The 167,317-nt window shown below is 64.5% G+C and carries 162 protein-coding genes, 3 tRNA genes and 4 pseudogenes; 79 read left to right on the top strand and 90 right to left on the bottom strand.

All coding sequences use genetic code 11. The annotated features are described in order from the left end of the window. Window positions 1-62: 62 nt before the first annotated feature. Together D8676_RS22690 and D8676_RS22680 are read left to right on the top strand one after the other, a co-directional pair. Window positions 63-293, top strand: a pseudogene (locus D8676_RS22690) (LysR substrate-binding domain-containing protein); the annotation flags it as partial. Between the two features lie 415 nt (window positions 294-708). Next, a pseudogene (locus D8676_RS22680) lies at window positions 709-1,152 on the top strand (DUF1801 domain-containing protein). A gap of 138 nt (window positions 1,153-1,290) precedes the next feature. On the opposite strand, the gene D8676_RS22675 reads toward D8676_RS22680, so the two are convergent. Further along, window positions 1,291-1,755, bottom strand: coding sequence for a DeoR family transcriptional regulator (locus tag D8676_RS22675; RefSeq protein ID WP_245427072.1), 465 nt, complete (start codon window positions 1,753-1,755; stop codon window positions 1,291-1,293). A gap of 371 nt (window positions 1,756-2,126) precedes the next feature. Between D8676_RS22675 and D8676_RS22670 the strand changes: the two genes are divergently transcribed. Genes D8676_RS22670 through D8676_RS22660 form a run of 4 tightly spaced genes read left to right on the top strand, consistent with a single transcriptional unit; the run spans window position 2,127 to window position 5,464 of the window. Further along, window positions 2,127-3,644, top strand: coding sequence for a recombinase family protein (locus D8676_RS22670; protein ID WP_281034296.1), 1,518 nt, complete (start codon window positions 2,127-2,129; stop codon window positions 3,642-3,644). After that, the gene (locus D8676_RS22665; protein ID WP_245427067.1) at window positions 3,644-4,324 is read left to right on the top strand and encodes a ParB N-terminal domain-containing protein; all 681 of its coding nucleotides are present in this window, start codon (window positions 3,644-3,646) and stop codon (window positions 4,322-4,324) included. Before D8676_RS22670 ends, D8676_RS22665 begins: the two co-directional genes overlap by 1 nt. Beyond that, window positions 4,321-4,542 carry a hypothetical protein gene (locus D8676_RS27750; protein WP_245427066.1) on the top strand — a complete coding sequence of 74 codons (222 nt, stop codon included), beginning with the start codon at window positions 4,321-4,323 and terminating at the stop codon, window positions 4,540-4,542. Before D8676_RS22665 ends, D8676_RS27750 begins: the two co-directional genes overlap by 4 nt. Further along, window positions 4,535-5,464, top strand: coding sequence for a plasmid partitioning protein RepB C-terminal domain-containing protein (locus D8676_RS22660; protein ID WP_121583362.1), 930 nt, complete (start codon window positions 4,535-4,537; stop codon window positions 5,462-5,464). The genes D8676_RS27750 and D8676_RS22660 overlap by 8 nt, the downstream gene beginning before the upstream one ends. Window positions 5,465-5,731: 267 nt before the next feature. On the opposite strand, the gene D8676_RS22655 is transcribed toward D8676_RS22660, so the two are convergent. The 3 genes from D8676_RS22655 to D8676_RS22645 all read right to left on the bottom strand — a co-directional run bounded on the left by D8676_RS22655 (window position 5,732) and on the right by D8676_RS22645 (window position 13,690). Continuing rightward, window positions 5,732-9,961, bottom strand: a complete 4,230-nt coding sequence (locus D8676_RS22655; protein ID WP_147448240.1) for a hypothetical protein — start codon at window positions 9,959-9,961, stop codon at window positions 5,732-5,734. 94 nt (window positions 9,962-10,055) lie between these two features. After that, on the bottom strand, window positions 10,056-10,385 hold the full coding sequence (locus tag D8676_RS27745) for a DUF4357 domain-containing protein (protein ID WP_245427064.1): 330 nt from the start codon (window positions 10,383-10,385) through the stop codon (window positions 10,056-10,058). Further along, window positions 10,382-13,690, bottom strand: coding sequence for a TM0106 family RecB-like putative nuclease (locus tag D8676_RS22645; protein ID WP_121583360.1), 3,309 nt, complete (start codon window positions 13,688-13,690; stop codon window positions 10,382-10,384). Before D8676_RS22645 ends, D8676_RS27745 begins: the two co-directional genes overlap by 4 nt. 119 nt (window positions 13,691-13,809) lie before the next feature. Between D8676_RS22645 and D8676_RS22640 the strand changes: the two genes are divergently transcribed. Next, window positions 13,810-14,793 (top strand): WYL domain-containing protein, encoded by a 984-nt coding sequence (locus D8676_RS22640; RefSeq protein WP_121583359.1) that lies wholly within the window; start codon window positions 13,810-13,812, stop codon window positions 14,791-14,793. A gap of 20 nt (window positions 14,794-14,813) precedes the next feature. Next, window positions 14,814-15,485, top strand: coding sequence for a HEPN domain-containing protein (locus D8676_RS22635; RefSeq protein WP_245427062.1), 672 nt, complete (start codon window positions 14,814-14,816; stop codon window positions 15,483-15,485). Here D8676_RS22635 and D8676_RS22630 read toward each other — a convergent pair. The 9 genes and pseudogenes from D8676_RS22630 to D8676_RS22595 all read right to left on the bottom strand — a co-directional run bounded on the left by D8676_RS22630 (window position 15,467) and on the right by D8676_RS22595 (window position 22,292). Beyond that, the gene (locus D8676_RS22630; protein ID WP_121583358.1) at window positions 15,467-16,201 is read right to left on the bottom strand and encodes a hypothetical protein; all 735 of its coding nucleotides are present in this window, start codon (window positions 16,199-16,201) and stop codon (window positions 15,467-15,469) included. The genes D8676_RS22635 and D8676_RS22630 overlap by 19 nt on opposite strands. Beyond that, on the bottom strand, window positions 16,201-18,195 hold the full coding sequence (gene pglZ, locus D8676_RS22625) for a BREX-3 system phosphatase PglZ (RefSeq protein WP_121583357.1): 1,995 nt from the start codon (window positions 18,193-18,195) through the stop codon (window positions 16,201-16,203). Before pglZ ends, D8676_RS22630 begins: the two co-directional genes overlap by 1 nt. Next, the gene (locus tag D8676_RS22620; RefSeq protein ID WP_183097204.1) at window positions 18,192-19,691 is read right to left on the bottom strand and encodes a helicase-related protein; all 1,500 of its coding nucleotides are present in this window, start codon (window positions 19,689-19,691) and stop codon (window positions 18,192-18,194) included. Before D8676_RS22620 ends, pglZ begins: the two co-directional genes overlap by 4 nt. Before the next feature lie 30 nt (window positions 19,692-19,721). Then, a pseudogene (locus tag D8676_RS27455) lies at window positions 19,722-20,291 on the bottom strand (replication initiator protein A); the annotation flags it as partial. Window positions 20,292-20,311: 20 nt separating this feature from the next. After that, window positions 20,312-20,593: a helix-turn-helix domain-containing protein gene (locus D8676_RS22615; RefSeq protein ID WP_121583355.1), complete on the bottom strand. Its 282-nt coding sequence runs from the start codon at window positions 20,591-20,593 to the stop codon at window positions 20,312-20,314. 136 nt (window positions 20,594-20,729) lie between these two features. Then, entirely contained in the window at window positions 20,730-21,224 is a 495-nt protein-coding gene (locus D8676_RS22610; RefSeq protein WP_245427060.1) for a DUF2285 domain-containing protein, read from the bottom strand. After that, window positions 21,214-21,489, bottom strand: a complete 276-nt coding sequence (locus D8676_RS27740; protein WP_245427058.1) for a DUF6499 domain-containing protein — start codon at window positions 21,487-21,489, stop codon at window positions 21,214-21,216. The genes D8676_RS22610 and D8676_RS27740 overlap by 11 nt, the downstream gene beginning before the upstream one ends. 176 nt (window positions 21,490-21,665) lie before the next feature. Beyond that, a complete protein-coding gene (locus D8676_RS22600) occupies window positions 21,666-21,926 on the bottom strand; it encodes a DUF2285 domain-containing protein (protein WP_121583353.1) in 261 nt (86 codons plus the stop codon). Window positions 21,927-22,043: 117 nt separating this feature from the next. Further along, window positions 22,044-22,292: a helix-turn-helix transcriptional regulator gene (locus D8676_RS22595; RefSeq protein WP_047166147.1), complete on the bottom strand. Its 249-nt coding sequence runs from the start codon at window positions 22,290-22,292 to the stop codon at window positions 22,044-22,046. 306 nt (window positions 22,293-22,598) lie between these two features. Between D8676_RS22595 and D8676_RS22590 the strand changes: the two genes are divergently transcribed. Continuing rightward, a complete protein-coding gene (locus D8676_RS22590; protein ID WP_121583352.1) occupies window positions 22,599-22,904 on the top strand; it encodes a helix-turn-helix domain-containing protein in 306 nt (101 codons plus the stop codon). Beyond that, window positions 22,897-24,138 carry a HipA domain-containing protein gene (locus D8676_RS22585; RefSeq protein WP_121583351.1) on the top strand — a complete coding sequence of 414 codons (1,242 nt, stop codon included), beginning with the start codon at window positions 22,897-22,899 and terminating at the stop codon, window positions 24,136-24,138. Before D8676_RS22590 ends, D8676_RS22585 begins: the two co-directional genes overlap by 8 nt. A 64-nt stretch (window positions 24,139-24,202) precedes the next feature. Here D8676_RS22585 and D8676_RS22580 read toward each other — a convergent pair whose 3' ends face one another. The 5 genes from D8676_RS22580 to D8676_RS22555 all read right to left on the bottom strand — a co-directional run bounded on the left by D8676_RS22580 (window position 24,203) and on the right by D8676_RS22555 (window position 32,471). Further along, entirely contained in the window at window positions 24,203-24,529 is a 327-nt protein-coding gene (locus tag D8676_RS22580; RefSeq protein WP_047166144.1) for a DUF736 domain-containing protein, read from the bottom strand. Window positions 24,530-25,129: 600 nt separating this feature from the next. Further along, window positions 25,130-25,579, bottom strand: a complete 450-nt coding sequence (locus D8676_RS22570; RefSeq protein ID WP_121583350.1) for a hypothetical protein — start codon at window positions 25,577-25,579, stop codon at window positions 25,130-25,132. Window positions 25,580-25,844: 265 nt separating this feature from the next. Then, a complete protein-coding gene (locus D8676_RS22565) occupies window positions 25,845-26,771 on the bottom strand; it encodes a DUF2493 domain-containing protein (RefSeq protein ID WP_121583349.1) in 927 nt (308 codons plus the stop codon). 343 nt (window positions 26,772-27,114) lie between these two features. Next, window positions 27,115-28,152, bottom strand: coding sequence for a toprim domain-containing protein (locus tag D8676_RS22560; RefSeq protein ID WP_121583348.1), 1,038 nt, complete (start codon window positions 28,150-28,152; stop codon window positions 27,115-27,117). Continuing rightward, a complete protein-coding gene (locus D8676_RS22555) occupies window positions 28,152-32,471 on the bottom strand; it encodes a strawberry notch-like NTP hydrolase domain-containing protein (protein WP_121583347.1) in 4,320 nt (1,439 codons plus the stop codon). The genes D8676_RS22560 and D8676_RS22555 overlap by 1 nt, the downstream gene beginning before the upstream one ends. 232 nt (window positions 32,472-32,703) lie before the next feature. Here D8676_RS22555 and D8676_RS22550 point away from each other — a divergent pair, with 232 nt between their 5' ends. After that, window positions 32,704-32,988, top strand: a complete 285-nt coding sequence (locus D8676_RS22550) for a hypothetical protein (protein ID WP_121583346.1) — start codon at window positions 32,704-32,706, stop codon at window positions 32,986-32,988. An 11-nt stretch (window positions 32,989-32,999) separates the two neighbouring features. Then, on the top strand, window positions 33,000-33,173 hold the full coding sequence (locus D8676_RS22545; RefSeq protein ID WP_088712175.1) for a YegP family protein: 174 nt from the start codon (window positions 33,000-33,002) through the stop codon (window positions 33,171-33,173). Window positions 33,174-33,211: 38 nt separating this feature from the next. On the opposite strand, the gene D8676_RS22540 is transcribed toward D8676_RS22545, so the two are convergent. From D8676_RS22540 to D8676_RS22510, 7 genes are all read right to left on the bottom strand, one after another. Next, window positions 33,212-33,856 (bottom strand): antitoxin of toxin-antitoxin stability system, encoded by a 645-nt coding sequence (locus D8676_RS22540; RefSeq protein ID WP_121583345.1) that lies wholly within the window; start codon window positions 33,854-33,856, stop codon window positions 33,212-33,214. Beyond that, window positions 33,849-34,265 (bottom strand): hypothetical protein, encoded by a 417-nt coding sequence (locus D8676_RS22535; RefSeq protein ID WP_121583344.1) that lies wholly within the window; start codon window positions 34,263-34,265, stop codon window positions 33,849-33,851. The genes D8676_RS22540 and D8676_RS22535 overlap by 8 nt, the downstream gene beginning before the upstream one ends. A gap of 65 nt (window positions 34,266-34,330) precedes the next feature. Next, the gene (locus D8676_RS22530; protein ID WP_121583343.1) at window positions 34,331-34,879 is read right to left on the bottom strand and encodes a hypothetical protein; all 549 of its coding nucleotides are present in this window, start codon (window positions 34,877-34,879) and stop codon (window positions 34,331-34,333) included. Between the two features lie 126 nt (window positions 34,880-35,005). Then, entirely contained in the window at window positions 35,006-35,170 is a 165-nt protein-coding gene (locus tag D8676_RS22525; RefSeq protein ID WP_121583342.1) for a hypothetical protein, read from the bottom strand. Window positions 35,171-35,589: 419 nt separating this feature from the next. Continuing rightward, window positions 35,590-37,716: a ParB N-terminal domain-containing protein gene (locus tag D8676_RS22520; RefSeq protein WP_121583341.1), complete on the bottom strand. Its 2,127-nt coding sequence runs from the start codon at window positions 37,714-37,716 to the stop codon at window positions 35,590-35,592. A gap of 124 nt (window positions 37,717-37,840) precedes the next feature. Next, window positions 37,841-38,245: a DUF2958 domain-containing protein gene (locus D8676_RS22515; protein ID WP_121583340.1), complete on the bottom strand. Its 405-nt coding sequence runs from the start codon at window positions 38,243-38,245 to the stop codon at window positions 37,841-37,843. Continuing rightward, complete coding sequence (locus tag D8676_RS22510) at window positions 38,242-39,201, bottom strand: zincin-like metallopeptidase domain-containing protein (RefSeq protein WP_121583339.1); 960 nt, start codon at window positions 39,199-39,201, stop codon at window positions 38,242-38,244. Before D8676_RS22510 ends, D8676_RS22515 begins: the two co-directional genes overlap by 4 nt. A 263-nt stretch (window positions 39,202-39,464) precedes the next feature. Here D8676_RS22510 and D8676_RS22505 point away from each other — a divergent pair, with 263 nt between their 5' ends. Continuing rightward, window positions 39,465-39,743, top strand: coding sequence for an AlpA family phage regulatory protein (locus D8676_RS22505; protein WP_121583338.1), 279 nt, complete (start codon window positions 39,465-39,467; stop codon window positions 39,741-39,743). Here the strand turns inward: D8676_RS22505 and D8676_RS22500 are convergent. The 11 genes from D8676_RS22500 to hisS all read right to left on the bottom strand — a co-directional run bounded on the left by D8676_RS22500 (window position 39,715) and on the right by hisS (window position 51,040). Next, the gene (locus D8676_RS22500) at window positions 39,715-40,971 is read right to left on the bottom strand and encodes a site-specific integrase (RefSeq protein WP_121583375.1); all 1,257 of its coding nucleotides are present in this window, start codon (window positions 40,969-40,971) and stop codon (window positions 39,715-39,717) included. The genes D8676_RS22505 and D8676_RS22500 overlap by 29 nt on opposite strands. 293 nt (window positions 40,972-41,264) lie before the next feature. Then, entirely contained in the window at window positions 41,265-42,842 is a 1,578-nt protein-coding gene (gene guaA / locus D8676_RS22495) for a glutamine-hydrolyzing GMP synthase (RefSeq protein ID WP_121583337.1), read from the bottom strand. A gap of 120 nt (window positions 42,843-42,962) precedes the next feature. Next, the gene (locus D8676_RS22490; protein ID WP_183097201.1) at window positions 42,963-43,598 is read right to left on the bottom strand and encodes a 5'-methylthioadenosine/S-adenosylhomocysteine nucleosidase; all 636 of its coding nucleotides are present in this window, start codon (window positions 43,596-43,598) and stop codon (window positions 42,963-42,965) included. Window positions 43,599-43,601: 3 nt separating this feature from the next. Continuing rightward, window positions 43,602-43,988, bottom strand: coding sequence for a PaaI family thioesterase (locus D8676_RS22485; protein ID WP_245427071.1), 387 nt, complete (start codon window positions 43,986-43,988; stop codon window positions 43,602-43,604). A gap of 159 nt (window positions 43,989-44,147) precedes the next feature. After that, a complete protein-coding gene (locus D8676_RS22480) occupies window positions 44,148-44,918 on the bottom strand; it encodes a cyclic nucleotide-binding domain-containing protein (protein ID WP_121583334.1) in 771 nt (256 codons plus the stop codon). A 133-nt stretch (window positions 44,919-45,051) separates the two neighbouring features. Then, window positions 45,052-45,504, bottom strand: a complete 453-nt coding sequence (locus D8676_RS22475) for a TspO/MBR family protein (RefSeq protein ID WP_121583374.1) — start codon at window positions 45,502-45,504, stop codon at window positions 45,052-45,054. 68 nt (window positions 45,505-45,572) lie between these two features. Further along, complete coding sequence (locus D8676_RS22470; protein ID WP_121583333.1) at window positions 45,573-46,862, bottom strand: RsmB/NOP family class I SAM-dependent RNA methyltransferase; 1,290 nt, start codon at window positions 46,860-46,862, stop codon at window positions 45,573-45,575. An 80-nt stretch (window positions 46,863-46,942) separates the two neighbouring features. Continuing rightward, window positions 46,943-47,551 carry a L,D-transpeptidase gene (locus D8676_RS22465; protein WP_121583332.1) on the bottom strand — a complete coding sequence of 203 codons (609 nt, stop codon included), beginning with the start codon at window positions 47,549-47,551 and terminating at the stop codon, window positions 46,943-46,945. A 146-nt stretch (window positions 47,552-47,697) separates the two neighbouring features. Beyond that, the gene (hisG, locus tag D8676_RS22460) at window positions 47,698-48,402 is read right to left on the bottom strand and encodes an ATP phosphoribosyltransferase (RefSeq protein WP_121583331.1); all 705 of its coding nucleotides are present in this window, start codon (window positions 48,400-48,402) and stop codon (window positions 47,698-47,700) included. Then, window positions 48,399-49,535, bottom strand: coding sequence for an ATP phosphoribosyltransferase regulatory subunit (locus D8676_RS22455; protein ID WP_121583330.1), 1,137 nt, complete (start codon window positions 49,533-49,535; stop codon window positions 48,399-48,401). Before D8676_RS22455 ends, hisG begins: the two co-directional genes overlap by 4 nt. After that, a complete protein-coding gene (hisS, locus tag D8676_RS22450) occupies window positions 49,532-51,040 on the bottom strand; it encodes a histidine--tRNA ligase (RefSeq protein ID WP_121583329.1) in 1,509 nt (502 codons plus the stop codon). Before hisS ends, D8676_RS22455 begins: the two co-directional genes overlap by 4 nt. 1,237 nt (window positions 51,041-52,277) lie before the next feature. Between hisS and D8676_RS27450 the strand changes: the two genes are divergently transcribed. Further along, the gene (locus D8676_RS27450) at window positions 52,278-52,421 is read left to right on the top strand and encodes a hypothetical protein (protein ID WP_183097200.1); all 144 of its coding nucleotides are present in this window, start codon (window positions 52,278-52,280) and stop codon (window positions 52,419-52,421) included. Here the strand turns inward: D8676_RS27450 and D8676_RS22440 are convergent. The 3 genes from D8676_RS22440 to D8676_RS22430 all read right to left on the bottom strand — a co-directional run bounded on the left by D8676_RS22440 (window position 52,418) and on the right by D8676_RS22430 (window position 55,376). Further along, a complete protein-coding gene (locus tag D8676_RS22440; protein WP_121583327.1) occupies window positions 52,418-53,161 on the bottom strand; it encodes a metallophosphoesterase in 744 nt (247 codons plus the stop codon). The genes D8676_RS27450 and D8676_RS22440 overlap by 4 nt on opposite strands. Before the next feature lie 223 nt (window positions 53,162-53,384). Then, window positions 53,385-54,518: an alpha-hydroxy acid oxidase gene (locus D8676_RS22435; RefSeq protein WP_121583326.1), complete on the bottom strand. Its 1,134-nt coding sequence runs from the start codon at window positions 54,516-54,518 to the stop codon at window positions 53,385-53,387. Between the two features lie 90 nt (window positions 54,519-54,608). Continuing rightward, window positions 54,609-55,376 carry an FCD domain-containing protein gene (locus D8676_RS22430; RefSeq protein ID WP_121583325.1) on the bottom strand — a complete coding sequence of 256 codons (768 nt, stop codon included), beginning with the start codon at window positions 55,374-55,376 and terminating at the stop codon, window positions 54,609-54,611. Between the two features lie 185 nt (window positions 55,377-55,561). Here D8676_RS22430 and D8676_RS22425 point away from each other — a divergent pair, with 185 nt between their 5' ends. The 4 genes from D8676_RS22425 to glcF are packed head-to-tail and all read left to right on the top strand — an operon-like array spanning window position 55,562 to window position 60,010. After that, window positions 55,562-57,058 (top strand): FAD-linked oxidase C-terminal domain-containing protein, encoded by a 1,497-nt coding sequence (locus D8676_RS22425; protein ID WP_121583324.1) that lies wholly within the window; start codon window positions 55,562-55,564, stop codon window positions 57,056-57,058. A gap of 7 nt (window positions 57,059-57,065) precedes the next feature. Further along, entirely contained in the window at window positions 57,066-58,328 is a 1,263-nt protein-coding gene (locus D8676_RS22420) for an FAD-binding protein (protein ID WP_121583323.1), read from the top strand. Further along, window positions 58,325-58,696 carry a DUF4870 domain-containing protein gene (locus D8676_RS22415; protein WP_121583322.1) on the top strand — a complete coding sequence of 124 codons (372 nt, stop codon included), beginning with the start codon at window positions 58,325-58,327 and terminating at the stop codon, window positions 58,694-58,696. Before D8676_RS22420 ends, D8676_RS22415 begins: the two co-directional genes overlap by 4 nt. 15 nt (window positions 58,697-58,711) lie before the next feature. Next, complete coding sequence (glcF, locus tag D8676_RS22410; protein ID WP_121583321.1) at window positions 58,712-60,010, top strand: glycolate oxidase subunit GlcF; 1,299 nt, start codon at window positions 58,712-58,714, stop codon at window positions 60,008-60,010. 12 nt (window positions 60,011-60,022) lie between these two features. On the opposite strand, the gene D8676_RS22405 is transcribed toward glcF, so the two are convergent. The 3 genes from D8676_RS22405 to D8676_RS22395 all read right to left on the bottom strand — a co-directional run bounded on the left by D8676_RS22405 (window position 60,023) and on the right by D8676_RS22395 (window position 61,567). After that, window positions 60,023-60,385: a hypothetical protein gene (locus D8676_RS22405; protein ID WP_210210748.1), complete on the bottom strand. Its 363-nt coding sequence runs from the start codon at window positions 60,383-60,385 to the stop codon at window positions 60,023-60,025. After that, on the bottom strand, window positions 60,373-60,633 hold the full coding sequence (locus D8676_RS22400; RefSeq protein ID WP_245427055.1) for a DUF6516 family protein: 261 nt from the start codon (window positions 60,631-60,633) through the stop codon (window positions 60,373-60,375). The genes D8676_RS22405 and D8676_RS22400 overlap by 13 nt, the downstream gene beginning before the upstream one ends. 175 nt (window positions 60,634-60,808) lie before the next feature. Further along, on the bottom strand, window positions 60,809-61,567 hold the full coding sequence (locus D8676_RS22395) for a L,D-transpeptidase (protein ID WP_121583319.1): 759 nt from the start codon (window positions 61,565-61,567) through the stop codon (window positions 60,809-60,811). A gap of 243 nt (window positions 61,568-61,810) precedes the next feature. On the opposite strand from D8676_RS22395, the gene D8676_RS22390 reads away from it, so the two are divergent. Beyond that, window positions 61,811-62,446: a DNA-3-methyladenine glycosylase I gene (locus tag D8676_RS22390; protein ID WP_121583318.1), complete on the top strand. Its 636-nt coding sequence runs from the start codon at window positions 61,811-61,813 to the stop codon at window positions 62,444-62,446. Window positions 62,447-62,480: 34 nt separating this feature from the next. Here the strand turns inward: D8676_RS22390 and D8676_RS22385 are convergent, their stop codons facing one another. Beyond that, window positions 62,481-62,672, bottom strand: a complete 192-nt coding sequence (locus D8676_RS22385; RefSeq protein ID WP_121583317.1) for a hypothetical protein — start codon at window positions 62,670-62,672, stop codon at window positions 62,481-62,483. 106 nt (window positions 62,673-62,778) lie between these two features. After that, the gene (locus tag D8676_RS22380) at window positions 62,779-63,504 is read right to left on the bottom strand and encodes a type 1 glutamine amidotransferase (protein ID WP_121583316.1); all 726 of its coding nucleotides are present in this window, start codon (window positions 63,502-63,504) and stop codon (window positions 62,779-62,781) included. A 66-nt stretch (window positions 63,505-63,570) separates the two neighbouring features. Between D8676_RS22380 and D8676_RS22375 the strand changes: the two genes are divergently transcribed. The 7 genes from D8676_RS22375 (at window position 63,571) to D8676_RS22345 (ending at window position 70,368) form a co-directional block, all read left to right on the top strand. Further along, on the top strand, window positions 63,571-64,254 hold the full coding sequence (locus D8676_RS22375) for a hypothetical protein (RefSeq protein WP_121583315.1): 684 nt from the start codon (window positions 63,571-63,573) through the stop codon (window positions 64,252-64,254). 56 nt (window positions 64,255-64,310) lie between these two features. Beyond that, on the top strand, window positions 64,311-65,045 hold the full coding sequence (locus D8676_RS22370) for a 16S rRNA (uracil(1498)-N(3))-methyltransferase (protein ID WP_121583314.1): 735 nt from the start codon (window positions 64,311-64,313) through the stop codon (window positions 65,043-65,045). A gap of 103 nt (window positions 65,046-65,148) precedes the next feature. Continuing rightward, on the top strand, window positions 65,149-66,522 hold the full coding sequence (locus D8676_RS22365) for a glutamate--cysteine ligase (protein ID WP_121583313.1): 1,374 nt from the start codon (window positions 65,149-65,151) through the stop codon (window positions 66,520-66,522). A gap of 145 nt (window positions 66,523-66,667) precedes the next feature. Next, the gene (locus tag D8676_RS22360; RefSeq protein ID WP_121583312.1) at window positions 66,668-67,723 is read left to right on the top strand and encodes a DUF937 domain-containing protein; all 1,056 of its coding nucleotides are present in this window, start codon (window positions 66,668-66,670) and stop codon (window positions 67,721-67,723) included. Window positions 67,724-68,077: 354 nt separating this feature from the next. Further along, window positions 68,078-68,635: a TetR/AcrR family transcriptional regulator gene (locus D8676_RS22355; RefSeq protein ID WP_183097199.1), complete on the top strand. Its 558-nt coding sequence runs from the start codon at window positions 68,078-68,080 to the stop codon at window positions 68,633-68,635. 15 nt (window positions 68,636-68,650) lie between these two features. After that, on the top strand, window positions 68,651-69,400 hold the full coding sequence (locus tag D8676_RS22350) for an acetoacetate decarboxylase family protein (protein WP_121583310.1): 750 nt from the start codon (window positions 68,651-68,653) through the stop codon (window positions 69,398-69,400). Window positions 69,401-69,423: 23 nt separating this feature from the next. Continuing rightward, window positions 69,424-70,368: a glycine betaine ABC transporter substrate-binding protein gene (locus tag D8676_RS22345; RefSeq protein WP_121583309.1), complete on the top strand. Its 945-nt coding sequence runs from the start codon at window positions 69,424-69,426 to the stop codon at window positions 70,366-70,368. Window positions 70,369-70,505: 137 nt separating this feature from the next. On the opposite strand, the gene D8676_RS22340 is transcribed toward D8676_RS22345, so the two are convergent. Further along, window positions 70,506-70,799, bottom strand: a complete 294-nt coding sequence (locus D8676_RS22340; protein ID WP_121583308.1) for a DUF1127 domain-containing protein — start codon at window positions 70,797-70,799, stop codon at window positions 70,506-70,508. Between the two features lie 170 nt (window positions 70,800-70,969). On the opposite strand from D8676_RS22340, the gene D8676_RS22335 reads away from it, so the two are divergent. Then, the gene (locus tag D8676_RS22335) at window positions 70,970-71,929 is read left to right on the top strand and encodes a LysR substrate-binding domain-containing protein (RefSeq protein WP_121583372.1); all 960 of its coding nucleotides are present in this window, start codon (window positions 70,970-70,972) and stop codon (window positions 71,927-71,929) included. 156 nt (window positions 71,930-72,085) lie between these two features. Then, window positions 72,086-72,289: a hypothetical protein gene (locus tag D8676_RS22330; RefSeq protein ID WP_121583307.1), complete on the top strand. Its 204-nt coding sequence runs from the start codon at window positions 72,086-72,088 to the stop codon at window positions 72,287-72,289. Between the two features lie 96 nt (window positions 72,290-72,385). Here the strand turns inward: D8676_RS22330 and D8676_RS22325 are convergent, their stop codons facing one another. Then, complete coding sequence (locus tag D8676_RS22325; RefSeq protein WP_121583306.1) at window positions 72,386-73,039, bottom strand: outer membrane protein; 654 nt, start codon at window positions 73,037-73,039, stop codon at window positions 72,386-72,388. Between the two features lie 188 nt (window positions 73,040-73,227). On the opposite strand from D8676_RS22325, the gene xseA reads away from it, so the two are divergent. Continuing rightward, window positions 73,228-74,955, top strand: coding sequence for an exodeoxyribonuclease VII large subunit (xseA, locus tag D8676_RS22320; protein WP_121583305.1), 1,728 nt, complete (start codon window positions 73,228-73,230; stop codon window positions 74,953-74,955). A gap of 129 nt (window positions 74,956-75,084) precedes the next feature. Here the strand turns inward: xseA and D8676_RS22315 are convergent, their stop codons facing one another. Beyond that, window positions 75,085-75,846 carry an outer membrane protein gene (locus tag D8676_RS22315; protein ID WP_121583304.1) on the bottom strand — a complete coding sequence of 254 codons (762 nt, stop codon included), beginning with the start codon at window positions 75,844-75,846 and terminating at the stop codon, window positions 75,085-75,087. A 329-nt stretch (window positions 75,847-76,175) separates the two neighbouring features. On the opposite strand from D8676_RS22315, the gene D8676_RS22310 reads away from it, so the two are divergent. The 3 genes from D8676_RS22310 (at window position 76,176) to D8676_RS22300 (ending at window position 78,018) form a co-directional block, all read left to right on the top strand. Beyond that, window positions 76,176-76,391 carry an alkylphosphonate utilization protein gene (locus D8676_RS22310; protein ID WP_121583303.1) on the top strand — a complete coding sequence of 72 codons (216 nt, stop codon included), beginning with the start codon at window positions 76,176-76,178 and terminating at the stop codon, window positions 76,389-76,391. 14 nt (window positions 76,392-76,405) lie between these two features. Then, on the top strand, window positions 76,406-77,521 hold the full coding sequence (locus tag D8676_RS22305; protein ID WP_121583302.1) for a P1 family peptidase: 1,116 nt from the start codon (window positions 76,406-76,408) through the stop codon (window positions 77,519-77,521). 92 nt (window positions 77,522-77,613) lie between these two features. Then, window positions 77,614-78,018: a group II truncated hemoglobin gene (locus D8676_RS22300; protein WP_121583301.1), complete on the top strand. Its 405-nt coding sequence runs from the start codon at window positions 77,614-77,616 to the stop codon at window positions 78,016-78,018. Between the two features lie 19 nt (window positions 78,019-78,037). Here D8676_RS22300 and D8676_RS22295 read toward each other — a convergent pair whose 3' ends face one another. After that, a complete protein-coding gene (locus tag D8676_RS22295; RefSeq protein WP_245427053.1) occupies window positions 78,038-78,319 on the bottom strand; it encodes a hypothetical protein in 282 nt (93 codons plus the stop codon). Between the two features lie 285 nt (window positions 78,320-78,604). On the opposite strand from D8676_RS22295, the gene D8676_RS22290 reads away from it, so the two are divergent. The 5 genes from D8676_RS22290 to D8676_RS22270 all read left to right on the top strand — a co-directional run bounded on the left by D8676_RS22290 (window position 78,605) and on the right by D8676_RS22270 (window position 83,793). After that, entirely contained in the window at window positions 78,605-79,552 is a 948-nt protein-coding gene (locus D8676_RS22290; RefSeq protein ID WP_121583300.1) for a DMT family transporter, read from the top strand. Between the two features lie 133 nt (window positions 79,553-79,685). Next, window positions 79,686-80,783, top strand: coding sequence for a polyamine ABC transporter substrate-binding protein (locus D8676_RS22285; protein ID WP_121583299.1), 1,098 nt, complete (start codon window positions 79,686-79,688; stop codon window positions 80,781-80,783). 76 nt (window positions 80,784-80,859) lie between these two features. Next, entirely contained in the window at window positions 80,860-81,999 is a 1,140-nt protein-coding gene (locus D8676_RS22280; RefSeq protein WP_121583298.1) for an ABC transporter ATP-binding protein, read from the top strand. Window positions 82,000-82,006: 7 nt separating this feature from the next. Beyond that, entirely contained in the window at window positions 82,007-82,978 is a 972-nt protein-coding gene (locus D8676_RS22275; protein WP_121583297.1) for an ABC transporter permease subunit, read from the top strand. Continuing rightward, the gene (locus D8676_RS22270) at window positions 82,975-83,793 is read left to right on the top strand and encodes an ABC transporter permease subunit (RefSeq protein ID WP_121583296.1); all 819 of its coding nucleotides are present in this window, start codon (window positions 82,975-82,977) and stop codon (window positions 83,791-83,793) included. The genes D8676_RS22275 and D8676_RS22270 overlap by 4 nt, the downstream gene beginning before the upstream one ends. Here the strand turns inward: D8676_RS22270 and D8676_RS22265 are convergent, their stop codons facing one another. Beyond that, window positions 83,794-85,617 carry an AsmA-like C-terminal region-containing protein gene (locus D8676_RS22265; protein WP_121583295.1) on the bottom strand — a complete coding sequence of 608 codons (1,824 nt, stop codon included), beginning with the start codon at window positions 85,615-85,617 and terminating at the stop codon, window positions 83,794-83,796. 307 nt (window positions 85,618-85,924) lie between these two features. Here D8676_RS22265 and D8676_RS22260 point away from each other — a divergent pair, with 307 nt between their 5' ends. Beyond that, entirely contained in the window at window positions 85,925-87,883 is a 1,959-nt protein-coding gene (locus D8676_RS22260; protein WP_121583294.1) for an acetoacetate--CoA ligase, read from the top strand. A gap of 375 nt (window positions 87,884-88,258) precedes the next feature. On the opposite strand, the gene D8676_RS22255 is transcribed toward D8676_RS22260, so the two are convergent. The 5 genes from D8676_RS22255 to D8676_RS22235 all read right to left on the bottom strand — a co-directional run bounded on the left by D8676_RS22255 (window position 88,259) and on the right by D8676_RS22235 (window position 96,884). Continuing rightward, a complete protein-coding gene (locus D8676_RS22255; RefSeq protein ID WP_245427051.1) occupies window positions 88,259-88,846 on the bottom strand; it encodes a hypothetical protein in 588 nt (195 codons plus the stop codon). Between the two features lie 98 nt (window positions 88,847-88,944). After that, on the bottom strand, window positions 88,945-90,417 hold the full coding sequence (locus tag D8676_RS22250) for an iron ABC transporter permease (protein ID WP_245427070.1): 1,473 nt from the start codon (window positions 90,415-90,417) through the stop codon (window positions 88,945-88,947). Window positions 90,418-90,748: 331 nt separating this feature from the next. Then, window positions 90,749-91,783, bottom strand: a complete 1,035-nt coding sequence (locus tag D8676_RS22245) for a Fe(3+) ABC transporter substrate-binding protein (protein ID WP_121583293.1) — start codon at window positions 91,781-91,783, stop codon at window positions 90,749-90,751. 700 nt (window positions 91,784-92,483) lie between these two features. Continuing rightward, entirely contained in the window at window positions 92,484-92,774 is a 291-nt protein-coding gene (locus D8676_RS22240) for a GIY-YIG nuclease family protein (RefSeq protein ID WP_121583292.1), read from the bottom strand. A 48-nt stretch (window positions 92,775-92,822) separates the two neighbouring features. Next, a complete protein-coding gene (locus tag D8676_RS22235; protein ID WP_121583291.1) occupies window positions 92,823-96,884 on the bottom strand; it encodes an ATP-binding protein in 4,062 nt (1,353 codons plus the stop codon). Between the two features lie 264 nt (window positions 96,885-97,148). Here D8676_RS22235 and D8676_RS22230 point away from each other — a divergent pair, with 264 nt between their 5' ends. Both D8676_RS22230 and D8676_RS22225 read left to right on the top strand, forming a co-directional pair. Next, window positions 97,149-97,610: a phasin gene (locus D8676_RS22230; protein WP_121583368.1), complete on the top strand. Its 462-nt coding sequence runs from the start codon at window positions 97,149-97,151 to the stop codon at window positions 97,608-97,610. 273 nt (window positions 97,611-97,883) lie between these two features. After that, window positions 97,884-97,960: transfer RNA gene (locus D8676_RS22225), tRNA-His, on the top strand. Window positions 97,961-98,044: 84 nt separating this feature from the next. On the opposite strand, the gene D8676_RS22220 is transcribed toward D8676_RS22225, so the two are convergent. Both D8676_RS22220 and D8676_RS22215 read right to left on the bottom strand, forming a co-directional pair. After that, window positions 98,045-100,276 (bottom strand): adenylate/guanylate cyclase domain-containing protein, encoded by a 2,232-nt coding sequence (locus tag D8676_RS22220; RefSeq protein ID WP_121583290.1) that lies wholly within the window; start codon window positions 100,274-100,276, stop codon window positions 98,045-98,047. A gap of 103 nt (window positions 100,277-100,379) precedes the next feature. Beyond that, complete coding sequence (locus tag D8676_RS22215; RefSeq protein ID WP_121583289.1) at window positions 100,380-101,795, bottom strand: XRE family transcriptional regulator; 1,416 nt, start codon at window positions 101,793-101,795, stop codon at window positions 100,380-100,382. 227 nt (window positions 101,796-102,022) lie between these two features. Here D8676_RS22215 and aceA point away from each other — a divergent pair, with 227 nt between their 5' ends. The 8 genes from aceA to D8676_RS22175 all read left to right on the top strand — a co-directional run bounded on the left by aceA (window position 102,023) and on the right by D8676_RS22175 (window position 109,862). Beyond that, window positions 102,023-103,339 carry an isocitrate lyase gene (gene aceA / locus D8676_RS22210; protein ID WP_121583288.1) on the top strand — a complete coding sequence of 439 codons (1,317 nt, stop codon included), beginning with the start codon at window positions 102,023-102,025 and terminating at the stop codon, window positions 103,337-103,339. Between the two features lie 17 nt (window positions 103,340-103,356). After that, window positions 103,357-103,599, top strand: a complete 243-nt coding sequence (locus D8676_RS22205) for a hypothetical protein (RefSeq protein ID WP_121583287.1) — start codon at window positions 103,357-103,359, stop codon at window positions 103,597-103,599. Window positions 103,600-103,782: 183 nt separating this feature from the next. Then, window positions 103,783-104,238 carry a response regulator gene (locus D8676_RS22200; protein ID WP_245427049.1) on the top strand — a complete coding sequence of 152 codons (456 nt, stop codon included), beginning with the start codon at window positions 103,783-103,785 and terminating at the stop codon, window positions 104,236-104,238. Window positions 104,239-104,474: 236 nt separating this feature from the next. Then, entirely contained in the window at window positions 104,475-105,692 is a 1,218-nt protein-coding gene (locus tag D8676_RS22195) for a PAS domain S-box protein (protein WP_147448239.1), read from the top strand. Beyond that, window positions 105,650-106,597 (top strand): sensor domain-containing diguanylate cyclase, encoded by a 948-nt coding sequence (locus tag D8676_RS22190; RefSeq protein WP_121583285.1) that lies wholly within the window; start codon window positions 105,650-105,652, stop codon window positions 106,595-106,597. Before D8676_RS22195 ends, D8676_RS22190 begins: the two co-directional genes overlap by 43 nt. A 74-nt stretch (window positions 106,598-106,671) precedes the next feature. After that, the gene (locus D8676_RS22185; protein WP_121583284.1) at window positions 106,672-108,105 is read left to right on the top strand and encodes a glutamine synthetase family protein; all 1,434 of its coding nucleotides are present in this window, start codon (window positions 106,672-106,674) and stop codon (window positions 108,103-108,105) included. A gap of 45 nt (window positions 108,106-108,150) precedes the next feature. Next, window positions 108,151-108,519 (top strand): four helix bundle protein, encoded by a 369-nt coding sequence (locus D8676_RS22180; protein ID WP_121583283.1) that lies wholly within the window; start codon window positions 108,151-108,153, stop codon window positions 108,517-108,519. Window positions 108,520-108,575: 56 nt separating this feature from the next. Next, window positions 108,576-109,862 carry an FAD-binding oxidoreductase gene (locus tag D8676_RS22175; protein ID WP_121583282.1) on the top strand — a complete coding sequence of 429 codons (1,287 nt, stop codon included), beginning with the start codon at window positions 108,576-108,578 and terminating at the stop codon, window positions 109,860-109,862. A 9-nt stretch (window positions 109,863-109,871) separates the two neighbouring features. Here the strand turns inward: D8676_RS22175 and D8676_RS22170 are convergent, their stop codons facing one another. After that, window positions 109,872-110,258, bottom strand: coding sequence for a hypothetical protein (locus D8676_RS22170; RefSeq protein ID WP_121583281.1), 387 nt, complete (start codon window positions 110,256-110,258; stop codon window positions 109,872-109,874). 217 nt (window positions 110,259-110,475) lie between these two features. On the opposite strand from D8676_RS22170, the gene D8676_RS22165 reads away from it, so the two are divergent. After that, complete coding sequence (locus D8676_RS22165; RefSeq protein ID WP_121583280.1) at window positions 110,476-111,483, top strand: serine hydrolase; 1,008 nt, start codon at window positions 110,476-110,478, stop codon at window positions 111,481-111,483. Window positions 111,484-111,499: 16 nt separating this feature from the next. On the opposite strand, the gene D8676_RS22160 is transcribed toward D8676_RS22165, so the two are convergent. Genes D8676_RS22160 through D8676_RS22150 form a run of 3 tightly spaced genes read right to left on the bottom strand, consistent with a single transcriptional unit; the run spans window position 111,500 to window position 114,166 of the window. Continuing rightward, window positions 111,500-111,907, bottom strand: coding sequence for a hypothetical protein (locus D8676_RS22160; RefSeq protein WP_121583279.1), 408 nt, complete (start codon window positions 111,905-111,907; stop codon window positions 111,500-111,502). Then, window positions 111,907-112,659, bottom strand: coding sequence for an SDR family oxidoreductase (locus D8676_RS22155; protein ID WP_121583278.1), 753 nt, complete (start codon window positions 112,657-112,659; stop codon window positions 111,907-111,909). Before D8676_RS22155 ends, D8676_RS22160 begins: the two co-directional genes overlap by 1 nt. A 31-nt stretch (window positions 112,660-112,690) precedes the next feature. After that, window positions 112,691-114,166 (bottom strand): aldehyde dehydrogenase family protein, encoded by a 1,476-nt coding sequence (locus tag D8676_RS22150; RefSeq protein ID WP_121583277.1) that lies wholly within the window; start codon window positions 114,164-114,166, stop codon window positions 112,691-112,693. Between the two features lie 170 nt (window positions 114,167-114,336). On the opposite strand from D8676_RS22150, the gene zwf reads away from it, so the two are divergent. The 5 genes from zwf to D8676_RS22125 all read left to right on the top strand — a co-directional run bounded on the left by zwf (window position 114,337) and on the right by D8676_RS22125 (window position 119,136). Continuing rightward, window positions 114,337-115,809: a glucose-6-phosphate dehydrogenase gene (gene zwf, locus D8676_RS22145; protein WP_121583276.1), complete on the top strand. Its 1,473-nt coding sequence runs from the start codon at window positions 114,337-114,339 to the stop codon at window positions 115,807-115,809. A gap of 4 nt (window positions 115,810-115,813) precedes the next feature. Then, window positions 115,814-116,509: a 6-phosphogluconolactonase gene (gene pgl / locus D8676_RS22140; RefSeq protein WP_121583275.1), complete on the top strand. Its 696-nt coding sequence runs from the start codon at window positions 115,814-115,816 to the stop codon at window positions 116,507-116,509. 95 nt (window positions 116,510-116,604) lie between these two features. Continuing rightward, on the top strand, window positions 116,605-118,428 hold the full coding sequence (gene edd, locus D8676_RS22135; protein ID WP_121583274.1) for a phosphogluconate dehydratase: 1,824 nt from the start codon (window positions 116,605-116,607) through the stop codon (window positions 118,426-118,428). A 52-nt stretch (window positions 118,429-118,480) separates the two neighbouring features. Further along, window positions 118,481-118,732 (top strand): AbrB/MazE/SpoVT family DNA-binding domain-containing protein, encoded by a 252-nt coding sequence (locus D8676_RS22130; protein WP_121583273.1) that lies wholly within the window; start codon window positions 118,481-118,483, stop codon window positions 118,730-118,732. Further along, window positions 118,729-119,136 (top strand): type II toxin-antitoxin system VapC family toxin, encoded by a 408-nt coding sequence (locus D8676_RS22125; RefSeq protein WP_121583272.1) that lies wholly within the window; start codon window positions 118,729-118,731, stop codon window positions 119,134-119,136. The genes D8676_RS22130 and D8676_RS22125 overlap by 4 nt, the downstream gene beginning before the upstream one ends. A gap of 4 nt (window positions 119,137-119,140) precedes the next feature. On the opposite strand, the gene D8676_RS22120 is transcribed toward D8676_RS22125, so the two are convergent. The 4 genes from D8676_RS22120 to D8676_RS22105 all read right to left on the bottom strand — a co-directional run bounded on the left by D8676_RS22120 (window position 119,141) and on the right by D8676_RS22105 (window position 124,006). Beyond that, entirely contained in the window at window positions 119,141-120,667 is a 1,527-nt protein-coding gene (locus tag D8676_RS22120) for an ABC-F family ATP-binding cassette domain-containing protein (protein ID WP_121583271.1), read from the bottom strand. Window positions 120,668-120,950: 283 nt separating this feature from the next. Then, on the bottom strand, window positions 120,951-121,298 hold the full coding sequence (locus D8676_RS22115; protein ID WP_121583270.1) for an MliC family protein: 348 nt from the start codon (window positions 121,296-121,298) through the stop codon (window positions 120,951-120,953). 50 nt (window positions 121,299-121,348) lie between these two features. Next, window positions 121,349-123,127, bottom strand: a complete 1,779-nt coding sequence (locus tag D8676_RS22110) for a VWA domain-containing protein (RefSeq protein ID WP_121583269.1) — start codon at window positions 123,125-123,127, stop codon at window positions 121,349-121,351. Between the two features lie 135 nt (window positions 123,128-123,262). Then, entirely contained in the window at window positions 123,263-124,006 is a 744-nt protein-coding gene (locus tag D8676_RS22105) for an SDR family NAD(P)-dependent oxidoreductase (RefSeq protein ID WP_121583268.1), read from the bottom strand. A 100-nt stretch (window positions 124,007-124,106) separates the two neighbouring features. Here D8676_RS22105 and D8676_RS22100 point away from each other — a divergent pair, with 100 nt between their 5' ends. After that, window positions 124,107-125,003, top strand: coding sequence for an AraC family transcriptional regulator (locus D8676_RS22100; RefSeq protein ID WP_121583267.1), 897 nt, complete (start codon window positions 124,107-124,109; stop codon window positions 125,001-125,003). 36 nt (window positions 125,004-125,039) lie between these two features. Here D8676_RS22100 and D8676_RS22095 read toward each other — a convergent pair whose 3' ends face one another. Next, window positions 125,040-126,038 carry a GlxA family transcriptional regulator gene (locus tag D8676_RS22095; RefSeq protein WP_183097198.1) on the bottom strand — a complete coding sequence of 333 codons (999 nt, stop codon included), beginning with the start codon at window positions 126,036-126,038 and terminating at the stop codon, window positions 125,040-125,042. A 29-nt stretch (window positions 126,039-126,067) separates the two neighbouring features. After that, window positions 126,068-126,967, bottom strand: coding sequence for a bifunctional methylenetetrahydrofolate dehydrogenase/methenyltetrahydrofolate cyclohydrolase FolD (gene folD / locus D8676_RS22090; RefSeq protein ID WP_121583266.1), 900 nt, complete (start codon window positions 126,965-126,967; stop codon window positions 126,068-126,070). A gap of 169 nt (window positions 126,968-127,136) precedes the next feature. Here folD and proC point away from each other — a divergent pair, with 169 nt between their 5' ends. Next, complete coding sequence (gene proC / locus D8676_RS22085; protein WP_121583265.1) at window positions 127,137-127,949, top strand: pyrroline-5-carboxylate reductase; 813 nt, start codon at window positions 127,137-127,139, stop codon at window positions 127,947-127,949. Window positions 127,950-127,960: 11 nt separating this feature from the next. Here proC and D8676_RS22080 read toward each other — a convergent pair whose 3' ends face one another. After that, complete coding sequence (locus D8676_RS22080; RefSeq protein ID WP_121583264.1) at window positions 127,961-129,166, bottom strand: GNAT family N-acetyltransferase; 1,206 nt, start codon at window positions 129,164-129,166, stop codon at window positions 127,961-127,963. 299 nt (window positions 129,167-129,465) lie between these two features. Between D8676_RS22080 and D8676_RS22075 the strand changes: the two genes are divergently transcribed. Beyond that, window positions 129,466-130,224: a WecB/TagA/CpsF family glycosyltransferase gene (locus tag D8676_RS22075; RefSeq protein ID WP_121583263.1), complete on the top strand. Its 759-nt coding sequence runs from the start codon at window positions 129,466-129,468 to the stop codon at window positions 130,222-130,224. A 22-nt stretch (window positions 130,225-130,246) separates the two neighbouring features. Here D8676_RS22075 and D8676_RS22070 read toward each other — a convergent pair whose 3' ends face one another. From D8676_RS22070 to D8676_RS22060, 3 genes are all read right to left on the bottom strand, one after another. Then, window positions 130,247-131,821, bottom strand: coding sequence for a hypothetical protein (locus D8676_RS22070; protein ID WP_121583262.1), 1,575 nt, complete (start codon window positions 131,819-131,821; stop codon window positions 130,247-130,249). Beyond that, window positions 131,818-133,026: a glycosyltransferase family 4 protein gene (locus tag D8676_RS22065; protein WP_121583261.1), complete on the bottom strand. Its 1,209-nt coding sequence runs from the start codon at window positions 133,024-133,026 to the stop codon at window positions 131,818-131,820. Before D8676_RS22065 ends, D8676_RS22070 begins: the two co-directional genes overlap by 4 nt. Before the next feature lie 73 nt (window positions 133,027-133,099). Beyond that, window positions 133,100-134,395: an O-antigen ligase family protein gene (locus tag D8676_RS22060; protein WP_121583260.1), complete on the bottom strand. Its 1,296-nt coding sequence runs from the start codon at window positions 134,393-134,395 to the stop codon at window positions 133,100-133,102. A 302-nt stretch (window positions 134,396-134,697) separates the two neighbouring features. Between D8676_RS22060 and D8676_RS22055 the strand changes: the two genes are divergently transcribed. From D8676_RS22055 to D8676_RS22040, 4 genes are all read left to right on the top strand, one after another. Next, complete coding sequence (locus tag D8676_RS22055; protein WP_121583259.1) at window positions 134,698-136,296, top strand: GumC family protein; 1,599 nt, start codon at window positions 134,698-134,700, stop codon at window positions 136,294-136,296. Window positions 136,297-136,563: 267 nt separating this feature from the next. After that, complete coding sequence (locus D8676_RS22050; RefSeq protein ID WP_210210747.1) at window positions 136,564-137,499, top strand: hypothetical protein; 936 nt, start codon at window positions 136,564-136,566, stop codon at window positions 137,497-137,499. A gap of 15 nt (window positions 137,500-137,514) precedes the next feature. Then, window positions 137,515-138,630, top strand: a complete 1,116-nt coding sequence (locus tag D8676_RS22045) for a GNAT family N-acetyltransferase (protein WP_121583257.1) — start codon at window positions 137,515-137,517, stop codon at window positions 138,628-138,630. Beyond that, complete coding sequence (locus tag D8676_RS22040; RefSeq protein ID WP_121583256.1) at window positions 138,620-139,993, top strand: lipopolysaccharide biosynthesis protein; 1,374 nt, start codon at window positions 138,620-138,622, stop codon at window positions 139,991-139,993. The genes D8676_RS22045 and D8676_RS22040 overlap by 11 nt, the downstream gene beginning before the upstream one ends. A gap of 10 nt (window positions 139,994-140,003) precedes the next feature. Here D8676_RS22040 and D8676_RS22035 read toward each other — a convergent pair whose 3' ends face one another. From D8676_RS22035 to D8676_RS22005, 8 genes are all read right to left on the bottom strand, one after another. Continuing rightward, on the bottom strand, window positions 140,004-141,044 hold the full coding sequence (locus D8676_RS22035; RefSeq protein ID WP_121583255.1) for a sn-glycerol-3-phosphate import ATP-binding protein UgpC: 1,041 nt from the start codon (window positions 141,042-141,044) through the stop codon (window positions 140,004-140,006). Continuing rightward, complete coding sequence (gene ugpE, locus D8676_RS22030; RefSeq protein WP_121583365.1) at window positions 141,045-141,893, bottom strand: sn-glycerol-3-phosphate ABC transporter permease UgpE; 849 nt, start codon at window positions 141,891-141,893, stop codon at window positions 141,045-141,047. Between the two features lie 64 nt (window positions 141,894-141,957). Next, window positions 141,958-142,842 carry a sn-glycerol-3-phosphate ABC transporter permease UgpA gene (ugpA, locus tag D8676_RS22025; protein WP_121583254.1) on the bottom strand — a complete coding sequence of 295 codons (885 nt, stop codon included), beginning with the start codon at window positions 142,840-142,842 and terminating at the stop codon, window positions 141,958-141,960. A 178-nt stretch (window positions 142,843-143,020) separates the two neighbouring features. Then, window positions 143,021-144,319 (bottom strand): sn-glycerol-3-phosphate ABC transporter substrate-binding protein UgpB, encoded by a 1,299-nt coding sequence (gene ugpB / locus D8676_RS22020; protein ID WP_121583253.1) that lies wholly within the window; start codon window positions 144,317-144,319, stop codon window positions 143,021-143,023. 204 nt (window positions 144,320-144,523) lie between these two features. After that, a complete protein-coding gene (locus tag D8676_RS22015) occupies window positions 144,524-144,973 on the bottom strand; it encodes an Rrf2 family transcriptional regulator (RefSeq protein WP_121583252.1) in 450 nt (149 codons plus the stop codon). A gap of 253 nt (window positions 144,974-145,226) precedes the next feature. After that, on the bottom strand, window positions 145,227-146,414 hold the full coding sequence (locus tag D8676_RS22010) for a succinylglutamate desuccinylase/aspartoacylase family protein (RefSeq protein WP_121583251.1): 1,188 nt from the start codon (window positions 146,412-146,414) through the stop codon (window positions 145,227-145,229). Between the two features lie 209 nt (window positions 146,415-146,623). Continuing rightward, on the bottom strand, window positions 146,624-146,794 hold the full coding sequence (locus tag D8676_RS27445; RefSeq protein ID WP_183097197.1) for a hypothetical protein: 171 nt from the start codon (window positions 146,792-146,794) through the stop codon (window positions 146,624-146,626). 18 nt (window positions 146,795-146,812) lie between these two features. Next, complete coding sequence (locus tag D8676_RS22005; protein ID WP_121583250.1) at window positions 146,813-148,162, bottom strand: endonuclease/exonuclease/phosphatase family protein; 1,350 nt, start codon at window positions 148,160-148,162, stop codon at window positions 146,813-146,815. Between the two features lie 177 nt (window positions 148,163-148,339). On the opposite strand from D8676_RS22005, the gene D8676_RS22000 reads away from it, so the two are divergent. Both D8676_RS22000 and D8676_RS21995 read left to right on the top strand, forming a co-directional pair. After that, a complete protein-coding gene (locus D8676_RS22000; protein WP_245427069.1) occupies window positions 148,340-149,416 on the top strand; it encodes a DNA topoisomerase IB in 1,077 nt (358 codons plus the stop codon). Between the two features lie 220 nt (window positions 149,417-149,636). After that, window positions 149,637-150,470 carry a universal stress protein gene (locus D8676_RS21995; RefSeq protein ID WP_121583248.1) on the top strand — a complete coding sequence of 278 codons (834 nt, stop codon included), beginning with the start codon at window positions 149,637-149,639 and terminating at the stop codon, window positions 150,468-150,470. Window positions 150,471-150,552: 82 nt separating this feature from the next. On the opposite strand, the gene D8676_RS21990 is transcribed toward D8676_RS21995, so the two are convergent. The 3 genes from D8676_RS21990 to D8676_RS21980 all read right to left on the bottom strand — a co-directional run bounded on the left by D8676_RS21990 (window position 150,553) and on the right by D8676_RS21980 (window position 151,700). Beyond that, a complete protein-coding gene (locus tag D8676_RS21990; protein ID WP_121583247.1) occupies window positions 150,553-151,002 on the bottom strand; it encodes a GNAT family N-acetyltransferase in 450 nt (149 codons plus the stop codon). Window positions 151,003-151,083: 81 nt separating this feature from the next. Further along, on the bottom strand, window positions 151,084-151,473 hold the full coding sequence (locus tag D8676_RS21985) for a DUF930 domain-containing protein (protein ID WP_121583246.1): 390 nt from the start codon (window positions 151,471-151,473) through the stop codon (window positions 151,084-151,086). A 152-nt stretch (window positions 151,474-151,625) separates the two neighbouring features. After that, window positions 151,626-151,700 (bottom strand) — tRNA-Thr (locus D8676_RS21980). Between the two features lie 155 nt (window positions 151,701-151,855). Between D8676_RS21980 and D8676_RS21975 the strand changes: the two genes are divergently transcribed. The 12 genes from D8676_RS21975 (at window position 151,856) to D8676_RS21915 (ending at window position 160,753) form a co-directional block, all read left to right on the top strand. Then, complete coding sequence (locus D8676_RS21975) at window positions 151,856-152,107, top strand: hypothetical protein (RefSeq protein ID WP_121583245.1); 252 nt, start codon at window positions 151,856-151,858, stop codon at window positions 152,105-152,107. Window positions 152,108-152,231: 124 nt separating this feature from the next. After that, the gene (gene murA, locus D8676_RS21970) at window positions 152,232-153,524 is read left to right on the top strand and encodes a UDP-N-acetylglucosamine 1-carboxyvinyltransferase (protein ID WP_121583244.1); all 1,293 of its coding nucleotides are present in this window, start codon (window positions 152,232-152,234) and stop codon (window positions 153,522-153,524) included. A 748-nt stretch (window positions 153,525-154,272) separates the two neighbouring features. Beyond that, window positions 154,273-155,415: a class C beta-lactamase gene (ampC, locus tag D8676_RS21965; protein WP_121583243.1), complete on the top strand. Its 1,143-nt coding sequence runs from the start codon at window positions 154,273-154,275 to the stop codon at window positions 155,413-155,415. A 693-nt stretch (window positions 155,416-156,108) separates the two neighbouring features. After that, window positions 156,109-156,624, top strand: a complete 516-nt coding sequence (locus D8676_RS21955; RefSeq protein WP_121583241.1) for a hypothetical protein — start codon at window positions 156,109-156,111, stop codon at window positions 156,622-156,624. After that, a complete protein-coding gene (locus tag D8676_RS21950; protein WP_121583240.1) occupies window positions 156,596-157,039 on the top strand; it encodes a DUF2948 family protein in 444 nt (147 codons plus the stop codon). Before D8676_RS21955 ends, D8676_RS21950 begins: the two co-directional genes overlap by 29 nt. 8 nt (window positions 157,040-157,047) lie before the next feature. Continuing rightward, window positions 157,048-158,340 (top strand): histidinol dehydrogenase, encoded by a 1,293-nt coding sequence (gene hisD, locus D8676_RS21945; RefSeq protein ID WP_121583239.1) that lies wholly within the window; start codon window positions 157,048-157,050, stop codon window positions 158,338-158,340. Window positions 158,341-158,343: 3 nt separating this feature from the next. Then, window positions 158,344-158,829, top strand: a complete 486-nt coding sequence (locus D8676_RS21940; RefSeq protein WP_121583238.1) for a UPF0262 family protein — start codon at window positions 158,344-158,346, stop codon at window positions 158,827-158,829. Continuing rightward, a complete protein-coding gene (locus tag D8676_RS21935) occupies window positions 158,826-159,281 on the top strand; it encodes a low molecular weight phosphatase family protein (RefSeq protein WP_121583237.1) in 456 nt (151 codons plus the stop codon). Before D8676_RS21940 ends, D8676_RS21935 begins: the two co-directional genes overlap by 4 nt. A 91-nt stretch (window positions 159,282-159,372) precedes the next feature. After that, entirely contained in the window at window positions 159,373-159,591 is a 219-nt protein-coding gene (infA, locus tag D8676_RS21930; protein WP_019172992.1) for a translation initiation factor IF-1, read from the top strand. A gap of 39 nt (window positions 159,592-159,630) precedes the next feature. Then, complete coding sequence (locus tag D8676_RS21925) at window positions 159,631-160,260, top strand: Maf-like protein (protein ID WP_121583236.1); 630 nt, start codon at window positions 159,631-159,633, stop codon at window positions 160,258-160,260. Window positions 160,261-160,317: 57 nt separating this feature from the next. Continuing rightward, entirely contained in the window at window positions 160,318-160,545 is a 228-nt protein-coding gene (yacG, locus tag D8676_RS21920) for a DNA gyrase inhibitor YacG (protein ID WP_121583364.1), read from the top strand. Between the two features lie 132 nt (window positions 160,546-160,677). Continuing rightward, window positions 160,678-160,753, top strand: a tRNA-Phe gene (locus tag D8676_RS21915). Window positions 160,754-161,033: 280 nt separating this feature from the next. Here D8676_RS21915 and D8676_RS21910 read toward each other — a convergent pair. The 3 genes from D8676_RS21910 to D8676_RS21900 are packed head-to-tail and all read right to left on the bottom strand — an operon-like array spanning window position 161,034 to window position 162,252. Next, a complete protein-coding gene (locus D8676_RS21910; protein WP_121583235.1) occupies window positions 161,034-161,363 on the bottom strand; it encodes a hypothetical protein in 330 nt (109 codons plus the stop codon). Continuing rightward, on the bottom strand, window positions 161,360-161,812 hold the full coding sequence (locus tag D8676_RS21905) for a hypothetical protein (RefSeq protein ID WP_121583234.1): 453 nt from the start codon (window positions 161,810-161,812) through the stop codon (window positions 161,360-161,362). Before D8676_RS21905 ends, D8676_RS21910 begins: the two co-directional genes overlap by 4 nt. Further along, window positions 161,809-162,252, bottom strand: a complete 444-nt coding sequence (locus D8676_RS21900) for a hypothetical protein (RefSeq protein WP_121583233.1) — start codon at window positions 162,250-162,252, stop codon at window positions 161,809-161,811. The genes D8676_RS21905 and D8676_RS21900 overlap by 4 nt, the downstream gene beginning before the upstream one ends. Window positions 162,253-162,368: 116 nt before the next feature. Here D8676_RS21900 and D8676_RS21895 point away from each other — a divergent pair, with 116 nt between their 5' ends. Beyond that, window positions 162,369-162,608, top strand: a complete 240-nt coding sequence (locus D8676_RS21895; RefSeq protein WP_121583232.1) for a helix-turn-helix domain-containing protein — start codon at window positions 162,369-162,371, stop codon at window positions 162,606-162,608. 32 nt (window positions 162,609-162,640) lie between these two features. On the opposite strand, the gene D8676_RS21890 is transcribed toward D8676_RS21895, so the two are convergent. The 3 genes from D8676_RS21890 to D8676_RS21880 are packed head-to-tail and all read right to left on the bottom strand — an operon-like array spanning window position 162,641 to window position 163,397. Continuing rightward, window positions 162,641-162,826, bottom strand: coding sequence for a hypothetical protein (locus D8676_RS21890; RefSeq protein ID WP_245427046.1), 186 nt, complete (start codon window positions 162,824-162,826; stop codon window positions 162,641-162,643). 38 nt (window positions 162,827-162,864) lie between these two features. Further along, window positions 162,865-163,191: a hypothetical protein gene (locus tag D8676_RS21885; protein ID WP_147448238.1), complete on the bottom strand. Its 327-nt coding sequence runs from the start codon at window positions 163,189-163,191 to the stop codon at window positions 162,865-162,867. After that, window positions 163,191-163,397: a hypothetical protein gene (locus D8676_RS21880; RefSeq protein ID WP_121583230.1), complete on the bottom strand. Its 207-nt coding sequence runs from the start codon at window positions 163,395-163,397 to the stop codon at window positions 163,191-163,193. Before D8676_RS21880 ends, D8676_RS21885 begins: the two co-directional genes overlap by 1 nt. A gap of 298 nt (window positions 163,398-163,695) precedes the next feature. Here D8676_RS21880 and D8676_RS21875 point away from each other — a divergent pair, with 298 nt between their 5' ends. Continuing rightward, window positions 163,696-163,926: a hypothetical protein gene (locus D8676_RS21875; protein WP_147448237.1), complete on the top strand. Its 231-nt coding sequence runs from the start codon at window positions 163,696-163,698 to the stop codon at window positions 163,924-163,926. 513 nt (window positions 163,927-164,439) lie between these two features. Beyond that, window positions 164,440-164,709 carry a cold-shock protein gene (locus D8676_RS21870; RefSeq protein ID WP_281034295.1) on the top strand — a complete coding sequence of 90 codons (270 nt, stop codon included), beginning with the start codon at window positions 164,440-164,442 and terminating at the stop codon, window positions 164,707-164,709. Between the two features lie 132 nt (window positions 164,710-164,841). Here the strand turns inward: D8676_RS21870 and D8676_RS21865 are convergent, their stop codons facing one another. The 3 genes from D8676_RS21865 to D8676_RS27970 form a co-directional block, all read right to left on the bottom strand. Next, entirely contained in the window at window positions 164,842-165,093 is a 252-nt protein-coding gene (locus tag D8676_RS21865) for a DUF982 domain-containing protein (RefSeq protein ID WP_121583227.1), read from the bottom strand. Between the two features lie 52 nt (window positions 165,094-165,145). Next, window positions 165,146-165,409, bottom strand: coding sequence for a DUF1488 domain-containing protein (locus tag D8676_RS21860; protein ID WP_121583226.1), 264 nt, complete (start codon window positions 165,407-165,409; stop codon window positions 165,146-165,148). 63 nt (window positions 165,410-165,472) lie between these two features. After that, window positions 165,473-165,832: a hypothetical protein gene (locus D8676_RS27970; protein ID WP_121583225.1), complete on the bottom strand. Its 360-nt coding sequence runs from the start codon at window positions 165,830-165,832 to the stop codon at window positions 165,473-165,475. A gap of 1,134 nt (window positions 165,833-166,966) precedes the next feature. On the opposite strand from D8676_RS27970, the pseudogene D8676_RS27075 reads away from it, so the two are divergent. Beyond that, a pseudogene (locus tag D8676_RS27075) lies at window positions 166,967-167,248 on the top strand (hypothetical protein); the annotation flags it as partial. Between the last annotated feature and the right edge of the window lie 69 nt (window positions 167,249-167,317).

Raw genomic sequence — 167,317 nt, 5'->3', positions numbered from 1 at the left:
ATGAGACCCGAAACATAATCGCACGGTGGGTCACTTCTCGATGAAAACCCCGGGTCACTTCTCAGCAGCAATCAACACATCAGGAACTCCAGGCGGCTCTTGCCGGAGCCGGTATCGCCCACCTGTTCGAAGACTACGTGCGCGAGCACGTAGAACATGGCAGGCTCGTCGAGCTAATCGCCGACTGGAAACAGAAGTTGCCCAGTTGGTATCTGTATTATCCAAACCGCCGGCACACGAGCGCAGCCATGAGGGCGTTCCTAAACTACGTCCGGCAGCATAACCGACCTTGAGCCTCAACGTTTCTCAGCCGTGCCGCGAGCCGCCGCCATGTACCGGGGCGCCGATTGTTTTTCGATAGCGTCCTTTCCGCCGCGACCGGACATAGCAGATGAGGTTCGCCGTTTTCAGCGCGGCGCTGTCGCGGCGCGCGGTTTTGAGGCTCACCTACCAAAGGGCCATGATCTCGCTGGCCCCGCAGCGGCTGCCCTCTTCGACTCTGGCAAGAAACCAGTATTGCCGTTCATTGAGTTCGAGCCAGTCAGGGTCATGTAAAGGGTCGCGATCAGGGCCATCTATAGGGTAATTCCGATGCGGCAGCCGACCAGGAAACGAACGACGCCAGGTTGATTATGATCGTGCCAATCGTCTTTGATGTGGAAGCAAGCGCTGCTGCAACTAACAAACGAGGCAAGAGGAGAAGATCCGATGGCCGAAAAATCTTCCAAGAAGCCCGAGACGGCACAAAAGAGAAAGCCGGCCCTGCTCTCAGGCGGCAACCCGCAAATACCCAAAGGATATGGCGATGAGCCGGTTCAGGCCTATATCGGCGCGGTGCCGGGGTGGAAGCAGGCTGTCTGCCGGCGGATCGACAAGATCGTCACCGAGCTGGTGCCCAGCGTGAAGAAGGCAGTCAAATGGAACTCGCCCTTCTACGGCCTGGGGGAGGATCGCTACTTTTTGAGCTATCACTGCTTCGAGCGCTACGTGAAGATTACCTTCTTGCAGGGCGAATCGCTCGACCCAAAGCCGCCGGGAACCTCCAAGCACCCGCAGGTCCGCTAACTCGATATCCACGATGATGACGAACTTGGAGAGCAGTTTGCCGACTGGGTCCGTCAGGCAGCCAAGCTTCCCGGCGAAAAGATGTAAAGGAACGGGTGACAGCGCCAAGTCACATCGGCCGTAAAGTTATCGCCTGGATGGTGGAAGCGGCAATGACGCACGGGATCGGGATTAGCATCGTCATCGGAGCCGATAGGTCAAATTGGCGATACGAACGCAATCTGCTTATCTGATCTCTGGGAAGCCTGCTCCCCCACTGGTCTCGCCGACTCTTCCTGCGGTGAGAATTCTGCGATAGCCGCCCTTACGGCGAGACCCCACATAGCAGATGAGATTGGCTGCTTTCAGAGCGGCGATGTCGCGGCGCGCAGTCTTCAGGCTGACCTGCCACAAGGCCATGATCTCGCTGGCGCCACAGCGGTCGCCTTCGGCGACTCTGGCCAGAAACCAGTATTGGCGCTCATTGAGTTCTGCCCGATCAGGGTCATTCATAGGGTCACGATTGGGGTCATCCATAGGGTCATTTGGCCGGTGATCGGCAGGTCTCCTGCCCCCGGCAAACTCCCCGACGACATAGGCACCCCTGGCCGCCGCCAGCGCATAGCGATCGACGGACCCTGACAGTTTGGCGGCCACCGGTCCCTCGATGATCCCGAGAGCGAAAGCGCGAATGACGGGTGAAGACACCACGAGACGCAAGAAAAACACCGTATCGGGACCGTGTTGGCCCGAGAGCCAGTGTTTGACGGTGCGCTCGCTGGCGCATGATCAGCTTGATCGCGCGGTGGCTGTCGCCGTGCTCCTTGCGCAGCAGTTCGGCCATGGTTTGCGCATAGATCTGGCGCGTGGCCAGGACACCTTTCCATGGCGGTAATTTCCTGCCCTTTTTCTGCAACATCTTCCGGTCTCTCCACAGTTAAACTGGTCGAGGTGCAGAAGCGGTGGCGAGGCCACGTGCTGAGGCGGTCGGTTGCCCGGACCGCCTCAGGTAAAGCAGGAAAGGGCAAAGTTTGCCGAGATGGGATCTTAACGACGACGACCGATCCGAGCCGGCACCTCTGGTGCGCGCGGCCGAATATGTCCGCATGTCGACCGATCATCAGAAATATTCGACTGAAAACCAATCCGACGCGATCCGGCACTATGCCGAGGCGCGCGGGATCGAGATCGTGCGCACCTATGCCGATGCCGGCAAGAGCGGTCTCAAGATCGAGGGGCGCGATGCGCTCAGGCAGTTGATCGAGGATGTTGAGGCTGGCACGACCGATTTCACATTGGTGCTGGTCTATGATGTCAGCCGCTGGGGCCGGTTTCAGGATGCCGATGAGAGCGCCTACTACGAATATATCTGCCGGCGCGCCGGCATCGCCGTGCAATATTGCGCCGAGCAATTCGACAATGATGGCAGCCCGGTCTCGACCATCGTCAAAGGCGTCAAACGCGCCATGGCCGGCGAATATAGCCGCGAGCTCTCGACCAAGGTGTTTGCCGGGCAAGGCCGGCTGATCGAAAAGGGCTATCGCCAGGGCGGCCCGGCCGGGTTTGGTCTGAGGCGCATGCTGATCGATGAGCATGGCGCCATCAAGGGGGCGCTTTCGCGCGGCGAGCACAAGAGCATCCAGACCGACCGGGTGATCCTGACGCCGGGACCGGAGGAAGAGGTCGCGCTGGTGCGCGAGATTTACCGCGCCTTTGTCCATAAAGGCCGCAGCGAAAGCGTGATCGCGGCCGACCTCAATGCGCGCGGCTTCAAAACCGATCTTGGCCGGCTTTGGACGCGCGGCACGGTCCATCAGGTCCTGATCAATGAGAAATATGTCGGCGACAATGTCTGGAACCGCCGTTCGTTCAAGCTCAAGAAGAAGCGGGTGCGCAATGCGCCCGAGATGTGGATCCGCGCCGATGGCGCGTTTGAGGCTATTGTCGAACGCGAATTGTTCGAGGCGGCGCGCACGATCATCGCCGCGCGCTCGTTCCGCTTGAGCGATGAGGAGATGCTTGAGGCCCTGGCCGAACTCTACCAGCGTCAGGGCATCCTTTCGGGGATCATCATCGACGAATGCGAGGCCATGGCCTCGAGCAGCGCGTACAGTTCACGCTTCGGCAGCCTGCTCAGGGCCTATAGCCTGGTCGGGTTCACCCCGGAGCGGGACTATCGCTACATCGAAATCAACCGGCAGCTGCGCCAGCTTCATCCCGGCATTGTGACCGAGCTGATTGCGGGGCTTACGGCCACGGGCAGCGAGAGCTGGCAGGAGGACGAGAGCGACCGGGTGATCGTCAATGGCGAATTCAGCGTCTCGGTGGTGATCGCGCGCTGTTTCGAGACCCCGACGGGGCTTTTGCGCTGGAAGCTGCGTTTCGATGCTTCGCTTGCGCCCGACATCACCGTGGTCGTGCGCATGGACCGTACCAACCGCGCGCCATTCGACTATTATCTTTTCCCGCGCATCGAGACACTTTCCGAGAAGGTCCGGCTGAGCGAAGACAATGCGCTTGTCCTCGACGCCTACCGCTTCGACGACCTCGATCTTCTCTACACCATCGCCGCTCCCATCCCCTTACCGGAGGCTGCCTGATGTCTGCCGTGCGTTCCAGCGGTGTCGAAATGATCCCGATTTCGCGGATCACGGTGCTCAACTCGCGGGCGCGCAACAAGCGCCAGCACCGCGAGATCGTCAACAATATCGAGGCCATCGGGCTCAAGCGCCCGATCACGGTGGCGCGCCATAACGGTCCGGGCGGCGCGCGCTATGATCTGGTCTGCGGTGAGGGCCGGCTCGAAGCGTTCCAGATGCTCGGCCAGAGCGAGATCCCGGCCGTGGTGATCGAGGCCAGCGAGAGCCAATGCCTGGTGATGAGCCTGGTTGAAAACATTGCCCGGCGCACGCCGCGTCCGATCGACATCATGCGCGAGATCGGCGCCTTGCGCGCTCGGGGCTATAACGACACGGCGATTGGCGAAAAGCTCGGGGTCGGCGCGTCCTGGGTCAACATGATCGCCTCGCTGCTCGAGCGCGGCGAGGAGCGTCTGGTCGCAGCGGTCGAAACCGGCGTGATCCCGATCACGCTGGCGATGAGATTTCCAAGGCCGAGAGCGAGGAAGCCCAGACCCTACTGCTCGACGCCTATGAGACCGGCAAGCTCAGAGGCAAGAAGCTGGCAGCGGCGCGGCGCATGCTCGACATGCGCATGCGCGCGCAGGGCAAGGGGCTGCCTTCGGGGCGATTGGGCCGCAAAGGCAGCGGGAGGCGGATGACCGCCAATGATCTGATGCAGGTCTATCAGCGCGAGGCGGAAAAGCAGCGGCTCTTGGTCAAGAAGTCCGATTTCACCCAGACCCGGCTGCTGTTCATCGTCGAGGCGCTCAAGGACCTGCTCGGCGATGAGGGGTTCCTCAACCTGCTCAGGGCTGAGGGCCTTGCAACCATGCCGCGCGCGCTGGCGATGCGGATTGCGGGAGAGCACGATGGCTGAACGGATCGAGGATTCGGGCGAGCGCATCCGTCAGGGGTTCGATAGCCAGTTTGTGACCATAGCGGTGGCAAGCATCGTGCCGCTCAAGACGCTGCCCGAGGGCGCGCGCGAGGGCCGGAGCTTCGCGCAGGTGCTCTCCTCGATCAAGGCGGTCGGGCTGGTCGAAGCCCCCGCGGTCATGGCCGATACGGCCAAGACCGGCTCCTACTTCCTGCTCGACGGGCATTTGCGGATCGAGGCGCTGAAAGAGCTTGGCATCGAACAGGTCGAATGCCTGATCGCCACGGACGACGACACCTATACCTATAACAAGCGGGTCAACCGGATTCCGCCGATCCAGGAGCATCGGATGATCGCGCGGGCCATGGATCGCGGGGTGGCGGCGACTGATATTGCCGAAGCGCTGAACCTGCAGGTAGAATCGGTCATCCGGCGCTTTCGCCTGCTCGAAGGCATCAGTCAGGAAGCGGCCGAGATGCTGAAAGACACGCCCTGCTCGATGAGGGTGTTCGACATATTGCGGCAGATGTCGGCGGTGCGCCAGATCGAGGCTGCGGACCTGATGATCGGGCAGAACAACTTTTCGATCATGTTTGCCCGCGCCCTTCGCGCGGCAACGCCCGACAATCAGCTGGCTGCAGCCAAGAAGGGCAAGGGAGCGGCGGCCCCGACCCCGTCGGGCCAGCAGATCGCGCGCATGGAGCGCGAGCTGGCGGCGCTGCAGACCCAGGTCAAATCGGTCGAGGAAACCTATGGCATCGACAATCTGCATCTGACGGTGGCGCGCGGCTATATCGCCAAGCTCCTGGCCAATGGCCGAGTCGCGCGCTGGCTCGCCAGCCACCGCCAGGAATATCTCGGCGAATTCGAAAAGATTGCCGAGATCGACACGCTTGCGCCGCTGGCCGAGCAGGACGCCTGAGCCAGCCAATGGGGACCCGGACCCGATAAGCGCGGGGACCATGGGAGACGCCGCACTGTGGGGCGGATCGAGCATGGCGGTGGGAATGGCGGCGAACCCGCAGGAAGCCCACCAGGCTGGCCGCCATCAGGTCCAGCCGCCCCGCGGAAGCACGACAAGCTCCCGCATCACAGATCGGCGTGTCGGAGACGCCATCCGGCACGCCGATCGATCACAACAGTGGAAGTGCCGAGGGGCCGTAGGCCTGACGTCGAGCCTTCTCCAGCCTCATGTCGCAGCGACAGTGGCCACGTGCTCTCCAGAACGCCCGTCCTCTGCGGGATTGGCGACGGCAACTAGGTCGAACTCCTCTCGGCCCTTCACCTTGTCGACCAACAACTCTCTCTCGGTCCTTATTGCCTCTGCTCGTGCCGACGGATTCTGCACAATAGTCAGTTGGGCTTGACTGCGCCCTGCCGCGTCAAAGCTGATCCTATATATGTGATATCGTTCGCCAAGATTGTTGGCGGCTACCCACTCGTTGTCCGAAAATCGCACGCTGCCGGACTTCGTCTCGATGAACCGGCTGACCAGATCGATCCGATCCGGATCCTTCTGGAATTCGGCGCAATCCTCTTCACTATCAAAGGAGAGATAGTCGCACCCAAAAGCTCTCGATCCTTGCAGGTGAGCAACGAGCAGAGGCCAGCGGCCGTCGGCGCGCTCGAACGCCGCCGTCCAATGCTCCGCATCGGCGGCACGGTTGGGGTCAGAGCCATTTTGACTTGGAACGTGACCTGTAGGCCCCGCGACCCGTAGCGTTCGGCGAGGGAAGATCGCGCGCGCCTGTGATGAATTGTTCTGCGGCTGCCGCTGATGAACGGATAGCTCCACCTCGGAAGGGTCAGATTCGCTTGATACCTGGTTCGGGACGCGATCGAGCTCATCACCCCCACGATCTCCCATCGAAGCGGTTGCCGTTCCGCGCGAATTTGTTCGGGCTGGAGCAGGACCCGAAGCCAAGGTCTCGGCATCTACGTCCGGCGCAAACGGTGAAACAAACGCCTGATCAACGCCACCGATCAACGAGGCAAGTTCGTCCTCGCTAAGTGAAGGCAGAGCACGTTGGAGATGGGCACGACGCAATGCATCGGTCGAAGAAGTCAGGAATGGCACGAAATCTGCGCCGCTCTGCAGCTCAAAAAGCTCAGCAAGCCCATCCGCTATTGCATGGCATCCGAGATCCATCATTTCCTCGAAAGAGCCCGAATCGTCGACCGTTATGATCATCGCGTCATCATCGAAGCTGTGACGCCATGGGTCCAACTCCTCTACAATCTTAGCATCATCGATCGCGAGTTCCATTTCGGCGCGGCGCGCGACTTTGAGCTGAACCGCTTCGAAGCGGCGCAGGTGAGTGCCGTCGGGAGATAAAGCCTTACGCAGCGCCATTATGTAAGGCTTGGAATCACGGAACCGCGAACGCAGAGCTATCGAATCTCCCTCCTCCACCTCGTCCAGCGAGCAAATTCTCAGATTGAGGGCATCCTTCTGCAAGGTTGCAACACCGAAACGTGCCAGGACCTGTTTGGCATTCCGACGAGATGGCAGATCGAGGAGGCGCAGGTGTGGCTTTGCAGCCGAAGGGAAGTCATCACGCTGAGCGTAGTAAACGCCCTCACGATCAGCCCAAACTCGTCGTCCTTCCAGTTGGATAGGCAGTTGGCCCTTGGCCCGAAAGGCGATTCCGTCCGCCCCTCCAAGTTCGGGATCGAATGTTTCGCGCTCCAAGATTTGCAGGAAGAGCCTGCTTCCGACCTCTGGCTTTATCTGCCGTGACGGAAGCGAAGACAGGAGCCGGTAGACGTGTGGTTCTGGGAGATCATCAAGATTGCGAACGACACCGGCACGCTCCAGACCTCGCCGCCAATGAGCTTTGTCCAGGCCGAACTCCAGCTCGCTCGACGAATTGGCTGCACGTGGCGCCTGGAACAGCGCAGAAAGTACCCCTGGTTCGATCATTGTGTCTCGGGGCGCGTGACGCTGGCCGTCTTGGCAATCGAGCCATGCGCTTGTCTGGATATCGAGATGAACCGTGTTGGGCAGAGTGCCCTCATATGTTCGAAACTTCGATAACCCATTATCTCGGGCTTCTAGCTGCACGCTAAAGGCCGGAACGGGCACAAGCGGGTCGAGACGCGGATCTTGGGCAAGCCATGCCAGAATTGCTTCTGACGGTGCGCCGCTGAGAATTCGGTCAAGCGCCTCAACAGTGTCGTGAGTTGCCTTGGCCGTATAGCCCCAGGACAAGTCCGACCGCTTGACCTCTCTCGACGTGTTTCCGTCGGTGACCTGAACGGTCTCAGGCAGCGTGTCGACGATCGATTGACGCCATTTCTCTGGCAAAGGCTCTGTAATTCTCCGCGGCCATGGATTGATCCCCAGCCACACGAGGAAATCTGCCAAGTCATCCGGCTCTTCGCGAAATCCATTCTCATGTGGCGTGCCGATGAGCAGCTCCGGCTGGCCGGAATAAAGAGCCGCCGTAGTTCGCCCGACTTTTCCGTAGTTCTCAGAGAGGTGTACGGTTGTGATGTCACGCCATTGTCCGTCTTTGCACCGCACCCGAAAGACCCCTTGCGGTCTGCTCCGCGTCCGATCATGCAAGGAATAAACGGTAGCCAGCAGACTGGCTTGCAGTTGATCAGGATTGCTTCGGTTTTTCTTCAGGAGTTCCGAAACTCTGCTGCGAATCGCCGAAATAACGGCATCCGCACTATATTCGACGACCCGAAATCCCCTAAGCGCATGGATTTTGTCGCGGACAACGTTTCCCGACACCTCAGCCAGAAGTTCAGACCAAAGCTCTGGATGGATAAACCGCGCGTTTGCCCAATCGGGAAGCCCATGCCGCTTAGTTTCATCGGCAGGAGGCGGAAATGCCGTGGCTGTCGAAGGCATCTCCTTACCCTTTATGTCGATCAGTAGACGCCGATCATGTTTGTCTTCGGGAAAGGTCTTCGCAATGCCCACAATCGCTTTTGCGCGCTCCGAGAAGCTGAGATCGGCGCTCCGAAGCGTACTAATAATGTCTTTTGTGTCGACCATTGGCACACCGAGTTCGTGCCTAAGAAGGGCCTCGGTGTTGGCGGCCTTGATCCGGGCAAGTTGGCCGAAAAGCCGTGGCGGAAGATATTCAGCATATCGGACCGGACCAATTCGTGCATTGACGGCTTTACGCCAAGCACCATCCATGCATTGCACGATAGGCAGGTCTCTTGCCCGCAGCCACGCTGCCTCTGAAACTGGTTTCAGCGCATCGGGAAATCCCTGATGCGCAATGAGCCAGTTCAACGGCTCGGAAATGCGGGCCGATTTGCGGAGTTCGGCCAACATCTCGGCGTGAAGACGACCGAGGGCCTGCAGCACCTCGTTGTTGTGCTGCGAATTTTCATTGATGGTCTTGCGGCTAGAGTCGAGTTCCAGCGTAGCGTGAAAGAGGCCAGAAAAGGGTAGCGGCAGAGAGGTCGGGAAGAAGCTGTGCAGTTTGCCCGGCTTGTTCGTTTCATCGCTCCGAATAGCTATGGCGAGCTCGAATTCCCGTTCGTTCTCGCCCTCTCCAATAGATCCCACCTGTTGCCTGACGATCCAATCCTGTGTGCTGGTATCTGGGCCACATTCGAGCCATAGCGATACATCGCCATTGTCCTTCAACTTTTTGATCCAGCACTTCTCATCACAGCCCGGGAGCCGAATACGGATCTCTTCCAGCGCCCGGACAAACAAGAGAAAACTGGGCTGGAATTGGCCTGCTTGCTCGATAACGCGCTTTAGTGCCCTGGCGCCCCCGAGAGGCGCTGCAATGACCGTATCGTAGCCATCTTCGCGAAGTTTACGGGCATGCTGCACCACGGTCTGCGTACCGCACTCGAGAGTCTCCAGTTCCGTGCCGGCAGCAGGAAATACGAGCAACGGCGGCAAGTTGGGATTGGCCCCGCTGAAGTTGGCCGCAATCTCGGCGTTCTGGCGCGCCAGTTTGGCAACCACTGCACGCGCATGGGTTCGCGAAAATCCCAACTCAAGAGCACCGCTACTGACGATCGGCGCCTCGGTCCAATTCAGGATTGCACGAAATCCTAAGCCCTTTGCGCCGATCATCCGCGCGGCGCGGGTCGGCTTGTCGCTGGTATGGGCGGTCATCAACGACGCTACACCACCTCTGCGGAACGGCTGCCCGGTGTTGGCTACATAAAGGGCCTCCTGCGTCACCTCGATCAGGACCCGTCCGGAGCCCCCCATTTCACTGGCGGCGTCTGCCGCATTCTGGACAAGCTCCAAGAGTTCTCGGCCGGCATAATCTGCCGTGGTCTGCTGTTCGGTGCGTGAATGTCCTAAAAGAAAGGCCGGCTTCTCGAGATACGCCTTGCACGTCGATTGAAGCTCGGCGTCAATGAACGCAGCCCAAGCCTCACCTGTCATATGCGCCTCTTCGGCTCCAGCATTCCTTTTTTGGTTCATGGCTTCGTGCGCGTCCGATCTGTTCTACATAAAACCTATTGGCGGTCCATTTTCCCCCAGGACCTAATTCGCCTAAACATCACGAATTGGACCACTAGCCGAATACGTCCTTGATCGTCTTTCCGTCACTTGGCCGGCTCCAGCTCTGGGGCCCGCTGCAATTGCCGTCCTTGACAATTCCACCAGCGACACTCGAGCTGCCGAAGAGATGGTCGCGCGAAAAGCGGTACAAGTCCGGATCAGTATCCGGCACGAGGACCCCCTGCCGCACCAACCGGTCCCGCTCCTCGCGATCCCGCTTCACACGCGGGGTGCCTTCCCGCATTGCCGTTGACCCCTTGCGGACCAGGAAACCCTCGGCCTCAGGACGGCCATAGGCTTGAGCTTTCTGCGGACGCATCACAAACCAGTCGTTGTCGCTCATGGATTTCTTCCTTCGATTTGTGTGAATTCAGGCAATGCGCATAGCGTGTTGACGAGGCGCATCTGTTCAACGGTGTTGCATTTTGCTTCGCGCAGCCGCGGCGCCCCGAAGACGAGCGCCAGGCCTTTGGCGCGCGAGACAGCGACGTTGATGCGATTGAGCGAGAACAGGAAATCCATGCCGCGCGGGGTTTCCTCGACCGAGGAGGCGGTCATGGAAACCAGGCAAACGGGTGCTTCCTGCCCCTGGAATTTGTCGACCGTGCCGACACGAATGCCAGCGGGCAAGGCGTCCTGCAGGGCATTGACCTGTGCATTATAGGGCGCAACAACGATAATATCGGCGGGCTCAAGGGCGCGCGTTGTCCCATCCTTAAGTGTCCAGCTTCCCGAGAGCAGATCGTCGATCGCAGCCTGAATGGCAGCGACTTCCTCGGCTGCGATCTGGGCATTGCCCTCATGGACGACCGGCACCCAGAAAGCACCAGCTTCAGGAAAGCCCGTCCCGCGGACTGCCTGGACGGCTGTATCGGGCGCGCTAACGAGCCTGCCTTCATAGACCTGCCGCGAAATAAACCCGCAGACATCGGGATGCATGCGGCGCGAGACCGGCAGGAAGATGCCGCGATCGGGCGGAATGGTGGCGTGCTCGCCCAGCATCCATTCGAGACAGGAAAGGTTGGCCGGATCGGGATGGGCACCCTGGATGACCTGCGGCAATTGCCGCGGATCGCCGACCAGAACGATGTTGCGCGCGCAGCGTCCCATGGCGACCATATTGGCCAGCCCCACTTGCCCGGCTTCATCGATGAAGAGCCAGTCGAGCGCCTGCTCGTGCTCGGATCGGGCAAAAAAGAAGGCGGTGCCGCCGACCACATGGGCGCGGCCCCAGAGGGAATCGTCATTGGCCGTCGAGCGGATGATGCCGGTACAGTCGTCCGGATAACCGTCTTCGCCGCTGCTGACCTTGTGCCCGATGCACAGGCCCGGGACAGCATCGCCATCATCTTGCGCGGCAAGACACCCCATCAGCACATTGCGGATCGCCTCATGGCTGTTCGAGGCCACGCCAACACGGTGCCCCTGGCGTACCAGCGCAAGGATTGCCCGTGCGGTCACATAGGTCTTGCCGGTTCCCGGCGGCCCCTGGATTGGCAGCACGGTGCCATCCATGGCGGCGATCACCGCGATCGTGCCGGTCAAGGGATCGGCGCCATCAAGCAGATCGGCGCGCGGTCCCGTCACCAGACGTGGGGCCGTGCGCGCAAGCAGATCATCGAGCGCGGTCAGGCGGCGCGCACCGCACTGATCTTCGATCACATCGCGCAGGGCCGCTGCAATGACGTCCGTATTGAGCGGCCAGTCCGGGTGAAGCGTCAGGCGATCGGTCAAGAGATGCGCCTTGGCCGCCCCCGCCTTGACCGCGATGATCCGCTCACTGCGGTCGAGCTCTTCGATGCTGACCGTGGCCGGCGCGCCGTCAATGGCCGGGACCGTCGCTTTGCGGCCGGCCCGCAGCTTGGTCTCCTGGAGCGGAAAGCGATAGCGGCGCAGCACCGAGCGTTTGACGGGTTCTGCCCGATCAATGGCTTCCAGACCGGCCAGTGCGTCGAGATCGTCGATCAGCTCGTCCTCGTCCTTGCCGGCGCTATCGAAAACCGCCCATTGCGCCGGCTTGGCCTCGCGCTTGTGGAACAGGCCGAGGTTGAACAACATGTCCTGCCGCTCCTGCGGCAGACCGGATGCGGCAAGCTTCGCGCGAAGAGCCTGCGTATCGGCGTCCTCCTCGACTTCCTTGTCGCCGGCATCCACCGCCAGTACCGGCCAGGGCGCGGCGGGGCGGATGCTCACCAACCAGTCGCGCAGCTCCTCGGTCGAGATACAGTCGATGCGGTTATAGTCTTCGATCTCATCGAGGATCGTTTGTTCGCCGGTTTCGCGCCAGCGCTCATAGGCAACGACCGAACCGCCGGCGGTTTTGACCTCACCTTCGCGCACCCGGCCATAGAAGGCTTCCATCGACTTGATCGAGTAATTGGCTTCCGAGCCGATCAGTGCGCCGCGCACCACCGCGAAAAGATCGACAAAGCGCCGCTCGCGCAGCAGACGATCGAGAAAGGCCTCGCCGATTCCATATTGTGCGGTCAGCCGCCGCAAGGCGGTGATCTCATAGGGCGCATAGTGATAGATGCGCGCCTCGGGATAGGCTGCGAGCCTTTGCCGGAAAAACTCCAGAAGGTCCGCCAAGGCCCGCGCTTCGGCGCCGTGATCATGCGCCCAGAAAGCCTTGAACTGGCCGTCGAACCAGACGCCGTGGAGATATTCGAGACCGCCTTCGTAATGCGGATCGCCCTCGATATCGTAGAAAAGATCGCCCTGCTGCGGCGCGGGCAGAAGATCGAAGCCCTTGCCGGGTTCGGCCTCGCGCAACTCGAAGGCCGGCGCCCCGGTCTTGCGGGCGTGCTGCAGGCGCGCCTGCGTCACCAGCCGCGCTCGGGTGGTCTCGGCCATGCCGCGGATGGGATGATCGAGCCCGGCCAGCCGCTCCATGGTGGTGATACCAGCCGCCTCGAGCTTCTTGACCTGGGTCCGGGTAATATTGGCAACGTTGAACAGGCTGTCTTCGGCCTGCCACTGGCTTTCGCAGTGATCGCCCCAGCGGCACAGCCCACAATCGGCACAAGGGATCGGCCGGGTCGGCACCGGGTTTTCCAGGAAAGCCTCGAGCCGCTGACGCGCCATGCGCGCATAGGCCTGATAATCCGCCAGCCGTAGCTGCGCCCGGGTGCCATCACCGAGTTCGACATGGGCGAATTCGGGGGCGACGCCCTGAATCTCGGTCATCAAATCCGAGTAGAGCACCAGCTGCAGCACATGTTTGGGATGGGGCCGGCGCTTGAGCTTGGTGTCGGTGACTTCGTAGCTGAAGGGACCGAGATCGGACGGGCGCTCGACGCGCTCGAGGAAGTCCGACCAACCGCCCCAATGGTCGCCCAGAAGCGCCCCTTGAAAGACGATCTGCGGACCGCTTGCCAAAGCCTCCCGAGTTGTCTGCGCATTCTTGGCAAGATCGGACCGATCGATCTCGATCACCGACATACAAGATGCCTTCAGCTTGGCCAGATGGGCAGCTTCGTGGGCATCGCCCTGCTTCTGGAGCAGCGCTGCATCTTCGGTATCTTCGCGCGGCACTGGCCCCTTGCCATGCATATAGGCGAGATCGAGCGCGGTCGCGTGAGCGCAGCCCATGAACCGCATCAGATCCGATGCGGACAAGAGTATCCGGCTCCCCTCAATAGTTCGCATTGTTGCCCCCTCGTCGAACGCAAATCCGCAACAAGACTTGCATCTCGACAGATTGCACGTTCAGCCATAGCGTGCGTGGGTGTCAATATCTGACATAGTCTGTGACCAGGATTTGGATCATGTCGTTCGCCAAGGCTCAGGACCTGATCAGGCTGGCGCGTCTGGCTGCCACGCGGCGGACGGGGATCGGTCTTGATGAGATCTGCGAGGAATTCAGCATTTCGCATCGCACGGCGCAGCGCATGACCGATGCGCTGGAGACCGTGTTCACCAATGTCGAAGCGGTGGATGGCGACGACCGTCGGCGGCGCTGGCGTGTTGCCGACCCCATGCTCGACCGGCTTCAGACCCGCCAGGAAACGGCGGTCGAAGCGCTGGAGATCGCCGGCCGAACGGCGCGCGGCGATGGCCGGCTACGCCACGCGGCGGCCCTTGAAGACCTGCGCGACGGATTGCTGGCGCGCCTGACACCGAAGGATGCGCTGCGCACCGAAGCCGACGTCGAGGCGGTCCTGCTGGCAATGGGCTCGGTGACGCGCCCCGGCCCGCGCGTCAATCTGGCGCCGGCGGTGCTCGATGCCGTGATCGAGGGCCTGCGCGGCCCGTTTCGTCTGCGGCTGCGCTACCGGGACGAGGATGCGCCTGAACGGATCATCGAGCCGCACGGGCTCCTGCTGGGGCATCGCAGCTATCTGGTGGCGCGCCAGCCGGCGCGCGGCGAGGATATGCTTAACTTCCGGATGGACCAGATCCTGAGCGTCCAGACGCTGGATGAGAGCTTCAGCCTGATGCCCGGCTTTTCGCTGGAGGACTATGCGGCGCAATCCTTCGGCGTCTACCAGGACCCGGCGCAATATGACGAGGTCATCTGGCGGTTTGCGCCGCACGCTGCGGCAAGGGCGGCCGAATTCTGCTTTCACCCAAAGCAAACCGTTGAGGTGCAAGAGGATGGCGGACTCGTCGTGCGCTTTCATGCGGCGGGCTGGCTTGAGATGGCATGGCATCTCTATCAATGGGGCGATGCGGTTGAGGTTATCGCGCCCGAGGGGCTGCGCGCGCTGGTCGAAAATTACCGCAGGAGCGATTTTGGCGCCCTGCCATAAGGCAACAGGAACGAAGCGGAATGACCACAAAGACGGACCTCACCCATGCAGAACTGAAAACCAAGCAGCGCGCGATCCGCGAAGGCTTTCCGCAAACGATGGGCCTGCGCGTCCATCGCGCCATCAGCTGGATCGGCCGCGCCGAGGTCTGCGGAACCGACGACGACGCGAAATTCATCTTCCTATGGATCGCGTTCAACGCCGCTTATGCCGACGAGGGCGAATTCCAGACCATCCAGCCGGGCGAACGCGCCGCCTTTGCAGACTTCTTCGGAAAGTTGATCGACCTCGACGAGCAGCGTCGTATCTATGGGGCAATCTGGCAGCGCTTTTCGGGGCCGGTGCGGCTGCTGATGGAGAACCGCTACGTCTTCAATCCGTTCTGGCAGCACCATAACGGGATTGCCGGCTTCGAGGATTGGGAAGAGCGTTTCAAAGTCTCCTCCCGCGCCTTCGCGCAGGCCATCCAGAGCGGTGATACCAAGCGCGTGCTCAGCTTCGTCTTCGACCGGCTATATGTGTTGCGCAACCAGCTCGTTCATGGCGGCTCGACCTGGAACAGCGGCATCAACCGCACCCAGGTCCGCGATGGTGCCGCGATCCTCGGCTTCCTGATGCCCGTCTTCACCGATCTGATGATGGACAATCCCGAGAAGGACTGGGGCAAGCCCTTCTATCCTGTTGTTCCTTGAGCGTCGACGAGCGATACAATCTGATTGCTCGCGCTATCGATCCGCAACTCGACTGTCGGCGATTGCGAAAGGAGATAGGTAATCGAATCGCCGAGGCTGAACGGATAGAGCGCACGGTGGGAAGCAAGAGTCGCGACCGGCAACGCGCGATCGGAATACCGCAAACAAGCTTCAGCGATCCAGGCCGCCACCGGCAATCTGCCCAAATCAGTGGGCTTTCCAAGCACGATCCGCTTGCCTTTGTCGGTCCGCACGATTGCCCCCCAGTCCGCCTGAGATTGCAGGACCATATTTGTCATGCGACGGGTGCCTTCTCGCTCGCCATAAATCTCCGCCATGCGCCGATGGACTTCGGCGGAGGTACAATCCCCCTGGAGCGCGGCCAGACGGCCAACAATCTCCGCCACTTTTCCAAAGAACGGATAGGTAGCCAGGGCCATGCCCCAGGTGAGCACCGGAACGGAAATATCCGGAGCATCCCGATAGAATTTTACACCGCGATCGGCGAAACCGATCAGGTCGGGCCGAGGGTCCAACCACAGGCGGTTAAGCACAGTCCTGGTCTTCTTCTTGGCCGCTATGCCGGCGTGCGAGGCATCGAGCATCGCCTCAAGGTCATCAAGCGTGGCTATACCTGCTCTGATGCGGAGGGCAGTAGCGGCCCAATCCAACTGTATGAAACGATCAAATCCAATTTGCGGGGACGGCGAACTCATCAAATCGCTTTCGGCATGTTTATTCTTATAAACGGAACAATGAGCTCCTCGACTGATATCCCCCCATGCGCGACAATGTGGTCACCTTTCGGAACGAAGGCGCCGCGCGTACCCGCGTATAGCGGCAAGAAGTCCGGCGGTAGGCCGGGACTATCGAACCGGAAGGCATCGATGTCGGCTGGAGCCGACGATGCCAAAGTTTCACTGCGATAGGCTCGAACCCTTTCGCCCTTGAGTTCGGAAACCACGCCCTGACTAAGACGACCAATGCCTTCAGCATCGACATTGCCATGGTCGGCGGTGAGGTAAATCACATATCCCTGTTCGGCGAGGAGCAGGAATAGCTTTTCGACGAAACCCGTATCGCACCACGCACCGATCTGTCCGGCGATACCGCGCTTCCCCAACATCGCGCCGTGGACAATCTCATCGATCATATCGACGACGATTCCGGCAACCTTCGTTGCCGGCCGGGAGATAGCTTCCTCCAATTCAGCCAGTTGCTCGTTTCGCTTCAGACCTTTCTGATAAATGATCTCTGACTTGCGAAGGCCGTTCTCCTGCCAGAAGCGATCCCACAAAGACGGTTCCCGCGCCGTCGTTTCGATCGAGTTCGCGAACTCTCTGGGCTTGAGACCCGAAAATAACGCCTGCCGTGACACAGAGGTCAGCGTTGGCAGCCACGCGAAACACCCGCCTTCCTCCGCTGAGAAACCGGGCACGCGTGCGGCCAGATGCTCCCGGATCTGAATCCACTGATCCATGGCCAGACCGTCGAACACCAAGAGAGCCACCCGTTCTTCGCCGGCATTCCGACGTAAGGCCAGATATCGCGGCACGTGATGAACCATCACCGGGCCCTTTGCCGCAGGAAGCGATGGCAAGTCGGCGAAATGCTCGAAAAGCCAATCCTTCAACCGCTCATCCGCGTCGCGCTGCAAAGCGCGGACTTGCTGCTCTATGGGTTCGGCCACTCCCGCGTTCAGTCCGTTGAAGCGCGAGATCACCTCTCCGAGCCGACGCGCCATTTCTACCCAATCGCGATGCGTTGCCTCAACCGTGGGCAGGTCGGCGGCGATCTTCTGCGCACCTGCGGAGACAAGGTTGCCGAGTGCGTGGGGGTCATCAACCAGACCAACTTTGACCCAGTCTGGCAAATCAGCCGTTGAACTCGGTGCACCGACGGGCTGAAGGGCCCCTTCGAGGAACATGGTGTCGATGATGACCCTGACGTCGGGATGTTCAAACGGTACTGAGAGGTCCGGCAATGCCTCAACAGTCTCGTCGTTCGAGCGCCGATCGCTGCGGATCCCATACTGCAACAAGAAGCGGCCCCAGGCATCCTGCACCGCGCGCACCATATAGCTCTTGGACGAGAGCAGCTCCGCGATAGGCAGGTCGCCAAGGCGGGAGTCCTTCAAGATCCCCTCAACATGCCTAGCGAGCAGTTCCGGCAGCCCAGCGCCGCGGTAATGGAGCCGCAAAACCTCTCGCCAGAAGTCCTCGGGCCTGCTGAGCAGGTAAGGGCTGATGCGGAAGATATGGGTCAGGATGAAGTCCTTGGTCGCTCCTTCTCCCAGCGGCTGCGTGGCGTGTCTGTTGTGTGCCAGAAACAGGGTTTCATGGTGCTCGGAGTCTACTTGCCGGATTACGCTATAGCTCAACCTCGGAAACAGGTCGGCCAGGCTCAGGCTGACCTTGCGGCCCATCCGGACGTAGTCCCAGGGAAGAGCGTTCAGATCGGTTCCACGCAATTGCAGAATAAGCGCGTGTGCCGGTCCTTCTTCGCCCCGGTCCCAAGCGGCCCGATAACGCTCCTCATACTCCGTTCTGAAAGCGATGGAATCTTCGAATGGCAGAACCTCGAAGCCCCGATCCCGAAGTTCGTGGAGAATGCGCTCATCGAGCAGAAGATCGTCAGGATCGCAGGCAATCCAGAAGCGGGAAAGATCAGCAGGAAACTCCTGCAGGATGCGATCGGTCCAGGCGCTCATGATGTATCCGGTCCTGGTCCGCCGACACGCAACAGGAGAACGGCATTCAGATCGGGCGTGTAGGCCTCGGCGGCATCAAGCTGCGCCATGCGGGTATCATGATCGGCCCGCAGACGCTTGCGGCGGTAGCCCCGGACTGTCTGGAGCCCGACCCGGCCAATGGCCTGGTGCCGCACGTCGTATGCGTATTTGGCACGTTCGCGTTCTTCCTTAATTCGGGCCCCGTGTTCCGCCACCAGCTCCGCAAAGATACGCTCACCTTGGGCGAGCGCGGCATTCTTCGAGCGATCAAAGCAGCCATTTGCATCTGCGGCGGCAACGGCTCCGACGCTCTCGACCCGTTCCGTCAGAAGGAGATCCCAGATCCGCTTCGCTGTCGGCAGGAAGGTTCGCCCTTCGTCGTTCACGAAGACGGACAGGAAACGGCGACGACTGAAGTCATCGGCGGACAGGCTGATCTCCCACAGCGACCATACGCCCCGAACGCTCTCTGGAAGACCGGCAATTCGGACTGTAGGAAGCGGTTGACCCGAAACGCAGCGCGGCAAATCGCTGATCACTGCCCGAGCGCGGGGATCTTCAAGCGTCACCCATTCGACGTCGGGCCGCTCCTCGGCTGTCCTCGCGTCGAAGCAAACCTTGGCCGACACGCTGCCGTCCACCCAACGCACCCGCCAAACATCGGCTTCCTTGACGGCGTTCCCGCCGCGCGCGGGTAGTCCGGTCGTGATCGCCCGCTCTAGCCAGAACTGTGCCGGGTGGTCCCTCCATTTGCGCGCATCATCCGCATCAAGCTGGTGCTCATCGGACAGGAGTTCGCTGCTCTTCTTGCTTTCAGCGATGGTCGATCGAAGCTGCGATACAACCGCGTCGCACTCGCTTTCGATGGCGTCTGGGTTCTGGAGCCCCTGGACGAAGAGTTCATCGAACAGCGGCTCTGCTTCGACCGAGTCCATGACGTCGGCAGCCTTGTCCACGCCGAACTCTTCGGCAATGATCGCGAGCTTCGTCTCCAAAACCTCGCGCACGCGATGCTCGACCGTGTCCTCCAGGACAAAGTTGATCGCGCGCACAACGTGCGGCTGTCCGATACGGTCGACGCGGCCGATGCGCTGTTCAACCCGCATTGGGTTCCACGGCATGTCGAAGTTCACGATGACGTGGCAGAATTGGAGGTTCAGACCCTCACCACCAGCGTCCGTTGAGATCAAAATGCGGATATCGCGGGAGAACGACTGCTGCGCACGTGTTCGCGCTTCAAGATCCATGCTCCCGTTCAGCGTGACGACCGAAAAGCCGCGGCTTTCGAGGAAATCCGCAAGCATGGCCTGCGTAGGCACGAACTCGGTGAAGACCAGCACCTTCAGCTCAGGATCGCTCTCTTCCTGCTGAAGCTTGTAGATCAGCTCCAGGAGCGCCTCAGCCTTGGCGTCCGTCCCCTGTGCCTCCGTGGCACGGGCCAGGTCGAGCAGCGTGTCGACCTCGGCCTTTTCCATCTCCCAGCCCTTGGTCTGGATGGCGAGATCCCGATCGATGGTCAGGATCAGCGCATCATCCAGGACAGCGCGATAAAACCAGTCCGGCACGATCAGTTCGATACCATCGGGGCGGCCTGTGCCGTCGGTTCGTTCCTGCCATTCATTGATCCAGGAGAAGCGGTGTCGCCGTCCGTCTGCGGGCTGGCGGATCGTGGTCGAGATGGTGGTGGATTGCAGCCGGTCGAGCGCTGCCTTGAGACGCTGGTAATCGCGCAGGCTGGTGCCGCGGCCAATGAAGGTGAGAATCTCATAGGGCGTCGCCGCCATGAGCCGCGAGGTGCGCAGGCCTGTATCGCGCGCTTCGACGATCTGGCTGGCAGCCCAGATCAGGATATCTGCGTCCCAGATCGTTGCCATGCCGTGGTCGGCAACCGCCTCGACGCGGATCGCAATTTTTCCGGCGGTGAAGTCGATCGGGGTGATGCGATGTGATTTGGCGAGCGAGAAGAATGGATACGCCATGAGGTCCTGCGCGTCCCGCGGTGCGAAGTCACCGGGAAGCGCTCTGAACAGGTCGAGCTGCCCGCGCTCGGACGGAGAACGTCGCCGGATCGCCATGGGTAATCCTCGTGCGACGGTCAGCGATTGATGCCGCCGGACGGCCCATAGGCCGTTGGCGTGTGCCGTTTTGCTGGCAGAACCTGTCCGCGCGGATCGGAGGTCGAAGTAACCGCGCCGCGCGAAGCCCAGGCTTCGAGATCAGCTACCGAATAGACGACGCGCCCGCCGAGCTTGCGATAGGCCGGGCCGGTTCCATAGGTGCGGTGCTTTTCCAGCGTGCGCGCCGAAAGGCTGAGAAACACCGCCGCTTCCTTGGTGCGCAGGTAGCGTGGCGGCAGAGCGGCGAGATTGGGTCGCATTGTCGGGCCTCCGTGGCGTTGCCGGGCGCCGCTGCGGAGCAACGGCGGATCGCGATCACGGTGGCGAAGGAATGCAGGCGGGGTGGATGGGGAAGATAACTGGCGAACAATCCCCACCCCCGGCGTCGAAGCGCGCTCAGGATCGGCGACGATGCCTTAGCAATTTGCGATAGCCGCCATTGATGAGCGGCGCGGCACTTTCGACCAGCCCGATCACGGCATCGCGCAAGGATGAGGTCTTCCAGGGCTCGGCCGCGACCCGCTCGGGACCGAACAGAGCGATGGCGATCTCGCGATAGGTCGCGCCATTGGCCCGGCCGTCGGCGGCTCGCATCATCAGTCGGATACGTCGATGCTGGTACGGCGTGATGCGTCCGTCGCGCGTAACGGCGCGCGCGTTCAGCGCTTGCCAGAGCCGCAGCACCGCCTCGACCCGGTCGGGCAGATCGTCGTCGAGCGGCAGGATGACAGCCGAGGCTTTATCGGTCTTTTGGCCCGACAGCAGGAGGATCTGGGCGACGATGCCGCCGCGATGGATGGCATGGAGACCTTCCGGACTCGGGCGAACGCCGGCAGGCGCGGCCAGTGACGGTGACGGCGGCAGAAATTCCGGAGTGTCGTCAGCGAGCAAGACCGCCGGATTGGCGAGCGGCGACCATAGGACGTCCTGACGAAGCGCGGAAAGACTCGGACGAGCCGGGAAATCGCAACCCCCAGTGACGCTGGGCGTCGGTTGAATAGGGATGATCCTCGGCCTTCATGGCGACGAGCTCGCCATAATGCTCCTGGTAGCGTTCAAACCGCCGCAAACATTCCCATGCAAGCCCTTCGACCGAGAGCGTGTCGAAGAATTCATAGCGACGACTGTCTCGCCAATGGGAAGTGTCCGGTCGCACCCGTCCCTCCTCACGTGCAAAGCGCAGATCAGATTTTTCGCCGAGCTATTTACGACAAGATCTGTTGCAGCGGCATGACAGGGCGGCCAGCAATGCGGAAAATCTGCCGACAGGCCGCGAAACGCCGTATCGCCCCCGCGCGTCTACGTGCGCCGCGCCGGATGCGAACATCGGACCTATCGCTTCCAGAGAAGATGACGGTAGCCGGTCTGCGCCATCCATTTGGCGCGCGCCAGATGAGCATCATGGACCCGGCGTGCGCGATCCGGCTCGAGATTGGGGTCGATGCCAAACAGGATTTGAACGGCTTCAGTCCACTCGGCGCCATCGGCAGCGGCATCCAGCAGTCGCATGTAAAGCTTGATATGGGCACGGTCATAGGCGGTTAATTCGCTGGAGACCGGTGGTGCATCCTCGAAGGGTTCTATCGGGGGCATGTCAATTGCCTGGTGCGTGCTGCCCACTGCAGGACGCGGGGTAACACCAGATACTCCAAGATTGTGTGTTTTGGGAGAATATCGCCTGGAAGGAACACGGCGTCTGCCGCTTGCCCGTCAGCGCTTTTTGTCACCACCATCATGGACCAGCAGCACTCCGTGTCCACGCTCGGTCGACAGAAGGACGACACCGGCTGCTTCGAGAGCCCGACGGACCTGATCGCGCGTGCTTTCGTACACCTCGAGGCCGCTTTCGGATTCGAGGCGCTTGAGCGCGGTCAGTGATACACGGGCCTTGTCAGCGAGCGTCTCCTGTGTCCAACCCAGCAAGGCGCGCGCGGCCCGCGACTGTCGGGCGGTGATCATGCATGATCACCTCCCATTGCGACCGGCGCGCACTCCAGAACTACGACTATAATAGTCGTTCTTGGCAAATAGTCATCGGGAATTGGCCGTCTGTTCCGCAGCTACAGCGGCGCTGACCTTTGTTGTCGGACGACTGATTCGGCCGCCAAGGCTGATGGGATTGACCCACCAAAGAACGCCGAATGACGCTCAAACGTATCAATCCGTCCTACTGAGATATGTTTGCGGATCAAATTCTTGCCTTCCAGACCGCCTTGTGATACGTTTCCGGATCAAATCGAGCAAATTGATCTGTAAAGGATTCACATGAAAACCGAAGCAGAGGCTCTGGATATGATCGGCGACCATTTTCGGCGCGCACGGCTAGCGGCGGGCCTGACGCAGGAACAGGTCGCCGATCTCGCCGGCATATCCCGTCCCCGCTATCGCGACATCGAAACCGGAGCCGCAGCGGCACGCGCCACGACTCTGATCAATGTTGCAAGGGCGCTTGGCCTGGAGATGATGCTGGTTCCTCAGGCGATGGTCCCGGCCATTGAGGCGCTGCTCAGCCCGCAGGGCGAGGACGACCGGCCGGCTTTCAGCCCGCAAGCGGAAGGTGATGATGAATAGAGCCCGCTCCGCCGAAACCGTCCTGTCTCTCGATGTTCTCCTCAATGAGGTGAAGGTCGGCACGATCGTCAGGACACCGGGCGACTTCAACGCCTTCAGCTTCGATCCTGCCTACCGCGCGAGCGGAGGGCATCCCGTGTTGAGCCTGTCCTTCCGCGCGGCGACGGGAGGATTGCGCAAGGATCCACGCCCGGTGGCAGGCGCCTTGCCGCCCTTCTTTGCCAACCTCCTGCCCGAGGACAAGCTGCGCGAGGCGATGGAAAAGCATCACGCCCGGACCGTCCGGCCTGGCAATGATTTCGATCTGCTGGCCGCGCTGGGCGCCGACCTGCCAGGCGCTGTGCGGGTTATCCCGAGTAACGGAGATATCGTCGCTGCAACCGCTGCAGTTGAGGGCGAGCCGAAAGCGCGTTTCTCGCTCGCCGGCGTGCAGATGAAGCTTTCGGTGATGAAGAACACCGGCAAGGGCGGCGGGTTGACAGTGCCGCTCGGGGACAGCGACGGTCAGTACATCGCCAAGTTTCCTTCGACCGCCTTTCCAGGCGTGTCGGAGAACGAGTTCGCCAATCTCGCGCTGGCCGAAGCCATCGGCATGGACGTGCCCGAACGCGAGCTGGTGGGCAAAGACCAGTTCGAAGGCATCCCTGGAGAGTTCGAGACCCTGGCCGAGGGTCTGGTCCTTCTTATCCGGCGGTTCGATCGCGCCTCCGGCGCGCGACGAATTCATATCGAGGATTTCGCCCAGGTCTTCGGTATCTATCCGGCACGAAAATATGAAGGCGCGGCCTATCATGACATCGCCGCGGCTCTGAATGTGGCGATCTCGCCGATAGCGGCGCTGGAGTTCGTCCGCCGCCTGACCCTGTCGGTGGTCATGGGCAATGGCGACATGCACCTGAAAAACTGGTCGCTGATCTATCCCGGTGACGGCAATTCGCCCGCCCTGGCGCCGATCTACGACGTGCTTTCGACGGTTCCTTATATCCCGGCTGACAATCTGGCTTTGTCACTTGGCGGTGAACGCGCGTTCAAGGCCCTGACGCTGCCGCGGTGGAAGGCTTTCGCCAATCGGGCGCGTCTTCCAGAGCCCGCCGTCCTGAAAACTGTCAGCGAGACAGTAAGGCGCATCGATGCGCATTGGTGGAAATTGCCGGAACGTGATGCGATCCCATCGATCGTTCTGGAACGGATCGACGCCCATGTGAGGGCCATGATGCCTGTCCTCTTGGACTGAGGGCCGTTCCTTGGTCGGCTGACAGAGAAATGGCCCCGGCTTTGGCGCCGGGGCCATTTGCGCTTCAGTCGCCGCGACGCGGATTGGGGCGGGACCAGATCAGCGAGTAGGCTTCGCCGTCCTCGTCATCGAAGAGGTTGGCGTAGATCGGGGCGGTGAAGCTCGGATCATCGAGCTTGAGACCCAGATAATCGCGGCCTTCGCCCGAGCGCTTGGACCAGGCGGCACCGATCTCGGCGCGGCCGACCAGGACCCGGTGGCTGGGAGCGTTCTCGCCGTTTGCGCGGATGTCGGGAACGATACGCACGCCCTTGGCCTGGACACTGAGGGTGACGATTTCGCCGGTGAATTCGTTCGAACCGGTCTTCTTGAAGGTACCGATGGTCGCCATTTCAAATCTCCGTTTTCCGTTTTCGAGCCCGCACCATTGCGGCCTCGATGGCGATCGACGGGACGGAGACGATTGCTGGCGCATCCCCGTTTGCGGGGACTGGACAGCACAGGAGGGACTTTCTTGCTCGCGCGAGGAATGACGCGCCTCGGGGACCCATGGAACATGGGGTGGGGCCGTCAGGGGAAGAAAGTTGTGACGACGCTGTTGCGCCAAAGCGATCGAAGCGCGCGCCGCGCGCTGGTCTTCGGCCAGATCAGGCCATGGAAGAGGCCGTTTGGAGCGGTCAGAGATACGAGAAGAACGCAGATTCTGGCGCATTCAAGGTTCCGCCGGACCGGTCGCGACGAATGCCCGTGACGTCGCCCCTGTCCTTGGCACGCGTACCGATATTTGACCCAACCGAAGTCGGCGAGAGCGCATCCCGCCTGGGTTCCGCAATGTGCCCGCGAAATTCGCGCCATCCGTCCTGCGCTCCCGCTATGTGCCCATCGCTCCACCGGGCTGATGCGAGTTCACTACGCCGATCCCGCGCCCCTTATCTCTGACGACGGCAGGTTCATCCCTCTATTCTGGCCACCAACCGGATTCTGCACGCAGCTAGGTGCGCGCATGGCCCGTGCCAGCAGACTCGGCAAATGACATTGCCGCAAGCCGCAGGAAGCTCGTCACTCCCACGGCAATTGCGCCAATGACCGAGAAGATGAGCTGCCAGGTCTCGGACGGCATCATATGTTTGACGATGCCGAGCGTGGCGTAGAAGCCGGCGACGACAGCCGGAGCGACAAAGGCGAGTGCGATCAGCAACCGCGCCCATAGAGGCCGGACCAGAATGAGCAGGCCTTGAGCTGCCGCCAAGGTCAGGCCGGCAGCGAGTAATCCGACAAGAACGGCCCCGAGCCAGCCCGCGCCGGTGCCGTAGGCCCAGATACCGGCGTTCACCCCGATGAAGAAGGGCAACGCAAAGACGGCAAGGTTGAAAAGCAGCCAGCACATGAAGCCTATGGCGGCCATGGCGGCCATGGCGGCGAGAATACCGAGAAAGGTCATGGTGGTGTCTCCGTGCAATGGATTGGACGGTGCGCCTGCCACCACCTCCACGGCGCGATCGGAACAGTAGCAGAAGTGCCAGCGATCATTAAGAACAAATAGGGATCAAAGAGACCCCTGACCTTGTCCGGCCCTTTTCCTTGCTCTGCCTGGAGATGCTCGGATCGAGCGGCCCATCGCCCTACAGGCGATGTGTTTCGCCGGCATGACGGGACGTCGAGCCATCTCCGGTTCGTCGAAGGCCTTGAGGAATTGCGGGCGGCGCTCACGCGCCGCCCGTCGCGAAGCGGTAGACAGGAATGCCCAATTTGCGCGCCTTGTCGGCGAGATTGTCCTGAATCCCTGTACCTGGAAAGACGATGACCCCGATCGGCATCGTGCCGAGCATCTGATCGTTGCGTTTGAAAGGCGCGGCCTTGGCGTGTTTGGCCCAATCGGGCCTGAAGGCGACCTGCGGCACCTTGCGATTGTGGGCCCAGGTGGCGGCGATGCGCTCGGCGCCCTTCGGCGATCCACCATGCAGCAGCACCATGTCCGGATGCTTGGCATGAACCTGATCGAGCTTGTCCCAGATCAATCGATGATCGGTGGTCTCGCCACCCGAAAAGGCGATCTTCGTGCCGGCCGGTAACAGCACGTCATTGTCGGCGCGTCGCTTGGCGGCGATGAAGTCCCGGCTATCGATCATGGCCGCCGTCATCTGGCGATGATTGACCCGTGAACCCGAGCGCGGCGACCAGGGCATGCCGAGGGTGCGCAGATAGATATCGGCAGCGGTCTCGCGGAAAGTTTCCATGCTGTCGCGGCGCTCGATAAGGCTTTGCCCGACCCCGATCAGGGTCTCGAGCTGGACCGACTTCACCTCGGATCCGTCCTGTTCGCGCTGGAGGCGCTTCTGGGCCTGTTCGTTGTCGTCGAGCTTCTTTTCGATCCGTTCGACAGCGCGGTGGAAGGTATTGACGCTCGACCAGAGGATCTCGGCAAGGTCGAAATCGAGACTGGTGTCGGCCATGGTGGAGATCAGGGCGTCGAAAATGTCAGCGACCGCGCTCTGGATGATGTGATCCTCGGGCGTGATCCGGGGATCGGACTCGTCCTCTGACGGACGATAGCCGTAAAGCTCAAGCTCCTCGATGACATGGCCGGTGGCAGATGTCGCGTGATCGGGTTCGCGTTCGTCATGGGTGTACATGGCAGGCTCCGATGGCAAGGACCGCGACCGTCGCGGCCTGATGGCGACGACAAGCCCGCAGGCGGTCCGGCCAGGCAGCCCGAGCCTTTCGCGAGGGCCTCGATGGCAAAGCCCGGCTGATTTGCTTCGCGCTGTAAAGGCGGGGGAGACGGGGTCCCCACGCGACTAGTCGCGTGGGGTGGCGGGCCGCCGACGGAAATCAGTCGGGCGCCGCCATTGCCCGGCCGGTCCGTTTGTGGGCCGCTCGCCCTCTCGAAGGCCGAGGCGCGGTCCCCTGCCGAATAGAGAAGGCTTCCTGTATGCCGGCAACGGAACACAAGCACCCGCCCGCTTCTCATCCCGGCTATGCAGCCAAAGCCATGAAACGACTGACGTCGTCTGCAGCCAGTTGCCCGTGAAGCCGTACCCGCAATGTATCCAGCCCGCACGAAGTGAGGTCTTCGTTGAAGTCACCCATCATCGGCGAGAGCGTGATGGTCTCGATTCCGGCCGCCAGCGCCCGCTCGACGAGCTTGTCTCGTGCGCTGTCGCCTGCCGGATCGTTGTCACGCACGAAATAAAACCTGCGTAGATGGGCCGGGAACAGGAAAGCGGCGAGGTGCCCGGCCGAGAGTGCGGCAGCCATCGGCATCTGTGGCAGCAATTGCCGCAGCGACAGAATGGTCTCGATGCCTTCTCCCGCCGCGATGACATCTTGTGCCTTTCCGAACCGGACGGCGTTACCAAGCAGGTCCCCCATGGCCTTGCGCGGCGGATCACGCGGCGCTTTGCCCGACCCGTCACGCGCGAGCCAGGTGCGGTGGGCGCCGGTTATGTTGCCATCGCGATCGGTGACCGCCGCGATTATCGCCGGCCAGGTCTCGGTCGGCCCTTCATGCTCGGGCCGCCAGTAGCAGTTCGGATGGAAGCGCAGCGCGCCGGTTCCGTGCAAATCCGTAATGCCGCGTCTCCGCAAATACGTCTCTGCGAGCGTGCTCGTGATCGGTTGTGCGATGCGCCAGAGCCGGCGTGCGGCCTCTGCCGAACCCGATATAGCCGGAGTTCCGCGACGCCGCCCGGTGGGGACTGGTTCTGGATGGGAAAGGCTCAGAAAGCGTCGGGCTTCCGCAGCGACCTCGGCGAAGTCGAGGAGACCGAGACTTTCGCGGATTACATCGAGCAGATCACCATGTTCGCCGGTGGCGGCATCGGACCATTTGCCCGCCGGTCCCCTGGCGCTGTCATGCAGCCGCACGAACATCGAGCGTCCCGCGCCATTGCGGACGTCGCCGACCTGCCAGTAATGGCCCTGCTTATGGCCATTCGAGAGGTAGTGACGGCAAACCGACTCGGCCTGCCGGCCGAGACGCTGCGCCAGCTCGTTGGCGTAAAGACGAGACATCAGGCCGCCTCCCGTTCTGCGATGCGTTCGATCGGGAAGCGCTCGACCAACCTGCCGATAATCCCGCTGCCGGCTGCCCCGACCGGCACAAAGAAGCGCAACTTCCACGATATGATTTCACTGAAGAGCCCATAGGCGCGCAGGCGTTCGCGCATGGCTTCGCTGAAGCCTGTAAGTTCAATGCGGTGAGTCCCCATGACCCGGACGCGGCGCAGTTGCAGCCCTTCGGCCAGGTCGAGAATTGTGCGCCCGTCGATCAAAGCGGCGTAAGCCTCATTGGCTGTCAGGCTGACGCTTTTTGTGGCGGCGACGCTGGCTGCCCATGCCGGCGAGACACGGCGACCGATGATGCGCTCGCCATCATCGGTCTGGAGCCGATAAACACGGGTCGAATCCTGCGGCAGGCGCTTCCAGACCGGCAGGAGTAATCCCGCCACGATGTAAAGGGTGCCCTCCGAATAGGCCGGCACCAGTGCGACTTCCCGGTTCCACATGGCCGCAAAGCTGTCCCGATCGGCTTCGGTCCAGCGCGTTTCGCCCATCGCACGAAGAGCAAAGGTCGTACATTCCATCGGCCGCAGCAGCCGTACGCGCGGCTCGATCTCGCCATCGTCCAGCATGACACTGGTGGTGGGGATCTGGACGGCGGCACGGCCCGAGCGTTCATTCACCAGCAGTTTTGCCCGCGGATCGGCCAGTTCGCGTAGGGCCACATCGAGCGACATCGGCTGGTTGCGCTTGCGCTCGCTGATTGAAAGCAGCCGGGTCTCAGCGCCGGTCGCGGGGTGAGTGTAAATGACCTGACGGCCGGTCAGAGTGAAGCTTTCGGCGCGGAGCGTTTCAAGACCAAGATCGTATGTGCCGGAGGCGATGGCCCCGTCGACCCGCGCTTCGAGCAGCTGCTCGAAAGCCGAGAACAAAATGGCCTGCAGCTCGATGGTCAGCGCCAGCAGCCGGTTGAGAAAGGTAGTGATCGGCGGCAGGTCGTCCTTGATGCCGTTCGCATCCATCAACTTCAGACCGGTCATCTGCTCGAAACGGCCGAGCGAACAGCCGTGCACCTTGCCGCGCACGATCAGCATATAGAGCTGCCGCAAGGCATCGCGGGCATAGGGGCTTTCAAGATTGTCCTCGGGCCGAAAGAGGCCCTGGCCCCCGGTCTGGCGCTGGCCACGCGTGATCGCGCCGAGCGTGTCGAGACGCCGCGCGATGGTCGAAAGGAAACGCTTCTCGGCCTTCACATCGGTCGCGATGGGCCGGAACAGCGGCGGCTGCGCCTGGTTGGTGCGATTGGTGCGGCCCAGCCCCTGAATGGCAGCGTCTGCCTTCCAGCCCGGTTCGAGAAGATAGTGGACCCGCAGGCGCCGGTTCCGCGCCCCAAGATCGGCATGGTAGCTGCGCCCGGTGCCGCCCGCATCGGAAAAGACCAGAATGCGCTTCTGATCATCCATGAAGGCGGCGGTTTCCGCCAGATTCGCGGAAGGCGCGCGGTTCTCGACTGCCAGCTGTGCCGCTGAGCCTTCGCCCTTGCGGATGATCCGGCGCGAACGGCCCGTGACCTCGGCCACGACATCGGTCCCGAACCGCTGCACGATCTGGTCGAGGGCGCCGGGAGCAGGCGGTAGACAGGCCAGGTGCTCGATCATCGCGTCGCGCCGGGCAACAGCCGCCCGACATTCGACGGGCTGGCCATCGCGAAATACCGGCCGCGAGGAGAGATTGCCCTCGCTATCGGTGAAGGGTTCGTAGAGCTGCACCGGGAAGGAATGGGCGAGATAATCGAGTACGTATTCTCTTGGCGTGATATCGACGCGGACGTCGTTCCACTCCTCAGCTGGCAGTTCGGCGAGGCGCCGCTCCATCAACGCCTCGCCGGTCGAGACGATCTGGATGACGGCGTCATGCCCGGCCTCAAGATCGGCATCGATGGACCGGATCAATGTCGGGGTTTTCATGCTTGTCAGAAGATGCCCGAAGAAGCGCTGTTTCGCGGATTCGAAGGCGGATCGGGCGGCGCTTTTGGCCTGGCGGTTCAGCGCGCCGTCGCTGCCAGTGATGTTGGCCGCCTCCATCGCCGCATCGAGATTGTTGTGAATGACCGCAAAAGCGCCGGCATAGGCATCATAGATGCGTCGCTGCTCGTCCGTCAGCCGATGCTCCACCAGTTCATATTCGACGCCATCGTAGGAAAGGGACCGCGCGGTATAGAGCCCAAGCGAACGCAGATCGCGCGCCAGCACCTCCATGGCCGCCACGCCGCCGGCCTCGATCGCCTCAACGAACTCGGCACGGGTGGCAAAAGGGAAATCCTCGCCGCCCCAGAGGCCGAGCCGCTGGGCATAGGCGAGGTTATGCACCGTCGTTGCGCCCGTGGCCGAGACATAGACAATCCGGGCATCGGGCAAGGCGTGCTGGAGCCGCAGCCCGGCACGCCCCTGCTGCGATGCCGCGATAGTCCCGCGTTCTCCCTTGCCGCCACCGGCGTTCTGCATGGCATGGCTCTCGTCGAAGATGATGACACCGTCGAAATCCGATCCCAGCCAATCCACGATCTGCCGGACGCGCGAAACCTTCTCGCCGCGATCATCCGAGCGCAGCGTGGCATAGGTGGTAAAAAGGATGCCTTCCGACAGCGTGATCGGCTTGCCCTGCGAGAAGCGCGATAGCGGCGTGATCAGAAGCCGCTCCATGCCGAGCGCCGACCAGTCCCGCTGCGCGTCCTCGATCAGCTTGTCCGACTTGCTGATCCAGATGGCCTTGCGTCGCCCGCGCAGCCAGCTGTCGAGGATAATCCCGGCCGATTGGCGGCCTTTTCCGGCTCCGGTGCCGTCACCGAGCATGAACCCCCGGCGGAACCGTACAGCGCCTTCTGCGTCCGCGGGCGCAGCGCTAACCGTGTCGAAGGTTTCGTCCACGGACCAGGCGCCGGCCAGATAATCGGCATGTGCTTCACCGGCATAGATCACCGTCTCGAGCTGGGCATCGGAGAGGCGCTCACGGATGTCGCCAGGCAGCATCGGCCGATAAGATGGCTTTGGTGGTGCAACCGAAGCCATGGCAGCTGATTGGACAAGCTTGGTTGGATGCGGCTGTGCACGGGGAATCCGGATCGACTGCAATCCGTATTGCTCATAGATCGCATCGGTTAGTTGTGCGCCCTCGGGCGGCGTCCAGTCCACCGTCTCATAGACGAGTTCAACACCCTCAGGATCGCCAACTGGAGCGGTGGCGGATCGCGCCATCGCCGCGCGCGTGAGGGTGCTGCGCACTGACTTTGGTACCGCCGCCAGGACGGATTCCGGCAGTTTCGGGTGCATAACCGGCAAGCGTGGTGGAACTTGTGTCTCGATCCAGTCGAGCAGCGTCGCAACATTGGGAGCAGCGCCGGATGAAGCCGGAAACTGCGACGGATCTTCGGCCGGCGTCTTGTCGATAACGATCAGGCGCGTCGCGAAGGTCGTGCCATGCTTTGCGTAAACCGATCCGGCGATGGCTGCGCTGAAGATCAGGCGGCCCTGCTCTTGCAGGCGGACGAAAGCATTGCGCCAGCCAGCTTGATCAGGAGATAAATTCGCTCCCGTTATAGCTGCGAGCCGCCCGCCATCGGCCAGCCGTGCGAGAGCCGAGGCGACATGGCGGAACGCCGTGTCAGCCATTCGCCCCGAAACATTGGCCGTCGCCGAGAATGGCGGATTCATCAGCACGACCGAGGGGACGATCGCCGGTCGGAGGTGATCGTCGATCTGTGCGGCATCGAAGCGGGTGGTGGAAACAGCCGGAAAGAGGGAAGAAAGCAGCTCAGCGCGGGTATCGGCCAGCTCGTTCAGCACCAGCCTGCCACCGGCAATCTCGGCCAGGATCGCCATGAGCCCGGTTCCGGCCGACGGTTCCAGCACCACGTCGTTGGCGGTGATTTTGGCTGCTGCGATGGCGGCGAGACCGAGCGGTGCGGGCGTCGAGAATTGCTGGAGCGCCTGGCTTTCCTCGGATCGGCGCGTGTGGGTCGGCAACCGGTCCACGATCCGGGCAATGGCGGAAAGCCGTGCAGCCGGAGACGCGGCTTTCCGGAAAAGCGCTTTCCCGTATTTGCGCAAGAAGAGGACTGTGGCGACTTCGCAGGCCTCATAGGCCGTCTTCCAGTCCCAGGTGCCGGTCGCATCGGACGCGCCGAAAGCCGTTTCCATCGCATCGCGCAGCGTCGCGGCACTGACATGCTGGCCGCGTTCCAGATGGCCCAAGAGGATGGTCGCGGCGGTAAGAATGGCAGGAGCTGTGGCAACGGACGTGACCGAGCCGGTCACGGGGGACACCATGTTCATGAGAGGAACCTCGGGAGAGCAGAAACAGGAGAGCCCGAGCAGCGCTCTCTCTCTCAGCTGCCCGAACTCATCCCGTTCCGGCCGCCCTCTTCCTCTTGCCGACTACGCCCGAACGCAGTTGTCCCGACGATGCCGCACCCGAAATGAAAATATGGGGATGACGCATACGGTAGCGTCGTCCTTCGTCTCTCAAGACGATACGGTGCCTACGTCTTGAGAGAGGGGGCGTATTATGGAAGCTATTCTTGCTCAACTCATTGGCGGCCTCGCCGGTGGTGCCGCCGGCGGCAAGGCTGTCAAAGGCGCCGACCTTGGCAATATCGGCAATCTGATCGCCGGAGCCGTGGGCGGCGTTGGCGGCGGTACGCTGTTGGGTTCACTGCTTGGCGCTGGCGGCGGGGCCGGTGGTCTCGATATTGCTGCCCTTGCCGGCCAACTGGTTGGCGGTGGTGTCGCAGGAGCGATCGTGCAGATCGTTGCCGGTCTGGTCATCAACAAATTCATCAAGAAGGCATAGGGAGCCATTCCATGCATAAGTTTGAGATTTACAAGGATAAGGCTGGCGAGTTCCGGGTGCGCTTCAAATATAACAGCGAAGTGATGTTCTCGACCGAGGGCTACACGAGCAAGGCCAGCGCGCAGAACGCGATCGACTCAATCAAGAAGAATGGTCCCGACGCGCCGGTCGAGGATAACAGCTAAGCATCGCGCGGCTCAGCGATCGGTGGCGGTTGGCGCATTCAGCCAAATCGGCCACCGATTTCAGTAAAGGTATATCCGTTGGCGAGGATGGTCTCGTCCACCACCTCATCGGAGGACAGATAGTCATATTCGCGCTCGAGCTGGCGATAAAGCCAGCGGGCGAGATCGCGCAGCGCCTCAGTGACGACGTCCTCCGCGTCGGCGGTCATGTCCTGCCAGTTCGGGCTGGCCCGCTCGACCGAAATTTCCATGCAGTATTCGTGGTAATAATGGCCGCGATGACCAACGTCAGCGCGAAGCTGATAGAAATTGCGCCGCTGGGCATCCTGAAGCGCATCGGCGATGCCATGCAGCATACCGTCCTGCGGCGCGTAGGCCCGGATCGCGGCTGAGGCATTCTTGCCATACGAGTAGAAGCCCTCCCAGCACGCGCCGTCACCTTGCGACCAGAAGCCCCGGAACCAGATGCAGGGTTCCTGCCGCGATCCGCCGCCCATCAGGTGGGCAGTCCGGGTCTTGAAGCGGATACCGAGGATCTCGGCGATGCGCTGAAAATCTTCATAGACGGCGTCGTACCAATCATAGTCGAAGCCGCCTTCACGATACCAGGCGCGGGCCGTGTTCTTCGCCGTGTCGGAAAGCTCGTTGAGGCCATAGACCGTGGTTTCGATGATCTCAGGCATGGGGATCGTCTCCCTCCAGCACGGTCGCGAGCCAGCCGTCGGTGTAGATCCAGTCCACGGTCTCGCCGGTCGAAAGATCGAGTACGTGCGCGCCGCCGCCGAAACCATCGAGGCGCGGCTTCGAGCAGGTGTTGGCGTATTGGAAGCCCCACCGGCCCTTGAGCCCCAACGCCGCGGCGCAGCGCTTGACGAACTGGATAACGTGCTCGGGATCACCGGTGGGGTCATCGCGTATCCAGAGCTGCGTACCGCCATGTTCGGGCTGGATCGACAGCAGGAAGCCATCCGATGACGGATCTTCGGCGGCATTTTCGTCCGCCAGCGCATTATAGAGTTCGAGCGCACGGACAGCGTTCTCAGGGGTGCCTACATCGAGCAGGCAGGAAAAATGGGTGTAATAGTCAGCCATGACGGCCTCCGGACATGACGAGACCTGGCGATGGACCAGGCCGATTGCGTGGAAGGGGGTGAAAATTAGGCGGCGCGGGGCAGGCTAAGCAGTTCCGCAGCGGTCTCCCGCCAGCCGCGATCGACCAGGCGTGTCTCGAGGAGACTGGCGCGGTAGCGCAGGTTGCGGGCTAACCGGGCATCGCAAGCCGCCGAGGCCCTGCCGCGCAATCGGCTTGCCTCGCTCACGATACGGCGGGCTTGCGCGTCAGAGGTGACAGGCTGCTGCCAGACAATGGCCCGAGCCCGGATTTCTCCGGCGAGGACCAGACCGTAGGTCGAGTCATGAATTGCGGCGATGCGCGCCTCAAAGCGCAGCGTGTCGTCCTCTCCAACGCGAATATCGTCACGCGAAACGCGCTGTGCCGCGATCGTCATGGCGTCTTCGGGAGAGACACATTCGCCGAGAACGATAGTCCGGTCGAATTGGCTGGTATCGTGATCGTCGACGAAACGGACAGTGCCGAGACAGGAAACCCGTAGCGGATACCGAAGGGCGCTACGCAGCCCGGGCAGGACCTGCCGGGCGAGGATTTCGCCGATCGGGCGAAACCCGGATGAGCGGTGAAGGGACATGGGAGCTACTCCGCGACGGGCGCCGGGAGCCTCTCTCTCCGGCCACCAACCCGTCACGGCCAACCGGCCCGCACTCTACCTCTTTCGTGCCGGGTATGGCCGCGGGAGGAGGATCTTCCCGTGCCTTCAGGCCCACGGATCGAGTTCGAGTTTCACCATCTCTTCGTCGCCATCGAACTCATTGGCGGGCATGGCGCCATGGGTGCCATCTCCGGCCTGGAACACGACGATCACAGTCATCAGCGTGGCGGCGAGGCTGGCGGCAAAGGCAGTGGCATCTGCGTAGGACATGGGTTCCGGCTCCTGTCTTGGAGGCGGGGGACCATCCCCCGCGCGACAGGCGCCCGAAGTGTCTGACCGGATCTGCAATCACCCTCGCGCATTCGGCTTGTCCGAATCCGCGAGGGCGGCACGCATAGCGTCAAGCCGACCCCTTGCGGGTTGAATGCAAAGACGACGGCTCAGACCAAGGTTTGCGAATGGAAGCGGGGGTGGTGTTCTGCATCCGACAGGAATCCGCATATCCGTTGCGGATCGTTCGCCGCGTCAGCCTGGATGCCATGCGAGCAATAAGCGATGTTCTCTCAGCCTGGGACGGCACCCATTGCGCCAGCCATAACGGGATTGATCCTGGGCGACACTGGCGCGGCTCACTCCATCCCGATCGCCTCGGGAAGAAACGGGGCAGCCGGAGCCGCCCCGCGTTACGGTCATTCAGCGGCTACCATCTGCTGCGCCTCATCCTCTTCGTCGACGATGTCATCCTCGCCGTCGCCTGCCAGGAATTCAGGAAGGTCCACATCGACATCGCCTTTCTCCGAAACGTCAGGCTCCGCAGCGGGGTCGATCGTGCGCAGCGGCTCGGGCAGCCAGCCGGTATCGGCGAGCAGGCGCTCGGCTTCCTTGGCCATGTCGCCCTTCTTGAGATGGCCGATCAGCTCCGAGGCCCGTTCACCTGCACCTTCGCGAACCGCCTCGAGGATGCGCGGCTTGGTCACACGGCCGAGATAGTTGTTGACGGTCGGCTTCCAGCCCGCCGCCACCATATCGAGGCCGGTAGCGCGCACCAGACGGTTCGCCTGGGAGAGACGCACCTCCAGCCCGTGCTGACTGACGCCCGTGCCGCTATAGGGATTGGGCTTTTCGTAAAGGGCGTTGATGCCAAAGCTGACGCAATGGGCGAGAAGCTCCATGCGGGACTCGTCATCGAGATCGGTCAGCCAGTTCCAGAGCGCCTCATCGTCAGCCGGGATGTGATCGCCCCAGCGTTCGTGCCGTTCGGTAACAGACTGCGCCGAGACGCTGTCGCGCAAATCCTCAGCCTGTGCCGGCAAGTGAACCTGGCGGACATGGGCCTCCAGGCATCCCCTGGCGGGCTGCGGCAGGAAGGTGTCCATCACCAGCCGATGCAGCAGCGCGGTCATCGCAATATGGGGGTTCATCGCAACAGCATCGCGCAGCGCGAGCGTGCGATGCGCGGTCAGCTCGCTGATTAGCCGGTCCGGCAGCGGCCGCACAATCTCGGCCTCATCGTCGTCCTCCGGAGATTCGCTGCCGCCACCGACGTTGACGACCGTATGCGACACACCATCTACAGCGCCCTCTATGGCCGGGCCGGAAGAGCCATCGGGATCGTCGCCATCAATCGCCGCTTCATCGTCGGGCCGAACATAACCCCGTTCGGCCCGCAGCTTGCCGTTCCCATCGATGCTGACGAAGACGCCCGCCCGCGCAACCTGTTCGGGATCATAGATCATCGGCCTGCGCTCGAATTCTTCCAGCGCCTGCTCGATCTCGCCAAGCCGCTGATCGACCTCATCAGGTAGCTCGTCGGCCTCGGCATATTCGGCTTCGAGCCGGTCATATTCCTCGCGCAGGGATTCGCGGGTGGCGCGCTCATCGTCGGACAGATCGGCGACCGAGCCCTCGAGTTCCCGCAGACCGTGATCGTGGCCATAGGGAAAGGTCACCGCTGCCTCGATCCACTTCCAGCCTTCGGCCGCAATGATCTCGGCTTCGGCTTTGAGCTTTTCGCCCGCCAGGCGGTCGAGCAGCTCAGGGTCCTGAAGCCAGCCGCCGTCGTCGCGCTGAAAGAGATCGCGCAGCACATAGCCGCCGGCGGCTTCATAGGCCTCAATACCGACAAAAAGCGCTCGCCTGTCAGAGGCGCGCACTGCGGTTTCGGTCAGGAGGCGGCGGATATAGTACGGCTCTTTCTGCCAGGAATCCTTGATCGCGTCCCAGACCTGTTCCTGCCGGACATGGTCTTCCGATACGGTGAAGGCCATGAGCTGTTCGAGTGTCATGCCGTCCTCGGCGTAAACGTCGAGAAGCACGGGCGAGACCGCAGCAAGGCGCAGGCGCTGCTTGACGACTTTCGCGTCGACAAAGAAGGCGGCTGCGATGGCTTCCTCGCTCATCGCCTTGTTGCGCAACGCCTGGAAGGCCCGAAACTGATCGAGCGGATGAAGCGGCGCGCGCTCGATATTTTCCGCGAGCGAGACTTCGTCGATCAGGATGTCAGCATCGGCCTCGGATATGACGCACGGGACGGGCGCAGTCTTTGCGAGACGCTTCTGCCTGACCAGCAATTCCAGGGCCCGATAGCGGCGACCGCCTGCGGGCACCTCGAACATGCCGGTTTCCTTGCCCTCGGCATCGAGAACCGGACGGACATGCAGGGATTGGATCAGTCCGCGGCGGGCGATGGATTCGGCCAGTTCCTCGACCGAGATGCCAGCTTTGACGCGCCGGACATTGGCCTGGCTCAGCGCCAGCTTGTTGAACGGAATATCGCGCGAGGACGCGAGGGTGATCTTCTGAACGGCAGTAGCCATATGCCTTACTCCATGACGGGCGCCGGGAGACTCTCTCTCCGGCCACCGACCCGTCACGAAGCAAAGCGCCGCCCTCTTCCTCTCAAGAGAGCGGCGCAAAATCGCAAAGCCGGAGAAGCGGGCTTCAGTGTTTCCGGCTTTGCGTATCGGTCGGTTTCGGGGTCGGCGTGGAGGGGGCTCGGGCGCCTGAGTAAAGAATGCGCTCGGCCTCGCGGATGCCACCGGCCCGCCGCGCCATGTCGGCCCAGACCGAGATCGGAAAATCGCCGGTGAAGTGCAGATCGCGCTCGATCCTCATGTCAAAGGGCAAGCGGACCGCCTGCATTGCGCCAAGGCTCCAGCTTCCAAGCTCTGGAAATCCCAGATCGGCGAGGCCGAACAGGATGTCACCGTCTCTATCCAATTCGGTGGCAAGCCAGACGCCGCTACCCAACGGATTGAAGAATTTTACCACGGGGACGTGGTCGACATCGCTCTGGCGGCCATTGGCGAGGAGCTGCTCGCGCTGGGTGCTGGTCAGGAGGATCATGCCGCGGCCCTCCGATCCGTCGATGCAGTATCCGCTTCGCCAGTGTCTTCGGCGGGCAGACGTGCCAGCAGCCAATCGGCCGCCTTGCCGGCCTGGGAAGCCGCGCGGACGATGGCCCGGTTATCCTCGCGCAGCACCTCGAGCCAGGAGCCGATGTAGTCGGCATGGCGTACGGTCGGCACAACGCCGATCGAGGCGCAGCAGAAGGCCGCGTTCATTTCGGCGACCAGTTCTTCGAATGCGTATTTCCTGGTGCCGAAGCGGCCCGACATATCCCGCCCGAGCCGGGAGGCATGGCCCGTAGCGTGCCCCAGCTCGTGCAGTGCGGTCCGGTGCCAGTCGATCGGCTCGAAATAGGCCTGTGGCGGCGGCACCTGAACGTAATCGTGCGCTGGAACATAGAAGGCCTGGCTCCCGCCGATGCGAAAGTCGATTCCGGTCGCCCGGATCAGCGTCTCGACCCTTGGCTCGATCGTGTGGGGCGGCGGTGGCGGCGCCTCGACAGCAACATCCTCAGGCAAGCCCTCGCATTGCGCCGTGTTGAACACGGTGAAGCGCTTGAGGAACGGGATGCTGCCAGCTTCCTCCCCCGTCTCCCGCGCGCGGCGCTTCTCATCCTCGGGCGTGAAGCGGTCGGCATAGACGACGGTCGTGCCGCGCTCGCCTTTCCGGACATTGCCGCCGAGCGACAGGGCCTGGCGGAAAGTCAGCCAGTGCTGGGTCGGATAGCCGTATTGAACAACGGCGCCCCAGAGGATCAGGATGTTGATCCCGGAATATTGCCGGGCCGTCGCGGCATTCTTCGGCATCGCGAGCGGCGCCTTCGCCGCCGTGCCCCAGGGCTGGACCCAGGGCAACCGCCCTTGCTCCAGCTCGTTGATGATTTTCGCGGTGATCTCGTCATAGAGATTGGTGCGGGCGCCGCCGTCGCGTGCGGCACGGTTCTGTCTGGCCATCGGGATTGTCTCCGCGACGGGCGCCGGAAGCCTCTCTCCCGACCTTCAACCCGTCACGGCAAACCCCGTCCGCACTCTCACTCTAGGAGCCGAGGTGATGCCTAAAAGGGGGAGACCCGCCCGAGAAGAGACCGCGATCAGCATCAAGCCTGTCCGATCTGCACGCCATGGCCGCCGACCATACGCCGCGGCCAATTTCTGCTGGCCCTTATCGGCACATATCGGCTCCAATCGCATCACCGCACCACGATCAGGAGCTGCAGATGCCATCCGTTAGCGACCGGCCCGTCAAACGTTCGATCCGAAGGAATGAACTGCGAGAAATCGTTCCTCTGGCGGACAGCACCATTTACGAAATGGAGCAGCGCGGAGAATTTCCTCGCCGCTTTGCCCTTTCACCCAGATGCGTCGTCTGGGATCTTGCCGAGGTCGAAGCGTGGCTCGAAAGCCGGCGCACGCGGCCAATCCCGCGCGCCAAACACCCCGACGTCGCCCAGCGGAAGTTCCGGCCGGTCAAAGGGCAGGGTCGGGCTCAAGCATAGGCATGGTCGGGGGGAGAAGGGTGACAGGCCGCTTGCGACCTTCCACCCATGCGTCAACGACGTCCGACCATTCCTGGAGCATATGGCGGCGCTGAACCTCGTACTCTGCCTTGTTGTAGACGCCGCGCGAAGATCGCCCGTCCTCGTGGGCGAGGCATTTCTCGATCCAGTCGCTGTTGAAACCGAGTTCATTCAGCAGCGTTGAGCCGGTCCGTCGCAAATCATGGACTGTAAACGGCTCGAGCGGCAGCCCCTCCTTCTGCGCCAGATCGACCACCGCGTAGGTGATGCGGTTGAACGTCGCCCGCGACATTGGGGCATCCGCATCGTAACGCGAGGGCAGCAGATACCGGGAATTGCCGGCACAGGTCTTGAGCGCGATCATGATGTCGAGCGCCTGTCGGGAAAGATACACATTGTGTGGCTTGGAGCGCTTCATCCGCTCCTTCGGAATGCTCCAAACCGCGTTCTCGAAGTCCACTTCGTCCCATACGGCGTCCTGCAGCTCGCTTTTACGAACCATCGTCAGCAGGAAGAGCTTCATGCCGAGGCGAATGGTCGGCAAAGTCGGGACATGCTCCAGTTGCCTCAGCATGATGCGGATCTCTGTCGGTGAAAGCGCACGGTCTCTGGGCCGAAATGCAGCAATCGAAGCTGGGCCGACTTCATCGGCGGGATTGGGCACCTTCTCGCCGTGCAGGATCGCGAAACTGTAGATCTGCTTGAGGATGTCGCGGACGTGGATGGCCGTTGCAGGCGCACCGCGATCGACGATCTTGGCGCAGAGAGCTCTCAGATCATCTGGGGTGATTTCGCGCAGCAGCCGGTTGCGCCAGACGGGCAGCAACTCTCGATCGAAGATCGAGCGCCGCATCGCTCTGGTACTGTCCGCCATCGGAGCCTTGTCCAGCCACTTCTCGCCGAACTGACCGAAGCTCTTGGCCTCTTTCAGGCGGCGCTTCTCGCGCTGTTTTTCAATTGCGGGTGAGCGGCCCTCTCGGACTGCGCGTTTGGCGTCCAGGCAGAGTTCGCGAGCCCGTGCGAGCGAAATGCCGTCACGTCCGTACCTGCCGAGATAGACGGTCTCGCGGCGCCCATTCAGCCGGTAATCCAGGCTGAATGAGATCAGACCTGTCGGCGTGACACGGGCATACATGCCGTCCCTGTCTGACACCTTGTAGACTTTGCCTTTTGGTTTCAGCGCCTTAAGCGCAGCGTCCGTCAACATGTTCGCGCAGCCTCCGAAAAGTACCGTCATGCGGTTTTGGGAGGTTCGTGACGCCTAAATCACTTTGTTATCAGTGTCTTACGTTGAAAAAAGTACCGTCACGATCCTCAACTCTTGCGACGGTACTTTCTGAGACGGCCGTGATCAATATGAGCGAGCACCGTCAATCGTGACGGTACTTGTGATTGCTACCCACCGATAGGTCTCGATAGGTGGCGGATAAAAAAATATTTTTAATCAGAGTATTAGGGGAAATTCTGGCGCGTTGTCGGCGGCGTTTGGATGGGCCTGAATCATTCCCACTCGATCGTGCCTGGCGGCTTGCTGGTGACATCATAGACGACGCGGTTGATGCCGCGCACTTCGTTGATGATGCGGGTCGCGGTGCGGCCGAGGAAGTTCATGTCGTAGGGATAGAAGTCGGCGGTCATGCCGTCGACCGAGGTGACGGCGCGCAGCGCGCAGACGAAATCGTAGGTGCGGTAGTCGCCCATCACACCGACCGTCTGCACCGGCAACAGCACCGCAAAGGCCTGCCAGATCGTGTCGTAGAGGCCGGCCTTGCGGATCTCGTCCAGATAGATCGCGTCGGCCTTGCGCAATATGTCAAGCTTTTCGCGGGTGACCCCACCCGGGCAGCGGATGGCGAGGCCAGGACCCGGGAACGGGTGGCGGCCGATGAAGCGGTCGGGTAAGCCGAGTTCGCGGCCAAGCGCCCTCACCTCGTCCTTGAAGAGCTCGCGCAGCGGCTCGACGAGCTTCATGTTCATGCGCTCGGGCAGGCCGCCGACATTATGGTGGCTCTTGATGGTCACCGACGGGCCGCCGGAGAAGGAGACGCTCTCGATGACGTCGGGATAGAGCGTGCCTTGCGCCAGGAATTTTGGCGCACCCTTGCCGTCCTCGGCGATCTTGGCGGCTTCCGCCTCGAACACCTCGATGAACAGGCGGCCGATCGTCTTCCGCTTTACCTCCGGGTCGGTTTCGCCGGCAAGCTGGGTAAGGAACAGGTCCGACGCGTCCACGTGAACCAGCGGGATGTTGTAGTGATCGCGGAACATCTTCACGACCTCGTCCGCCTCGTTGAGGCGCATCAGGCCGTGGTCGACGAAGATGCAGGTGAGCTGGTCGCCGATCGCCTCATGGATCAGCACCGCGGCCACCGAGGAATCGACGCCGCCGGACAGGCCGCAGATCACCCGCCCGCTTCCCACCTGCTCGCGGATCTTCCTGATCATCTCGGCGCGATAGGCCGACATCGTCCAGTCGGATTTCAGCCCGACGATCCCGTGCACGAAGTTCGACAGCAGCTTGGCGCCGTCGGGCGTGTGCACCACTTCCGGGTGGAACATCGTCGAATAGTAGCGCCGGCCCTCGTCGGCGGCGATGGCGAAGGGCGCGTTCTCGGAGGTCGCGATGACCTCGAAACCTTCTGGCAGCTGCGTGACCCGGTCGCCGTGGCTCATCCAGACAGGATAGCGTCCGCCCACCTGCCAGAACCCTTCGAACAGCGGGCTTGCGGCCTTGATCTCAATGTCGGCACGCCCGAACTCAGCGGCGTGGCCGCCCTCGACCGTGCCGCCGAGCTGGTGGGCAAGCGTCTGCTGGCCGTAGCAGATGCCGAGGATCGGCACGCCGCTGTCGAACACCGCCTGCGGCGCCCGCGGGCTGCCTTCAGTGGTGACCGAGGCCGGCCCGCCGGAAAAGATGACGCCCTTTGGTTGCAGCCGCTCGAAGGCTTCGGCCGCGTTCTGGAAGGGATGGATCTCGCAGTAGACGCCCGCCTCGCGGACGCGGCGCGCGATCAGCTGGGTGACCTGGCTGCCGAAATCGATGATCAGGATGCTGTCGGGGTGCGCGGCGTGCTTCATGGCGGGCGTTTAAAGAAAAGTATGAGTCGACGCAATGGGTTGCGCCATTTGCCTTTCAAGCTGATTCATGCGGCTCGGAGCCTGATTCAACCGCCTCATGCGGCAGGTGAGCCAACCCCGTCAAATGCGGATCGTGCCGTCGGCGATCGCCGTCTCGAGCTTGTTGACGGCATCGGCAAGCTTCTCGTCCACCACGTGGAGATATTCAAGCCAGTGGCTGATGTGGTCGACGTCGGTGTCGCCGTCGGAGATGCCGCGCAGGCCGACCAGCGGTACACCGAAACCCTGGCATGCACGCAGGCAGGCATAGGTCTCCATGTCGACCATGTCCTCCGCGATGGCGTCGAAGGCCGAGTTGGCGATGATGGTCGCGCCGGTCGAGATCGTCGCCTCCTTCACGCCGGGAATCCTGATCGGAAGCATCTGAGTAGCCGGCAGGTCGAGGAAGGGCGTCACACCCTTCTCGAAGCCGAAAGCCGAGGCGTTCATGTCGCGGTAGGTCACCGAGACGGCCTGGTAGACCTCGGTGCGCTTCAAGCGGCGGCTGCCGGCGGAGCCGAGCGACACCACGAGGTCGGGCAGCGTTCCGGCGGCCTTGAGTTCGACAAGCGCCCTGGTCAGGGCAATGCTTGCCTCGACGGGGCCGACGCCGGTCATCAGCGGCGTGAAGATCGCCTTCAGATGCGGGCCGTACTCGGCGTCCGCCGCCATGGCGAAGAGAACCCTCTTGCCGGCAAGCGTGGCTAACGGTGGCACTATCTACCCCTCCATGCCCTCGCGGCCGACGACCGTCATCATCGTGCCCGTCATGGTCGCGATGAGCTTGGCCTCTTCGTCCGCCCCGATGGCATAGGCCTGTCCGTCGGCGACGACAATGGTGCGGCCGGGCTTGGTGACTGAGCCACGGAACAGGAAGCGCGTGCCCCTGCCCGGCGCCAGAAGATTGACCTTGAACTCGATGGTCAGCACGGCGGCGTTTCCCGGCATGATCGAGAGCGCGGCATAGCCGCAGGCCGAATCCAGCGCGGTCGAAATCACGCCGGCATGCAGGAAGCCGTGCTGCTGGGTCAGCGCCGGCGAGAACGGCATCTCGATCTCGACGATGCCCGGCGTCACCAGCGTCAGGCGCGCGCCGATCGTCGCCATGGCGTTCTGACGCGCGAAGGAAGCGCGCACGCGCTCCTCATAGTCCGGATCCGGGATGATCTTCGCAGCACACACGGCATTCGACCTTTTTCGCGGAACGCTTATGGCAAAGGGCGCCGAGCCGTGCAATCCGGTTTTGTGCAGTGCAACAAAGATTGATCAGCCGCCGTTCAACGATTCGGCCGGCGCGCGCCCGGCTTCTTCCATGGCGGCGTTCTCGGCGGTCGGCTGCGGCGGCGCATCCGACCGGCGCGCACTGTTGGCGGCGTTCATCCGCTCCAGCTTGCCGACGAGGTTGCGGTTGAAACCCTCCTCCAGCGCCTGCCGCAGGCCCGGATTCCTGTCCAGCAGGGCCTTCAGCGCTACCACGTCGAATGTGCAGCAACGCGTCTCGTTGGCGACCCGCACGGTCGCCGATGCGGGCCGGCCGGTCAGGAAGCTCATTTCACCGAGGAAATCGCCCGGCCCGCATACGCCGACCAGGGCCTGGTCGCACTCGATGCTGGCGGCCCCGCTTGCGATGAAGGTCAGGTTGGGGCGTTCCTGATCCTGCTCCATCAGGACGTCGCCGGGCTCGCGCACCTGCCAGTCGGCCAGTTTCAGGAGCCTGTGCCGCTGGCTGCGTTCGAGATTGGGCAGCACGGTCTCTATCAGAAGCTGCTCGTCGGCGCTGTGCCTGCGGAAGCGCCCGGCCAGGAGGAGAATGGACAGTTGGGCGACATTGACCAGCGTGAAGATGATTTCCCAGGCGACGCTGACCCGGTCGGACAGGATGAGGCCGTAATAGAGGATCCCGGCCACGCCGCTGGCGATCGCGAAGACGCGCAGCCAGCGCATGCTGCTCATGCTGACGGCGACGACGGCAAGCAGGTAGCTGAGATGTCCGACGATGACTTGCGGGTGGGTTATGTGGCTCCAGAATTCATCCATGATGCTCTTTTGTCTGCGCGCCGGGCGGAACCAGAATTGACTGCGGCGCGCAGCCTGCGAAATGCCGAAGCCTCCGCGACAATTGCCGACGCGAACGCTTTTGTAAACTCCGGACGGGCCTTGGCGATGGAGGTCAGTTCAACCGCCAGATCGCCGCGTTGAGCAGCGACGCGAAGGCGACCCAGGCCGCATAGGGGACAAAGAGCCAGGCGGACGGCCGGTCGAGCCTCCAGGCGGCGGCGATGAAGGCGAGAATAACGGCAAGCAGAGCGAGGATGACGGCCAATGCCGGCCCGGTCCGCTCCAGCCCGAAGAAGACCGGCGACCAGAGGAAGTTCAACATCAGTTGAAGCCACCAGAGCTTCATGGCGCGACCGCCGCGCTCGCGCTGCCAGACGCGCCAGCCGGCTATGGCGATGAGCACGTAGAGGATCGTCCAGACCGGGCCGAAGAGCCAGTTCGGCGGATTGAAGGACGGCTTCGCAAGCATCTCGTACCACGGTCCCGGCGCGGTGAAGAAACCGATCAACAGGCCACCGCCGACGACCAGGAGAATAAAAGGGACCAGCGCTGCACGAACCGTCACAGGAATCCCGCCCAAAACCGCTTCGATCCCGACCTATCTGAAGCGGGGCGGCCGAATATCAAGGGGGATCAGCCCTTCTTCTCCAGGGCCGCGAAGTAGAAGCCGTCGGTGCTGCTGCGCGCCGGCGTCAGCGAAATCCCGCGCTCTCGGTCGATCCGGGCGAGGTTCGGGCAACCGGGGAACTTTTCCTGCCACAGGCCGTCATGGTCGACCGGCGCGAAGCCCTGTTCCCGACCGAGGAACGCATCGATCTGGCCGGCATTCTCGGCGGGAAAGACCGAGCAGGTGATGTAGACGAGACGGCCGCCCGGCTTCACATAGGCCTTGGCCGCATCGAGGATCGCCCGCTGTTCGCCGGTGCGCACGCCGAGCTGCTTTTCCGAAAGCCGCCATTTCGCGTCCGGCCTCCGGCGCCAGGTGCCCGAGCCGGTGCATGGCGCGTCGACGAGCACGAGGTCCATCTGCCCTTCGAGAGCCGCGAGGTCCTGCGGCTTCGCCACCACCTGGACGTTGCGGTTCTCCGACCGCCTCAGCCGGTCGAAGATCGGAGCAAGCCGCGCCTTTTCCGAATCATGGGCGAAGATCTGGCCGCGGTTTTCCATCGCCGCCGACAGCGCCAGCGTCTTGCCGCCGGCGCCTGCGCAATAGTCGAGCACCTGCATGCCGGGCGTCGCCCCCGCCAGCGCCGCCACCACCTGCGAACCCTCGTCCTGCACCTCGAACCAGCCCTTCTGGAAGGCGGGCTCGGCCTGCACGTTCGGATGGCGGCCCGATCCGTCGATCGGCGGAATGCGCATACCCTGCGGGGCGATCGCCGTCGGCGCCGCCTGCATCCCGGAAAGCTCGGCCAGCACCTTCTCGCGATCGGCCTTCAGCGTGTTGACCCTCAAGTCGAGCGGCGGGCGCGCGGCGAGGCCGGCGGCCTCCGCGACCCAATCATCGCCGAAAGCGTCCTTCAGCAATGGCGCACACCAGTCGGGAACGTCGGCGCGGACTTCTGCCGGCGCTTCGTCCAGGCTGCGCGTCTTCAACAGGCGTATTTCATCGTCGGTCAAGGACTGCGGCGCGAAACGGTCGTCCTGGAGCGCCCCGTTCAGTCCTTCGGGTGTCTCGTTCCATTCGAGCAGCAGCGCGCCGAAACCGAGCGCGCGCGGCGTGTCGGCGTCGAAGAGCCAGGCCGCCGAGCGCTTCCGGCGCAGTGCGTCATAGACGATGTTGCCGATCGCGGCGCGGTCGCCCGAACCGGCGAAACGGTGCGAAAGACCCCAGTCCTTCAGCGCATCCGCCGCCGGCCTGCGCCGCCGCTGGATGTCGTCCAGGACTTCCATGGCTGCTGCCAGCCTGCCGCCGAGACGCATTAATCCGCTCCTGTGCCGGTTGCCCGAATGGCGGCCTGACTAACGGCAGGCGGCCACGCTGGCAAGCAGCCGCGAACGGATCAGGCCTGGATGACGACCACCTTGGTACCGACGCCGGCGCGCTGGTAGAGGTCGATCACGTCGTGATTGAGCATGCGCACGCAGCCGCTGGAAACCGCGCCGCCGATCGTCTGGGGCTGGTTGGTGCCATGGATGCGGAACATGGTGTCGCGGCCGCCGCGATAGAGATATAGCGCGCGGGCGCCGAGCGGGTTGTGCAGGCCGCCGGACACGCCGCCGGCATAGCGCAGATTGCGGGGGTCGCGGCGCATCATGTTCTGGGTCGGCGTCCAGCCCGGCCATTCGGCCTTGCGCCCGACCGTCGCATTGCCGCTGAGCGCCAGGCCGGCCTTGCCGACGCCGATGCCGTAGCGGATGGCTCGGCCGTCGCCCTGGACGTAATAGAGACGCCGCTCGGGCGTGTTGACGACGATGGTGCCGGCGCTTTCGCCGCCGCTGTAGGCGACTTCCTGACGCCGGAGCTCCGGCTTGACCCGGTCCAGCGGCATCGCCGCCAGCGGATGGCGCTCGTCCGGCTTGGCGGCATAATTCGCGTAGTCGGAACTGGTCGAGCAGCCCGCAACGAAGAGTGGCAGCCCGAACATGAAGCCGCGGCGCGAGATTTCCATGTGATCCCCTCGGTTATGGTTGCCCGTCGCGATTCGATAGAAATTTATGGTTAACGAATTCTTTCGCGGCGGCGAGTGGCCTCCGAACACGTCTTCGTCATGCCACAAGCGAAACAGACGGGGATGAATGCTTAGAGACCCCGCAATCAGCCGTGGATCGAGCGGGACACGGCCGAACCGATCTCGGCAGCGAGCGCCGCGTCGGCGGCAGAGCGCTCCTTCAGCGAGCGCACGAGGCAGGCCTGCGACCGCAGGATGACGCCGTCGGACAATATCTTCAGCCGGTTGGCGCGCAGGGTCGAGCCGGTCGTCGTGATGTCGACGATGACGTCGGCCGAGCCGGCGGCAGGCGCGCCTTCGGTGGCGCCGAGGCTTTCGACGATCCGGTAGACCTGGATGCCGTGCTTGCCCGAGAAGAACTGCTGCGTCAGCCGCCAGTATTTTGTCGCGATTCTCAGCCGGCGACCGTGGCGCTGGCGGAACTCCGCGGCGACGTCGTCGAGGTCGGCCATGGTCTCGACGTCGAGCCAGCAATCCGGCACCGCCACCACGACATCGGCCGGACCGAAGCCGAGGCGGGCCTCGATGGCGGCCTTGCGCTCCCAGTCGGCGACGTTCTCGCGCAAAAGATCCTCGCCGGTGATGCCGAGGTCCACATTGCCCTGGCCGATCTCGCCGGCGATCTCCGAGGCCGACAGGAAGGCGATCTCGATATCGTCGCGGCCCTCGATGCGGGCCCGGTACTTGCGGTCGTCATCCGGCAGGCTGACGGCAAGCCCGGCGCTCGCCAGCACTTCCAGCGACTGATCCTTGAGGCGGCCCTTCGAGGGGATGGCGAGCGTGATGGTCATGTATCCACTCCCCTCAAGGCCTCGATGCGGTCGAGCCAGACGGAGAAGCCGACGCCCGGGATCGGCGATTTCGCGCCGAGCAGCGTGAGCAGGCGGTCGTAGCGGCCGCCGCCGACCAGCGGGCGATTTGCGCCGTCCTCAGCGCCGTCCACGCCGGAGATTTCGAAGACGAGGCCGGTGTAATAGTCGAGCGGCCGGCCGAAGGCGGCGTCGTAGCGGATGTCGGCCGGGCTCAGCCCCTCCGCCCGGATCGCCTCGACGCGGGCGGAGAAATTGGCGAGCGCCGAACCGAGCGACAGGCCGGCCGAGCTGGCGAAGTCCTGCAGCGCGACGGCGGCGGCATCGAGCGGCACGTCGATGGCGAGAAAAGTCTCCAGCGCCGAAAAAGCCTCGGCGGAAAGGCGCACGCTGCGCAGTTCCGCCTTCTCGACCAGGCGCCGCGCGATCTCCTGCGGCGTGCGGCCGGCGGTCGGCGACAGGCCGGCATCCGCCATGTCGGCGGCGATGTGTCCGGACAGCCGGTCGAGATCGCCGTCGGCGACGAGGGCCGCGACCGGCTCCGGCAGCGCACCGTTCTTCTGGGGGTTGGCGAGATCAGCCAGGGCGGCGGCAAGCTGCGCGTCCGAGCCGAAGGCGCGGGCAAGCCGCATGCGCCAGCCGCGCGGCAGGCCGAGCGCGGCCAGCACCGCCTCGAAGACCGACTGGTCGCCGAGCGTGACGGTGAGCGGCACGCCGGGCAGCGTGAGCGTCAGCAGGGCGTGGGCGTCAGCCACCAGCCGGGCGTCGGCGCGCGGCGTGTCCTTGTCGCCGAGGTCCTCGATGCCCGCCTGGAAGAACTCGTTGCCGCCCTCGCGGCGCTGCCGGAACACCTCGCCGAGATAGGAATAGCGGCGCGGCGTGCCGGCCTGGCTGGCGATGTGGTCGAGGCAGACGGGGATGGTGAATTCGGGACGCAGGCAGAGCGAAGCGCCCGTCTCGCTCTCGGTGAGGAAGATGCGGCGGCGCAAATCCTCGCCCGCCATGTCGAGGAAGGGATCGGCCGGCTGCAGCACCGGCACGTCGACGGCGTTGGTTCCCCGCGCGGCGAAGAGCGCGAGGATGTCGGGCGCGATCGAAGGGTAGCGGGAGGTCAACCCTTCCTCCGCTCGGCCGCCTGCGCGTCGAGGATTTTTTGCACCTCGGCGACCAGGCCGGCTTCGGGCACCGTCACCTGGCCCGGCCGGGCTTCCTTGTATTCGGCATGGTCGGCGATCGCCTTGGCCTGGCGCGCGCCCTCGATCAGATCCTTGATCTGTACGACGCCCTCGGCGCGCTCGTTGCCGCCCTGGATGACGACCGCCGGGCTGCCGCGCCGGTCGGCATATTTGATCTGCGCCTTCATGCCGGCGCCGCCGAGATACATTTCGGCGCGGATGCCGGCCTGGCGAAGGGAAGAAACCATCTTCTGGTAGCGGCCGAGGCTTTCGGTATCCTTGTCCATGACCAGCACGACGACGGGCGCGAGCACGTCGGACGTATCCAGTTTGCCGAGCGCCTTCAGCGCGGCGGTGAGGCGGGAGACGCCGATGGAAAAGCCGGTCGCCGGCACGGGCTCGCCACGGAAGCGCGACACCAGCCCGTCATAACGCCCGCCGCCGCCGACCGAGCCGAAGCGCACGATTTTTCCCTCTTCGTTGGGGATTTCGGCCAGCAGTTCGGCCTCGTAGACGGGGCCGGTGTAGTATTCGAGGCCGCGGACTACTGAACGATCGAGAACGATCCTTTCAGGACCGTAGCCCGCAGACCTAACGAGGTCTTCGATAATTCCTAGCTCTGCCAGCCCTTCATTAAAGAACTGGCTTCCACGCACTGCTGCATCGGCACTGCCGGCTTCGATATCGTTCGGACTTACAGTAGCGAACAGGACCGACTGGATTTGAACCTCATCCAGCCCGGCACCCTTCGTAAAATCGCCTTCGCCTTCCTTGCCGCCGTCCCAGCGGCCGGCGCCGAGCAACAAGCGAACGCCCTCGGGGCCGAACTTGTCGAGCTTGTCGATCGCCCTGAGCACCGTCAGCCGGCGCCCTGCGTTCTCGTCGCCGCCAAGGCCGATGGCCTCCAGCACGCCGTCGAGCACCTTGCGGTTGTTGACGCGGATGACGTAATCGCCGCGCTTTATCCCCAGCGCTTCCATAACGTCGGCCATCATCATCGCCATCTCGGCGTCGGCGGCGACGCCCGGCGTGCCGATCGTGTCGGCGTCGAACTGCATGAACTGGCGGAAACGGCCGGGGCCGGGTTTCTCGTTGCGGAACACCCAGCCGGAACGATAGCTGCGATAGGGTTTTGGCAGGCGCTCGAAATTCTCGGCCACGAAACGCGCTGTCGGCGCGGTCAGGTCGTAACGCAGCGACAGCCATTGGTCGTCGTCGTCCTGGAAGGAGAAGACGCCCTCGTTCGGCCTGTCCTGGTCGGGCAGGAACTTTCCGAGCGCGTCGGTGTATTCGATCAGCGGCTGCTCGACCGGCTCGAAGCCGTAGAGCTCGTAGACCTCCCTGATCTTCGCCATCATCTTCTCGACGGCGCGGATGTCCTCGGCCGGACGGTCGACAAAGCCGCGCGGCAGCCGCGCCTTGGTCTTCTCGGATTTGTCGGCCATGGGATCGTCGCTTCATGAGAGAGTGAATATGGCGGGCGTCCTAACCGATGGAGCCTTTAGCGGCAAGGTGGAGCAGTTCCCTCCCTTTGCGGGGAGGATTGCCCGTTCGGCCATCTGCAGCATTCGGCTGCTGACCGCCTCGGATGCGCATCTCGTTTCTTTCAACCTCACCGCTCTGGATTCCGGGTTCCGCTGCGCGGCCCCGGAATGACGACCCACTTTGCCATTGGCGATGGAAATGAAGGGCGGCGATCTCAAGCATCGTTCTCGTCTTTCACGGCGTCCTTTCGGTCATTCGTCATTCCGGGGCCGCGCAGCGGAACCCGGAATCCAGAGTGCTGGTGGTCGTCCAGTTGGCGCGTTTCATCGTCACCACGCCCTGCTTTCGCAGTCTGGCCATTGTGGGAGGCGGCGCATGGCTGCGACGTCTTCTAAGTAATCTAGTTGACGCGCAGCCATGCGCCGCCGGCGTTTTTCCCGTTGCCGTGCCCGGCCCATCCCCTTCCGATAGGCTGGAGGAGCGGGCGCGCAGGCCAGCATTGGGACCGGAGCCGCCTGCGTGACCAACGCGGGACGCGATCCAGCGCCACACTTGCCTGGATGCCGGTCGTGCACACCCGTTCCCACAAGCAAGCTGCGGGGATGATTATGCGGGAGGTTGGAGGGGTGAGGAGAAATTAGGAAGATATTCCTGACAATTCCTGACAGACATAGAACTTCCGTCATTCCGGGGCCGCGCAGCGGAACCCGGAATCCAGAGTGGCGGGGCTGAAGAACAGGGCCTGGAGGGTGCACCCGGGGGTTGCCGGACAACACGACCAAGGCCGGCGATCTGGATTCCGGGTGCCGCTTCTCGGCCCCGGAATGACGGACGCAAATGCAAAACAGAAGCGTCAAGCTGGACGGTTTGTGCTGCCCCTCACCTGTCGGCTGCCGACGTCCGCTTCAACGCAAAAGGGCGAAGAAAGGAGCACCCGTTGCAATTATGGCACGGCCGATTTCTTTTGCTGTGGATGGTCAGCCTGGCGCTGGCTTCGCGTGTTAACCCTGTCTAGATGATCGCGCTTCCGGTTTCGAGGTTGATTCAAGACTGATCCGTTTCGGACCGGCCGGCGACATGTTTGGGATACAGGGCTTGGGTATCACAGGCGGCATCGAAACCGCCCGTGCGACACATCTGGACCGAAACGCATTCGTAACCTCATTCGTGCCAGATGTAGGCAGGGCAACAACCGAGATGACTCCCGTGAAAGCCGCGCTTCTTTCGCTTGCCATGCTTGCCGCCATCACGCTCTGGGGCGTCGGCATCTACGGAGCCGATGCATCGAGCGGCCATGCCGCCGTCGACGGCTACGGCGTCACCACCGCCCTCAACCGCTAGTCCCGAACCTCCGCCGTCAGCAGACGTTTCTCCGCGCCGTCGATGACGAGCGCGGTGAGCCTGCCGCTTGCAAAGGCGCCGGTGTCGATATTGACGCGGTTCGGCAGCACCTCCGGCTCCGCCACCGGCGTGTGCCCATGCACCACGATCTTGGGAAAGAGCTCCTGGTGGCGATGGAAGTCGCCCCTGATCCATATCAGGTCCTTGGGATCCTGGGCGTCCAGCGCGACGCCGGGCCGGATGCCCGCGTGGCAGAAGAAGAAGTCGCCGAAGGAAGCCGAGAACTCCAGCGTGCGCAGGAACTTCCTGTGGCTTTCCGGCACCGCTGAGGCAAGCGCGCGGCAGCCCGCGCCAAAAGCCGCCATGTCCTGGAGATCGAGCTCGACGCCGTAGGAGCGGGCCGTCTCGACGCCGCCATACCGGGCGAAAAGCCCGACCGGGTCGGGCTCGGCGAGGAAATCGAGGAAGCCGACGTCGTGATTGCCGGCGAGCGCCAGGATGCGGCGGTCGGCGGCGGTCTGGCGGACCAGGAACTCGATCACCCCCTGCGAAGCCGGCCCGCGATCGACATAGTCGCCGAGATGCACGATGCGCCAGTCGGCCGGCCGCAGCCGCATGATCTCTGCGGCGATGCGCGCATGCATTTCGACGAGCAGGTCGAGTCGCCCGTGCACGTCGCCGATCGCATAGACGAGGGTGCCGTCCGGACCGCGCGCATCGCTGAAGTTCATGCCAGTCATGGCCCTGCCTAATCGAGGCAGGCGTGTTTGACGAGTCCCCCGCGGAAGCGCCTTCTTCACCTCCCCCCTGTCGGGTGGGGTCGGCGGCGAAGCCGCAGGGCGGGGTCGGTGACGAAAAACGCGGCGCTCACGAACGTCGAGCACTGCGCCGGCTACCCCGCCCGTCCAACCGCCTGCGGCGGTTGTCCACCCTCCCCTCAAGGGGGAGGGAACCAGCGTCCTGCTACCTGTGCAGCATCTCCTTGCTGGCGTCGGTGATCAGCCGCTTGCCGCAGAGCGCCAGCGTCATGTCCATCTCCTTGCGGATGATCTCCAGCGCCTTGGTGACGCCCGGCTTGCCGAGCGCGCCGAGCCCATAGAGGAAGGGCCGGCCGATATAGGTGCCCTTGGCGCCGAGGCAGAGCGCCTTCAGCACGTCCTGGCCGGAGCGGATGCCGCCGTCCATGTGGACTTCCAGCTTGTCGCCGACGGCGTCGGCGATCGGCTCGACCATGGAGATCGAGGACGGCGCTCCGTCGAGCTGGCGGCCGCCATGGTTGGACACGATGATGGCGTCGGCGCCCGTGCTGACCGCCATCCTGGCGTCCTCGACGTCGTTGATGCCCTTCAGGATCAGCTTGCCGCCCCAGCGGTTCTTGATCCACTCGACATCCTTCCAGGAAAGCTGCGGATCGAACTGCTCGGTCGTCCAGGAGGACAGCGAGGCGAGGTCGCCGACGCCCTTGGCGTGGCCGACGATGTTGCGGAAGGTGCGGCGCGGGGTGCCGAGCATGCCGAATGCCCAGCGCGGCCGGGTCGCCACCTGCCAGACGTGCTTGGGCGTGAATTTCGGCGGCGCGGAGAGCCCGTTGCGCAGGTCCTTGTGGCGCTGGCCAAGGAGTTGCAGGTCCAGCGTGAGCACGAGCGCGGAGCATTTCGCCGCCTTGGCGCGGTCGATCAGGTTGTAGACGAAATCCTTGTCCCTGAGCACGTAGAGCTGGAACCAGAACGGCTTCGTCGTCCGCTCGGCGACGTCCTCGATCGAGCAGATCGCCATGGTCGACAGCGTGAAGGGCACGCCGAATTCCTCGGCGGCCTGGGCGGCCAGGATCTCGCCGTCGGGATGCTGCATGCCGGTCATGCCGGTCGGCGCCAGCGCCACCGGCATCGACACCTTCTGGCCGATCATGGTGGTTTCCAGCGAGCGGTTGCTCATGTCGACCAGCACGCGCTGCCTGAGCTTGATTTTTTGAAAATCCTCCTCGTTGGCGCGGTAGGTGCTTTCCGTCCAGGCGCCGGAATCGGCGTAGTCGAAGAACATCTTCGGCACGCGCCGCTTCGCCATCTTCTTCAGGTCGTCGATCTCGAGGATCGACATCGGCGTCCCTCTCAGCGGCTTGCCGTAAGGTTTGCGGGGTCCGGTCGTCATCGTTGCCTCCAGGCGTCGTTCGCCATCAAGATTTCAAATTCAGCTGCGCTGGGTCAGGCGCAGGCGCGCCACGCGCTGCCAGTCGCCGGTGCGCTCGGCCTCGGCAAGCGCCTGCTCGAGATAGGTGATGTGGTCCATCGCCGCGCGCCGCGCCGCGGCCGGATCGCCGGACCTGACCGCCTTGTGGATCGCCAGATGCTGGTCGAGCAGGGTGGCGCTGGCGTCGGGCAGGTTGAACACGAGGATGCGGTTCTGCAGCACGCCTTCCGACAGCAGCCGGTAGCAGGAGCGCAGCGTGTGCATCAGCATGATGTTGTGCGCGCATTCGCCGATCGCCTGGTGGAACTCGACGTCGATCGCCGCCTCCGCCTCCATGTCGCCGGAGGGCTGCACCTCCTGCATGCGCTCGACGATGCGGTCGAGCAGCGCCAGGTCGTCGGCGGTCGCACGGCGGGCGGCGAACTCGGCGGCGACGCCCTCGATCTCGCGGCGGTATTCCAGATAGTCGCTGGCCGCCTTGCGGTGGGTGGCGAAAAGCTCCGTCACCGGCTTGGCGAAGACCTGGCCGATGACGTCGGCGACATAGGTGCCGCCGCCATGGCGGGTGGTGAGCAGGCCGCGCCCTTCGAGATCCTTCAACGCGTCGCGCAGGATCGGCCTCGACACGTCGAACTGCCGCGCCAGCTCGCGCTCGCCGGGCAGGCGATCGCCGACGCGCAATATGCCTTCGAGCACGAGCGCTTCGATCTGCTGTACCACCTCGTCGGCGGTGCGCAGATGCTCTATCCTGGAGAAGATCTCGCCCAAGGGCGTGTCCCTGCGTGAAATGCCGGCAGGATAGAAACAAGCGGCCAACTGGTCAAATAATTTATCCAATTGCCAGAGGTCCGTTTCGATGACTGCGGCCCTTTCCGTGCAGTTGGGCGAGCAAGCATTTGCAACTGGATCGTAAACTGGTAAACGGTTTTGACCAGTTTACGTCGGAGGACGCGATGACCGGCCTGGCGATGCCCAAGCCCGATTCCGAGACGATGAGGCGGCGCGACGACATCGTCGCCGACCTGGCGCGGATCGTGCCGGGCGAAGGCGTGGTCGACGCCGTCAACGAGATGCGCGCCTTCGAAAGCGACGGGCTGACCGCCTATCGCCAGTTGCCGCTGGTCGTGGTGCTGCCGGAAACGGTGGCGCAGGTCTCCAGCATCCTGAAATACTGCAACGACCGCAACATCCGCGTCGTGCCGCGCGGCTCGGGCACGTCGCTGTCGGGCGGCGCGCTGCCGCTGGAGGACGCGGTGCTGCTCGTCATGAGCCGCTTCAACCGCATCATCGAGATCGATTTCCCCAACCGCTGCGTGGTGGCGCAGCCCGGCGTCACCAATCTCGGCATCAGCGTCGCCGTGCAGGACGAGGGCTTCTACTACGCGCCGGACCCCTCCTCGCAGATCGCCTGCTCTATCGGCGGCAACGTGGCGGAGAATTCCGGCGGCGTGCACTGCCTGAAATACGGACTGACCGCCAACAACGTGCTCGGCATCGAGATGGTGCTGATGGACGGCGAGGTCATCCGGCTGGGCGGCAAGCATCTCGACTCGGGCGGCTACGACCTGCTCGGCGTGATGAACGGCTCGGAGGGCCTGCTCGGGGTCGTCACCGAGGTGACGGTGCGCATCCTGAAGAAGCCGGACACGGCGCGCGCGCTGCTGATCGGCTTCCCGACCAGCGAACAGGGCGGGCAATGTGTCGCCGACATCATCGGCGCCGGCATCATCCCCGGCGGCATGGAGATGATGGATCGCCCGGCGATCAAGGCGGCCGAGGATTTTCTCCACGCCGGCTATCCGCTCGACGTCGAGGCGCTGCTGATCGTCGAGCTGGACGGCCCCAAGGTGGAGGTCGATCACCTCATCGATCTCGTCGAGAAGATCGCCCACAGGAACGGCCAGACCACCTGCCGCATCTCGACCTCTGAGGAGGAGCGGCTTGCCTTCTGGGCGGGACGCAAGGCGGCCTTCCCGGCGGTCGGGCGCATCTCGCCCGACTATTACTGCATGGACGGCACGATCCCGCGCAAGGAGCTGCCCAAGGTGCTCGCCGGCATGCGCGAGCTGTCGGAGCAGTACGGGCTCGCCGTCGCCAACGTCTTCCATGCCGGCGACGGCAACCTGCATCCGCTGATCCTCTACGACGCCAACAAGCCGGGCGAGCTCGACAAGGCCGAGGCTTTTGGCGCCGACATCCTACGGCTATGCGTGAAGGTCGGCGGGGTGCTGACCGGCGAGCATGGCGTCGGCGTCGAGAAGCGCGACCTGATGGGCGAGATGTTCAACCAGATCGACCTCGACCAGCAGATGCGGGTGAAATGCGCCTTCGACCCCAACCACCTGCTCAATCCGGGCAAAGTGTTCCCGCAGCTTCGCCGCTGCGCCGAGCTCGGCCGCATGCATGTGTCGGGCGGCAAGCTGCCCTTCCCGAGCATCCCGAGGTTTTAGCCCTCCCATGACAACCTTCCTCCCCTTCACCGCCGCGGACGTCGCGAGCGCCGTCGAATGGGTGCTCTCGGAAGAGGCGCCCGTCGAGATCCTCGGCCACGGCTCCAAGCGCGGCATCGGACGTCCCGCGCAATACGAGCATGCGATCGACCTGTCGGCGATGTCGGGCGTCACGCTATACGAGCCGGAGGAGCTGGTGCTGTCGGCCAAGGCCGGCACGCCGATCGCCGACATCGAGCATCTGCTCGCCCAGAACAGCCAGCAGCTCGCCTTCGAGCCGATGGACTGCTCGCGGCTGCTTGGCCACGACACACGCGGCGGCAAGGGCGGCACCATCGGCGGCGCGATCTCCACCAACCTGTCGGGGCCGCGCCGGCTGAAGGCTGGCGCGGCGCGCGACCACATTCTCGGCGTGACCGTCGTGTCGGGCCGCGGCGAGACCTTCAAGTCGGGCGGGCGTGTCGTGAAGAACGTCACCGGCTACGACCTTTCCAAGCTGATGACCGGCGCGTGGGGCACGCTCGGCGTGTTGACCGACCTGACCGTCAAGGTGCTGCCGGCGGCCGAAACCGAAACCACGCTCGCGATCCGGGGCCTCGACGACGAGACGGCGACCGCCGCCATGGCGCTGGCGATGGGATCGAGCGCGGAAGTGTCCGGTGCGGCCCACCTGCCCTACGGCGTCACCGAGCGTGTCGCGAGCGATTTGCGCGGGGCGGATGCCGCCACTCTGCTGCGCGTCGAGGGCTTCGGCCCGTCCGTCGCCTCGCGCGTCGAGACGCTGAAGACCTTGCTCGCAAATGCCGGGCGGATCGAGGAGCTGACCGACCGCGGTTCAAGGGAGCTGTGGCGCGAAGTGCGCGACTGCACCCCCTTCGCCGACGGCACGGCGCGGCCGGTCTGGCGCGTCTCGATGACGCCGTCCGAAGCGCACAAAATGGTGCTGGCACTACGCATGGAGGCCGGCGCCGACGCTTTCTATGACTGGCAGGGCGGACTGGTCTGGCTGCGCATGGAAGGGGAGCCAGAGGCCGATCTGGTGCGCCGGCTCGTCCGGCAGTTCGGCGGCGGGCACGCGACCCTGGTACGGGCAAGTTCGGCCTGGCGAGCGGCCGTGCCGGTCTTCGAGCCGCAGCCGGCGGCACTTGCCGCGCTGTCGGCAAGGCTCAAGGCCGAGTTCGATCCGAAAAACATCCTCAATCCCGGCCGACTGGCCGCAGGCGTCGATTCTGCTACCCTCGCCCAGGCAACGGAGGAGAAGACATCATGACCGACACACCGCCTGCCCCCCGGCAGACCGACCGCTGGCTCGAGCCCGGCCAGACCAATGCGCTCGTCGTCTACATCCTTTATCTCGCCGGGCTGGTAATCGGCATAAGCGGCCTGATCGGACTGGTCATCGCCTATATCAACCGTGGCAAGGCCGGAGGCTTCGTCGAGACGCACTACACCTGGCAGATCCGCACCTTCTGGATCGGCCTGCTGTATGGCGTGGTCTCGGTGCTGCTGATGTTCCTGGCGATCGGCTTCGTGCTCGCCTTCGCGGTCGCCGTCTGGTTCATCGTGCGCTGCATCATAGGCATCCAGGCGCTGCAGCGCGGCGAACCGATCAAGAACCCCGAAAGCTGGCTGATCTAGCCACAGGAACAGCGCGTGCAGACCACATTCACCGCCGAGCAGCTTGCCGATCCGCATGTCCAGGAATCGGAAAAAATCCTGCGCAAATGCGTGCATTGCGGCTTCTGCACCGCGACCTGCCCGACCTATGTCACGCTCGGCAACGAACTCGACAGCCCGCGCGGCCGCATCTACCTGATCAAGGACATGCTGGAGAACGGCCGGGCTGCCGACGCCGAGATCGTCACCCATATCGACCGCTGCCTGTCCTGCCTTTCCTGCATGACCACATGCCCGTCCGGCGTGCACTACATGCATCTCGTCGACCATGCGCGGGCGCATATCGAGAAGACATACAAGCGGCCTTTCGCCGACCGCGTCATGCGCTCGCTGCTGGCGTTCGTCCTTCCCTATCCCGGCCGCTTCCGCGCCGCGCTCCGGCTTGCGAAACTGGGACGGCCCTTCGCCGGGCTTTTCGAAGCGGTGCCGGCGCTGAGACCGCTTTCGACCATGCTGAAGCTGGCGCCGGCCTCGGTGCCGCGACGCTCGCGCAATTCCTCGCCGGGCGTGCATGCCGCCGCCGGCGCGCGCGGGAAACGCGTCGCCCTGCTGACGGGTTGCGCGCAGGCGGTGCTCGACCCCGCCATCAACGACTCGACAATCTCGCTGCTCACGCGGCTCGGCGTCGAGGTCGTCGTGCCCAGGGGCGAAACCTGCTGCGGCTCGCTCGTCCACCACATGGGCCGCGAGGAGGCCGCCCTCGCCTCCGCCAGGCAGAATGTCGACGCATGGATCCGGGAACTCGAAAAGGGCGGGCTCGACGCGATCGTCATCACCGCGTCGGGCTGCGGCACCACGATCAAGGACTACGGCTTCATGCTGCGGCTAGACCCGGCATACGCCGACAAGGCGGCGAAGGTCTCGGCGCTCGCCAAGGACGTCACCGAATTCCTGGCGACGCTGGAACTGCCCGAGCCCGCGCAAAAACCCGGGCTCACCGTCGCCTACCACTCGGCCTGCTCGATGCAGCACGGCCAGAAGATTGTTCGCGAGCCGAAGGAGCTGCTGAAGAAGGCGGGGTTCACGGTGAAGGAGCCGCGCGAGGGGCATCTCTGCTGCGGCTCGGCCGGCACCTACAACATCCTGCAGCCGGAGATCGCGACACGGCTGCGCGACCGCAAGGTGAAGAACATCGAAGCGACGGGCGCGGCGCTCGTCGCCACCGGCAACATCGGCTGCATCACGCAGATCGCCACGGCGGCGAAACTGCCGGTGGTGCACACGGTCGAGCTGCTCGACTGGGCCTATGGCGGAAAGAAGCCGGCCGGGCTTTGAGGCAAACGCCTGTCAGGCGGCCTCGTCCAGCGAAACTTCCGCTGTGATGCGTGACCACGGCACGGTTATCTTGCCGCTTTCCAGCCGCTCGATGAGCCCGATTTCGACGAGCGCCACAACGTCGGAATGCACGCCGCGGTAGTCGCGCCCGAGCGCCTGCGCCAAGGCACGAATGGAGGACGCGCCCAGCGCGCGTAGCCGGCGGAGCATCCTCCAGCGGTTCGGCGTGAGGGCCTTGAGCAGCACTTCCATGCTCTCGAAGGATATTGCCGCCGGCTCGGCCGTCATGTCTCCGGCGTCGATCCTGCGCGCCGTCCGCCTGGCGTCGGCAAAGAATTCGTCGAGGCTTTCGATCCGCAGCTTCACTTCAGCCATTTTTCGATCTCCTTGCGAACATCGGCTTCGAAATCGGCGATCAGCGTCTCAATCGTCGAGAATGCGTAAGGTTGCTGCCGCGTTCGATGGTGGCGATGGTCGCCTTTGCCCAACTCGTTGTCGTATCCGACGATGCGCTCGCCTGGCCGGCCGAAGAAGAGCGAATATTTCAATCCATGCGGGCGCTCATCCGTCGGCTTGGGCAGCAGCCAAATCCTGATCTCCAGGATATGGTCGGTCGCCAGCACCACCTTCCTGTCTCGAATAAGTGATGCCTTTTCGGACATATGCTACCAATAGCATATAGTCGTCGCTGCGTCGATCGGCAAAAAGAAAGGGCGGGCGGCTTATGCGCCGCTCCGCCCTTGCCGGCAGGCCAGCGCCCCCGCGCGCGGCCCGTCCCCCGACCTCTGAAAGCCGTGATTACATGACGACGACCTTGGTGCCGACGCCAACCCGCTCGTAAAGCTCGACGACATCCTCGTTGCGCATGCGGATGCAGCCGGACGAGACCGCCTGGCCGATCGTCCAGGGCTGGTTGGTGCCGTGGATGCGGTAGAGCGTGGAGCCCAGATAGAGGGCGCGCGCACCGAGCGGATTTTCAGGACCGCCGGCCATATGTGTGGGCAGGGTGCGGCCCTTGGCGCGCTCGCGCTGGATCATTTCCGCCGGCGGATGCCAGTCCGGCCACTCGGCCTTGCGCGTCACCTTGTGCGTGCCGGCCCATTCGAAGCCAGGCTTGCCGGTGCCGACGCCGTAGCGCCGCGCCGTGCCGCCTTCCTCGACCAGGAACAGAAAATTCTGAACGGTGTCGATGATGATGGTGCCCGGCTTCTCCGTCCCGTCATAGGCGACCTCCTGCGGCAGGTAGATCGGGTCCATCTGGCGGCTCACGGCGCGCTTTTCCTGGGGATGGACGGCAGCGGTGCGGACCTGGTCGGCTCCCACGGCATCCGGCCCGCCCATCAGGCTGCGCACATTGCGGCGTGCCTCGACTTCGTTCGGGAACGCCTTGCGCTTCTTCAGAAGCACCTTGCCCGGGTTGTGGCCGAGCTGGATCAGCCACGGCGCGGAAAGGTCGGGACTGACGACCACCGGCGGCCGTTCCGCGTAGCGGTCGTTGGCGGTTGCAGGCGCGGCCGCGAACAGCATCGCGCCGACAAGGAGAAGAACTCGTTTCATGTCACGCAACTCTCGACTGGTCTTGTGAACACCGAATCCGTCCGGAAAGCGGTTCGCGCTTCCGGTTCGATGCCCTGACGAGGTCCCCCCTCGCCTTGCCCGCCATGTTGGCGTCGAGCGGCAACCGAATGGTGAATCGGAATGCTGCAAACGTGCGTTTGTCAGTAAACCTTTTGGTGTGGTTACCGGCCGGTTCAGGAATCTGGTAAAGGCGGCGTAAAGACGAGAAGGAGGCTGGAGCGGATGTCAGAGGCAGGTTTGGTCGAGGGGCCCGACGGCATCACGCGCTGCGCCTGGCACGGCAATTTGCCGGACTATCTGCGCTATCACGATCAAGAGTGGGGACGGCCGGTCGCCGACGACATCAGGCTGTTCGAGAAGATCTGCCTGGAGGGGTTCCAGTCCGGCCTGTCGTGGCTGACCATTTTGCGCAAGCGCGAGAATTTCCGCAGTGCCTTCGCGGGCTTCGACTTCGACGAGGTCGCCGAATTCACCGACGCCGATGTCGAGCGCCTGCTCCAGGACGCCGGCATCATCCGCCATCGCGGCAAGATCGTCTCGACCATCAACAATGCCCGCCGCGCGCAGGAACTCACCGCAGAGGCGGGCTCGCTCGCCGCCTGGTTCTGGCGCTTCGAGCCGGGTCCGGCCGAGCGTCCGACGAAACTCGACTGGGCGACGCTGAAGGCGATGCCGACGACGGCAGTCTCCGTGCGCATCTCGAAAGAGCTGAAGAAACGCGGCTGGACCTTCGTCGGCCCGACCACCGTCTATGCCTTCATGCAGGCGATGGGCATGGTCAACGACCACGTCGAGGGCTGTTTCTGCCGGGCCGAGGTCGAGAAGCAGCGTGCGAAGTTCAAGCGGCCGGGGCGGTGACGGCCGCCGGCGGCGCCCCTCACCACGGAATGAACTATGCCATCGGTCCGGCGAAGGCCAGGCCGACCATCACCGCGACGACGGTCGCGAGCACCGGGTAGACGACCAGCATGCCGGTGATCAGCGCGTTGGCCAGCGCATCCTTCTCGTTCTCCCGCTTGGCGGAAGCGACGTCGAATGGGCCTGCGGCAAGGCCGGCGTTTGTCGTTCTGTTCTGGTGCGCCATGATTCGTAATCCGAGCGTTGTTTGGCTGTCTTGTCGGGGACGAATGTCGCCAAACTATGCCGCGCGGGCGCCCGATTGTTTCCGATCACGCGCATTTGTTTTCGGGTCAGGCGGTCGCCTGCAAAGCCGCGGCGCGCTGCGGGATGGTGGCGACCCAGGCGCGGGCAAGCGTCAGGCCGGTCGCGTCGGCCGCCGCACCGTGGGCGGCCGCCTCGACGTCGTAGCGCCAGCTGGGGTCGCGCTCCGCCACACGCTCCGGGTACATGCTTGTCCACTGGCGCACGATCGAGCGGTCGGCTTCGAAGTGGAACTGGATGCCGTAGGCTGCCCGGCCCAGCCGGAAGGCCTGGTTCTCCGCGGCCGGGCTGGTGGCGAGGCGCACCGCGCCCGGCGGCAGGGTGAAGGTGTCGTCATGCCACTGGAAGCTGGTGAAGGCGTCAGGCACGGCGCCAAGCATGGGATCGGCCGCGCCCTCCCGCGTTCTCGTGACGCCCCGCCAGCCGAATTCAGGCGCGGCGCCAAGCAGGTTCTTGCCGCCATAGGCGCGCGCCAGGAGCTGGCAGCCGAGGCAGATGCCGAGCACCGAGCGGCCGCTGTCGGCGAAATCGCGGATCAGGGAGAGCAGCGGCGGGAGATAGGGATGGTCGTCGTCGTCGAGCGCGCTCTGGGCGCCGCCGAGCACCAGCATAGCGTCATGGCCGGCGGCGTTCGCCGGCAGGGCGTCGCCCCGGTAGGCCTGGCGCAGATCCAGTTCCGCGCCGGCCTCGACGAGCGCCGTCTCCACCTGGCCGGGACCGGTGTTGTCGAAGTTCTGTACGATGAGGACTCGCATGCCGGCTCCAAATGACTTCACTTTCCCGCATGGATATCATGCGGTCGCCGCAACAAGGAAGATCACATGCCTTTGCAGAACAGGGTCGATCCGTTCGGCGCCATCCACGCGGTCGATGCACGCGGCCTTTTCACCGGCAATCGCGGCATCATCCATGACCCGGCGACGAAGACGCTGCTGAAGCGGCGCTGGACCACCAAGGCCTGGATCATCTGCACCTGCGAATACAAGGGGAGACGGCGCGAGGTCATGGGCCGAAACGGACCGAATGGCGGTGCCGGCTGGACGGAGCTGTTCTTCCTCGACGAGGTGACGGCGCTTGCGGCCGGCCACCGGCCCTGCTTCACCTGCCGGCGCGAGCAGGCGAAGGAATTCGCCGCGTGCTTCGCGGAAGGCCGCAATCTCCCATCGATCGCCGCACCCGCGATCGACGCAGTCCTGCACGGCGAACGCCTCGCATCCAGCGGGGCCGTCCACAAGCTGACGCCGGAAGACGCCTGGAAGCTGCCGGACGGCGCGATGGTTGCGCAAGGCGGCCTGGCTTTCGCGGTTCGCGGCGAATGGCTGGTTCCCTGGTTCATTCAGGGCTACGGCAGGATCTGCAGCCGGACAGCCGTCGAATATGCCGACACCTTCCTGCTGACGCCGCCAAGCACCGTCGCCACGATCCGGGCGGGCTACAGACCGATCTGGAGCCCGACCCTCAGGGACTTCGAGGCCAACGCGGCATCGATCGGGCCGGACATCTAGGGCCACGGCGCGGCTGGCCGCTTGACCGCCGCCGGCCGCTGCCGCATTGCTCGTCGATGCGCGCCAACTACAAAATGCAGCGGCTGTTCGTGCCGCAGGACCTCGCCGCCGGTGCGGTGTTCGAGGCCAGTCCCGAGCAGAGCCATTATCTCACCCACGTCCTGCGCATGGCCGAGGGCGCCGAGCTGCTCGTCTTCAACGGGCGCCACGGCGAATGGCTGGCGCGCATCGCCGCCAAGGCGAAGAAGGCCGTGCGGCTGGAAACGGTCGAGCAGACGCGGCCACAGCCGGCGACGCCCGACCTCGTCTACTGCTTCGCGCCGCTGAAGGTCGGCCGGCTCGACTATCTGGTGCAGAAGGCGGTCGAGATGGGGGCCGGCGTGCTGCAGCCCGTCATCACCCAGCACACACAGCTCGCCAAGGTCGGTATCGAGCGGCTGCAGGCCAACGCCGTCGAAGCGGCGGAACAATGCGGCATCCTTGTCATCCCCGAGGTGCGCGAGGCCCAGAAATTCACCGCCCTGCTGTCGTCCTGGGACAAGGAACGGCAGCTGATCTTCTGCGACGAGAGCGCGGAGACCAACAATCCCCTGCCCGCGCTGCAAGCCATAGGCGAGCGCAAGCTCGGCCTGCTGATCGGGCCGGAAGGCGGCTTCTCCGAGGACGAGCGAAACCAGCTCTACGCCCTGCCTTTCGTGACGGCGATCCCGCTCGGACCGCGCATCCTCAGGGCCGACACTGCCGCCGTCGCCGCGCTTGCGGTCATGCAGGCGACGATCGGCGACTGGTAGGCATCAAAAGCCCCTGAACCGTGGCTCAGCTTTTTTCACTTGATAGTCTCCTGACATTTCGTCCATCAAGCGCGCGAACCACAGGTCGGGCTTGAGGCAGAGAATGGCGCGCGACACCACCGATTCCAGGCCGATCGAGAGCATCGACGAACTCGTCGCGCATCTCGCCGAGGGCAACAAGCCGCGCGAGAAGTGGCGGATCGGCACCGAACACGAGAAGTTCCCGTTCTATGTCGACGGCAATGCTCCGGTGCCCTACGGCGGCGAGCGCGGCATCCGTGCGATCCTGGAAGGCATGCAGCACAAGCTCGGCTGGGACCCGATCGTGGATGCCGGCAGGATCATCGGGCTGGTCGAGCCGACCGGACAGGGCGCGATTTCGCTGGAGCCGGGCGGACAGTTCGAGCTTTCCGGCGCGCCGCTGGAGACGATCCACCAGACCTGCCGCGAGGGAAATGCGCATCTCGCCCAGGTGCGCGAGATCGCCGAACCCCTGGGAATCAGGTTCCTGGGGCTTGGCGGCAGTCCGAAATGGACGCTCGCCGAGACACCAAAAATGCCGAAATCGCGCTACGAGATCATGACGCGCTACATGCCGAAGGTCGGCACCAAGGGCCTCGACATGATGTACCGCACCTGCACCATCCAGGTGAACCTCGACTTCGAGAGCGAGGCCGACATGCGCCGCAAGATGCAGGTCTCGCTGAAGCTGCAGCCGCTGGCGACCGCGCTGTTCGCCAACTCGCCCTTCACCGAAGGCCAGCCGAACGGCCTGGTTTCCTGGCGCGGCGACATCTGGCGCGACACCGACAACCAGCGCTCGGGCCTCAAGGAATTCTGCTTCGCACAGGATTTCGGCTTCTTCGACTATGTCGACTGGGCGCTCGACGTGCCGATGTATTTCGTCATCCGCGACGGCGAATATCACGACATGACGCGCTACAGCTTCCGCCAGTTCCTGGCCGGCGAGGCCAGCGGGGACATGCCCGGTGTCGTGCCTGAGATCGGCGACTGGGCGAACCATCTGTCGACGCTCTTCCCCGACGTCAGGCTGAAGCGCTTCCTGGAGATGCGCGGCGCCGACGGCGGCCCGTGGCGCAGGATCTGCGCGCTGCCGGCGTTCTGGGTCGGGCTGCTCTATGACGGCGAGGCGCTCGACGCGGCGGAAGCGCTGACCCGCGACTGGACGTATGGGGACGTCAAGGCGATGCGCGACGCCGTGCCGGCCGAGGGCATCGGCACCGAGTTCCGCGGCAGAACGCTGCGCGAGGTGGCGCGCGAGGTCCTGGCGATCTCCCGGCAGGGGCTGAAGAACCGCGCCAGGATGAACCGCGACGGCTATGACGAGACCTCCTTCCTCAACACGCTGGACGAGGTGGTGTCGCGCGGCACGACAAGCGCGGAGGAAATGCTGTCGGCCTATCACACGCGCTGGGGCGGCTCGATCGAGCCTGTCTTCCTCGAATACGCCTACTGAGAAACGGCAGGTCCTGGCCGGCGCCCGCGCCGGGCATGGACAGATTGCGCCGCGCGGCCGTAAGTTTCGTCAAATCCCACTTCAACCGACGACCGAAAGGCCCTACGTTTCCGTCGGGGGCCTGCCGTCCCGAGGAGGAACGACGATGAATCTGTTCGACATGCTGGCCAACGCCCAGAGCGGCCAGGGCATGGATCAGCTCGCACGGCAGTTCGGGCTCTCGCAGCAGCAGACGCAGGCGGCCGTCGAGGCGCTGCTGCCGGCGTTCAGCCAGGGGCTGAAGCGCAACGCATCCGACCCCTACGGCGTCGGCGGCTTCCTCAACGCGATGGCGAGCGGCAACCACGCCAAATATTTCGAGGATGCGCAGAACGCGTTCTCGCCGCAAGGCATGGCGGAGGGCAACGGGATACTCGGGCATCTGTTCGGCTCAAAGGACCTGTCGCGCGCGGTGGCGAGCCAAGCGGCGCAGGCGACGGGACTTGGCCAGCAGACCCTGCAGCAGATGCTGCCGGTGATCGCCTCGATGATCATGGGCGGGCTGTTCAAGCAATCGACCAATCAGTTGAACCCCGGCAACCCGCAGGCGGCGGCCGGCTTCGGCGGCTCCGGCAATCCGCTGCAGGAGATCATCGAGCAGATGATGCGCCAGGGCGGGCAGATGGGAGGCGGAATGGGCGGCCAGCCGCAGCAGGCTCCGCAACAGAGGCAGGCCCCCCAGCAGACACAGGCGCCCGAGCAGGGACAATCGCCCGGACAATCCGGCGATCCGTTCGACAACCCGTTCGGCAAGATCCTGAAGGACATGTTCGGCGGAGCGATCCCCGGAATGCCAGGCGGCATGCCGGGTGGCGCGCCCCAGCAGGCTCCGCAGCAGCGCCGCGCCGAGCCGCAGTCCGATCCCTCCCAGAACCCGTTCGGCGACAATCCGCTCGGGAAGATCTTCGAGGAGATGCTGCGCGGCGGGCAAGGCGGCCAGGGCGCTCCCGGCGGACAGGGCATGCCCGGCGGACAGCCGCAGGCTCCCCGCCAGCGCCAGGCCGACCAGCAAGAAACGCCGCAGCAGGGTCGCCCGCGCAACCCCTATGACGACCTGTTCGGCGAGATGTTTGAAACCGGGCGCCAGCAGCGCGACGAATACGAGAAGAACATCGGCTCGATCTTCGACCAGTTCTCGAAGGGCATGGATCGCTACCGGTAGCCCCAAGGAACGGACGCCGGGACCCACTGCGCGGAGCGCGGTGAAAAATCTCACGTGACGGGTCGAGTCTCAGTATCGCCCGCTCTTCGAAACCTGTAGCGAGGCCGTTCATCGGCCTCGCATGTGTCGGCGAGCGAGTTCGCGCCACGCCATATTGCCGCGCGCCGCAACCTGCCCCCACGCCGGTACAGGGCAGGCCGACCCTCCGTATCCCCTTACGCTGGATAAATTCCCCCAATGCCAAAGCCCGGCCGACCCTGCTGTCGTGCATGACAGAGCGTGGTAGGCCGGTGCAGCCCGCGATCGGGCTGTTGACTGTACTGACCGGTCAGTATAGTTTTTTTGGAGATGAATATGGCGCGGGACACGAAGGCGAAGATCATCGCGGCGGCGGCCAATGTGGCTGTCGCGCGCGGCGTGCAGAATCTGACGATGGAGGCGGTGGCCGAAGAGGCCGGCATCAGCAAGGGGGGCGTGTTCTACCACTTCGGCAGCAAGCAGGAACTTCTCCTCGGCATGGTGCAGGCGCTGGTGGACATCACCGAGAAGGAGGTCTCGGCCGCTCAGGCGCAGGACCATGAGGCGGGAAGCTGGCTTCGAGGCTTCATCAGGGCCTGCCTGACCAACAGTGCGGAAGATCTGGGGCCGGTCGGGCGCCTGTCGGTGGCGTTTCTGACCGCCGCCGCCAACGACACCACCCTGCTCGCGCCGATGAACGAGCGGCAGCCGGCCTGGCGCGAAGCGATCAACACCAGCGGCATCGATCCCGTCCAGGCGCAGATCGTCCGTCTCGCCGCGGACGGGCTGTGGATCAACGACGTGATGGGGGTGCCCGTCCTCGACGCGGCCGAACGCGCCGCCGTCATCGAGCGCCTCGAGGCGATGACACGCAAAGACACCGAACCCGAGTGAAGAAAGGCATATGAAATGATGAGAACGACGGGAGCGTTCGCGCCCCTTGCACAAGGCGACGGCGACGTGTTGCCGGCACACCGGTCCACCTATCCGAGCATTCCGACGTTCTACCGGGGCATCGAGACGCAATTCGTCGAGATAAACGTCGACCCCGAGGTGGCCAGGGCACATCTGCCAGAACCGTTAGAGGTCGATCCCGCCGGCGGCGCCGTGGTCTGCTCGCTGAAGATCGGCCTGTCGTCCTACGGCCCGTTCAACGAAGCCGGCCTCTATCTGCGCTGCTTCTACGAGGGCAAGCCCGGCGTCTACAATTCGCACCTCTTCCTCGACAACGTCACCGCGATCTGCGCGGGGCGCGAGCGCTGGGGCGTGGCCAAGGAATTCGCCACGATCACCTTCCAGGACCATGAGAACGTCCGCGTCTGCGAGGTCGTCAAGGAGGGCGCGCTGCTGATGCGCATCTCCACGACCTGGGACGCCATCGCCGAGGAGGAGAGCCTTCCCGCCCTCGCGCCGAACTACAACCTGAAGCTCATTCCAAGGGCGGACGGACCCGGCGCAGCGATCAAGCAGCTCGTCCGCTACGAAAGCGAGCCGGTCGGACAATCGGTCCAGTATTCGGGCCGCGGGATGGCGGAGTTCCGCAGCACCGCCAAGACCGACCTCGCTCCGTTCACGCCCCTGAAGGTCGGCTCCGGCTTCTACCACATCGGAGACCTGAAGGAGCTCCACGGGACCGTGATCATAGACTACCTCGCCTGAACGAAACGAATGGGAGAATGAAGATGAAGCGCTTCCTGAAAGGCGCGGCATGCGCGCTGTTTTTTGCCGGCAGCTACCCGGCTCTCGCGGCCGATCCGGACGCCTGCCTCAAGCCGGTTCTGGCCGACGGAGGCTGGACCGACAACATCGTCCAGAACGGGTTCTCGAGCATCGTGCTCAAGGGGCTGGGCTATGAGCCCCAGGAAACGAGCCTCTCGCTGGGCGTCCTGCTCGAAGGGATGAAGATGGGAAGCGTCGACGTCTTCCTCGCCAACTGGACGCCCAATTCGGACTCGACCCTCAACCCCTATATCGAGGCTGGCGCGATCCGCAACGTGGGCACCAATCTCACGGGCGCGAAATACGCGCTCGCCGTGCCGACCTACAGCTACGAGGCCGGCCTGAAGGATTTCGCCGACATCGAGAAGTTCCGCGCCGAGCTCGACGGCAAGCTGCACGCGCTAGAAGCCGGCAACGACAGCAACAACGTCCTCATCAAGATGCAGGAGGACAAGGCGTTCGGCTTCGACACGTTCGAGATCGTCGAGTCCAGCGAACAGGGGATGCTGGCCGCGGTCGAAAAGGCCGTGTCGAGAAAGGCGCCGATCGTCTTCGTCGGCTGGTCGCCCCACCCGATGAACACGCGCTTCGAGATGAGCTATCTGAGCGGCGGCGACGCCTATTTCGGCCCGAACTACGGCAGCGCGGAGGTGTGGACCGGACTGCGTCCGGCCTACGCGGACCAGTGCCCCAACGCCCTGAAATTCTTCCAGAACCTGCGTTTCACGCCGGAAATGCTGAGCGCCAACATGCAGAAGGTCCTGGAAGAGGACAAGAGCGGGCAGCAGGTGGCGCTGGAGAGCCTGAAGAGCGACGATTCGATGCTCGCCGCCTGGCTGGAAGGCGTCACGGCGACGGACGGCCGCGACGGCGTCGCGGCGGTCAAGGCCTACATCGAGGCGAACTGAGGCGCGGCCCGCCCACGCTCCCCTCAGCGCCGGCGGACGACAGGAACGAAAAAGCCCGGCCTTCTCGCGAAGGCCGGGCATTGCCGCAGGCAGGCCGGTGGGGGAACCGGGTGGGGATTGAACGCCTGCGTTTGACTTCAGGACACCTGTCGCGCCATCGCCTCGATCTCGCGCTGCCGCGTTTCGGCGAGCGCACCCAGATGCGCGGTCGGATCCCTGCCGAACGGCAGGTCGATCGCGACCGAAAGGTCGGTGCGCGTCAGGCCGATATCGGCAAGCTCGGTGTCGGACATCTCGCCGAGGCGGTAGAACTCGCGGCGGTTTTTCCAGGCGCGCAGGAAATTCGAGACGGCATTCGCGATGCGCACGACCGGGGCGACCGCCGGGCGCGTCCCATGCATCGTCTCCCTCGCGTGAACCATCGTGGCCATGTCGTTTCTCCTTCGTTCGGGCAAGAGACCGCAGCCCCGGTCCCGCGGAAAATCGCGGCCGGGCGAAGCGGCATCTGCTTGGGTTTACGCTGGGACATTGCCATCATTAGATTGATTTATCCAACGAATGTTTCTAATCTTTAGCATCAACATTGATGATGGGTGTCACCATGGCCGCACCGCTTGACCTCGACCAGTTGCAGACCTTCATCACCATCTCCGACATGGGCAGCTTCACCCGTGCGGCGGACGAGGTGCACCGCACGCAGTCGGCCGTATCCATGCAGATGCGCCGGCTCGAGGAACGGATCGGCAAGCCGCTCTTCGAGAAGGACGGCCGCACCAACAGGCTGACCGAGGAAGGCGAGAGGCTGCTGTCCTACGCGCGGCGGCTTCTGCATCTCAACCGCGAGACGCTCGCGGCCTTCGACGACCGGGCGCTCGAGGGCACCGTGCGCATCGGCATTCCCGACGACTATGCCGACCGCTTCCTGCCGGAGATCATGGCGCGCTTCGCGCGGTCGAACCCGCGCGTCGAGCTGACGGTGATCTGCGAGCCGACGCCGGGGCTGGTCGAGCACCTCAAGCGCGGCAACCTCGATCTTTCCATCGTCACCCACAGCGACGCGCATGCGCCATCCGAAGTGGTGCGGCGCGAGCCGCTGCTGTGGGTCTCGTCGGCCAACCACGCCACCCATGAGGAGGAAGTGCTGCCGATGGCGTTCGGGCGGCCCAACTGCATCTGGCGGCGGGCCGCCTGCGACGTGCTCGACAGGATGGATCGCGACTACCGGGTGCTGTTCTCCAGCTTCTCGGCCACCGTCATCACCGCGGCCGTGCTGTCAGGGCTGGCGATCTCGGTGCTGCCGGAATGCGCGCTCAGGCCGGGCATGCGGGTGCTGTCCGAGGCGGATGGCTTCGGCATCCTGCCCGATTGCAAGATCGGCATCATGCGCGGCCACACGGCGCGGGCCGACATCGTCGACGCGATCGCCAGGCATATCTCCGACAGCCTCGACAACATCTCGGTGCCGATGGCGGAGGAGCCCGGCGGCTTCGATTTCGCGGCGCTGACCTCGGCCGTGCGCGGACGCCGGTCGAAGCCGGGCCAGCTCGTTCCGGGCTGGTGAGTTGCGGGCGAAGCCCGCAAATTCGTCTCCGGCCGAAAGCAATTGTTAACCCTGCGGGGCGAGTCTCTTCCGACGCCAATCCCCTTTTGTCGCGATTCCGGACGGAAAAAACCGTTTCCGCTTCCTGGAATTGCCGGTGACCGACGGAGAGACAAGATGACCCGCATCCTGGCCGTATCGCTCGTTTCCTTGATGCTCGCCGGCTGCGGATCGAGCCAGGCGACCCGCACAGCAAGCGGCGCCGCGATCGGCGCCGGCACCGGCGCAGTGGCCGGAGCGGCGATCGCCGGATCGACCGGCGCGATCGTCGGCGGCCTCGGCGGCGCGGCGGTCGGCGCCGTCGTCGGCGCTAACAAGTAGCGGCGGACCGCCCTACTCCACAGGCTCCGGCTTCGGTCCAAACGAAAAGCCCCGGCGCGAGGCCGGGGCTTGAAGTGCGCGGAACGCTCGAAACCGTCAGAACTTGTAGCCCACGCCGACGGACACGGTGTTCATCGTGAAGTCGCCGTCGACCGGGGTGTCCAGATCGATGTCCTCGTTGCCGAAATCGTAGTAGCGATACTCGGCGCGGACCGTCCAGTTGTCGGTGAAGGCATGCTCGACGCCCGCGCCAACCGTCCAGCCGGTGAAGCTGGTGCTGTCGTTGCCGAAGTTATCGGTGTCGACATCGGCACCGGCGAAGGCCACGCCGGCGGTTCCGAAGACCAGCGTACGGTCGAATGCGAAGCCGGCGCGGCCGCGGATCGAGCCGAACCAGTTGATCTCGGCATCGACGTCCTCACCGAGAACGGAGAAATCGTCGTTCAGCCCGGAATAGTTCACGTCTGCCTCGATGCCGCCGACGAAGGAACCCGACTGGTAGTTGAAGCCGACAAGACCGCCGACAAAGCCGCTGTCGGGGTCGATGTTGCCGTTGAAACCGAAGTCGGGCACCGAGAAATCGGCATCGGCCCAGCCGTAGCCGCCCTGGATGCCGACATAACCGCCGGTCCAGATGAACACGCTGTCCACCGGAGCGACCGGCGCCGGCTCATAGACCACGGCGTCGGCGGCAAACGCTCCGCCGGCGGCGGCGAAAAGGAAGCCCGAAGCGAGAAGGATCTTACGCATAGCCCATACCCCTAAGATTTGAGGGAACGAATACCACGGCCGGCATGTAAACAGGGTAAATTTTGTAATAAGCGATTCTCTTTTTTCTATGCGTTGCCGGAATGCAACTAGGGCGCCGGCCGGCCACGGCGAAGCCGGTCGACCTTACAAGGCTTGACCCGCAAGGCCCGACGCAGCACCTATCGGGCATGAGCGACCAGTTTTTCGAATCGCCCGCCGCCGGCGTCCGGACCCGCGAAGCCCGCAGCAACGCCGCCGAATATACGGTGAGCGAGATCTCCAATGCGCTGAAGCGCACGGTCGAGGACACGTTCGGCCATGTCAGGGTGCGCGGCGAGATTTCCGGCTATCGGGGTCCGCACTCGTCCGGCCATGCCTATTTCAGCCTGAAGGACGACAAGGCGAAGATCGACGCCGTGGTCTGGCGCACCACCATGCAGCGGCTGAAATTCCGCCCCGAAGAGGGGATGGAGGTCATCGCCACCGGCAAGCTCACCACCTATCCCGGCAAGTCGAGCTACCAGATCGTCATCGACAATCTGGAGCCGGCGGGCGCCGGCGCGCTGATGGCGCTGCTCGAGGAGCGCAAGAAGCGGCTGGCGGCCGAGGGCCTGTTCGACAAGGAGCGCAAACGGCCCCTGCCCTACATGCCCAAGGTGATCGGCGTGGTGACCTCGCCGACCGGCGCCGTCATCCGCGACATCATCCATCGCATCAAGGACCGCTTTCCGCTCACCGTCGTCGTCTGGCCGGTGCGCGTTCAGGGCGAGACCTCGGGACCCGAGGTCGCGGCGGCGGTTTCCGGCTTCAACATGCTGCCCGAAGGCGGGCCGGTGCCGCGGCCCGACCTGATCATCGTGGCGCGCGGCGGCGGCAGCCTCGAGGACCTCTGGGGCTTCAACGACGAGGCCCTGGCAAGGACCGTGGCGGCGTCGGGCATTCCCGTCGTCTCGGCGGTCGGACACGAGACCGACTGGACGCTGATCGACTACGCGGCGGACATGCGCGCGCCGACGCCGACGGGTGCCGCGGAATTCGCGGTGCCGGTGAAGGCCGAGCTGGAAGCGACGCTCGCCAATCTTTCGGCGCGGCTGAAGGCCTGTACCTCCCGCAATTTTGAGCGCAAGCGCACGGCGCTCAGGGCCGCCGCGCGCGCGCTCCCCTCGCCCGACCAGTTGCTGGCGCTGCCGAGACGCCGCTTCGACGAAGCGACCAGCCGGCTCGGGCGCGCACTCGAAGTCTCGACTGAGCGCAAGCGTGCGCGGCTCACCGCAGCGCGGCTGACGCCGGCGGTCCTGGCGCGCCGGCTGGCGGAGGCGCGCCGGCATCTCGACCGCGCCGGACAGCAGTTGCCGAAATGCGCAAGGGCGAACATCACCGCGCATAGCCGCCACCTGGCGACGGCAGCCGCAAGGCTGACGCCCGCGCCGCTGGAGCGGCGGCTGGCGGAAGCAAGACGCAACGCGGCGCGCGACCTGCAGCGCGCGCAGGGCGCGTTCCTGGCGATCGTCCGCGAGCGGCGCGGGAAATTCGACCGTACCGGGGCCAGGCTGTCCGCCGAGCCGATCGCCCGGCGCCAGGCGCTTCAGCGCGACCGGCTGCAGGATTTCACGCGCCGCGCGGACCAGGCGACGGCGCTGCTTCTCGAACGCAGCCGGACACGCCTCGACCATGCCGACCGGCTGCTCGCCACGCTGGCGCTGTCGGACCAGTCGATCCTCGACCGCGGCTACGCGCTGGTGATCGGGCCGGACGGCAAGCTGATCAAACGCGCGGCGGAGGTGTCGCTGGGAGCGGAGCTGACGCTGAAATTCGCCGACGGCACGGCGCAGGCGACCGGCGGCGGCTTGCGGCTGAAGTCGACGCGGACGCCGGCCAAGCCGAAGGACCCCGGCAGCCAGGGGTCGCTGTTCTAAGGCTGCTGCCGTCGACTTGCTTCTTCGACGCGGACACGCAGGCCGTCGGGAATGCGACCGGCCTCACAGCATAGAGATGACCGGCCGCCGCGCGACAAAGTCGCGCGGAACGGGCCGATCAGATATCCCTCAGAACTTGTAGTTGATGCCCAGCCGGACCGTCTGGAGAGTCACGTCGGAGGTGAGATCCGCCTCGAATATGCCTGGTTCTTCGAGGTTGAGGAACGTCTCCTCGCCGAGGTCGACATAGAGATATTCGGCCTTCAGCGTCCAGTTGTCGGCGAATGCGTATTCGGCGCCGGCGCCTGCCGCCCAGCCGGTGCGCGTATCCTTCGACGACGCCGAGTCGCCGATGGGACTCCCAATGAAGGGAACGGCTTCATAGCTGGCCGTGCTCGTGGTTTCGCCAAACGCCAAACCACCGGTGCCGTAAATCATCAGGCGCTCGGTCGGCACGAAACCGATCCTGCCGCGCGCCGTTCCGAACCAGTCGATTTCCGTTGAGACGTCGGCATCGAGGGTGGCGAGGCCGAAATCAAAGAATCGGTTGGCGCCCCCATCGATGTTCGCCGCCTGGACGTCGACCTCGACACCGAAGACAAACTGGCCCGTCTGCCAGTTGAAGCCGGCCTGGGCGCCGCCGAGGATGCCGTCGCCGTCGGCATCGAACCCTTCGCTGATTGGGCCGATGATAATGACGTCCGCGCCGAAATTCTGCTCGAAATCGCCCCAGCCATAGCCGATGTTGGCGCCGATATAGCCGCCGGTCCAGTTGAAGCCGGGCTCGACGATGACTGCTGCTTCCTCAACCACCGCGTCGGCGGCGTTGGCAGCCGTCGCAAGTGCCGCGGCGCAAGCCGCGCCGGCCAAGATTGCGGTAAACCTGTTCATTGCACTCCCCCGCCTGCCACTCTGTTGCCCTAGCGGCAAGCTAGCAGCGTTTCGGGCGATGCGTAGTTGCAGAGCTGCAACAGCTGGAACGAATCAGATGGTGAAACCGGCCGCCGCCAAATAAACACGGGAGCCGCCGGAGGACGGGCGCGCGCCGGGACAGGCGATATGCCCGACCGCTCGACGACGAACCCGCATCTATCGCCGAGCTCAGGAGGAAAAGCAGAGAGAAGCGGCAACGCCCGCGCCCTTGTCCTCTCCCCCTCCTTGCGGCGAGAGGGTAAGGATGCGGAAGCAAAATATCCCGGTTGAATACAGGAAAGACAGCAATGGCCGATACCAAAGACAGCAACGGAACGACGCTTGCCGACGGCGATTCCGTCACCCTGATCAAGGACCTCAAGGTCAAGGGCACGTCCGAGACGATCAAGCGGGGCACGCTGGTGAAGAACATCCGCCTCACCGACGATCCCGGCCTGATCGAATGCAACACCAAGCAGGTCAAGGGCCTGGTCCTGAAAACCGAATTCCTGAAAAAGGCCTGAGACGCGAGCGCCCGATGAGCAACCCCCACCTCGCCACGCCATCCGGCAAGCCGCGCGCGCGGAGTTTCGGCATCCCCTTCGACGGCGTGCCGGGCCCGAACAACGCGATCACCGACGTATCAGGCGTGACGGTCGGCTACACGACGCTGATTTCGGGCGACGGCGCATCGGTCTCAGGCGAGGCAGCGGTCAGGACCGGCGTAACCGCGATCCTGCCGAGGCCGGGCCAGAAAATCGCGGCTCCGGTCTTTGCCGGCATCTTCAGCGGCAACGGCAATGGCGAGCTGACCGGCACGCACCTGATCGAGGAGATCGGCGCGTTCAACCTGCCCATCACCATCACCAACACGCATAGCTGCGGCGTGGCGCGCGACGGCACGCTGCGCTGGGCACACGGCCTCATGCCCGGCGTGCTGGACGATTCCTGGGCGCTGCCGGTGGCGGGCGAGACCTATGACGGGTTCCTGAACGACATCAACGGACACCACCTGACCTTCGACCATGTGGCGGCAGCGCTGGACGGCGCCGCAAGCGGTCCCATCGAGGAAGGCAGCGTCGGCGGCGGCACCGGCATGATCACCTGCGGCTTCAAGGCGGGTTCGGGCACCGCTTCGCGCGTGGTCGAATGGCAGGGCCGGCGCTACACGCTCGGCGTCTTCGTGCAGTCGAATTTCGGCAAGCGCTGGAATTTCACGGTGCGCGGGGTGCGGGCCGGGCTGGAGCTCGCCGAGCCGGCGATCCGCGAAGGCACGCCGCGCGCCGAGAAAAGCTCGATCATCGCCATCGTCGCCACCGACGCGCCGCTGATGCCGCACCAGTTGAAGCGGCTGGCGAAGCGCGTTCCGCTCGGCGTGGCGATGACCGGCGGCTACGGCTATCACAGCTCGGGCGACATCTTCCTCGCCTTCTCGACCGCCAATGCGGAGGCCGCTGAAGGCGCATCGGGCAGGCTGGCGCGGGCCGAATACGTGCCTGACGTCGACATCGACATCTTCTTCGACGCCACCGTGCAGGCGACCGAGGAGGCGATCCTGAACAGCCTCACCGCCAATGACGACATGACCGGGCGGGCCGGGAATTTTGTCCCCGCCCTGCCCAAGGCGTGGCTGAAGCGGTTCAGCGCCGGCTGAGACCCGCGCCGGGCGTGGACAGGACGGCTTCAATGGATATCAATTGGAAGGCTGAGGGACGCGTGCGATAGACAGCCGGAGGGGACGCCATCATGGGCAGCACGGAGCAAGCGAGGAAATCTGCCTATGAGCGGCTCGGCGGCGACGACGGGGTCCGTGCGCTTGTCGAGCGGTTCTACGACATCATCGAGCAGGAGGAATATGCCGAGGAGCTGCATCTCCTGCACCGCCGCGGTTTCGGCGTCGCCCATTCCCGGGAGGAGCAGTTCAACTATCTGAGCGGCTTTTTCGGCGGGCCGCAGCGCTACGTGATGAAGCACGGCCATGCGCGGCTCAAGGAAATCCACGAGCATGTGCCGATCGGCCCGGAGATGCGCGACCTCTGGCTGCGCTGCATGGACCAGGCGATCGCCGGGTCCGGACTGGACGAAGACCTTGCCGCCCTCCTCATGCGCCACCTGAAGGCGGCGGCCGAAACCGCCCGCAACCAGGACTGACGCGCCTGAAGGGACGGTCTCAGTCGAGCTTTTGAATCTCGGCTGCCTGGTCAGGAACGAGCCGGACGCGGTATTTCGCATCGGCGCAAGTCAGCGTCCATACCGCGTCGTCGGCGGCGGTCGGATCACGCTTGGCGCTGACCGGCTCGGAACAGGCAAATCCCTGCTGACGGGCCTGAACCGCCACCAGTTCGCCCGCCGCGGCGTCGTCGGTCGCACCGGAGTCCGTCTGCGCCAGGGCAGGATGAATGCCGGCGGCAAACACCGCCGCGGCTGCCCAGCGCAATGGTTGGCTTTTCATGATCCCGAGTCTCCGAAACTGCATGCCATGCCGGCTTGCTTATTCTGCTCGGACTTCTGCGGTTCCTGCAACAGGAAATCGCCGCCGCGAGGAAGTCCGACAAGCGGCAAGGGCATAAACATGATGCGGCTCGCATGGGCTCCCGGCAGCCCGGCGACCGTCTCTTGCCACAACCAACGCCTTCACCTGGATCACGCCGGAATTCCTGCGGTGTTCTACGCGATTCCGAACCGCCATGTCGCCGGGCGCGCAGCGTCCCGCCGGGAAATCGCCGACAGTGGAGCCATGACAGACGCCGCCATGCCCCCCGTCCAGCCGCAGGTCGCGCGGCGCGAGGAGCGCATCGGCCTGCTGCTCGTCTTCCTCTCGGCCCTGGTCTGGAGCTTTGGCGGAGCGATCGCCCGCTTCCTGGAGACGCCCGACAGCTGGACCGTGGTCTTCTGGCGCTCGCTCTGGGCGGCGGTGTTCCTGATCGGCTTCATGATGCTGCGCGACGGCGTCCGCGGCACGCTAAAGCTCTTCCGCGACATGGGCTTGCCGGGCGTCGCCGTCGCCGCCTGCTTCGCCATCGCCTCGACCTCCTTCATCGTCGCCATCGCCCACACCACCGTGGCCAATGTCGTCCTGATGCAGGCCGGCGTGCCGCTGATCGCGGCGCTGCTCGCCTTCCTCCTCTTCCGGGAGCGGGTGGCGCCGGCGACCTGGGCCGCCATCGCGGCCGTCATCTGCGGCGTCGCCATCATGGTCTCGGAATCCTTCGACGGCTCCGTTTCGCCGATCGGCGACGGCCTGGCCGTGCTGATCGCCTTCGCCTTCTCGATCGCGACCGTGATCACCCGGCGCTATTCGCATGTGCGCATGACCCCCGCGACCTGTCTCGGCACCATCTTCGCCGCCTCGTTCGCCGCCACCCAGGCCGGCGGTTTCGCGGTGTCGGGCTACGACATGACCTGGCTGTTCGCCTTCGGGGCGCTCAACCTCGGCCTCGGGCTTGCCTGCTTCGCGACCGGTGCGCGGCTGATCCCCGCCGCCTTCACCGCGCTGCTCGGCACTTTCGAGACGCTGCTCAGCCCGGTCTGGGTCTGGCTCTTCCACGGCGAGATACCTTCCACCCGCACGCTGCTTGGCGGAGCCGTCATTTTCACGGCGCTTCTCGTCCACATCGCGCTGGAGTTCCAGCGCATGTCGCGGCCGCAGCGGGCCGGCGTCACGGGGCTGCCGTCACCCAATTGACGCAACGTGCGATCGCCGCCTCCAATTCCAACTTGTCGACGTTAAAAAAGGTCAATAGGCTCGAATTTCCGAAGCTCGCCGGGGCACCTTGGATGCGCGTCCAGACGGGTAAATCAAGGCAAGGGGTTTTACGATGATCGGTAAATTGTCTCGGCTTTCCGCAGCGACTGCTGTGGTTGCGCTCGTGAGCGGCGCCGCCTGGGCGCAGGAGCGAGTCGTCAACGTCTACAACTGGTCCGACTATATCGACGAGTCGATCATAGACGACTTCACCAAGGAGACCGGCATCAAGGTCGTCTACGACGTCTTCGATTCCAACGAGATCCTCGAAACCAAGCTTCTCGCCGGCGGCAGCGGCTACGACGTGGTGGTGCCGACCGGCAACTTCCTCGCCCGCCAGATCCAGGCCGGCGTCTTCCAGAAGCTGGACAAGTCGAAGCTCCCCAACCTCTCCAACATGTGGGACGTGGTATCGGAGCGCACCGCGAAATACGATCCCGGCAACGACTACTCGATCAACTACATGTGGGGCACGGTCGGGCTCGGCTACAACCAGAAGAAAGTGCAGGAAGCGCTCGGCATCGAGAAGATCGACAGCTGGGACGTCTTCTTCGACCCGGAGAAGCTTTCCAAGCTCGCCGACTGCGGCGTCTACGTGCTCGATTCCGCGACCGACATCTTCCCGACCACCTTCATGTATCTCGGCATGGATCCGGGCAGCACCTCGCCCGACGACTTCGCCAAGGCCGAGGAGGCGCTGATGAAGGTGCGGCCCTACATCCGCAAGTTCCACTCGTCCGAATACATCAACGCGCTCGCCAACGGCGACATCTGCCTCGCCATCGGCTGGTCGGGTGACGTGTTCCAGGCGCGCGACCGCGCCGCCGAGGCCGACCAGGGCGTCGTCGTCGACTACGTCATCCCGGGCGAAGGCGCCGAGATGTGGTTCGACCAGCTCGCCATTCCGGCCGACGCCAAGAATGTCGAGGAAGCTCACGAATTCCTCAACTACATCATGAAGCCGGAAGTCGCCGCCAAGGCCACCAACTACGTCTACTTCCCGAACGGCAACAAGGCTTCCCAGCAATTCATCGACAAGGAGATCATCGACGATCCGGCGATCTACCCGGACGAGGCCACGCTGGCGAAGCTGTTCACCGTCGCGCCCTATGACCCCAAGACGCAGCGCGTGGTGACGCGCACCTGGACCAAGATCGTCACCGGCCAGTGATCGGTGACAGACCCCGGCGCCCAAAACGCCGGGGTCTTTTTTCAGAGGATGCAATTCTGGGGGTAGCATCGTCATCATGAAATCGCTCGGCAGCATCAGACGGGACTTCGCCCCCTGGAAAGATCCGTCGGCGAAGCCCTACATCGCATTCGAGAACGTCACCAAGGTCTTCGGCGACTTCACCGCCGTCGACGACCTGTCGCTGACCATCTTCGAGAAGGAATTCTTCGCGCTGCTCGGCGGCTCCGGTTCCGGCAAGTCGACCCTGCTCAGGATGCTGGCCGGCTTCGACGAGCCGACGAAAGGCCGCATCCTGCTCGACGGGCAGGACCTCGCCGGCATCCCGCCCTACCGGCGGCCGCTCAACATGATGTTCCAGTCCTACGCGCTCTTCCCGCACATGACCGTGGAGGCCAACATCGCCTTTGGCCTCAAGCAGGAGGGCATGCCGAAGGCCGACATCGCGGCGCGGGTCGCCGAGATGCTCAAGCTGGTCAAGCTGGAGCAGTTCGCCAAGCGCAAGCCGCACCAGCTTTCCGGTGGCCAGCGCCAGCGCGTGGCGCTCGCCCGTTCCGTCGCCAAGCGGCCCAAGGTGCTGCTGCTCGACGAGCCGCTCGGCGCCCTCGACAAGAAGCTGCGCGAGGAGACGCAGTTCGAGCTGATGGACCTGCAGCAGTCGCTGGGACTGACCTTCGTCATCGTGACCCACGACCAGGAAGAGGCGATGACCATGGCCGACCGCATCGCCATCCTCGACAAGGGCCAGGTCATGCAGGTAGCCACGCCCGCCGAGATCTACGAGGCGCCCGCATCGCGCTTCGTCGCCAGCTTCGTCGGCAATGTGAACATGTTCGAGGGCACCGTGGCGGCGCGTGAGGCCAACAAGGCGCGCATCGCCGGCGCCAGCGGCGCCGAGATCTTCGTCGAGAACGCCGGCGACGCGGCGGCCGGCAACGCCGTCGCCTTCGCGGTCCGCCCCGAGAAGATCAAGGTCTCGTCCAAGCGGCCAGAGGGCTCGGCCAACGCGATGGAGGGCGAGGTCTTCGATCTCGCCTATCTCGGCGACATGACCGTCTATCACGTCCGGCTCCCCGACGGTCAGGTGGTGAAGGCCAGCGCGCTCAACAGCTCGCGCCTCACCGACGACCCGCTGACCTGGAACGACCGCGCCTGGATCTCCTTTCAGCCGGACGCCGGCGTCGTCCTGACGAGGTAGGGGGATCATGGCCAGCGCAGCCGTATCCGCCGTCGCCGAAACCTCGGAGCCCGCCGCCTCCACGGGGCTCGCGCGTGTCCTGCAGGCGGTGACCGGCCGCCTGGTCATCATCGTCCCCTATCTCTGGCTGCTGTTTTTCTTCCTTGCCCCCTTCGTCATCGTCTTCAAGATTTCGCTCTCGACGACGGCGATCGCCATGCCGCCCTATACGCCGGCCTTCAGCCTTGACGAGGGTTTCGCCGGACTTTGGTCGCAGCTCCAGGAACTCAACTTCGACAACTACCTCTGGCTGACCGACGACCCGCTCTACCTCAATGCCTATCTCTCCAGCGTCTGGATCGCCGGCGTTTCGACGCTGCTGGCGCTGCTCGTCGGCTACCCGATCGCCTACGGCATGGCGCGCGCGCCGGTGTCGCTGAGGCCGACGCTTCTGATGCTGGTCATCCTGCCCTTCTGGACGTCGTTCCTGATCCGCGTCTACGCCTGGATCGGCATACTGAAGCCCGAGGGCCTCCTCAACCAGTTGCTGCTCGGCCTCGGCGTCATCGACACGCCGCTGGTCATCCTCAACACCCATACGGCCATCTTCATCGGCATCGTCTATTCCTACCTGCCCTTCATGATCCTGCCGCTCTACTCCTCGCTGGAGAAGATGGACTATTCGCTCATCGAGGCGGCGCTGGATCTCGGCTGCCGGCCCATCACCGCCTTCTGGAAGATCACCTTCCCGCTTTCGCTGCCGGGCGTGATCGCCGGCTGCATGCTCGTCTTCATCCCGGCCGTCGGCGAATTCGTCATTCCCGACCTGCTCGGCGGCTCGCAGACGCTGATGATCGGCAAGACCTTGTGGAACGAGTTCTTCGCCAATCGCGACTGGCCGGTCTCCTCGGCGGTCGCCGTCATCCTGCTGCTTCTGCTGATCGTGCCGATCATGATCTTCCAGTTCGCGCAGGCACGCGCGCAGGAGCAGGGCCGATGAACCCGACCTGGTCCCGCTTCAATATCACCTCCGTGGTGCTCGGCTTCGCCTTCCTCTATCTGCCGATCGTGCTGCTGGTCGTATTCTCGTTCAACGCGTCCCGGCTGGTGACCGTCTGGGGCGGTTTTTCGATCAAATGGTACGGCGAGCTGTTCCGCAACCAGGGCCTGATGGACGCGGCCTGGGTGACGCTGCGCGTCGGCGTCATCTCGGCGACCGTCGCCACTGTCCTCGGCACGCTGGCGGCGCTTGCGCTCACCCGCTACACGCGCTTCCGCGGCAGGGTGCTGTTCTCCGGCATGGTGTTCGCGCCGCTGGTCATGCCGGAGGTGATCACCGGCCTGTCGCTGCTCCTTCTCTTCGTCGCCATCGACCTCGACCGCGGCTTCCTGACGGTCACGCTGGCGCACATCACCTTCTCCATGTGTTTCGTGGCGGTGGTGGTGCAGTCGCGGCTGATGAGCTTCGACCGCTCGCTGGAGGAAGCCGCGATGGATCTTGGCGCGCCGCCGGTGAAGACCTTCTTCCAGGTCACGCTGCCGGTCATCGCGCCCGCCGTGGTCTCGGGCTGGATGCTCGCCTTCACCCTGTCGCTCGACGACCTCGTCATCGCGAGCTTCGCCTCGGGTCCGGGCGCCACCACGCTGCCGATGAAGATCTACAGCCAGGTGCGGCTCGGCGTGACACCCGAGATCAACGCGGCCTGCACGCTGATGATCGGCATCGTCGCGGCCGGCGTGCTCGCCGCGTCGATCGTCAACAAGCGCCGCGAGGCGCAACGCCAGCGGGACGCGCAGGCCGCGCTGCGCGCATAGTCATTCCGGGATCGGCGCGGTCGTCGGCGTCACCCGCGGTGCGCTCCACGGACCATCGATGCGGAAGGTCGTCGCGGCGGCCTGCTCTGCGGCCTGCGCGGCAGTCTGCGCCGGCGCTTCGGCCTTGCCGGACAGGTCGAGCTCTCCCGAGGCGAACTGGGCAACGCCGGCGATCGCGATCCGGTGCAGCAGCGTCCTGACCTCGGCCTTCTCGATCGTCGCGACGCCGCCCGCGATGTTGGCCTTCACTTCCAGCGCCTCGACCGCGGACGCGGCACCCGGCGTCCCTTCCATCACGAAGGGCACGCCGTCTTTTGCGCGGCCAAGCAGGCCGTCTATGTCGATGCCGTGCAGGGCGCCCTTGCCGAAGCTCGCCGAGAAGGAGCCGTTGGCCTGGGCGAGCAGCGCATCCCAGTCGCTGCCGTTCCCCTTCAGTATGACGGAAACGGTACCGCGGCCGGCCTGCGCCAGCCTCGTCATGCCGGCGGCCGCGCCGAAGGCGGCGCCATCTATGTCGGACGCCAGCAGGCGCATCTCGACCTGCGTCCCCTCCCCCTTGCGGTCGAAGCGCAAACCGGCCTGGACGATGCCGCCGAAGGCCGACGCCTCGGAAATGTCGAATGCCGCCAGTTCCGAGTCGACGCGCGCCGTCGCCGCAAGGTCGCCGAGCGCGATCGTCCCCACCGTCGCCTGCGCCGCCGAGAGGCGCAGGTCGAGATTGAGCCGGCTGGCGAAGTCGGCGTCTATGATCCCCGGCCCGCTTCCGGCCGACGGCTCGAGCGGCGTGAAGGCGGAGAGGAAGGCCCTGAGGTCGAGCGTGTCGAAAGCGAGCGTGCCGGCCACCATCGGCAGCTTGCCGGTGAGCAGCAGGTCGAGCGCGCCGCGCGCCGGCTTGCCGTCGAGCACGATCTCCGCATCCTCGAAACGCAACCGTTCGGCACCGCCCATGACGCGGCTTTGCATGGACACGGAGCCGATCGTGGAGTCATGCAGCAGCCCCGTCCGCGACCAGTCGAGGATGCGGCGGACCGAAGGCGCGGAGAAACTCATCCGGCCGTCGACATAGGGATTTTCGCCCAGGCTTGCGGTGCCGTCGAAGAAGACGTTCGCCGCCGCGGATTTCAGGTTGACCTTCACCGGCGCCGCCGCCCCGCCGAGGAAGAGCAGAGGCTTTGCTGAGCCTAGGTCGATGGTGAACTGCTCGCCGCGCCATGAGCCGGTGGCCGTCGCGCTCGCCCGGCCGTTCAGCCTCCCCCAGTCGAGCTTTCCGGCAAGGCCGGTGGCGATCTCGGTCTCGACGCCGCCGGAGGCCGCGACGATCGTCCCGTCCGTGAACTCGACGACGCCGAAATCCTCAGCGGAGAGCCGTTTGGTATCCGGCGCTGTACGGTTCTCCGTCACGATCTGGCGCGCCGCCTCGATGGCAAGGGCAAGCCGGCTGCCGGCGGGCAAGGCAGGGGCGCCAGCCTCGACCGTGACCGTCGGCCTGAAGAAGCGCGCCAGCGAGAAATCGACATTGCCGGCAAGCGCCGCGAGCGGCGAAAGCTCGATCTCGACCCGTTCGGCCGCTATGACCGGCGTCCCGCCGCCGCCCGGAAGCGACAGCGTGACGCCGGTGAGGTTCGCCTGCAGGTCGGGCCACACGCTGATCTCCGGCGCCTCGGCGATCCTGACCTCGAGCCCGCTCCATTCGCTCATCTCATGGGCGATGCGGTCGCGCACCAGGCGTGTCGACGCCATGAAAGGCAGGGCCAGCACGACGAGCACGATGAGGCTCGCGGCGGCGAGCGCCCACAGGCTGCGTCTCAGCAAAGGGGTCGGCATACCGCTCCGTCAGCCCCGGCGCGGCTGTCCGTCGCCTGATTCGGCATGCGGTCCGTTTCCTGTCATCGCCCGATTCCCTCGAAAAAGCCCCCGGCACAAGCCATTTCAAGCCATTGTGGCTCCCAAATGGCGCTGGTTTCCGGTCCTGCCGACCGCATCTTGCCCATGCGGAGCACGCTATGCAAAAAGGACCGGTCTTGCCCACGGTCTACTAAGGCTCGCAGGCCGCTCGGGACAAGACCATGCGAACAATCAACTGCCAGTATGTACCGCTTTCGGCGGTAGCGATCGGGCTGGAGGAGAATTAATGGTTGATAACGTGCCCCTCTGGGTGCCGACGCCCGAGCGCATAGCCAGCGAGCCGGTCACCGCCTTCATGGTCGAAGCTTCCGCCAAAGCCGGAACAACCTTCTCCTCCTACGCCGACCTGCATCGCTGGTCGATCGACAGCCGCGCGGATTTCTGGAACCTGGTGTGGGATTTCTGCGGCGTGGTCGGCGACAAGGGCGAGCGCCTGCTCACCGACGGCGACAGGATGCCCGGCGCCGCCTTCTTCCCCGATGCGCGGCTGAATTTCGCCGAAAACCTGCTGCGCAAGCGCGGCGCCGCCGATGCCATCGTCTTCAAGGGCGAGGACAAGGTGCTGCGCCGCCTCTCGTGGGACGATCTTCACGCGCTGGTGTCGCGCCTGCAGCAGCTCTTCATCTCGCTTGGCGTGAAGCAAGGCGACCGCGTCGCCGCGATGATGCCCAACATGCCGGAGGCCGCCGCCGGCATGCTCGCCGCCGCCTCGATCGGCGCGGTCTGGTCGTCCTGCTCGCCCGACTTCGGCGAGCAAGGCGTGCTCGACCGTTTCGGCCAGATCGAGCCGGTCGTGTTTCTGGCGCCGGACGGCTACTGGTACAACGGCAAGCAGAACGATGTCTCTGCAAAGGTGCAGGCGATCCTGGCGAAGCTGCCTTCCGTCCGGCAGGCCATACTGGTCGACTATCTCGGCACCGCGAGGCAGGCGGCCACCGCCATGCCGAACGCCGCGGCGCTCGACGACGCGCTCGCGCCCTTCGAGGCAAGGGACGTCACCTTCGAGCGCCTGCCCTTCAGCCATCCGCTCTACATCCTCTATTCCTCGGGCACGACCGGCATTCCCAAATGCATCGTGCACGGCGCCGGCGGCACCCTGCTCCAGCACCTCAAGGAGCACCAGTTCCACGGCGGCGTGAAGGACGGCGACCGCCTCTTCTACTTCACCACCTGCGGCTGGATGATGTGGAATTGGCTGATCTCAGGCTTGGCGACTGGCGCGACGCTGTTGCTCTATGACGGCTCGCCCTTCCACCCGAACGGCAACATCCTCTTCGACTACGCCGATGCCGAGCGCATGACCTATTTCGGCACCTCGGCGAAATTCATCGACACGCTGCGGAAGTCAGGCCTGCGGCCGATCGACAGCCACGATCTCTCGACCGTGCGCACCGTCTCCTCCACCGGTTCGCCGCTGTCGCCGGAAGGCTTTGCCTTCGTCTATGACGGCATCAAGAAGGACGTCCATCTCGCCTCGATCTCCGGCGGCACCGACATCGTCTCCTGCTTCGTGCTCGGCGTGCCGGTCGAGCCGGTCTGGTCGGGCGAGATCCAGGCCGCCGGCCTCGGCATGGCTGTAGACGTCTGGGACGACGAAGCGCGCCCGGTCCGGCAGGAGAAGGGCGAACTCGTCTGCGCACGGGCGTTCCCCTCGATGCCGGTCGCCTTCTGGAACGATCCCGATGGCAAGAAGTATCACGCCGCCTATTTCGAGCGTTTCGACAATGTCTGGTGCCATGGCGACTTCGCCGAATGGACCGTCCATGGCGGCATGGTCATCCATGGCCGCTCCGACGCGACGCTGAACCCTGGCGGCGTCAGGATCGGCACCGCCGAGATCTACAATCAGGTCGAGCAGATGCCTGAGATAGCCGAAGCGCTCTGCATCGGCCAGGACTTCGACGGCGACGTGCGCGTCGTGCTGTTCGTGCGGCTGGCGGAAGGCGTAGCGCTCGACGACGATCTCGAGAAACGCATCCGCACCAAGATCCGCACCGGCTGCAGCCCGCGCCACGTGCCGGCGAAGATCGTCGCCGTCGCCGACATCCCGCGCACCAAGTCCGGCAAGATCACCGAGCTTGCCGTGCGCGACATCGTCCACGGCCGCGAGGTGAAGAACAAGGAAGCGCTCGCCAATCCGCAGGCGCTGGAACTCTTCCGCAACCTGGAGTCGCTTCGCAGCTAGGCCCGGCCAGGAGGGCTACAGGCCGGTTTCCAGCCGCCAAAACATGCTCGGTTCCCAGAGAAAGCCCGGAAATCCGGGCTTTTCCTGGTTAAGGACCGGTAACTGGCAAATTTACCTAAACTTCATGAGTGGTACACATTCGTAAAGATTTTTGCCCGGTGGTAAGGACTTGTTAACTCCCTCCCGCCGATAGTTGCATCCAACTTGAAGGGAGAAATCCCGCTCCTCACCATCCCCCGAGGAGGCGATGTTCGCTCAAGCCCCGTTGTCACAGCAAATTCTCTTCAAGGCGCCTCCCTGGCGCCTTTTCTTTTGGGTTCTCCTCTCCCCGTTCCAGGGGAGAGGATGCCCCGGCAGGATGGCGCGACCGCTAGGTCACGGCTCCACGATCTTCGTCGGGTGCTCCAGCAGGCTGAATTCGTAGCCGTCGCAGGTGATGTCGGGATTGGTCGGGCTGAACATGCCGTTCGGGTTGTCCTTGAACAGCCAGGCGTGCAGGTCGTAGTGGACGAAGCCCTGCGGAATGAGCGGCTCGTGTCCTTCCATCGGCCCCTGGAAAGGCTGCCCCATCAGCACCGGACGCTCCTTGGCCACGGTCACCGGCACCAGCCATTCCGCCGCCACCAGTTGGAGTTTTCCGTCGACCGGCTCGTATATCAGCACGTTCGGCCGCTTCGGGTCGAGCGGCCCCTGGACCGTCAGGTTGACGAAGTGGACGCCCATGCCGCCCTTCGGATACTCCATGTGGCCTTCCATCTTCATTCCGTCGTAGTGCACGCATCCGACGGTCGACAGATAGAGGTCGCGCACGGCGACATAGGGGTCCTTGTACTTGACCAGCGCTTCGCGGATGGCGTCGAGTTCGGCCTTGCTCGGCTCCTCGGCGCTGGCGCTGATGGGTGCTGTGATCGAAAGTCCTGCGAGCGCGACCGCGACTGCGCAAGCGATTTGCCCGGCATTCATTGCATCCCTCCCATGTAGCGTTGAGACAGACTGCACTGCAGAAAGCAGCCGACTGTCGCTCCGAACGGGAAGATTGTAAATTAGCCGACTGGAATATATCAGAGGCTGGCTTCGCGGTCCTTGGCCAGCGCGCCCGACAGAAGCAGCACAGGCACCAGCGCCGTCAGGATGATGACGATCGCCGCCGCCGCACCTTCCTGCGGGGCGCTGCGCGAGGCGTTCTCGTAGACATGGGTGGCGAGCGTCGAGAAGCCGAAGGGCCGAAGCAGGATCGTCGCCGACAGTTCCTTGGTGGTATCGACGAAGACCAGCACCGCCGCCGTCAGTATGGCAGGCTTGAGCAGCGGCAGCAGCACGGAAGCCGCGCTCTGCGCCGGCGTCCGGCCCAGGCTGCGCGCCGCCTCGTCGAGATGGCCGGGCAGCTTTTCCAGCCCGGAGCGGATCGCCCCTTCGGCTAGCGCCACGAAACGGATCGAGCAGGCGATGATGACGCCCGCCGCCGAACCGGTCAGCAGCAGGCCGGTGGAATGGTCGAAATACTGGCGGAAGAAGGCGTCGACCCCGTTGTCGAAACGCGCCAGCACGAAAAGCAGACCGAGGCCGAGGATGCCGCCGGGCAGCGCGTAGCCGATCGAGGCCAGCCTGACCGTCACCGTCACGCCTCGCGAGCGCGACAGCCGGACCGCGTTGAGCAGGAAGATCGCCAGCGTGACCGTCAGCAGCGCGGTGCAGCCGGCGGTCATCACGCTGTTCAGGAAAGCGTTGACGAGGTCGGGCGAGGTGAATTGGTCGAGCCTGCGCGAGGCATAGTCGCCGAACACGTAGACCGGCACGCCGAAGCCCGAGAGCACCGGCAGCGCCGTCAGGAACGTCGCCAGCGGCCCCCAGAACCCCTTGAGCGCTACGCGCGGCGGATGCGCCTTCATGTGCGTGGCGCGGCCGGTGTGGAAGCGCCGCTTCTGCCTTGCCCAGTATTCCGCGCCGAGGATGGCGAAGACGAGGATCAGCATGATCAGCGCGATCTGCGCGCCGCCTTCCAGGCTGCCGCGCGCCAGCCAGGTCTGGTAGACGGCCACCGTCAGCGTGCGGACGCCGAGATATTCGGCGGCGCCGATGTCGTTGATCGTCTCCATCAGCACCAGTGCCACGCCGGCGACGATCGCCGGCCGTGCGACCGGGAGCAGCACCCGCCAGAACACCTTGGCCGGCCGGGCGCCGAGCGTGCGCGCCACGTCGGCGATGTTCCTGCCCTGCATCAGGAAGACGATGCGCGTGGTGAGATAGACGTATGGGTACAGCACCGAGGCAAGCACCAGCGCGCAACCCGGCGTCGAGCGTATGTCGGGGAACCAGTAGTCGCGCGCGGTCTGGAAGCCGAAAAGCGACCGCACCAGCCCCTGCACCGGCCCCGAATATTCGAAGAATTCGCCGAAGGCGTAGGCGGCGAGATAGGAGGGAACCGCGAGCGGCAGCACCAGCGCCCAGGCGAGCGTCCTGCGCAGCGGGAATTCATAGGCGACGACCATCCAGGCCGAGGCCACTCCGGCCGCCGTCGTCGCGACGGCGACCATGGCCATCAGGTAAAGCGTCGTAACGCTGGCGCCGGGCAGCACGTTGCGCACGAGATGCGGCCAGTCCTCGCCGGTGCCCGACAGCGCCACATAGGCGAGCGACAGGACGGGAAGCAGCACGACGAGGCTGACCAGAAGCGCAAACAGCTTCAGCCAGGGATGGTGCGGGCGCCGGGCGGCAAGGGATGCCGCGCCGAGGCCAGCTGCCAGAGTCCCGCCCGTGCCCTGCAGACCCGCCACGGTTCAGCTTGCCTTGCATGCGAAAAGCCGGGCCGCATGCGGCCCGGCTGGGATCGTTGGCAGGCGCTTGCGCAAGATGCCGCCGGGTGGCTTACGACGACGGGCCGTCGTCGAGCGCGACCCGATCCACGATCTCGGACGCTTCCTTGCGATGGCTGCCGATCTCGGCGAGCGACAGCGTATCGGCGTTGAGTTCGCCGAACGACTTCACCATCTCCGACGGCTCCAGGCCCGGCTCGACCGGATATTCGTAGTTCGTCTCAGCGTAGATCTGCTGCGCCTTGTCGCTCGCCAGGAACTGGATGAGCTTGACGGCATTGTCGCGGTTCGGCGCGTTCTTCGCCAGCGCCGCGCCCGAGATGTTGACGTGCGTCTTGCCGTTCTCGAAGGTCGGGAAGATCACGTTGATCGCGTTGCCCCACTCCTTCTCCTTCGGCTCCTTCTCGTTGGTGCGCATCAGGCCGACATAATAGGTGTTGCCGAGCGCGATGTCGCATTCGCCCGAGAAGATCGCGCCGGCCTGCGGCCGGTCGCCGCCGTCGGGCTTGCGGCCGAGATTGGCCTTGAGGCCGGTCACCCACTCCTCGGCCTTCTCGGGGCCCCAATGGGCGATCGCCGCCGAGATCAGCGCGAGGTTGTAGTCGTGCTGGCCCGAGCGCATGCAGAGCTTACCCTTCCACTTGGGGTCGGCGAGATCGGCATAGGTCAGCGCGGTGTCGGTGACGCGGTCCTTCGACGCGTAGATGACGCGGGCGCGCTTGGTCAGGCCGAACCAGTGTCCCTCGGGGTCGCGATATTCGGCCGGGATCTCCGCGTTGACCACCTCGTCGTTCAGCGCCTGGGTGATGCCCGCTTCCTTGGCCTTGGTCAGGCGCGAGATGTCGACCGTCATGATGACGTCGACCGGCGAGTTGGTGCCTTCCGCCTGGACGCGCTCCTCGAGACCCTTGTCGAGAAACAGCACTTCCGTCTTGATGCCGGTTTCGGCCGTGAAGGCGTCGAGCACCGGCTTGATCAGGTCGGGCTGGCGGTAGGTGTAGATGTTGACCGCACCGTCCGCATAGGCGGCGCCGGAAAACAGCGCGGCGAGCGCGAAGGCCGCGACGGAATTCATCTTAACGTTCATGTGTCTCTCTCCTGGCCGTCGAGGGTCGGGGGTGTGGCACGTGCTTCATCCCTGGTTCCGGACCGGAACGCCGTCTCTATGTAAAATCTGACCGTGGGCGTCAAGATAAGCGATAGGGAAATCAATAGGTTAGAACCGTTCTAAACTGGACGATTCGTGACCACTTTCAACGGGATGCCCTTCGGAGGCCATCGGTGGCGCGGCACTCGGTCACAGGAATGTGTTTCATCTATCCGGGCAGCCACCGATGTCCGTCATGTTCTGCAGCAGTCGCTGGGGTACAGTTTCAACTGACCACTCGCCAGTCTCCACCGGCTTGGCGTCCGCATCGGCGAGGCATGGATTCCCGACACTCTCCGCTCGCTTTGCTCGCTCACGAGGTCGGGAATGACGGATTGCTTCGGCTGCACAGCCAATCGCCAAGGTTACGACTGGCGAAAAGTCGCAATTGGCGGAAGTGTGGATGCAATGCTCGATGTGCAGCAGTACGGCTCGACGGAAAGCAGTTACGGCAACTTTACAGGTTAGCCGAAGCGTAATTCGGAGATTAACTGGAGCGTAATATGAAGTCCGTCATTCCCGACCTCGTGAGCGAGCGAAGCGAGCGGAGAGTGTCGGGAATCCATGCCTCGGAGTTGCCGCAACAAAGACTGCCCAGACTAAGTTCACGGCAGCCAAGCCAAGGTGAGTGGCCGGCAACTCACAGCAGATGCCACGAAATATCGTGCCAATGCGGATTATGCTCTTCGATCAGCTTGATCTTCCACGCTCGCGGCCATTTCTTGATCGCCTTCTCCCGCGCAATGGCGTCGACGATCAGTTCATATTCGTCGAACCAGACCAGCCGCATGACGCCGTATCGGGCCGCAAACTTCGAGCCGGTGCCCGTCCGATGCTGATGTATCCGGCCGGCGAGATCCGACGTCACGCCGGTGTAAAGCGTGCCGTTCTTCTGTGACGCCAGGATATAGACGTACCCCCGCCTGCCCATCGTGCAATTGTAAGGACAGGCAATGTCGCGGCAAGCCGGCGCGAGAAACTAATCCGCGAGCACCCTCGTCGGCGGGAAGGCCACTTCGACCAGCGTGCCTTCTCCCGGCGTCGAGTGGATGGAGAATCTGGCGCGGTTGGCCTCCACCATCGCCTTGGTCAGCGGCAGGCCGAGGCCGGTGCCGTCGCCGCGCGTGCGCTTCAGCGAGTTGATCTGCTTGAACGGCTTCAGCGCCTGCTCGATCTCGGCCGGCGTCATGCCGATGCCGGTGTCGCGCACCCTAAGCACCACCTCGCCTTGCGCCTCGTAGGCGGTGGAGACGATCACCTGGCCGCCGGCCTGCGTGTAGCGCACGGCGTTGGACAGGATGTTGAGCGCGATCTGGCGGACGCTGCGCAAATCCGCAACCACGTCCGGCAGCTTCGAGGCGAAGCTCGAGCGGATGATCACCCGCTCGCGGTTGGCCTGCGGCTGCATCAGCGCCACCGTCTCGGCCAGCGTCTCGTTGAGCGATACGGCCTCGTAGGCCATCTCCTGCTGTCCGGCCTCGATCTTTGAGATGTCGAGGAGGTCGTTGACGAGGTCGAGCACGTGGTTGCCCGAGCGGTTGATGTCACGGAGATAGTCGCGGTAGCGGTCGTTGGCGACCGGCCCGAACTTCTCGTCCAGCATCAGTTCGGAGAAGCCGATGATGGCGTTGAGCGGCGTGCGGATCTCGTGGCTGATGCGCGCCAGGAACTCGGTCTTGTGCGAGGAGGCGCGCTCGGCCGTCGCGCGCGCCTGCGTCAGCTCCTCCTCGGCGCGCTTCCACTGGGTGATGTCGCGCACCACCGCGCAATAGCCGCTGTCGCCGGGCAGCTTGCCGATCGTCATGAAGAGCGGGATGAAGCGGCCCTCCGCTTCGCGGCCGATCACCTCGCGCCCGTCGTTGAGCACGCTCGCGACGCCGTGGTCGGTGAGCCCGTTGAGGTAGTCGCCGGCCGCCTTCTGGCTTTCGATCGCGAAGAGCGACGCGAAGGATTTTCCGGCCACATCATCGCTGTCCATGCCAAACAGCGCTTCGGCCGGCCGGCTGATCGAGCGGATGCTCCCGTCGCGGGCGATCAGCACGACGCCGTCGGTCGCCGTATCGATGATGGTGCGCATCTCGGCGACGCGCGCCTCGAGTTCGGCGATCAGCGGCGACTGGCCGGAGCCGAGCGTGCCCTCCCTGGCGCGGGACAGCACCAGCAGCAGCGCCTTGCCGCCTTCCCACGGGACCGACTGCAGGAACGCCTGGACGGGGAATTCCTCGCCGCCCTTCGTCTTCAGCCGCATGTGGCGATCGGTCTGGCGCGGACCGGGGTCGTGCTCGTCGCCGGCCTCATCCTCGTAGGGATCGGCGAACAGAACACCGATGCCGCCGGCGTCGGCCAGTTCCTCGATCGAGCGGTAGCCGGTCAGCGCGAAAAACTCGTCATTGGCGTAGTGCAGCCTGTCGCCGGAATGGACGAGCAGCGGCACGGGCAGCCTTTCGAGGATCGACAGGCCTGCGCCTGCCTCGGCCGGCGAGGCAGCGGCCGCTTCCGCCTCTCCCGCCGCCGCGACGTCGGCCGCTCTCGTCTCTTCCGCAGCTTCCGCATCGGTCTCGTCGGCCTGCAATGGCTCGATGCCGACCGGTTCGGCTGCTCTCGTCTCGGCATCCGCCGATCCGGCCGCCGCCGGGGCCTCGCCACCGGGCTCGGCAGGAGCTGGTTCGCTCACCTCCGCCGGCGCTTCCTCCTGCGCAACAGGTAGCGTGTGCCCGTCCAGCGCTGCCGCCTCTTCCATCTCGACCATGGCGGCGGATTTCGGCGCGTCATCGCTCGCCGGCCCGGCGGGCTCGTCCTTGCCCCATTGCGCAAAGTCGAGCAGCGACATCCCCGGACGGCCGCTCTTGCGCGCCTTCGCCGGCGGGGTGACGGGTTCCTTCGGTTCCGAAGCTTCCCCGGCTTCCGTTGCGGGCGGCACTGCTTCCGGCTCCGCCGCCCGGGCTTCGCCGGTGGACGCTACCTGTTCGAAAGCTTCAGAGACGGTCTTCTCCGGCAGATCAGCCGCTTCGTCCGTCACCCCGTCGAGCGCCTGCAGCGCGGCGACGTCTTCGGCGTCGACGGTCGCATCGTCCGGCTCCTCGAACACGGCCTGCTCACCGGCCGGTGGCTCAGACCGCCCTGCCTCGCGTGCCGGCGCAGCACCGCTGACCTCCGTCCGCTTCTCAGCTTCCGCGGGTCCCGCCTCCGGCTTCGGCTTGCTTTCGGTTTCCGGCGTCGCCGACGCGCCGCTTTCCTTCTTCAGCCGCTCGCCGATCTGCTGGAAGGTTATGCGCTCACCGGCGGACAGGCTGCGCTCGCCGCCATTGCCGTTCGGCCCACGGTCGTTGGCGGGGTGCCTGTGCTCGGCCAGCCGGATGATCTTGTCGGAGAAGCGGCGGTCCGGCGCGGACGCCACCGCCAGCGCCGGCTTTTCGCCATGGAAGGGGTCGGCGGCATCGGTCGTCGCGTTGTCGTCGCGTGGAACGTCTTTCGCGGGCTTCGGTTCGGCGGCGGTCGCGGCGTCTTCCGCCCGGCGCGGCGTTGCGTCCGGCTCCGTCTCCGGCAGCCTGACCAGGACCAGCCCTATGCCTTCGGGGTCGGGCATCGCGTCGCCGGTGCGTGCGACGCCGAAGCCGCGAAAACCTTCGAAATTGCGGTTGCGATCGTAGACGGGCAGCGCGGCCAGATCGACCGGGATCTTGAGGTCGGTGCCGGCCACCGGCCAGGCGACCGAGCGGCCCGACCATGTGTCGCGGCGCGCCAGCAGCCCGGCGATCTCGCCGGTCGCGTCGAAGCCGAATGCGTTCGCCACGTCGTGGAACCGCCGCCCGACGATGTCGGCGGCAAGCTCGCCGACGGCGAGCGAGAATTCGCGCGAGATCTGGCTGAATTTTCCGTCGGCGTCGGTCCGCCACACGAAACGGACCGGCCCGCTTGCGCGCTGCGCCGGCTGCGCTTCCTGAGGCGGCGCCTGAGGCGCAGCCTCTTTCTGTGCTTGTGTCTCCGACACGGCCTCTTGCGGTGCTTCCGACTCGCGCGCCACGACGGCGGCTTCTGCCACCTCCGGCCGAGCGGCCTCGTCCTCTACACCCTCTGGTCCCGCCGCCTCCGCAGGGACGGACGATGCCTCGTTCTCCGGTTCGGCCATGGCCTGCCCGGAGGCCGGCTCGATCTCCATCGGGCCGCCAAGCTCGGGGGCCTCCGTCGGAGGCGGTACGGCATCCGCTACGGCTTCGATCGACGGTTCCTCTGTTTCCGGACGTCCAGCACCATCGGTGCTGCCGAGATACCAGATCTCGCGGACCGGGGGCTGCCCGGCGAGGACCGCCGCCTCGGCGGCCGCTTCCACGTCGAGCGCACCGGTGTCCGTCGGCGTCGCCGCGGCGGCTTCCTCCTCCGGCTCGTCGGCGAAATTCTCGTCGATCACGACCAGCAGATGCCGCTCGTCGGTCAGCCGCGCCAGCCCGGCCGGCAGAGCGCCGCGCCTGCCCTGCAGCATGCGCTTGACGATCGGTTGCCGTTCCCTCGCCTCGCTGACCATGTCCGCCAGCGCTTCCTTGGCAAGGCCGAGCCGCGCGAAACCGGGAGCCGCCGCCTCGACCCCGCCTTCCCTGTCGATAAAAGCCAGGAAATGACCGGCCGCCGAGAAGCCGCCGATCGCTCTTGCCGAAATGTCGTCGTCCGCGCCGCCGACGCTGGCCGGCTGTGCGAGCAGGATCGCCCTCTCGCCGTCGGGCAGCGTCACCGCGCTCGCCAGGAACTGCAGCGCCCAGCTCGACATGCCCGACGCAACCCGCACCAGCAGCGCGCGGTCGCGGCCGATGTCGGGGAATCCGCTGGTCGCCGCGATCTGCCGCTTCGCCGCCGCGCCCAGCGGCGCCTCGGCGCCGAGCGCCGTCTCGACGTCGGCATGGCCGAACAGCGCCGCGCCCGGACCGTTCGCCCAGATCATCTCCCCGAGGTCGTCGGACAGGATGACGAGTGCGTCGCCGGCGGCGAAACGCTCACGCACTTCGTCGAGCGCGGCAACGTCCAGGAAAGAGTAAGAGGCTTGCGCCATGCGACCCGTGAAATCCCCTTTGCAGAACGATGTCTGCTTAACCCTTTATTAATAAAACCCGGACCCGCCCTCCGTCCATCAAACTGGTGTCTGCAATGAGGCAAATTGCCGGTTTTGGTTAATCTCCCCAGGTACTTATGGTGCATCGCACAATAAATATTGCAATGCACAATAAAATGGCCTATATCGACGCCATACCTGAACAAGACGGCCCAACTCGGCCAGCCGCCAGCTTGCGCGCCGCTTCTATCAAAGGACATGAAAATGGCCAAGACGGCAGAAAAAACCGCTGAGTTCGAGACCATCGAGTTCCCGAGCTTCGACGCATCCAAGGCGACCGACCAGATCCGCGCCTTTGCGGAAAAGAGCGTCGAGCAGTCGAAGGAAGCCTACGCCAAGCTGAAGACCGGCGCCGAGGAGACCCAGAAGGCCCTCGAGACGACCTTCGAAAACGCCAGGACCGTTTCCAGCGACCTGTCGCTCAAGACCATCTCCGCTTTCCGCGCCAACGCCGAGTCGAGCTTCGCCCACCTCGAGGCGCTCGTCGGCGCCAAGTCGCTCTCCGAAGTCTTCGAGCTGCAGACCTCCTTCCTGCGCAAGCGCGTCGAGACGAGCGTCGAGCAGGCCAAGGACTTCCAGGCCGCCGCCAGCAAGGCCGCCGAGAAGGTCTCCGCCCCGATGAAGACCGTCTTCGAGAAGACGGTGAAGGAACTCAAGATCGCCTGACGCGTTCTGGCGATCAAGTCATACCGGCAGGCGGCACCTCCTCCCGCTTCCTTCCGGGCAGCAGCCGGCACCTCCTCCCGCCGGCTCGTGACAGGAAAAGGCCGGCACCTCCTCCCGCCGGCCTTTTTCTTTGTCCGCCAGCCAGTGCCGTTCCCCGGCCACGCCAGTTTCGGCTTTGCCTTGGAATGGGGTTGAATTAAATTGCGATAGCCCGTATGGACCCCCTCGCCCAAGGCGAGCGCGTCGCCGGCGGGCGAGCCGTTCCCGGCATGTGCCGTTGTAGCTCAGTTGGTTAGAGCGCCGGATTGTGGATCCGGAGGTCGGTGGTTCGAGCCCACCCAACGGTACCAACTTTTTTCCAGACCCTGACTGTTGACATACCAATCGCCGCACATGTGAAACCGGCATCGGCGCATGGCTTGGCTCCTCAATCGTCACCTGACCACCGAAAATTCGTACTGGTCCCAGCTTTCAACCGCCTTGTACTCGTCGCTACGTCCTCGTGACCCGAAGGGATTGCGGAAAACAGCGCCGCAGCAAGTCAGTTTTCCTGGAAAGGACCTGCATACGAAATTGCCTTGCACCCATGCCGTTCCAGCCAAGGTTTCGCCGCCGATCGTTTCATGCAGGACGCCGTCCGGCGAGATCGTACGCTGCATCGGGAGAAACTTGTGCAACACTTGTTTGCCCCGCACTTCATGGCCAAACAGCAGCGATTTTATTTCATCTCCGGTCAGCCGGTCGTCCGGACTCATGCCCGCCTTTGCTAGAGGCGGCAGATCGGGGACGCCCGCCTTGGCCAGCCCGACCAGGAGACGTTCGATGTCGGCCGTATTCCTGAACACCATGTAATCCTGCGTCGTCAGCAGGTTCGGCGCGTGGTCCTGCCTTTCTTTCATGACTTTCCTGAATTTTTCCAGGGCCGCGGCCGCCGCTTCCTTGCGGCCCAGATGTGCGTTGGCCGACACGAGGATCTGCAAGGCGTAGAATTTTGGCCAGGGGTCCCGCGATTCAAAGTCCATTTTTTCGATGGTGTGAACCGCGTCCTCGAACTTGCCCTGGCCGAACTCGGCCAAGCCGGTCTGATAGCGGCGATAGTCCATCCAGGAATTGGGGTCGACGCGGGCCGCTGCATCGAGATATGTGAGCGCTTCCTTCGGCCTGCCGTTGAAATTCAGGGCATTGGTGAGCGAAAGATAGTTCCAGGGGTCGCTCGGATCGAGCGCCACCGATTCCAGGAGTACGGACACCGCCTCATCGGAATTGTGTTCCCTGACCATCAGTTCGGCGACCAACTGGTAGTAGCCCGTCGAAGGATGTTTCGCCGCCAGCTCCAGCGTCTCGCGGACCTTGCCGTAGGCCTCGTCAACCGAAAGTCCCATGAAAACCGCCCGGTTGATGTCGGCATCCCAATAGCACCAGGCGAGCTGGGCGTAGGCCGCGCCGAAATTCGGGTCGATCTCCACCGCACGCTTGAGCAGTTCGACGGCCTTTGCGAATTCTTGTGGTGTATTGACGCGATTGTAGATGTCGAGCGCCTTCAGGTAGGCGTCATAGGCTTCCGGATTGTCGGTGCCGCCGGCGCGCGCCGGCACAGCGGTGCTGACGAGGCGAAGCTGCAACGCGCCCGCAATGCTGGCGACGACCTTGTCCTGCAGCGCAAAGACGTCGGCCCAGCTGCCGTCGAAGCGCTCCGCCCAAATATGACCGGAATTCGTGGCGTCGATCAACTGCGCATTGATGCGCATCTCGTCGCCGACGCGGCGGATTGAGCCTTCCAGCAGGTAGCGGACGCCGAGTGCAGCCGCGATCTCGTCGGACTTCGTGTCCTTGCCCTTGTAAGCGAAGGCGGCGTTGCGGGAGACGACGAAAAGGCCCGGCACGCGCGCGAGCTCCGTCGTCAGATCCTCCGTAAAGCCGTTGGCGAGATATTCCCGTTCCTTGTCGTCGCTGAGATCGTCGAATGGCAGGACGACCAGCGATGGCCGGCCATCGTCAAAGATTGGGGTTTCGGATTGCACAAGGCTGTCCCACGGCTGCCACCAGGCTGCGATAAGGCCGAGGGCCACCAACGCGAGGACAGAAGCGATGGCCGGCCACCGGCTGGAGCGCAGCTTGCCGCGCCGGCCCGGAGCCATTGCCGCCACCCGGGAATCGAGCAGCACGCGAAAGGCCTGAACCGGCTCGGCGATGTTCTTCATCTTCTGTTCGCCCATTGGCTCGAAGGCGAAAGCCAGCTTCCTTTCGACCTCGCGGGCCACCTTGCCGGAGACACAGATGCCACCCGGCTCCGCCAACTGCTCAAGTCTCGCCGCGATGTTGACGCCGTCGCCGTAGCGGTCGTCGCCCTCGACGATCACCTCGCCGAGATTGATGCCGATCCGCACCTGGATCTGCTCCGCCTGGCGAACCGAGCCATTGCGTTCCGACAGGCCACGCTGCAGCGACACCGCGCATTCGACCGCATCCACCACGCTGCCGAACTCGGCGAGCAGGCCGTCGCCCATCAGCTTGAATATGTGGCCGTGATGGCGTTCGATCTCAGGCTCGAACAGTTCCTTGCGCCCGGCGCGAAGGCGCTCGAACGTACCAGCCTCGTCGCGCTCCATCATGGCCGTGTAGCCGACCACATCTGCCGCCAGGATCGCTGAAAGCTTACGGTCCATCGGTGACCTTAGCCCCGCCGAATTATACGCCCGCTGGACAGAAACTAAACGCCAAAATGCGGTCAGGCGGCAAACGTCGGCTCGGTCGAGGATAGGGCGCCGGCTACTGGAAATCGAAGGCGCTGAGGCCCGTCACCATTTCGTCCAATCCCAGCGGGCGCGTCACCGGCGGCTCGGCGCGGGCGAGGCAGCCGGCGCGCTCGCAGAGCCGGCAGGCCGGCCCGACCGGGGTCGGCGGCGTTGCAGCCAGCCCAGCGCCGTAAACGATCTGGTCGCGGAAGGAGATGTCGCAGGCCAGCAGCAGCGCGGTCCGGCGCGGGCGCTCCCCGAAGGCGCTTTGCGGCCCATCGAGGGTGCGCGCCATGCAGAGGAAAGCCGCGCCGTCAGGCATCTCGACCGCCTCGACAAGCAGGCGGCCCGGCTCGGCGAAGGCGGCGTGGACAAGCAGCTTCGGACAGCCGCCGCCGAAGGCCGCGTGCGGGAAGCCGGCCGCGCCGGCGCGGCGCAGCCGGTTGCCGGCGCCGTCCGCTTCCATCAGCAGGAAGGGCACGCCGGCGCTGCCCGTACGCTGCAGCGTGACGAGGCGGGTGGCGGCATGTTCGAAGGACACGCCGAAGCGTGCGGCGAGCACGCCGACATCGTAGCGGGCTCGGACCGCCGCCTGCAGGAAGGCGGCATAGGGCATCATCAGCGCATGGGCGGCGTAACGGCCGAGCTCGAAGCGGGCGAGCCGGCGCGCCTCGTCGGAAGAAAGCTTCAGCGCCGCCACCTCCCGCTCCAGCGCCTCGCGCATGCGGATCAGGCAGGCCTCCATCGCGATCTCGCGAAGCTGGTCGGCGCGCGAAAGCCGCTCGGACAGGTAAAGACGCTGCGAGTGGCGGTCGTAGCGCCTGCGCCAGTTGGGCATGGTCGCGGCCGGCAGCACCCTGACCGAGATGCCGTGCTCCTTGCGCAGCCATGCCTTCAGCGCGGCGAACAGGTCGTCGCCGGGGTCGATGTCCCCAGCGAAGGCTTCGGCCGCCTCCTCGAGCGCCGAAAAATGGCTGGCGCGATGTTCGAATATCTCCCTGACCTCGTCGACCGGCAGCCGCGCGGCCGACAGGGTCGTCGCCCTGCCCTCGCCGGCAAGCAATGCGTTGAGGTCCGACAGGCGCTCGGCCTGCTCGCGATAGGCGCGGAAGAGTTTCAGCACGGCGGCAGAGGCATTGGGCGCCGCCTCGGCGAGCTCGACCAGTTCCTGGTCGCCCGGCAGTTCGCCCGCCAGCAGCGGGTCGGAAAAAACTTCCTTCAGCGCCGCCACCGAGCCGCGCGTTTCGGCCTGCAGTTCCTGCGGATCGATGGCGTAGACCGAGGCCAGTTTCAGGATGAGCTGGACGGTGATCGGCCGCTGGTTGCGCTCGATGAGGTTCAGATAGGAGGGTGAGATGCCGAGGCCCTCGGCCATGGCCGTCTGGGTGAGGCCACGCTCCATGCGCAAGCGGCGGATGCGCGGGCCGGCGAAGATTTTCTGGTCAGCCATAGCGATCGACCCTGCGAAAACGGCGGCGCCTGGGCTTTGGAACGCTTTTACAAATCTTTACAGATTTACAACCGCCTCGTGTCAAGCGCACGACTGATTTTCCTTTATTTTCCGCTATTTCGCAAGTGCGAACTGGCACTTCGACCTTATTCTTGTAAACAAAGTCATATCGAAAGGAGCCTCAAGGCTTCCCGAGAACCAGCACGATGAGACCGCAGGAGCCTCGTATGACCGATTTTTACAAGTTCGTTCCCACCGCAGCCGAGGGCCGCTTCGAGGGCATCGAACGCCCCTATACGCCGGAGGATGTCGAGCGGCTGCGCGGCTCCGTCCAGATCCGCCATACGCTGGCCGAGAACGGCGCCAACCGGCTATGGCAGCTCATCCATCGCGAAGACTTCGTCAACGCGCTCGGCGCCGTCACCGGCAACCAGGCGATGCAGCAGGTCCGCGCGGGGCTGAAGGCGATCTACCTGTCGGGCTGGCAGGTCGCGGCCGACGCCAACACGGCAGGCGCGATGTATCCCGACCAGTCGCTCTATCCGGCGAACGCTGCTCCCGAGCTGGTCAGGCGCATCAACCGCACCCTGCAGCGCGCCGACCAGATCGAGACGGCGGAGGGCAACGGGCTGTCCGTCGAGACCTGGTTCGCGCCGATCGTCGCCGACGCTGAGGCCGGTTTCGGCGGACCGCTCAACGCCTTCGAGATCATGAAGGCCTTCATCGAGGCGGGCGCGGCCGGCGTCCATTTCGAGGACCAGCTCGCATCGGAGAAGAAGTGCGGCCATCTCGGCGGCAAGGTGCTGATCCCGACCGCCGCGCATATCCGCAACCTCAACGCCGCGCGGCTCGCCGCCGACGTCATGGGCACGCCGACGCTGATCGTGGCGCGCACCGACGCCGAAGCCGCCAAGCTGCTCACGTCGGACATCGACGAGAACGACAAGCCGTTCGTCGACTACGACGCCGGCCGCACGGCCGAGGGTTTCTACCAGGTCCGCAACGGCATCGAGCCGTGCATCGCGCGCGCCATTGCCTATGCGCCGCATTGCGACCTGATCTGGATGGAGACGGGCAAGCCCGACCTGGCGCAGGCCAGGAAATTCGCCGAGGCGGTGCACAGGGCCCATCCGGGCAAGAAGCTCGCCTACAATTGCTCGCCGTCCTTCAACTGGAAGAAGAACCTCGACGACGCGACGATCGCGAAGTTCCAGCGGGAGCTCGGCGCGATGGGCTACAGGTTCCAGTTCATCACGCTCGCCGGCTTCCACCAGCTCAACTACGGCATGTTCGAGCTGGCGCGCGGTTATCGCGACCGCCAGATGGCGGCCTATTCCGAGCTGCAGCAGGCAGAGTTTGCGGCCGAGGCCAACGGCTACACAGCGACCAAGCACCAGCGCGAGGTGGGCACCGGCTATTTCGACGCCGTGTCGATGGCCATCACCGGCGGCAAGTCGTCGACCACCGCCATGCATGAATCGACCGAGACCGAACAGTTCCGTCCCGGCGCGGAGAATGAACAGTTCCGCCCGGCGGCGGAGTAATTTCAGGGAGAAGAGCCATGAACGTCAGACCGCAAGTCAAGCAGCGCGCCGAGGAACAGGCCTCGGCGATGAGCACCGACCAGCAGGCGGCGATCCGCATCCTCGCCAACGACCTGCACCGGCTGAACCAGGCGGTGATGCAGGCGGTCGAAGCCGGCGTTTCGGTCGAGCTGGTCCGCTCGGCGCGCCATCACGGCGGCAACGGCAACTGGGGCGACCTGTTGATCCCCGTCGTGGTGACCCAGCAGCCGGCCGCATAGGCGGCGACATGAAGTCGACAACGGTTTCGCCGCGGCGGCGGCGAAGCCGCCCGTACACCCTCCGTTAAGCCTGTGATTCCACAGCGGAACACAATGCCGTCACTGGCGTTGACCCTGAGCCGGAATTAATGTTTCGGCAGTCGTTATCGAGCGGCTTTTCAAACCCAGGGTGCATTCGAAGCCATGACGGGATCGCGGGTCGAACCGGATTTCGACCAGGACAGGAATTTTGCCGACAGGGACGCCCCACATGGGCTGGCGCCCGATATGTCGAGGGTCCTGGTCGCCGGCAACTCGCAGATCAACCGCATCGTCGTCTGCAGGATCGTCGAAAGGTCGGGCCTGAAGCCCGTCAGCGAGAATCCGGTGAGCGCGGTGCGCGTTCTCCCGCTGGTCTTTCCCGTTCTTGTCATCCTCGACGGCGGCCCCGACAACAATGATTGCGACGGCGTCATCGGAGGCGTGGTGGCGCTGCGGCGGGCGTCCGGCAGGAAGCTGCCGGCGGTGATCCTGCTCTCCAACCGCGCCGCCGATCCGGCATCCTTCAGCGGCGTGGTCGACGCAGTGGTGACGAAGCCCTTCACCGCCGATCATCTGCAGCCGGTCGTGGAGCGCCTGGTGAGGGCTGCAAGGGAGTAGCCGAGGGTTTTCCTCGATGCGAAACCGGGCATCACTAACGCCGTCTTAACTCTATTGGACGGACGATAGATTCTGATCCCTGTCGACCTGTGATAAAGACTGCGCTTTGCAGCCGGGACGCCGCTGTGCGTATTAAAAATCAGATCATCGTTTCCGTACTCGGCGCCACCGCCCTGATTGGGCTGGTCGGCGTCATCGCCGTTCTGAGCCAGAAGCGCCTTGCCGAGGCGCACGCGGTGACCGAGGCGATCAACGTCTCCCGGCAGTTCGCACAAACCATCGCCTTCAAGCCGTCCGACGGACAGGGCGCCCTGCTCGACCAGCCTGAGGCCTTGCGCCAGTTCGTGGAAGCGCACCGGCAGAGCTCGAAACGCGATTTCATAGTGGTCGACCGGAACAAGATGATCGTGGCCGACAGTTCGGACGAACAGCGGGTCGTCGGCCAATTGTTCGACGAAGACCGGAACAACGAAGTCGGCCTGACGATGGAAGACGGCGTTCCGCGCCATTTTCTGGAGGACAATGACGATAGCGAATATCAGCATGAGCTTATCGCTGTCCCCGTCGAATACCCGCCCGGAAGCGTCGCCGGCGCGGTCGTGCTCGAATACGCGCCGGTCCTGGCGGCGGTTCAGAAGCAGGCCAACGCGATGCAGTGGATCGTCGCTCTGGCGGCGGCGGCGGCCATGCTGGCGGCCATGGGTCTGCTGACGGTGGTGCTGCGCCATTTCGATTTCGGGCTGTCCAGCCTGACGGCGGGCATGAAGTCGCTGGCCGAAGGGCAGTCGGGCACGCGTATCGCGAACGTTTCCAACGACGAGTTCGGCGAGCTGGCAAAGGGCTTCAACGCCATGGCCACCGAACTTGAAGCGTCGCGCGCCGAACTCATGGTGCAGAAATCCTACGTCGAGGACATCGTCCAGGCAGCGGCCGAAGGCATCGTCGTCATGGATGGCGGGGGCCGCGTCGTTTCCGCCAACCCGGCGGCGGCAGCGATCCTCGGCCTGCGGGCGGACCGGATCGCCGGGCAGGACTGGCGCTCGGTGATCACGATGGAGCCCGCGAAGAGCAGTGAGGCGGCTCAAAAAACCTCCCTGGTCGAGCTGGCGCTGTCGACCGGCCGCCAGCATCAGGCCGAAGTGCGCCTGGTGCGGCCGGATGGCGCCAGGATGCCGACGATCGCCAGCTGCGGCCCGCTCAGCGGCGCCGAGGGGGGCGTCGTGCTGACGCTCAGCGACATCAGCGAACTGCGTCGCGCCGAGGGGGTGGTCAGCGAGCGGGCAACGAGCTGGCAATCCTCAATCGCGCACTGCAGGAGAAGTCCGAAACGACGGCCCGCCTGGTCAAGCTCGGGGAACTGCTCCAGGCCTGCGTCACCTTTCCCGAGGCGTTCTCGGTGGTCGGATCGGCGATGGCCGAATTCGTCGGCGGGCTCTCCGGCACCGTCCATCTGACGAGCGCGTCGCGCAACCTTGTCGACGAGATGGCGCATTGGGGCGCCGTTCGTTCGAGCGTCGCCCAGTTCTCCCCGGAGGATTGCTGGGCGCTGCGGCGCGGACAGGAGCACATGTCAGGGCCGGGCATCCTATCGCCGCGCTGCGCCCACATCACGGAAAACGGCAATCGCGGCTACGTCTGCATGCCGCTCGCCGCACAGGGCGAAACGCTGGGCATACTGCATCTGTGCGAAGCCGACGCGGCGGAGAAGCCCGACTGGCTCGACGAGCGGCGCCAGATCCTGCGCGGCGTCGTCGACACGCTTGCGCTCGCGCTGGCCAATCTGCGCCTGCGCGAAACGCTCCGGCAACAGTCGATCCGCGACCCCAACACCGGGCTTTTCAACCGCCGGTATCTCGAGGAGACAAGCAGCCGCGAGCTGAGGCGGATGGAGCGGTCCCAGCTGCCGCTGGCGATGATCATGCTCGACGTCGACCATTTCAAGCAGTTCAACGACACGTTCGGCCACGAGGCCGGCGATCTGGTGCTGAAGCAGGTGGCGGCGACGATGCTCGACCACGCCCGGGAAGCCGACGTGGTGTCGCGTTACGGCGGCGAGGAGTTCGCGCTGGTGATGCCCGGCGCCTCGCTGCAGGAGGGCGTGGACCGCGCCGAAGCGCTGCGTGCGGCGGTAAAGCAGCTTCACGTCACGCATCGCGGCCGCACGCTCGGCACCATTACCGTCTCGCTCGGCGTCGCGGCATATCCCGAGCATGGAACGGGCTGGTCCGAACTCGCCAACGCCGCCGACCACGCGCTCTACAAGGCAAAGGAAGAGGGCCGCGACCGGGTCATGGCGGCGCCCGGCGGCGGCACGCAGGCCGAGCGGCCGCCGATCCACGTCGTACCGTCCATCTCCTAACCCGGGGCCACCCCTTCCCTTTCTGCATGCCGCGCGGCTATAGTCCGAAATCCGCAACATCCATTCGGTGATTGATGCCGCCCGTCAAGAAGGAAGCCCGTCCGTCCAGCCGCGCGGGACGTACACGCACGCCCGCTTTCGTGAAGAACCGCCGCGGCGTGAAGAACTGGAAGGAAGTCAGCGCCTGGCTCGATTGGCGCGGCATCGAAGACATAGAGTGCATCACCCCCGACCAGGCCGGCATAGCGCGCGGCAAGATGATGCCGTCGAAGAAGTTCACCTCCAACACGTCGCTGGCGCTGCCGTCGGCCGTCTTCATGACCACCATATCGGGCGGCTACCCGGAGGACGGCAACGGCTTCTCCTACCCGGAGGACGACGGCGACCTCAAGCTGATGCCCGACCTCGGAACGCTGTCGGAGGTTCCCTGGGAGACCGACCCGACGGCGCAGGTGATCTGCGACCTCGTGCACCAGGACGGGCGCTCGGTGGAATTCACGCCCCGCAACGTGCTGAAACGCGTCATCGCCGCCTATCATGCGCGCGGCCTGAAGCCGGTCGTGGCGCCCGAGATCGAGTTCTACCTCGTGCGCAAGAACCCCGATCCCGACTATCCGCTGACGCCGCCCGTCGGGCGCTCGGGCCGGCCGATCGGCGGCGGCGCCGGCTATTCGATCGCCGGCGTCAACGAATTCGACGAGCTGATCGACGACATCTATCATTTCTCGGAAGCGCAGGGCCTGGAGATCGACACGCTGATCCACGAGGAGGGCGCCGGGCAGCTGGAGATCAACCTGCGCCACGGCGACCCGGTCGAGCTCGCCGACCAGGTCTTCCTCTTCAAGCGCACGATCCGCGAGGCGGCGCTGAAGCACGAGACCTACGCCACCTTCATGGCCAAGCCCATGCAGGGGCAGCCGGGCTCGGCCATGCACATCCACCAGTCCGTGCTCAACACCCGGACCGGACGCAACGTCTTCACCAACGAGGACGGCAGCGAGTCGGCCGCCTTCTTCCATTTCATCGGCGGCATGCAGCAGCATGTGCCCAACGCGCTGGTCATGTTCGCGCCCTATGTGAACTCCTACCGGCGATTGACCCAGGCGGCGTCGGCTCCGGTGAACAACAAATGGGGCTACGACAACCGCACCACTGCCTTCCGGGTGCCGCGCTCAGACCCCTCGGCGCGGCGCGTCGAGAACCGCATCCCCTCCTCCGACGCCAATCCCTATCTGGCGCTCGCCGCCTCGCTCGCCTGCGGGCTGATCGGCCTGACCCGGAAGCTGAAGCCCGACGATCCGATCCTGACCACGGCCAACGAGGACGAGATCGACCTGCCGCGCGGCCTGCTCGAGGCAGTCGACCTGTTCGAGGACGACAAGGATCTGCGCGAGGTGCTCGGCGAATCCTTCGTCACCACCTACGCAGCCATCAAGCGCGCCGAGTTCGAGACCTTCATGGAAGTGATCTCGCCGTGGGAGCGTGAGTATCTGCTGCTCAATGTTTAGGGGAGTAGGGGAGTAGGGGAGTAGGGGAGTAGGGGAGTAGGGGGAATGGCCGAAGGAGGGCGCTCGTATCAAGATCTTTTGGTATGGCAGCAGTCCATGGACCTCGTCACTGAAATCTACTCGATGACGAAGGCTTGGCCAAAGGAGGAGCTCTTCGGCCTCACGACTCAGGTACGGCGCGCCGCTACTTCCATCCCTGCGAACATAGCCGAAGGTTATGGCCGCGAGCATCGCGGCTCCTATCTTCAATTTCTCCGCATCGCCCAGGGCTCACTGAAAGAGCTCGAAACCCACCTTCTGATTGCCGAGCGGGTAGGGGTAGCCCCCAAAGATAGAATTGCAACTCTCCTCCAGCGTGTTGAAAGCGTAGGCAAGCTGCTCCGGCTGCTTTTGCGGAAACTGGCCAGCACGTAGCCGATCTCTTCCCCTATCTCCCCTACTCCCTTACTCACTTACTCCCCCGGTCCACCATGCCCTACCAATCCCCCATCTCCCCCGGTTACTCCTGGTACGAAGACACCGCCGGTCGTAGACCGGACTACGCTGCGCTTGACGGCGATCTCACCACCGACGTCGTCATCGTCGGCGGCGGCTTCACCGGGCTGTCGGCGGCGACGCATCTCGCCAAGGCCGGCACCAGCGTCGCGCTGATCGAGGCGCATCGCATCGGCGACGGCGCCTCGGGGCGCAATGGCGGCCAGCTCGGCACCGGCCAGCGCGCAGGCGCCGAGGAAATGGAGAAGGAGTATGGCTTCGAGCGCGCCAAGGCGCTGTTCGACCTCGCCGAGGAAGCCAAGGTGCATCTGCTCGAATTCGCGGAAACGAACGGGATAGAGATCGACTTCCGGCGGGGTCACCTCAACGTCTGCCACCGCAGCAGAGACCTGCCCGAATATGTCGAGCATGCCGAAGCGATGGCGACCCGCTTCAACTATCCTGACATCGCCTACATGGATGCGGCCGAAACGCATGAGCGCATGGGCTCCGACCATTATTACGGCGGCGTGCGCGACACCGGCACCGGCCACATCCATCCGCTGAAGCTCGTCATCGGCACGGCCCGCGTTGCCGCCGAAGCCGGAGCGAAGCTTTTCGAGAACACCGCATCGACCGGCATTACCGCCAATGGCGGCAAGGTGGTCGTGAAAACCGCGACGGGCTCGATCACCGCGAAAAAATGCCTGATCGCGGTGAACGCCTATGGCGGCGATATCGAGCCGCAGACGGCGTCGCATGTCATGCCGATCGGCTCCTTCATCGGCGCCACCATCCCGCTCGGCGACGACAGTCCCGTTCTGCCGGGTGGCGAGTCGGTGTCGGATTCGCGCTTCGTGGTGCGCTATTTCCGCCGCGTCAAAACCGGCGAGCTTCTGTTCGGCGGCCGCGAGGTCTATGCGCCGGGCGACCCGCAGGACATCCAGATCCACATCCGCCGCCAGATCGCCGAGATATATCCCGGGCTGAAGGACGTGAAGATCACCCATGCCTGGGGCGGCTATGTCGGCATCACCATGCCGCGAAAACCCTTCGTGCGCGAAGTGATGCCCAACGTGATCTCGGCGGGCGGCTATTCCGGCCACGGCGTCATGCTGTCCAACTTCATGGGCAAGCTCTACGCCGAGACAGTGTCGGGCAACCGGGACCGGCTGAAGCTCTTCGAGGACCTCAAGATACCACCCTTCCCCGGCGGCCGCCGCTTCCGCGCGCCGCTGCTCTTCCTCGCGCTCAACTGGTACGCGCTCAGGGACAGGTTCTGAGCGGAGCCCCTAGTAGTTCTTCATTTCCACCCTGATGCCGTGGATCGTCTTGCCGGAGGAATTCAGCACTCTGCCCGCCGGCTGCGGAGCCATGTTGACGACGAGGCAGCCATTTCCATCCCACTCCTGAATGGCCTGGATCACGTCGCGATTGGCCGGCAGCCTGGTTCCGTCCGGCGCCATGTCGTGAACGGGACCCTGGACCTGATCGAAGACAAAGACCGAAGGCCAGCGATGGTGGTGGACGGGCTCCTCCTCGTCCGCCTCCAGTGTCACCTCCAGCACGCGCAGCCGGTCGTTTTCGAAGATGACCTTGTGGTTGGCCGGCGCCGCGGTTACGGCGTCAAGCGCCGGGTCCCAAGTGGAAGGATGATCAATGCTGCCATGCGACGTCATCTGTCCCTCCTTTGCTTGAAGTATGAAGTATTTTTACTAATTTAGCGTCGTATTATATTTCGAAAGAAATCGAGCGGCAATCAGCCCCCCTGTCACCGGCATGCCCCATCAGGTGGCGATGAACCCGGCGCGAGGTCTGGGACACGTCCCGTCAAAACCGCGTGAGGCACAAAGTTCGTTTGCGATTTTGTCTGATGCCAGCACTATCTAGGGGTCCATGAACCGCCGATCTGTGCTTTCCCTGCCCCTGCTTCTCGCGTCGACGCGGCTCGCCGCCGCTCAGGAGACGCCGGCGACCGCGCTCGGCTTCGTGCTCGACAAGGCAAGGGAACTCGGTCCTCTGCGCAGCGTGATCGTGTCGCTCGACGGCAAGGAGATCGCCGCGCGCGGCTATCACGGCGGCTCGCCGGACGCCTCGACCAACATCAAGTCGGCATCGAAGTCGATCATCTCGGCGCTCACCGGCATCGCCATCGACAGGCAGGTGCTCGAAGGGGTCGACCAGAAGATCGCGCCGATCCTGTCGCGCGACCTGCCCGACGATCCCGACCCGCGCATGAACGACATCACCATCGGCAACCTGCTCTCCATGCAGGCCGGGCTCGGCCGCACCTCGGGGCCGAACTACGGGCGCTGGGTGTCGAGCCGAAACTGGGTGCGCGCGGCACTCGCCGAGCCCTTCGACGGCGAGCCCGGCGGACCGATGCTCTACTCCACCGGTTCGACACATCTGCTCTCCGCCATCCTGACTAAGACCGGCGGCAAGTCGACGCGCGAACTCGCGCGCGAATGGCTTGGACCGGTCGAGGGTTTTTCGATCGACGCCTGGGACCGCGACCCGCAAGGCATCTATGTCGGCGGCAACCAGATGGCGATGACGGCGCGCTCGCTCGCCGCCTTCGGCGAGCTCTACCGCAACGGCGGCAGGAACAAGGCCGGCGAGCAGGTGGTGCCGGAAGACTGGGTGAAAGCTTCCTGGCAAGTGCGCACGCATTCGATCTACAGCGGCGACGGTTACGGCTATGGCTGGTTCATGCGCGAGATCGGCGGCCGGCAGGTGGTCTACGCCTGGGGTTTCGGCGGCCAGATGCTCTACATCGTGCCGGCGCTCGGTTTGACGGTGGCGATGACCTCGCGCGAGGACGACCCTTCCGCCCGCAGCGGCCACCGCGACGACCTGCACGCGCTGCTCGCCGGGATCATCGGCGCGGTCGGCGTGGACTAGCGGCCGCCGGACGAATTCACTGCCACAGGCCTATCCCGGCTTCGCGGGCGCGCGCCTCGACATCCTTGTAGCCCTGGCGGGCGCGCACCAGACCTTCCTTGACCAGCAGGAGACCGACGTCGAGCCCGCCAGCATGGCAGACGACGAAACCTGGCTCCTTGTCCTCGCAGGCGAATGTCGGATCGGACGCGGCCGCGGAAAGCTGGGAGAAGGCACGCTCGCCGCAGTCCCATTTTTCATTCTGCAGGGTCGTGCAGGTTTCGCTTCTCGACGGCGCGATGATGCCCCAGATTTCGACCTGACGCCCGTCATAGATCATCGAATCGCCGTCGACGACAGTGACATCGGCAGCGCCCGCACCAGGCGTGAACGCCAGTTGCAAGGCTGCTGCGAGGAGAAGCGCGGCTCCCGGGAACACCCGCATCAGATGCACCTGCCCCCGTCAACCTCCAGCGCAACGCCGGTGATGAATGCAGCCTCGTCCGAGGCCAGCCAGAGCGCGGCATTGGCGATGTCGAGCGGCTGCGACAGCCGGCCGAGCGGGATCGACGCGCGGAATTTTTCGCGCAGTTCCGGCGTGTCCTCACCCATGAATTTCGCCAGCATGCCTGTTTCGCCGGCCACCGGGCAGAGGCAGTTGACGCGGATGTTCTTCGGCGCGAGCTCGACCGCCATCGACTTGGTCGCGGTGATCGCCCAGCCCTTGGAGGCGTTGTACCAGGTGAGACCCGGACGCGGGCGAAGCCCGGCGGTCGAGGCGGTGGTCAGGATCGAGCCGCCGCCCTGCCGCTCCATGGTCGGTATCACGGCAAGTGCTGCATGGTAGATCGCCTTGATATTCACCGCGGTGATCAGGTCGAAGGTCGCCTCGTCCACATCGAGCATGTCGCCGTTCCGGTGCGTGTAACCGGCGTTGTTGACCATGATGTCGACACGGCCAAAGGCGTTCTTCGCCGCATAGACCATCTCGTCGACTTCAGAGCGGATCGACACGTCGGTGGCGATGGGGATTGCCGCCTCGCCGATCTCGCCGGCCACGCGCTCGGCGCCTTTCACATTGAGGTCGGCGACGATGACATTAGCACCCTCCTCGGCGAACCGCTTCGCCATGCCCTCGCCGAACCCCGACGCCGCGCCGGTTACGATCGCGACCTTGCCCTTCAGACGCAAATCCATCTCTCCACTTGATATTGCCCGACGCGCCGCATCAGCCGTGGTTGAACACGATCGTCTTTGTCGCACTCATATCATAGAGCGCCTCGAATCCCTTCTCGCGGCCGTGGCCGGAGCGCTTGAAGCCGCCGAAGGGAAGCTCGATGCCGCCGCCTGCGCCGTAGCCGTTGACGAAGACCTGGCCGGCGCGCACGCGCTTGCCGACGCGATGCTGGCGCGCGCCGTCCTTCGTCCAGACGCCGGCGACGAGCCCGTAGTCGGTGGAATTGGCGAGCCGCACGGCCTCCTCCTCGCCGTCGAACGAAAACAGCGACAGGACCGGGCCGAACACTTCCTCCTGTGCGACCTGTGCACCGGCCGGCACATGGCCGAACAGCGCCGGCGCGAAGTAAAAACCGTCTGCCGGCGCATCGGGATGGATGGAGCCCCGCGCCAGCACGGCGATGCCCGCCTTCTCCGCCGCCTCCACCATGCCCGACACCCGCGCTTTCTGCTTCGGGTTGATCAGCGCACCGAGGTCGAGATCGGCGTCGTGCGGGCCGGCGACCAGCTTCGCGAAGCGTTCGGCAAGGCCCTTGGCGACGGCATCGTAGATCGGCGCCTCGATCAGGATGCGGCTGCCGGCCGAGCAGGTCTGGCCGCCATTCTGGATGACCGCGTTGACCAGCACCGGCAGCGCCTTGTCGATGTCGGCGTCGGCAAAGACGATCTGCGGCGACTTCCCGCCGAGTTCCATGGTGACGCCGCGATTGTTGATCGCAGCGGCCTGCTGGATCGCGGTGCCGGTCGGCGGCGAGCCGGTGAAGGTGACGTAGTCGACTTCGGGGTGCGCCGAGAGCGCCGCGCCCGCCTCGCGCCCGTAGCCGGTGACGACGTTGAACACGCCGGCCGGAAAGCCGGCCTCCAGCGCCAGTTCGGCGATGCGGATCGCCGTCAGCGACGCGTCCTCGGCGGGCTTCACGACCAGCGTGTTGCCCATGGCGAGCGCGGCGCCCGCGACGCGCGCCAGGATCTGCAGCGGGTAGTTCCACGGCAGAATGCCGGCGACGACGCCGTGCGGCTCGCGCAGCGTCAGCGCCGTGTAGCCGTCGAGGAACGGGATCGTGTCGCCATGGATCTTGTCGGCCGCGCCGCCGTAGAACTCGTAATAGCGCATGGCGGCGGCCACGTCCGCCCTGCCCTGCCGGAGCGGCTTTCCGGTGTCGCGCGATTCGAGTGCGGCGAGTTCGGTCGCGTTGGCTTCGACCATTTGTCCAAGCCTGGTGAGCAGGCGTCCGCGCTCGACGGCCGGGGTTTTCGCCCAGGGCCCTTCGTCGAAGGCGCGGCGCGCCGCCTTCACCGCGCGGTCGACATCGGCGGCGCCGGAAACAGGGATCGACGCGAAAACCTTGCCGTCGGACGGGCAAACGACATCCATGCGCTCGCCCGACAGCGCACCGCCCGAAACGCCGTCCACGACCTGCATGAAGGCGCGGCCTTCGGCGATTTCGGTCGAAAGGTGAGCGTCCATTGCCGATTCTCCCTTTGAATTCCGTCACAGGGACGCACTATGGTGCCACCGCGAACCGCCCGGGACCAGTCGTTGGCCCAAGCATGTGACACCGTGGCACTATGGGTGGTACTAGCGGAATTAAATCGATTAGATTATTTTGCTGCGCTGCGGCATGAAGTGGACAGAAGATGACCAGCCAGATCATTCCCGTCGACCCGTTCGACTTCATCATTTTCGGGGGCACCGGCGACCTCTCCGAGCGCAAGCTGCTGCCGGCGCTCTATCACCGCCAGCGCGACCACCAGTTCTCCGAGCCGACGCGCATCATCGGCACCTCGCGCTCGAAACTCTCCGACGAGGAGTTCCAGGAATTCGCCCGCAAGGCGATCAAGGAACACGTCCAGAAGGAATATATCGACAAGGCCGAAGTCGAGAAGTTCGTCAGCCGGCTGAGCTACGTGCCGGCCGACGCGACCACCGGCTCCGGCTTCGACGCGCTGAAGAAGGCGATCGGCAACTCGAAGTCGATTCGCGCCTTCTACCTCGCCGTCACCCCGGCGCTGTTCGGCGACATCGCCGCGCAGTTGAAGAAGCACGAGATGATCACGCCCGATTCGCGCATCGTGGTGGAGAAGCCGATCGGTCGCGACCTCACCTCGGCCAAGGCGCTGAACGACCAGATCGGCGGCGTCTTCGGCGAGCACCAGATCTTCCGCATCGACCACTATCTCGGCAAGGAGACGGTGCAGAACCTGATGGCGCTGCGTTTCGCCAACGCGCTCTACGAACCGCTGTGGAACTCCGCCCATATCGACCACGTGCAGATCACCGTCGCCGAGACGGTCGGGCTGGAGGACCGCGTCACCTATTACGACACGGCCGGCGCGCTGCGCGACATGGTGCAGAACCACATGCTGCAACTGCTTTGCCTGGTCGCCATGGAGCCGCCCTCCTCGATGGACGCCAACGCGGTGCGCGACGAGAAGCTCAAGGTGCTTCGCTCGCTGAAGCGGGTCAACGGACAGGAGGCTCCCAAGGCCACCGTGCGCGGCCAGTACCGCGCCGGCGCGTCGTCGGGCGGCGCGGTCAAGGGCTATCTCGAAGAACTCGGCAAGCCGGATAGCACGACCGAGACCTTCGTGGCGCTGAAGGCCGAGATCAACAACTGGCGCTGGGCCGGCGTGCCGTTCTACCTCAGGACCGGCAAGCGACTTGCAACCCGCGTGTCCGAGATCGTGATCGAGTTCAAGCCGGTGCCCTACAACATCTTCGGCGAGAGCGCCGGCAACGTCTCCCCCAACCAGCTCGTCATCCGGCTGCAGCCCGACGAGGGCGTCAAGCAGTACATCATGGTCAAGGATCCGGGCCCGGGCGGCATGCGGCTCAGGCAGTTGCCGCTCGACATGAGCTTCGCGCAGAGTTTCGACGGGCGCTCGCCGGACGCCTATGAGCGGCTGGTCATGGACGTCATCCGCGGCAACCAGACGCTGTTCATGCGCCGCGACGAGGTCGAGGCCGCCTGGACATGGGTCGACCCGATCCTCAACGCGTGGGCCGAAAGCCGGCAGGAAGCGCAGGGCTATACGGCCGGCACCTGGGGTCCGTCCGCCTCGATCGCGTTGATCGAGCGCGACGGTCGCACCTGGCATGAGAGCAACTGACGGCATGGGACTCGCATACGACCTGCACGCCTTCCCCAGCCGGGCGGAGCTCGCGAAGACGCTGGCCGCAACCATCGCGGCAAAGCTGTCCGACGCGATCGCCAGACGCGGCGTCGGCTTCATCGCCGTATCGGGCGGCTCGACGCCGGCGCTGCTCTTCGCGGAACTTTCCAGCGCCGCGATCGATTGGAAGAAGGTGATCGTGACGCTGATCGACGAGCGGCTGGTGCCGCCGGACCAGCCGCGCTCCAACGCCAGGCTGGTGGCCGACAGGCTGCTGCAGGGGCCGGCCGCGGCCGCGACCTTCGCGCCGCTCTATCACGGCACCGACGACGGCGACGAGGCTGCGGCGCGGGCACGGGCGGAACTCGCCGGGCTGCCCTGGCCGCTCGACGTCGCCGTGCTCGGCATGGGGCCGGACGGCCATACGGCGTCGTTCTTCCCGGACGCGCCCGACGTCGCCCAGTTGCTCGCCGCGGATGCCGCGAAGCTCGTGCTGCCCGTCGAATCGGTCACGGCGCAGGAACACAGGCTGACACTGACGCTCGGCAAGATCGTGGAGGCCGGCTTCCTGGCGCTGCACATCGAAGGACCGGACAAGAGGCAGGTGCTCGACCGGGCGCTCGGCGGCGAAAAGCTGCCGATCCGCGCCGCGATCGAGGCGTCGCCGCGGCCGGTGGAGATATTCTGGGCCGAATAGGCCCGTTTCGGGGACTGCTCCCAAGGTCCCCGCATTCGCGTGCCGGCTGAAGAAGCCCTCCCACTTTTCCAGCGGCACGCCGGAAAGGACGACCGATGACGGCTAGAAAAGACATTGAGGCGATCACGGACAGGATACGGGAACGCTCGAGGCCCGTCCGCGAACTCTATCTCGACCGCGTCGAGAAGGCCGCCGGCCAGAGCGCAAACCGCGCGACGCTCTCCTGCGGCAACCTCGCCCACGGTTTCGCGGTGTGCAGCCCGTCGGAGAAGGTCGCACTCGGCGGCGACCGGGTGCCCAACCTCGGCATCATCACCTCCTACAACGACATGCTGTCGGCGCATCAGCCCTTCGAGACCTTTCCCGCGCTCATCAAGGAGGCGGCGCGCGAGGCAGGCGGCATCGCGCAGGTGGCGGGCGGCGTGCCCGCCATGTGCGACGGCGTCACGCAAGGGCAGCCCGGCATGGAGCTGTCGCTCTTCTCGCGCGACGTGATCGCCATGGCGGCGGCGGTCGGCCTGTCGCACAACATGTTCGACGCCGCCGTCTATCTCGGCGTCTGCGACAAGATCGTGCCGGGCCTCGTCATCGGCGCGCTGACCTTCGGCCACCTGCCGGCGGTGTTCGTGCCGGCCGGTCCGATGACCTCGGGACTGCCGAACGACGAGAAATCGAAAATCCGGCAGCTCTATGCCGAGGGCAAGGTCGGCCGCGCCGAGCTGCTGGAGGCGGAATCGAAGTCCTATCACGGGCCGGGCACCTGCACCTTCTACGGCACGGCGAACTCCAACCAGATGCTGATGGAGATCATGGGCCTGCACACGCCGGGCGCCTCCTTCATCAATCCCGGCACGCCGCTGCGCGACGCGCTGACCAGGGAAGCGACCAGGCGCGCGCTGGCGATCACCCAGCTCGGCAACGCCTATACGCCGGTCGGCAGGATGATCGACGAGCGCTCGGTGGTGAACGGCATCGTCGGCCTGCACGCGACCGGCGGCTCCACCAACCACACGATCCACCTGATCGCCATGGCGCATGCCGCCGGCATCTCGATCACCTGGCAGGACATCTCCGACCTGTCGGAGGCGGTGCCGCTGCTCGCCCGCGTCTACCCGAACGGGCTGGCCGACGTGAACCATTTTCACGCAGCGGGCGGCATGGGCTTCCTGATCCGCGAGCTGCTCGACGCCGGCCTGCTGCACGAGGACGTGCAGACGGTCTGGGGCGAAGGGCTGCGCCCATACGCGATCGAGGCCAAGCTCGGCGCCGACGGCTCGGTCGTGCGCGAGCCGGCGCCAGCGAAGAGCGGCGACGAAAGGGTGCTGGCGCCCGCACCGAAGGCATTCCAGCCGACCGGCGGCCTCAAGGTGCTGTCGGGCAATCTCGGCCACGCCATCATCAAGACCTCCGCCGTCAAGCCGGAGCGCCGGATCATCGAGGCGCCGGCCGTCGTGCTCGACAGCCAGGAGGCGCTGAACGCCGCCTTCAAGGCAGGCGAACTCAACCGCGACTTCGTCGCCGTGATCCGCTTCCAGGGGCCGAAGGCCAACGGCATGCCGGAACTGCACCGGCTGACCACCGTGCTCGGCATCCTGCAGGACCGCGGCCACAAGGTCGCGCTCGTCACCGACGGCCGCATGTCGGGCGCATCCGGAAAAGTGCCGGCGGCGATCCATGTGACGCCCGAGGCGCTCGAAGGCGGGCCCCTTGCCCGCCTGCATGACGGCGACCTGATCCGGCTCGACGCCGATGCCGGCACGCTCCAGGTTCTCGTGCCGGACGAAGAGCTGGCGGCGCGCCCGCTCAGGACGCCCGACCTCTCCGCCAACGGGCACGGCATGGGGCGCGAACTCTTCGCGGGCTTCCGCGAACTAGCAGGTCGGGCGGACCAGGGCGCCAGCGTGTTCGGGTTTGCCTGAGGATTGAAAGTAAGGCATTTTTGCCTTACTTTCAGGTCGAAGGAACACGCCCATGACCGTTCTTACCGTTACGTCGAAAGGCCAGGTTACGCTGAAAAAGGACGTTCTCCAGCATCTTGGCGTGAAGCCCGGAGGCAAGATCGTCGTGGACATATTGCCTGACGGCAAAGCGACTATGCAGGCCATGCCGCGCGAAAAGGGCATTGAGTCGATCTTTGGCCTTCTCGCCCATCCGGACAATCCTGTGCTGACGATCGAAGAAATCAAGAAGATCACCGAGGATGCCTGGGCCGGAAAGCGGTGAAGATCATCGCCGACACGAACATTCTGCTCCGCATCACCTTGAGGGACGACCCCGGTCAGGCGCGCGCTGCCCAAGACACTCTGCGCCAAGCAACCCTTTTGACAATTTGCCTCCCGACCTTCTGCGAATTCGCTTGGGTGCTGGCACAAGGATACAAACAGAAGGCGCCGCAGATCGCGTTGGCCATCGAGTCGTTTCTCCAGATCGCAATTGTTGAAACGGATCGACCGTCCGTAGAAGCCGGGCTTGCCTTTCTCAGGGCAGGAGGCGACTTCGCGGACGGCGTCATCGCCTTTGAGGGCCGCCGTGCTGGCGGCGAGATTTTCCTCACGTTCGACAAGCAAGCAGCGCGGCTAGTGGCGCAATCGGGCACCGAAACGATACTGCTCTCCAGCCAAAACTGACCCCCTACCCGTTCCTGGCCACGTCGGCGAAGAAGCCTTCCGGCCCTTCCACCTCCACCAGCCGTCGCTTCTCGATCTGCCAGAAGCGGTTGCCGACGGCGCGCACGAAGCTGCGGTCGTGCGAGACCAGCAGGCAGCTCGCCTCGTGTTTCAGAAGCTCCGCCTCCAGCGTCTCCTGGCCGTCGATATCCAGATGGTTGGTCGGTTCGTCGAGCAGGTAGAAGTTGGGGTTGGTCAGCCTCAGCACCAGCATGCCGAGCCGCGCCTTCTGGCCGCCGGAGAGGCGGCCGACCAGGTTCGACTGCATGTCGATAGTCATGCCGGCCCCGGCGAGAAGCGTGCGGGCGCGCTGCTCGCCGAGTTCGAAGCGGCGCGTGAGCACACCGAGCGGTGTGTCCTTGTCGGCAAGGTCGGACAGGCCCTGGTCGCCATAACCCAGGACAAGCGACGGCGTCGCCTTGATGCCGTCGACGGACGTGTCTGGCTGGGCGATGGCGCGCCGGAGCATATTGACCAGCCGCGTCTTGCCGGCGCCGTTGCGGCCGAGCAGCACGACGCGGTCGCCTTGCCGGATCCACAGCTTGCCGGTCCTGAACAGCAGCGTGCCGTCGGGCGTGGTCACGGGCGCGTCGTCGAGCGCGACCAGCGCCTTGGCGTGCGTGCCGCGATTGGCGAGTTTTATAGTTCCGGCCGAACGCTCCTGATGCGCGGGCCGCGCCGCATCCTCCAGCCGGTCGGCCCGCTCCTTCAACTGCTTGGTCTTCACCACCAGCAGGTCGCTGCCGGAATTGATGCCGATATTGTTGAGCTTGGCCGCCTGCCGGCGCAACTGCTGGGCCGTCTTCATGTCCTTCTCGAAGCGCCGCGCCTCCGAGGCGTCGATCTCGTCAAGCGCCTCGCGCGCCCTCGAATAAGGCAGCGGAAACACTTGCGAGTTCTCCGGCCTGAGGAACAGCGTGCGGTTCGTCACGCCATCCAGAAAGGCGCGGTCGTGGCTGCAGACCACCAGGGGCACGTCGCGCGGCAGCGCATTCAGCCAGTCTTCGAGCTGGCTGATCCTTGCGAGATCGAGGTGGTTGGTCGGCTCGTCGAGCAGAAGCATATCGGGCTCGGCGACCCAGACACGCGCCAGCAGGGCAAGGCGCTGCCAGCCGCCGCTGAGCTTCGAGAGCGGCCTCTGGCGCAGCTCGTCCGGCACGTCGAGTTCGCCGAGCGCCACATCGACGCGCCAGCTTTCGCTTTCCGCCTGCTCCGGCGGCAGGGCCTGCAGCACGGCGTCGTAAAGCGTGGCGTCCAGAAGTTTCGCCGGCACGTCCTGCTCAACATAGCCGACACGCAGGCCGCGCGAACGGGTGATGTCGCCCGCCGTTGGCTCGAAGCTGCCGGAGATGGCGCGCAGCAGCGTGGACTTGCCGCGACCGTTGGCGGCGACGATGCCCAGGCGGTCGCCGGGCCCGATGGAAAGGTTGAGATTGGAAAACAGCGGTGCGCCGAGCGTCACGCCAAGGGAGCGCAGATTGATCAAAGCCATGGTCGTTCTCTGGTCTTGAGGAAACGATGCACGCGACCCGAACAGCGGGCGCGGCATCACCACGAAGGGCAGACCAGAAAAGAAATGCGCTTGGCGTCTCGTCCTTGGTCAGCCCTGCAAACGCATTTGCAGGGCCTGGACAGGGCCGCGCTGACGGTGGTGACGAAAGAACGTGTACACGCAGCCCTCCTTTCTCGGTGTTGACGAGTTGCGCCACCTGAATAGCGGCTTATGCCGTGACGGGCAACTCCCGGATGCCCGGTCCGCTCCCGGAGCTACGCCCCTACTCCGCCTCGCACGAAAACTCGGCGGGGGCGTCCTCGCCCTTGGTGAGGTCGTAGAAGTCGGCGGAATTGCCCTTGGTCCACCAGACATATTGCTGCCCGGCGTAGCGCGCGCCGCTCGCCGAAAGCACGTTGACCATCAGCACGGTCTCGTCGCCGAGCTTGACGATCGCCAGCGAATTGGCGCCGGCATTGACATATTCGGCGGTCACTGTCCTGTCGCCGTCGCAGCTATAGGCGACCGTCTGGCGCTCGGCGGCGCCGGGAAGGTCGATCGTCAGCGGATCGGCATGCGCGGCCGCCACGCCGAGCAGCGCCGCCGCGAGCATCGTCGATTTCAGCCGCATCGTCTGTCCTCCTGTTGGCCCGCCCTATTGGATCGTCCTATTGGCCCGTCCTATTGGATCGTGAGTTCCAGCCGCCCGCCGGCCTTGACCGAAACAGGCGTTTCCTTGACCGGGCTGCCGTCGCGGCGGTCGGTGGCGATGATGTAGTCGCCAGCCGGCACCGTCGTCTGGAGGGCGCCGCCGAAGCCGTAAGCGATCTCCTTGCGCTCGCCCTGGCCGTCCTTCTTCGGGAACACCTTGATGTCCTTGGCGGCCGGAGCGTCAATGATCAACACTCCAGCGTCGAGGATGGCGGTCACCTCCTTCGTCTCGCCGGCGCGGATGTTGAAGGGCCGCTCGGTCTCGGCCCGGTCCATGCGCAGCACCGCGACATGATCGCCGGGAGCGAGGGCGAATTTCGCATCCGGGCCGAAGCCGTAGCTGACCTGGTCGCGGGTGCCGTCGACGTTCTGCCGCGACCTGAATATCTTGATGTCGAGGCCGGACCCGTCGACCTTCTCGCCGTCTTCCGCGTAAAGCGCGTTGACGGTGACGTGGCCGACGCCGACCACGACATCCTTCTCCACCGTCTGCCCCGCGGCAAGCTGCACCGTCTCGCTCACCTCGCCGGTGCCGAGCTTGACCGTCAGCTTCTGCTCGCCGGCAGGCAGCACGACCTTCGTCTCCCCGTAGTTGGTGGACGAGACCGCGCTGCCCGGATGCTCCACGACGACGGTCGCCGCATTGTCGACCTCCGCGCCTTCATTGGCGCGCGGCCTGACGACCAGCGTGCCGGCATCGAGCACGACGAGCGGCGTGTAGACCTCACCCGGCTCGACCGTCAGCTTCTGCTCGGCGCGCGCCTCGCCGAGACGGGCCACGACGACGTAGTCGCCCGGCTCGAGCGAGCCCTTGTATGCGCCGTATTCGGTGGAGAGCAACTCGCCGCGGCCGCCGTCGGCCTTGGCCTTGTATATCTCCCAAGCGTTGCCGGCATTCTCCAGCGGCTCGCCTCCGGCGGCCATGACCGCCTTGGGAATGAAGTTGAACTCCGGCCTGGCGGGCTCCGGGGCGGCGGTCTCGGCAGGCGCCGGTTCGGGCGCGGGCTCGGCGACGACGGCAGCCGGGGGCTCGCCTTCAGGCGCCGGCTCCGCTTCGGACGTTTCCGCCGGCAGCGCTTCGGCTGCTGGAGCTTCAGCAGAAGGGGCTTCAGCCGCCGGCTCGGAAGGCGCCCCGACGGCCGCTGCGAGCGCTTCCTTCAGGGCCGCGGCATTCGAGGCCTGCAGATATCTACCACCGGTATTTTCCGCGAGGCAGGCGACCTCCCTGCCCTCCTCCGCCGTCAGGCCGAAGCCGACGACATGGGCGGTGAAGTCAACGCCTGCCGCTTCCAGCTCCTTGCCGAGCGCGCAGGGGTCGGCCTCGCAGGTCTCGACGCCGTCGGTGATCAGGATGACGGTCGACTTCTGCTCGGTATATCGCAGCGCCTCGGCCGCCTGGCGGACGGCGGCGGTGAGCGGCGTCTTGCCTTGGAACTTCATTGCGTCGGCCGCTGCCGTGATCGACGGAGCGCTGCCTGCCGCAGGCGGCACCACGAGCTCGATATCGGTGCAGGAGCCTTTTTCGCGATGGCCGTACGCCATCAGGCCGAGCTCCGTGCCGGCCGGCACGGATTGCAGCACGGTGCGCAGCGATTCCCGCGCGATCTCCACCTTCGGCTTGCCGTCCACCTGGCCCCACATGGAGCCGGACGCGTCGAGCACGATGATGGCGCGGTCGGCCGCCTGGGCGAATGCCGTCGTCGAGGCCGCAAGCAGCGCAGCAAGCACGCCGCGTGTAAGGAATGCCATTACCGTCTCCCGGATGAATCAACTCGGTCCGCCGCGGCAGACGCTAGAGGAGGCTCCGGGGAGTGGCAAGGCAGGATGGACGGCGGCCGTTCAATAGGTCGTGCGTCGCTCTTCGCTCGGCGGCTGCACGACAGACTAGCCGGCACGGGCAAGCGCGACCGCGTCCGCGCCGGCGGGAAAACGCAGCCGCCTCGAGGTATCGGTTGCGGCTAGGAACACCGCCTCGGCCACGTCGATTTCCCGCGTCACCATGGCCGGGTTGGAGAAACCGGCGAAGATCGGTGCCGCGAACGGGGCATAGGCCTCGGGAATGAGATCCTCGACGCGCGCTTCGGTGTTGTGGGCGAAGCGCGTGGTCGGGGCGTAGCCGGGCTCGACGAGCTTGGCGCGCACGCCGAACGCCTCCAGCTCGCAGGCGAGCGATCCGGTAAAGCCCTCGATCGCCATCTTGCTGGCGGTGTAGGCCGCGGCCAGCGGCATCGGGGCCAGCGTGACGCTGGAGGTCACATTCACCACCACGCCGGACCGGCGGGCGCGGAACTGCGGTATCACGGCCTGGGTCATCGCCATCACGCCGAACGTGTTGGTCTCGAACAGCTTGCGCACTTGCGCCATCGACATCGCCTCGAAAGCGCCGACCAGGCCGATGCCGGCATTGTTGACGAGGGCGTCGAGCGGCCCGGCCGCGTCGATTGCGGCGGCGATGCTGTCGGCGCGGGTGACATCAAGCGAAAGCAGACGCATGCGCTCCGTACCGGGCAGAAGGCCGCCGCGCGGCGTTCGCATTGTGGCGACGACGTTCCATCCCTGCGCGTGGAAGTGTCGGGCGATTTCGAGGCCGTAGCCGGACGAGCAGCCGGTGATGAGAGCGGTTTTCATCTCGCGTGTCCTTGTTTTGAGATTGACGCGTGAGGAATAGACGGCACTATCTGGACTATCATCAATCAAAAGTCCGTATTTGATTTGCAAGAGTCCAAAAATGAGTGACCCGCTATCTCAAATCATCGGGCTTCTGCACCCTCGCGCGGTATTCTCGAAAGGAATAAGCGGCGCCGGGCGTTGGGCGGTGCGCTACTCCGAATTCGGCCAGCCGGGTTTTTGCGCGGTGCTCGAAGGCGGTTGCCGCCTAGCCGTCGACGGTGAGGAGCCGGTTAGTTTGCAGCAGGGTGATTTCGTGCTGCTGCCGGCGACGCCGGCTTTCACCATGTCCAGCTTCGAACGGGCGACGCCGAGGCTGATCGACCCGAAGCTGACGCCTGCGCCGACAGAGGAAGTACGTCACGGTCGCCCCGACGGTTCCGCGGACGTACGCCTGCTCGGCGGCTATTTCGTCTTCGATTCGTCCGACACATCGCTGCTGGTGTCGCTGCTTCCGGCGATGGTCCACATTCGTGGCGTCGAACGGCTTTCGGTGCTGGTCCGGCTGGTCGGCGAGGAGGCCGGCGCCGCCAATGCGGGGCGCGAGTTCGTCCTTAGCCGCCTAGTCGAGATCCTGATGATCGAAGCACTGCGGGCAAGCCGGGCAAAGGACGCGCAGCCCGGACTCCTGCGCGGGCTGGCCGACGGCCGCGTCGCCGAGGCGCTGCGTCAGATGCACGGCGATCCGGAGCGGCCGTGGACCGTTGCGGCGCTTGCCGGCGAGGCGGGCATGTCGCGCTCGGCGCTGTTTGAGCGCTTCACGCGAACCGTCGGGTTGCGGCCGATGGAGTACCTGCTTGCCTGGCGCATGGCGGTCGCCAAAGACCTGCTGCGCAGCAAGGGAATCGGGCTGGAGGAAGTGGCGAGGCGGGTCGGATACGGCTCGGCCAGCACATTCAGCACCGCCTTCAGCCGCCATGTCGGCCAGCCGCCAGGGCGATACGCGCGCGCCGCATGAAGAGGACTGGGTCAACGGCGTAAGTCGAGCGAATCCTCAATAGGTCGTGCGTCGCTCTTCGCTCGGCGGGCGGCCGAACTGCAGGCGGTAGCTCTGGGCGAAATAGGAATGCGAGGTGAAGCCGGTGGCGATCGCCACGTCGAGGATCGGCATGTTGGTCTGGCGCAGCAGCTCGCGGGCGCGCTCCAGCCTCAGCCGCATGTAGTAGCGGCCGGGCGTCACGGTCAGGTGGCGCAGGAACAGCCGCTCGACCTGGCGCACCGACAGCCCCGCCGACTTGGCGAGCTGCACCGCCGACAGCGGCTCGTCCAGATTGTCGGCCATCAGCTCGACGATCTTCTTCAGCTTCTCCGACTTGCCGGTGAGGTCGCGCTCCGGCCCGACGCGCTGGCGGTCGCCGGCCGAGCGGATGCGCTCGTGCTGGAACTGGTTGGCGACGCCGTTGGCGATGTTGGCGCCGAAATCGCCGCGGATGATCTCCAGCATCAGGTCGATCGAGGTGGTACCGCCGGCGCAGGTGTAGCGCTTGCGGTCGATCTCGTAGACGTTGCCGGTGCACTCGATGTCGGGGAACCGCTCCATGAAGCCGGCGCGGTTCTCCCAGTGGATGGTGCAGCGGTAGCCTTCGAGCTGGCCGGCCTCGGCGAGCAGGTAGGAGCCGACCGAAAGCGCGCCGAGCGCCCCGCCGCGCCGGCCCCAGTTCCTGAGCGCGCCGAGCACCTTCGACTTGCCGGGAAACTCGGTCGACAGCCCGACGGCGACGAAAAGGATGTCCACCTGCGGGATGTCGCCGACGCCGTAGTCGACCTTGAGCGGTATGCCGTTCGAGGCCATCACCGCCTCGCCATCGGCCGAAACCGTGGTCCAGCCGTAGAAATCGCGGCCCAGCAGACGGTTGGCCGAGCGGAACGCGTCGATCGCGGCCGCCAGCGAGAACATCGAGAATTTGTCGACCAGCAGGAATGCGAACTGCCGGCCGCCCTGGCTCTGATCGGACATGACAGGCATGTCTACAGCAAGCGGCGGCATCGGCATAGGAACGATCCCGGAGGTGGCGGTCTGGGTCAGAAGGTCGGCCGCTTCAGCCCGGCCTTGAGATAGGCCGAGACCAGCGTGTTGGCCATCAGGAGCGCGATGGTCATCGGGCCGACGCCGCCCGGCACCGGCGTGATGGCGCCGGCGTTCTTGGCCGCCTCGTTGAAGGCGACGTCGCCGACGAGCCGGCTCTTGCCTTCGCCCTTCTCCGGCGCCGGGATGCGGTTGATGCCCACGTCGATGACGGTGGCGCCAGGCTTCACCCAGTCGCCCTTGACCATTTCGGGCCGGCCGACGGCGGCGACCAGGATGTCGGCGGTGCGGGCCAGCGCCGGCAGGTCCTTGGTGCGGCTGTGGGCGATCGTCACCGTGCAGTTTGCCGCAAGCAGCAGGTTGGCCATCGGCTTGCCGACGATGTTGGAGCGGCCGACCACGACGGCGTTGAGGCCGGAAAGATCCTTGCCGCGCACGCGCTCGATCAGGATCATCGAGCCGGCCGGCGTGCAGGGCACGAAGGCGGTTTCCAGTTCGCCGGTGCCGAGCTTGCCGACATTGACGAAATGGAAGCCGTCGACGTCCTTCTCGGGCGCGATCGTCTGGATCACCTTGCCGGAATCGATATGGCCGGGCAGCGGAAGCTGGACGAGGATGCCGTCGATCGACTTGTCGGCGTTGAGGTCGGCGATGAGCTTGAGAAGGTCGGCCTCGCTGGTGTCGGCCGGCAGCGTGTGCTGCACCGACAGGAAGCCGCATTCCTTGGCCTTCTTCGACTTCGAGGCGACATAGACCTGGCTCGCCGGATCCTCGCCGACGATGACCACCGCCAGGCCGGGCGCCGCGTGGCCCTTGCCGACGAGGTCGGCCGTGAGGCCCTTCACCGTCGCCACCACGTCTTCCGCCACCAGCTTTCCGTCGATGATTTCGGTCATGATCCGCCCTTTGAATTCCGGAATAAACCCGCATAAAGCCGAAAGCGGCCATGGGCAATCGGCCTTTGCGGCGTCGGATGCCGCGAAACCGAAAGTTGCGTGCCTCCGGCAGGGTGCTAAAAGCTGCGGCATAAGAGGTTGGCGACGCGGATCGCGACGGAGGATCAAGATGACGGTTCGGGTGCTTCTCGTCGGATGCGGCAACATGGGCTACGCGATGCTGTCCGGCTGGCTTGGCTCGGGCAAGCTCGCCTCCTCCGAGACGCTGGTCGTCGAGCCGAACGAGGACCTGAGGCACCGGGCGGCTCGGCTCGGCAGCGTCGTGGCGACATCGAACGCCGAGCTTCCCGACGACCTTTCGCCTGAGATCATCGTCATTGCGGTGAAGCCGCAGGTGATCCGCGAGGTCGTCGCCGGCTACAAGCGCTTCGCCGGCCAGGCGACCTTCCTCAGCATCGCCGCCGGCACGGCAATCGCGACCTTCACGGAGATACTGGAGCCGGACGCCGCCGTGATCCGCTGCATGCCCAACACGCCGGCCGCCATCGGCAAGGGCATGATGGTCGTCTTCTCCAATCCGAACGTCGCGGCAAAGACGAAGGCCTTCGTCGGCGACCTGCTGTCGGCGAGCGGCGAGGTCGCCACAATCGGCGACGAAGGCCTCATGGATGCGGTGACGGCCGTCTCCGGCTCCGGACCCGCCTACATCTTCCACTTCATCGAATGCCTGACGGCCGCCGCCGAAAAGGCCGGGCTGCCGGCCGAGACGGCCAAGCTTCTCGCCATGCAGACCGTCTACGGCGCAGCGTCGCTCGCCGCCGAGAGCCGCGAGGACCCGGCCACGCTGCGCAAGCAGGTGACGAGCCCGAACGGCACCACCGCCGCCGCGCTCGGCGTCCTGATGGGCGGCGACAGGCTGAAGACGCTGCTGGCCGAAGCGGTCGAGGCAGCGCGGGCGCGATCGGTCGAACTCGGCAAATAACGCGCCGCCGGTCAGACGAGGCCGGCGAATTCCGCCACCGGGCCGGCCAGCATGATCGCCACGGCGGTCTTGGCGAAGACCTGCCGCAGACGGTCGCGCAGCGGGCGCAGCAGCGCCGCCGCCTCGTTTTTCCTGTCGCGCAGGCCGCGCACCGCATCGAAGGCCGACAGGGCGAGCCTGCCCTTCAGCGTCGCAGTATCGACCAGCGCGTGCATGGGCGTCGGCGTGGTGCCGAAATCGCGCTTGAACGCCTCGTCGCCGATGGTGAAGTCGAAGACAGTGCCGCCCTCCTCGATCCATTTCTCGATGAGCAGGTCGTAGAGCACCAGGCCGGGCGAATGCTTGCCGAAGCGCTCGTAGTCGGCGCCGATCAGCAGGTAGTAGAAGCGGCCGTCGAGGACGAGCCCGAAGGCCTGCGCGACATCGGCGCCGTCCAGCATCAGCCGGTAGATGCGGGCGACCTCCTGGCCGTTCGCCGCCACGTCCGCGTAGAATTCGCGCGCATAGGCGTTCTGCAGGATGTCGTCCTCGAACCGCCCTGCCCGGATGGCCGCGATCAGGTCGATCCCGGCGCGGAAATCGCTGTCCATGCGCACCAGCTCGACCTTGCCGGATTTCAGGAACCGCTTCTTCTTGCGGTCGAGATATCTGGCGAAGCTGCCATCCAGCGCCTTGCCGCGCCAGGCCACGAAAGGCGCCGAAAGCCCTGCGGCATGGGCGGAATAGTCGAGCGTCCTGGACCGGCCCGGCAGGAAGGCCCGCCAGAGCCCGCGGCTCTCGTCGCGGATCGGGCGGATGTTGAGGATATCGTAGGGCGGCAGCGCCGCGCTCACCGCGGATACGAAGTCGCCGCGGCGCAAGGCCGGCGCGACCACCGGATGCGCATAGTCGCCGACGCCCAGATTCGCCGCCTCTATCAGGACAACGCCGGAGCGGCGGCGGCGCAGGAGCGGCAGCAGGAAAAGCAGCGTGCCGTCGGTGCTGTCGCGGCCGGTCACGACGAGCTTCTCGGCGTCATGCGGCGCCAGCATCGTGCGGTAGAAGGCGTCCAGCCAGGCCGGATGCTGGAAGGGTGTGGCGGCGGACGCCTCGAACAGCGCGCGGTACTCGTCGGACAGAAAATCGAAGTCCGGTTCGAGCCCTACGGCGAGTTTCGGCACGTGCCCTTCGGAGCCGCCCTGCACGTCTTCCACTCTGGTGCCGACCGACATGTCCATGCGTCCAGCCAATACTCTACCTCACTGTCCGCGTAAGCCGCCCACTGCTGTTAGGGTAAATGCCAGCGCCTTCCAAGGCAGAGCCCGGCCCGAAGCATAAAGTTTTAGACAAAATGCGATTAAAATTTTATCAAACATTCCAGTGAGTTGTTTACGACATTAACCATGGCGCAACGATCGCGTTGAAAGAACGTCAACCGATCCAAGATAATAGCCCGACCAAACCAGGACGGGCGGTAAACGCGGGGACGAATCCTGCGGCAGAAACGATCGAGCAGAGCGTGTCTACCGAAAAGCCAATGACTGAATGGCCGACGAGTTTCCTCGGACGGCTTCCCATCGCACAGACCGACATCAAGGGCACTGCGCGGGGCTTCGTGGCGCATGCGCTCGGCAGCCGCGGCAAGAACCTTCGCCCGTTCGTGTCGACCTCCGCCAACGGACAGGTGCTGGCGCTCTGCGGCAAGGACGAAGCCTTCCTGTCGCTGATGCGCAAGGCCGATCAGATCCATGCCGACGGCATGCCGATGGTGCTTTATTCGAAACTGTTCTCCAAGCGGCCGCTGGCCGAACGCGTCGCCACGACCGACCTCGTGCACGAGGTGGCGAAGGCCGCCGAAGACACCGGCGTCTCCTTCTACTTCCTCGGCGCCAGCGAGGAGGTGAACGCCAAGGCCGTCGAGGAGATGCAGAAGCTTTATCCGAATCTCGTCTTCGCCGGCCGCCGCAACGGCTATTTCAGCCGCGAGGAGGAGGACGAGGTGATCGCCGGCGTCAACGCCGCCAGGCCCGACATATTGTGGGTGGGGCTCGGCGTGCCGCTTGAGCAGCAGTTCATCGACCGCAACATCGACAAGCTTAGGGGCGTCGGCATCATCAAGACGTCGGGCGGGCTGTTCGACTTCATCTCCGGCAAGAATTCGCGCGCCCCGGCCTGGATGCAGGCCGCCGGCCTCGAATGGCTCTACCGCATCTGGCTGGAGCCGCGCCGTCTGGCGATGCGCTACCTCACCACCAATCCGCAGGCTATCGGCGCGCTCATCCGCCACTCGGGCTAGCTGCCGGCTTAGGGCTGAAACTCTATCGGGGCTCGTACCAGCGGTCGACCAGATCGGCCGCAAGCTTCAGCTTGGGGCGCAGCGTGAATCCGTCGATCGTCTCGAGGCGGCCGTTGTAGTTCAGCGTGTGCAGCCGCTTTCCCGGCCAGGACGGTCCGCCTGATATCGTGCCCTCGCTCTCCTGTGCGAAACCTTGCCCATCGAGCCGCGTCACCTTCATGAAGCCGAGCGCACCGCCATAGGCGTTGCGGCAGTCCTGGACGGGCCGGTAGAGCGCACCGTCCCGACGCACGAAATTCCCGGCAGGGCGCGCGGTGCGGTCGTCGACCAGAACGGGGTTTCCCGGGTGCGGCTGCCAGGGGCCGAAGAGGTCGGTCGCCGACCAGATCGCCAGCGTGTCGGAATAGCCGCCGACGCCGTCGCGCACCACGGCGAACAGGAAGAGCAGGCCGTCATGCTCGACAATGGTCGCGTCGGCCGCCTCGACCCCCTCGACCAGCACGGCATGCCGCTGCCATTTCAGCGGGAACTCCGCGGCCCGGTAGAGCGCGATATCGCGGTTGGCCGAGCTTTCGGGGATCATGAACAGCTCGCCGTCCCGCTCGATCAGGAAGGGATAGGAGAGATGCCAGGGCTCCTCCAGAACCGGCACGGCGGGACCCGGCCTGCCTGTTTCGTCGAAGGCGACCATCGAGATGATCCCCTTCTCCGTCTTGTGGTCGAGATCCTCGAAGAAGAGATAGTCCCTGCCCTGCCGCGAGATGGGAAACGGGTCGGCATAAAAATGGTCGACCGGGTCGGCGAGCACGTTCCAGCGCTTTCCCGAGAGGTCGCGCCGCATCCACACATCGCCCCCCGACTCGACGAAGCGCCAGCCGACGCGCCAGTGCGAACCGTGGCAGCAGAGCCGGTAGGCCGCGCGCACGGCAGCGCGGGCGACTTCCTTTGCCGAGCGGCGGAGGACGTCGCCGTTGCCGATGGCGCGGACGGGCAGGCTATGCGTGACGGCCGCCCCGTCCTCTGCGCCCGACAGCGCCTTGATCAGCAGCACGATCGCGCGCGAGGCGACCGCCTCGATGCCGCCGCCTATGCCGGCCGCCGCTTCGAGTGAGGCCGTTCCGGAAGCGACGATACGGCCTGCAGATTCGCCGGGTTCGATGCGCTCGATGGCGATCTCGGGCGTGCCGCGAAAGAAGAGCGCCGAGGCGAGCGCCGTCTGGCCGGGCTGGCTGTCATAGAGCGGCCGCAGGCGGACGGCGTCCGGAGCGACAGCGGCGCCAGTCCCGTCGGTCAGGTCTATCACGACGTCCGGGCTGAAACCGGCCGGCGCCAGCCGGGCTTCGCCGATGTCGGCGCGCCCGATCCGGTCGGAACCGCCGGGCTGGCTGCGCCGCAGCAGCATGCGTTCCAGCGAAAGCAGCGTCGCCAGCGCAGGCGATGCGCCCGCTTCCGGCCGGTCGTCGACGCTGACATAGGCCTGCGTTCCGGGACGCTTCTCCAGCGTCTCGACCAGCCGGAGCACCCAGCGCGCGAGGCCAGCATCGTCGACCCGGACGAGAAGCCTTGCCGGGCCGGCTGCCGGAGGTAAGCCGGTCATCGCTGCGACGAGCGCAGCGCTGCGGACGGTTTTGGGCTCGGCCCGGCGGACTGGCTTGCACCCGTGCCAAGCGATTGCCGGATCAGCCCGGCATAGGCTTCGACCATGCCTCCGACCGAATAGCGGCTCGCCAGCCGGCGGCCGAGAGCCACCAGATGGGCCGTCTGCCGGTGATCGCGGAAGATCGTGTCCACCTTGGCGGCGAAATCGTCGACATCGGCGGCGTTCGCGAAAAGCGCGCAGGGCTCGCCGTCCACCGTCAGCACCTCGCGCAGCACGGGAAGGTCGTTGGCGACCACGGGAACGCCCGCCTGCGCCGCCTCGACCGCCGCCAGCCCGAAGGTCTCGGCTGTCGACGGGAAGACGAAGGCGTTGAGGCCGGCCAGGAACAGGCCGACCTTCTGCGGCGGCATGTCGCCGACGAAATGCACCCGCTTCTCCACGCCGAGCTGCTGCGCCGTCGCGCGCAGGCGCTCTTCGTCCGGACCCTGGCCGGCGATGGCGAGGTGCAGCGCATGGCGGCGCGCGACGACCGCAATCGCCGCGTCGAGCTGCTTCAGCGGATGCAGCCGCGCCACCGAGCCGATCAGCGCCACCCCAGTCGGCAGGCCGAACACCGCCCTCGCCTCCTGCCGGCCGATCTCGACCGACTTGTCCTCGAAGCCATGCGGCACGTGGACGAGGTGCCGGCGATAGCGCGCCGGATAGGACTGGTAGTTGCGCCAGGTCTCGTTGGAGTTGACGGTGATGATGTCATAGACGCCGAGAAGGCCGAGCACCTTGTCGATGCTGCGCGCAGCCGGCGAGATCGTCGCCGGCGCCGAAACGTGGTTGGCGATGATGACGGGTACGCCGGCCAGCCGGCCTGCCGGCGCGCCGAAGATGTTGCCGTAATGCTGGAAGGTGAGCAGGACGTCCGGCTGGATGCGACGGACCATGCGCACCAGCTTCGACAGGAAGCGGATGAAGGAGAGCGGCCCCTTCGGGCTATCCTCGAGGCAGAAATGCACGTTCTTCCAGCGGTCGAAGGCGGCGGTCTTACGGTAGAAGAAGAGGTGGTGCACCTCGAATTCGGGCTCGCCGCCGCGCTCCTGGCAGGAAAGACCTTCGCCGAGCAGGCGCGAGATTTCCTGCGCGCCGGCCAGTTCCGCCTGCGTCTGGATGAACAGCAGCCTCACGGGGCCGCGCCTGGTCTTCTTCTTCATTGCCTGCATGCCGGTAACGATTCGTTGCCCATTCCGCCAGAAAACCCTCAAGAAACCGTTCGCATGCGGGCGGCTAGGCCGTCGCGGCGTCTCGTAACGCTCCGCCGCCGCCGGCAGCCGCCGCTGGCCGAGGCCCGGCAGGCGCCGTCGCGAGCACCCTCTCGATATGCGGACGCAGCGCGAACGAGGTGGCGAGGAACATGATGAACGTCATCGACGTCGACCGCCCGATCTCGTTCTCGACCACGTTGCCGATGATGTACATGGCGGCGTAGCCGAAGGCGAGTGCGACATAGGGGTCGCGCAGATTGCCGATCGTCACGAGGTAGAGCAGCACGATGAAGCAGAGCGCCAGCAGCAGCAGCGATATACCGATGACGCCGCCCTCGATTAGGATCGTCACATAGCCGTTGTGGAAATTGTCGAGGACCCAGCCATGGACGTCGCGAAATGCTATGAGCCGTTCGGGCGTCCAGAAGCCGCCGACGCCGAAGCCCAGCAATTCGCGCCCGCCCAACTGCTCCAGCCCGTAGAACCAGATCGTGGTGCGGCTGCTCGTGTCGATGGTCGAGCCCAGTATGTCGATCTTGTCGGCGTGGAGCTCGAACGTCGCCAGCGCCAGATAGACGACCGGGATGGCGAGCACGACGAGCGCGATCAGCACGACCCGCTGCAAGGCCTTGGGCGCCTTGGCGACCATCACCGCGGAAAGGCCGATCCCGGCCGAGAGAAGGGCGCCGCGCGAGCCCGAATTCACCAGGCAGACGGCCGACATGACGATCATGGACAGCCGCGTGCAGTAGGCAAGCATCATGCGGCGGCGCTCCGCATGCCTGACGAGCGGCAGCGACAACGAGGCGACGAAGACCAGGCCCGCTATGTTGCCGAGACCGTTCTTCTGGCCGGCGATGCCTTTCCAGTCTCCCTCCAGCAGCCAGCCCGTCTCGATGCCGCGTTCCGGGAGAAAGACGACGACCAGCAGCGACAGGATGATGAAGACACCCATCGCGTTGTAGTAGATGCGCAGGATCCTATCCAGGCCGACCGCGTTCGCCATGCTCACCGAGACCAGCAGCGCCGAGAAGATCAGCATCGCCTTGATCGCGGCGTTCATGCCGCCTTCGCTCCACAGGAACGACAGCGAGGTGTAGAGCAGGAAGCCGATCAGCAGCAGCCAGTCGGGCGAGCGCGATATGGCGATGCCGCGGGTCAGGTAGGTGTGGAGCACGATCGCCATCGAGGTCGAGACGAACAGCGCGTAGCGCGCCAGCACCGCGACGCCGGACGTGGCAGATTCCGTCTCCGGGCTCCACATCGACAATGCGACGAGCACGTAGATTGCGAAGACCGCGAATCTGGAAGTCGTCATCCGTCAGGCCGTCCCGGGAATGGCTCCGGCGTTCTTTGCTCCACCCCTCGCAAGGCCCGCACGCCGTCCCGGCCAATCGTTACCGGGAATGGTAAACAAATCGCTACCGGCAGGCGGCGGGCGGGCCGCTTCGCGATAGCGGCAAAGCCGTTTGCGTCCTCCTGTCGCGTAGGCGATCCTGCTGTTTTAATGCAAGTTCTGCCCGCCCGAAACCAATCATTAACGATACCGTCCCATAAGCATCAGAGGCACGATCGTCCCGGTCCGCCGGGATAAAAACGTTAACGCGAGGTCCGCCAAGCATGCAAACGGCCAAGGCGCCCGACACGCGTGAAGACGCCTCGGCGCAGGACACACTCGAGCGCTATCTCCAGATCGACCTGCCGCAGCTCCTGTCGTGGCTGCGCGCCGGCGTGAAGTGGATCGTGCTCGCGACGCTCGCCGGGCTTCTCATCGGCGCCGGCTACGCGGTGCTGGCCAAGCCGCGCTATACCGTCACCACCGACCTCCTGATGGATCCGGCCGGCCTGCAGATCGTCACCGACGACCTCTTCCGCCAGGAACAGCAGCGGGACACGCAGCTTCTGGTCGTCGAGAGCAAGCGCCAGACGCTCCTGTCGCGCAGCGTGCTGCTCAGGGCGATCGAGGACCTGCAACTGCAGAAGGACCCGGAATTCGTCCCGCCGACCTCGTGGACCTCGCTGCTCAGCCCGCGCGCTCTGCTCGGCGGAGGCGGCGGCGCTTCGCGCAGCCCCGACATCGTCGCGCTCGACAATCTCATGCGGCGGGTCAGCGCGCGGCGCGACGAGCTTTCCTTCGTCATCATCATGTCGGTCTGGTCGGACGATCCCGAAAAATCGATCCGCATCTCCGACGCCATCGTCAAGGCCTTCAAGGAAGAGCTGATCGCCGCGGATTCGGAAGGCGCGCGCCGCACGGCCGACGCGCTGGTCAGCCGCATCGCCGAGCTGAAGGGCGAGGTCAACACCGCCGAGCAGGCGGTCGAGGAATTCCGGCGCGCGCATGGGCTGCAGTCGGCGCAGGGCGAGCTGGTCAGCTCGCGCTCCATGTCGCAGATCAACCAGCAGCTCGTCGCGGCGCGCGAGCGCCTGATCGAGGCGGAATCGCGCTACAAGGAACTGACGTCGAACAACTCCGCCGACGCCGCGGCCATGCAGTCGTCGACGATCTCCTCGCTGAGGACGCAATATGCGACGCTGAAATCGCGCGCCGACGCCGAGTCGCTCACCTACGGCCCCCGCCATCCCCGGCTCAGCCAGATCAGGACCGAGCTCAGCGTGCTGGAGAACGAGATCGAGGCCGAGAAAGGCCGGATCATCCAGGCCGCGCGCAACAATCTCGACCAGGCCAAGGCGGTGGTGGCTGCGCTGAGCGCCGACGCGTCGACGGTGAGCACCGGCGTGTTCGCCGACAACGACGCCCAGGTGCAGCTGCGCGACCTGACCCGCGAGGCAGCGGCGAAGACGGCGATCTATGAGGCCTTCCTGGTGCGCGCCCGCGAGATCACGCAGCGCCAGAACCTCGACACGACCAACATACGCGTCATCTCGCCGCCGGTGCCGCCGAAGGCGCGCAGCTGGCCGCCGCGCACCAGCCAGCTCGCCGGCTTCGGCGCCATCGCCGGCATGGTGCTCGGCGTGCTCGGCGTGCTCGGCCAGGGTCTCTGGAGGGAAATCGGCGGCGCTCCGATCCGCCTGCCGGTGAAGAGGCCGATGCCGGCCGATGTGCGCAAGGACAGCCGCGAGGCATCGGCCGCCGAGCAGATCGACGTGCCGTCCGACGCCCAGCGCGGCCCCCGCGCCGGCTCGCTGCTCAGCATGCAGCCCGCCCCGAAGCGTTCCAACTCGCTGCTCGCCCATGCGAGCGACAGCAACCATTGAGCGGCCGTCGGGCGCCCGCCGCCCGATAAAAGTAAACCGCACCGGTGGATTTTGATTCAAATCCTCGCCTTGTCGTTAACGATGCGTTAACGTCCGATCGATCTTTGGCCGCCGCGTTTACCCATTCGGCTGCGCTTTCGGGCTATCTGGGAACCAGGTTTCCGATCCAGTCCTGAATCGGCGCGAAAACCAATCGCCAGGCTTCAGGGAATGAGTTGTTAAGGTTTGCCGACGGCGGTCCGCGAACCGTCAATGGAGTGCGCCACGATGAATTCAATGGTCATGCAGAAGGACATCATCTCCAACTGGGAGCCCCGCCACGCCAGCCTGTTCGGCGTCGAGCTGGTCAAGCTCAACCACCGCCTGATCGAGACCGGGCTGTTCACCCGCGAGGCTCTCGGGCGCGTGATCGAGCGCTGCCCGGCCGAGCATCTCGGCATCCGCGCGCGCGGCACCGAGATCGACGACCCCAAGACGATGGAAGGCGAGCTTGGAACCGCCACCGGCCTCGAGGCCATCCAGGCGATCGAGAAGGGCCGCATGTGGATGAACATCCGCCGCGTCATGGACTGGGCGCCGGAATACAGGAAGCTGCTCGACGAGGTCTTCGGCGAGTTCGAGGCGCGTGTGCCCGGCTTCAGCACGTTCAAGCGCAATCTCGGCATCCTGATCTCGTCGCCGAACGCCAACGTCTTCTACCACGCCGACATCCAGGGCCAGTCGCTCTGGCAGATCGAGGGCTCGAAGAGCGTCTACATCTACCCGCGCTCGGAAATCTTCATCAAGCCGGAGAGCATCGAGAAGATCCTGTTGCGCGAGACCGGCGAGGACATGCCCTACGAGAAGTGGTTCGACGACTACGCCACCGTGGTCGAGCTGAAGCCCGGCGAGATGGTGACCTGGCCGCTCTACGCGCCCCACCGCGTGCACAATCACGACTGCCTGAACATCTCGGTGACCATGGAGCACTGGACGAAGCAGATCTGGAACTCCTATGCGGTGCACTACGGCAACGGCGTGCTTCGCCGCACGCTCGGCATGAAGAACGGCTCGACCGCCGACCGCGGCCTGCATGTCTATCCCAAGGCCGGCGCTGCCCTGCTCTGGAAGAAGCTCGGCCGGCAGATCGACGGCGACGTGGTGAAGAAACGCGACTTCCGCATCGACGCCGGCTCCGAGCTCGGGCGCGTCAGCATCCGCTGAGCGGGGGAAGCGCAAATGCTGTCCGTCGGCCAAGCCTCGCTTCGGCTGGACCTTGAAGTGCGTATCGAAGCGGACTTCGACTTCCTGTCCGCAGAATATCGCGACCTATACCGCCCCGACCGGGCCACCGCCTTCCAGGCGCCGCTGTGGATGGACATGGTGCACCGGCGGCTGGCGCCCGGCCTGAACGCCCGCCAGCACACGCTGACGGTGCGCAACCGTCCTGACGGTGCGCTGGTGGCGCTGGCGCCCTTCGTGCTCCAGCGCAGCAAGGGCGTGCGCATGCTGTCGCCGGCCGACTTCGGCGTCTGCGACTACAATTCGATCGTCGGTGACCGCAACGCGCTGGCGGTGATATCAGGCGACGCCGGCCTCGTCGGGCGGATCAATGCCGAGCTCAAGGGTTGCGACATCCTGATGTTCCGCAAGGTGCGCGCGGACGGCTTCGACGTCAGCCGTCTTTTCGCGGGATCGCAGGGCAGCCCGGCGGACAACGCCGCCTATCACAGCGACACCGGCGACGATTTCGAGGAGTGGCAGCGGCGCACGATCCGCCGCAAGTTCTCCAAGGAGCTCGGACGGCTGCAGCGGCAGACGGACCGCGAATTCGGCGGCTACGAGCATCGCCCGGCCGCCACCGAGGCGGAAGTCCGGCAGGCCTTCGACCTTCTGCGCGCCTGGCGCGTCGGCCGCTTCGAGGACGATCTCCTGCAGAACCCGCTCTATTTCGACTTCTACCGCGACTACGCCATCGCAGGATGCGAGAGCGGCGAGGCGGTCACCTATGTCAGCTATGCGGGAGGGCAGCCGGCCGCCGTGCTGTTCGGCCCGGCCGGCGACGGCGTCTTCCATGCGGTGCTGATCGGCGCCGACACCGAGCGCCTGGGCAAGCAGTCGCCAGGCATCCAGCTCATCTACCAGGTCATCAAGCGGCGCTTCGCCGAAGGCCACCGCAGCTTCGACATGGGCCTGGGCAACACCGGCTACAAGACGCATTTCCGCGTCGAGGAGACGCAGCTCAGCAACTATACTAAAACCTTCTCCGTGGCAGGATATGTCATGGCGCAGGTCTATCACCGCGCCAAGCCGGTGAAGAACTTCCTCAGGAACTACGTCCCGAATGTCCGATGAGAACGGCCGCGATGCCAAGAGACCCGGAATCCCGGCACGGCTGACGGGGCTCGCAAAAAACCCCGCCATACGGGGCATCGCCGGCGTCTTCGTGATGAAGAGCTCGATCATCGTCGCCAACTTCGCGCTGATCATGCTCGCCGCGCGCGTGCTGGACACCGATGCGTTCGGCGTCTTCTCGATCCTGTTCGCGGCGGCCGGCCTCTTCTGCATCGTCGCCACCTTCGGCCAGCAGGTCTCGATCATGCGCTGGTGGAACGAATATACGGCGGCGGGCGACCCGGCGACGCTGAAGGGCGCCCTGCGATTCAGCGCCACTGCCGTGTTCGCCGGCTGCGTCGTCATCGCCGCCGGCTTCTTCTTTTGGGCGGCGTCGACGCATGCGCTGCTGCTCGCCGCAGCCGTCACGCTCTACATGGTCATGCAGGCAAGCGTGACCACGTCGGGGCATCTGGTGCGCACCGCCGTCGGCGTCGGCGCCGGCGACGGTTTCGGCAACCTGCTCGTCTCCGTGCCGGCGCTGATCTACCTGGCGGCCGTGCTCCTCGCCGGCCGTGCAGCCGAGGCCAGCACCATATTCTTTCTCTTCGCCGCCGGCGGCGCTGCGGCGATCACGCTGCATTTCATCTTCCTCAGGCGGAAGATCCGCACGCTTTTTCCAGGCTTCGCCTCCGTCAGGCCCCGCTATCTGGCCGCCGAATGGCGGTCGCGGTCGTTCAAGCTCTGGATCTCGAACGGGCTCGAGGCCGCGAACCAGTATCTCGACGTGCTGATCATCGGCTATCTGATGAGCCCGGCCGTCGCCGGCGCCTATTTCGTGACGACGCGGCTCGCCAACGCCTTCGCCACGGCGTCCGACACCATGCACATGTTCTCGACGCGCCACATCCCCGACCTCTACTACCGCGGCGAGTTCAAGCAGCTCAACGGCCTGCTGAATTCGGTGGCGGCCATCACGCTCGCCTTCATCGTCGTCGGCATGGTGATCATCCTCGGCGGCGGCCACCTCTTCCTCGCCGTCTTCAACGAGGCCTATGTGCCCTATTACCCGGCGCTCGCCGTGCTCTGCTTCGGCACGGCCGCGGTGGCGGCGGCCGGCCCCTCCGGCTCGATCCTGATGCTGACCGGTCACGAAGGCCGCTATCTCAGGACCATCGCGCTCACCGTGCTCGTCCGCGCCGCCGGCTTCTTCGCGCTGATCCCGTTCTTCGGCATCATGGGCGCGGTGACGGCGACCACCATTTCCTTCGTCCTGATGACCGCCATGCTGCGCCATCAGTCGAAGAAGCTCACCGGCCTCGACGGCTCCGTGATGAGGCTGCTCGGCATGCGCGACCGCACCGCCTACGCGCCGGCGGAATAGCCTTGCCCGGTCAGTCGACGCGCCTGCCGGAGGCGTCGAACCAGTGCAGCTTTTCGGCGCGCGCGACGACGCGCAGCCGGTCGCCCGGCTGGGCCGCCGCCCTGCCCGACACCCGTACGACGATGCGCGAGCCCGCTGCCGCGCAATAGAGGAAGCTTTCCGCGCCGACCGGCTCGACCGCCTCCACCTCGGCATCGAGCGCCAGCGCATCGGCGGGCGCGTCGCCTGCATTGGCGATCTCGGCATCCTCCGGGCGGAAGCCTATCGTCGCTGCTCCCTCCCGCGCGCCGCTTGCCGGCGCGGCGCCGCCCTGCCCGGCCGGCAGAAGGTTCATCGGCGGCGCGCCGATGAAGCTGGCGACGAAAGTCGAGGCCGGCTTCTCGTAGATGTCGAGCGGGTTGCCGGCCTGCTCGACGGTGCCGGCGTTCATCACCACAAGCAAATCCGCCAGCGTCATCGCCTCGAGCTGGTCGTGCGTGACATAGACGCTGGTGACGCCCAGCGACCGCTGCAGATTCTTGATCTCGACGCGCATCTGGCCGCGCAGCTTGGCGTCGAGGTTCGACAGCGGCTCGTCGAACAGAAAGACCTTCGGGTTGCGCACGATGGCGCGGCCCATGGCGACACGCTGGCGCTGGCCGCCGGAGAGCTCGCGCGGACGCCGCTCGAGCAGGTGCTCCAGCTCCAGCGTCTTCGCCGTGGCGCGCACGCGCCGGTCGATCTCGTCCTTCGGCGTGCCGCGGTTGCGCAGGCCGTAGGCCATGTTGTCGTAGACCTTCATGTGCGGGTAGAGCGCGTAGTTCTGGAACACCATGGCGATGTCGCGGTCGGTCGGGCCGATGGCGTTCACTACTTTGCCGTCGATCGAGACGGTGCCTGATGTGATCGTCTCCAGCCCCGCGATCATCCTGAGCAAGGTCGACTTGCCGCAGCCCGACGGTCCCACCAGCACGCAGAGTTTCCCGTCCGCTATGGCTATCGAGACGCCTTTCACCGCCTCGACATTGCCGGGATAGGTCTTGCGGACGTCCTTGAGATCGACAGTCGCCACTTACTTCTCCGTCTCCACCAAGCCCTTCACGAACCAGCGCTGCATCAGCACCACCACCAGGATCGGCGGCACGATGGCGAGCATGGAGGTCACCATGACGAGGTGCCATTCGGTATCGGCGTCGGCAAACGAGATCATCTTCCTCAGCGCGATCACGATGGTGTTCATGTCGTTGCTGTTGGTCATCAGCAGCGGCCACAGATACTGCGTCCACCCGTAGATGAAGAGGATGACGAAGAGCGCTGCGATGTTGGTCTTCGACAGCGGAAGCAATATATCCTTGAAGAAGCGCCACGGCCCCGCGCCGTCGATCCTGGCAGCCTCGACCAACTCGCCAGGGATGGTCAGGAAGAACTGGCGGAAGAGCAGCGTCGCGGTGGCCGAGGCCATCAGCGGCAGGGTCAGGCCGGTATAGGTGTCGATCAGGTTGAGATCGACCATCACCTTGTAGGTCGGCATGATGCGCACCTCGACCGGCAGCATCAGCGTGATGAAGATCAGCCAGAAGAAGGTCATGCGGAACGGGAAGCGGAAGAAGACGATCGCATAGGCCGACAGGATCGAGATGACGATCTTGCCGATGGCGATGGCGAGCGCCACCACCGTCGTGTTGAAAAGCAGCGTCCACACGTCGACGCCGCCGATGCGGCCGATGCCGCCGAACAGCGCCGTCGAATAATTCTCCCAGAACTCGCCGCCCGGCAGCAGCGGCAGCGGCGGCCGCAGGATCGTCTGCAGCGTGTGGGTCGAGGCGACGAAAGTGTAGTAGATCGGGAAGGCGACGATGAGGATGCCGAGCATCAGGATCGCATGGGCGACATAGCGCGAGGTGCGGCTGATGCCGAGCATCGCGCCCTCCTCCTGCCGCCCGAGCACGGCGGCGGTGGAGGCATCCTCTCTCGGCGCGACGGCGTCAGCCATAATGCACCTTCCGTTCGACGTAGCGGAACTGCACGGCGGTAAGCGCGATCACGATGATCATCAGGATCACCGACTGCGCCGCGGAATCGCCGAGCAACTGGTTCAGCGCGCCGTCGGAATAGACCTTGAAGACAAGCGTCTCGGTCGCCTTGCCGGGGCCGCCGCCGGTGACGGCGTGGATGATGCCGAAGGTGTCGAAGAAGGCATAGGTGGTGTTGATGACGAGCAGGAAGAAGGTGGTTGGCGCCAGCAGCGGGAAGACGATGGTCCAGAAGCGTTTGGTCGGCCGTGCGCCGTCGATCGCCGCCGCCTCGATCAGCGATTTCGGGATTGCCTGCAGCCCGGCGACGAAGAACAGGAAATTGTAGCTGATCTGCTTCCAGGCGGCGGCCGAGACGACCATCACCATGGCCTGCGGGCCGTTGAGCAGCGGGTCCCAGGAAATCCCCACCCAGCGCAGCAGGTAGGCGAGCGAGCCGATCGAGGGGTTGAACAGGAAGATCCACAGCATGCCGGCGATCGCCGGCGCCACCGCATAGGGCCAGATCATCAGCGTGCGGTAGAAGCCGCGGCCGCGGATCACCTTGTCGGCCATGACCGCCAGGAGCAGCGCGATCGCCATCGAGAAGAAGGCGGTGGCGGTCGAGAAGATCGCCGTCACCTCGACCGAGTTCAGGTAGTTCGGGTCGGCCAGCACGCGCCGGAAATTGTCGAGCCCGACGAAGCGCGAGCGCAGCCCGAACGGATCCTCCTTCAGCACCGACTGGTAGAGCGCCTGGCTCGCCGGCCAGTAGAAGAAGACCAGCGTGATGGCGAGCTGCGGCGCGAGCAGCAGGTAGGGCAGGAATTTGTTCGGGAAGACGACGCGGGGGGTCATTGCGACCTTTCCTCCCCCCTTGAGGGGGAGGTGCCGCCGAAGGCGGCGGAGGGGGTGCCATCAGAAGGCACCGCCCATCCGAACGCGTTGCAACAAGGTCGGAGCACGGCCGCAGCGACCCCCTCTGGCCGCTTCGCGGCCATCTCCCCCTCGAGGGGGGAGAGTGCGCCGCGGCCCATCAGTTCCCGACCGCTTCCTTGATCGCGGCGTTGCCGCGCGACACGGCGTTGTCGAGCGCCTGCTGCGCGGTCTGGTCGCCGGCCAGCATCTTCTCGTATTCCTCGTTCATGATGTCGCGCACCTGCGGCAGGTTGGCGAGGCGCACGCCCTTCGAGTTCTCGGTCGGCGCCTTGCCCATCATCTGCTTGATCGGGATTTCGCGCGCCGGGTTCTTCTCGTAGAAGCCGTCCGCCTTGGTCTTCTCATAGGCGGCGAGCGTCACCGGCAGGTAGCCGGAGACCTGATGCAGCCTGGCCTGGATGTCGGTCTGCGACAGGAAGTTGAAGAACGCCGCGATCGCCTTGTATTCGTCGTCAGACTTGCCACCGAAGACCCACAGCGACGCGCCGCCGGGGATCGTGTTCTGCGGCTCGCTGTCGTAGGGCAGCATGCCGGTGCCGTAGTTCATGCCCGACTTCACGATGTCGCCGAGGCCGCCCGACGATTCCGTGAACAGCCCGCACTCTCCAGCAAGGAAGATCTGCTTGGCTTCGGAGGTGCGGCCGCCATAGCGGAACACGCCTTCCTTGGCGAGGTCGGCGAGCGCCTGGAAATGCTTCACGAAGGGCTCGGAATTCACCTTGAGCTCGACGTTGAGCGCCGCGATGCCGTTCTCGTTGGTGCCCCACTGGTAGTTGTTCCAGGCGGCGAAGTTCTCGGTGTGGATCCAGGTCAGCCAGGTCGAGGTGTAACCGCAGGGCGCAGCGCCGCTCGACTTGATCTTGCGGGCCGCCGCCCAGACCTCGTCCCAGGTCTTGGGCGGGTTGTCGACGTCGAGCCCGGCTTTCTCGAAGATGTCCTTGTTGTAGTAGAGGATCGGCGAGGAGGAATTGTAGGGGAAGGACAGCATGGTGCCGTCCGGCTTCGAATAATAGGCGACGATGCCCGGCAGGTACTGGCTCTTGTCGAACGCCTTGCCGCCCATCGAGATGACGTCGGCGACCGGCTTCATCGCGTCCTCGGCGGCCATCATGGTGCCGGTGCCGGCGTCAAAGATCTGGATGATGTGCGGGGCCTGGCCGGCGCGATAGGCGGCGATGCCGGCATTCAGCGTTTCGGGATAGGTGCCCTTGAAGACGGGAACGACCTTGTAGTCGCTCTGGCTCTCGTTGAATTCCTTGGAAAGCGTTTCGACGACCTCGTTGTTGGCGCCGGTCATGGCGTGCCACCAGGAGATCTCGGTGACGGCGAAGGCGGAGGACGAGGTCAGAAGGGTGAAAGCAACGGCCGCACCGGCCGAAAGGCCCTGAAGTTTCATCTTTTTCTCCCGTTTTTCGTTGGCGAGCTGAAGGGTTCGCGAGCGGGAGTATCCGTCGATTGTGACAGTCGGACAATCGTTTTGTTATCGTTGCATGACAGGCCACAGGCGTCCGGCGCACATTCTCGTGACGGTTACGCAAGGGTTTCCGGCTTCTGCTTAGCCGGCATAAGACTTTGGTAGGATAGGCCGGCGGTCGCGCCCCTAGACCTTCTGGCGCAGCCCGTCCGCTATGTCGTCATTGGCGGCGTCGCGCATGGCGGCGAGGCTGCGGTTGTCGAGCAGCTCGGCGACGGCGTGGCGCACTTCCATCATCATGTGGCGGACCTGGCAGGTCGTCTCGTCGCAGTCCTCGCAGCGCTGGTACTGGCTGCGGCTGGCGCAGGGGATCGGCGCCAGCGGCCCGTCGAGCACCCGCACGACATGGCCGATCTTGATCTCGCTCGGCAGCTTGGCGAGCCGGTAGCCGCCATCCTTGCCCTTGCGGCTCTGGACGAAGCCGGCATTGCGCAGCTCGCCCAATATGGCGTCCAGGAATTTCTTCGGAATATTGTTCTTCGCCGCGATGTCGCCGACGAAGGCGAGCTGGCCGGGCGGCATCTTCGACAGATGCACCAGGGCCTTCAGCCCGTACTTGCCTTTTTTCGTAAGCATGCCCCGAGACAGTCTTTTTTGTCGTTGCCCGCCCAACCATCAGAATCGTTTGTGTGCAAATGATGGCCGCGGACATGAGTTACTACGCGTACGGTGCCAGTAAAATCCGAATCCGTTGCTATTTGGTGTTTCTGGACGTTTTCTATCGTAACTGTGCTGTTTCAGCCGCAAGTTGCGGTCCGGCGGCGGTGGAAATACAGACGGCCGCCCCGTTTGGGAGCGGCCGGCAGCTCTGGACCGGGCCCGTGCCGATCTATTCGGTGTATGTGTCGCCGCCCACCGGAGGGGTGTTGTCGTAGAGGATGGACACCAGTCCGTTTCCGGGTTCGGAGGTTGCGTCGGTGCGAAGGGCGGCGATCTCGCCAGCCTTCGGCGCGGTGTATTCCGCCACCACCTCGCCGAACGCATTGCGCTGGATGGCGACCTTCTGGCCGGCCTCGACCTTGTCGTTCAGCTTCACCAGCAGTTCGACGAACCCGCCATGCGTCGCCAGGACCCCGGTGGCGCTGTTGCCGACAAAGATCTCGCTATCCTTGCCCGTGCGGCCCATCGGGCCGGTGATGATGCCGTGATGCTTGAGCACGTTCATCGTGCCTTCCACGAACAGCGGTATCATGGCTAGGTCCAGCTTGCGCGGCGCACCGATCTCGGGCGTGAACGCCGGGATGCCGGCGTCGATGAACGCATTCGACAGCAGGCCGGGATAGGCGGGATTGTCGAAAATCTGATCGATGGGAAAGAGCTCGGCCATCGCCCGCACCTCGGGCAGGTCCAGCCGCGCCAGATGGAACGCCGTCATGTCCATGCCCGTCGTCGACGTGTGGTAGTCGATGGCGTAGTCGGCGTTCGGCTTCAGCAGTCTGTTGAAGACCAGCCAGGCATGCCGCGAGGCGGCGTTCGGTCCGTGCTCGTGGCCCGGCCACTGCCTGTTCATGTCGACCAGGTCTATGCCGCGCCCGGAATTCGGCCACCGCCGCGCCATCGCTTCGAGAGCCGGACCCGAAATGTCGACGGCTGCCACAACCGACCCCGACATCTGCGCGGGATCGAGCTGGTCGACGACGGTCTGTATCATGTGGATCGGGCTGATCTCGTCGCCGTGGACGCCGCTGGTCAGCACGACGCGCTTGCCCGGTTTCGCGCCCTTCACCACGATCACCGACACATACCAGTGCTGGCCGGTGACCGTCTGCACGCCCTGGAAGTAGAGGTTGTGCCTGCCGGGCTCCAGGTCGCCGACGTCGAGCGCGCTGATGACCTTCTTCCCCTGGATGACATCGCCGGTATAGACCGTGCCTTGCGACCCGGCGGCCGGTGCCGCCTCTTCCTGGGCGCTTGCGCCGCCGGTGCTGACGGCGATTGCGGCGGAGGCGCCGACAGTCGCTATCGAAGCGATCATGAAATCGCGACGATCGAGGACTTCCTTGGATTTTTTCGGCATGCAGGCGCCTTCCCTGGATAGGCTGCGTTGTCGACCGCTCCGAACGATCTCGGCAGTCGATGTTGAAGGTATAGTACCTTCCCGCGCTTTCACGACATTAATATTTCGATGAATTTTACATGGCCGGGCAAGACGAACCTTGCCCGGCTTCCGGACGGCTTACCGGAATAAGGCCAGCCGAGCCGGCGCGCGCCGGCTCGGTTGCGCGGTCACGGCTTTATGGTGAACGCCATCTTCGCCAGCAGGACATAGGCGTCGTCGTTCATCAAGCGCAACTCGTAGTCGCCCGGCTCGAGAGGGTCTCCCCAGTTGGTGAGCTTCACATCCATCTCGCCGTCGAACCTGGCGTCGACATACTGATAGTGGAAATAGTTCATCATGCCGGGGTCGCCTGCCTTTTAGATGCCGATCCAGTCGTGGCGGTTGCCCGGCGCGCCGGACCAGCGGACGGCGATCGTCTCGGCATCCTTGGCGACCTCCGGCTGATCGATGACCAGGGCCGCGTCGAGATCCGGATCGGCGACGGAGAAACGCGTCTTCGCCACGACATTCTCGCCATCGAGCAGCAACGCATCGTAGTTGCCGGCGGGAATGCCGAGCGTCGACAGTCTTATGCCGTTTCGATAGCCGGTGGTCTCGTCGTTGACCCCGGTCAGCGCCTGCTCCGGCTTTCCGTCGCGCGGCACCACCAACGCCGTGAACCTCTTCGCACCGGGCAGCGCGTAGCGGATGAAGAACCGCTCGCCCTGCATGACGCGCCTCGGCTGGACCGAAATCATCGGCTTGGCGTCCGCGGGCTCCACCGAGAAGGTCGAAAGGACCGCGCGGTGATCGGAGGGATAACGCTCGACCTCGACGTCGACGTCCTTGCCGCCGACCTCGCCGATGATCTCGCTCTTGAGGGTCTTGGTGGGACCGGCGGTGAAAACGTAGTCGATGCGGTCATGCGCCCATTCCGACATGAAGGCGGGATCGGCCACCAGCGGCCAGGTCAGGCCGGGTTTCTTGGTTGGGTCGGGGAACGCCTCGCGATAGGAATCGCGGAAACCGGTCGCCTCCATGGTGACCGTGACCGGCCACTGGAGCGGATATTTCACGGCCGGCCGCACCGCCTGCATTGCCGCCGTCCAGTCGAGATGCGAGGGCGAATTGAAGTCGCCGGTGACGAATACCGGAATGCCCGACTTCCCCAGCCTGCCCAGTTCGGCGAGAGGCTTCACCTCGACGCCCCGCGACTGGTTCTCCGCCGCGACGACATCCTCGGCGGAACTCCCCTCCGCAACCATGTCCGGCCCATAAGTGGGCTCCCACGTCAGGTGGGTATTGCCTACCGCCACGACCTTGTTGTGACCTACGAGCGCCCAGGCATGGACGGCGTCAGGGTCAAGTCCGGCAATGCCGTAGCCGTCCGTACCCGGCTTCGTCCTTTCGCCGGCTCCGGAGTCGAAAAGCGGATAGCGCGAGATGATGTTCCTGCGCTGGTCGTAGTAGACGAGACCCGTTTCCTGGGCCAGCCGCGCCAGGTTGTCGTCCGGCTCCTGCACCCCGACGATGTCGGGATCGGCGTCGCGGATCACCTTGACGACATCCGCGAAGTTGGTCTGCTCGCCGCCGTACCAGATGTTGAAGCTCATCACCTTCAAGGTGATCGGCTCGGCCTGGGCGGCGGAAGCCAGGACGTACCCCATCGCCGACGCGGCCACACATCCCATGGCGGCCCTGCACATCGCACCTACGCGCTTTCGCATGCCTTTCCCTCCCTCTATATTGAATGACCGTTCAATCAATATGGACAGAAGGGTAAGGTGACGCAAGGGAAATCACCCGGTGCCTTCAACGCGGCGCCTCAGGCCATATGCGGAACCTTGCACCCCCCGCCCGATTATCCCTGCCGCGCCGGCTGGTCGGCCAGGAGAGTTTCGGTGTTGCAGAAAACAGCGGTTGTGAACGGCGACGATGGCCGCGGCCAGGCGGCCGAGGATGTGGCCCGGCGGATATCGCTCACCTATGTCAGCGATGCCGAACCCGGCATCCGGAGACGCAAGGCCGGCAGCGGGTTCTCCTATCTCCGCCCCAACGGCAAGCGGGTCGCCGATGCCGGGACGCTCGGCCGCATAAGATCGCTCGCCATTCCGCCGGCATGGGCCGACGTCTGGATCTCGGCCGACGCGGACGGCCACATCCAGGCGACCGGTCGCGACCAGCGCGGCCGCAAGCAGTACCGCTACCACCCGCGCTGGTCGGAAAGCCGCGGCGAGGTGAAATATGCCAGCCTCCATAACTTCGCCCGCGCGCTGCCGAAGATCCGCGAGCAGGTCGACGCCGACCTCCGGCGGCGCGAGCTGCCGCGCGAACGCGTCGTCGCCTCGATCGTCTGGCTGCTCGACAACACGATGATCCGCGTCGGCAACGGCGTCTATGCGCGCGACAATAAGAGCTTCGGCCTGACCACGCTGAGGACGCGCCATGTTGAGGTCGAAGGCGCCAAGCTGCGCTTCGCCTTCAAGGGCAAGTCCGGCAAGGAATGGAAGCTGAAGCTGGTGGACCGGCGCATGGCGAGGATCATGCGCAGCATCCAGGAACTGCCCGGCCAGCATCTTTTCCAGTACATCAACGGCGGCGGCGAACGCCGCGCCGTCAACTCGCAGGACGTCAACGACTATATCCGCGAGGCGGCCGGCAGCGATTTCAGCTCCAAGGATTTCCGGACGTGGGGCGGCACGGTCCGCGCGCTCTCCCTGTTCGCGCAGGTACCGGTGCCGGACAGCAAGGCCGGCATCGCGCGCGCCATGAACGTCGTCATCGACGAGGTCGCAAAAAATCTCGGCAACACCCGCGCGGTCTGCCGCCAGTGCTACATCCACCCAGGCGTCATGGAGTCCTGGGCGAAGGGTCGGCTCGCCGACGAGCTGGCCGAGGCCAGGAGATCGCGCCGCAAGCTCAAGGGCCTAGACGACGAGGAAGCGCTGGTGCTGCGCTGGCTGGAGACGCGCGCCGCCTGAACTCGTCCGCCCGGCGGCAGTCGGCGGGACGACCCTCGCCTTTGCTAATTGATCCAGCGCAAAGCGCGGCGCCGTGCGCGCCGCTACAGCTGTCCGTGAAAAGCGGGGCCAGTCGCCGGTTTCGTCGTTTCGTGAAGCGACCGCCGATGCTGGTGTCCCGCGAGCGGAGGCGCTACGCTGTCGGCGCAGTGTCCGTATCACGGCGCGTCAGGAGACGATGATGAAACTGCAGGCCTTTCTTCCTCTCGTCACCCACCCCGACCCGAATTCGGAGGCGGTCGCGGAGAACGCGGTCGCGGTCGCGGAGTGGCTGGGCGCCACCCTCCATGCGCGCGCCTTCAATGCCGACATACCGGTTCCCTCCAGCGCCTTGTCGGGCTTCCTGATGAACGTGCCGGAACTGATCCGTGACGCCGAGGCGACGAGCAAGCGGCACGGCGACCGCCTGCTGGAGAAGGTGGCGGCCGTCGCGGCCCGGCAGGGCGTCACGCTGAAGTCCGGCGTCGAGGCCGGCCCCATCGCCCTCCTGGGCGATCAGGCGGTCGCCCATGCGCGCTACCACGATCTCGCGCTCGCCGGCTGGGAGGCCGGCAATCCGACGTCGCGCATGACCGCCGAAGCGCTGATCTTCGGCGCCGGACGGCCGACGCTCGTCCTGCCCGAGCTTGCCGCGCGGCAGGGCTTCGCCAGCATCGCCATCGCGTGGGACGGCACCCGCACCGCCGCCCGCGCCGTCGCCGACGCGCTGCCCTTCCTGCAGCGGGCGTCGCGCATCCACGTGCTGACCGTCGTCGGCGAGAAGCCGCTCGCGGAGGAAGTCGGCGCGCGGCTCGCCCGCGGCCTCGGCGAACGCGGCTTCGCGGCCGAAGCCCTGACCATCGAGGCGGAGGACTGCCCGGTCGCGGTGACGCTCCAGGAGCACGCCGTCGCCGCCGGCGCGGACATGCTTGTCATGGGCGGCTACGGCCATTCGCGGCTCAGGGACTTCGTGCTCGGCGGCGCCACCCAGGGCACGCTCGACGATCTACGCCTGCCGGTACTGATGTCGCACTGAGTAAGGCAATCCCGGCGAAAGCGGAGGAGCGATTCTCCGTCCGGAATCGCTGCAGGACGGAAGCCGGATCGTTCATTCCGGGCTACGGCAGCAGATCATATTCGATGAAGCCGGTGCGCTTGGCGACGCGATCGTAGAGGCGGCGGGCGGTCTCGTTGGTCTCGTGCGTCATCCAGTAGACATTGGCGACGCCGATCCTGACCGCTTCCGCCTGCACCGCCTCGATCAGCGCCCGGCCGACGCCCGCGCCGCGCGCCGCGGCATCGGCGAAAAGGTCCTGCAGGTAGCAATTGTTCACCAGCGACCAGCAGCTGCGGTGGTAGAGATAGTGGACGAGGCCGACCGCCTTGCCGTCGACCAGCGCCAAAAACCCCTTCGGCTCGAACTCGCCGGGATCGAACAGCCGCCGCCAGGTGGTCGCATAGACCTCTTCGGGCACCGTCGCCTTGTAGAATTCGAGATAGGCCGTCCACAGCCGGCGCCAGTCCGCCTGGTCGGAAGCCTGCAGGGGCCGGATCACGATGTCGGACATTTTTCTTTCCCTGCCCTCGTCAGCGATGGAACGCCAGCCCGCGGACCTTCAGCCCATCGGACTCACGGATAGAGATGGGGGTCACGGATAGAGATTGTACTGATCCCAGTCGCCCTCGGGGATCTTGTCGCCGATCCTGTAGCGCAGCGACAGGATCTGCATGTGATCGGGCGCGGTCAGGCATTTGTAGTCGACGTGGTACCACTCGCCCTTGCTGCGGAAGGCGCCGCCGCGCGTCTTGATCTCGTCGCCGGCCATCTTCGGCTCTCCGGTCGCGTAGGCGATGACCTTGTCCGGATCGAAATGCTCGTTCTCGCTGGCGATGCGGTCGGCGACCTCGGCATCGCAGCGCTGCTCCAGCCGCGTGGCGGGATCGAGCGCCAGAAGCCCGGCCTTCATCCTTGCATCGAGCGCACTGGCCGGCGAGACGGCCGCGGCAACCGCCGCCGCGGCGAGACAGAATTTGCGCATGATCAAGCCCTCCGCAACGGATTCCCGGCCCTGTCCGGGCCGGCGACATGATGACGGCAGGCTTTTTAGCGCCAGTTTCCGGCAAAGAAAATCCCGTGGGCGACGGCGGCCCTGGCCGTCGCGCTCGAATCAGGCAAGCTTCAGCGGAAAAATGGTGCTGCCAGAGAGGATTGAACTCTCGACCTCTCCCTTACCAAGGGAGTGCTCTACCACTGAGCTACGGCAGCGTCGCGAATGCGGCGTGCTTCTGCCATATCGATCCGGCCAGCGCAAGGCATGTCTTGTCATGCCGACGGGGTTGCGGTTGACGCCACGACAAGGCCACAATGATCCCTGCTTTTTTGGACTGCGCCGATCTTCTTCGGCAGGACGGGATTTTCACATGACCAAGTCCGGGACATCCGGGGCCGGCAAGGCCGGGCCGACGCCTGAACCGGCAGCCGGGCGTCCGGCGGGGAAGACGGACCGCAAGGCGCGGCTCGCCGAGGAGCTGCGCGCCAATCTCGCCCGCCGCAAGGCGCAGGCGCGCTCGCGCCGCACCGGCGGCGCCGACGAGCGGCCGGAAGGCATCGGCGCCGCCCGGCCCGGCGGGGCGAACGGCAAGGCGCCGTCCGGGCAGGAGCGCGGCGGCTGACGAAAATTTCGCTTCCGCCGGCCGGCGGCGGCGGCGAAACGCTGTTCCTTGAACCGATTGGTTTGATGGTTTAGAGGGGCTTTTTTGGAACCGGAGCCGGATTTTGCCGGCGGGGGATAGTCTCATGGACAGCATCAGGGTGAAGGGCGGCAACCAGCTCAACGGCCGCATTCCGATCTCGGGCGCCAAGAACGCGGCCCTGCCGCTGATGATCGCCTCGCTCCTCACCGACGACACGCTGACGCTGGAAAACGTGCCGCACCTCGCCGATGTCGAGCAGCTCATCCGCATCCTCGGCAATCACGGCGTCGACTATTCCGTCAACGGACGCCGCGAAAAGCAGCAGGAAGGCTATTCGCGCACCATCAATTTTTCCGCCCGGCAGATCGTCGACACCACCGCCCCCTACGAGCTGGTGTCGAAGATGCGGGCGTCCTTCTGGGTCATCGGCCCGCTGCTTGCCCGCATGGGCGAGGCGAAGGTGTCGCTGCCCGGCGGCTGCGCCATCGGCACCCGTCCGGTCGACCTCTTCCTCGACGGGCTGCAGGCGCTCGGCGCCGAGCTCGACGTCGAGAGCGGCTATGTGGTCGCCAAGACCAAGAACGGCCGGCTGGTCGGCAACCGCTACGTCTTCCCGAAGGTCTCGGTCGGCGCCACCCATGTGCTGATGATGGCCGCCGCGCTCGCCAGGGGCGAGACCGTGCTCGAGAACGCGGCGCGCGAGCCCGAGATCGTCAACCTCGCCGAATGCCTGAACGCGATGGGCGCTAGGATCACCGGCGCCGGCACCTCGACCATCACCATCGAGGGCGTCGATTCGCTGTCGGGCGCGCGCCACCGCGTCATCCCCGACCGCATCGAGACCGGCACCTACGCCATGGCGGTCGCCATGACCGGCGGCGACGTACTGCTCGAAGGCGCGCGCGTGGACCTTTTGCAGCGGGCGATGGACATCCTCGCCGAATCCGGCGCCGAGATCAGCCAGGAGGAAGCCGGCATCCGCGTCAGGCGCAACGGCAACGGCGTGCGCGCCGTCGACGTGACGACCGAGCCCTTCCCCGGCTTCCCGACCGACCTGCAGGCGCAGTTCATGGGCCTGATGACCATGGCGAGCGGCCAGTCGAAGATCACCGAGACGATCTTCGAGAACCGCTTCATGCATGTGCAGGAGCTTGCCCGCCTCGGCGCGCGCATCTCGCTCGCCGGGCAGACGGCGATCGTCGAGGGCGTGTCGCGGCTGAAGGGCGCGCCCGTCATGGCGACCGACCTGCGCGCCTCTGTGTCGCTGGTCATCGCCGGCCTTGCGGCGGAAGGCGAGACGACGGTCAGCCGCATCTACCATCTCGACCGCGGCTTCGAGCGTCTGGAGGACAAGCTCTCCAACTGCGGCGCGGTCGTCGAACGCCTGTCCGGCTGAGGCTCCAGGTTATCGGATCGTGGGCCACAGATGACTTGGGTATGGTATTTTCAGTCTGGCGCTAACGCGGCGGAATTTGATTACAAGTCGCCCATACCTGTGTACGAGACATTTTGGGGCAGACCGCTTGATCCGGCTAGGGGACCCGCACGTTTTCGAGCTCACCGTTCCCATTTTTCTGATTTACAGGCGCTGCACTGTCCGCCCGTAAATGAAGGGCCGCCTCTGGTGGATGATGTCTGGCAAAAAATAATAAGAAAGTTTACACCCGAAGATCGCATACAATTCTACCCAGCATCCATACACTCAGGCAGAAATCATATTGAAAAATACTCTTGGGTTATACCATTTGACCGAGTTAGATGCATTGATATCCATAGATCAAATATAACAAGCAAGATTGATAAGCCTGACATAACTTTGATCTACCATTGTGATTTCTACGTTCACATTCCCTCGTGTCTCGGTACAAGCCACATCGCAAGGGACGAACAACAAACCGGGCACTTGATCGTATCCGACCAATTGCACGATGCTCTCGCAGAAACAGGAGAGGCATCGATGTTTTACCGTCCACAAGATCTACCGCAAATCTTTCAAAGAAAAATTCACTGAGCGCTCGGTCGTCGAGCGACCGTCGATCTGACGGCGCCGTGCCCTCCCCCTCGATTGAGTTTCGGCGTAGGCACAATCCCGCCCGCCGCATCATTTGGGCGCGCCGCAAGTTTCAAGCTTGGGAGATATACGAATGATTATTCTGCGGCGCACGGCTCTCGCGGCCTCGATCCTTGTCGCCATGGCTTCGGTCGCGATCGCCGGCGACTTCGCCTCCAGGGCCAGTTCGGCCTTCGCTCCCGTCATCGAGGAATACGATATTCCGGGCCTCGTCGTGGGTGTGACGAGAAACGGCGAGCACGACTTCTACGCGACGGGCCTGGCGTCTCGGGCCGACAGCCGCCCCGTAACTGCGGACACGCTCTTCGAGCTCGGCTCCATAAGCAAAATTTTCAACGTCACCCTGGCTGCCCTGGCTGAACAACGCGGAAAGCTGAGCCTCGGCGATACGGTCGCTCGTCATGTGTGCTCCAACGCCTGCTCTATCGGCGACGAGCTGACGCTGATGGATTTGGCTACCCACCGTTCCGGCGGATTGCCTCTCCAGGTGCCGGACGGTGTCTCCGACGTGAACGGGCTGGTGGACTGGCTGAAGGAGTGGCAACCCGGGCAGCCGGGAGCGCGGAGCTATTCCAACATCAGCATCGGGATGCTTGGCTACATCTCCGCGAACGCCATGGGAATGGACTACAGCCAAGCCGCCCAGACGGTCCTTTTCCCGGCATTCGATCTGCAGAACACATGGATCGATGTGCCCGAAAAAGCCATGGACCGGTATGCCTTCGGCTATGATCGCAAGACCGACCTGCCGATCCGCGTGACGCCGGGCGTCCTGGATGATGAAGCCTACGGCGTCAAATCGAGTGCGCGTGACATGCTCAAGGTGTTGGATGTCGAGCTTGGACGCGGAAAGGCGTCGGAAGAACTCAGGGCTGCGGTCGAGCGGACGCAGGAGGGTCAGCTTCAAACCGCCAAGTTCACGCAGGCCATGATCTGGGAACAATATCCCTGGCCGGCCGACCTGGAGACGATGATATCGGGCAACGGCTATGACTTCATTCTGAAGCCGCAGCCTGCTGAAAAGATCGTCCCACCCCTCTCACCCCAGAAGAACGTCATCCTGAACAAGACCGGTTCGACCAACGGCTTCGGCGGATACGTGGCCATGATCCCGGGCGAAGGCCTCGGCATCGTCGTCCTTGCGAACAGAAACTACCCGAACGAGGCGCGTGTCAAAGCCACCTACTCGCTGATCGAGGCCTTGCTTTCGCAATAGCGACGAAGGCTGGAGCCAGATTGAGTCGGAACCGGCTTCTGCCTCAGCCGACTCGTCATCGGTGCTCGGCGATCACCGCCAGGAAGGCTGGGCCGTAGCGGTCGAGCTTGGCTTCACGGATGCCGGGCAGCGGCAAGATCCCGTGATTTCAGGCGAAACATGTGGAAACAGATCTCCGCCAAGCCGTTGATTTCACTCGATCTCGAAAAAATTTCGAGCCTGTTCATTCACACCCATTTGGGCTCCCGCATAATCGCTGGCATCGCCCTCGCGGGAACCCGGGTCATGGACCGGATGACGGGGAGGGCGGCGGTGACCTCCCACCCGTGGAAGCGGTTCCACGGTCCCGAGGGCGCCCGACAGGCCGGCATGCCCGGCGGAGGCGGCCAGATTACCGGTCGGCTCTGCGACGGAGGCAGACGGAGCACCGTACGTCCCGGACCACTGGAGTATCTCGTGGCCGACAGGACGTGTGCCCGGCCGAAAGCGGCGACAGCCACCGGACGGGGGCGGAGGCCCAAAGCCTTCCGTCGCCTGACGCCAAGGGGTCAGGCTGGGTCGAGCGACCACCCATTACAAAACTAGACTGGTGGTCACGACCCTCCCGTCTTCCCGACTTTCTTTCAACGGCCAGATGCGAAGGCAGGCGTGGCGATGATGGAACGCGCCTGTTCACCAAGGAGGAATGCACGCATGAGCACGGAAGAGCTGAGGCAGCTGAGGTTGGAAAACCACTACCTGGAGGAGCAGTTGCAATCCGTCACGGCCGAGGCCGAGGCGTTCAGGCTTAGCCTGGCCGAATACCTCGAACCACGGTCGCGGCCGCGTACCGAGGTGCTGGTGGCGGTGCAGTTGCTGGCTTCGACGGCGGGCCTGCCTGCGCACTGCGACCGCAGAAAATGCCGCCGCGCCGGGCTCTGCCATGCCGATGACGCCGCCGACCCGGCATGCCGGGAGCATTGGCCTCAGGCGTTGCTGGACACGCTGATGGACATGGCCGCCGGCATCGAGCTTTCGGCGCTCTGCCGGGAGCGCGAGCAGGCGGCGCTCCATGCATTCGCCTGCCGGCAGCTTGGCGTCACGCCAGGCCATGAGCCGGCGAGGAAGACGGGAAAGCCCGGTTGCGCGCCCCGCAAAGACCGCCTAACTAGGCCGAAACCGAACGGACAGGCGCAAGGCCATGGACCTGCTCAAGCTTCTCGCCCTTGACGAGGAAGACCTGAAGATCGTCTCCGCCCATGTGCAGGATGCGGTGATGAAGGTCGGCGACCTCGACTTCATCGCCGCTTCCAGGCAGTTCGTCGTGCCGATGTACCGTTTCGCCTGGGAGAAGGACGCCACGGCGTCGACGCCGCAGCCGGAACGACGCAACAGCGTGCTGCATTTCGACCGGGTGCTGGCGGCGAAGCTTGCCGGCATTTCCCGCGGCAAGTCCGACGAGGTGCTGTCGCTGCTGGCGATCACCTATGCCGCAACCGACACACCCGCCGGCACCGTCGACCTCGTCTTCGCCGGCGGCGGCACGATAAGGCTCGAGGTAGAGTGCATCGAGGCGCGGCTCGTCGATCTCGGCGGTGCCTGGGAGGCCTCCTCCCGTCCCGCCCACGAGACCGATAGGGACTGACCCACCAGATGGCCATCACGCTCCGCCAGTCCGATCCGGATTTCGAGACGCGCTTCGCCGCCTTCCTTGCCACCAAGCGCGAATCCTCGCCGGATGTCGACGCGACCGTGCGCGACATCATCGCCCGCGTGCGCGCCGAAGGCGACGCGGCGCTGATCGACTACACGAAGCGGTTCGACCGCGCTGACCTGGCAGCGCTCGGGATCGCGGTCACCGGGAACGAGATCGCCGCGGCCTACGACGCAGCCGATCCCGAGACGGTGGAGGCGCTGAAATTCGCGCGCGACCGCATCCGCTCGCATCACGCGCGCCAGAAGCCGACCGACGACCGTTATGTCGACGCATCCGGCGTCGAGCTCGGCTCGCGGTGGACGGCGATCGAGGCGGCCGGTCTCTACGTGCCGGGCGGCACGGCGAGCTATCCGAGTTCGGTGCTGATGAACGCGATCCCGGCTTCCGTCGCCGGGGTCGAGCGCATCGTGATCGTGGTGCCGGCGTCCGGCGGCGTCATCAACCCGCTGGTGCTGGTCGCGGCCGACCTAGCCGGCGTTTCGGAGATCTACCGCGTCGGCGGCGCGCAGGCCGTCGCAGCGCTCGCCTACGGCACCGAGACGATCCGCCCGGTGGCCAAGATCGTCGGGCCGGGCAACGCCTATGTGGCGGCCGCCAAGCGCCAGGTGTTCGGCACGGTCGGCATCGACATGATCGCCGGCCCGTCGGAAGTGCTTGTCGTGGCCGACCGCGACAACGATCCCGACTGGATCGCGGCCGATCTGCTGGCGCAGGCCGAGCACGACGCCTCCGCGCAATCGATCCTGCTCACCGACGATGAGGCATTCGCCGCATCTGTCGACGCGGCGGTCGAGCGCCAGTTGTTGACGCTGCCGCGCGCCGAGACGGCGGCGGCGAGCTGGCGCGATTTCGGCGGCGTCATCCTGGTCGACGATCTCTTCGCCGCGATCCCGCTGGTCGACCGCATCGCCGCCGAGCATGTCGAGCTCGCCCTCGCCGACGCCGAGACCTTCCTTTCCCGCATGCGCAACGCCGGCGCGGTCTTCCTCGGCAGCCATACGCCGGAAGCCATCGGCGACTATGTCGGCGGCTCGAATCACGTGCTGCCCACGGCGCGCTCGGCGCGCTTCTCGTCGGGCCTGTCCGTGCTCGACTTCATGAAGCGCACCTCGGTGCTGAAGCTCGGCGCGGAGGAACTGCGCAAGCTCGGGCCGGCGGCCATCGCGCTCGCCAGGGCCGAGGGGCTCGACGCGCATGGCCGTTCCGTCTCCATACGCCTCAACATGTAAGCCATGGGCGGGCCGGATCCCCAGCGCCAGCGCCTGATCGACGTCGAGCTCGACGACACGATCGGCCGCTCGACGCCGGATGTCGAGCACGAGCGGGCCGTGGCGATCTTCGACCTCATCGAAGAGAACAGCTTCTGCCCGGTGAACGACACCGGCGAAGGGCCCTACCGGCTGCGGCTGTCGCTGGTCGAGGCGCGCCTCGTCTTCGCCATCTCGCGCGAGAACGGCGAGGAAGTGGTCACCCATATCCTGTCGCTGACGCCGTTCCGGCGCATCGTCAAGGACTACTACATGATCTGCGAGAGCTATTACGACGCGATCCGCAGCTCCACGCCGTCCCAGATCGAGGCGATCGACATGGGCCGCCGCGGCCTTCACAACGAGGGTTCGCAGACCCTGCAGGACAGGCTCGCCGGAAAGATCGACGTCGATTTCGGCACGGCGCGGCGGCTGTTCACCCTGGTCTGCGTGCTGCACTGGCGCGGATGACGGCAGCAGCCTCCCTCCCCCGCTCGGTGCTTTTCCTGTGCGGCATGAACGCGGTGCGCTCGCCCGTCGCCGAGCGGCTGGCGCGCAGGCTCCTGCCCGCATCCGTCTTCGTCGACTCGGCCGGTATCCATGTCGGCGATCCCGACCCGTTCGTCGAGGCGGTGCTCGCCGAGGAAGGCCTGTCCATGGGCGAGCGCATGCCCAAGGCCTTCGACGATCTGGAGGACAACTATTTCGATCTCATCGTCACGCTCTCGCCGCAAGCACACCATGCCGCCCTCGAGCTGACCCGCGCGCTCGCCGTCGAGGTCGAGTACTGGCCGACGGTCGACCCGACCGCAACGCAAGGGTCGCGCGAGCAGAAGATCGACGCCTATCGCGACATGCGCGACCGGCTGAAGGCGCGGATAGAGGAGCGTTTCGGTCAGAATCCCGCTGCTGAAACGCGCTGATTAAGCGTGTTCACAAAAGCGCGACAATCATATAGGTTCCGCGCAACTCCGGGCCGGCGCTCCGGAAATCCATTCAAACCAAAGGTAGAGAATGCCGAAGGAAGAAGTCCTCGAGTTCCCGGGAACGGTCACCGAATTGCTGCCCAACGCGATGTTCCGGGTCAAGCTCGAAAACGAGCATGAGATCATCGCTCACACCGCAGGCCGCATGCGCAAGAACCGTATCCGCGTGCTCACGGGCGACAAGGTGCTTGTCGAGATGACCCCCTACGACCTGACCAAGGGCCGCATCACCTACCGTTTCAAATAGGGACGGCCGCGGGGGCCGCCAGAGCCGTCAGGACTCCGGATGAGTGTTTTCCAGAAGCTTGTGCTCGCCTCGGGCTCGGCGCGCCGCATCGAACTCTTGCAGCAGGCGGGCATCGAGCCCGACCGGCTGCTGCCCGCCGACATTGACGAGACGCCGCTGCGCTCGGAGCATCCGCGTTCGCTCGCCAAGCGGCTGGCCAAGCAGAAGGCCGAGAAGGCGCAGGCCTCGCTGAAAAGCGAAGCCGACTACCAGCCCTCCTTCGTGCTGGCCGCCGACACGGTGGTGGCGCTCGGCCGCCGCATCATGCCCAAGGCCGAGATGATCGACGAGGCGTCGAACTCGCTGCAGCTTCTGTCGGGCCGCACGCACCGCGTCTATTCCAGCGTCTGCCTGGTTACGCCCTCGGGCAAAGTCCGCCAGCGGCTGGTCGAGAGCCGCGTGCGCTTCAAGCGCATCGGCCGCGACGAGCTCGAAAGCTACCTGGCCTCCGGCGAGTGGCGCGGCAAGGCCGGCGGCTACGCCATACAGGGCCTTGCCGGCACCTTCGTGGTGAAGCTCGTCGGCTCCTACACCAATGTCGTCGGGCTGCCGCTCTACGAGACGGTCTCGCTGCTCAACGGCGACGGCTACCAGGTGCATTTCAACTGGCTGTCGGGCGCCAGAGGCTGATCCGTTCCGGCCCAGCCGGTGTTGGCTTTCGAGCCAAGCCGCATTATCTGCATGCAGATGACTGTTCCCAGCGCCACCGTCACTCCGCTCAGGCCCAAACGCCCCTGCCCCGAATGCGGCCGGCCGTCCGCGCGCGAGACCTATCCGTTCTGCTCGACGCGCTGCAAGAACGTCGACCTCAATCGCTGGCTGACCGGCGCCTATGCCATCCCCGTGCGCGACGACGAGGATGAGGACGGCAAGCCGGCCGACGGCTCCAACCCATCGGAATCCGGGCCGGACTGACAGACTTAAAAACGCATCGTCAAAATCCCGTCACGGACGCTGGACAGCCCGATTTCCCGTGCTATAACGCAGCCGCTTTCCGAGGGCGCCGCCTTCGATATCCCGGCGGGCCACCGCCCATCCCGGGAAAAAGCCCAGGTAGCTCAGTTGGTAGAGCAGCGGACTGAAAATCCGCGTGTCGCTGGTTCGATTCCGGCCCTGGGCACCAACGTTTTCAATGACTTAGCAGCAAGCTTGGCGATTTCATGTCGCGTTCATGTTGCAATTGGCTTCCCTTGATTTCCAACGGTTTTCGCTGACACTCGGCAAGTCGACGCGACATGAACGCGACATGAAATCACCGCCGAGGCCGGATCCGCCCCTCACCAGCGGCCCCGTCGGCCGGCGACACTGCCGCGCATGGATCACATCGAGGATCCGGCCTGCCCTGCCCTCGTGTCACATGGCAAGGCGGAGGTGCGCCAGGCAGAGGAAGCCGTCGAGCAGCCTCATTCGACCGCCACTTTCTTCGGGACAGAGGTCAAGGCCATCCTGAAGATATCCAGTCGGCTGTCATCGACGGGTCGGAAGCGACGTGAGAGGTATGGCAGATCATCCGGTATTTCCGGCCAATCTTCTTTCCACTCGCGGTAAATCTCAGCCACGCGTATGCCTAGCGCCCGCTCAGCCTTGGGAGTGACGAACATGCCGCACCACCTGACAGTGTAGACGGTGCCCTTCGTCAAACCGTCCAAGGTCGTAGGCTCTCCATTGATAGTACCCGTTTCGTCATCGATGCAGACGACCAGTTGGCCGGGGTGGAATGCCGCTTGCTTCATGACGCGCCTCCCTTTGCATGACGCAGGATCGACGCCGCGATTTGTCCGTGCCACTTGTTGGGCTCGAATATCGCCCACCCCTGGTCAACGTCCGTCATGTTCCCGAAGGTCGCCAGCGCCTCGGCCTTGATGAGCAAGCCGGCCATTGTTTCGTCCGGCTGATCCATAATTGTGGCGACAAGGCTACAAAGCGATTTGACCGCCGCCTTCACTGCCCGCCAGTATGGCTCATATTCTGCCTCGCTGACGGCGGGCTGTGTGGCTTTGACGGCATTGGCAGCATGCCGCGCGTTGTTGTAGCGGGTGTAGGCGTCAGAGAGCATGTCGCCGAGGCGGATCAGTTCCGGGTTTTCGGCCGGGCCGGCTTCGGCTGGAACAGGTGCTGCAGCCGCTGCCGATGCGGCGGCAAGGCCCAGAAGCAGGCGGCGGCGATCGACGAGCGCGCTCACGACTGCACCTCCTTCGGGCGATGGCCCACGATCATGAACATGCCGGCCATGCTCTCGCTGTCCTCGCATGCCGGCGAGGCGGGCGTCAGGACACGCCAGTCGGTCACTTCGGGGTAAACAGCCTTGCTTGCTGCGACGACTTCGCGACGGCGCCGAGCTAACGTCTCCTGTGGCGACGCGTCGGCAGAATGGAAAGCGAAGCTCTCGGTTGGATGGTTCGACGGGTAGATTTCCGCCATGAACTGCCCATCGCAGAACTCGGCGAGCGCGTCCTGCAACTCTTGGCAAAGGCGGCGCAGCCGATCCGACGGGCTTTCCGCTGCTGCCGGGATCACCATCGGCGTGACGGCCGCGCCCGCAAGGACGCCAGTGCGAAGGAGGAGGCGGCGGGTGATTTTAGGCAAGCCTTCGGCGGCTGCCCGAACAGGTGTGTTCGGCATTTCTGGCTCCTGTGTTTGATACACTGTTAACTATGTTCAAAACCTAGAAAGGCGTTTGTAGGTTGTCAACCTGTTTCTGTGTGTGATACATAAATATCTAGATCGAAAGGATGTGTATGCTGACAACAGGCAATCAACTGAAGGCCGCCCGGGCGCTCGCCGGCGTCGAACAAACCGCGCTCGCCGACGCGGCAGGCGTACACGTAAACACCGTGCGTGCTATGGAAGGTTCAGGGGCGTCGCCAATCGCAGGCCGAGCGCAGAACGTCCAAGCGGTTCAGCGTGCATTGGAAAGCCATGGCATCGAGTTCCTGAACCATGGGAGCCCTGGCGTGCGCCTTCGAGCGAAGCAGTGAGGCTGGTCGTTGTCGGCCAGCCTCGACGCCGCCTAATGCAGGATAACCTTCCGCTTTCGCCTCGACATCTCCGCAAGTACAAAGTTCATTGAGGCACGATGCGGCCCAACTTCTACGGCTAGATCCGCCTCTAAGTCCCATTGTTCCTCGATCGGCTCCAGTTCGAAATCCGGATCGCCGTCGATCTGATCGAGGAGCGCGATAAGATGCTCGATCATATCTGCGATGGCCCTTCGTGGGCCTGGTTTCGCGCACATCACCATGGCAGGTCCTCCCCGGTGATGCGCTCAATCCAGGTCGCTTTACCACCAGGCATCGTTTCATCCAGAGAAAGCGTCCTGTGGTAATCGTTGCCGCGATCGTGGTCCGTTAGGTATTTGCGAACCTCCGCCTTGATGTTCTTAATCAGAAGATCCCCTTCCAAAACGGCGAGGCACATCGAGCTGATGATTTCGTCGCGAACGTGGCGAGGCAACATCGAAGGAACAGCTTTGCTGATCTCCCCAAAAATCTCTTCTGGAGAGCGTCTGGCCGTCGCCTTCGATGATTGTCTAGCCCACCTCGCCCTGTGTTGTGCACGCATCACTTCGCCGTTGCGGTGGTAGCGCTCTCTACACCGCTGTAGGAACGCTTGGTGCCGAACAGGATCTGCTCTGCGTCGGGCTTCCCATTTGCTTTTTTCAAGCCGTATTTGTTCTGGATGTCTTTCCTTCCATCGCCTTCGCTGCTTTCGCGTTGTTTCAGGGTGTTTTTGGCGCCACGCCCGGCGTCCAGCGAGATACTTTTCACGGTTTTCTAGCCGCCATTGCCTACAATAATCAGGGTTCCGTTCTTTCCAGCGCCTTTGGCACTCACGCGCCTTCGCCTTCTGTTCCTCAGTTCGAGGTTTCCTATGTGGCTTCTGTTCGTCGGGGAGTTCTGCGTCAGTCTGCATCATCAGCTTCCTTCGCTTCAGATGCCCCTCGCGGCGTCTATATGAGCGCTGATTCGAGCCGAATGTGAATCCCGCTTGCCCGCGGGAAGCCGTTGCGCGAAGCTCCGGCATGTTCACTGAGCGCCTCAAAGAATGCCTATCCAACGGTGCGCTATGACTCGTGATCCTCGCCTTGATGCCCTTGCCGCCAGTGACCTTTCATCGGCGGCTATCCTGGCCGCCCTGATCGGCATGCTGGGCGCAAAAGGCACGCTGGCGGACCAGGAGGTTCGTGAGATTTACGAACAGGCCCTGTTTCTACTGGAGTCCCACCAGGGCAATGAGCCGGAAGTGCAGCCGATTTACGAAGCTGCTCGGGAGATCATAGAAGCGCAATTGCGGTAGGACGATGCGAGGCCTCCACCGCTGGACGAAACCCACGGCATCCATCTTCCTGCCTCAGCCGTATCTTCTGCCCGTCAGTAAAGGATACGGCGTGATGTTCTACGAGGAAGCTGATGATCGCCTTCTTGCCGTCCTGGTGGACTGAGACATGCCATTCGCCGGCTGTCGCTGCGATTGTGACGCGATTGTTGGAAGCAGGGGTGACCAGATTTTCTATGGCTTCGCCCTCCATTGCACTTGGGGCGAAAGCATCTATGGGCTCTTTCAGCCGTCGGCGCCCTGAAAAGTGGCCAACGATCGCGCATCATGCCGAGAATTTAGCCCTAACGGCCACCAACAAAAGTTAAGACCAGGGCATTCAGTTCAAAAATAAATGGCTTCGACATAAAGAAATAAGAAGCCGGTAGCCTTGTTGATGATAGAAAATTCTGATACGTATTAAAAGTCGATCTTGGTTTCGAACTTTGTTTCGCGCTTTTGCGCTCAGACGATCTTCCTGCTCAATTTCGAAGTTTGCGACGTTTGGCACGATGCCAGGCGGCGATTATCTATGTCGATAGAAAGGAAATCGTCATGACTACGGGAACAGTGAAGTTCTTCAACGCAACCAAAGGCTTCGGCTTTATCGAGCAAGGCAACGGCCAGCCGGACGTTTTCGTTCACATCTCGGCACTCGAACGGGCCGGAATGCGCACCCTCGTCGAGGGGCAGAAGATCAATTTCGATATCGTGCCTGACCAGCGCAGCGGCAAAAGTTCCGCCGAAAATATCCAGGCCGCCTGACGCCAGATCACGCTTCTGGTCTTTGACCACGGATGTACTGGCACTGGCCATAGAGGCGTTTGAAGAGAAGGTCGGGTTCGCCCGGCCTTTTTTGTTTAACGGGAATGGACGCCCAACCCGACCGATCCATTGTCAGTACAGGACGATGGCCGGATCGTAGCTGATCCCAGCGCCTTTGAGCGCAGCGAGGAATGCAACGCTGGCGTTGTCCAGATTTCCGCGGCCGGAACAGTGCTTCATGGCATCAGTCCAAGCTCGACTGTCGTTCCTCAACTGATGGACGGAAAGGAAGTCCGAAGCTTGCTGCATCGTCTCGATGAGCACGAAGCCAATCGGTGATGCTCCAAAGATGACCATAGGGGTCCGGAACTTTTTCGCTTCCATCAGCCTTGTCTACGCCCCAATAACGGTGAAAGCGAGCGTCATCCAAAATCGCCTAACGGAAGTCGGCCATGGTCAACGTATAGGACGTGCGGCGTCCATGAGAATAGGCCTCGCGAGCAACATCGTGGATTGAGCCTCGGGCCGCGTCGAAAGCCGTGAGGAAATCAGTTTCGGATAGTTTCGTCCTCCCCAGCTGTACCAGTGCGGCAGTCTCGACGAAGAAATGTACCTCGAACATTCCGTCATGACCGATGAAGCGGATGGCGTCACGCGCTTCGTCGAAACTACGGCTCCGATTAGGAAACTCCAATGTCACCGTCGGGGATCCTTGCCGCGCGAGGTGTTGGCGGTCACGGCAAGCTTTGTCTGATTGCCAAAATTACTTTCCGGCTTGGGAGGAGCCTTTTCCTGTTTCGGCTTTCTGATCTCGCGATTGCTTCGTTTTTGCCCCTTGGCCATGGCCTAACGTCCTTTCGATAAGAGTTGTGCCACCGGGCTGCGAGGTGCCGACCGGCTCGAGACTGTCTTGTGTAGTGACCCGCTCATAACGCTCGTCGTCATTGCGGATGCGGTATTGTAGTGACTCTCCAACCGGCGGGAGTGTGCCGGTGATGTAATAGACATCGGCAGGCAAAGCCGGTCCCCGGAGCCCGCCTTTCAACCGGACGGCCTGGCCGATATTGAAGAGGTGTGTCGGAACCTCTCGCCGCGTGATGCGTCGGATAGAGCTTGAAGTCATGGTTGCCTGTAATCCTTCGCGAGTGCGGCTTCGAGATCAGCTGGGGCGATCGGCACCATCTGGTGTTTTGGGGCGCGCCCCCCCCGATGGCCAGCAGATGCAGCAACGGGCACAAGCGCCACACCAGGCACTTGCATCATTTGTCGAGAATGCCGCGAAAAATGGCGGGTCGAAGTCTCTGACACCGCGAAGCCAAATCGGCCTCGTTTACACATAAGCTCGGAGTTGCCCCAAACAAGGGGCCGCCTCTATTTACCGGTGCCTCAAAAGGACTTTTGTTTCTGTAGCATCGTAGCGAGGTCGCCAGCGCAGAGGGATTTGCTTCAGGGCAAGTCCGTGGTCTTGGCTCGCCTTCTTGTGATCGTGAATGTCTGACCAGAACCGCCTGTGATGGCGCCATACCCCGGCGAAAAGCGCTCATCAGGTTCGCAGTCTGCGAAAATCGAACTGACTGCATGCTCCATTCCAGGGACGTTGAGCGACACCAAAAGCCTCGCCTGGTTTTCACTGTCAGCCTGAACCCAATATCCCATGTCGGACCGTCTGTTCACCGGGACAACCATAAAAAGCACTTAGCTCTCCCAGTTTTTCCGCCCGCCTTCGCAGAGACCTTACCTCTTTCATTTTGGCTTGTGGGAAAAAATATTCCCACACGTCACTTGTTTATGTGGTAGGTCATGTTGCTCCTAAAAAAAAATCATAAAAAGGAGGCCGCTTTGAGCGCTTATGCTTTTCAATTCATAATGAGATTGTCGGCCGTGGTTTTTGTCGCCACTTCTCTGTACGCTGTTTTTTCTTGGAGTTGAGGCTGAAAAACTTGAATTTATCTGACAGCCGACGTTCCAATGACATTGGTGCCCCAGGTGCAACAACGGTTCCGTCCGCCCAAACTGTGCCGTTCGCGACGCTCCAAGGGAACCTTCAGTTCCCCGCCGTGTTGTCGTTGACGCGATATCCCTCGCTGTCCGCGCTTACGAAGCTTGGACGCGCTTAGCAGCGCAGAAAGTACTCAGATGAAATTCATTCAGCGCATGAACGAGCAGCCCTCGTCTTGGTTCTTGCTGTTCGCGACGTTGGCTATCGTTGGCTACCTTTTGTACCTGGTCGGCGATGGAATGAACTGGTAGCTGCGCCATGTCAGCCATACGCTCTATTCCGGCCGACGTCCGTGCAGCTATCGCGAGCTTCCTGAACCAATGTCAGAGCGAAGCGAAGCCGTTTGCCGGGACAGAAGCGCTGGGGGCAATCCGTACGATGTTTCCTGGGTTGGACATCTCGGACGCCGATCTGGATGACGCTATATCCAGCGAGGCTGAAAAAGCGGGCTTTGATGTTGGTTACGACTCTCCAACTGGCTCGGCTCGCGCAAAGCGGAAAGCACTTCAACGTTGGGAGAATGAAGGTGGAGCTGTTGATTGCTGCTGAGAAGTGACCCGGGGTTTTCATCGAGAAGTGACCCACCGTGCGATTATGTTTCGGGTCTCA

The organism is Mesorhizobium sp. YM1C-6-2 (assembly GCF_003666685.1).
GTDB lineage: Bacteria > Pseudomonadota > Alphaproteobacteria > Rhizobiales > Rhizobiaceae > Mesorhizobium_K.
This window is presented reverse-complemented; position numbering and strand designations above follow the sequence as displayed.

Coding starts and splice junctions, on each gene's coding strand:
- D8676_RS22440 (WP_121583327.1), bottom strand. CDS start 53,161: ATGACTGGCATGAACTTCAGCGATGCGCGCGGTCCGGACGGCACCCTC.
- hisG (WP_121583331.1), bottom strand. CDS start 48,402: ATGACCATCACGCTCGCCATCCCCTCGAAGGGCCGCCTCAAGGATCAG.
- D8676_RS22050 (WP_210210747.1), top strand. CDS start 136,564: ATGAATTCAATGGTCATGCAGAAGGACATCATCTCCAACTGGGAGCCC.
- D8676_RS21885 (WP_147448238.1), bottom strand. CDS start 163,191: ATGCGTGCACAACACAGGGCGAGGTGGGCTAGACAATCATCGAAGGCG.
- D8676_RS22415 (WP_121583322.1), top strand. CDS start 58,325: ATGACCGACACACCGCCTGCCCCCCGGCAGACCGACCGCTGGCTCGAG.
- D8676_RS21940 (WP_121583238.1), top strand. CDS start 158,344: ATGGGCGGGCCGGATCCCCAGCGCCAGCGCCTGATCGACGTCGAGCTC.
- yacG (WP_121583364.1), top strand. CDS start 160,318: ATGACTGTTCCCAGCGCCACCGTCACTCCGCTCAGGCCCAAACGCCCC.
- D8676_RS21990 (WP_121583247.1), bottom strand. CDS start 151,002: ATGTCCGACATCGTGATCCGGCCCCTGCAGGCTTCCGACCAGGCGGAC.
- D8676_RS22250 (WP_245427070.1), bottom strand. CDS start 90,417: ATGGTCGCCGTCGCGACGACGGCGGCCGGAGTGGCCTCGGCCTGGATG.
- D8676_RS22515 (WP_121583340.1), bottom strand. CDS start 38,245: ATGATCCTCCTGACCAGCACCCAGCGCGAGCAGCTCCTCGCCAATGGC.
- D8676_RS22425 (WP_121583324.1), top strand. CDS start 55,562: ATGACCGGCCTGGCGATGCCCAAGCCCGATTCCGAGACGATGAGGCGG.
- D8676_RS22295 (WP_245427053.1), bottom strand. CDS start 78,319: ATGAAAAGCCAACCATTGCGCTGGGCAGCCGCGGCGGTGTTTGCCGCC.
- D8676_RS22535 (WP_121583344.1), bottom strand. CDS start 34,265: ATGGCTGACTATTACACCCATTTTTCCTGCCTGCTCGATGTAGGCACC.
- D8676_RS22310 (WP_121583303.1), top strand. CDS start 76,176: ATGGCCGATACCAAAGACAGCAACGGAACGACGCTTGCCGACGGCGAT.
- folD (WP_121583266.1), bottom strand. CDS start 126,967: ATGACCGAAATCATCGACGGAAAGCTGGTGGCGGAAGACGTGGTGGCG.
- D8676_RS22365 (WP_121583313.1), top strand. CDS start 65,149: ATGGCGCGCGACACCACCGATTCCAGGCCGATCGAGAGCATCGACGAA.
- D8676_RS21910 (WP_121583235.1), bottom strand. CDS start 161,363: ATGAAGCAAGCGGCATTCCACCCCGGCCAACTGGTCGTCTGCATCGAT.
- D8676_RS22325 (WP_121583306.1), bottom strand. CDS start 73,039: ATGCGTAAGATCCTTCTCGCTTCGGGCTTCCTTTTCGCCGCCGCCGGC.
- D8676_RS22240 (WP_121583292.1), bottom strand. CDS start 92,774: ATGGGCAGGCGGGGGTACGTCTATATCCTGGCGTCACAGAAGAACGGC.
- D8676_RS22375 (WP_121583315.1), top strand. CDS start 63,571: ATGCCTTTGCAGAACAGGGTCGATCCGTTCGGCGCCATCCACGCGGTC.
- D8676_RS21875 (WP_147448237.1), top strand. CDS start 163,696: ATGACTCGTGATCCTCGCCTTGATGCCCTTGCCGCCAGTGACCTTTCA.
- D8676_RS22170 (WP_121583281.1), bottom strand. CDS start 110,258: ATGACGTCGCATGGCAGCATTGATCATCCTTCCACTTGGGACCCGGCG.
- D8676_RS22655 (WP_147448240.1), bottom strand. CDS start 9,961: ATGAACCAAAAAAGGAATGCTGGAGCCGAAGAGGCGCATATGACAGGT.
- D8676_RS22635 (WP_245427062.1), top strand. CDS start 14,814: ATGACCACAAAGACGGACCTCACCCATGCAGAACTGAAAACCAAGCAG.
- edd (WP_121583274.1), top strand. CDS start 116,605: ATGACGGCTAGAAAAGACATTGAGGCGATCACGGACAGGATACGGGAA.
- D8676_RS21865 (WP_121583227.1), bottom strand. CDS start 165,093: ATGGAAGCGAAAAAGTTCCGGACCCCTATGGTCATCTTTGGAGCATCA.
- guaA (WP_121583337.1), bottom strand. CDS start 42,842: ATGAAGCACGCCGCGCACCCCGACAGCATCCTGATCATCGATTTCGGC.
- D8676_RS22380 (WP_121583316.1), bottom strand. CDS start 63,504: ATGCGAGTCCTCATCGTACAGAACTTCGACAACACCGGTCCCGGCCAG.
- D8676_RS22200 (WP_245427049.1), top strand. CDS start 103,783: ATGACGGGATCGCGGGTCGAACCGGATTTCGACCAGGACAGGAATTTT.
- D8676_RS22570 (WP_121583350.1), bottom strand. CDS start 25,579: ATGACCTTTCTCGGTATTCTCGCCGCCATGGCCGCCATGGCCGCCATA.
- D8676_RS22550 (WP_121583346.1), top strand. CDS start 32,704: ATGGAAGCTATTCTTGCTCAACTCATTGGCGGCCTCGCCGGTGGTGCC.
- D8676_RS22640 (WP_121583359.1), top strand. CDS start 13,810: ATGTCGTTCGCCAAGGCTCAGGACCTGATCAGGCTGGCGCGTCTGGCT.
- D8676_RS22525 (WP_121583342.1), bottom strand. CDS start 35,170: ATGTCCTACGCAGATGCCACTGCCTTTGCCGCCAGCCTCGCCGCCACG.
- D8676_RS21890 (WP_245427046.1), bottom strand. CDS start 162,826: ATGATCGAGCATCTTATCGCGCTCCTCGATCAGATCGACGGCGATCCG.
- D8676_RS22505 (WP_121583338.1), top strand. CDS start 39,465: ATGCCATCCGTTAGCGACCGGCCCGTCAAACGTTCGATCCGAAGGAAT.
- D8676_RS22555 (WP_121583347.1), bottom strand. CDS start 32,471: ATGAACATGGTGTCCCCCGTGACCGGCTCGGTCACGTCCGTTGCCACA.
- aceA (WP_121583288.1), top strand. CDS start 102,023: ATGACCGATTTTTACAAGTTCGTTCCCACCGCAGCCGAGGGCCGCTTC.
- D8676_RS22405 (WP_210210748.1), bottom strand. CDS start 60,385: ATGGCTGAAGTGAAGCTGCGGATCGAAAGCCTCGACGAATTCTTTGCC.
- D8676_RS22290 (WP_121583300.1), top strand. CDS start 78,605: ATGACAGACGCCGCCATGCCCCCCGTCCAGCCGCAGGTCGCGCGGCGC.
- D8676_RS21900 (WP_121583233.1), bottom strand. CDS start 162,252: ATGCCGAACACACCTGTTCGGGCAGCCGCCGAAGGCTTGCCTAAAATC.
- D8676_RS21895 (WP_121583232.1), top strand. CDS start 162,369: ATGCTGACAACAGGCAATCAACTGAAGGCCGCCCGGGCGCTCGCCGGC.
- D8676_RS22275 (WP_121583297.1), top strand. CDS start 82,007: ATGGCCAGCGCAGCCGTATCCGCCGTCGCCGAAACCTCGGAGCCCGCC.
- hisS (WP_121583329.1), bottom strand. CDS start 51,040: ATGGCCGACAAATCCGAGAAGACCAAGGCGCGGCTGCCGCGCGGCTTT.
- D8676_RS22130 (WP_121583273.1), top strand. CDS start 118,481: ATGACCGTTCTTACCGTTACGTCGAAAGGCCAGGTTACGCTGAAAAAG.
- D8676_RS22015 (WP_121583252.1), bottom strand. CDS start 144,973: ATGCTTACGAAAAAAGGCAAGTACGGGCTGAAGGCCCTGGTGCATCTG.
- proC (WP_121583265.1), top strand. CDS start 127,137: ATGACGGTTCGGGTGCTTCTCGTCGGATGCGGCAACATGGGCTACGCG.
- D8676_RS22190 (WP_121583285.1), top strand. CDS start 105,650: ATGGCCGAATTCGTCGGCGGGCTCTCCGGCACCGTCCATCTGACGAGC.
- D8676_RS22080 (WP_121583264.1), bottom strand. CDS start 129,166: ATGGACATGTCGGTCGGCACCAGAGTGGAAGACGTGCAGGGCGGCTCC.
- D8676_RS21925 (WP_121583236.1), top strand. CDS start 159,631: ATGAGTGTTTTCCAGAAGCTTGTGCTCGCCTCGGGCTCGGCGCGCCGC.
- D8676_RS22500 (WP_121583375.1), bottom strand. CDS start 40,971: ATGTTGACGGACGCTGCGCTTAAGGCGCTGAAACCAAAAGGCAAAGTC.
- D8676_RS22540 (WP_121583345.1), bottom strand. CDS start 33,856: ATGCCTGAGATCATCGAAACCACGGTCTATGGCCTCAACGAGCTTTCC.
- infA (WP_019172992.1), top strand. CDS start 159,373: ATGCCGAAGGAAGAAGTCCTCGAGTTCCCGGGAACGGTCACCGAATTG.
- D8676_RS22260 (WP_121583294.1), top strand. CDS start 85,925: ATGGTTGATAACGTGCCCCTCTGGGTGCCGACGCCCGAGCGCATAGCC.
- D8676_RS22060 (WP_121583260.1), bottom strand. CDS start 134,395: ATGACGACTTCCAGATTCGCGGTCTTCGCAATCTACGTGCTCGTCGCA.
- D8676_RS22100 (WP_121583267.1), top strand. CDS start 124,107: ATGAGTGACCCGCTATCTCAAATCATCGGGCTTCTGCACCCTCGCGCG.
- ugpB (WP_121583253.1), bottom strand. CDS start 144,319: ATGAAACTTCAGGGCCTTTCGGCCGGTGCGGCCGTTGCTTTCACCCTT.
- D8676_RS22520 (WP_121583341.1), bottom strand. CDS start 37,716: ATGGCTACTGCCGTTCAGAAGATCACCCTCGCGTCCTCGCGCGATATT.
- D8676_RS22110 (WP_121583269.1), bottom strand. CDS start 123,127: ATGGCATTCCTTACACGCGGCGTGCTTGCTGCGCTGCTTGCGGCCTCG.
- D8676_RS22510 (WP_121583339.1), bottom strand. CDS start 39,201: ATGGCCAGACAGAACCGTGCCGCACGCGACGGCGGCGCCCGCACCAAT.
- D8676_RS22630 (WP_121583358.1), bottom strand. CDS start 16,201: ATGAGTTCGCCGTCCCCGCAAATTGGATTTGATCGTTTCATACAGTTG.
- D8676_RS22040 (WP_121583256.1), top strand. CDS start 138,620: ATGTCCGATGAGAACGGCCGCGATGCCAAGAGACCCGGAATCCCGGCA.
- D8676_RS22220 (WP_121583290.1), bottom strand. CDS start 100,276: ATGGACCGTAAGCTTTCAGCGATCCTGGCGGCAGATGTGGTCGGCTAC.
- D8676_RS22470 (WP_121583333.1), bottom strand. CDS start 46,862: ATGCGTCTCGGCGGCAGGCTGGCAGCAGCCATGGAAGTCCTGGACGAC.
- D8676_RS27445 (WP_183097197.1), bottom strand. CDS start 146,794: ATGATGAACTATTTCCACTATCAGTATGTCGACGCCAGGTTCGACGGC.
- D8676_RS22270 (WP_121583296.1), top strand. CDS start 82,975: ATGAACCCGACCTGGTCCCGCTTCAATATCACCTCCGTGGTGCTCGGC.
- hisD (WP_121583239.1), top strand. CDS start 157,048: ATGGCCATCACGCTCCGCCAGTCCGATCCGGATTTCGAGACGCGCTTC.
- D8676_RS22585 (WP_121583351.1), top strand. CDS start 22,897: ATGAATAGAGCCCGCTCCGCCGAAACCGTCCTGTCTCTCGATGTTCTC.
- D8676_RS22160 (WP_121583279.1), bottom strand. CDS start 111,907: ATGCGGGTGTTCCCGGGAGCCGCGCTTCTCCTCGCAGCAGCCTTGCAA.
- D8676_RS22105 (WP_121583268.1), bottom strand. CDS start 124,006: ATGAAAACCGCTCTCATCACCGGCTGCTCGTCCGGCTACGGCCTCGAA.
- D8676_RS22300 (WP_121583301.1), top strand. CDS start 77,614: ATGGGCAGCACGGAGCAAGCGAGGAAATCTGCCTATGAGCGGCTCGGC.
- pgl (WP_121583275.1), top strand. CDS start 115,814: ATGGGACTCGCATACGACCTGCACGCCTTCCCCAGCCGGGCGGAGCTC.
- D8676_RS22115 (WP_121583270.1), bottom strand. CDS start 121,298: ATGCGGCTGAAATCGACGATGCTCGCGGCGGCGCTGCTCGGCGTGGCG.
- D8676_RS22335 (WP_121583372.1), top strand. CDS start 70,970: ATGGCCGCACCGCTTGACCTCGACCAGTTGCAGACCTTCATCACCATC.
- D8676_RS22065 (WP_121583261.1), bottom strand. CDS start 133,026: ATGAAGAAGAAGACCAGGCGCGGCCCCGTGAGGCTGCTGTTCATCCAG.
- D8676_RS22235 (WP_121583291.1), bottom strand. CDS start 96,884: ATGGCGCAAGCCTCTTACTCTTTCCTGGACGTTGCCGCGCTCGACGAA.
- D8676_RS22095 (WP_183097198.1), bottom strand. CDS start 126,038: ATGCCGATGCCGCCGCTTGCTGTAGACATGCCTGTCATGTCCGATCAG.
- D8676_RS22175 (WP_121583282.1), top strand. CDS start 108,576: ATGCCCTACCAATCCCCCATCTCCCCCGGTTACTCCTGGTACGAAGAC.
- D8676_RS22180 (WP_121583283.1), top strand. CDS start 108,151: ATGGCCGAAGGAGGGCGCTCGTATCAAGATCTTTTGGTATGGCAGCAG.
- D8676_RS22165 (WP_121583280.1), top strand. CDS start 110,476: ATGAACCGCCGATCTGTGCTTTCCCTGCCCCTGCTTCTCGCGTCGACG.
- D8676_RS22005 (WP_121583250.1), bottom strand. CDS start 148,162: ATGCGAAAGCGCGTAGGTGCGATGTGCAGGGCCGCCATGGGATGTGTG.
- D8676_RS22155 (WP_121583278.1), bottom strand. CDS start 112,659: ATGGATTTGCGTCTGAAGGGCAAGGTCGCGATCGTAACCGGCGCGGCG.
- D8676_RS22595 (WP_047166147.1), bottom strand. CDS start 22,292: ATGATCACCGCCCGACAGTCGCGGGCCGCGCGCGCCTTGCTGGGTTGG.
- D8676_RS22285 (WP_121583299.1), top strand. CDS start 79,686: ATGATCGGTAAATTGTCTCGGCTTTCCGCAGCGACTGCTGTGGTTGCG.
- D8676_RS22230 (WP_121583368.1), top strand. CDS start 97,149: ATGGCCAAGACGGCAGAAAAAACCGCTGAGTTCGAGACCATCGAGTTC.
- D8676_RS27970 (WP_121583225.1), bottom strand. CDS start 165,832: ATGACTTCAAGCTCTATCCGACGCATCACGCGGCGAGAGGTTCCGACA.
- D8676_RS22345 (WP_121583309.1), top strand. CDS start 69,424: ATGAAGCGCTTCCTGAAAGGCGCGGCATGCGCGCTGTTTTTTGCCGGC.
- D8676_RS22580 (WP_047166144.1), bottom strand. CDS start 24,529: ATGGCGACCATCGGTACCTTCAAGAAGACCGGTTCGAACGAATTCACC.
- D8676_RS22360 (WP_121583312.1), top strand. CDS start 66,668: ATGAATCTGTTCGACATGCTGGCCAACGCCCAGAGCGGCCAGGGCATG.
- D8676_RS22420 (WP_121583323.1), top strand. CDS start 57,066: ATGACAACCTTCCTCCCCTTCACCGCCGCGGACGTCGCGAGCGCCGTC.
- D8676_RS22390 (WP_121583318.1), top strand. CDS start 61,811: ATGTCAGAGGCAGGTTTGGTCGAGGGGCCCGACGGCATCACGCGCTGC.
- D8676_RS27745 (WP_245427064.1), bottom strand. CDS start 10,385: ATGAGCGACAACGACTGGTTTGTGATGCGTCCGCAGAAAGCTCAAGCC.
- D8676_RS22485 (WP_245427071.1), bottom strand. CDS start 43,988: ATGGCGACGATCGGCGCGCGCCTGACGCTGGTGACGCCGGGCATCGTC.
- D8676_RS22370 (WP_121583314.1), top strand. CDS start 64,311: ATGCGCGCCAACTACAAAATGCAGCGGCTGTTCGTGCCGCAGGACCTC.
- D8676_RS22620 (WP_183097204.1), bottom strand. CDS start 19,691: ATGGAAAAGGCCGAGGTCGACACGCTGCTCGACCTGGCCCGTGCCACG.
- murA (WP_121583244.1), top strand. CDS start 152,232: ATGGACAGCATCAGGGTGAAGGGCGGCAACCAGCTCAACGGCCGCATT.
- D8676_RS21985 (WP_121583246.1), bottom strand. CDS start 151,473: ATGCGCAAATTCTGTCTCGCCGCGGCGGCGGTTGCCGCGGCCGTCTCG.
- ugpA (WP_121583254.1), bottom strand. CDS start 142,842: ATGACCCCCCGCGTCGTCTTCCCGAACAAATTCCTGCCCTACCTGCTG.
- D8676_RS22395 (WP_121583319.1), bottom strand. CDS start 61,567: ATGAAACGAGTTCTTCTCCTTGTCGGCGCGATGCTGTTCGCGGCCGCG.
- D8676_RS22120 (WP_121583271.1), bottom strand. CDS start 120,667: ATGGCTTTGATCAATCTGCGCTCCCTTGGCGTGACGCTCGGCGCACCG.
- D8676_RS22615 (WP_121583355.1), bottom strand. CDS start 20,593: ATGCGACCCAATCTCGCCGCTCTGCCGCCACGCTACCTGCGCACCAAG.
- D8676_RS22255 (WP_245427051.1), bottom strand. CDS start 88,846: ATGAATGCCGGGCAAATCGCTTGCGCAGTCGCGGTCGCGCTCGCAGGA.
- D8676_RS22075 (WP_121583263.1), top strand. CDS start 129,466: ATGACTGAATGGCCGACGAGTTTCCTCGGACGGCTTCCCATCGCACAG.
- D8676_RS22265 (WP_121583295.1), bottom strand. CDS start 85,617: ATGCCGACCCCTTTGCTGAGACGCAGCCTGTGGGCGCTCGCCGCCGCG.
- D8676_RS22150 (WP_121583277.1), bottom strand. CDS start 114,166: ATGGACGCTCACCTTTCGACCGAAATCGCCGAAGGCCGCGCCTTCATG.
- D8676_RS22070 (WP_121583262.1), bottom strand. CDS start 131,821: ATGACCGGCTTACCTCCGGCAGCCGGCCCGGCAAGGCTTCTCGTCCGG.
- D8676_RS22340 (WP_121583308.1), bottom strand. CDS start 70,799: ATGGCCACGATGGTTCACGCGAGGGAGACGATGCATGGGACGCGCCCG.
- ampC (WP_121583243.1), top strand. CDS start 154,273: ATGATTATTCTGCGGCGCACGGCTCTCGCGGCCTCGATCCTTGTCGCC.
- D8676_RS22590 (WP_121583352.1), top strand. CDS start 22,599: ATGAAAACCGAAGCAGAGGCTCTGGATATGATCGGCGACCATTTTCGG.
- D8676_RS22350 (WP_121583310.1), top strand. CDS start 68,651: ATGATGAGAACGACGGGAGCGTTCGCGCCCCTTGCACAAGGCGACGGC.
- D8676_RS21975 (WP_121583245.1), top strand. CDS start 151,856: ATGACCAAGTCCGGGACATCCGGGGCCGGCAAGGCCGGGCCGACGCCT.
- D8676_RS22665 (WP_245427067.1), top strand. CDS start 3,644: ATGTCTGCCGTGCGTTCCAGCGGTGTCGAAATGATCCCGATTTCGCGG.
- D8676_RS22545 (WP_088712175.1), top strand. CDS start 33,000: ATGCATAAGTTTGAGATTTACAAGGATAAGGCTGGCGAGTTCCGGGTG.
- D8676_RS22465 (WP_121583332.1), bottom strand. CDS start 47,551: ATGGAAATCTCGCGCCGCGGCTTCATGTTCGGGCTGCCACTCTTCGTT.
- D8676_RS27450 (WP_183097200.1), top strand. CDS start 52,278: ATGACTCCCGTGAAAGCCGCGCTTCTTTCGCTTGCCATGCTTGCCGCC.
- zwf (WP_121583276.1), top strand. CDS start 114,337: ATGACCAGCCAGATCATTCCCGTCGACCCGTTCGACTTCATCATTTTC.
- D8676_RS21935 (WP_121583237.1), top strand. CDS start 158,826: ATGACGGCAGCAGCCTCCCTCCCCCGCTCGGTGCTTTTCCTGTGCGGC.
- D8676_RS22315 (WP_121583304.1), bottom strand. CDS start 75,846: ATGAACAGGTTTACCGCAATCTTGGCCGGCGCGGCTTGCGCCGCGGCA.
- D8676_RS27750 (WP_245427066.1), top strand. CDS start 4,321: ATGACCGCCAATGATCTGATGCAGGTCTATCAGCGCGAGGCGGAAAAG.
- D8676_RS22355 (WP_183097199.1), top strand. CDS start 68,078: ATGGCGCGGGACACGAAGGCGAAGATCATCGCGGCGGCGGCCAATGTG.
- D8676_RS22045 (WP_121583257.1), top strand. CDS start 137,515: ATGCTGTCCGTCGGCCAAGCCTCGCTTCGGCTGGACCTTGAAGTGCGT.
- D8676_RS22560 (WP_121583348.1), bottom strand. CDS start 28,152: ATGTCTCGTCTTTACGCCAACGAGCTGGCGCAGCGTCTCGGCCGGCAG.
- D8676_RS22435 (WP_121583326.1), bottom strand. CDS start 54,518: ATGTCGATCCTCGAGATCGACGACCTGAAGAAGATGGCGAAGCGGCGC.
- D8676_RS22215 (WP_121583289.1), bottom strand. CDS start 101,795: ATGGCTGACCAGAAAATCTTCGCCGGCCCGCGCATCCGCCGCTTGCGC.
- D8676_RS22185 (WP_121583284.1), top strand. CDS start 106,672: ATGCCGCCCGTCAAGAAGGAAGCCCGTCCGTCCAGCCGCGCGGGACGT.
- pglZ (WP_121583357.1), bottom strand. CDS start 18,195: ATGAGCGCCTGGACCGATCGCATCCTGCAGGAGTTTCCTGCTGATCTT.
- D8676_RS22205 (WP_121583287.1), top strand. CDS start 103,357: ATGAACGTCAGACCGCAAGTCAAGCAGCGCGCCGAGGAACAGGCCTCG.
- D8676_RS22055 (WP_121583259.1), top strand. CDS start 134,698: ATGCAAACGGCCAAGGCGCCCGACACGCGTGAAGACGCCTCGGCGCAG.
- D8676_RS22305 (WP_121583302.1), top strand. CDS start 76,406: ATGAGCAACCCCCACCTCGCCACGCCATCCGGCAAGCCGCGCGCGCGG.
- D8676_RS22645 (WP_121583360.1), bottom strand. CDS start 13,690: ATGCGAACTATTGAGGGGAGCCGGATACTCTTGTCCGCATCGGATCTG.
- D8676_RS22480 (WP_121583334.1), bottom strand. CDS start 44,918: ATGGATGAATTCTGGAGCCACATAACCCACCCGCAAGTCATCGTCGGA.
- D8676_RS22245 (WP_121583293.1), bottom strand. CDS start 91,783: ATGAACGTTAAGATGAATTCCGTCGCGGCCTTCGCGCTCGCCGCGCTG.
- D8676_RS21955 (WP_121583241.1), top strand. CDS start 156,109: ATGAGCACGGAAGAGCTGAGGCAGCTGAGGTTGGAAAACCACTACCTG.
- D8676_RS22530 (WP_121583343.1), bottom strand. CDS start 34,879: ATGTCCCTTCACCGCTCATCCGGGTTTCGCCCGATCGGCGAAATCCTC.
- xseA (WP_121583305.1), top strand. CDS start 73,228: ATGAGCGACCAGTTTTTCGAATCGCCCGCCGCCGGCGTCCGGACCCGC.
- D8676_RS22330 (WP_121583307.1), top strand. CDS start 72,086: ATGACCCGCATCCTGGCCGTATCGCTCGTTTCCTTGATGCTCGCCGGC.
- D8676_RS22660 (WP_121583362.1), top strand. CDS start 4,535: ATGGCTGAACGGATCGAGGATTCGGGCGAGCGCATCCGTCAGGGGTTC.
- D8676_RS22385 (WP_121583317.1), bottom strand. CDS start 62,672: ATGGCGCACCAGAACAGAACGACAAACGCCGGCCTTGCCGCAGGCCCA.
- D8676_RS21995 (WP_121583248.1), top strand. CDS start 149,637: ATGAAACTGCAGGCCTTTCTTCCTCTCGTCACCCACCCCGACCCGAAT.
- D8676_RS22565 (WP_121583349.1), bottom strand. CDS start 26,771: ATGTACACCCATGACGAACGCGAACCCGATCACGCGACATCTGCCACC.
- D8676_RS22600 (WP_121583353.1), bottom strand. CDS start 21,926: ATGCCCCCGATAGAACCCTTCGAGGATGCACCACCGGTCTCCAGCGAA.
- D8676_RS22010 (WP_121583251.1), bottom strand. CDS start 146,414: ATGCCGAAAAAATCCAAGGAAGTCCTCGATCGTCGCGATTTCATGATC.
- D8676_RS22280 (WP_121583298.1), top strand. CDS start 80,860: ATGAAATCGCTCGGCAGCATCAGACGGGACTTCGCCCCCTGGAAAGAT.
- ugpE (WP_121583365.1), bottom strand. CDS start 141,893: ATGCTCGGCATCAGCCGCACCTCGCGCTATGTCGCCCATGCGATCCTG.
- D8676_RS21950 (WP_121583240.1), top strand. CDS start 156,596: ATGGACCTGCTCAAGCTTCTCGCCCTTGACGAGGAAGACCTGAAGATC.